Annotated in this window: 206 protein-coding genes and 2 tRNA genes (1 of these 208 only partly in view); 78 read left to right on the top strand and 130 right to left on the bottom strand. The window is 61.3% G+C overall.

Annotation, left to right across the window (positions count from 1 at the left end; translation table 11 throughout):
* Positions 1-153, bottom strand: the beginning of a protein-coding gene (locus K8B33_RS01815) for a DNA translocase FtsK (RefSeq protein ID WP_396020954.1). It extends 2,160 nt beyond the left edge of the window; the window shows 153 of its 2,313 coding nt (coding positions 1-153); it begins with the start codon at positions 151-153; its stop codon lies beyond the left edge, outside the window.
* 395 nt (positions 154-548) lie between these two features.
* Here K8B33_RS01815 and trxB point away from each other — a divergent pair, with 395 nt between their 5' ends.
* The 4 genes from trxB (at position 549) to infA (ending at position 3,331) form a co-directional block, all read left to right on the top strand.
* Positions 549-1,511: a thioredoxin-disulfide reductase gene (trxB, locus tag K8B33_RS01810; RefSeq protein WP_223422635.1), complete on the top strand. Its 963-nt coding sequence runs from the start codon at positions 549-551 to the stop codon at positions 1,509-1,511.
* A 35-nt stretch (positions 1,512-1,546) separates the two neighbouring features.
* Entirely contained in the window at positions 1,547-2,296 is a 750-nt protein-coding gene (aat, locus tag K8B33_RS01805; RefSeq protein WP_223422633.1) for a leucyl/phenylalanyl-tRNA--protein transferase, read from the top strand.
* A 25-nt stretch (positions 2,297-2,321) separates the two neighbouring features.
* Positions 2,322-3,032, top strand: a complete 711-nt coding sequence (locus K8B33_RS01800; RefSeq protein WP_223422630.1) for an arginyltransferase — start codon at positions 2,322-2,324, stop codon at positions 3,030-3,032.
* Between the two features lie 80 nt (positions 3,033-3,112).
* Positions 3,113-3,331, top strand: a complete 219-nt coding sequence (gene infA / locus K8B33_RS01795) for a translation initiation factor IF-1 (protein ID WP_008737658.1) — start codon at positions 3,113-3,115, stop codon at positions 3,329-3,331.
* Positions 3,332-3,374: 43 nt separating this feature from the next.
* Here the strand turns inward: infA and clpA are convergent, their stop codons facing one another.
* Together clpA and clpS are read right to left on the bottom strand one after the other, a co-directional pair.
* Positions 3,375-5,645, bottom strand: coding sequence for an ATP-dependent Clp protease ATP-binding subunit ClpA (gene clpA, locus K8B33_RS01790; RefSeq protein WP_223422628.1), 2,271 nt, complete (start codon positions 5,643-5,645; stop codon positions 3,375-3,377).
* Positions 5,646-5,676: 31 nt separating this feature from the next.
* The gene (clpS, locus tag K8B33_RS01785) at positions 5,677-6,045 is read right to left on the bottom strand and encodes an ATP-dependent Clp protease adapter ClpS (protein ID WP_223422626.1); all 369 of its coding nucleotides are present in this window, start codon (positions 6,043-6,045) and stop codon (positions 5,677-5,679) included.
* Positions 6,046-6,362: 317 nt separating this feature from the next.
* Between clpS and K8B33_RS16175 the strand changes: the two genes are divergently transcribed.
* Positions 6,363-6,728, top strand: a complete 366-nt coding sequence (locus tag K8B33_RS16175; protein WP_317846181.1) for a cold shock domain-containing protein — start codon at positions 6,363-6,365, stop codon at positions 6,726-6,728.
* A 7-nt stretch (positions 6,729-6,735) separates the two neighbouring features.
* Here K8B33_RS16175 and icd read toward each other — a convergent pair whose 3' ends face one another.
* The gene (gene icd, locus K8B33_RS01775; RefSeq protein ID WP_223422624.1) at positions 6,736-7,998 is read right to left on the bottom strand and encodes an NADP-dependent isocitrate dehydrogenase; all 1,263 of its coding nucleotides are present in this window, start codon (positions 7,996-7,998) and stop codon (positions 6,736-6,738) included.
* A gap of 172 nt (positions 7,999-8,170) precedes the next feature.
* Here icd and K8B33_RS01770 point away from each other — a divergent pair, with 172 nt between their 5' ends.
* Positions 8,171-8,818: a pseudouridine synthase gene (locus K8B33_RS01770; protein WP_223422622.1), complete on the top strand. Its 648-nt coding sequence runs from the start codon at positions 8,171-8,173 to the stop codon at positions 8,816-8,818.
* Here the strand turns inward: K8B33_RS01770 and K8B33_RS01765 are convergent.
* Genes K8B33_RS01765 through moaC form a run of 3 tightly spaced genes read right to left on the bottom strand, consistent with a single transcriptional unit; the run spans position 8,721 to position 9,995 of the window.
* Positions 8,721-9,236 (bottom strand): molybdenum cofactor biosynthesis protein MoaE, encoded by a 516-nt coding sequence (locus K8B33_RS01765; RefSeq protein ID WP_223422620.1) that lies wholly within the window; start codon positions 9,234-9,236, stop codon positions 8,721-8,723. The genes K8B33_RS01770 and K8B33_RS01765 overlap by 98 nt on opposite strands.
* 7 nt (positions 9,237-9,243) lie before the next feature.
* Entirely contained in the window at positions 9,244-9,501 is a 258-nt protein-coding gene (moaD, locus tag K8B33_RS01760; protein WP_223422618.1) for a molybdopterin converting factor subunit 1, read from the bottom strand.
* Positions 9,498-9,995, bottom strand: a complete 498-nt coding sequence (moaC, locus tag K8B33_RS01755) for a cyclic pyranopterin monophosphate synthase MoaC (protein ID WP_223422616.1) — start codon at positions 9,993-9,995, stop codon at positions 9,498-9,500. The genes moaD and moaC overlap by 4 nt, the downstream gene beginning before the upstream one ends.
* A 151-nt stretch (positions 9,996-10,146) precedes the next feature.
* On the opposite strand from moaC, the gene K8B33_RS01750 reads away from it, so the two are divergent.
* The 9 genes from K8B33_RS01750 to K8B33_RS01710 all read left to right on the top strand — a co-directional run bounded on the left by K8B33_RS01750 (position 10,147) and on the right by K8B33_RS01710 (position 20,550).
* Positions 10,147-10,644, top strand: coding sequence for an NUDIX hydrolase (locus K8B33_RS01750; RefSeq protein ID WP_223422614.1), 498 nt, complete (start codon positions 10,147-10,149; stop codon positions 10,642-10,644).
* 41 nt (positions 10,645-10,685) lie between these two features.
* The gene (gene mnmA, locus K8B33_RS01745; protein ID WP_223424469.1) at positions 10,686-11,813 is read left to right on the top strand and encodes a tRNA 2-thiouridine(34) synthase MnmA; all 1,128 of its coding nucleotides are present in this window, start codon (positions 10,686-10,688) and stop codon (positions 11,811-11,813) included.
* Entirely contained in the window at positions 11,810-12,445 is a 636-nt protein-coding gene (gene hflD, locus K8B33_RS01740; protein WP_223422612.1) for a high frequency lysogenization protein HflD, read from the top strand. Before mnmA ends, hflD begins: the two co-directional genes overlap by 4 nt.
* 258 nt (positions 12,446-12,703) lie before the next feature.
* Positions 12,704-14,074 (top strand): adenylosuccinate lyase, encoded by a 1,371-nt coding sequence (purB, locus tag K8B33_RS01735; protein WP_223422610.1) that lies wholly within the window; start codon positions 12,704-12,706, stop codon positions 14,072-14,074.
* Positions 14,074-15,216, top strand: coding sequence for a cupin domain-containing protein (locus K8B33_RS01730; protein ID WP_223422608.1), 1,143 nt, complete (start codon positions 14,074-14,076; stop codon positions 15,214-15,216). The genes purB and K8B33_RS01730 overlap by 1 nt, the downstream gene beginning before the upstream one ends.
* Before the next feature lie 7 nt (positions 15,217-15,223).
* Complete coding sequence (locus K8B33_RS01725; RefSeq protein ID WP_223422606.1) at positions 15,224-15,655, top strand: GNAT family N-acetyltransferase; 432 nt, start codon at positions 15,224-15,226, stop codon at positions 15,653-15,655.
* Positions 15,656-15,757: 102 nt separating this feature from the next.
* Entirely contained in the window at positions 15,758-16,297 is a 540-nt protein-coding gene (locus K8B33_RS01720; RefSeq protein WP_223422604.1) for a DUF7931 domain-containing protein, read from the top strand.
* A 177-nt stretch (positions 16,298-16,474) separates the two neighbouring features.
* A complete protein-coding gene (locus tag K8B33_RS01715; protein WP_223422601.1) occupies positions 16,475-18,799 on the top strand; it encodes a hypothetical protein in 2,325 nt (774 codons plus the stop codon).
* Complete coding sequence (locus K8B33_RS01710) at positions 18,796-20,550, top strand: toxin-antitoxin system YwqK family antitoxin (RefSeq protein ID WP_223422599.1); 1,755 nt, start codon at positions 18,796-18,798, stop codon at positions 20,548-20,550. The genes K8B33_RS01715 and K8B33_RS01710 overlap by 4 nt, the downstream gene beginning before the upstream one ends.
* Before the next feature lie 93 nt (positions 20,551-20,643).
* Here K8B33_RS01710 and K8B33_RS01705 read toward each other — a convergent pair whose 3' ends face one another.
* Positions 20,644-21,669, bottom strand: a complete 1,026-nt coding sequence (locus tag K8B33_RS01705; protein WP_223422596.1) for a hypothetical protein — start codon at positions 21,667-21,669, stop codon at positions 20,644-20,646.
* 185 nt (positions 21,670-21,854) lie between these two features.
* Positions 21,855-22,523 carry a tRNA (guanine(46)-N(7))-methyltransferase TrmB gene (trmB, locus tag K8B33_RS01700; RefSeq protein WP_223422594.1) on the bottom strand — a complete coding sequence of 223 codons (669 nt, stop codon included), beginning with the start codon at positions 22,521-22,523 and terminating at the stop codon, positions 21,855-21,857.
* Positions 22,524-22,582: 59 nt separating this feature from the next.
* Here trmB and K8B33_RS01695 point away from each other — a divergent pair, with 59 nt between their 5' ends.
* The gene (locus K8B33_RS01695) at positions 22,583-23,380 is read left to right on the top strand and encodes a type II and III secretion system protein (RefSeq protein ID WP_223422592.1); all 798 of its coding nucleotides are present in this window, start codon (positions 22,583-22,585) and stop codon (positions 23,378-23,380) included.
* Between the two features lie 21 nt (positions 23,381-23,401).
* On the opposite strand, the gene K8B33_RS01690 is transcribed toward K8B33_RS01695, so the two are convergent.
* The 5 genes from K8B33_RS01690 to K8B33_RS01670 all read right to left on the bottom strand — a co-directional run bounded on the left by K8B33_RS01690 (position 23,402) and on the right by K8B33_RS01670 (position 29,975).
* A complete protein-coding gene (locus tag K8B33_RS01690) occupies positions 23,402-25,573 on the bottom strand; it encodes a malate synthase G (protein ID WP_223422589.1) in 2,172 nt (723 codons plus the stop codon).
* Between the two features lie 198 nt (positions 25,574-25,771).
* Positions 25,772-26,689 carry a tRNA 2-thiocytidine(32) synthetase TtcA gene (ttcA, locus tag K8B33_RS01685; protein WP_223422587.1) on the bottom strand — a complete coding sequence of 306 codons (918 nt, stop codon included), beginning with the start codon at positions 26,687-26,689 and terminating at the stop codon, positions 25,772-25,774.
* Complete coding sequence (locus tag K8B33_RS01680) at positions 26,690-27,481, bottom strand: SDR family oxidoreductase (protein WP_223422585.1); 792 nt, start codon at positions 27,479-27,481, stop codon at positions 26,690-26,692.
* A gap of 111 nt (positions 27,482-27,592) precedes the next feature.
* Entirely contained in the window at positions 27,593-28,795 is a 1,203-nt protein-coding gene (locus tag K8B33_RS01675) for an acyl-CoA dehydrogenase family protein (RefSeq protein WP_223422583.1), read from the bottom strand.
* Positions 28,796-28,868: 73 nt separating this feature from the next.
* Entirely contained in the window at positions 28,869-29,975 is a 1,107-nt protein-coding gene (locus K8B33_RS01670; protein WP_223422581.1) for an acyl-CoA dehydrogenase family protein, read from the bottom strand.
* 265 nt (positions 29,976-30,240) lie between these two features.
* Between K8B33_RS01670 and K8B33_RS01665 the strand changes: the two genes are divergently transcribed.
* Together K8B33_RS01665 and K8B33_RS01660 are read left to right on the top strand one after the other, a co-directional pair.
* Entirely contained in the window at positions 30,241-31,365 is a 1,125-nt protein-coding gene (locus K8B33_RS01665) for a GGDEF domain-containing protein (RefSeq protein WP_223422578.1), read from the top strand.
* A gap of 68 nt (positions 31,366-31,433) precedes the next feature.
* Positions 31,434-32,009: a YecA/YgfB family protein gene (locus K8B33_RS01660; RefSeq protein WP_223422576.1), complete on the top strand. Its 576-nt coding sequence runs from the start codon at positions 31,434-31,436 to the stop codon at positions 32,007-32,009.
* Here the strand turns inward: K8B33_RS01660 and K8B33_RS01655 are convergent, their stop codons facing one another.
* Positions 32,010-33,116, bottom strand: coding sequence for an AI-2E family transporter (locus tag K8B33_RS01655; RefSeq protein WP_223422574.1), 1,107 nt, complete (start codon positions 33,114-33,116; stop codon positions 32,010-32,012).
* Between the two features lie 210 nt (positions 33,117-33,326).
* On the opposite strand from K8B33_RS01655, the gene K8B33_RS01650 reads away from it, so the two are divergent.
* Positions 33,327-34,355: a DUF2914 domain-containing protein gene (locus K8B33_RS01650; protein WP_223422571.1), complete on the top strand. Its 1,029-nt coding sequence runs from the start codon at positions 33,327-33,329 to the stop codon at positions 34,353-34,355.
* On the opposite strand, the gene K8B33_RS01645 is transcribed toward K8B33_RS01650, so the two are convergent.
* The 8 genes from K8B33_RS01645 to nirB all read right to left on the bottom strand — a co-directional run bounded on the left by K8B33_RS01645 (position 34,335) and on the right by nirB (position 45,757).
* Entirely contained in the window at positions 34,335-34,865 is a 531-nt protein-coding gene (locus K8B33_RS01645) for a hypothetical protein (protein ID WP_223422569.1), read from the bottom strand. The two genes, K8B33_RS01650 and K8B33_RS01645, sit on opposite strands and share 21 nt — an antisense overlap.
* 46 nt (positions 34,866-34,911) lie before the next feature.
* Complete coding sequence (locus tag K8B33_RS01640; RefSeq protein WP_223422566.1) at positions 34,912-36,504, bottom strand: GMC oxidoreductase; 1,593 nt, start codon at positions 36,502-36,504, stop codon at positions 34,912-34,914.
* 124 nt (positions 36,505-36,628) lie between these two features.
* Positions 36,629-37,852 carry an alginate export family protein gene (locus K8B33_RS01635; RefSeq protein WP_223422564.1) on the bottom strand — a complete coding sequence of 408 codons (1,224 nt, stop codon included), beginning with the start codon at positions 37,850-37,852 and terminating at the stop codon, positions 36,629-36,631.
* 92 nt (positions 37,853-37,944) lie between these two features.
* A complete protein-coding gene (cobA, locus tag K8B33_RS01630; protein ID WP_223422562.1) occupies positions 37,945-38,829 on the bottom strand; it encodes a uroporphyrinogen-III C-methyltransferase in 885 nt (294 codons plus the stop codon).
* Positions 38,801-41,536, bottom strand: coding sequence for a nitrate reductase (locus tag K8B33_RS01625; RefSeq protein ID WP_223422560.1), 2,736 nt, complete (start codon positions 41,534-41,536; stop codon positions 38,801-38,803). Before K8B33_RS01625 ends, cobA begins: the two co-directional genes overlap by 29 nt.
* On the bottom strand, positions 41,533-42,789 hold the full coding sequence (locus K8B33_RS01620) for an NAD(P)/FAD-dependent oxidoreductase (RefSeq protein WP_223422557.1): 1,257 nt from the start codon (positions 42,787-42,789) through the stop codon (positions 41,533-41,535). The genes K8B33_RS01625 and K8B33_RS01620 overlap by 4 nt, the downstream gene beginning before the upstream one ends.
* A gap of 44 nt (positions 42,790-42,833) precedes the next feature.
* Positions 42,834-43,187: a nitrite reductase small subunit NirD gene (gene nirD / locus K8B33_RS01615; RefSeq protein ID WP_223422555.1), complete on the bottom strand. Its 354-nt coding sequence runs from the start codon at positions 43,185-43,187 to the stop codon at positions 42,834-42,836.
* On the bottom strand, positions 43,184-45,757 hold the full coding sequence (gene nirB, locus K8B33_RS01610; RefSeq protein ID WP_223422552.1) for a nitrite reductase large subunit NirB: 2,574 nt from the start codon (positions 45,755-45,757) through the stop codon (positions 43,184-43,186). Before nirB ends, nirD begins: the two co-directional genes overlap by 4 nt.
* A 788-nt stretch (positions 45,758-46,545) precedes the next feature.
* Here nirB and K8B33_RS01605 point away from each other — a divergent pair.
* Positions 46,546-48,015 carry a NarK family nitrate/nitrite MFS transporter gene (locus K8B33_RS01605; RefSeq protein ID WP_223422550.1) on the top strand — a complete coding sequence of 490 codons (1,470 nt, stop codon included), beginning with the start codon at positions 46,546-46,548 and terminating at the stop codon, positions 48,013-48,015.
* Positions 48,015-49,700, top strand: a complete 1,686-nt coding sequence (locus tag K8B33_RS01600; protein ID WP_223422549.1) for a bifunctional protein-serine/threonine kinase/phosphatase — start codon at positions 48,015-48,017, stop codon at positions 49,698-49,700. The genes K8B33_RS01605 and K8B33_RS01600 overlap by 1 nt, the downstream gene beginning before the upstream one ends.
* Before the next feature lie 19 nt (positions 49,701-49,719).
* Here K8B33_RS01600 and K8B33_RS01595 read toward each other — a convergent pair whose 3' ends face one another.
* Genes K8B33_RS01595 through K8B33_RS01585 form a run of 3 tightly spaced genes read right to left on the bottom strand, consistent with a single transcriptional unit; the run spans position 49,720 to position 52,949 of the window.
* Positions 49,720-50,595, bottom strand: a complete 876-nt coding sequence (locus tag K8B33_RS01595) for an ABC transporter ATP-binding protein (RefSeq protein ID WP_223422548.1) — start codon at positions 50,593-50,595, stop codon at positions 49,720-49,722.
* 9 nt (positions 50,596-50,604) lie between these two features.
* Positions 50,605-51,594, bottom strand: a complete 990-nt coding sequence (locus K8B33_RS01590; protein ID WP_223422547.1) for an ABC transporter permease — start codon at positions 51,592-51,594, stop codon at positions 50,605-50,607.
* Positions 51,594-52,949, bottom strand: a complete 1,356-nt coding sequence (locus tag K8B33_RS01585) for a CmpA/NrtA family ABC transporter substrate-binding protein (RefSeq protein WP_223422546.1) — start codon at positions 52,947-52,949, stop codon at positions 51,594-51,596. The genes K8B33_RS01590 and K8B33_RS01585 overlap by 1 nt, the downstream gene beginning before the upstream one ends.
* Positions 52,950-53,574: 625 nt before the next feature.
* Between K8B33_RS01585 and K8B33_RS01580 the strand changes: the two genes are divergently transcribed.
* Genes K8B33_RS01580 through K8B33_RS01570 form a run of 3 tightly spaced genes read left to right on the top strand, consistent with a single transcriptional unit; the run spans position 53,575 to position 56,661 of the window.
* The gene (locus K8B33_RS01580; protein WP_223422545.1) at positions 53,575-54,885 is read left to right on the top strand and encodes a CmpA/NrtA family ABC transporter substrate-binding protein; all 1,311 of its coding nucleotides are present in this window, start codon (positions 53,575-53,577) and stop codon (positions 54,883-54,885) included.
* 24 nt (positions 54,886-54,909) lie between these two features.
* Positions 54,910-55,782 carry a nitrate ABC transporter permease gene (ntrB, locus tag K8B33_RS01575; RefSeq protein ID WP_223422544.1) on the top strand — a complete coding sequence of 291 codons (873 nt, stop codon included), beginning with the start codon at positions 54,910-54,912 and terminating at the stop codon, positions 55,780-55,782.
* A 24-nt stretch (positions 55,783-55,806) separates the two neighbouring features.
* A complete protein-coding gene (locus K8B33_RS01570; protein ID WP_223422543.1) occupies positions 55,807-56,661 on the top strand; it encodes an ABC transporter ATP-binding protein in 855 nt (284 codons plus the stop codon).
* 52 nt (positions 56,662-56,713) lie between these two features.
* Here the strand turns inward: K8B33_RS01570 and K8B33_RS01565 are convergent, their stop codons facing one another.
* The 4 genes from K8B33_RS01565 to K8B33_RS01550 form a co-directional block, all read right to left on the bottom strand.
* Complete coding sequence (locus K8B33_RS01565) at positions 56,714-58,045, bottom strand: nitrate regulatory protein (protein ID WP_223422542.1); 1,332 nt, start codon at positions 58,043-58,045, stop codon at positions 56,714-56,716.
* Between the two features lie 104 nt (positions 58,046-58,149).
* Positions 58,150-59,076 carry an oxygen-dependent tRNA uridine(34) hydroxylase TrhO gene (gene trhO / locus K8B33_RS01560; RefSeq protein WP_223422541.1) on the bottom strand — a complete coding sequence of 309 codons (927 nt, stop codon included), beginning with the start codon at positions 59,074-59,076 and terminating at the stop codon, positions 58,150-58,152.
* Between the two features lie 47 nt (positions 59,077-59,123).
* Positions 59,124-59,426, bottom strand: coding sequence for a BolA family protein (locus K8B33_RS01555; RefSeq protein ID WP_223422540.1), 303 nt, complete (start codon positions 59,424-59,426; stop codon positions 59,124-59,126).
* Between the two features lie 120 nt (positions 59,427-59,546).
* Positions 59,547-61,100, bottom strand: a complete 1,554-nt coding sequence (locus K8B33_RS01550; RefSeq protein ID WP_223422538.1) for a carboxylesterase/lipase family protein — start codon at positions 61,098-61,100, stop codon at positions 59,547-59,549.
* Positions 61,101-61,314: 214 nt separating this feature from the next.
* Here K8B33_RS01550 and K8B33_RS01545 point away from each other — a divergent pair, with 214 nt between their 5' ends.
* On the top strand, positions 61,315-61,689 hold the full coding sequence (locus K8B33_RS01545) for a phasin family protein (protein WP_223422535.1): 375 nt from the start codon (positions 61,315-61,317) through the stop codon (positions 61,687-61,689).
* Between the two features lie 141 nt (positions 61,690-61,830).
* Positions 61,831-62,865, top strand: a complete 1,035-nt coding sequence (locus tag K8B33_RS01540; protein ID WP_223422533.1) for an AraC family transcriptional regulator — start codon at positions 61,831-61,833, stop codon at positions 62,863-62,865.
* A 12-nt stretch (positions 62,866-62,877) separates the two neighbouring features.
* Here the strand turns inward: K8B33_RS01540 and K8B33_RS01535 are convergent, their stop codons facing one another.
* A complete protein-coding gene (locus tag K8B33_RS01535) occupies positions 62,878-63,999 on the bottom strand; it encodes a geranylgeranyl reductase family protein (RefSeq protein ID WP_223422530.1) in 1,122 nt (373 codons plus the stop codon).
* 238 nt (positions 64,000-64,237) lie between these two features.
* Here K8B33_RS01535 and K8B33_RS01530 point away from each other — a divergent pair, with 238 nt between their 5' ends.
* The 6 genes from K8B33_RS01530 (at position 64,238) to K8B33_RS01505 (ending at position 70,554) form a co-directional block, all read left to right on the top strand.
* Entirely contained in the window at positions 64,238-65,218 is a 981-nt protein-coding gene (locus K8B33_RS01530; protein WP_223422527.1) for a malate dehydrogenase, read from the top strand.
* Positions 65,219-65,680: 462 nt separating this feature from the next.
* The gene (locus K8B33_RS01525) at positions 65,681-67,129 is read left to right on the top strand and encodes a DUF4331 domain-containing protein (protein ID WP_223422526.1); all 1,449 of its coding nucleotides are present in this window, start codon (positions 65,681-65,683) and stop codon (positions 67,127-67,129) included.
* A 14-nt stretch (positions 67,130-67,143) separates the two neighbouring features.
* Positions 67,144-67,413, top strand: a complete 270-nt coding sequence (locus K8B33_RS01520) for a hypothetical protein (protein ID WP_223422524.1) — start codon at positions 67,144-67,146, stop codon at positions 67,411-67,413.
* Positions 67,414-67,473: 60 nt separating this feature from the next.
* On the top strand, positions 67,474-69,390 hold the full coding sequence (locus K8B33_RS01515) for an alpha/beta hydrolase (protein WP_223422521.1): 1,917 nt from the start codon (positions 67,474-67,476) through the stop codon (positions 69,388-69,390).
* Positions 69,391-69,415: 25 nt separating this feature from the next.
* Entirely contained in the window at positions 69,416-69,808 is a 393-nt protein-coding gene (locus tag K8B33_RS01510) for an EF-hand domain-containing protein (protein WP_223422519.1), read from the top strand.
* A 194-nt stretch (positions 69,809-70,002) separates the two neighbouring features.
* Positions 70,003-70,554 (top strand): DUF805 domain-containing protein, encoded by a 552-nt coding sequence (locus tag K8B33_RS01505; protein ID WP_223422516.1) that lies wholly within the window; start codon positions 70,003-70,005, stop codon positions 70,552-70,554.
* A 51-nt stretch (positions 70,555-70,605) separates the two neighbouring features.
* On the opposite strand, the gene rraA is transcribed toward K8B33_RS01505, so the two are convergent.
* The 3 genes from rraA to K8B33_RS01490 are packed head-to-tail and all read right to left on the bottom strand — an operon-like array spanning position 70,606 to position 74,114.
* A complete protein-coding gene (rraA, locus tag K8B33_RS01500) occupies positions 70,606-71,088 on the bottom strand; it encodes a ribonuclease E activity regulator RraA (protein WP_223422514.1) in 483 nt (160 codons plus the stop codon).
* A 24-nt stretch (positions 71,089-71,112) separates the two neighbouring features.
* On the bottom strand, positions 71,113-71,814 hold the full coding sequence (locus tag K8B33_RS01495) for an NAD-dependent epimerase/dehydratase family protein (RefSeq protein ID WP_223422511.1): 702 nt from the start codon (positions 71,812-71,814) through the stop codon (positions 71,113-71,115).
* A 14-nt stretch (positions 71,815-71,828) separates the two neighbouring features.
* Positions 71,829-74,114 carry a hybrid sensor histidine kinase/response regulator gene (locus K8B33_RS01490; protein ID WP_223422509.1) on the bottom strand — a complete coding sequence of 762 codons (2,286 nt, stop codon included), beginning with the start codon at positions 74,112-74,114 and terminating at the stop codon, positions 71,829-71,831.
* Between the two features lie 166 nt (positions 74,115-74,280).
* On the opposite strand from K8B33_RS01490, the gene K8B33_RS01485 reads away from it, so the two are divergent.
* The 6 genes from K8B33_RS01485 to K8B33_RS01460 are packed head-to-tail and all read left to right on the top strand — an operon-like array spanning position 74,281 to position 82,266.
* Positions 74,281-74,691 carry a MerR family transcriptional regulator gene (locus K8B33_RS01485; protein WP_223422507.1) on the top strand — a complete coding sequence of 137 codons (411 nt, stop codon included), beginning with the start codon at positions 74,281-74,283 and terminating at the stop codon, positions 74,689-74,691.
* A gap of 8 nt (positions 74,692-74,699) precedes the next feature.
* Positions 74,700-75,866 carry an isovaleryl-CoA dehydrogenase gene (locus K8B33_RS01480; RefSeq protein ID WP_223424465.1) on the top strand — a complete coding sequence of 389 codons (1,167 nt, stop codon included), beginning with the start codon at positions 74,700-74,702 and terminating at the stop codon, positions 75,864-75,866.
* Positions 75,866-77,473, top strand: a complete 1,608-nt coding sequence (locus K8B33_RS01475; protein ID WP_223422504.1) for a carboxyl transferase domain-containing protein — start codon at positions 75,866-75,868, stop codon at positions 77,471-77,473. The genes K8B33_RS01480 and K8B33_RS01475 overlap by 1 nt, the downstream gene beginning before the upstream one ends.
* A gap of 10 nt (positions 77,474-77,483) precedes the next feature.
* Complete coding sequence (locus K8B33_RS01470) at positions 77,484-78,287, top strand: enoyl-CoA hydratase-related protein (protein WP_223422502.1); 804 nt, start codon at positions 77,484-77,486, stop codon at positions 78,285-78,287.
* Positions 78,284-80,305, top strand: a complete 2,022-nt coding sequence (locus tag K8B33_RS01465) for an acetyl/propionyl/methylcrotonyl-CoA carboxylase subunit alpha (RefSeq protein WP_223422500.1) — start codon at positions 78,284-78,286, stop codon at positions 80,303-80,305. The genes K8B33_RS01470 and K8B33_RS01465 overlap by 4 nt, the downstream gene beginning before the upstream one ends.
* Positions 80,305-82,266, top strand: a complete 1,962-nt coding sequence (locus K8B33_RS01460) for an acetoacetate--CoA ligase (RefSeq protein ID WP_223422498.1) — start codon at positions 80,305-80,307, stop codon at positions 82,264-82,266. Before K8B33_RS01465 ends, K8B33_RS01460 begins: the two co-directional genes overlap by 1 nt.
* Before the next feature lie 26 nt (positions 82,267-82,292).
* Here the strand turns inward: K8B33_RS01460 and K8B33_RS01455 are convergent, their stop codons facing one another.
* The 8 genes from K8B33_RS01455 to K8B33_RS01420 all read right to left on the bottom strand — a co-directional run bounded on the left by K8B33_RS01455 (position 82,293) and on the right by K8B33_RS01420 (position 90,312).
* Complete coding sequence (locus tag K8B33_RS01455) at positions 82,293-83,891, bottom strand: GMC family oxidoreductase (protein ID WP_223422497.1); 1,599 nt, start codon at positions 83,889-83,891, stop codon at positions 82,293-82,295.
* A 10-nt stretch (positions 83,892-83,901) separates the two neighbouring features.
* Entirely contained in the window at positions 83,902-84,549 is a 648-nt protein-coding gene (locus K8B33_RS01450; RefSeq protein WP_223422496.1) for a gluconate 2-dehydrogenase subunit 3 family protein, read from the bottom strand.
* 138 nt (positions 84,550-84,687) lie between these two features.
* Positions 84,688-86,259, bottom strand: coding sequence for a GMC family oxidoreductase (locus K8B33_RS01445; RefSeq protein WP_223422495.1), 1,572 nt, complete (start codon positions 86,257-86,259; stop codon positions 84,688-84,690).
* The gene (locus K8B33_RS01440; RefSeq protein ID WP_223422494.1) at positions 86,256-86,903 is read right to left on the bottom strand and encodes a twin-arginine translocation signal domain-containing protein; all 648 of its coding nucleotides are present in this window, start codon (positions 86,901-86,903) and stop codon (positions 86,256-86,258) included. Before K8B33_RS01440 ends, K8B33_RS01445 begins: the two co-directional genes overlap by 4 nt.
* A 181-nt stretch (positions 86,904-87,084) precedes the next feature.
* On the bottom strand, positions 87,085-88,005 hold the full coding sequence (locus tag K8B33_RS01435; protein ID WP_223422493.1) for an SPFH domain-containing protein: 921 nt from the start codon (positions 88,003-88,005) through the stop codon (positions 87,085-87,087).
* A 38-nt stretch (positions 88,006-88,043) separates the two neighbouring features.
* Positions 88,044-88,490, bottom strand: a complete 447-nt coding sequence (locus tag K8B33_RS01430) for an NfeD family protein (RefSeq protein ID WP_223422492.1) — start codon at positions 88,488-88,490, stop codon at positions 88,044-88,046.
* Positions 88,491-88,633: 143 nt separating this feature from the next.
* Positions 88,634-89,563: an electron transfer flavoprotein subunit alpha/FixB family protein gene (locus K8B33_RS01425; protein WP_223422490.1), complete on the bottom strand. Its 930-nt coding sequence runs from the start codon at positions 89,561-89,563 to the stop codon at positions 88,634-88,636.
* Positions 89,560-90,312, bottom strand: coding sequence for an electron transfer flavoprotein subunit beta/FixA family protein (locus K8B33_RS01420; protein WP_223422488.1), 753 nt, complete (start codon positions 90,310-90,312; stop codon positions 89,560-89,562). The genes K8B33_RS01425 and K8B33_RS01420 overlap by 4 nt, the downstream gene beginning before the upstream one ends.
* Before the next feature lie 400 nt (positions 90,313-90,712).
* On the opposite strand from K8B33_RS01420, the gene K8B33_RS01415 reads away from it, so the two are divergent.
* Positions 90,713-92,365 (top strand): electron transfer flavoprotein-ubiquinone oxidoreductase, encoded by a 1,653-nt coding sequence (locus K8B33_RS01415; RefSeq protein ID WP_223422486.1) that lies wholly within the window; start codon positions 90,713-90,715, stop codon positions 92,363-92,365.
* A 611-nt stretch (positions 92,366-92,976) separates the two neighbouring features.
* On the opposite strand, the gene K8B33_RS01410 is transcribed toward K8B33_RS01415, so the two are convergent.
* The 6 genes from K8B33_RS01410 to K8B33_RS01385 form a co-directional block, all read right to left on the bottom strand.
* Positions 92,977-94,101 (bottom strand): M50 family metallopeptidase, encoded by a 1,125-nt coding sequence (locus K8B33_RS01410; protein WP_223422483.1) that lies wholly within the window; start codon positions 94,099-94,101, stop codon positions 92,977-92,979.
* Between the two features lie 60 nt (positions 94,102-94,161).
* On the bottom strand, positions 94,162-94,800 hold the full coding sequence (locus tag K8B33_RS01405) for an MBL fold metallo-hydrolase (RefSeq protein ID WP_223422481.1): 639 nt from the start codon (positions 94,798-94,800) through the stop codon (positions 94,162-94,164).
* An 89-nt stretch (positions 94,801-94,889) separates the two neighbouring features.
* A complete protein-coding gene (locus K8B33_RS01400) occupies positions 94,890-95,765 on the bottom strand; it encodes a putative RNA methyltransferase (RefSeq protein ID WP_223422478.1) in 876 nt (291 codons plus the stop codon).
* Positions 95,766-95,842: 77 nt separating this feature from the next.
* Entirely contained in the window at positions 95,843-96,208 is a 366-nt protein-coding gene (locus K8B33_RS01395; protein ID WP_223422476.1) for a DUF1428 domain-containing protein, read from the bottom strand.
* Positions 96,209-96,312: 104 nt separating this feature from the next.
* Positions 96,313-97,851, bottom strand: a complete 1,539-nt coding sequence (locus K8B33_RS01390; RefSeq protein WP_223422474.1) for a bifunctional GNAT family N-acetyltransferase/carbon-nitrogen hydrolase family protein — start codon at positions 97,849-97,851, stop codon at positions 96,313-96,315.
* 19 nt (positions 97,852-97,870) lie between these two features.
* Positions 97,871-98,251, bottom strand: a complete 381-nt coding sequence (locus K8B33_RS01385) for a hypothetical protein (RefSeq protein WP_223422471.1) — start codon at positions 98,249-98,251, stop codon at positions 97,871-97,873.
* A 43-nt stretch (positions 98,252-98,294) separates the two neighbouring features.
* Here K8B33_RS01385 and cobB point away from each other — a divergent pair, with 43 nt between their 5' ends.
* A complete protein-coding gene (cobB, locus tag K8B33_RS01380) occupies positions 98,295-99,071 on the top strand; it encodes a Sir2 family NAD+-dependent deacetylase (protein WP_223422468.1) in 777 nt (258 codons plus the stop codon).
* Between the two features lie 102 nt (positions 99,072-99,173).
* Entirely contained in the window at positions 99,174-100,250 is a 1,077-nt protein-coding gene (locus tag K8B33_RS01375) for a 3-deoxy-7-phosphoheptulonate synthase (RefSeq protein ID WP_223422466.1), read from the top strand.
* A 48-nt stretch (positions 100,251-100,298) separates the two neighbouring features.
* Here the strand turns inward: K8B33_RS01375 and K8B33_RS01370 are convergent, their stop codons facing one another.
* Genes K8B33_RS01370 through K8B33_RS01355 form a run of 4 tightly spaced genes read right to left on the bottom strand, consistent with a single transcriptional unit; the run spans position 100,299 to position 103,519 of the window.
* A complete protein-coding gene (locus tag K8B33_RS01370; protein ID WP_223422464.1) occupies positions 100,299-101,162 on the bottom strand; it encodes a peroxiredoxin family protein in 864 nt (287 codons plus the stop codon).
* 37 nt (positions 101,163-101,199) lie between these two features.
* A complete protein-coding gene (locus K8B33_RS01365; RefSeq protein ID WP_223422461.1) occupies positions 101,200-102,273 on the bottom strand; it encodes an alpha/beta hydrolase in 1,074 nt (357 codons plus the stop codon).
* Positions 102,274-102,278: 5 nt separating this feature from the next.
* The gene (locus tag K8B33_RS01360) at positions 102,279-102,854 is read right to left on the bottom strand and encodes a DUF1285 domain-containing protein (RefSeq protein ID WP_223422459.1); all 576 of its coding nucleotides are present in this window, start codon (positions 102,852-102,854) and stop codon (positions 102,279-102,281) included.
* Positions 102,851-103,519 carry a TetR/AcrR family transcriptional regulator gene (locus K8B33_RS01355; RefSeq protein WP_223422456.1) on the bottom strand — a complete coding sequence of 223 codons (669 nt, stop codon included), beginning with the start codon at positions 103,517-103,519 and terminating at the stop codon, positions 102,851-102,853. The genes K8B33_RS01360 and K8B33_RS01355 overlap by 4 nt, the downstream gene beginning before the upstream one ends.
* 182 nt (positions 103,520-103,701) lie before the next feature.
* Here K8B33_RS01355 and K8B33_RS01350 point away from each other — a divergent pair, with 182 nt between their 5' ends.
* On the top strand, positions 103,702-104,832 hold the full coding sequence (locus K8B33_RS01350) for an aminotransferase class V-fold PLP-dependent enzyme (RefSeq protein WP_223422454.1): 1,131 nt from the start codon (positions 103,702-103,704) through the stop codon (positions 104,830-104,832).
* A gap of 4 nt (positions 104,833-104,836) precedes the next feature.
* On the top strand, positions 104,837-105,742 hold the full coding sequence (locus K8B33_RS01345; protein ID WP_223422451.1) for a hypothetical protein: 906 nt from the start codon (positions 104,837-104,839) through the stop codon (positions 105,740-105,742).
* Here the strand turns inward: K8B33_RS01345 and K8B33_RS01340 are convergent.
* From K8B33_RS01340 to K8B33_RS01270, 15 genes are all read right to left on the bottom strand, one after another.
* Positions 105,717-107,369, bottom strand: coding sequence for a S1 family peptidase (locus K8B33_RS01340; protein WP_223422449.1), 1,653 nt, complete (start codon positions 107,367-107,369; stop codon positions 105,717-105,719). The genes K8B33_RS01345 and K8B33_RS01340 overlap by 26 nt on opposite strands.
* 287 nt (positions 107,370-107,656) lie before the next feature.
* Positions 107,657-109,030, bottom strand: a complete 1,374-nt coding sequence (gene rmuC / locus K8B33_RS01335; protein WP_223422447.1) for a DNA recombination protein RmuC — start codon at positions 109,028-109,030, stop codon at positions 107,657-107,659.
* Entirely contained in the window at positions 109,027-109,854 is an 828-nt protein-coding gene (locus tag K8B33_RS01330; RefSeq protein ID WP_223422445.1) for a TatD family hydrolase, read from the bottom strand. The genes rmuC and K8B33_RS01330 overlap by 4 nt, the downstream gene beginning before the upstream one ends.
* A gap of 29 nt (positions 109,855-109,883) precedes the next feature.
* Positions 109,884-110,231 carry a PilZ domain-containing protein gene (locus K8B33_RS01325; protein ID WP_223422442.1) on the bottom strand — a complete coding sequence of 116 codons (348 nt, stop codon included), beginning with the start codon at positions 110,229-110,231 and terminating at the stop codon, positions 109,884-109,886.
* Positions 110,232-110,405: 174 nt separating this feature from the next.
* Positions 110,406-111,419 carry a DNA polymerase III subunit delta' gene (locus tag K8B33_RS01320; RefSeq protein WP_223422440.1) on the bottom strand — a complete coding sequence of 338 codons (1,014 nt, stop codon included), beginning with the start codon at positions 111,417-111,419 and terminating at the stop codon, positions 110,406-110,408.
* A complete protein-coding gene (gene tmk, locus K8B33_RS01315) occupies positions 111,412-112,050 on the bottom strand; it encodes a dTMP kinase (protein ID WP_223422438.1) in 639 nt (212 codons plus the stop codon). Before tmk ends, K8B33_RS01320 begins: the two co-directional genes overlap by 8 nt.
* Before the next feature lie 18 nt (positions 112,051-112,068).
* Positions 112,069-113,163, bottom strand: coding sequence for an endolytic transglycosylase MltG (gene mltG / locus K8B33_RS01310; RefSeq protein ID WP_223422435.1), 1,095 nt, complete (start codon positions 113,161-113,163; stop codon positions 112,069-112,071).
* Positions 113,160-113,987 (bottom strand): aminodeoxychorismate lyase, encoded by an 828-nt coding sequence (gene pabC / locus K8B33_RS01305; RefSeq protein WP_223422433.1) that lies wholly within the window; start codon positions 113,985-113,987, stop codon positions 113,160-113,162. The genes mltG and pabC overlap by 4 nt, the downstream gene beginning before the upstream one ends.
* Entirely contained in the window at positions 113,984-115,222 is a 1,239-nt protein-coding gene (fabF, locus tag K8B33_RS01300; protein ID WP_223422430.1) for a beta-ketoacyl-ACP synthase II, read from the bottom strand. The genes pabC and fabF overlap by 4 nt, the downstream gene beginning before the upstream one ends.
* A gap of 89 nt (positions 115,223-115,311) precedes the next feature.
* A complete protein-coding gene (gene acpP, locus K8B33_RS01295) occupies positions 115,312-115,545 on the bottom strand; it encodes an acyl carrier protein (RefSeq protein ID WP_223422427.1) in 234 nt (77 codons plus the stop codon).
* Positions 115,546-115,666: 121 nt separating this feature from the next.
* On the bottom strand, positions 115,667-116,413 hold the full coding sequence (gene fabG / locus K8B33_RS01290) for a 3-oxoacyl-ACP reductase FabG (RefSeq protein WP_223422425.1): 747 nt from the start codon (positions 116,411-116,413) through the stop codon (positions 115,667-115,669).
* 23 nt (positions 116,414-116,436) lie between these two features.
* On the bottom strand, positions 116,437-117,369 hold the full coding sequence (gene fabD / locus K8B33_RS01285; protein WP_223422423.1) for an ACP S-malonyltransferase: 933 nt from the start codon (positions 117,367-117,369) through the stop codon (positions 116,437-116,439).
* Positions 117,370-117,484: 115 nt separating this feature from the next.
* Positions 117,485-118,507 (bottom strand): phosphate acyltransferase PlsX, encoded by a 1,023-nt coding sequence (gene plsX / locus K8B33_RS01280; RefSeq protein ID WP_223422420.1) that lies wholly within the window; start codon positions 118,505-118,507, stop codon positions 117,485-117,487.
* 166 nt (positions 118,508-118,673) lie between these two features.
* Positions 118,674-118,868, bottom strand: a complete 195-nt coding sequence (rpmF, locus tag K8B33_RS01275; protein ID WP_223422417.1) for a 50S ribosomal protein L32 — start codon at positions 118,866-118,868, stop codon at positions 118,674-118,676.
* A gap of 25 nt (positions 118,869-118,893) precedes the next feature.
* Positions 118,894-119,418 (bottom strand): YceD family protein, encoded by a 525-nt coding sequence (locus K8B33_RS01270; protein WP_223422415.1) that lies wholly within the window; start codon positions 119,416-119,418, stop codon positions 118,894-118,896.
* 204 nt (positions 119,419-119,622) lie between these two features.
* Here K8B33_RS01270 and K8B33_RS01265 point away from each other — a divergent pair, with 204 nt between their 5' ends.
* Positions 119,623-120,279, top strand: coding sequence for a Maf family protein (locus K8B33_RS01265; RefSeq protein WP_223422413.1), 657 nt, complete (start codon positions 119,623-119,625; stop codon positions 120,277-120,279).
* 6 nt (positions 120,280-120,285) lie between these two features.
* Here K8B33_RS01265 and K8B33_RS01260 read toward each other — a convergent pair whose 3' ends face one another.
* From K8B33_RS01260 to K8B33_RS01245, 4 genes are read right to left on the bottom strand one after another with little or no spacing between them, the layout of a single operon-like run.
* The gene (locus K8B33_RS01260; RefSeq protein WP_223422410.1) at positions 120,286-121,197 is read right to left on the bottom strand and encodes an N-acetylmuramoyl-L-alanine amidase; all 912 of its coding nucleotides are present in this window, start codon (positions 121,195-121,197) and stop codon (positions 120,286-120,288) included.
* Positions 121,178-122,188: a S49 family peptidase gene (locus K8B33_RS01255; protein WP_223422408.1), complete on the bottom strand. Its 1,011-nt coding sequence runs from the start codon at positions 122,186-122,188 to the stop codon at positions 121,178-121,180. Before K8B33_RS01255 ends, K8B33_RS01260 begins: the two co-directional genes overlap by 20 nt.
* A 21-nt stretch (positions 122,189-122,209) precedes the next feature.
* Positions 122,210-122,872 (bottom strand): HAD-IA family hydrolase, encoded by a 663-nt coding sequence (locus K8B33_RS01250; protein ID WP_223422406.1) that lies wholly within the window; start codon positions 122,870-122,872, stop codon positions 122,210-122,212.
* The gene (locus K8B33_RS01245) at positions 122,872-124,215 is read right to left on the bottom strand and encodes an RluA family pseudouridine synthase (protein WP_396020953.1); all 1,344 of its coding nucleotides are present in this window, start codon (positions 124,213-124,215) and stop codon (positions 122,872-122,874) included. The genes K8B33_RS01250 and K8B33_RS01245 overlap by 1 nt, the downstream gene beginning before the upstream one ends.
* Before the next feature lie 687 nt (positions 124,216-124,902).
* Between K8B33_RS01245 and rne the strand changes: the two genes are divergently transcribed.
* On the top strand, positions 124,903-128,178 hold the full coding sequence (gene rne, locus K8B33_RS01240; RefSeq protein ID WP_223422404.1) for a ribonuclease E: 3,276 nt from the start codon (positions 124,903-124,905) through the stop codon (positions 128,176-128,178).
* A 98-nt stretch (positions 128,179-128,276) separates the two neighbouring features.
* On the opposite strand, the gene K8B33_RS01235 is transcribed toward rne, so the two are convergent.
* On the bottom strand, positions 128,277-128,939 hold the full coding sequence (locus K8B33_RS01235) for a TetR/AcrR family transcriptional regulator (RefSeq protein WP_223422401.1): 663 nt from the start codon (positions 128,937-128,939) through the stop codon (positions 128,277-128,279).
* A gap of 148 nt (positions 128,940-129,087) precedes the next feature.
* Between K8B33_RS01235 and K8B33_RS01230 the strand changes: the two genes are divergently transcribed.
* On the top strand, positions 129,088-130,815 hold the full coding sequence (locus K8B33_RS01230; RefSeq protein ID WP_223422399.1) for an N-acyl-D-amino-acid deacylase family protein: 1,728 nt from the start codon (positions 129,088-129,090) through the stop codon (positions 130,813-130,815).
* A 37-nt stretch (positions 130,816-130,852) separates the two neighbouring features.
* Entirely contained in the window at positions 130,853-131,767 is a 915-nt protein-coding gene (locus tag K8B33_RS01225; protein ID WP_223422397.1) for an alpha/beta fold hydrolase, read from the top strand.
* Here K8B33_RS01225 and K8B33_RS01220 read toward each other — a convergent pair whose 3' ends face one another.
* Positions 131,768-132,835 (bottom strand): AraC family transcriptional regulator, encoded by a 1,068-nt coding sequence (locus tag K8B33_RS01220; RefSeq protein WP_223422395.1) that lies wholly within the window; start codon positions 132,833-132,835, stop codon positions 131,768-131,770.
* A gap of 148 nt (positions 132,836-132,983) precedes the next feature.
* Between K8B33_RS01220 and K8B33_RS01215 the strand changes: the two genes are divergently transcribed.
* The 9 genes from K8B33_RS01215 to K8B33_RS01175 all read left to right on the top strand — a co-directional run bounded on the left by K8B33_RS01215 (position 132,984) and on the right by K8B33_RS01175 (position 144,832).
* Complete coding sequence (locus K8B33_RS01215; RefSeq protein ID WP_223422392.1) at positions 132,984-133,889, top strand: metal-dependent hydrolase; 906 nt, start codon at positions 132,984-132,986, stop codon at positions 133,887-133,889.
* A 173-nt stretch (positions 133,890-134,062) separates the two neighbouring features.
* Complete coding sequence (locus K8B33_RS01210; RefSeq protein ID WP_223422390.1) at positions 134,063-135,052, top strand: alpha/beta fold hydrolase; 990 nt, start codon at positions 134,063-134,065, stop codon at positions 135,050-135,052.
* A gap of 159 nt (positions 135,053-135,211) precedes the next feature.
* A complete protein-coding gene (locus tag K8B33_RS01205) occupies positions 135,212-137,407 on the top strand; it encodes a YgiQ family radical SAM protein (RefSeq protein ID WP_223422388.1) in 2,196 nt (731 codons plus the stop codon).
* 10 nt (positions 137,408-137,417) lie between these two features.
* On the top strand, positions 137,418-138,506 hold the full coding sequence (gene mnmH / locus K8B33_RS01200) for a tRNA 2-selenouridine(34) synthase MnmH (RefSeq protein ID WP_223422385.1): 1,089 nt from the start codon (positions 137,418-137,420) through the stop codon (positions 138,504-138,506).
* Positions 138,507-138,592: 86 nt separating this feature from the next.
* Complete coding sequence (locus K8B33_RS01195) at positions 138,593-139,459, top strand: putative selenate ABC transporter substrate-binding protein (protein WP_223422383.1); 867 nt, start codon at positions 138,593-138,595, stop codon at positions 139,457-139,459.
* Positions 139,459-140,121: an ATP-binding cassette domain-containing protein gene (locus K8B33_RS01190; protein ID WP_223422381.1), complete on the top strand. Its 663-nt coding sequence runs from the start codon at positions 139,459-139,461 to the stop codon at positions 140,119-140,121. The genes K8B33_RS01195 and K8B33_RS01190 overlap by 1 nt, the downstream gene beginning before the upstream one ends.
* 38 nt (positions 140,122-140,159) lie before the next feature.
* Positions 140,160-141,668, top strand: a complete 1,509-nt coding sequence (locus K8B33_RS01185; protein WP_223422378.1) for a PhnE/PtxC family ABC transporter permease — start codon at positions 140,160-140,162, stop codon at positions 141,666-141,668.
* Positions 141,665-143,902, top strand: coding sequence for a selenide, water dikinase SelD (gene selD, locus K8B33_RS01180; RefSeq protein WP_223422376.1), 2,238 nt, complete (start codon positions 141,665-141,667; stop codon positions 143,900-143,902). The genes K8B33_RS01185 and selD overlap by 4 nt, the downstream gene beginning before the upstream one ends.
* 69 nt (positions 143,903-143,971) lie before the next feature.
* Positions 143,972-144,832, top strand: coding sequence for a MerR family transcriptional regulator (locus K8B33_RS01175; protein ID WP_223422373.1), 861 nt, complete (start codon positions 143,972-143,974; stop codon positions 144,830-144,832).
* 39 nt (positions 144,833-144,871) lie between these two features.
* Here the strand turns inward: K8B33_RS01175 and K8B33_RS01170 are convergent, their stop codons facing one another.
* Positions 144,872-145,135: an acyl-CoA-binding protein gene (locus tag K8B33_RS01170; RefSeq protein ID WP_223422370.1), complete on the bottom strand. Its 264-nt coding sequence runs from the start codon at positions 145,133-145,135 to the stop codon at positions 144,872-144,874.
* Positions 145,136-145,191: 56 nt separating this feature from the next.
* Complete coding sequence (locus K8B33_RS01165) at positions 145,192-145,884, bottom strand: lysophospholipid acyltransferase family protein (protein WP_223422368.1); 693 nt, start codon at positions 145,882-145,884, stop codon at positions 145,192-145,194.
* 358 nt (positions 145,885-146,242) lie between these two features.
* On the opposite strand from K8B33_RS01165, the gene K8B33_RS01160 reads away from it, so the two are divergent.
* On the top strand, positions 146,243-147,634 hold the full coding sequence (locus K8B33_RS01160) for a pectinacetylesterase family protein (protein ID WP_223422366.1): 1,392 nt from the start codon (positions 146,243-146,245) through the stop codon (positions 147,632-147,634).
* A 41-nt stretch (positions 147,635-147,675) separates the two neighbouring features.
* Here K8B33_RS01160 and K8B33_RS01155 read toward each other — a convergent pair whose 3' ends face one another.
* The 4 genes from K8B33_RS01155 to K8B33_RS01140 all read right to left on the bottom strand — a co-directional run bounded on the left by K8B33_RS01155 (position 147,676) and on the right by K8B33_RS01140 (position 152,173).
* Positions 147,676-148,323 (bottom strand): hypothetical protein, encoded by a 648-nt coding sequence (locus tag K8B33_RS01155; RefSeq protein ID WP_223422364.1) that lies wholly within the window; start codon positions 148,321-148,323, stop codon positions 147,676-147,678.
* Positions 148,324-148,355: 32 nt separating this feature from the next.
* Positions 148,356-149,483, bottom strand: a complete 1,128-nt coding sequence (locus tag K8B33_RS01150; RefSeq protein ID WP_223422362.1) for an SO2930 family diheme c-type cytochrome — start codon at positions 149,481-149,483, stop codon at positions 148,356-148,358.
* Complete coding sequence (locus K8B33_RS01145; RefSeq protein ID WP_223422360.1) at positions 149,483-150,655, bottom strand: SO2930 family diheme c-type cytochrome; 1,173 nt, start codon at positions 150,653-150,655, stop codon at positions 149,483-149,485. The genes K8B33_RS01150 and K8B33_RS01145 overlap by 1 nt, the downstream gene beginning before the upstream one ends.
* 75 nt (positions 150,656-150,730) lie before the next feature.
* Positions 150,731-152,173 carry a parallel beta-helix domain-containing protein gene (locus K8B33_RS01140; RefSeq protein ID WP_223422358.1) on the bottom strand — a complete coding sequence of 481 codons (1,443 nt, stop codon included), beginning with the start codon at positions 152,171-152,173 and terminating at the stop codon, positions 150,731-150,733.
* Between the two features lie 189 nt (positions 152,174-152,362).
* On the opposite strand from K8B33_RS01140, the gene K8B33_RS01135 reads away from it, so the two are divergent.
* A complete protein-coding gene (locus tag K8B33_RS01135) occupies positions 152,363-153,385 on the top strand; it encodes a helix-turn-helix transcriptional regulator (RefSeq protein ID WP_223422356.1) in 1,023 nt (340 codons plus the stop codon).
* 18 nt (positions 153,386-153,403) lie between these two features.
* On the opposite strand, the gene hrpB is transcribed toward K8B33_RS01135, so the two are convergent.
* Positions 153,404-155,956, bottom strand: a complete 2,553-nt coding sequence (gene hrpB, locus K8B33_RS01130) for an ATP-dependent helicase HrpB (RefSeq protein ID WP_223422354.1) — start codon at positions 155,954-155,956, stop codon at positions 153,404-153,406.
* 106 nt (positions 155,957-156,062) lie between these two features.
* On the opposite strand from hrpB, the gene ppnP reads away from it, so the two are divergent.
* Positions 156,063-156,344, top strand: coding sequence for a pyrimidine/purine nucleoside phosphorylase (gene ppnP / locus K8B33_RS01125; protein WP_223422352.1), 282 nt, complete (start codon positions 156,063-156,065; stop codon positions 156,342-156,344).
* A gap of 82 nt (positions 156,345-156,426) precedes the next feature.
* Here ppnP and K8B33_RS01120 read toward each other — a convergent pair whose 3' ends face one another.
* The 20 genes from K8B33_RS01120 to leuC form a co-directional block, all read right to left on the bottom strand.
* Positions 156,427-157,773 carry a TolC family outer membrane protein gene (locus K8B33_RS01120; RefSeq protein ID WP_223422350.1) on the bottom strand — a complete coding sequence of 449 codons (1,347 nt, stop codon included), beginning with the start codon at positions 157,771-157,773 and terminating at the stop codon, positions 156,427-156,429.
* 138 nt (positions 157,774-157,911) lie between these two features.
* Positions 157,912-159,981, bottom strand: a complete 2,070-nt coding sequence (locus K8B33_RS01115; RefSeq protein ID WP_223422348.1) for a transglutaminase family protein — start codon at positions 159,979-159,981, stop codon at positions 157,912-157,914.
* The gene (locus tag K8B33_RS01110) at positions 159,981-160,955 is read right to left on the bottom strand and encodes a DUF58 domain-containing protein (protein WP_223422346.1); all 975 of its coding nucleotides are present in this window, start codon (positions 160,953-160,955) and stop codon (positions 159,981-159,983) included. Before K8B33_RS01110 ends, K8B33_RS01115 begins: the two co-directional genes overlap by 1 nt.
* Entirely contained in the window at positions 160,955-161,863 is a 909-nt protein-coding gene (locus K8B33_RS01105) for an AAA family ATPase (protein ID WP_223422344.1), read from the bottom strand. The genes K8B33_RS01110 and K8B33_RS01105 overlap by 1 nt, the downstream gene beginning before the upstream one ends.
* A gap of 20 nt (positions 161,864-161,883) precedes the next feature.
* Positions 161,884-163,110, bottom strand: coding sequence for an O-succinylhomoserine sulfhydrylase (locus K8B33_RS01100; RefSeq protein ID WP_223422342.1), 1,227 nt, complete (start codon positions 163,108-163,110; stop codon positions 161,884-161,886).
* Between the two features lie 47 nt (positions 163,111-163,157).
* Positions 163,158-164,687, bottom strand: coding sequence for an amidophosphoribosyltransferase (purF, locus tag K8B33_RS01095; RefSeq protein WP_223422339.1), 1,530 nt, complete (start codon positions 164,685-164,687; stop codon positions 163,158-163,160).
* An 11-nt stretch (positions 164,688-164,698) separates the two neighbouring features.
* A complete protein-coding gene (locus tag K8B33_RS01090) occupies positions 164,699-165,187 on the bottom strand; it encodes a CvpA family protein (protein WP_223422337.1) in 489 nt (162 codons plus the stop codon).
* Positions 165,188-165,278: 91 nt separating this feature from the next.
* Entirely contained in the window at positions 165,279-165,863 is a 585-nt protein-coding gene (locus tag K8B33_RS01085) for an SPOR domain-containing protein (RefSeq protein ID WP_223422335.1), read from the bottom strand.
* Between the two features lie 13 nt (positions 165,864-165,876).
* Entirely contained in the window at positions 165,877-167,199 is a 1,323-nt protein-coding gene (locus K8B33_RS01080; protein ID WP_223422333.1) for a bifunctional folylpolyglutamate synthase/dihydrofolate synthase, read from the bottom strand.
* Positions 167,200-167,306: 107 nt separating this feature from the next.
* A complete protein-coding gene (accD, locus tag K8B33_RS01075) occupies positions 167,307-168,188 on the bottom strand; it encodes an acetyl-CoA carboxylase, carboxyltransferase subunit beta (protein WP_223422330.1) in 882 nt (293 codons plus the stop codon).
* A gap of 3 nt (positions 168,189-168,191) precedes the next feature.
* On the bottom strand, positions 168,192-169,001 hold the full coding sequence (trpA, locus tag K8B33_RS01070; protein WP_223422328.1) for a tryptophan synthase subunit alpha: 810 nt from the start codon (positions 168,999-169,001) through the stop codon (positions 168,192-168,194).
* Between the two features lie 10 nt (positions 169,002-169,011).
* Entirely contained in the window at positions 169,012-170,232 is a 1,221-nt protein-coding gene (gene trpB, locus K8B33_RS01065) for a tryptophan synthase subunit beta (protein ID WP_223422326.1), read from the bottom strand.
* Positions 170,225-170,881, bottom strand: coding sequence for a phosphoribosylanthranilate isomerase (locus K8B33_RS01060; protein ID WP_223422324.1), 657 nt, complete (start codon positions 170,879-170,881; stop codon positions 170,225-170,227). The genes trpB and K8B33_RS01060 overlap by 8 nt, the downstream gene beginning before the upstream one ends.
* A 107-nt stretch (positions 170,882-170,988) precedes the next feature.
* On the bottom strand, positions 170,989-171,801 hold the full coding sequence (truA, locus tag K8B33_RS01055; RefSeq protein ID WP_223422322.1) for a tRNA pseudouridine(38-40) synthase TruA: 813 nt from the start codon (positions 171,799-171,801) through the stop codon (positions 170,989-170,991).
* 18 nt (positions 171,802-171,819) lie between these two features.
* Positions 171,820-174,768, bottom strand: a complete 2,949-nt coding sequence (locus tag K8B33_RS01050) for a FimV/HubP family polar landmark protein (RefSeq protein WP_223422320.1) — start codon at positions 174,766-174,768, stop codon at positions 171,820-171,822.
* 175 nt (positions 174,769-174,943) lie between these two features.
* Positions 174,944-175,957 carry an aspartate-semialdehyde dehydrogenase gene (locus K8B33_RS01045; protein WP_223422317.1) on the bottom strand — a complete coding sequence of 338 codons (1,014 nt, stop codon included), beginning with the start codon at positions 175,955-175,957 and terminating at the stop codon, positions 174,944-174,946.
* 65 nt (positions 175,958-176,022) lie between these two features.
* On the bottom strand, positions 176,023-177,141 hold the full coding sequence (gene asd, locus K8B33_RS01040) for an aspartate-semialdehyde dehydrogenase (protein WP_223422315.1): 1,119 nt from the start codon (positions 177,139-177,141) through the stop codon (positions 176,023-176,025).
* 45 nt (positions 177,142-177,186) lie between these two features.
* Positions 177,187-178,263: a 3-isopropylmalate dehydrogenase gene (gene leuB, locus K8B33_RS01035; RefSeq protein ID WP_223422313.1), complete on the bottom strand. Its 1,077-nt coding sequence runs from the start codon at positions 178,261-178,263 to the stop codon at positions 177,187-177,189.
* 48 nt (positions 178,264-178,311) lie between these two features.
* On the bottom strand, positions 178,312-178,953 hold the full coding sequence (gene leuD, locus K8B33_RS01030) for a 3-isopropylmalate dehydratase small subunit (RefSeq protein WP_223422311.1): 642 nt from the start codon (positions 178,951-178,953) through the stop codon (positions 178,312-178,314).
* Between the two features lie 4 nt (positions 178,954-178,957).
* Positions 178,958-180,379 carry a 3-isopropylmalate dehydratase large subunit gene (gene leuC / locus K8B33_RS01025; RefSeq protein WP_223422309.1) on the bottom strand — a complete coding sequence of 474 codons (1,422 nt, stop codon included), beginning with the start codon at positions 180,377-180,379 and terminating at the stop codon, positions 178,958-178,960.
* Positions 180,380-180,497: 118 nt separating this feature from the next.
* Here leuC and K8B33_RS01020 point away from each other — a divergent pair, with 118 nt between their 5' ends.
* Positions 180,498-181,382: a LysR family transcriptional regulator gene (locus K8B33_RS01020; RefSeq protein WP_223422307.1), complete on the top strand. Its 885-nt coding sequence runs from the start codon at positions 180,498-180,500 to the stop codon at positions 181,380-181,382.
* On the opposite strand, the gene K8B33_RS01015 is transcribed toward K8B33_RS01020, so the two are convergent.
* Positions 181,373-182,191 carry an enhanced serine sensitivity protein SseB C-terminal domain-containing protein gene (locus K8B33_RS01015; RefSeq protein ID WP_223422305.1) on the bottom strand — a complete coding sequence of 273 codons (819 nt, stop codon included), beginning with the start codon at positions 182,189-182,191 and terminating at the stop codon, positions 181,373-181,375. The genes K8B33_RS01020 and K8B33_RS01015 overlap by 10 nt on opposite strands.
* Positions 182,192-182,478: 287 nt before the next feature.
* Between K8B33_RS01015 and K8B33_RS01010 the strand changes: the two genes are divergently transcribed.
* Both K8B33_RS01010 and fghA read left to right on the top strand, forming a co-directional pair.
* Positions 182,479-183,588: an S-(hydroxymethyl)glutathione dehydrogenase/class III alcohol dehydrogenase gene (locus K8B33_RS01010; RefSeq protein WP_223422303.1), complete on the top strand. Its 1,110-nt coding sequence runs from the start codon at positions 182,479-182,481 to the stop codon at positions 183,586-183,588.
* A gap of 8 nt (positions 183,589-183,596) precedes the next feature.
* A complete protein-coding gene (gene fghA, locus K8B33_RS01005) occupies positions 183,597-184,451 on the top strand; it encodes an S-formylglutathione hydrolase (protein ID WP_223422301.1) in 855 nt (284 codons plus the stop codon).
* 54 nt (positions 184,452-184,505) lie between these two features.
* Here the strand turns inward: fghA and K8B33_RS01000 are convergent, their stop codons facing one another.
* A complete protein-coding gene (locus K8B33_RS01000; RefSeq protein ID WP_223422299.1) occupies positions 184,506-186,062 on the bottom strand; it encodes an OmpP1/FadL family transporter in 1,557 nt (518 codons plus the stop codon).
* 277 nt (positions 186,063-186,339) lie between these two features.
* On the opposite strand from K8B33_RS01000, the gene K8B33_RS00995 reads away from it, so the two are divergent.
* Positions 186,340-187,584: a phospholipase D-like domain-containing protein gene (locus K8B33_RS00995; RefSeq protein WP_223422297.1), complete on the top strand. Its 1,245-nt coding sequence runs from the start codon at positions 186,340-186,342 to the stop codon at positions 187,582-187,584.
* On the opposite strand, the gene K8B33_RS00990 is transcribed toward K8B33_RS00995, so the two are convergent.
* From K8B33_RS00990 to prmB, 3 genes are all read right to left on the bottom strand, one after another.
* Positions 187,585-188,724, bottom strand: coding sequence for an MFS transporter (locus K8B33_RS00990; RefSeq protein ID WP_223422295.1), 1,140 nt, complete (start codon positions 188,722-188,724; stop codon positions 187,585-187,587).
* 20 nt (positions 188,725-188,744) lie between these two features.
* Positions 188,745-189,866, bottom strand: coding sequence for a chorismate synthase (gene aroC / locus K8B33_RS00985; protein ID WP_223422292.1), 1,122 nt, complete (start codon positions 189,864-189,866; stop codon positions 188,745-188,747).
* Positions 189,867-189,937: 71 nt separating this feature from the next.
* On the bottom strand, positions 189,938-190,867 hold the full coding sequence (prmB, locus tag K8B33_RS00980) for a 50S ribosomal protein L3 N(5)-glutamine methyltransferase (RefSeq protein ID WP_223422290.1): 930 nt from the start codon (positions 190,865-190,867) through the stop codon (positions 189,938-189,940).
* A gap of 178 nt (positions 190,868-191,045) precedes the next feature.
* Between prmB and K8B33_RS00975 the strand changes: the two genes are divergently transcribed.
* From K8B33_RS00975 to K8B33_RS00950, 6 genes are all read left to right on the top strand, one after another.
* Positions 191,046-191,534 carry an EVE domain-containing protein gene (locus tag K8B33_RS00975; protein WP_223422288.1) on the top strand — a complete coding sequence of 163 codons (489 nt, stop codon included), beginning with the start codon at positions 191,046-191,048 and terminating at the stop codon, positions 191,532-191,534.
* Positions 191,531-192,232 (top strand): histidine phosphatase family protein, encoded by a 702-nt coding sequence (locus K8B33_RS00970; RefSeq protein WP_223422286.1) that lies wholly within the window; start codon positions 191,531-191,533, stop codon positions 192,230-192,232. The genes K8B33_RS00975 and K8B33_RS00970 overlap by 4 nt, the downstream gene beginning before the upstream one ends.
* Before the next feature lie 209 nt (positions 192,233-192,441).
* Entirely contained in the window at positions 192,442-193,734 is a 1,293-nt protein-coding gene (locus tag K8B33_RS00965; RefSeq protein ID WP_223422283.1) for an ammonium transporter, read from the top strand.
* Positions 193,731-194,423, top strand: a complete 693-nt coding sequence (locus K8B33_RS00960) for a hypothetical protein (RefSeq protein ID WP_223422281.1) — start codon at positions 193,731-193,733, stop codon at positions 194,421-194,423. The genes K8B33_RS00965 and K8B33_RS00960 overlap by 4 nt, the downstream gene beginning before the upstream one ends.
* 110 nt (positions 194,424-194,533) lie before the next feature.
* Entirely contained in the window at positions 194,534-195,808 is a 1,275-nt protein-coding gene (locus K8B33_RS00955; protein ID WP_223422279.1) for a dicarboxylate/amino acid:cation symporter, read from the top strand.
* A 12-nt stretch (positions 195,809-195,820) separates the two neighbouring features.
* Positions 195,821-196,627 carry an SDR family oxidoreductase gene (locus tag K8B33_RS00950; RefSeq protein WP_223422277.1) on the top strand — a complete coding sequence of 269 codons (807 nt, stop codon included), beginning with the start codon at positions 195,821-195,823 and terminating at the stop codon, positions 196,625-196,627.
* 4 nt (positions 196,628-196,631) lie between these two features.
* On the opposite strand, the gene K8B33_RS00945 is transcribed toward K8B33_RS00950, so the two are convergent.
* The 6 genes from K8B33_RS00945 to K8B33_RS00920 all read right to left on the bottom strand — a co-directional run bounded on the left by K8B33_RS00945 (position 196,632) and on the right by K8B33_RS00920 (position 201,586).
* A complete protein-coding gene (locus K8B33_RS00945) occupies positions 196,632-197,156 on the bottom strand; it encodes a DUF2505 domain-containing protein (RefSeq protein WP_223422275.1) in 525 nt (174 codons plus the stop codon).
* Positions 197,156-198,298, bottom strand: a complete 1,143-nt coding sequence (locus K8B33_RS00940; protein WP_223422273.1) for a GGDEF domain-containing response regulator — start codon at positions 198,296-198,298, stop codon at positions 197,156-197,158. The genes K8B33_RS00945 and K8B33_RS00940 overlap by 1 nt, the downstream gene beginning before the upstream one ends.
* 61 nt (positions 198,299-198,359) lie before the next feature.
* Positions 198,360-199,304, bottom strand: coding sequence for a hypothetical protein (locus K8B33_RS00935; RefSeq protein WP_223422270.1), 945 nt, complete (start codon positions 199,302-199,304; stop codon positions 198,360-198,362).
* Positions 199,305-199,327: 23 nt separating this feature from the next.
* Positions 199,328-199,789: a MaoC family dehydratase gene (locus K8B33_RS00930; RefSeq protein WP_223422268.1), complete on the bottom strand. Its 462-nt coding sequence runs from the start codon at positions 199,787-199,789 to the stop codon at positions 199,328-199,330.
* Positions 199,790-199,875: 86 nt separating this feature from the next.
* Complete coding sequence (locus tag K8B33_RS00925) at positions 199,876-200,742, bottom strand: alpha/beta fold hydrolase (RefSeq protein WP_223422266.1); 867 nt, start codon at positions 200,740-200,742, stop codon at positions 199,876-199,878.
* On the bottom strand, positions 200,717-201,586 hold the full coding sequence (locus K8B33_RS00920; RefSeq protein WP_223422264.1) for an alpha/beta fold hydrolase: 870 nt from the start codon (positions 201,584-201,586) through the stop codon (positions 200,717-200,719). The genes K8B33_RS00925 and K8B33_RS00920 overlap by 26 nt, the downstream gene beginning before the upstream one ends.
* 164 nt (positions 201,587-201,750) lie before the next feature.
* On the opposite strand from K8B33_RS00920, the gene xthA reads away from it, so the two are divergent.
* From xthA to K8B33_RS00905, 3 genes are read left to right on the top strand one after another with little or no spacing between them, the layout of a single operon-like run.
* Complete coding sequence (xthA, locus tag K8B33_RS00915) at positions 201,751-202,563, top strand: exodeoxyribonuclease III (RefSeq protein WP_223422261.1); 813 nt, start codon at positions 201,751-201,753, stop codon at positions 202,561-202,563.
* A 2-nt stretch (positions 202,564-202,565) separates the two neighbouring features.
* Positions 202,566-203,657 (top strand): ion transporter, encoded by a 1,092-nt coding sequence (locus tag K8B33_RS00910; protein WP_223422259.1) that lies wholly within the window; start codon positions 202,566-202,568, stop codon positions 203,655-203,657.
* Positions 203,654-204,016: a hypothetical protein gene (locus tag K8B33_RS00905; RefSeq protein ID WP_223422257.1), complete on the top strand. Its 363-nt coding sequence runs from the start codon at positions 203,654-203,656 to the stop codon at positions 204,014-204,016. The genes K8B33_RS00910 and K8B33_RS00905 overlap by 4 nt, the downstream gene beginning before the upstream one ends.
* Positions 204,017-204,030: 14 nt before the next feature.
* On the opposite strand, the gene K8B33_RS00900 is transcribed toward K8B33_RS00905, so the two are convergent.
* The 6 genes from K8B33_RS00900 to K8B33_RS00875 all read right to left on the bottom strand — a co-directional run bounded on the left by K8B33_RS00900 (position 204,031) and on the right by K8B33_RS00875 (position 210,130).
* Complete coding sequence (locus tag K8B33_RS00900; RefSeq protein WP_223422254.1) at positions 204,031-205,269, bottom strand: HD-GYP domain-containing protein; 1,239 nt, start codon at positions 205,267-205,269, stop codon at positions 204,031-204,033.
* 189 nt (positions 205,270-205,458) lie between these two features.
* On the bottom strand, positions 205,459-205,896 hold the full coding sequence (locus K8B33_RS00895; protein WP_223422252.1) for a hotdog fold thioesterase: 438 nt from the start codon (positions 205,894-205,896) through the stop codon (positions 205,459-205,461).
* 12 nt (positions 205,897-205,908) lie between these two features.
* Positions 205,909-206,394 (bottom strand): phosphohistidine phosphatase SixA, encoded by a 486-nt coding sequence (gene sixA / locus K8B33_RS00890; protein WP_223422250.1) that lies wholly within the window; start codon positions 206,392-206,394, stop codon positions 205,909-205,911.
* The gene (locus K8B33_RS00885) at positions 206,394-207,422 is read right to left on the bottom strand and encodes an NAD(P)H-dependent glycerol-3-phosphate dehydrogenase (RefSeq protein ID WP_223422247.1); all 1,029 of its coding nucleotides are present in this window, start codon (positions 207,420-207,422) and stop codon (positions 206,394-206,396) included. The genes sixA and K8B33_RS00885 overlap by 1 nt, the downstream gene beginning before the upstream one ends.
* A gap of 102 nt (positions 207,423-207,524) precedes the next feature.
* Complete coding sequence (locus K8B33_RS00880) at positions 207,525-208,430, bottom strand: TIGR01777 family oxidoreductase (RefSeq protein ID WP_223422245.1); 906 nt, start codon at positions 208,428-208,430, stop codon at positions 207,525-207,527.
* On the bottom strand, positions 208,427-210,130 hold the full coding sequence (locus K8B33_RS00875) for an LSm family protein (RefSeq protein WP_223422243.1): 1,704 nt from the start codon (positions 210,128-210,130) through the stop codon (positions 208,427-208,429). The genes K8B33_RS00880 and K8B33_RS00875 overlap by 4 nt, the downstream gene beginning before the upstream one ends.
* 114 nt (positions 210,131-210,244) lie before the next feature.
* Here K8B33_RS00875 and K8B33_RS00870 point away from each other — a divergent pair, with 114 nt between their 5' ends.
* Entirely contained in the window at positions 210,245-211,132 is an 888-nt protein-coding gene (locus K8B33_RS00870) for a DMT family transporter (protein WP_223422241.1), read from the top strand.
* Positions 211,133-211,359: 227 nt separating this feature from the next.
* A complete protein-coding gene (locus tag K8B33_RS00865; protein ID WP_223422239.1) occupies positions 211,360-211,599 on the top strand; it encodes a PA3496 family putative envelope integrity protein in 240 nt (79 codons plus the stop codon).
* A gap of 73 nt (positions 211,600-211,672) precedes the next feature.
* Here the strand turns inward: K8B33_RS00865 and sucD are convergent, their stop codons facing one another.
* The 9 genes from sucD to sdhC all read right to left on the bottom strand — a co-directional run bounded on the left by sucD (position 211,673) and on the right by sdhC (position 222,975).
* Complete coding sequence (gene sucD, locus K8B33_RS00860; RefSeq protein ID WP_223422237.1) at positions 211,673-212,548, bottom strand: succinate--CoA ligase subunit alpha; 876 nt, start codon at positions 212,546-212,548, stop codon at positions 211,673-211,675.
* Positions 212,545-213,714 carry an ADP-forming succinate--CoA ligase subunit beta gene (gene sucC, locus K8B33_RS00855; RefSeq protein WP_223422234.1) on the bottom strand — a complete coding sequence of 390 codons (1,170 nt, stop codon included), beginning with the start codon at positions 213,712-213,714 and terminating at the stop codon, positions 212,545-212,547. Before sucC ends, sucD begins: the two co-directional genes overlap by 4 nt.
* A gap of 77 nt (positions 213,715-213,791) precedes the next feature.
* On the bottom strand, positions 213,792-215,234 hold the full coding sequence (gene lpdA / locus K8B33_RS00850; RefSeq protein ID WP_223422232.1) for a dihydrolipoyl dehydrogenase: 1,443 nt from the start codon (positions 215,232-215,234) through the stop codon (positions 213,792-213,794).
* A gap of 29 nt (positions 215,235-215,263) precedes the next feature.
* On the bottom strand, positions 215,264-216,526 hold the full coding sequence (gene odhB / locus K8B33_RS00845; RefSeq protein ID WP_223422230.1) for a 2-oxoglutarate dehydrogenase complex dihydrolipoyllysine-residue succinyltransferase: 1,263 nt from the start codon (positions 216,524-216,526) through the stop codon (positions 215,264-215,266).
* Between the two features lie 33 nt (positions 216,527-216,559).
* A complete protein-coding gene (locus K8B33_RS00840) occupies positions 216,560-219,397 on the bottom strand; it encodes a 2-oxoglutarate dehydrogenase E1 component (protein ID WP_223422227.1) in 2,838 nt (945 codons plus the stop codon).
* Positions 219,398-219,724: 327 nt separating this feature from the next.
* Positions 219,725-220,441 carry a succinate dehydrogenase iron-sulfur subunit gene (locus K8B33_RS00835; RefSeq protein ID WP_223422225.1) on the bottom strand — a complete coding sequence of 239 codons (717 nt, stop codon included), beginning with the start codon at positions 220,439-220,441 and terminating at the stop codon, positions 219,725-219,727.
* A gap of 15 nt (positions 220,442-220,456) precedes the next feature.
* Positions 220,457-222,232, bottom strand: coding sequence for a succinate dehydrogenase flavoprotein subunit (sdhA, locus tag K8B33_RS00830; RefSeq protein ID WP_223422223.1), 1,776 nt, complete (start codon positions 222,230-222,232; stop codon positions 220,457-220,459).
* Between the two features lie 3 nt (positions 222,233-222,235).
* On the bottom strand, positions 222,236-222,607 hold the full coding sequence (gene sdhD, locus K8B33_RS00825) for a succinate dehydrogenase, hydrophobic membrane anchor protein (RefSeq protein WP_223422221.1): 372 nt from the start codon (positions 222,605-222,607) through the stop codon (positions 222,236-222,238).
* A complete protein-coding gene (sdhC, locus tag K8B33_RS00820; protein ID WP_223424461.1) occupies positions 222,601-222,975 on the bottom strand; it encodes a succinate dehydrogenase, cytochrome b556 subunit in 375 nt (124 codons plus the stop codon). The genes sdhD and sdhC overlap by 7 nt, the downstream gene beginning before the upstream one ends.
* 529 nt (positions 222,976-223,504) lie before the next feature.
* Here sdhC and gltA point away from each other — a divergent pair.
* Together gltA and K8B33_RS00810 are read left to right on the top strand one after the other, a co-directional pair.
* Positions 223,505-224,791: a citrate synthase gene (gltA, locus tag K8B33_RS00815; protein ID WP_223422219.1), complete on the top strand. Its 1,287-nt coding sequence runs from the start codon at positions 223,505-223,507 to the stop codon at positions 224,789-224,791.
* A 150-nt stretch (positions 224,792-224,941) separates the two neighbouring features.
* Positions 224,942-225,826: an NAD(P)-dependent oxidoreductase gene (locus K8B33_RS00810; RefSeq protein ID WP_223422216.1), complete on the top strand. Its 885-nt coding sequence runs from the start codon at positions 224,942-224,944 to the stop codon at positions 225,824-225,826.
* Between the two features lie 18 nt (positions 225,827-225,844).
* Here the strand turns inward: K8B33_RS00810 and K8B33_RS00805 are convergent, their stop codons facing one another.
* The 4 genes from K8B33_RS00805 to gltX all read right to left on the bottom strand — a co-directional run bounded on the left by K8B33_RS00805 (position 225,845) and on the right by gltX (position 228,824).
* Entirely contained in the window at positions 225,845-226,873 is a 1,029-nt protein-coding gene (locus tag K8B33_RS00805; protein ID WP_223422214.1) for a phosphotransferase family protein, read from the bottom strand.
* A 130-nt stretch (positions 226,874-227,003) separates the two neighbouring features.
* Positions 227,004-227,079: transfer RNA gene (locus K8B33_RS00800), tRNA-Glu, on the bottom strand.
* 33 nt (positions 227,080-227,112) lie between these two features.
* Positions 227,113-227,188, bottom strand: a tRNA-Ala gene (locus K8B33_RS00795).
* Between the two features lie 124 nt (positions 227,189-227,312).
* A complete protein-coding gene (gltX, locus tag K8B33_RS00790) occupies positions 227,313-228,824 on the bottom strand; it encodes a glutamate--tRNA ligase (protein WP_223422212.1) in 1,512 nt (503 codons plus the stop codon).
* Positions 228,825-228,987: 163 nt separating this feature from the next.
* Between gltX and K8B33_RS00785 the strand changes: the two genes are divergently transcribed.
* Together K8B33_RS00785 and dusA are read left to right on the top strand one after the other, a co-directional pair.
* Positions 228,988-229,518, top strand: coding sequence for a DUF4399 domain-containing protein (locus K8B33_RS00785; protein WP_223422210.1), 531 nt, complete (start codon positions 228,988-228,990; stop codon positions 229,516-229,518).
* 97 nt (positions 229,519-229,615) lie between these two features.
* Positions 229,616-230,638: a tRNA dihydrouridine(20/20a) synthase DusA gene (gene dusA / locus K8B33_RS00780; RefSeq protein WP_223422207.1), complete on the top strand. Its 1,023-nt coding sequence runs from the start codon at positions 229,616-229,618 to the stop codon at positions 230,636-230,638.
* Positions 230,639-230,686: the final 48 nt, after the last annotated feature.

The raw sequence follows: 230,686 nt of genomic DNA, 5'->3' as shown, positions 1-230,686 counted from the left end.
TGACCAGCCCGGGTCACGGGGGTTGTAGGTGACCAGCGCCAGCAACAGATACAGCGACAGGGCGATCAGGCTGATAACCATGCCCTCCAGCAACCCACGGCGCAGATGCCGGGACCACCCGGAAGTCTCTGATTGAACCTTGGAATTACTCAAACCGCATCATCCTTTGCACACCGGACTCGGACTAAAGAATCCACTCAAAATAGTGGATATAACCCAATGAAATAAATAGGGATATTATAGCTTGAGGCGCCGAACTGCCAGCCCTGAATGGCTTCCCGCCGCCGCCGTGCCAACCCGTCATTGTCGGTCATCTGCCCCCGCAGGGGCAACCGGCCACGCCGCAGACCGAATGTATTACCGAATGCTATGACAGACATCGGAAAAAACCGTCCGCCGTTGCAGCCTGCGCCAGCCGTCGGCTGGACGCCCCGCCACGCCTGCGCGGCCCGATCACGCGCTTCAACCAGATGTCGTTTTAGTGTAGTTTGCTCCACGCCAGCAACGGCTGATCCCATTGCCCCGTTTTGTCCGGAGGACCTCAGTTCATGAGCACTACGCAGCACCACCGCCTGATCATTCTTGGTTCCGGCCCCGCCGGCTACACCGCCGCCGTGTATGCCGCCCGCGCCAACCTCAACCCGGTGGTGATCACAGGGATACAGCCCGGCGGTCAGTTGACCACGACCACCGAGGTGGATAACTGGCCCGGCGATGTCGAGGGCCTGCAAGGTCCGGATCTGATGGTGCGCATGCAGCAACACGCCGAGCGCTTCAACACGCAGATGGTATACGACCACATCAACGAGGTTCAGGTGCACGAAAAGCCGTTCCGCCTCAAGGGCGACAGCGGTGAATACACCTGTGACGCACTGATTATTGCCACCGGGGCATCCGCCCGCTATCTCGGCCTGGATTCCGAAGAAGCCTTCAAGGGCAAGGGCGTGTCTGCCTGCGCGACCTGCGACGGCTTTTTCTACCGGAATCAGGAGGTCGCTGTGATCGGCGGCGGCAACACTGCCGTGGAAGAGGCGCTGTACTTGTCTAACATCGCCAGCAAGGTCTACCTGGTGCACCGGCGCGACAGCCTGCGCGCAGAGAAGATTCTCCAGGACAAGCTGTTCGCCCGGGATAACATCGAAACCATCTGGTTCCACACGCTGGATGAAGTGCTGGGTGATGACAGTGGCGTTACCGGGGCACGCCTGCGCGCCACCGATGACAGCGGTACCACGAAAGAGCTTGCCGTGCAGGGCGTGTTCATTGCCATTGGCCACCAGCCCAACACGCAGATTTTCGAGGGGCAGTTGGACATGAACAACGGCTATATCCGCATTCGCTCAGGCATCGAAGGCAATGCCACCGCAACCAGCGTGCCCGGTGTCTTTGCCGCCGGTGATGTGGCTGACCACATCTATCGTCAGGCGGTCACCTCCGCCGGCGCCGGCTGTATGGCAGCACTGGACGCCGAGCGTTATCTGGATGATCTGCCGGATGTCTCTGCAACGTGAATCTGGCAGCGTGAGTCTGGCGGCGTGAGCCCTGTATGAGTCGTGGACCGGGCGTTCCCTGGCTGTCGCCGGGGGCGCCCTTCCCGCCCACCGACCAGGCACTCACCGAGCCTGATGGCCTGCTTGCCCTTGGCGCGGATCTGTCTGTCGAGACCCTGGTTCGCGCCTATTCCAGCGGCATCTTCCCCTGGTTCAATGATGACCAGCCCATCTTGTGGTGGACGCCTGACCCGCGGCTGGTATTGCTCCCCGAACACTTCCATCTCAGCCGCAGCTTGCGCCGCCTGCTGCGCCGGGATCATTTTCAGTTCAGCATAGACCAGCACTTCCCTGCCGTGATGGATGCCTGTGCCGCCCCGCGGGATGCGGACGGCGGCACCTGGATCGTCGCAGAGATGCGTGACGCTTATCTTGCCCTGCACCGGGCCGGCTACGCTCACAGCGTTGAGGTCTGGCAGGACGGCACGCTCTGCGGCGGCCTGTACGGCGTCTGCCTGGGCGGGGTCTTCTTCGGTGAATCCATGTTCAGTCGTGCGGACAATGCGTCCAAAGCGGCCCTCGCGCTTTTGTGCCGCTTGCAGCCCGCCCATGGCATCGAGCTGATCGACTGCCAGATGGAAACCCCGCACCTGCTGTCTCTGGGCGCCCGTACCTTGCCTCGCCGGGATTTTGAGGCGAAGCTTTCAGAAGGGATTCGCGCTGCGACGCCCTCAGGCTGGCACTGGCCCCATCTTGCCGCGCCACTGACGGCGTATGTCGCACGCTACTCGCTTGTTACGCCTTAACCCATTACGAGGACGGATGGTCTGTATGAGTGATCTGGCGACACTGCGTTTTTTCAGCACGCCGGCCCATGCCTGCAGCTACCTGGAAGATCACCAGGCCACCACGCTGTTCGTTGATCCGCATGCCCGGATTACCCCGGCGCTCTACAACGACCTGACCCGCATGGGCTTCCGCCGCAGCGGGGATTACCTGTATCGGCCGCACTGCGGCCCCTGCCAGGCCTGTATCCCGGCGCGTGTCCGCGTCATGGATTTTTCCCCCAATCGCAGCCAGCGACGCATCATGGCCCGCAATGAGCGCTTGCGCGTTGAAGTGGTGGAGCCCCGCTTTACCAACGAGCTGTATCAACTCTACAGCCGCTATATTGAACGCCGCCACGGGGATGGCGACATGTTCCCGCCCAGTCAGGAGCAGTTTGCCAGCTTCCTGATGTCCAGCTGGAGTGACACCCGCTTCTGCTGCTTCCGGGATGAGGACGACCAGCTGTTGGCCGTGGCGGTGATGGACCAGCTCGCGGACGGCCTGTCTGCGGTTTATACCTTCTATGAGCCGAACCGGCCCGAGCTGAGCCTGGGCACCTATGCCATTCTCTGGCAAATCCGTCACTGTCGGGACAAGGCGCTGCCACATCTGTACCTGGGGTACTGGATTCGTCGCTGCCGCAAGATGCGCTACAAGGAAGCGTTTCAGCCCCTGGAACTGCTCCGTCAGGACGTCTGGGGCGAATATCCCTAGGAAGCCTTTGCAGGGTCTGCCCATTTCCGGCACAATTGCGCCTCTTAAATCTGAGCAGCCCTGAAGGGTCGACTGATTGCATGGCGAAAGAAGAGCAAATCGAACTTGAAGGCGTAGTGGTAGACACCCTGCCTAACACCATGTTTCGCGTTAAGCTGGATAACGGGCACGAGATCATCGCCCATATCTCCGGCAAGATGCGCAAACACTATATCCGTATTCTGACCGGCGACCGGGTCAAGGTGGAGATGTCCCCTTACGACCTGAGCAAGGGCCGGATCACCTTCCGTATGAAATAACACTGCAGAGGCGGGAGCCCCCACCCCTGCAGCACTCGGCGTCTCAGGTGGCTGGTTCTTCAGCCTCTGCCTCGGACACCGTCAACACCAGCCCCTTGTCATTGGCGGTCACATCGACCTTGCCACCGTGCTCGGCCAACTCCCCGAACAGCAGCATTTCCGCCAACGGCTTCTTCAGCTGTTCCTGAATCAGTCTGGCCATGGGGCGAGCGCCCATCGCGCGGTCGTAGCCGTGTTCAGACATCCAGACGCGGGCCTGCTGATCCACGTGCAGTGTGACGCCGCGCTCGTCCAGCTGCGCCTGCAATTCGGTCAGGAACTTGTCCACTACACCCAGAATGGTCTCGGGCGTGAGCGCACCGAACTGGATGGTGGCATCCAGACGGTTGCGGAACTCTGGCGTGAACATCTTCTTCAGCGCTTCGCTACCGTCGGTGGCGTGATCCTGCAGGGTGAAACCGATGGACGCACGACTCATGACATCCGCCCCGGCATTGGTGGTCATGATCAGAATGACGTTGCGGAAGTCCGCCTTGCGGCCATTGTTGTCCGTCAGGGTGGCATGATCCATCACCTGCAACAGCAGATTGAAGACTTCCGGGTGGGCCTTCTCGATCTCGTCCAGCAGCAACACGCAGTGCGGCGTCTTGGTGATGGCTTCGGTCAACAGCCCGCCCTGATCAAAGCCCACATACCCCGGCGGTGCACCGATCAGACGGCTGACGGTATGCCGCTCCATGTATTCCGACATATCGAAACGCACCAGCTCCACGCCCAGGGCGCGAGCCAGCTGTCGACTGACTTCGGTCTTGCCGACCCCGGTGGGCCCGGCAAACATGAAGCTGCCCACAGGCTTGTCTGCGGCCTTGAGACCCGCGCGGGACAGCTTGATCGCCGCTGACAGGGCCTCGATCGCCGGGTCCTGCCCGAACACCGTCATCTTCAGGTCCCGCTCGAGATTACGCAGCAGTTCCTTGTCTGACTGGGACACGGATTTTGGCGGGATGCGTGCAATCTTGGCGACCATTGCTTCGACATCATCGACCTCGATGATCTCCTTGCGCTCGCCTTCCGGCCGCAGCCGCTGCCAGGCACCCACCTCATCGATGACATCAATGGCCTTGTCTGGCAGGTAACGGTCGTTGATATAACGCGATGAAAGCTCCGCGGCACTGCGCAGGGCCTCATCGGCGTAAATCACCGAGTGATGATCCTCGAAGCGTTTTTTCAGGCCACGCAGAATGCCGATGGTTTCGTCCACCGTGGGTTCCAGCACATCGATCTTCTGAAAACGCCGGGACAGGGCCCGGTCTTTCTCGAAAATGCCCCGGTACTCCTGGAACGTGGTGGAGCCCATGCACTTGATACTGCCGTTGGCCAGTGCCGGTTTCAGCAGGTTGGAGGCATCCATGACACCGCCGGAGGCTGCACCGGCGCCGATGATGGTATGAATTTCATCGATAAACAGAATAGCGTTGGGGTGCTTCTCCAGCTCGCCCAGCAATGCCTTGAAGCGCTTCTCGAAATCGCCCCGGTATTTGGTGCCCGCCAGTAACGCGCCCATATCCAGTGAATAGACAATGGCGTCTTCCAGCGGCTCCGGCACCTTGCCCTCGACAATCATCCAGGCCAGGCCTTCGGCGATGGCCGTCTTGCCTACGCCCGGCTCGCCTACCAGCAACGGGTTGTTCTTGCGTCGACGGCAGAGAATCTGCGCCGCACGCTCGATTTCGAAGGCACGACCGACCAGCGGATCAATACGATCCTGGCGGGCCAGCTCATTGAGGTTGCTGGCGTAATTGTCCAGCGCGCTGGTGGCACTGCCCTCGGCGCCCTCTTCGGTCGCCTCCTGCGGGCGCTCGGCCTCGTCGCCCTCGTGAATCCGGGAAATGCCGTGGCTGATAAAATTGACCACGTCGACGCGGTTGATGTTCTGGGCCCGCAGCAGATACACCGCCTGGCTTTCCTGCTCACTGAAGATGGCGACCAGTACATTGGCGCCGGTCACTTCGCGCTTGCCGGACGACTGCACATGGAAGACAGCGCGCTGCAATACGCGCTGGAAGCCCAGCGTCGGCTGCGTATCACGCTCCGGGTCGTCATCGGGAATCAGGGGGGTGGTGTCGTCGATAAAGCGGTCCAGCGCCTGGCGCAGATCAACGAGGTCAGCGCCGCAGGACTCCAGCACTTCAACAGCGGCTTGATTGTCCAGAAGCGCCAGCAACAGATGCTCGACGGTCATGAACTCATGACGGTGGGTGCGCGCGTGGCGGAACGCGTCGTTCAGGGTCAGTTCCAGTTCTCTGCTGAGCATGGCTCACCTCTCGGTCACGAGGAAAATTAGGTCAGGCCGACTCTACCTGGCACATCAATGGGTGCTGATTGTCGCGGGCATAATCAACTACTTGCGCCGCCTTGGTTTCAGCAATGTCGCGGGTAAACAGACCGCACACCGCTCGCCCTTCCGTATGCACCGTCAACATGACGCGTGTCGCCTTTTCACGGTCCATGGCAAAGAACGTTTCCAGCACCTCCACCACAAAATCCATCGGGGTGTAATCGTCGTTGAGCATCAATACCTTGTAGAGGGGTGGCGGGCTCAGTTTCGGCTTCGCTTCCTCTACGGCCAGATCGCCATGCCGATCCGGCTGGCCGGGTTTCTCAGGGGGCTGTTCAGGCCCGAGAGTGACCTGTCGGGTTGAATGAAAATTCATGCTGCTCTCTATCGTTGTATACCTGTCATGCGCTTCAGGCAATCAAGTTATGGTGAATCATCCGGCTTTTTTCAAGCCCCTTCATCCGAACGCGCATCCTGTGCTCATCCCGTCAATCAGCCAGCCGCCCGGCGGGGGTTGACTCTTCCTTCATGTTGATTAAAAGTTGTACGACTCAGGCTTTTCAGTTTCAGGGTGCGGTCAATGACACCTCATGTTGCACATCACAGGTACCAGCTTACCTGAATTCACGTGAGGGCGGAGATAACGGGGATCGCACTGCCATCGGAGCGGCAGACGTAACAGAGAGAAGGACCATGGCGACGGGCAAGGTAAAATGGTTCAACAACGCGAAGGGCTACGGCTTCATCCGCCCGGATGCCGGGGGTGAAGACCTGTTTGTCCACTACTCCTACATCCAGATGGACGGCTACCGCAGCCTGAAGGCCGGGCAACCGGTGGAGTACGAGTTGCAGGCGGCGAACAAGGGCTACCACGCCGTAAACCTGAAACCTGCCGACGCGCCAGGCGCCACACAAGATACAGGCAGCCCCGCTGCCGAAAGCACCAGCCAGAACACTAATCAGAGCACCGACCAGAACACCAATCAGAGTACCAATCAGAGTACCGACCAGAGCACCGACGCACCGCCACTGGCGGCAGCGCCGGTCACAGAACGGTAAGCCGCGCTTACCGTTCCATATGTCGTATGACAGCACCACCGAACTCGGAGCATTTCAGCAGCGTTGCATCCGGCATGAGACGCTCGAAGTCATACGTCACTGTCTTCGCGGCAATAGCACCTTCCACGCCCGCAATGATCAGATCAGCCGCTTCGTTCCAGTCCATATGACGCAGCATCATTTCTGCTGACAGGATCAATGAACCCGGGTTCACCTTGTCCTGGCCCGCGTACTTGGGCGCAGTACCGTGGGTTGCTTCGAACAGCGCCACAGAGCCACCGATGTTGGCGCCCGGCGCGATACCGATACCGCCCACTTCCGCAGCCAGCGCGTCAGAGATGTAGTCACCGTTGAGGTTCAACGTGGCAATCACGCTGTAATCTGCCGGGCGCATCAGGATCTGCTGCAGGAAGGCGTCAGCGATGACATCCTTGATAACGATGTCACGACCGGTGCGGGGATTTTTCAGGGTCAGCCAGGGGCCGCCATCCAGCAGCTCGGCGCCGAAGCGGTCCTGGGCCAGTTCATAGCCCCAGTCTTTAAAGGCACCCTCGGTGTACTTCATGATGTTGCCCTTGTGAACCAGGGTCACCGAGTCCTTGTCGTTGTCGATCGCGTACTGGATCGCCTTGCGCACCAGCCGCTGGGTCCCCTCGCGGGATACCGGCTTGATACCGATACCACAGCCTTCCGGGAAGCGAATCTGGGTCACGCCCATCTCTTCACGCAGGAAACGGATCAGCTTGGTTGCGTCGGGGCTGTCAGCCTTCCACTCGATGCCGGCGTAAATATCTTCCGAGTTTTCACGGAAAATGATCATGTCGGTGAGTTCAGGGTGGGTAACCGGACTGGGCACACCCGGGAACCAGCGCACCGGGCGCATGCAGGTGTACAGATCGAGTTCCTGACGCAGTGCGACGTTCAGGGACCGTATCCCCCCGCCTACCGGGGTCGTCAGCGGGCCCTTGATGCCCACCGTAAATTCGCGCATCGCTTCCAGTGTTTCTTCAGGCAGCCAGACATCGGGGCCATACACTTTGGTCGCTTTTTCACCTGCGTAGATTTCCATCCATGTGATGGCGCGCTTGGTGCCGTACGCCTTCTCTACTGCAGCATTGACCACTTCAATCATCACGGGTGAGATATCAACGCCAATGCCATCACCCTCGATATAGGGGATAATCGGGTGATTCGGTACATTAAGGGATAGGTCCGCATTAACGGTGATTTTGTCGCCGTCCGCCGGAACCATGATCTTTTGGTATCCCATCTAACTACTCCCTCTGGAAAATAACCGTACAATTCGGTAGCTGGGCCTGGGTAAGCCCGAGAGGCGCGATTATAGCATCGGCGCGACAACCTTGCCTGACCTTTTGCGGACATGCCGTGCAGTTTCCGGACAACCCGCGATAACACACTTGCCAGACAGCGGAGATTTGGCCATGGCGCGCCTGGTGCTGTTCAATAAACCCTTCCGGGTGCTGTCGCAATTCACCGACAGCAGCGGGCGCTCGACGCTGGCGGACTATATTGCCATCCCCGGCGTTTATCCTGCGGGCCGCCTGGACTGGGACTCTGAAGGATTGTTGTTGCTGACCGATGACGGTGCACTGCAGGCGCGCATCAGTCAGCCGACATTCCATCTGCCGAAGACCTATCTGGTGCAGGTGGAAGGCATTCCTGACGCGGCACAGCTTCAGCAACTTCGCGATGGCGTTCAATTGAACGATGGTCTAACGCGCCCCGCAGAGGTGGCCCTGATCCCGCCACCAGCACTATGGCCGCGTGATCCACCGGTGCGGGAGCGCAAATCCGTACCGGACAGCTGGCTGCGACTCACCATTACCGAGGGCCGTAACCGTCAGGTGCGGCGCATGACGGCGGCAATTGGCTGCCCTACCCTGCGGCTGGTGCGCTGGCAGATCGGTGACTGGCATCTTGGCGATGCCTATTCAGGCGATGAAAAGCTGTTGCCCGGCATGCACCGGGAAATCAGCGTTCATCTGCCTCGCCCGAGTCGTGCCAGCGCCGGGCGGCGGCCAGATCCGCGTCGCGGGCGTCCACCCAGTCGCTCCCGTCGGGGCCGCTGACCTTCTTCCACAGCGGCACTTCCGTCTTGACCCGGTCCATCAGGCAACTGCAGGCCTCAAAAGCGGCCTGGCGATGGGCCGCGGCAACGCCCACCACGACAATGGCGTCCCCCGCGCCCATATCGCCAACACGGTGCCAGGCCAGCGCGCGCAGCAGCGGCCAGCGTTGTGCGACCTCACGGATCAGCCCGGCCAGCACCTTCTCGCTCATGCCCGGGTAATGCTCCAGAGACAGTGCAGAGACCTGCCCCTGCTCACTGCGCACCTGGCCGGTAAACAGCACCGTGGCGCCCGCCGCGCCGACGATATCAGCGGACAGCCATTGCTGGGCCGCGCCGCAGTCGATCGGCGCCGTCTGAATGCGGTGCCAGAAGGGTCCGTCAGGCGAGTTCAGGTCGGACGAGATCGTGTCGGCCATGGTCATGTCACCCCCCCGTTACCGGTGGGAAGAACGCCACGACATCACCGTCCTGCACGGCAGTTTCCGGGGGGGCCATGGTTTCATTGACGGCAGCGAGCAGGAGCTGCTCGACGCTCAGTAATTCCGCCCAGCGACCATCGGTGCGTGCCGCCAGCGCGGCGCGAACATCGGCCACGGTCTTCAATTCGGGTGCGGGCGCCAGCGTCACTTCCGCCTCGCCGAGTCGCTCTCGCAGGCTGGCAAAAAAGAGGATGCGAATCATGAGCGGGGCTCCGCGCCATCGCGCTGCCAGGTGCCGCTGCGGCCGCCCTGCTTCTCAAGCAGACATATCTCCTCGATGACCATGCCGCGGTCCACCGCCTTGCACATGTCATACAGCGTCAGCGCCGCCACGGACGCCGCCGTCAGGGCCTCCATCTCGACGCCGGTAACACCGCGTACCCGGCATTCTGTCCGGATCAGCAGCGCCGTATCGCCCTCGGGGGTGATCTCCACACGGATACGGGTCAGCAGCAGCGGGTGGCACAGCGGAATCAGATCCCAGGTCTTCTTGGCCGCCTGAATGCCAGCGATGCGCGCCACCGCCAGGACGTCCCCCTTGGGGTGCTGGCCGTCCAGAATATGCGCCAGCGTCGCCGGCGCCATGCGGATGCGGGCCATGGCGCGGGCGGTGCGGTCGGTCTCGGGCTTGTCGGTGACATCCACCATGGAGGCCTGGCCGCGGGCATCCAGGTGTGTGAGTGATGTGTCGGTCATGCGATGTCCTTTGTTTCTGGCCACTTGGTCTCTGGCCACTTGCGCTGCGCCCACACGGATCAAGGCGGTTGTGAGCCGGTTGTGAGGCGCTTGTCTGGCCGCTCGTCGGCCGGGTGGTGTACCATCTCCCGCTCGCCGGAATGAGTCAATCATGAACAGTTTCACGCCCCATATTACCGTAGCAACCCTGGTCGAGCAGGACGGCCGCTTTCTCATGGTCAGGGAGACGGTGAAGGAACGCGCCGCCGCCCCTGGCAGCGCCGCGTCCCGGGAAGTCATCAACCAGCCTGCCGGACATGTGGAAGCCGGCGAACTGCTGGCCCAGGCGGCCTTCCGGGAAACCCTGGAAGAAACCGCCTGGCAGGTAAAGATCACCGGCCTGCTGGGCATGTACATCTTCCAGCCGCATCCGCGCGCCGGGGTCTATCACCGCTACTGCTTCATCGCCGAGCCGCTCAAACATGACCGCGGACAGCGGCTGGATCGCGGCATTATCGAGGCGATCTGGCTCTCCGCTGACGACCTGCGGCAGAGGAAGGCGGAACACCGCAGCCCGCTGGTGATGCGCTGCGTGGACGATTATCTCGCCGGCCAGCGGCTGCCACTGGATGTCATTTATGAGCATCCCTGGGCGTTGCAGGAACGATGACCCTGGTGAACTTGCAGATGGATACGCCCATGAGCCCGCACATGAACCCCCTGGCAGACAAGACACCGCAGGAGACGCGCATCATCGTCGGCATGTCCGGCGGTGTGGATTCGGCCGTGGCAGCGTGGCTGTTGAAAGACGCCGGGTACCGGGTCGAAGGCCTGTTCATGAAGAACTGGAACGAAGACGACGGCACCGAATACTGCACGGCACAGGAAGATCTGCTGGACGCCATGCAAGTGGCCGGGGTGCTCGATATCGAGTTGCACACCGTCAACTTTGCCGCTGAGTACTGGGACCGGGTATTCGAGCACTTCCTGGAAGAGTACCGCGCCGGCCGCACGCCCAACCCGGACATTCTCTGCAACAAGGAAGTGAAGTTCCGGGCGTTCCTGGACCACGCCATGACGCTCGGCGCAGACGGCATCGCCACCGGCCACTACGCCCGGGTGGCGCATCACACCGACAGCCCGGCAACGTTATTGCGCGCGATGGACGGCAACAAGGATCAGACCTACTTCCTCCATGCGGTCGGCGGCGACAAGTTCAGCCGCACACTCTTTCCCCTTGGTGAGCTGCACAAGCCTGAAGTACGGCGCATTGCCGAGGCACAGGGCTTTGCCAATCACAAGAAAAAGGATTCCACAGGCATCTGCTTTATCGGTGAACGACGCTTCAAGGATTTCCTGCAGCGCTACCTTCCCGCGCAGCCCGGGCGCATCGAGGACGATCACGGCACCCTGCTGGGCGAGCACACCGGGTTGATGTATTACACCCTGGGACAGCGTCAGGGGCTGGGCATCGGCGGCCGACCGGGAGCCGACGAGTCGCCCTGGTATGTGGCGGCCAAGGATCTCGAGCGCAATGTGCTGATTGCCGTGCAGGGCCACGATCACCCGTTGATGCAGAGTCAGCAACTGGAAACCGGGCCGGTGAACTGGATTGCCGGCGCCCCGCCCGAGCTGCCCGCGCAACTCACCGCCAAGACGCGCTACCGGCAGCCGGACCAGCGCTGCACTGTCACAGTAGCAAGCGACTCGCTTCAGAACAGTGGCCGTGTGCACGTGGTTTTCGACGTGCCACAACGCGCCGTGACCCCGGGCCAGTCTGTTGTGTTTTACGATGGTGACCGCTGTCTGGGCGGCGCCGTGATAGAATCCACCGCATGAACAGACCTGAAGACCTTCATCAAGTGATCGCCCTGGCCGCCATTTTCCAGGCGGGCCAGATTGCCGACCGCATCGCCAGCACCGGCGAATGCCCCAACGACCAGCTGCGCACATTGCTGTCCGGGACCATGAATCTCGCGCCGGCGTCCTACGAGGACGTCTACCCTGCCCTGGGCGATCTGCGGCCGGGCTTTTCCATGTTGCGGGATGCGCTGTCCGGCAAACAGAGCCGCGACAAGGTACGCCCGGTGGGTTATGCACTGGCGCTGATGCACCTCTCCGGGCGTTTGCGCAAGGACGACAGCCTGATGACGATCCTGCGCAACCGGCTGGAGGCGCTGGACGCCCAGCGGGCGCATTTCCCGGATCTGGTAACCGATGAGTTCTGCCACCGTCTGGCGGGCATCTATGTCGACACACTCGGCACACTCAAATTCCGTATCAAGGTGCAGGGCGAGCCAACCCATCTGCGCAACGAGGACAATGCCGCACGCATTCGCGCCACTTTCCTGACCGGGGTGCGCGCCGGCTTCCTCTGGCATCAGGCCGGGGGGCGTCGTTGGCATCTGGTGTTCCGGCGTGCGCGTCTGTTGGCGGCGGTGGATGCGGTGTTGAAGCAGTCTTTGCATTGATTTTTTGGGGAAGGTGCGACGGCGGCGGTGTTGGTGCGCTTCGCCGTTGGCTCAGCACACCCTACGACAGTCGCGTTAAATCAATATCTTACAGCGCATATCTAATGCAATTTATCATTTGATGCTACGCGGGTGGTTTGCGGTTGGGGGGCGTGGGGGCGCTGACTCGCCGCACTCTCTCTCTTTGATGTATCATGCGCGCCATTCTCGACACAGCCCGACCCATGGGCTATCCGTGCCCGCCAGGAGCCATCGACGATGTCCCAGATTCACGACACCCTGACTGCTATCTCTCCCGTGGACGGCCGCTACGCCGGCAAGTGTGACGCCCTGCGCCAGACCACCAGTGAATACGGTCTGATCCGCAATCGCGTGCTGGTGGAAATTCGCTGGCTGGAGACCCTGTGCAAGGCCCGCGACATTCCCGAAGTGCCGCTGATGAGCGCGGATGCCGCCTATCAACTGCGCCAGATCACCGACCGTTTTGATCTGACCGCCGCCCAGCGCGTCAAGGCCATCGAAGCCACCACCAATCACGACGTGAAAGCGGTGGAGTACTACATCAAGGAAAAGATGGCCGAGTTCCCGGAGCTGGCCGGCAACAGCGAGTTCGTGCACTTCGCCTGCACCTCCGAGGACATCAACAACCTCTCCTACAGCATCATGCTGGCGGACGCGCGCAAGGTGCTGCTGCCGGTGATGGACAAGCTCATCGAGTCCCTGCGCCGCCTGGCACACCAGTTTGCCGATCAGCCGCTGCTGTCCCGCACCCACGGGCAGACCGCATCGCCAAGCACCCTGGGCAAGGAATTCGCCAACGTCGTGGCACGCCTGCAACGGCAGCGGGAACAGTTCGCCGCCGTGGCGCTGCTGGGCAAGATCAACGGTGCCGTGGGCAACTACAACGCGCACCTTGCCGCCTACCCGGATGTCGACTGGCCTGCCCTGGCGAAAGGCTTCGTGGAGGGGCTGGGTCTGACCTTCAACCCCTACACCACCCAGATCGAACCCCACGACTGTGTCGCGGAATATTTCCACGCCCTGATGCGCTTCAACACTGTGGTCCTCGATTTCGACCGCGATATCTGGAGCTACATCTCGCTGGGCTATTTCAAACAGCGCACCGTCGAGGGCGAAGTCGGCTCCTCCACCATGCCGCACAAGGTCAACCCGATCGACTTCGAGAATTCGGAAGGCAACCTGGGTATCGCCAATGCGCTGATGGATCATCTGGCGGCCAAGCTGCCGATCTCCCGCTGGCAGCGCGACCTGACGGATTCCACCGTGCTGCGTAATGTCGGCGTCGGCCTGGGCCACAGCCTGATCGCCTACGAAGCCTCCCTGAAAGGCATCGGCAAGCTGGAAATCAACGCCGCTCGCCTGGACGACGATCTGGATAACGCCTGGGAAGTCCTGGCCGAACCGATCCAGACCGTGATGCGCCGCTATGGCATCGAGCAGCCCTACGAAAAGCTCAAGGCGCTGACGCGCGGCAAGGCGATCACCCGGGAGGCACTGGCCACCTTTATCGACAGCCTCGAGATTCCCGAAGACGCCCGCGAGCGACTGAAAGCCATGACGCCCGCCAGCTACACCGGGAACGCGGCGGACCAGGCGCGGGCCATCTGATGCTGCCGCGTTTCCGCCTGCCGATCCCTGCGGCAGAGTTTCTGCGCGATTACTGGCAGCGTCAGCCGCTGCTGGCGCCCGCGTCGGCGACAGGCCTGGACGTGCCGGACCCGAACGTGCTGGCCGGCCTCGCGCTGGAAGACAGCGTGGAGTCACGCATCATCCTCGGCAGCAGCAGCGCAGGCGCGGCGTCGCAGGAAACGCCCTGGTCCGTACGCCACGGCCCCTTCTCCGAAGCAGACCTGCAAACGCTGCCGGACAAGGACTGGACGTTGCTGGTGCAGTCCGTGGATTACTGCCTCACCGAAGTGTCGCTGATGCTGGACAGCTTCGACTTCCTGCCGGGCTGGCGCCTGGAAGACATCATGATCAGCTATGCCGTCACAGGGGGCAGCGTCGGCCCGCACTTCGACCAGTATGATGTCTTCCTGATTCAGGCCGCCGGGCATCGCCGCTGGAAGCTCGGCCCCCACTGTGACGCCGCGACACCGCTGCAGCCCCACGAGAGCCTGCGCCTGCTGGCAGACATGCCGGTCACCTCGGAGCACCTGCTGGGCCCCGGTGACGTGCTCTACGTCCCGCCCGGCGTCGCCCACTGGGGCGTGGCAGAAGATGACGACTGCGTGACCTGGTCGGTGGGCTTCCGCGCCCCGCGGCACGCAGATCTGCTGGCGCGGATCACCGATGAAGTGCTCTCGGAGGTGCCGGACACCCTGTTCACCGATGCCGGCCGGGGCTTGCCCGACGCCCCGGGCACCCTGTCAGCGACTGACGCGCAGGCCCTGACGCAACAGGCGCTGGGATTGATCACGCCCACGCGCGCAGAGTGTGCGCTGGCGCAGCTTCTCAGTGAGCCCCGCCATAATGGCCTTGATTTTGAGGTAGATACCGGGCACATTCGCGCCGCCGCCCCCGGGGCCTCGCTGGTACGGCACGGCAGTACCCGCTTGCTGGCAGACAGTACCGGGCTATGGATCAACGGCGAACACCACAGCTTGCCTGCCGATGCGCAGGCACTGGGCACTTATCTTGCAAGTCGGCGTCTGTATGAGCAGAGCGCCCTGATGGAGCATGCCGGAAGCACCGGTCTGGAGTTGCTGAATGAATGGATTGAACAAGGCTTTTTCGTTTCCCTTGAGTGAGGCAGTCATGGCGTTCACCGTAATCCGCACCAGCTGGGCCGAGCACGAAGCCGCCCTGCGTCAGATTCGTGACACCGTATTCATTCAGGAGCAGCGCGTTCCTGAAGAGATGGAGTGGGATGGCGCTGACGCGGACTCCGTCCACTTTCTTGCGCTCGGCGATGCCGGGCAACCGGTGGGCTGTATTCGCCTGATGCCCAGCGGTCAGTTGAGCCGGCTGTCGGTACTGGAGCAGTATCGCAACCAGGGTATCGGCAAAGCGCTGATTATCGCCGCGGAAGAGCATGCCCGTGCCGGCGATATGGATGAAATTTTCCTGCACGCCCAGACCCATGCCACCAGCTTTTACGAAGCTTGCGGGTTTTCGGTAACCGGCGGTATTTTCCTGGAAGCCGACATTCCCCATCGCCAGATGTTCAAGGAACTCGCACAAGCCTGATACGCCAGCTGGCCCGCCGACCAACATGTCCGCAAACATGTCCGCAAATGAGCCCGGCTGCATCACTTGCAGCCCTCATCGCAGTGCGGCATGGTTTCAGATATGAGCACACCACCGGACACACCCCCACCGCCTCAGGCATCCTCCTGGTTGATCGGCGAGGAAACCGGCCAGCACCTGCTGGCGACCCTCGCTGACTTTCACCATGCTCTGCGGCAGCTACTCCCCCAGGCGCGTCGCAGCGTTGTCATTCAGGCACCGGAACTCGACACGCCCTGGCTTGGCATGCGAGAGGTCAGCGGTTTGCTGACTCCGGTATTGCGCGCCAATCCGCGCTTTCATCTGCGCCTGCTGTTCAATGACGCCCGCGACGCGGTGCAGCGTGGCCATCAGCTGATCCGCTCCGCGCAGCAGTTTCCGTCCTATCTGAGCCTGCACCAGGCGCAACCGGAAGATCAGCGGCCGGAGGCCTGGCTGGTGATTGACGAGCGCGCCGTGATTACCCGCAATGACGCGCAGCGCTTCAGCGACGGCACTGCCTGCCCGTCAGCACCACTTCAGGCCCGCAATCTGTTGCAGGATTTTGAAGAGCGCTGGCAGCGCGCCCGGCCAGCGGCACAACTGCGGCGTCTTTATCTCTAGTCGCCATTAGTTTCAAACCTTTGGCTTCAGACACTTGTCTTCAAACATTTGCCTTCAAGCATGCTGTGTTTAGCCAGTTTGCCGACCAGTTACTGATAATCCATTTTCCCGTTGTTATCATGCGCGGCGCTGCTATTCCCCCCTGTCTTTCAGGGCAGACTTCCCGGAGAAGCGTCCATGTATTCGTACCAGAGCCGGCTGTCTGGCTTCCTGTTTCTTCTGATCACTCTTCTTGTTGCTGGTCTTGTTGCTGGTCTTGCTGCTTGCCAACCCGCTACAGATAGCCCGGCGTTCAGTGACCAGTATCTGCTGATCCAGACCGTATCCGCTCCGGGAATGCACGGCGAACTGACCTCGGAAGCCATCCTGCAGGCGGACTATTTCACCTCCCGTCAGGGCGAGCGCAGCCGTCTCCACGTCACGCCGAAATGGTTCAGCATTAACCCGCCCCACGGCAGTGGTCTGAACACGGCCACGCCTGCGCCCTACATGCTGGAAGATGAAGAGTTCAACACGCTGCTGGACTGGATGTTTGCCGGCACGCACCTGCACCTTGATGCGGACGGCGGCATCGAGAGGATTGAACCCGGCAATGAGGCGGCCCACGCCCGGATCATGGCGCGCATGCCGGACAACCTCGGCGCGCTCTATGAGCAGGCGCCGATGTTGATGCGACTGCCGCAAGATATCCAGCGCGGGCAATCCTGGGAAGAAACCCGGGACATGGGCGACGGCACGCCTCTGAGCCTGAGCATCACGGTACTGGACTTCGACGATGAGGAGGTGCTGCTGTCACTGGATGCCGGTGACCCCGCGACCGCGCTGGCTGGCGACACAGTGCAACAACCGCTGGTGCGCGGGCGCATGATATTGCGCCGTGATGGCGACTGGCCGGTGGAACTGCGTTTGCACATGTATCTGCCTTCCGAGCCCGAGGGCACACCCCTCAGCTACGCGATTCGCCTCGCCAGCACCCGCTTCAGCCGCTACGGCTTTTATGATCAGGATGCGATTACCGCAGCCGACTGGGTCAGCGAGCGACTTGCGACGCCGGACTACAGCGTGCCCGACGATCACGAATTACGTTGGCTGAAAGATCTGACGACGACAGACACTGACGCACTGCAGGCATTGCAGCACAGCAGCTACTGGCTCAAGGATGGCGACAGTATCCGTTTGCACAGCGAGCCCCTGCCGTTGTTCGGCTACCACATGCCCATGGTGACGCTGCGCGCAGCACGCCTGCTTGATCACGCCGGTGCGCCACTGCACGTCGAGACGCTGCTCAACCGACGCTTCGAGCAACATATCCACAGCAACCAGGTCTGGCTGCAAAGTGAAACAGCCCCCGTGATCATTCCCGACCCTCGCACACCGGGCTATCTGGCCGAAACCCTCGGTCGCATTGAACTGGATCTGGATATCGAGATGTTGCAGCCACTGCCGGTGGCCCACCTGGATCATGGCGGCAATGCCGACAAGATACCCGGGCTGGCCGACGCACGCTGGCACGACCAGGGCGTCGATCTGGTATTCCGGGGCAATCGCACGCTGACGGCAATACCCCTGGACCAGGAGGGCAACATCATTCCCTTCGACATGGTCTATCTGCCTGCCTGGTTACTGGCGCAACTTGATCCGTCACAGGACGATGAGGACGGCCTGTTCAACCCGGATGTCACCGTTCTGTCCCTCGACAACGCCACCCATGAGGTGCGCCTGCTCACGGAAACGCCAGCGACACGGATTGCGTTATACATCGGTGAAGCAGCAACGCAACGGCATACCCTGGTGTATCGCGACGGCAATGACCTGGACCCGGAAACATCCGATATCCGTCGTTATCGCATGCCTGCGAGCGGGCTCACTCCGGCATCACCCGCACCGCCCGATGACGGGCTGGATATGGCGGCACGGGTAGCAGCATTGACGCCGACATGTACGGATTGCGATACCTTCCGCCTGCCCTGGCCGACGGACACGCCCGCGGCTGTCGTACGTATGTGTGCGTTGCAGCCGGAGGAGCAAGCGCTTTACTACGGCAACCCGTTGGCGGGCTATCTGGATAGCACCGTCAGCTTCAGCGGCAGCGATGCGCCGGTCACTGAACTGCGCACGGCCGATGACATCATCCGTCACTTCCACGACCTGGACGTGACGGTCACCCTGCGCTGTCCGGCCCGCATCACCTACGTCACGGAAGCCGTTGCGGAAAGTGAGTGTGTCACGGCACGGGGGCGCAGCGGCCTGCACATTGCCGACACCCCGGACTGCGCCGCCCTGCGCGCGGCCAGTCCGCAGGCACAGGGCGGATTCGATGCGCTGGACGAGCTGGGTTTTCCGCTGCGCGAAGTCCCGTTAGCGGACGCTGCCGACATGGACAACCTGCTGCGTTTCCATGGTCCGGTCAGCCACGTTCGCTACCCGCGCCCGGAAGGTGAAGTCACTCGCCAGTGGTCCCTGCACTTCGCGCCTCTCTCTGCCATACCGGAGCAGCCATGATGCCCCCTGCACGCTTATTGATGCTGTTGTCTCTCCTGTGCTGCCCTGCTGCAGCTATCGCGGATGAGCCGGCGCCCGCAGAAGGCCTGCACACTGAAGCCCGGCGCATCTGGCTGAATGACGCCATGCAACCGGCTGAAGGCGCGGATACGCGCGCCTACTACACCGACATCCCCTACCCGGCGGTGGATAACGACGATGCATCGTCAGCGCCGCGCTTTCAGCAGCATATCCATTACGCCGACGGCAATCTGTTCCGCGAAAACCAGTCAACGGCACCGGACCTCAGCGGCACATCCGACGGCCCGTTTCGGCACTTCGCGCCAGACGGCACCTTGCTGGCTGAAGGCCAGCGCCGCATGGCGCGTCTGCATGGCACCGTGCGTCGCTACAACAGCGACGGCGCCCTGCGTGCAGAGCTGAACTATCACATGGGCCAGGCCCATGGCCTGCACCGCAACTTTCATCCGGAGACTGGCGCCCTGGCCAGCGAGATCGCCTACGAGCACGGTCAGGTTGTCGACGGCACCTACGACATCCGTGATGCCCAGGGGCGTCTCGAGCGACGCTATACGCGCCGCGACGGCCAACTGCATGGCGCCTCGGAGTATTTCCACGAAGGTGTGCTGGTGCGCCGCCAACACTATGAAGCCGGTCAACGGCATGGCCTGTATGAAAGCTTCCACAATGACGGCACGCCCCGGGATCGCTACACGCTGGTGAACGGGCAGCGTCGCGGTGAAAGCCAGAGCTGGCATGCCAATGGCGAGCTGCGCGTACAGCAGTACATCAATGACGACGGCGATATGACGTTTCAGGAGACGTTCCGCGACGACGGTACGCCCTCACAGGCGATGCGCGTCATTCCGTTCAGTGACGGCAGTACACTGCATGTGTCACGGCGCTTTTCCGCCCAGGGCACACCCAGCCATATCGACGCTGAGCACAAGCTGCCCGACGGCGAGACACTTGCCTCCGTGCAGTGGCAGCAGCGTAGTGACGGCCTGACCCACACGCGTACGCAGCTGTTGACGCCGCACAAGGATATCCATGCGCTGCGCATCATCATGCACCAGAGCGACGACGGCTCTGCTGGCGACTATCAGCGCGACATTCGCGCCGAGGCCAACACACGATGGCTACGCGATGGCCCGCAGCGTGAAACCACCTTCCAGGGCTGGGTCAGTGAAAGCCATTATGTCCACGGAGCGCTGCACGGCGCCTATCAACTGCGGGACGACAACGGCGTGATCCTCAGCCGGGGCGAATATCAACACGACCAACGCGAAGGCCCGTGGATTGAACGGGAACACTTCGATGGACTGATCACACACAAGACTTATCGCAACGGCAAGCGCCACGGCGAGTATCGCATTGAGGCAGAGCAGGACGACGGCACGTTCCAGGTGCGGGAGATCGGCCACCACCAGGACGGGCTGCGGCACGGCAACGTGAAACGCTTTAACGCGGAGGGCGAGCTGATCAGTGACGTCGCCTACGACAAGGACATGCTGCACGGCAGCTTCTTCGATACGGATCGGGATGGCAACGTGCATCGTACCGACTACCTTCAGGGTAAACAGCACGGGCCCTATCGCCGGGAACAGCCTGCAGGCTATCCGCTGGAAATCGGCCAGTATCGCAACGGCCTGCCGGAAGGCAGATTTTATCGCTTCTCGCGCGAGGGGCGGCTGTTTGCTGTGACAGATTATGAGGAGGGGGAACCGGTAGGTAGCTATTATCCTGAATAAAAGAGAGGCCTGAATAAAAGAGAGGCCTGGTTCAGGCGAGCGGGATGTGCCGCCCGTCCGAACCAGACCCGTCATACAGGATGGACGATGACCTCAACCGCCCAGAATGTCGCAGGGCAGCGCAAACTCCTCCAGCTGAGCCCGCGTGTAGCTGGTGGCGTTGCCGCCGAGGGTTACGGTGATATCGCCGCCACCGTCAAAATCCACCTGAATGCTGTCGTTGATAAAGACGCGCCCGCTATCCACCGTATCGCTGTAGACCAATGTGCCATCACCGGCTTCTGTCACTGACTCGATAACGCGCAGTGCACCGTCAGTCCGGTAATATGCGCTGCCGAGGTTGCACGCAGCGGTGCTGAAGCCGACATCGCCCTCGAATTCCAGATCAGTGATGAAGTCGCCGGTCAGGCCACCGGGGGATTCGATGACCGTCTCCTTGCCGACATACCGATTATTCTCGTCGGCACCCAGCCTGATGCGTACCTCGCCGTCACCGTCGTCAAAGCGGGCTTCAACGAACACTTCAAATTCTGACACACCCGTGCCCGCGCACTCTTCACACATGTACTGCACACCGAGCATCTCGGAGAAGATACGGAATTGATCCGTTTCCAGCTCTGATGTTACCGGCACGCCCGTCTCCATATCCCCCATGAACACATACAGCACTTCGCCAGGGCCCGCGTAGTCCAGCGCTTCACCACCTTCGAATCTGCCGTTGCTGAAACTGTTGCTGAAGAAGGGACCCGCCGAAAATTCCTGACGACAGTTGTCGGAGTCGGTCACGAATATCTCGAAGCTGCCGTCATGGTAGGGGGTATCCCTGGAAGCAGTGAACTCTTCCATCGTCATGGTGCCGCCCTGATTACAGGACACCACCTCGGGGCCGTCGCCGCCCAGCCGGGCAGCGGGCTGATGCATGTTACCCCCGCGCTGCTCGGGCTCATCTACCTCACCCTCCTCACTATCAAAGCTGGTAGCCGCGCCCATCATACTGACGTGACGCGCCACATCATCGGCGCTGTTCAGCGCCGCATCCGTGATCGGCGGTGCGGGTCTGGAACCGCCACCGCCGCTGCTGCTGGAGCTGCCGCCGCAGGCGCTCAAGGCAGCAGCCAAGAGCGCGGCGCCGCAATAATGAAGTACATTCAATCGGGGCTGCTGTCCTGATACGGCAACAATCCCTGTGTCATTTTCCCGATGTGACATGATGAGCCTTCCTTTTATGCTGGTCAGTCATGCCAGCCTAGAAGACAGATCGGGTGAGCGACCATGCCCCAGACGGGTTAACCCGCGGTGAGGAATCAGGGTAGCTGTGCCTGTAAACGCCACAGGGCATGCCCGCTATGGAGATACTTCAGCTCGAAGTCGGTGACGGCTTCCCCTGCGTCAGCAGGTAATTCGTCCAGGGTCGACGGAATTGCCGCCTGGCCCAGAGCCGCCTGCATTTCCTGCAGATATATCGGCCAGTTGCTGCGCACTTCCAGCGTGCCGCCGAGATTCAGCAATGAGGGAAATACCGGGTGCCCGTGCCAGCGGCGCTTGAGATGGGCCGCCTTCGGCCAGGGATTCGGATACAGCAGGTAGTGCGCCATCAGGCGCCACCCGCCCTCCTCGGCCAGGCGCCAGAAATCGGCGCACTCAGCGCGCAGCAACAACAGATTATCTGGCAGGGCCCCGGCATCACGGCCGCGCGCCAGCCGGTGTGCGGACTGGTCTATTCCAATCACTGCCGCGCCCGGGTGTTGTGCGGCCAGCCAGCGAGAGGAACGCGCGGTGCCGCACCCGGAGTCCAGAATCACCGGGGCATCCTGGCGCTCCGCCAACCAGGCCAGCGCCTCGGCGAAGGCGGCTCTGGTATGCTCCGCCACCGGCGCCTGCCAGGTGCGGGTCAGATGGCGCTGCACCGTTCTGAACAAATCCTGATGAATCCCGGTCTGATTACTGACGACCGGTTTGCTATTGCCGAACATGGGTTACCCTTATTCACTGACCGTATTCACGGACCGGCACGCATGATAACGGAGAAATCATGAACAGACGTCATCTGAGCAGACTTCTGACAGCAGTTCTGGCTACCGCCGTGCTGCTGCACATGCCTTTTACCCCGCACAGTGCACAGGCGGCGTCCAGCGAGCGGATGGAAACCCATATCGTCGACACGCTCGGCGGGCAGGCTCTGATCCCACTCATCGAGCCTTTGCTGGCCCCCGGCGGCAGCATTGGCCACTACCAGGGACGGCTGGTGATCCGCACCACAGCGGAGAGTTTCAGTGACATCACCCGACTGATCGCAGATATCGACCGGGCACCACGCAGTGTGCGCATCAGCCTGCGCCGCAGCGCCAGTGGCAGCAGTCAGCAAGACGATGCATCAATGAGCGGGTCTGTGGATCAGCGTGGCAATGTACGCGGCAACGTCGTCATTCTGCGCGATCGCCAGCAACAGCAGCGCGATGACCACTACAGCATCAATACGCTGGACGGCCATGATGCATTTATTGATCGCGGCAATCTGTTGCAACTGTCGGGTTATGGGCCGGGTAACACCAGCGTATTACCCCTGCTTCAGGGCATTGCCGTGACACCCCAGCTGTTGCCGGACGGTCAGATCCGGCTGACAGTAGAACAGCGTTTTGATGAGCAAAGGAATACGGGAGAAATGCACACCCAGTCGGCGCACAGCACACTGCAGCTGTCCCCGGGACAATGGCATGATCTGGGTGGGCTGACGCAAGAGGATAGCGGCTCCCGTCAGGGCCTGACTGGCGGTCAACGCCAATCAGGCCGTGAGGAGATCACCCTGCAGGTCCGGGTCGAGGTCCTGTAGCACCCCGCCAGGGCGCTGGTCTTACAGTCCGTACTTGGCCTTGGCTTCCAGGCGGCGACGGTGCAGGACGGGCTCGGTGTAGCCGCTGGGCTGCTCGCGGCCCTTGAAGACCAGCTCGCAGGCCGCTTCGAACGCGACATTGCCGTCGAAGTCCGGCGCCATCTTGCGGTAGGCAGGATCAGCCGCATTCTGCTCGTCAACCACCGCAGCCATACGCTTCATCGCCTCCATCACCTGGTCTGCGGTGCAGACACCGTGATGCAGCCAGTTGGCAATATGCTGGCTGGAGATACGCAGTGTCGCGCGGTCTTCCATCAGGCCGACATTGTTGATGTCTGGCACCTTGGAGCAACCGACGCCCTGGTCGATCCAGCGCACCACATAGCCGAGGATGCCCTGGCAGTTGTTGTCCAGTTCCTGCTTGATCTCTTCGGCAGACCAGTTGGTGTCCGGCGCCAGCGGCACCGTCAGGATATCGTCCAGGCTGGCACGGGCGCGGCGCTTGAGCTGCTCCTGAATGTCCGCCACCTTGACCTGGTGGTAATGGGTCACATGCAGGGTCGCTGCGGTGGGTGACGGTACCCAGGCACAGCTGGCGCCGGCTTTCGGATGGCCGATCTTGGCCTCCATCATCGCCTTCATTTCGTCCGGCATGGCCCACATGCCCTTGCCGATCTGCGCGCGCCCCTTGAGGCCGGTGTTCAGGCCGATATCCACGTTCCAGTCTTCGTAGGCATTGATCCAGGGCTGCTGCTTCATGCCGCCCTTGCGCACCATGGCGCCAGCTTCCATGGAGGTATGGATCTCATCACCAGTGCGATCCAGGAAGCCGGTGTTGATAAAGATCACCCGTTCCTTCGCTTCCCGGATACAGGCTTTCAGATTCACCGTGGTGCGGCGCTCTTCATCCATGATGCCGATCTTCAGGGTGTTGCGTGCCAGGCCCAGCGCGTCTTCCACGCGACCGAACAGCTCCACCGCAAAGGCGACTTCTTCAGGGCCGTGCATCTTCGGCTTCACGATATACACGGAGCCGGTACGGCTGTTGCGCGCGCCGTCCTGCTTCTGCAGGTCGTGCATGGCGGCCAGCACCGTGACCATGCCATCCAGAATGCCCTCAGGCACTTCTTCACCGTTGAATAACACGGCATTGTTGGTCATCAGGTGACCGACGTTGCGCACCAGCAACAGGGAGCGGCCCGGCAACACCAGCTTGCCACCATCCGCTGCGGTGTACTCGCGATCTGCGTTCAGCTTGCGGGTCAGGGTCTTGCCGCCTTTCTGGAAGGATTCCTGCAGGTCGCCTTTCATCAGGCCCAGCCAGTTGCGGTAGACCACGGTCTTGTCATCCGCATCGACGGCGGCCACGGAGTCTTCGCAGTCCTGGATCGCGGTAATCGCGGATTCCAGCAGCAAATCCTTGATGTGCGCCTTGTCTTCCGCGCCAATCGGATGGCTGGCGTCAAACTGGATTTCCACGTGCAGGTCGTTGCGGCGTACCAGAATGCCGGTGGGGCTGGCGGCATCACCAACGTAACCGACCAGTTGTGCCGGCTCCTGAAGCCCGGTTTCTCCGTTAGCGGTGCGCACTACAAGCGCGCCGTCAACGATGGCGTAACCGGTGGCGTCCTTGTGTGAGCCCTGCGCCAGCGGTGCGGACTGATCAAGGAAGTTGCGCGCCCATTCAATGACTTTGGCGCCACGTTTCGGGTTATAGGCACCGCCACGCTCAGCGCCGCCGTCTTCGGAAATCACGTCGCCGCCGTAAAGCGCGTCATACAGGCTGCCCCAGCGCGCGTTGGCCGCGTTCAGGGAGAAGCGTGCATTCATCACCGGCACCACCAGCTGCGGGCCGGCAATGCGGGCGACTTCAGCGTCCACGTTTTCCGTGCTGATCTGGAAATCGTCACCTTCCGGCAACAGATAGCCGATCTCGGTCAGGAACGCCTTGTACTCGGCCATGTCGATCTTCTGGCCCTTGCGCGCCTGATGCCAGGCATCAATGCGCGTCTGAAGCTCATCACGCTTGGCCAGCAGCGCCTTGTTCTTCGGTACCAGGTCGGTCAGGATTTTTTCCAGTTCGGCCCAGAACCGGGCGGTGTCGACACCGGTGCCCGGAGCAATCTCTTTTTCAACGAGATCGTAGAGAACGGGGGCGATTTCGAGAGCGCCCTGGCGAATGCGATCGGTCATAGTGCTGCTACCCTTTCGGTCAAGAAGCAAGGTACATGTGTCGGTGGTGAACGCGGATGGCGGTGCTGATTCAGCCACCCGACACGCGGAAAGCGGCGATTTTAACGGAAACCCCGCAGCAATTCATGCGCCGGATGGCGGTCATTGCCCTGACCCGGCAGTCAGTTGAATCAAAGCCGCTGCATCAGATTAATCGGGTCAGTGGAACAGGTTTACAAGGTCCAGCTTGTGCGCCTGAGCGCCGCCCCGGGAGACGCCCTCCTCCAGGCTGGCGAAATCAAACAGGCGGGTATCTGCCATCTGAGAGGGAGCAATGTTCTGCATCGCCGTGAAGATGCTTTCGATCCGTCCGGGGTGCTTGCGATCCCATTCCTGCAGCATGGCCTTCACGGCCTGGCGCTGGAGATTTTCCTGGGAGCCGCACAGGTTGCAGGGAATGATCGGGTATTCGCGCAATGCGGCGTAACGGGCAATATCCTTCTCGCGGCAGTAGGCCAGCGGGCGAATGACCACATTACGCCCATCATCACTGCGCAATTTGGGCGGCATGGCCTTCATCTTGCCGCCGAAGAACATGTTCAGAAACAGCGTCTCGATCATGTCGTCGCGATGATGGCCCAGCGCGATCTTGGTGGCGCCGATTTCCTCCGCAAAGCCATACAGGCTGCCCCGGCGCAGGCGCGAACACAGGGCGCAGGTGGTCTTGCCTTCGGGGGTTTTCTCCCGAACGATGGAATAGGTGTCCTTTTCCAGGATATGAAACGGCACGCCCTCTGCTTCGAGATACGCGGGCAACACATGCTCGGGAAAGCCCGGCTGCTTCTGATCCAGATTCACCGCGACCAGCTCGAACTGCACCGGCGCCGAATGCTGCAGATTACGCAGGATATCCAGCATGGTGTAGGAATCCTTGCCGCCGGACAGGCACACCATGATGCGGTCGCCATCCTGAATCATGTTGAAATCGGCAATCGCCTTGCCCACTTCCCGGCGCAGGCGCTTCTGCAGCTTGTTCAGCTTGAGCCGCTGCCCAGGTCGAACGCTGGCATCAGCCGCAGCCGTGTCAGCGCTATCAGATTCAGCAGCGTCATGGAATTGCACACCGGTGCCGGACATTCAGGTTACCTTTATACGACGGATGACTTTGCGATACAGCGACGGGAACAGGCGTTTCAGCCAGATACCGGCCACTTCGCGGCCGCCAATGATAACCTGCTCGCGGCCGCGCTGCACGGCACGGAGTATGCGTCCGGCGCACACGTCCACATCCAGCCCGGCGGCCTGATGATCGTCCATGACGCCATGGGCTGAGCCGTCAGCGGTCACTGCATTAATGGAGACATTGGTGCGGATAAAGCCCGGCATGACCATCAGAATATGGATGTTGTGCTCATATTCCTCGGCCCGGAGGGCCTCGAACCAGCCGTGCAGGGCGTGCTTGCTGGCGCAGTAAGCCGAGCGCATCGGCGTCGGCAGCTCTCCCACCAGACTGGAGATCACCATGATCTGGCCGCCACCCGCGCGTCGCATGGCGGGTAACACAGCCTTGGTCAGCCCGATGGCGCCGAAGTAGTTCACTTCCATGACCCGGCGATCAACGGCCAGATCCGTATCAATCACCTTCGAGCGCTGGCTGATACCGCCATTGTTGACCAGCATATCGATGCGCTGGCAACTGCCCAGCACCTGCTCCACCGCCGCGGCAAAGCTGTCGCTGTTGGTCAGATCCAGTGGCAGCACCAGATGCCGCTCGGGGTGCTCCAGGCTGGCACGCACCCGTTCCAGCTCGTCTTCGCGCCGCGCCGACAACACCAGCCGCGCGCCCTGGCGGCTCATGGCCCGCGCCAGCGCCTCGCCGATGCCGCTGGATGCGCCGGTAATCCAGATAACCTTGTTGGTCAGTGCCATGCTTGCGCCCCCTCAGACAGGAATAAGCAGCAACCATAGGCAATCCGGCGCCGATACACCAGCGTCAGCCCGTGTACCGGCGCCCCGCCGGTGCGGAACCGGCCAGCCGGGTTACTTGAGTTCCCGGGAGGACAGGCCAAGCAGGTTGCGGGCGACAATCAACTGCTGGATCTGCTGGGTGCCTTCGAAGATATCGATGATCTTGGAATCCCGGGCCAGCTTCTCCAGCAAGAAGCGCTCGGAGTAACCCAGCTCACCACACAGCTCGACACACTTGAGGGTGACCTGATTGCCCATGCGCCCGGCCTTGGCCTTGCACATGGAGGCCTCTTTGGAATTGGGCTGGCCGTTGTCCGCCATCCACGCCGCCTTGTAGGTCATCAGGCGGGCCGCATCCAGGTCGGCTTCCATCCGGTACAGCTCCGCTTCAATCGCCGAGCTATTGTAAAGTGATTTCGAGTAATCAGCCTTAACCCCTTCTTTTTCAAGAAGTTCACGGGCTATTTCCAACGCTGCTCTGGCAACACCCAGCGCCATGGCCGCCACCTGCGGGCGGGTGTTGTCGAAGGTCTGCATGACACCGCCGAAGGCCTTCTTGCGCGCCTCTTCCGTGTCTGCGACCTCTGCTGAGCCCAGGATATTGGTCTTGGGAATCCGACATTCATCGAAGGACAACGCCGCCGTATCCGAGATACGCAGGCCCATCTTGTCTTCGACCCGCACCAGCGACATGCCCGGCGCGCCCTGGGGCACGATGAAGGACTTGATCGCCGCCTTGCCCTTGCTCTTGTCCAGGGTGGCCCAGACGACGATGGCGTCGCAGCGCTGGCCAGCGGTGCAATAGATCTTTTCGCCGTTAAGCACCCACTCGTCGCCTTCCAGGCGTGCGGTGGTGGACACGGCTGCGGAGTCCGAACCGGCACCCGGCTCGGTAATCGCCATGGCGCAGTACAGCTTGCCGAATTCCTCTTTTTGCTCCGGGGTGCCCACCGCCATGATGGCGGCGTTGCCCAGGCCGGAACCGGGGATCGAAAGCAGTAGCCCCACATCCCCCCAGCACAGCTCCTCTGCCCCGACGATACCGGACAGGTTGGCACCGTTAACGGTGCTGCCATCCTCCGGCCGCGCTTCTTTCTTGGCCCGGCTGGGACGCATCGCCGCCATCATCTGGGCGATGGGCTTGAGTTCTTCCGGCGTATCGCAGTGCTCGATGCGGTCGTACTTGCGGGAGATGGGGCGAAAAACACCGCTGGCCACCTGGTGGCTCATCTTCTGCACGGTCAGCAACTTTTGCGGCAATTCGAGATTGATCATGACGCGTCTCTTTCAGTAGACATATTCAGTCAGCCAGCCAGGCGATGTTGCCGGCGGCCAGGAATCGGTCGGGTTAAACCAGTGCGGCGCCATCCAGCACGCCAATGGCGCGCAGATTGCGGTACCACATCTCCAGCGGGTAGTCGCGCACGAAGCCGGCGCCGCCAAACAACTGGACGCCGTTGGTGCCGATCTGCATGGCTTTTTCGGCGGCGTAAACACGCGCCAGATGGGCTTCCCGGTGGAACGGCAGCCCCTGCTCTGCACGGCTTGCCGCACGCAGGACCAGCAACCGCATCCCTTCCAGTTCAATCGCGATATCGGCCACCATGAACGCTACCGACTGGCGCCATGCGATCGGCTCGCCGAAGGCCTTGCGCTCCTTGACGTAGGGAATGCAGTAATCCAGCACGGCCTGGCAACAGCCCACCGCGAGGGCCGCTGTGCCGATCCGGCCCAGATCAACGAGACGCTCCAGATCAAACTGCATCAGCCGATGTGCGGCACCGACACGCACCTGATCCAGCGTCAACGTAGCCACTTCCACCGCCCGCAGGCCCATATAGGGCTCGGCTTTGGCGCTCAGCCCCTGGCTGCCTGCCGGCACCACAAACGCGGCGGCGCCCTCCCCGTCCAGCTCGGCGACCACCAGAACCAGCTCCGCGCTGGCCCCGAGAATCACCATGGATTTCTCGCCGTTCAGGACGTAGTCATCCCCGTCCCGCACGGCCCGTGTGTGCAGATTGGCCGGATCAAAGGTGGCCCGGGGCTCCATCAGCGCCACGGTGGCCGGCACGAAGTGCTCCTGCGCCAGTTGCGGCAGGAACATCTCCTGCTGCGCTTCGTCACCGAAGTCCAGCAGTGCATTGATGAAGGACAAGGGCGCCAGCGTGCCGAGTGCCAGTGAAATGTCGCCGCTGCCCAGGTCTTCCGCATTCAGCGCGTTACTCACCGGCGAGCGCGGCATACCGGCTCCGCCAAACGCCTCCGGGATCGGCATCAGCGACAGGCCCAGCTCTGTGGTGCCCTGATAAAAGCCCTCCGGTGCAGCCCCGGCCTCATCGGCATCGCGGGCAATGGCGCGCAGCTGTCGCTCTGCGTAACGGCGCATGCTCTCGCGACCGATGCGCTGCTCCTCCGACAGTGACAGATCAAATGGCAGATCCTGACTCGTGACCACTTCGCATACTCCTGTGGGTGACCGTTGCGCGTCTGGCTGACGGGGGTATGTCTGAGACCCGCGGCCAGTTAAACGCTCGTTTGAATTTGCGTCAATCCTGACACAGCACCGGATACGCGGCAAGCCGTTCGTCGCCCACCGGCGCCCCCCGCCACGCCTGCGCTCCGGGCCTATCGCCGCGTTTCCGGACCTGTGTCATGATATCAATGTGATATCAGGCGGGATTTGCGAGGAGCAGCTGCCGTCAGGGGGAAATGTCAAAGCATTGAACGTTTCACAGGACCATCGCCGCAGTCTGCGCCTGCGGCGCCAGAGAATGGCCATCTACTCGTATCTGCTGGTATGGGGGGGCGTGCTGCTGGGCATGCAAATCGGCTACTTCGAGCCAGACACCCCTCACCAGTGGCTGTTCGGCGGCACGCTGGCGCTCAATCTGTTGGTGTTTTTCCTGATTCAGGGTGGATTTTCTGAGCGCTGGCGAGATCCCAGCCTGACCACCCCGCAGATGATCATCGGCATTCTGCTGATTACCCTGTTGCTGCATTACTCCCGTGACATGCGTGGCGCCATGCTGGCCATCTACTTCATGGTCATGACCTTTGGTGTATTTGCGCTGGCCCGGCGACGCATGATCGTCATGGCATTGTTTGTGCTCGCCTGCTTTATCACCCTGGAAGTGGTCGAGTATCTTGATGCGCCGCAATACAAGATCGTGTCACTGAGCCTCGGGCACCTGAGCATCCTGACCATGGGGCTTGCCTGGTTTATCTATGTCGGCGGTCATATTCACAACCTGCAACAACGAAACCGGGATCAGCGTACCTCGCTGCAAGCGCAACAACGCCATCTGGAACAGATCAACCAGCAGCTGCAGGATGCCATGGCGCGGCTGGAAGAAGTGGCCATCCGTGACAGCCTCACCGGTCTGTTCAATCGTCGCCATTTCATGGAACGGATCGAAGAAGAAATGGCCCGCGCAGAGCGTCAGGGAAACCCGCTGCATCTGGCGCTGATCGACCTCGATCACTTCAAGAAAATCAATGACACCTGGGGACATCAGGCCGGTGATCAAGTGCTGGTTCGCTTCGCCGAAACTGCCCGTAACACCTTGCGGCGCTCCGATCTGATTGCCCGTTATGGTGGCGAGGAGTTCGTTATTCTGCTGACCGCAGGCGACACGCACGACATCCGTCAGGTACTGGAACGGCTGCGCAGCACGCTCTCCGGCCTTCATTTTGGCGGCCAGGCAGGGTTCCAGGTGACCCTGTCCGCCGGGCTCGCCACCTGGCGCCAAGGCGACACCGTGGACTCCTTGTTCCAGCGCGCCGACGTGGCCCTTTATCGCGCCAAGAACACCGGCCGCAACCGACTGGTCGAAGCAGAAGCCTGATACCCCGGCGGCATGCTAGACTCGCGCCCAATCGCCTACAAGATCACCAACAAGAAGGTCATGCTCAAATGGAAAGTCTTGAAAATCCCGGTCTGCGGCAAACCGTCGATGCCTTTATCCGGGAAACCGGTGAGGATGCCCTGACCTGGACCGAGATCCATGGCCTGATGTGTGCCATTTCCGCTGGCCCGTCCGCCCCCGAAGACTGGCCGCAGATCTGTCATGCGGAAGAGAACGCGGTGCCCGCCAATGTTGCAACCGCGTTGTTGCAACTGCAGCAACGCCTCGCCGCCCAGCTGGGCGTCGGCGAGCGCCTTCAGCTCCCCTGCCTGCTGGACCCGTATGCCGACGATGAAGGGGAAGATCTGTCCAGCTGGTGCGCCGGTTTCATGGCAGGTGTTCTGCTACAGGAAGAGCGCTGGTCGGAGGCAGATGAAGAACGCATGGCCAACATGCTGCTGCCTTTTTTGCTGATCAGCGGTATGGATGAAGACCCTGAACTGGACAGCCTCTGGGAAGACACCCGACTGGTGCGGACCATGGCCATGGCGATACCCGAGCTGCTGGAAGAACTGTTCCTGTACTTCCATGCACCGGATGCCCCGACCGGCGGTGATGACAGCGAAGCGAGCGAGGACGATTAATCAGCCCCCGCCGGCATCCCTGTCCCCGGTCATCACGTCCTCGTCCTGCTGCCCGGGTGCAGCAGGGCCCTGCTGAGCAACCTCAGAAGCAACCTCCGGACCCAGCAATACGGCAAGCCAGCGGCTTTCGGCACGGCTTTCAAATGCGATCCGCAAGATCATGGTCAATGGCACCGACAGGACCATACCTACCGGCCCCAGCACCCACCCCCAGAAGACCAGAGACACAAATACCACCAGCGTGGACAATCCCAGCCGACGTCCCATCAGTCGTGGCTCCAGCAGGTTGCCCATACCGGTGTTGATCACCACAAAACCGGCGACGGCAACGGCAGCAAGACCGAACCCGTGCAACACATAAGCCAACAGACACGCCGGAATGGCAGCCAGGAAAGAGCCTATATTCGGGATGTAGTTGAACATGAAGGCCAACGCGCCCCACAGCAGCGGATAGTCCACATCCAGTATCCACATCCACAAGGCCACGATAATGCCCGTCCCCAGACTGACCAGTGACTTGATCGCCAGATACTGATTCACACCGGCAGAGAACTTGCGGAACACCGCAACGCCGGGGGCGGAACCGCCCAACGCAGCCTGCAGCTTCGCGGGGAAGCGTGCCGCCTCAAGGAGGATAAACGCCACGGTCAACAGCACCAGCAACAGATTGCCCAGCGCAGAACCAAAATGCCCGGCAACCTTGCCCGCCATATTCATCAGCGTCTCGGCATCCAGGTGCTCACGCCATGCATCAGTATCCAGGTGCATCCCGAATCCGGCCAGCATATCCAGCACCCCGGCAAGGCGTTCATTCAGCGCCTCTTCATATTTTGGCAGCTCGCGCACAAAGCCATTGATCGACGCACCGAGCCCTGTGGCCACACCGATCATGGCCACGATCAGTCCGATCATGACCAGCAATACCGCCAACGCTTCCGGCACATGATGGCGCCGCAACCAGGCAACGCCCGGCGCACAGACGATGCTCAGAAAGACAGCGAGTAAAAACGGCTCAAGTAACCCAGAGGCGGCCCGCATACCTGCCACCAGCACCACCAGGGCCGCAAGAATCCCAATCCATGGCCAGCTGGCCCGGGCGTCAGACATGGTTACCTCGCAAACTGTGTTAGCGTCTTGTGTGGAAACTGCGCGTTCTATACTCCGGTGTTCACGCCACAGTTACAACTCTGCGGTTGTTTCTGCAGTGCCGCCGCCTATGATACGACGCAAAAGAGTGCAAGAGCCTTGATCATGTTCACGATGCGTCGCCTCATACTTCCGCTTATGCCCTGCCCGGCCGTCCGGTTCGGCGTCATCTTGACTGCCTTGTCGGCAATGTTGTCAGCGACGCCGGCATTTGCCGAATCCGGCGGTGCCGCCGCACATGCCGAAAGCTGCCCGGAAATCAGCCGCGCCGGCTTTACCGGCGCCGTGGTCGGCAGCGAACCGCTGGACCTGCTGACGGAAGTGCCTGCCACCGTCAGAACGCTGTTCTTCTTTACGGAAGTTCTGGGCGCCACCGGCATGACACTGCAGCATCGCTGGCAAAACGGGGACTCGGATGTCACCGTGCCGCTGCGTATCGGCAGCCCGGGCTGGCGCACCTGGTCCAGTCGGCAGATCGTCGACAATACGATGGACTGGCGCGTCACCGTCACCACCGACAACGGTTGCACACTGGGTGTCTGGACTATTGCGGGCAATCCGGATGCAGCACGGCCACCTGCGGCAGCACCGACCCGTTCAACACCCGTTCGCTCATCACCGACCCGGGCGACACGAACCGCCGAGACGGCACTCAGAACTGAAGAAATCAATGCCTTGCTAGCGGAGCAAGACCTGATCGGCGCACGTATGCTGCTGGAGGCGGAAGCGGAGCGCGGTGTGGCCCCACAGCTGCTGGCACGTATCAGGCAAGTGGATCTGGAATTGGCCAGTGCCCGGCGGGAAATCGAGGCGGAGCGCCTGTACACCGCCGCCACGCGTCTGGCACAACTGTCTGAGCGCGACGACCTGAGTGATCAGGAGCGAGCATCAATCACAGGATTGCAGAGGGAGATTACGCAGCGTACCGCCGATCTGGAGAACGAATACGTGTACTGGTTGGCCGCCTGGCGCCACACCGTCAATCAGGGCCTGGCCGGCGGCGCACTTTGTACCAATCCGTCTGCGTTCGCCGAGGATTGGCCGACGCGGATTACCGAAGCGTTGTCATGGGTGGACCGTCAGGCAACCGCAACCGGTTATGATTTTCTGCTGATTGATACACGCACCGGGCGCAGCCATGTACTGCCACTCCACTGTCCACTGCAGCATTCCGGTGTGTCAGCTGTCATCCGCCAGTGACAGATGACTGATGTCCGGGTTGACCGCCGCTTTACGCGGCGCCAGCTCTTCCAGTTCAGTCCCCGGGGGAGCCATCGACAGATGGCTGATGTCGGGATTAACACTGACTGTCTGACGCTCGGTAGTGTCCAGATCCGCACCCGGCGGTGCCACCTCGAAGGGCCCGCTGAACCCTTCGCCTCCCGTACGGATGGTACCGACCATTTCGCGGTTGCTGTCCGCAGGGCTGCTGCGCTGTTCAGGCGCAGCCGGTGATGGCGCCGCAACAGCAGCCGGAGAGGACTCAACCATCTGGCACTGGGCGCCCGCCTGCTTGAGCGCCGCACGGAACTTCATCGCCGTCGCCTGATCGGCGTCACGCTTGAGCACCATGCGCTTGCCTGAAAACAGCGCTTCCACCCGCTCCGGTGTCATACGGAACAGGCGCCCCAGATTGGCACGCACGGCGGCCGGATCAGCACCGGGCACCAGACTGCCGTCAAATACAATGTTGTAACGTGCATCACTCATGCCAGACAGTCTACCGTCGTCGTTGCGGCCAGGGAAGCCACACACCTCAGCGCTCGGCTATCTGCGCCGCCGCGTATTCAGCCAGTGCCGCGATGGTCTGTGAGGGATTCAACCCCAGCGCCACCGGCACCACCGCGCCATCCATCACGAACAGTTCCGGATAACCAAACACCTCGCCGCGATGATCCACCACGCCCTGCTCCGGTGAGTCCGCCATGTTGCAGCCCCCCAGCGGGTGCGGCGTCACCAGATTACGGAACCAGCGCCAGGTTGCGGGCACCAGTGGCTGGCCGCCGGTCGCCTCACTGAGACGCACATGCATTGAAGAGAGGGCCTCGACGGCAGGCTCGGCCGCGCGATAATCCCATTTCATCCGCAACTGATTGCGGCGCCACGGCGCATACCAGGGGCGGCCCAGCGACAGCACACCACCCGCCTCGTCTTGCGCCTGGCCAAACCAGGGCATGAGCCCGGTCAGCGGATCGCGCTTGCTGATCAGATGTCGCAGAATGCCGATCAGTCGATGCTTGCCCAGCCCCGCAAACGGGTCCGTCAGCAAACGTCGCTTGCGACGGCGTAGCAGATTCCCGACCACGTCCGGAAATCCGCCATCTTCCACGAGAAAACGCTGGCCCTGCTGACTGCCATCAAGAAAGTCTATTGCGGCAGAAATAGTCGGCCCTCTTGAGGGTGATATGTCGCGGTGTGGATAGCGCGCCGGCGTCAGGAAATCGCCGTTGCTGAGCCAACCGTGCCCCAGCCTGTCGCTGAGCCCCGGCAGGGTCTGATACTGATCGCGGCATCGCAACAGTAATTCCGTTGAACCGATACTCCCCGCCGCAATAACAACCCGACGGGCCAGTATCCGCACATCTTTACCTGCGGCCAGATCGCGGACACCCACTTCGTAACCGCCCTCCTCTGCCGGACGTAGCCAGCGCACATGATGCAACGGCCGGATCTCCGCTCCGCACTGCTCTGCCTCAGCGAGATAATTCAGATCGAGGGTATTTTTTGCCTGCACCGGGCAACCGATATCACAGTTGCCGCAATGCACACAGGTGCCCTGGACACGGCCATGCTCGTTGGTCCAGGTACGCGAATGTCGATAATCGTAAGGCCGCTCGCGCCGCGTGTGCCAGGCCGGGTCAAACGTGACGGCCTGTGGCAGCACGGTAAAACGCTTGCCTTCGCCAATCGCTTCTGCGGCGTCACGCAACAGGCGTGTGCGCGGCGTAAACTGGTTGGCGGGCAAGGGGGCCACCTTCAGCATCTGCTGCACCGTCGCAAAATGCGGCGCCAGTGCGGCATAGCTGATCGCGGCAGGCCAGCCGCGCAGAAAATTATCCGGACGTGCGGGAATACTGATATTGGCATAGATCAATGACCCGCCACCAACACCGGCGCCTGCGGCCACACTCATGTCGCCAAAGGCGCGGAAATCGATCCAGCCATTGTGGCGTTCCGGTCGCCGCTCGTCCCAGCGCCAGTGCCGTCCACTGACACTGGGATAACTTTGCGGAGACCAGCGCCGCCCGCGTTCCAGCACCAGCACACGAGCGCCCTGCTGAGCCAGCCGCAACGCCATCACGGCACCACCAAAACCGCTGCCCACAACCAGCGTGTCTGTTCGCTCCATGACGCCCCCGCGCTCCCCTTCCCATTATTCTTGTCATTAAATGCCATGCAGCGCTGACTCTGCAAGACAAGGGGGGCGCTGCTGTCGAGGAGAGCGGCTCTCGGGGAGAGCCGCGGTTAGCCCATCAGAACGTCAATGTTGCCTGGGCCCACAGCTTGCGGGTATCCGCAGCGAGGTCACGGGCCTGATAGTCCGCGGCCTTGAGCAACAGATGCAGCCATGGCCGCGCCTGCCAGCCGGCGCTGACATTGATCTCCCGACCATATCTGTCGTCACCACGGTCAGCATCGAACCAGTGGCTGGTCAGCGCCAGGGAAACCGGGCCCGCAGGGCCACTGACGCGCACATACTGATCCACCACACCGTCCGCCGGCGTTGTCAGGAAAATGTCCGTAAAGCCCTGGAACGCATGCATGGTGGCCAGCGGTGTTTGCAGCGCCACACCCGCGTCCGCGTCAGCACCCAGGCTTTCGCGACCCAGCGTGAGGCCATAGCCGTTACTCGCTACACCCACTTCTGTCAGAAGATAATCAGCCCCGAAATCCACCGGGTTATCGGCATAATCCCGCTGCCGCGCATATTCCAGCGTGATCGGGAACGACAGCGACTGCCATGCCGGGCGCCCACTGACACGCAGCCCGGTCGTCAGGCTGGATAACGCCGGCGCTTCATCAAGATCCAGTGCATAGGCGTAGCCGCTCAACGTCACCCCGCCGATTGCGCCGGACAGATGGAGCAGATGGCTGTCACTGTCAAACGCGGCCGGCGGCCCACCTTGCTCAGGACCGAATATGCGCCGCACCTGGTCAATCCAGACGTACCGGAGCTTGACCCCGCCCGGCACAGCCATGTCGAGACTGGCCGCATCGAATGTCTGCTCATTCTGGCGCCAGCCTACCCCGCCGATGAAACGCTGGTTATCAAGATTGATGCGCTGCCGCCCGAGCGTCGCCCCTGCGGTGTCATTGAACCGGTAGTCCAGCGCAAACTGGTTGAGGTCCGCCCCCTTGGGATCTGCGACGACAGGAAAATCTGTGCGGCCGTTGCGCGTGGAATTGAACCGTTGCTCGGTCAGATAACCGACATGGTCCATTTCCACTCTCAACTGCAGCCCCTGCCAGTTGCCGCTCTGATAACTCAGACGGGAACGCAGGGTATTGGCATGCGCGTTTTTATCGAACAGATCGGGTTGGCGCACCTGTTCATAGCGATAGCGTACGCCGAGGGACACGTTTCCCTCTGTCAGCGCTTCTACCAGTGTATCGGCATCTGCCGCCGCCACACTGCGTACCCCGGCAAGACTGACACAACACAGCACAATGGCTGCCAAACGATAGGTATGAGACATCTCCGATTCCCTCTCAAGGTAAGTGAAATGCCTGTCCGAAAAGCACTGCGTTATACCGGCATTTTTTACTGTCATGCCTTTTTATCAATCTGTTAGGCCACCACCGCGTCTGTGGTGCTTGCGATCTCCTGACTGAACACCCGCGCGTCACCCAGACTCACCACGCTGCCGATCATCACCAGACACGGCGAGCCCATTTGCGTTTGCTGCGCCGTCTCCGCAAGCGTTGCCAGAGTGCAGCGCGCAGCTTTCTGGCGCGCTGTCGTGCCCTCACTGATCAGCGCGGCGGGCGTCTCTGCCGAGAGCCCATGGCGCGTCAGCTGCGCCGTGATGGTGCCAAGCTCGCTCAACCCCATGTAACACACCAGCGTGCGCTTCGGATCAGCCGCCAACGCGGCCCAGTCGGTCTGCGGCGCGCCATCACGACGGTGCGCCGTCACCAGGCAGACACTGGCGGCATGATCTCTGTGGGTCAGCGGAATACCGGTGGCCGCTGCGCAGCCCGCCGCCGCCGTAATCCCCGGCACCACACTGGCCGCCACGCCGTGACGCTGCAGCTCCGCGAGTTCTTCGCCGCCGCGACCAAAAATGAAGGGATCGCCGCCTTTCAGGCGCACAACCTGGCGGCCCGCGAGCGCTTCTCGTACCAGCAGCGCATTGATCTCGTTCTGCGGCACGCTATGACGGCCGCACCGTTTTCCGACATAAAGTCGGCGGGCATCGGGGCGGCAATAGTCCAGCAGCTCCGGCGCTACCAGGCGGTCGTGGACCACCACGTCCGCCTGCTGCAGCAAACGCATGCCACGCACGGTAATCAGATCAGGATCGCCGGGGCCGGCACCCACCAACCACACATGACCGCTACGCCCGTGTGTTGTGCGGTTCGCTTCGTCGGCACGCAGCCGCTGCCACCATTCGGACACGGTATTACCGGTGCCGTGCAGTGCATCAACCCAGGGCGCGAACAGGCTCAACATTGTCGTTCTCCTCATCGGATTCCCGCGACGGTGCACCTGCACCGGCTGCCAGCAGTTTCTTCAGTTCAGGGATACAGGAGCCGCAGCCACTGCCCGCGCCAGTGCAACGACTGATCGCTGCCACATCCGCGCAACCCTCATGAATCGCTTCTTCAATTTTTGCCTGACGTATCTGATAACAACTGCACACGACCGCACTGTTGTCTCGCAGACCACCCGGCACACCGGCCATCAGCTGCATGGGGTCCGGACGGGGCTCGGCCAGTGCCAGCGCCAACCAGTCCTCGTCAATATCTGCCGGCAGCGGCGATATCACCGCAAAGCAGACCGGTTTGCCCTGGCGGTAACCGAGCAAACGATGGTGGCCGCTGGCCTCATCCGTCATTTCGGCCCAGTCCTGCACATCCGGGCAGCGGGCACGCAACCAGTCCGTGTCCACCGGGCGCTGACCTGCCATGCGCAGACGGGTGGCCGGTTCGCCGGGGATGCGGCACCAGTAGTGGCTGGCATCCGGGGCATTCAGGCGCGTCAGGGCAATTACCGTGGCATGCCAGATCGGTGCGAAAGGGGCGACCCGTACCGGTGTCTGTTTGAAGGCCGGTTGCCCGGACTCCGCATCGCAGTTGGCGGCGACCAGCGCATCCACCCGCGCTGCGCTGGCAAAGCAATCGTTCCAGTGAATCGGCATGAACACGCTGCCCTGCTGCTGGCCATCGCTGCTGCAGGCCGGCACAACGCACTGCCCCAGGGGGCTTTCCACGCGCACCAGATCACCCTCACGGACATCGGCACGCTTCATGTCTTCAGGATGCATGGCCACGAAAGGCTCGCTGGTGTGGCTGAGCAATTTCTGTGCGCGCCCGGTGCGCGTCATGGTGTGCCACTGATCACGCAAACGTCCGCTGTTGAGCAACAAGGGCCAGTCGCTGTTGACACCGGCATGGGACAAACGTGGCGTGACCGGCACCAGCCGCGCACGCCCGTCAGGTGTAAAAAAGTGGCCGTCAGCAAAAAGGCGCTCAGTCCCTGAGGAACCTGGATCGCCCGGACCATGTGCACTGAGCGGCCACTGGACAGGTAACAGTGAGTCATAATCCCGATCGCTGAGCGTCGCCAGTGCGCCAATATCAAAAGCGCGGCGCGACCTGCTCTGCTCAAACCCCGAAAGCGCCGCATGTTCACGAAAGATCGCTGCCGGGTTGGCGTAATCAAAGGCGTCAGAAAAACCCAGACGTTGTGCCAGCGCGCTGATGATCCACCAATCCGGGCGCGCTTCACCGGGCAACGGCAGGAAGGCCCGTTGCCGGGAAATACAGCGCTCTGAATTGGTGACGGTGCCATCCTTCTCACCCCAGCCCGCCGCAGGCAAACGAATATGTGCCATGCGCAGGGTATCGGTATCGGCAACACAGTCCGAGACAATTACCGTCGGGCATTGGGCCAGTGCGGCGCGCACCAGATCCGCCTCCGGCATGGACACCACCGGATTGGTGGCCATGATCCAGATCACCTTGATGCGCCCCTCGCCCACTGCACGAAACAAGTCTACGGCCTTGAAGCCCGGGGCCCGCGCCACGCGATTGCTGCCCCAGAAGCGGCCAACCAGTGACCGGGAAGGCTCATCGAAACCCATGTGTGCAGCGAGCTGATTGGCCAGCCCACCCACTTCCCGACCGCCCATGGCGTTCGGCTGACCGGTAATGGAGAAAGGCGCCGCCCCGGGCTTGCCGATACGACCGGTAGCCAGGTGGCAGTTGATGATGGCGCTGGCCTTGTCGACGCCGGTTTCCGACTGGTTGATGCCCTGAGAGAACACCGTCACCGTTTTCGGTGATTGGGCAAACCAGTCGAAGAACGTGCTCAGCGCGGTGGTCGATACCCCACACGCCTCTGCCATACCCGCCACGTCATCGGCACTGCCGGCAAAGGCCGCCGCTGCCGCAGCAATCGCAGCCTCCGCGTCGCGCGTGTGCGCGGCAATGAAATCCTGATCCAGATTGCCCTGATCGGCCATCCAGGCCAGCAAGGCGGTAAACAGAAAACCATCCGATCCCGGCTGGATGGCAAGATGCAGATCCGCAAGATCACAAGTCGCCGTTTCGCGCGGATCAATCACCACCACTTTCATGTCGGGACGTTGCTGTTTCGCGGCGACGATACGCTGGTACACCACCGGATGCGTCCAGGCCATGTTCGAGCCGGTGATGATCACCAGGTCGGCCAACTCAAGATCGGCGTAACAGCCTGGCACCGCGTCAGCACCCAGCGTCTTCTTGTGCGCCACCACAGCACTGGCCATGCACAGGCGCGAATTGGTATCGATATTGGCGGCGCCGATAAAGCCCTTCATCAACTTGTTGGCGACGTAATAGTCTTCTGTCAGCAACTGGCCGGACACATAGAAGCCGATGGATTCCGGGCCATACTGATCGATCGCCTCGCGCATGCGCACGGCGACGGTGTCCAGCGCCTGATCCCAGCTCACGCGACATTCGTTGATCTCGGGGTACAGCAACCGTTCCCGGACACTGACGGTATCGCCCAGCGCGCTACCTTTGACACACAGCCGCCCCTGGTTTGCCGGATGCGCTGCGAGCCCGCTCGCTTTCCAGCCGTCATCCTGCGTGCGTTGCATGGCAACACCGCAGCCAACGCCACAATAGGGGCAGGTGGTTTGTGTTGTATCCTGATCGCCGCAACGGCTCATACAAGGGCCTCCTCGGCGGCGGACACGGGCAAACGGTCTGCGAACAACAACTGGTTACGCCAGCGCGTGATGTCTTTGCCCAGGTGTTTTTCGTACCAGGCGCCACCGCTGGTTTCACCGTACAACACGGTGCCGGTCAGGCGATTGCCCTCCAGCCAGAGGCGACGATAGTGCCCCGCCACCGGATCGCGCCAGACCAGGCTGCTGTCGCCCTGCTGCACACCGGCGGCAAACACCGACACACCGCTGACTTTCAGACGCGTCGGGCTGTCGCGATACACATAACGGCGATGCCCGGTCTCCATCAGATGCGCGGCGCAGACGCGGGCCTGTTCATACAAGGGTGCCACCAGACCGAAGGTCCGGTGACGGTGTTCAACGCACTCACCCACCGCATAAATGGCCGGGTCATAGGTTTGCAGCGTGTCATCCGTCAGCACACCTTGCCGACAGGCCAGCCCGGCGCTGCGCGCCAGACGAATATCCGGGATGATGCCGATGGCCAGCACCACCAGATCTGCCGCGATCTTGCGACCATCTTCCAGCGCGACAGCGCGCACCTGGCCGCGGCCATTCCCCAGGAAGGCGGCCGTACGCGCCTGCAATACGATGTGCAATCCACGCTTTGCCAGATCCTTCTGCAACAGCGCACCGGCTTCGGGATCGAGCTGGCGATTGAGCAGGCTGCGTCCACTGTGCAACAACGTCACGGACACACCGCGACGCCGCAGCCCTTCCGCCGCCTCGATACCCAGAAAACCACCACCGATCACCACCGCCTCACGCACACTTCGGCTGGCATCAATGAGCTGCCGAGTGTCATGGAGGTCACGGAAGGTGGTAATGCCCGCCAGTTCGGCGCCGGCACAATCGATGCGCCGCGGCTGCGACCCGGTGGCCAACACCAGACGCTGGTAGACTTCCTCGCGCCCGGAGGCCGTGCGCACTACGCGGCGGCGACGATCTATCTCAACCACCGCATCGCCGGAAATCAGGGTAATGCCCCGGCTGCGATACCATTCGGCATCATGGGTGATCACCGACGCCTCGTTCTGCTCGCCACCCAGCACCGGCGACAACAGTACGCGGTTGTATCCCGGCTCCGCTTCCGCACTGATCACCGTGATGCGCCATGCTGAAGACGCCAGGCTGAGGCATTCCTCCAGCAATCGAGTCGCCGCCATGCCGTTACCGATGATGATCAGGTGCCGGGCATCGGGCGTTGCAGTCTGTGGTGTACGGTGCTCGCTCATGCGCTTGCTCGCTTGACTTGCTCGCTTGGTAAGGAACATGCGGATTACTGTGCGCTCGGCTGTTGCGCCACCAGCACACGTCCGTCGCGCACGGTGACCGGCCAGGTCGGGACATTCACGGCCATGTCTTCCAGACAGATGCCGGTGTGCAAACAGAAATGCTGCTTGTATACCGGCGATGCCACGACCAGCTTGCCGCCAATATCACCCAGAATGCCGCGGGCCAGCACATTGGCATCGCTGAAGGGATCATGATTGCCCAGCGCGAAGAACCCGTCCTCGGTGTGGAACAGCGCCACCTGCGCGCCGTTGATCCGCGCCGCAACACCAGTACCCGGAATGACATCACTCACGGCGCACACATCCGCCCAACCCGTCACCTGTGCCTTGCTGTTCATGCCGGTTCTCCTTTTTCCGTGCGGGCCTGAGGATCGAAGCGCACTGGCTGCGCCTCTGCCATCAGCTGTTGTCGTTCTTCAGGTCGCGCCGGGCGCTTCTGCCCGCGCTCACGGACATAGACGATATGCTCATCCGCGCTGTCGTCATTGATGAAGGCATCGAAGCGGCGCAACGCCTGGGCGTCTTCGATAGTGCGTTTCCATTCACAGACATAGGTATCCACCACCGCCTGCATCTGGTGTTCAAGCTCTTCCGCAATATTCAGGGAATCATTGATGACCACGTCCTGCAGATACTCCAGCCCGCCCTCCATGTTGTCGCGCCACACCGAGGTGCGCTGCAGACGATCAGCGGTGCGGATATAGAACATCAGCAAGCGGTCGATGTAGCGGATCAGGGTGTCGTCATCAATATCACTGGCAAACAGTTCGGCGTGCCGGGGGCGCATGCCACCATTGCCGCAGACATACAGGTTCCAGCCCTTTTCTGTTGCGATAATGCCGATGTCCTTGCTTTGTGCTTCTGCACATTCCCGTGTGCAACCGGACACGGCCATCTTCAGCTTGTGCGGGGAACGCAGACCGCGATAGCGCTCTTCCACAAAGATCGCCATGGCGACGGAATCCTGCACGCCGTAGCGGCACCAGCTGTTGCCGACACAGGACTTCACCGTACGCAGGGATTTACCGTAGGCGTGGCCGGATTCGAAACCGGCTTCCACCAGTTCACTCCAGATTTTTGGCAGCTGTTCCACCCGGGCGCCAAACAGGTCAATACGCTGACCGCCGGTGATCTTGGTATAGAGGTCGTAACGCTGCGCTACCTCACCGATAACGATGAGTTTTTCCGGTGTGATCTCGCCACCGGGTACGCGGGGCACCACCGAGTAGGTCCCGTCCTTCTGCAGATTGGCCAGGAAATAGTCGTTGGTATCCTGCAGGCCGGCGTGCTGGGGCTTGAGCAGGTATTCGTTCCAGCAAGATGCCAGGATGGACGCCACCGTCGGCTTGCAGATATCACAGCCGTGGCCTTTGCCGAATTTTTCCAGCAGCGCATCGAATGTCTTTATTTCATGCACCCGTACCAAGTGATAGAGCTCCTGGCGGCTGTAGGCAAAGTGCTCGCAAAGGTCATTGTTGACTTCAATGCCCTGCCGCACGAGCTCTGCATCCAGCACCTGCTTCACCAGGGCGGCGCAACCGCCACAACTGGAGGCCGCTTTGGTATCAGTTTTCAAACCACCTACGGTGGTGCAGCCGCCGGCGATGGCGCTGCACAGATCGCCTTTGGTGACATTGTTGCAGGAGCAAATCTGTGCTGAATCGGGCAGCGCATCCACGCCCAGCGACGGTTTGTCGGAGGATGCCGGCAGGATCAACGCGGCGGGTTGCTGCGGCAGTGCCATCTCGTTGAGGCAGTACTGCAACAACATGCCATAGTCTGCGGTATCCCCGACCAGCACGGCGCCGATCAGCTTCTTGCCTTCGGCGTCCAGGATCAGTTTCTTGTAGATGCCCGCGGGCCCGTCTTCGAATACGCACGTGGTCGCGCCGGGCGCATTGCCCTGGGCATCACCGATGGAGCCCACTTCCACGCCCATCAGTTTGAGTTTGGTGCTCATATCCGCACCGGTAAAGGTGCGGCTGCCATCACCGGTAAGCTGTGCGGCGCAGACACGGGCCATTTCATAGCCCGGCGCCACCAGACCGTAGATACGCCCGGACCACAGCGCGACTTCACCGATGGCATAGATATCCGGATCGGAGGTCTGGCAACGATCATTGACGACAATGCCGCCTCGCTCGCCCACCTCAAGACCGGCGTCACGGGCCAGTTTATCGTCCGGTCGAATGCCGGCAGAGAAGAGCACCATATCGGTTTCAAGGGTTTCGCCGTCGGCAAATTCCAGGCGATAACGTGAGGTCTCGCCGGCGACAATCGCCTGCGTTGCCTTGCCGGTATGCACCTTGACGCCCAGGCTCTCGATCTTGTGGCGCAGCACCCGCGCACCGCCGTCATCCAGCTGCACGGCCATCAGACGTGGCGCGAACTCCACCACATGGGTATCCAGCCCGAGATCCTTCAGCGCCTTGGCAGCTTCCAGACCCAGCAGACCACCACCAATCACGACGCCGCATTTTGATGAGGTTGCGCTGTCGCGAATCGCCTCCAGATCTTCAATGGTGCGATACACCAGGCAATGCGCCTGATCGTTACCGGGAATGGGCGGCACAAACGGATAGGAGCCCGTGGCAATAACCAGCTTGTCATAGGCCACTGACGCGCCTGACACCCCTTCCACGCAACGCCCGGCGGTATCGATGCGTGCCACCGCTTCACCCAGCAGCAGCCGGATACCGTGCTCGGTAAAGAAGGCCTCAGTGGTCAATGCCAGATCTTCAGTAGTCGCACCGCTGAACCAACTGCTCAATTGCACCCGATCATAGGCGGGACGCGGCTCGGCACTGAACACCGTGATGGCGTAGTCATGAGTGAGACCGCTCAACGTTTCGAGCAGGCTCTGCCCCACCATCCCGTTACCTATGATGACCAACGCCGGTTTGCCCATGGAAAGCTCCTTCACTGCATGTTTCGGTTGTACAACAAGGTCGTGCTGTACCGGTCCGCCTGTCGGTTCGGCGGGTATCGCCGTCTCGCAGACATAAAAAAAAGGCGCTCACATCCCGGGCTGTGGCCCGGACGGTGAGCGCCTTTGCTCGATTGTCCCTAGCGCGATGTCTTGTCGCTGTATCACGGCAGTGCACGGCGCCATCGTCGTTGATGGCATGCGGCACGGGTCGCGACGTGATGAAAGGAGCAAAACTCATGCCAGCCGTTGTAAAGCACACAGCCATCAACCTCCCCGACGCCCGCAAAGCCTTGCAGGACAGCCGCTGACACGGCACCTGCCCGACTTCGCTCGGGCGCAGGGGATTGCCAGGCAACCTCCGGCCACGCCCTCCCCTGCCACCTGATCGCGCACCCGTGCACCGAAACAATGCACAGGAACCTTCATCCGTGCCCTGGCAGTCCGCTATCGCCATGCAGCGGGTTACTACTGCGACATCGTGCAGAACCTGCAAACGCCCGGTTAAGGCCCACCACGCCTGCCTGTTTCGCACCATTGAGATGCACTCCGGGAAAAGTGGCATGCATCGTGCACTATTTGCCTGCATGTTCCGGATCAATGGCGGTCCGGACACCCTGCCCTGACACCGGCGACATCATCGCAGTCAGCGCACCAGGAGCAACGACGCTCGGCCTTGTGTCCGGTTATCCCCGTTCACACATGGGCGCAGCGGGCTCCTGAGCAGCACCGCGCGCTCATTCCTGATATGGCCCTGAAATGGAGCACCCATGAGCACGCAGAAACTGAATTTGCTGAACCTGTCTGTCCCGCGCGTCCGCCTGTTGCATCTCAGCTGGATGGCTTTCTTTGTCAGCTTTGTGGTGTGGTTTTCCCACGCCCCGTTGATGGGGGATATCCGTGAGGTTTTTGACCTGACCTCGGATCAGGTCAAGGCACTGCTCATTCTCAACGTTGCATTAACCATTCCCGCACGGGTGGTTATCGGTTCACTGGTCGATCGCTACGGGCCACGCCTGGTGTTCGGCATGCTGCTGATTGTGGCAGCGATTCCCTGCTGGGCCTTTGCTCTGGCCAATACCTATGAGCAACTGGCTGTCACACGTCTGTTGCTCGGCTTTGTCGGCGCCGGCTTCGTCGTCGGCATTCGTCTCATCAGCGAATGGTTCCCGGCGCGAGAGGTCGGGCTGGCAGAGGGTGTCTACGGCGGCTGGGGCAACTTCGGTTCCGCGGCGGCAGCCCTTACCCTGCCCACGCTGGCCATGCTGTTCGGCGGCGACAACGGTTGGCGCTGGGCCGTGGCCTGCACCGGCCTGCTGTCTGTCACCTACGGGCTGATCTTTCTCTGGCGCGCGCGCAATACGCCCGCCGGTGCGTCCTACTTCAAACCCAAGAAAGCGTCTGCACTGGAAGTCAGCAGCAAGCGCGACCTGTACTTCTATATGGCAATGTGTGTGCCGCTTTACGCCGCGCTGCTGGTCATCGTCTGGCGTCTCGGTCCGGGGCAACTCGGACTGTATGGCGTGACACCGCAACTGGCTTTGATTGCTGTGATTCTGAGCCTGGCGATCGTCCAGCTGCATCAGGTCTGGCGGGTAAACTACCAGCGCCTGCGCGAGGGCGTGCCGGAGCATGACCGTTACGCGTTCAAGCAAGTCGCTATTCTCAACCTGGCTTACCTGGTCACCTTCGGTTCAGAGCTCGCCGTGGTGTCGATGCTGCCGCTCTTCTTTATCGATACCTTCAACCTGGCTGCTGTGACAGCCGGGATCCTGGCCTCCGGCTTTGCGTTCATGAATCTGGTCGCACGGCCCGGTGGCGGCTGGCTCTCGGATCGCTTCGGCCGGAAACGCTCCCTGAGCATTCTGCTGTGTGGGCTGATGCTCGGTTACGGGCTGATGAGTCTGATCGGCAGTAGCTGGCCGCTGGTGTTTGCCGTCATGGCGACCATGTGCTGCTCGTTCTTTGTTCAGGCTGGCGAAGGCGCCGTGTTTGCCACAGTGCCGCTTATCAAACGCCGCCTGACCGGCCAGATATCCGGTATGGTCGGTGCTTATGGCAACGCCGGCGCTGTGAGCTTTCTCACAGTGCTGACCTTTGTCGATCCCTCATCCTTCTTCCTGGTCATCGCAGCATTTGCCGCAGTAACACTCGCCGCCGTGCAGTGGCTGGAAGAACCGCGCGGACATATTGCGGAAGTGGACGAGAACGGCCAGGTTCAGTTGATCGAGGTAAGCTGATGGCACACATGCCAGATCTGCGGGAGGCAGGGACCTCGCCACAAGACGCCATAGAAAGCGGTCTGAACGTATGCGTGGGCCAGTGCAGTGAGACCGGCGTCAAACCACACAACCAGGACGCCGTAGCCATGCGACTGCCTTCCGGCCAGCCGTTGCGCACCAAGGGACTGGTGGCAGCCCTCGCCGATGGCCTCAGCTCCGCCGAGGCGGGGCGTGAGGCCGCCGAGGCCTGCGTGCTCGGTTTCATCAACGACTACTACGCCACGCCCTCGCTATGGAGCGTGCCGCGCTCGGCGCAGCGCGTACTGGAAGCACTCAACCGCTGGCTGTGCCGACGCACCCTCGCGGGCGAAGATCATCTGTGCACCCTGTCGGTCCTGATTTTGCGCTCGCGCCTGGCGCATCTGTTCCAGGTCGGCGATTCGCGCATCTGGCGACTGCGCGACAGACGACTGGAATGCCTGACCGAGGATCACAGCCGTCAGGCCGGCGGACGACGCCTGCTGACGCGAGCCATGGGGGGCGATACGCGTCTGGAAGTGGACTACCGCCAATGCGAACTGCAGCAGGGTGACATCTTCCTGCTCACCAGTGATGGTGTGCATGACGTTCTGCCCTGGCCGATCATTGAAGACACCCTGCTCGGTTCGGAGACCCCGCAGGTGGCCGCCGAGAACCTGGTACAGTTTGCGCTCAACAATGGCAGCCGCGACAACGTCAGTTGCCAGGTCCTTCATGTATTGACCTTGCCGGATGCCAGTGCCGATGACGCACTGGCCTCGCTGCGCGAACTGCCGCTGCCGCCACCGCTGGCGCCGGGGATGCGCGTCGACGGTCTGACCGTGGTGCATGAGCTGTATGCCAGCGCGCGCAGCCACTTGTATCTGGTGCGCGATGCTGACGACCAGCTCAGCGCACTCAAGGCACCCTCCGTCAATCTGGAGGACGATGCTGATGCGTTGACCCGCTTTGCGCTGGAAGGCTGGATCGGCGCGCGCTTGCGCAGCGCTCACTTGTTGAAACCCCTGCCCCCCGTCGGCCAGCAGAGTTGCCTGTATCAGCGGCTCGAATATATCGATGGTGTGACACTGCGCCAGTGGCTGCGCGAACATCCTGATGCGGCCGTGGAAGAAAAGCTCTACTTGGCGGATCAGTTACTCAACGGCGTGCGCGCCCTGCATCGGGCCGATGTGATCCATGGCGATCTGAAACCCGACAACATCATGGTCGACCGCAGCGGGCTGGTAAAACTGATCGACTTCGGCAGTTGTTACTGTCGCGGGCTGGACCAGCAACCCCCGCCGCTGCCCCTCGGTACGCGTCACTATACAGCCCGTCATATTCGTAGCGGCGCCACGCCGGACGAGCAGGGAGACCTGTATGCCGTGGCGGTGATCATCCACGAGATGCTCACTGGCACGCTGCCTGATCCGGACAAGCCGGCACTGCGCCTGCAACAGCACAATGCCTTCGTGCCGATGTGGCTGAACCATGTGCTGCAACGCGCACTGCACCCGGATGCCAATCCCTATGCCGATGCGGCGGAGTTCCGCGCCGCACTGCGCCGCCCTGCCGCCCACACTGCGATCATCACCCGCCAGGAGCGCAATACGCTGCGCCTCTGGCAGGCCACCAGCGTCATTCTGCTGGTGCTGCTGATCATGAGTCTGTCCTTGCACCTGTGACGTCATGCGGCCAGCGCCATCAGGCGCTGGCCGCGCTCTTCTTCGGAGGACTCGCCGGAGATGACGCTGGCGTCTGCAAAGCCGTCACCGATGCCGCGACCCCGGCCACATCACCGTCATCATCCCGTTCGTGCAAAAATCGCAGCACCCGGTGTCGCAGACGGTTGTAATGCGCATTATCAGCCAGCATCAGACGATCACGCGGGCGCGGCAGATCGATCGGCAAAATCTCGCCAATCGTTGCCGAGGGGCCATTGGTCATCATCACAATGCGGTCCGACAACAGCACCGCCTCGTCGACATCATGCGTAATCATGATCACCGTATTGCCCTGTGCTGTCTGGATCTGCATCAGCGTATCCTGCAGGCGGGCCCGCGTCAGGGCATCCAGCGCTCCAAACGGTTCATCCATCAGCAACACGCGCGGCTGCATGGCGAGTGCCCGGGCGATGCCAACACGTTGCTTCATGCCCCCGGAAATTTCCCCCGGACGCTTGTCCCGCGCGTGCAGCATTTGCACCAGCTCGAGGTTATGCGCTATCCAGTCACGCATCTCGGCGCGATTCATGCGCCGCCGAAACACCTCCTGCACCGCCAGCGCAACGTTGTCCCAGACGCTCAGCCAGGGCAACAACGAATGATTCTGGAACACGACGGCGCGTTCCGGGCCGGGCGCTGTCACTTCACGGCCTGCGAGGATGGCGCCACCGCGCGTCGCCTGTAACAGGCCCGCCACAATATTCAGCACCGTAGACTTGCCGCAGCCGGAATGACCGATCAGGGAGACGAACTCCCCTTCATTGATACGCAGATTGACGTCACGCAGTGCGTCAAAAATGCCCCCCGGCGTTTCAAAATGCATGCCCACAGATGAGAGCTCAAGTAAGGGTTTCATCGCATTCTCCTAATCCTGTTTCCAGTCTACCCGCCGCTGAATCAGCACCATGATGCGGTCCAGCGCGAAGCCGATGGCGCCGATGACCAGCACGGCCACCATGATGCGGCTCAACGATTGCGAGCTGCCGTTCTGAAATTCGTCCCAGACGAACTTGCCCAACCCCGGATTCTGGGCCAGCATTTCCGCCGCGATCAGCACCATCCAGGCAATGCCCAGCGATACCCTGAGGCCGGCAAACATCATCGGAATGGCGGAGGGCAATACGATCCGGCGCACGTGCGTCAGCCACTTGAGGCGCAGGACACGGCTGACGTTGTTCAGGTCATCGCTGACCGTTTTCACGCCCACTGCCGTATTGATCAGCGTCGGCCACAGACTGCACAACATCACCGTGACCATGGACACCACAAAGGATCGTGAAAAGGCGGGGTCCTCCGTCGTATACAGTGCCGCCACCACCAACGTGACCAGCGGCAACCACGCCAGCGGCGATACGGGCTTCAGCAGTTGCACCACCGGATTCAATGCATTCTCCAGCACGCGACTGAGCCCCATGACGATACCCAGGGGTATCGCTATCAGCGATGCCAGCAGAAAACCGGCCAGCACCGTTACCAGACTGGTGCGAATCTGGTCAAAGAAGGTCGGCGCCCCGGTATAGCTGCGACGTACCGGTTCCCAGTCCGGCTGCTGCGCCAGGCGCGCAGCAATACGCTCCTCCTGGCGCAACATGAACGCCCGTGACCGCTCGCGCTCCGCACGGTGCTCCGCGAGCAGATTGCCGGCCTGTTCATACACCTGTACCGGGCCGGGAAATTGACCCAATGACGTATTGATACGCGACGCACCCAGTTGCCAGACTGCCAGCAATACCAGAATGCCGACGATGGGCGCCGCCCACTGCAACAGCAGCAGTCTTATCTGCGCTTGCGGTGCCTCGCCCCGCGCCAGGCGCACCCAGGGTTGCAGCCATTGCGGCAAAGTCAGCGTCGTCATCACAGCCTCCCGCTGTCTTGCTTGAGGCCGATATCGAAGCGTTGCAGGTAAGCGTTCGGTTCACGTGCATCGAACACCATGCCATCAATGAACGTCGTATGTTCCGGCGACCGGAAACCGCTTTCGGTGTTCATGTCAGGAAAGTCTGCGGCGGACGCCTTACCTTCTTCGATCAGGGCTCGCGCGGCGGCCTGATAGACTGCCGGCTTGAATACCTTGCGCGCCATGTCGAGATACCAGTCGTCCGGCTTGTGCTCGGGTATCTGGCCCCAGCGACGCATCTGGGTGAGGTACCAGATCGCATCGGAGTAGTAGGGATAGGTCGCATTGTGGCGGAAGAAAACGTTGAAATCCGGTGCCTCGCGCACGTCACCTTTTTCGAACTCGAAAACCCCGGTCATGCTGTTGGCGATCACCTCGTAGTCCGCGCCGACATAGTTGGGCCGTGAAATGATGCGCGCCGCTTCTTCCCGGTTGCGATTATTCTCGGCGTCCAGCCACATACCGGCCCGGATCAGCGCCTTGACCACACGCATGTGGGTATTGGGATAACGTTCGGCCCATTCATTGCTGACGCCGAACACCTTCTCCGCGATATTGTTGCGGATATCGTAATCCGTAATGACCGGCACACCGATACCCCGGAAAACCGCCTGTTGATTCCACGGCTCACCGACGCTATAGCCATGAATCGTGCCGGCTTCCAGCGTGGCGGGCATCTGCGGCGGCGGTGTGACGGACAGCAACACTTCTGCGTCGATATTGCCCGAGGTGTCACCCCGCAGCGGTGCATAGTAGCCCGGGTGAATGCCGGCAGCAGCAAGCCAGTAGCGCAACTCATAATTGTGCGTAGAGACCGGGAAGACCATCCCCATGCGGAAAGCCTCACCCTTGTCATTATGGGCCTCGATGACAGGCTTCAGTGCACCGGCATGAATCGGGTGCTGCGGTTTACCGTCCGCCATATCGAGATGCGGCTTCATCGCTTCCCAGACCTGGTTGGATACGGTGATGGCATTACCGTTCAGGTCCATCGTAAAGGCAGTCACGACATGCGCCTGGGTACCAAAACCAAGCGTGCTGCCCAGCGGTTGTCCAGCCAGCATATGTGCGCCATCCAGCTCCCCGGAGATCACACCGTCCAGCAGCACACGCCAGTTTGCTTGCGCCTCCAGCGTGACGAAGAGACCTTCATCCTCAAAATAGCCACGTTCATACGCTATGGCCAATGGCGCCATATCAGTCAATTTGATAAAGCCGAAACGCAGCTCATCCTTTTCCGGCCAGTTCTGTGCCGCAGCCTGAGCTGAGACGAGTAACACACTGCATAGCGCGATGATGAATCTTGCGGTCATAGCTCTGCTCCCTTTCCCTGCGGGCAAAAAAAAACGCTCACTGCACAGTTCCCTGTGCGGTGAGCGCCATTGCCCGACATAGTGATACGAGAAGTGACTGCAATGCCAACAACGTTGTCGGCCAACGGTCACTCTGACGGTGAAGTACAATGCAATCGCTATGCCACCCTCATATCGACGATAAAAATCAAAGTGTTAACACGGAAAGCTCTCCGCAAAGATCGACATCTCCTGCGCTATCACCGGGCAGTCTGCACGATATCGCGCACCGATCTGGCGCGCGCCGGGCATCGTCTTGCGCTGCGTTAAAGCGGTGCGAAGAGCACTGCTTTAACGCAATGCATGGCTTCGCCTGAGCTCAGCCGCACTCCGGGGCGGGGGCGCCGAGCAATCCATAACTACATGATTATTATAGAATAATGTTGCCCCGCCGCGTATCCAGCCAACCCCGAAACCCGACATGGCACGCTTCATGCTTTTCTCCAGGTGTGCAACGGAATCAATGTCGATGTTGTTGCATGGGTCATTTTGTCGGGCAATGGCGCCCACACATACTTCGGCTTCAGCCTGGTATGCGTGGGCGTTTTTTTTTGCTTTTTTTCGGGAACGGAAAGAGGGAAAGGTCATGAAAAAGGCACCAGCGCTGAGCAACAGTGGCCAGCAACGTCGGGATTTTATCAAACAGTCCACCGCCGCGATCGGGGGCGCGACCCTGGCCGCACCGCTACTGAGCGGTACCGCCCGGGCCAGCACCGGCCAACCGGAAACACGCAACGCCAAGCTGGGCTTTATCGCACTGACAGATGCAGCACCCTTGTTTGTCGCCGATGAAAAAGGCCTCTTTGCCAAACACGGCATGACCGGTGTCGAGGTGCTCAAGCAATCCTCCTGGGGAACCACCCGCGACAATCTGGTACTGGGTTCCGCCCGTAACGGCATTGATGGTGCTCATATCCTGACGCCCATGCCCTACCTGATTGCCACCGGCGCCATGACGGCAAACAACCAGCCGGTCCCCATGTACATCCTCGCCCGTCTGAATCTTGCCGGGCAGTGCATTTCAGTAGGCCGCGAGTATGCGGACCTGAAAGTCGGTGTTGATGCAGGCGAGTTCGCCAAGGCGCTCGCAGCCAAACGTGCCGGCGGCAACGAAGTCCGTGCAGCCATGACCTTCCCCGGCGGCACCCATGATCTCTGGATTCGCTACTGGATGGCTGCCGCCGGCATTGATCCGAATGCCGACATCTCCACCATCGTTGTGCCACCGGCGCAGATGGTCGCCAATATGCGTGTTGGCAGCATGGACACCTTCTGTGTTTGCGAACCCTGGAACGAACAGCTGATCCGCCAGAATATCGGCTACACCGCCAACACCACCGGTGAGCTCTGGCACAACCACCCGGAAAAAGCATTCGGTATGCGCGCCGATTATGTGGAACAGAACCCGAACGCTACCCGTGCGCTGGTGAAGGCCATCATGGAAGCACAGATATTCTGCGAGCAACCGGAAAATATCGAAGAAGTGGCCCGTATCTGCTCACGGCGTCGCTGGATCAACGCACCCTATGAAGACATCATCAATCGCATGCAGGGCCATTTTGACTACGGCACCGGCCGGGTCGTGGAAAACAGCCCGCACCGCATGCGCTACTGGCATGATCAGGCGTCCTACCCGTTCAAGAGCCATGATCAGTGGTTCCTGACCGAGAATATCCGCTGGGGTTATTTGCCGAAGGAACTCGACACCAAAGCCCTGGTGGAAAGTGTCAACCGCGAAGATATCTGGCGCGCTGCCGCGGCGGAGCTGGGCATCGACAAGCGTGACATTCCAGATACCACCTCGCGCGGCGTCGAGACCTTCTTCGATGGCAAAGTCTTCGATCCCGAAAACCCGCAGGCCTATCTCGACAGCCTGGCGATCAAGCGGCTTCGGTAATAGCGGCAAGCAGGAGTAACTACCATGAGCACATCAACCCTTACTTCCGGCCTGCGCTTCCCCGGGCACTCGCTGATGCACGCCGCAGGGCGGGCAGAGGCAGCGACTCGGACCTTGCGCTTTGCGCTGGATCGCGTTTTGCCCCCGGTACTGATTACGGCAGTATTGCTCGGCATATGGGAACTGCTTTGCTCCGGTGACGGCGCTGTGCTGCCGCCCCCCACTCAGGTCGTCAGCGACACGTGGGAGCTGATCGTCAACCCGTTTTATGATTATGGCGGCAATGATGTCGGCATGGCCTGGCAGATCCTTGCCAGCCTGGAGCGTGTTGCCTATGGCTATGTGCTGGCCGTGATTGCCGGGGTCAGCCTGGGCGTGCTGGTGGGCCAATCCACCTGGGCCATGCGCGGTCTGGACCCGCTGTTTCAGGTGCTGCGCACGGTGCCGCCGCTGGCCTGGTTGCCGATCTCCCTGGCCGGCTTTCAGGACAGCAATCCATCCGCCATTTTCGTCATCTTCATCACGGCCATCTGGCCGATCATCATCAATACCTCCGTCGGCATCCGCAATATTCCCGAGGACTATCGCAATGTCGCCCGGGTGCTGCGACTGAACGGCGCCGAATATTTCCACCGCATCATGCTGCCTGCAGCAGCGCCCTACATCTTTTCCGGCCTGCGTATCGGTGTCGGCCTCTCCTGGCTGGCCATTGTCGCTGCTGAAATGCTGATTGGCGGCGTGGGCATCGGCTTCTTTATCTGGGATGCCTGGAACGCCTCACTGATCAGCGACATCATCCTGGCACTGGTCTATGTCGGCATCGTCGGCTTTATGCTTGATCGGCTGGTGGTATTTATCGGCAATCGGGTCACACGTGGCAACGAGGCTGGCAGTTAATCCGCGCAGCGAAGGAGCATCATCATGAGTGCACATTATCTGACAATCGAAAATATCGACATGACGTTCAACAGCGGCAAGGTTGCGTCCCATGTTCTGGACAAGGTAAACCTGCGTGTCGACAAAGGCGAATACATTTCCATCATCGGCCACTCCGGTTGCGGCAAGTCCACGGTACTGAATATTGTCGCCGGGCTGATTTCGCCCACATCCGGCGGTGTCATCCTGGATGGCAGTGAAGTCAGCAAGCCGGGGCCGGATCGCGCCCTGGTGTTCCAGAACCATTCACTGCTGCCCTGGTTGACCGTATATGAGAATGTCGCCCTGGCGGTGAACAAGACTCTGCGCAAAACCATGAAGGCCAGTGAGCGTCATGACTGGATACTGCATAACCTCGCCATGGTGAACATGACCCATGCGCTGGACAAACGACCGGCGGAAATCTCCGGCGGGATGAAACAGCGCGTGGGCATCGCCCGGGCGCTGGCCATGCAGCCCAAAGTTCTGCTGCTGGACGAGCCCTTTGGCGCACTGGACGCGCTGACCCGTGCGCACCTGCAGGACGAGGTGATGCGCATCCAGGCCGAACTGCACAATACCGTGTTGATGATTACCCATGACGTCGACGAAGCAGTCCTGCTCTCGGACCGCATCGTGATGATGACCAATGGCCCTTCCGCGACCATCGGGGAAGTGCTGAGCATCGACCTGCCCCGCCCCAGGGACCGCATCGCACTCGCGGATGACCCGCGCTACAACCATTACCGTCAGGAAGTGCTGCGCTTTCTGTACGAAAAGCAGCGCAAACTGGAAAACCTCAGTGAGCACCGGGCAAAGAAGGATGAAGGCACAGCATCAGAAAAAGCCAGGGCGAGTTGATGAGACGGGCCATGCTGCACTGTGCGGACCGCGCAGTGCAGCATGGGCTGGATCAACCCAGTACGTCCGCCATGGACACCACAGCTCTGGCAACATCCACCAGCCGCTTGCCCTGATTCATGGCCATTTTGCGCAGCAGGCGATGCGCATCATCTTCCTGCAACTTGCGGTGTTTCATCAGCAATGCCTTGGCCCGCTCAACAACCTTGCGTTCTTCCAGAGCTTCCCGCGCCGCATCAAGCTCATCCTGCATAGACTGCAGACGTTGCGACTGATCATGCACCATCTCGATAATCGCCCGGCCAAGACGCGGGCTGAGACTCTCACTGCTGTAACGTTCTGGCCCGCAGAACACGACAAAGGAACCGTTCTCTTCGACAGCGTCCTTGTCCAGCGCGTCCGGTTCGGCCACATCCGTTTGCTGCAAGGCACCAATCCGTGATTCATGCTCCGCCAGGCGCAAACGTGCCTGTTCCAGCCGCTCCACACACAAGGCCTGCAACTGATCCTCAAGGTGGTCCTCCACCTCTTTCATGGCATCAATACGCGCTGTCATCAGCAAGAACCAATGGTCCGAGATATGCGCCGATGCGCTCTCGCTTCTGATCAGTGCAGACAGATTGCCGGTGCACGCCAGACGCCGCAGCCGCTCCACCTCCGCCTGATCGGTCGCCCCGAGCGCCGCACACCACAACGCCTGGCTGTCGGCATCGGCAAACTCGGCGAAGATATCGAAACAGCGCTCCTGCCCCTCGATCAGATCACTCAGCCGCTCCGCATGGGCAGCATCGAACTCACCCTGTGCGAAGCCTGCCGCACCCAGCGCGCGTTCCTGGCCCGCCAGTTCCTTGCCTTGCATGAAATTGAACATGGCCACCAGTAGCCGGGAAATGGTCGGGTCCATGGCCGCATCGGCCGCCTCGAACACCACGGCCAACAGGCTGCCCACCATGGCGCTGTAGTGCCGCACCGCTTCATCCGGCGCCAGGTCCAGTGCCCTGATGCGCGCCCGCAACGGGGCCAGCCCCTCCAGGACATGCACTGCATGGGCGATACGGCTGAACAGCCGGGCACCGCTTTGCACACCAATGGTGCGCGAGGCGACCTCATTCAGTGCGCCGTAGAATGTCTGGGCCAGTTCATCCGAGGCGGCGCGGAGATCATCCAGTTGCGCGGCAAAGCGCTCGCCGCCGGAACCGAGGTGGACGTTGGAGGCGCCCCGCTCCCGTTGCAGGGCATGAATCAGGTTGCTGATGACGGCAACGAGCTGCCCCATACGCATCAGGTGCGACAGATCGTCGATCTCGCACTGCCTTGAAGCAATCACGAAATCCGTCGCACAAGGCCTGTCTTGCCGGGATTTACCGAGCGGTCCAGCGGTCATCATCTGCTCTCTTTTACCCGAACTACGTCAATATAGTGTGAAACAGTGGGCAAGAGTCATGCAAAGACCAGGCCACGGCCCGCCAGCAGCTGCCGGGGCTCCGTTCAGTCCGCCTGACGGGGATTCTGACCCCGATGCGCCACACCGCGCTGGCGTGCCAGTTCGATCTGCTTCTGGCGCTCGGCAAAACGTGTCTTCTGCTCCGGCGTCAGTTGATCATGGCAATGGGGGCATGAAACGCCCGGCTGATACAGGGGCGAGGCCTTGTCTTCGGCGGAAATCGGGCGGCGACACGCGTGGCATTGATCGTATTGTCCGGGCTGCAAGCTGTGATCAACCGTCACTCGCTCATCAAAGACAAAGCATTCCCCTTCCCAGAGCGATGTCTCCGCCGGCACCTCTTCGAGATACTTCAGAATACCGCCCTTGAGGTGATACACCTCCTCGAAGCCCTGCTCCTTCAGGTACGCCGTGGATTTCTCACACCGAATACCGCCGGTGCAGAACATGGCCACCTTGCGGTGCTGCGCCGGGTCGAGATGCTCGCGCACATAGTCCGGGAACTCACGAAAACTGGTGGTCTCCGGATTGACGGCACCCCGAAAGCTGCCCACGGCCACTTCATAATCGTTGCGGGTATCGATCAGCAGGACCTCAGGATCACTGATCAGAGCATTCCAGTCTTCAGGCGCCACATAGGTCCCCACCACATGACGCGGGTCAATACCCTCCACGCCCATGGTGACGATCTCGCGCTTGAGTTTTACTTTGGTGCGCAGGAAGGGGTGCGCCTCCACGTAGGATTCCTTGTGCTCGATGGCGCCCAGGTTGGGGTCCTGCGCCAGCCAGTCCAGCAGCGCATCAATCGCCGCGCGCGTGCCCGACACGGTGCCATTAATGCCCTCTGCGGCGAGCAACAGGGTGCCACGCACGGCCAGCCGATGCATTGTATCCAGCAGCGGCTGCTGCAGAGCTTGATAATTGTCCAGCCGGACAAACTTGTAGAGTGCTGCAACAACAATCTCGCGCATGACCTTTCCAGAAGCTCCCGTGTTTCTTTAATCTGAGTTGTTCAAGTTCAGCGGCTACCGCCCCGACAGTCCGGTGACGCCAGTGCTTCGCCACCGCGCTGTGCCCATTCCTGCGGCGTGTGCGTATGCAGCGCCAGCGCATGCACCGACCCCGCCAGTTCCTCTTTCAGCAATGCATAGATGCACCGATGGCGCTTTACCAGCGACAGGCCCTCGAATGCGTCGGAGACCACTACCAGTTTGTAGTGCGACTCCGTCGCCGGGCCGCCGTGCATGTGGCTCTCGTTCTCCAGCGCCAAGTGTGTCACAGCAAGACCGTCACGCACCTTGCGCTCGATCAAGGTTGCCATTGTTGTAGCGTCTGCTGTGGCGTCTGTTGTGGCGTTTGCCATATGCCCCCCTTCATGCACCGGTCAATCGGGGCGCATTCTACGCCGCACCGGCACGCTCTGTCCCGCCCACTGTCCCGCTCACCCGGCAATCGGCTCGCTGATCGGGGAATCGATGATCTCGTCCCAAAGCGCTGGCAGCGCGGTGTTCTGCCAGCCCGGATAGTCCGCCATGCCGGATTCCCGGCCCAGCAACCGCACCTGACCACTGCTCGCCCAATCAGCCCAGCCCGGTGCCTTGCCTGCGGCGAAACCGCCCCATATTGTCTGCACCGCCTGACTGAGAGCGGCCGCCGCCTCACCGCCGCCGGTGAACAGCTGCCCCACCGGGGTGTCCGTGATGCCGAAAACGAAAGGCACATCACTGACATGACACGCACCCAGCGGCACGCCGAATGCCGACACTTCCCAGGTAAACTCGAAACCCCAGGCGCTGCCGCCTGCGGCAACCTGGGCGTCCAGCAGCCGCCGCGTAGGCACCCGGAACACGCGGTCCGTCTCCATGGCGCTCAGCCAGTCCAGCTTCGACCGTTCGGCATGCGGGGTCACTTCACGCTGATAGGCCGCCAGTGCCGCCTCGCCATGCGCCGGCAGTGCCCGCTGGAAACGCCGTTGTATGTCATCGTCGCCCAGCGCCCGCAGTTGCTGCATGCTGGCACCACCATTGAAGGGCGCCGCATACTGGAACAGATGCCATTCATCCCGGCAGGTGCCCGCCAACAGGATCTTGTCCCGGGCACAACCGGCCGCGATGGCGTTCACGGGCACCTCTGGCAGCAGATCGCCGTCCACCACAGGCAGAAACGTCATGCCGAATTGCGGTGTGCTGCTGCGCAGCCCGCGCTGCACGGCTGTTTTCACGGCGCTGCGTTGCGCCCGCACCACGTCTTTGGGGGATGCCTGCCGCAGCTTGTCGGCGGCGTTCCCGTCTCCCGGCAGTGCTGCCACCAACATCTCGGCAACGCGGCTGGCCTCGTCCGGTGAGAGCACCATATCGCCAGCGCCGGACTGCAGAATGGCGCGATGAAACAACGCGCTGGCCGAGGGCGTCGCCAGCAGCGTGGCCACACTGAACGCCCCGGCGGATTCGCCAAAAATCGTGACTGCCGCAGGGTCACCGCCGAAAGCACCGATATTGCGTTGCACCCAGGCCAGGGCCGCCACCTGGTCGCGCAGCCCCAGATTGCCGTCGGCTTCCAGCGAGGGCGCCAGATCAGCGAACCAGCCATAACCCCAGGCCCCCAGCCGATAGGCGGCATTCACGACGATGACATTTTGTGTGCGCGCCAGCTGCTCGCCGTTGTACAGCAGTTGCGAAGGCGATCCGGCGAGATAGCCACCCCCGTGAAACCAGACCATCACGGGAAAAGGCCCCTCCCCCTCAGGCACCCAGATGTTGACCGCCAGACAATCGTCACCGATCTCCTCGACCCCCATCAGCGGGTTCTTTTCCTGCCATGTGGCCACGGCAAAGCGATCCGCTGCCCGCACGCCTTGCCAGGGTGGCACCGGTTGCGGCGCCCGAAAGCGCAACGCGCCGCTGGCCGGGGCGGCGAACGGGATACCCCGGTATGCCATGCATCCCTTGCCGGGTAGACCACTGACTTTACCGCTCTCGGTTTCCACCACTGTCATTAATAACTCCTCATCCGTTGATGACGCCTGATACGTTGTGAATGCTGCGGAGAGGTCTCGCATTCCGACACCTGTTTAATTGTCGGACAACGAGCGATGAACAGCTCTGACATCTCACCTACACTGTCTGCGTCCTCACGAAGCCATTCCTCACCACATCAGGGAAGCTGTTGCCGGGGACGACCTGACATTCAGCATTTTAAGGAGTTAGATCATGCCTCAGTTCAACAAGGAAAGCCTTGACCAGATCAACAGCCGTCTTGAGCAGGCCCGTGAAGACCTTCGCGCCACCAGTGACAAGGCTGTGAAAGCCCTGCGCGGCGCCGTGACCCGTGTAGAGCAGCGCAGCGCCGACTTTTTCCAGGAGCTGGTCAAGACCGGCGAAGCACTGCAAAAGTCACGCAGCAAGAACCAGAGCAAAGCCGCCAAGACCGCCAAGAAGCCGGAGCTGTCCCTCGACAGCCTGCGTCAAAGCACTGCCAGCCTGCTTGGCCTGCCGACCCGTGACGAAGTCGAAGCCCTGAACAAGAAGCTCAATTCCCTGACCCGCAAGGTCCGCAAGATCGAGAAATCTGCCACCGGCGCCTGATTTCCCGGGCCTGGCCCGTTTGTGCTGCGTCCCGCACGCTCGTCTGTCTGGCGATCGTGCGGTGCCAGCCACGCCTGCCTATTGACACACCGCCAGCGCTTCCGTTGACTATGCGGTCTACGCTGATGGGTAACGTCCTGCATGAACAACCCGAATAACACACGGCCGGGCACCCTTACGGTGGCCTCCTATTGGATCGAGTACCTGCTCGATGCCGCCCTGCATCTCGGCTGCGACCTCAGCGCTGACCTGCTGCGGCTGGGTATTACCGAAGAGCAACTGGAGCAGCCGCAGGCACGCGTTCCCCTGCGTACGGAGCAAGCACTGCTGCAAGCTGCCGTCAGCCGCACCGGCGACGCCTGCTTCGGCCTGCATATGGGCGAAATGATCCGGCCGCGCTTCATGGGCGAACTGGGCTACGCCACCATGTCCAGCGCCAACCTGCGCCAGGCGCTGGAGTTGACCATCCCCTTCCAGCGCGTCACCAACGAACTGATTTCCCTGGATGTCGAACGCGAGGGCGACCAGCTGATCCTGATCTGGGACGCCTTGCTACCGGACCTGCCTGAGGTGCATCACCGCATCGAGGCCCTGTGCGCAGGCTCGGTTACCTTCGGCCGCTGGATCACCGGTAAGGCAGAAAACCCCGTGTCAGTACACTTCCGGCATGCAGCGCCAGCGGATACCAGCGAGCACGCCCGCATTTTCCGCTGCCCGGTGCATTTCGGTGCCGACCACAATTCTGTAGTGCTTGATCAGCGCATGCTCGACATGCCGATCCGCGATGCCGACCCGGAAGTACACCGGATCATGCGCAATCGCGTGCATCAGGCCATGACCCAGTTTCTGGCGCGGGACAATCTGCTTGATCAGGTGCGTGCGGAAATCCAGCAACAACTGCTGCATGGCACCCCCCAGCTGGAAAGCGTGGCCGAGGCGATGAATGTAAAGCCCTGGACACTGCGCCGGCGCCTGCGCGCCGAAGAAGCGGATTTCACCACACTGCTGGATGACGAGCGCAAGGCGCTGGCGACCGACTGGCTGATCAACAGTGATCGCCCGGTGAGCCAGATCGCCGCTGATCTGGGCTATTCCGAGCAAAGCGCCTTCAATCGCGCCTTCCGACGCTGGTTTGCCTGCACACCCGTGGCTTACCGGCAGCAATACCGGAGCTGACGTCGCCAGCCGTCATTGTCGGGTCAACCAGCGCCGCTTGCTCTGCACCAGCGTCAGCCCCTCGGCAAAGCCCGTCATCAACGGCTTGTGCAGCCCCATACGGAGCAGCGCATAGGGCACCGGCAGCAAACGGTAGTAGACCCTCGCCAGACGGCGAACCACTGCCAGTTCCCGGCGCCAACTCTGCAGGTTGCGCTGGTAGCTTGCAGCAACATCGCCAGCGCCCAGAATGGCGGCTGCCGCCATCTGGCCACTGAACACCGCCCCATAGATACCTTCCCCCAGCAGCGCTTCTGCCAGCCCTGCCGCGTCCCCGGCAAACAATACCCGCCCTGCACTCAGCGGTTGCTGATCGCCGCGCACCGGAATCGGATAGCCCTTCACCGCCTCCAGCGCATCGCTGCCAAGCCGCGCCCGGCTATAGGCCAGCAACCGTTCGCGACTGATCCCGTGTGTCGCGCCGCAATGGGTATAGAGACCGACATTGACATGATCGCCCTTGGGGAACAGCCAGCCGTAACCGCCCGCCTGGCTGGCATAGTCGAAACGCATGCCGGGCCAGGCAACATCGGTCAGCGCTTCCCGGGGCAGCAAGCCTTCGATAGCCATTGCCGTCGCGCCATCAGGCTGACCGAGGAGCAAACGCCGCACCGGCGAATGAGCACCGTCAGCGGCAATCAGCCAGCGGCCACGAAAGGCCTGGCCATCGCTGGCAATGAGCGTCACCCGCCCCGCCCCGTCGGCAGTATGCAGGCCGTCCTGCGTAACCCGGGCGATGCCCGGGATATGCTCCAGTGCCGCACCCGCCTGGCGGGCCTGTGTCAGACAAAAGGCATCCAGTTCCGGACGATGCGTCATCAGACACACCGGCGCGGCGGCTTCAAAGCGGTCCACCCAGCGGCCGCGGTGGCTCATGGTGATAGCGGAGACCGATTCGCGCACCACCGGTGCAATGGCAAAGCGCAGGCGTTGCGCCGCCTTGATGGTCACGCCCCCTGCGCAGGGCTTGGCCCGCGCCTGTGCCGGCCGATCCAGCATCAGCACCGACACCCCGGCCCGCGCCAGATCCAGCGCCGCTGCTGCCCCCGCGGGCCCGGCACCGACCACCAGTACTTCTGCCTCCGTTGTGCTCACTCGCATGGCCTCCCTGCTGAAAAGGCAAAGTCTCCCTCGCTCGTTCCTTCACGTCCATGACCGGGCACACCTGAGTGGCGCACGCAGCCCCTCGCCCGGAAATCGTCCCCCGTGCGATACCGCGCCGAGTCGATTATAATGCGCGCCCACCGGGTCATCGCCCTCCAGCCCAAAAGGCCGGATGTCGCCGGAAGACTCACACACAATCCGCCATACAGGCGAATCAAGGAGATTGTTCATGAAAGCACCCGTACGCGTCACGGTCACCGGTGCCGCAGGCCAGATCAGCTACTCCCTGCTGTTCCGCATTGCCTCCGGCGACATGCTCGGCAAAGATCAGCCCGTGATTCTGCAGCTGCTGGAAATCACCCCGGCGCTGGAAGCACTGAAAGGCGTGGCCATGGAAATCGATGACTGCGCATTCCCGCTGGTGGCCGGTATCGTCCAGACTGACGACCCCAAGGTGGCTTTCAAGGATGCAGACTATGCACTGCTGGTCGGCGCACGTCCGCGTGGCCCGGGCATGGAGCGCAAGGATCTGCTGGAAGCCAATGCTGCCATCTTCTCCGCACAGGGCAAAGCCATTAACGAAGTGGCCAGCCGTGACATCAAGGTCCTGGTTGTCGGCAACCCGGCCAACACCAACGCCCTGATTGCCCAGCGCAACGCGCCGGACATCAACCCGCGTCAGTTCACTGCCATGACCCGCCTGGATCACAACCGCGCCATGGCGCAGCTGGCCCAGAAGACCGGCACCACCGTGAACGACATCAGCAAGATGACCATCTGGGGCAACCACTCCTCTACCCAGTACCCTGATCTGCACCACGCCATCGTTGATGGCAAGAACGCAATCAGCCTGGTGGATCAGTCCTGGTACACCGACACCTACATTCCGGAAGTGCAGCAGCGCGGCGCAGCCATCATCAAGGCACGCGGCGCCTCTTCCGCAGCCTCGGCTGCCAGCTCCGCTGTCGACCACATGCGCTCCTGGGCGCTGGGCAGCGCCGAAGGCGACTGGGTTTCCATGGGTGTCTACAGTGACGGCTCCTACGGCATTGAAGAAGGTCTGATCTATTCCTTCCCCTGCACCTGCCAGAACGGCGACTGGGCTATCGTTCAGGGCCTGGACGTCAACGATTTCTCCCGCGAGCGCATGCTGGCGACCGAGAAAGAGCTGGCCGAAGAGCGTGATGCAGTGAAACACCTGCTGCCGTAAACATTCCTGTTTGTAGCAAGAAAAGAAACGGGGCCGTATGGCCCCGTTTCATGTAAGAAAGCCCCGCCGTTTTATACTCCGTGTATGCCGACCTGATTATGTGACACCTCGAAAAATAAACACTAATTAAAACTGAACGTCATTCATTTTTTATTATCCCGACACCGCCAGCTGCCAACCCCCACCTTGCATCATGATCGCGCACGTCGCGTGGAATTTCTCGGTGCGCATGTTCACTGAAAGTGCATGATTTCATGTAATTCATAGGCTTGGCGCACTCCTTTTCGGGACTTTACTCTTGGTACAGAAGTACCTTCAAGTTAATGATAAATAGCTGTTTTGTTGTTTTTTATATTACCAATCAAATCATCTGGCATGGCGTTTGCTGAATATTCACGTGCCCCGGATGGCGGCTTTACCTTTCTCTGGACTATTTCAACTTTATGAAAAGGCTAATCACTCATGAGAGATTTTCTCACGGGGAGCGCTGCGCTTTCGCTCGCCTGCAGCACACTCATTACGCTTGCCACCACCAGTCTGACAGGGCTTGCAACAGCCTCAAGTCACCGAGAAGCACCCGCCATTGCCGGTTTGCCACGCGTCGATGGCAGTGATTTTTATCTGTTTCGAAGCTACCAGTCGGGGCGGACCGATACCGTCACCATGATCGCAAACTACCAGCCCTTCCAGGTGCCGTTCAGTGGCGCCATCTATTACCCGATGGATGAAGAAGCACTCTACGAAATTCATGTGGACAACACCGGTGATGGCCGGGAGAACCTGACATTCCAGTTCCGCTTCGGCAGCACGGAGCGCCTGGACGAAAACGATGTACTCCAGACCTATGGCATCACCATGGTCAATGGAGACCGGCGCACGGGCAGCAAAGCCGTCGTTCGCACTACGGCGGGCAACGATGCAATGGAAAAGCCCGCTGATTTCATCGGAACAAGTACGTTTTCCACCACCAGCTACACCAACTACAGCAATGCCAGAATCTACACTGTCGGTTTGCCACTTTGCGGCAGCCAGGGGCGGGTTTTTGTCGGCCAGCGCGCTGAAAGTACCGCAGCGAGCCTCGGCAACTATTTTGACAACGGCAATCTGGCACTTGGTGCACAACCTTTCGCGAGTGTCATCGGCGCAGACAGCGTCACTGACCCCATGGCCGCGTTCAACGTGACCTCCATTGCGATAGAGGTCCCGATAAGCTGCCTGCAATCCGACCCGGAAAACCCCGTCATCGGCGCATGGACCACCGCCAGTTTGCCTCAGGCCAAAGTGCTCAATCCCGGGTTCCCGGCCGAGGCAGGCTCTGCGCCATTCGTCAGCGGTGGCGGCTGGGTACAGGTTTCCCGCGTCGGGAATCCCTATCTGAATGCACTGTTTGTTGATGCCGGGCGTCGTGACGCTTTCAACGCTTCAAAGCCCGTCGATGACAACCGCTTCCTGAATGCCGCGCTCTACCCTAACCCGGCCAGAGTCATCGCGCAGCGTTACAACCTTCTTGAGGCCGCAACACCACGCCAGGATCTCGCGCAACTTTTCTTCTATGGCATCCCTGCGCTGACCGGCACCAGCAGTGCGCCAGCAGACATGCTCCGCCTGGACACCAGCATCGCCGCTGCCCCGCTCGCGAGTCAGAATCCGATGGGCGTTCTGGCCTGCGATCTCGCGGGCTACCCAAACGGACGCCGGCCAATGGATGACGTGCTGGATATCGTGCTCAGCGCCAGCCTCGGTGCTACCTCCGCAGATAACCCGCTATCGCTGCAGTTCTGCGATCTGAGCGATGAAACACCGGATCTGGTTGCCGGCGACCATGTCACCGACGGTGCGCGTCGTACCACGACAGGTATGCTCGCCAACTTCCCTTACCTGCCGCTGCCCACTGCGGGCTCCGCGCGCTGATTCGGGAGAACCTCATGACACAGCTCCGTTTCCTCACTGTTCTGGTACTCGCTGTACTGCTTGCAGCCTGCGGCGGCTCTTCCGGATCAAGCGGCACCCCTGGCGAACCACCACCCGGCCCCGAGACACCGCCACCCGCTTCAGATGACCTGGTGGATCTGGTGCTTGCTGTCTGCACAGACGGCGCCGGCAATGGCGTGCCCTCGGATATCACCGGCATGCGCTTCTCCGAGCGCGCGGACGCCCCGGAAACCTTCGCGTCCTGTTTCGATCCGGCACTGTAGCCAGGCAACGTCATGCCAGCGCAGAACTCATCAACGCATATGTATTACACGAGGCCTAACATGAAACCATCATTGTCTCTTGTTCTTCTGTCACTGCTGCTGACCGCCATAGCGGGTTGCGGTGGCAGCAGTAGCAACAACAACAGTTCGCCAACACCGCCACCTGTGGATGAAATTGAAACCTCGGCGGAACGTTTTCTCGAAGTGGCACCCGGCGTCCGGGATGGCACCCTGCCCATCAGCCCGGTTATCGAATACAAGGCCGCGCCGATCCGGGTACTTACCACCGGAGGCGCCGATGCACCGATGTCCATCAAGGGGCAGGTGCGCTATCCCCTTGTTGGTGAAGGGCCGTTCCCGGTAATCCTTTACCTGCACGGACGTCACGGCACCTGTATTTATCTCGGCGGGACCGAAGCCCTGACCGGTGCTGCCGGCTGCCCGAACATGTCACTGATTGGTTTGCCACTCGTGGGGGTTCGCCCGGTCAAAAGTCTTGCCGGTTACGACTACATGGCCACCAATCTGGCGGCCGCCGGTTACGTGGTGATTTCCATCGACGGCAATGACGTTAACGATATCGATAACCCCAGCCTGCCGGAGCGCGGCGGTATCGCGCGCGGCTACATCATCCTCCATCACCTGGATATCTTCCGGCAGATCAACGAGACCGGCGAATATGCAACGCTGAGTCCGATGCAGGGCACAGCACCCGAGCCGGCATTCTTCATGGATCTGATGGGCAAGATGGATCTGTCCCGCGTCGGCATCATGGGCCACTCCCGTGGCGGGGAAGGCGTGATGCGTGCCAACCTGCTCAACGAGTTGACGGAGGAGCGCACGACGCTGGAGTATCGCGCCGAGGGACCGACTACACTTGGCGAACCCTTCACCAACAAGCACTCCCTGGGCGCTGTGTTGCCCCTGGCCCCCACTGATTTCGAATACCAGACCGTTCCGCAGTCCAACTTCATGACACTGTTGCCCTACTGCGATGGCGATGTCAGCAACCTGCAAGGCGCGCGGATGTATGACACCAGCCGCTATACCAACCCGCCCAATCCCGACGACCCGAACTCCGTCGGCGAACCGGAAACCAAATATCAGATACTGCTCGACGGCGCCAACCACAACTTCTTCAACACTTACTGGCCGTCAGACGACTACCGCGCTACCGGCGTCCACTGCCAGCGCAGCACCGCCAGCACCAGCGGCCGCCTGACACCCGAGCAGCAGCGTGACTACGGTGAGTTCCTGATGTCCTCCTATCTCCGCATGGCGGCGGGTGGCGAAATGCAGTACGCCAACTACTGGAAAGGGCGCGCAACCATTCCGCTGGAGTACTGCCCGATGAACAACAGTGTCGAGCGCTGCAATGCACGCAGCATTGTCTCCTACCACGCGCCCTGGCAGCATCGTTTGCTGGTAGAGGACACACTCAGCCCGACCAGTCTGAGTCGCAACGCGCTGGGCCTCCCTGTCAGCATCAGCGGGCTGGATCGGTTCGAGTTTTGCAGCATCCTCAACGGTGCCGCGACCGGCTGCCCTTCTGCACGCACCTATGGCAACTCGACTCAGCTCTTCGCCAAATGGTCCACCACTGATGCGGTGTATCGCACCGAGCTCGGCGAGCTGGATGTCTCGGACTATGAAGTCGTCAGCCTTCGGGCAGGTGTAGCCTTTGATACCACCGGCATACTCTCCAGTGGCGATCAGGATTTCCACATTCGGCTGACAGACGCCAATGGGATGAGCGCGGAGATCCCGGCCAGCAGCTATAGCGATGCCCTGTTCTATCCCATGGCCCTGGCCTCGGAGGGCAAGACGACACTGAACATGGTCGCCATCCCGCTTGCGGCCTACTCCGGCATCGACAAGACGCGCCTTGCGGCACTCGAGCTGGTGTTCGACCAGACCAGTAACGGCGCCATCCAGTTCACCGATATCCAGTTCCAGCGCCTGCAGCTGGCACCCTGAATCCGGCCCCCCGGAGGAGAACCTTATGAAACGCTTTTTCAAGAACCCTGCTATTGCCTTCAGCCTGAGCATGCTCCTGCTGATTGCCGCGCCGTCAGGTGCTGCGCCACTGATCCTTGAACCGGGAGACCTGCTCAGCCGTGAGCAGGCCGCCGACATGCGCGCAGCCGCATTCCGGGAGCTGGACAAGGGAAACAAGGGCTATATCGTGCCGAAGGATCTCGCATCGGGTGACACGCAAGCGGCCGAGTCTCAAAAAGCCTGGTTTCTGCGTATGGATATCAATGGTGATGGCCGCGTTACCCGGGAAGAGATGGAAGCCGCCATGGCCCCGATGTTCGACGCACTGGATGACGACGGTGACGGCTATATCGAGATTGATGAATGGATAGGCAAAGGCCCTTACGAGGACGAATAACCGCAGAGGTTGCTCTGGCGTGCCAGCCTGGCCGCAGCCCCTGATACCTGCGGTTAGGTCGGCATGATCCTGTACGGGTGCGCGAAAGCGCACCCTTTTTTTGCTAAAGCCGGCACACTTTTCTGCTGGCGCGCCCTGTCCGCGAAAGCTATATTCGGACACCAAACAAGAACATATCACTCGGGGGCTTCACGATGAATAATCCATACCAGACACCGACCGCACCTGTCGGTATGACAAACGATGTGCCTTATACACCGCGCTTTCTCAGTCTCTCCGGCAGAATCGGCCGGCTGCGTTATCTCGCTTACTGTTTCGCGATTGCGCTGCTCGGTTATGCGGTGATGATGCTGGGCACCCTGTTGTCTCTGACACTGTTTGGGGAAGATGCGGGGATGGTCATCACGATCACGCTGGCCGTCGTATTGTATATCGCGCTTATCGTCTACACATTTGGCTATATGGTGCGCCGACTGCATGATCTGAACCACTCTGGCTGGTTCTGTCTGCTAACGCTGGTGCCCATCGTCAACCTGATTCTGGTTCTTTACCTGCTCTTCGCCCGCGGCCAGCCGGCAAGCAACCGCTTCGGCCCACGGCCTGCGGCAAATACAACGGGGGTCGTCATTCTTGCGGTAATGATGCCGGTTCTGTTGACCGCCATCATTGGCATTCTCGCGGCGATTGCCATCCCGCAGTATGCCGAATACGTGGAACGTGCCCAGGCGATGCAGAGCGCCCCCTGACAGGACTTGAAAAACGCAAGCAGATGGCGCCGATACCGGCGCCATCTGTGTTCAGACAAGCGCCGTCGGCGCCACAATAATGCCGTTGTTGTCCGCATAAACGAACTGGCCCGGCTCGAAGGTGACGCCGCCGATGCTGACGGGAATATTCAGTTGCCCTTCGCCGCGCCGCACGCTCTTGATGGGGACGCAGCCCAGGGTCATGATGCCGATATCCAGTGATGCCAGCGCATCCACATCCCGGCAAGCGCCGGCGATAATGACGCCCTCCCAACCGTTTTCCACTGCTTTTTCAGCAATCAGATCGCCGATCAATGCATTGCGCAGTGAGCCGCCACCATCAACCACCAGTACTTTGCCTTTGCCCGGCGTAGCCAGGTGTTCCTTGACGCGGCTGTTGTCCTCGAAGCACTTCACTGTCTGGATTTCGCCGCTGAAGCGGCTACGTCCGCCGAAGCTGCGCCATTGCAGGCCGGTTACCACGGCAACATGTTCTGCATGGTCGTCGCACAGATCGCAGGTTACAAAACTCACTGTTCACTCCTGGAAGGTTGAAAATCAGGCCGCTGAAACGGCGTTGCCGGACTGCAACGACAGCATGGCGTCATAGCGCAGCCGTCGGCACCCGGGCGCCGGAGATTTGGCGGCGGCCAGCATGGCCGCCGCAACGGTGTCCGCTTCAATGGGTAACCAGTCCGCCCGGCTGAAGGCGGCCAGCGGTCGCAGGGCGCGAGCGGACCAGGCGCCCAGGGTTTCACCCAGACGAAATTCCTGGCGATCCCCGAGCAGCAGCGAAGGCTGAAAAATACTGAGCATGGGGAAATCCAGCGCCTGGATCGCCGCCTCCATCTCGCCCTTGATGCGGGAATAGAAAACGCGGGCGCGGGGATTGGCATTGACTGCCGAGACGATCAGAAAATGTTCAGCCCCCTGCCGTCTTCCCAGTCGCGCGGCTTCAACACAATAGTCGAAGTCAACGCGCTTGAAGGCGTCCCGGGAACCGGCCTTGCGCAATGTTGTGCCCAGGCAGCAGAACACCTGATCCACCGAAAACAGATCGGCATGCTGTGCCATATCATCCAGTGAGCAGCATTGCTGATGCAGCGCCGGGTGATCGAGTGGCGCGCCATCCGGCCCGGTCAGGGTCCGACGCGTTAACACGGTAACCCGCTCCCAGGCCGGATCAGCGAGCAGCCGTTGCAATAATGCCTGCCCGACCAGCCCGGTGCCGCCGAGCACAAGTGCATGATAACCGGCCATCGTATCTTCCCCCCTTACTGGTCGATATAAACTGACGTTGTTGCCTCCGGCGTCAGCCAGTGCCGGAGGATGGTTTCAAGGCGTTCCAGCTGCACCGGCTTGGCCAGAAAGTCATCCATACCGGCAGCCAGACAGCGGGCCTGGACACCTTCCATCGTGTTCGCCGTAATCGCCACAATCGGCACGCGCCCCGCATCTGTCGACGGGTATTCGCCTTTCGTTGCGTCATCCGCCGCCACGTCGGCCTGCTGCGCCCGCTCATACTGGCGAATGCGGCGAGCCACTTCAAAACCATCCATCTCGGGCATCATGCAATCCAGCAGAATCAGGTCAAACTGTTCCTGCTCAAGCAAGGCGAGTGCGGTCTCACCGCTACTGACACTTTTCAGTTGATAGCCCAGCTTGGCGAGCATGCCGCGAATGACGATCTGGTTGACATCATTGTCTTCCACCAGCAGCAAACGATAATCCCGGCGGCGCGCCAGATCCTCGGCAGTTTCGGTGTAATCACTGTCTTCCGGCGTCACATCATCAACGCCGTAAAGGCCGGCCATCAGCGTGCGCAGACCGTAACGGTGAACCGGTTTGGTCAGCACCGGCAGATTATGTTTGTGCACCAGTTTTTGCACCCTGGCATGGCTGCGCTCGTCCACAGCAGCCAGCAGCACCACGTTTACGCCGCGCAGCGCCGGGTCATCCAGCACCGTGGCGCACAGATTCAATGCGCTGTCGCGACGCTCACGGGTGTCTACCAGCAACAGGTCATATTCACTGCCGTCGCGATGGCCGGCACGCAGATGCTGCAGCGCATGATCATAGTCATCCGCTTCCTCGCACTCTGCTTCCAGCACTTCCAGTTCTTCCACCAGTGCAGCAAACGTGCCCGGCGCCGCGCCCGCCACCAGACAGCGCTTGTTGCGCAGCGCGCGACGCAGCTCGCTGCGATCGCTGAGATCAAGCTGTGTGGGCAGGCGCAGGGTAAACCAGAAAGTGCTGCCCTCCCCCGGCGCACTGTCGACACCGATCTGACCCGCCATGGCCTCCACCAGCCCCTTGCAGACGAGCAGCCCGAAGCCGGTATGGCGGTTCGCAAACGGGTCAGCATCCGGGCCCAGAAATTCATCCTCGAACAGACGCCGGGCCGACAAGGGCTCCATGCCGACGCCGTGATCCACGACGCGCACCTGCAGGATGCCGTCACGATCATGGTCGCCCAGGTGCTCCACTTCGATACGGATTTCGCCGCGATCAGAGAATTTGATGGCATTACTGAGCAGATTGTTCAGGACTTGCAGGAAGCGTTCACGGTCACCACGCACGCGCCGCGGCAAATGACGGCTCATGACACAGGTCAACTCCAGTCCTTTGCTCTGGGCAATATTGCCGAACGCATCCAGCGACTGCTCGATCGCCCCACGCACGTCGAAATACTCATGGTTAAGCACAATACGGCCGGTCAGCACGCGGCTGTAATCGAGCACGTCATCAATCAACGACAACAACAGCCGCCCGGACTGGGACGCCACCTGGTGGTATTCCTTCTGTTCGCGGGACAGCTCGGTTTCTTCAATCAGCGACAGCATGCCGAGCATGCTGTTCATGGGCGTGCGCAGCTCGTGGGCCAGACGATATACCAGGCTCAGTTGCATATCGCGGGAGCGGCGCGACGGGTCGTCCGCCTCGAGCTGGGCCTGCATCGGGCGACGCTCCCGGGCCAGTGCGTGCCAGAAGGTGTGGTAGAGGCTGGCAAAAAGACGGTGCAGGTAGACGGCGTACACGGTGAGCAGCAGCGCCAGAATCAGGGCTTCCGCACCACCCACCAGCAACAGGGCGACAATGCCCGGCGCCAGCATCAGACCAATATAGCTCTGCCGGGCGGGCAGCGCCGCCATCCAGGCACCGGACAAGGCCGTTGTGACGCCGATGTTGTAGATGGCCACCGCGAAGAAGTTGAAGCTGATACCGTAATTCAGCGTCACGACGGCCAGCAACGCCCCCCAGATGCAGGCGTGGGCCAACAGGCCGATACCGAACAGCCAGCGCCAGCGCGCGGGCCCGGCGGCATACAGGGATTCGAAACGGGCAACAATCAACAGACGGTAGGCGGTGACCAGCAGAATCAGCAGGCCGAAGCCGATCACCAGACCTTCGTGGTCAAAATACAGTCGGCCCCAGAAGCCGATCAGGACGAACACCGCCAGTGCGGCCAGCAATCCCATGACGGAATTCCAGGCGGCCCCGTGGTCGATCCGCCGCAAAACCTTGCGGTCTTTGTTCACCGGTGCTGCAGAACGGGTCATTCAGCGCCATCTCCTTGCGATGACGCGCTAAGGTAACACCGGCTTCCGGCGCTCGCCAGCCCCTTGTACACGGCGCTCATCGGGGTGCTGCGAGCCGCCGTCCCGGCCCTCTTTCCGCCATCAATCCGCACTTTACGTTAACGTCAACTTGGGGTAGCGTTCGCCCATGACAAAAAAGACCCACAGCATCGGCGAACTGGCCCGCGAACTGGACATCACCACGCGCACTATCCGCTTCTATGAGGATATGGGCCTGCTGAGCCCGGAGCGCCGCGGCCAGACGCGGATCTATACCCCCGCAGACCGGGTCAGGCTCAAATTGATCCTGCGCGGCAAGCGGCTTGGTTTCTCGCTGGCAGAAAGCCGCGAGCTGATCGAGCTGTATAACCCCGACGCCGACAACAACCAGACCCAGCTGAAAGCCCTGCTGGGCAAGATTGCCGAAAAACGGGCGCAACTGCTGCGCCAGCTGCATGACATTGAAGTCATGCAGATCGAACTCGATGAAGCGGAACGCCGTTGCCAGGACGCCATGCGCACCGCAGACCCCAGCACCCTCTCCGGAGAATCCGCATGAGCGCTACTATGAGCCACTACCCTACCCTGAACTTCAATTTCGACGAGACCATCAATGCCCTGCGCGACAGCGTGCGCCATTTCGCCGAGAAGGAAATTGCGCCCATCGCTGCCCAGATCGATCGCGACAACGCCTTCCCCGCGCAGCTGTGGAAGAAGATGGGCGACCTCGGCATTCTCGGCATGACCGTCAGCGAAGAATACGGTGGCGCGGGCATGTCCTATCTGGCCCATACCATCGCCATGGAAGAGATTTCCCGGGCGTCTGCCTCGGTGGGGTTGTCCTACGGCGCCCACTCCAATCTCTGTGTAAACCAGATTTTCCTCAATGGCACCGACGCGCAGCGGGCGAAGTACCTGCCCGGCCTGGTGTCCGGCGAACAGGTCGGCGCCCTGGCCATGAGCGAACCAGGCGCGGGCTCGGATGTGGTCAGCATGAAATTGCGGGCCGAGCGCCAGGGGGACCATTTCATTCTTAATGGCAACAAGATGTGGATCACCAACGGCCCGGATGCCAGCACCTATGTCATCTATGCCAAGACCGACATCAATGCCGGCCCGCGTGGCATCACCGCCTTTATCGTCGAGCGGGATTACCCCGGTTTTTCCCGCGCGCAAAAACTGGACAAGCTCGGCATGCGGGGCTCCAACACCTGCGAGCTGGTATTCGAAGACTGCCCCGTACCGGCAGAGAATATCCTCGGCAAGGAAGGCGACGGCGCCCGCGTGCTGATGAGCGGCCTGGATTACGAGCGCGCTGTGCTGTCCGGGGGCGCTGTCGGCCTGATGCAGGCCGCGCTGGATGTGGTGGTGCCCTATGTGCACGAGCGCAAGCAGTTTGGCCAGGCCATCGGTGAGTTCCAGTTGATGCAGGGCAAGCTGGCTGACATGTATGTCACGCTCAACGCCAGCCGCGCTTATCTTTACGCTGTCTGCCAGGCCTGTGACCGGGGTGAAACCAGCCGCAAGGACGCTGCCGGTGCCATTCTGTTCTGTGCCGAAAACGCCACCAGACTGGCGCTGGATGCCATTCAGTGCCTGGGCGGCAACGGTTATATCAATGACTACCCCACCGGCCGCCTGCTGCGCGACGCCAAGCTGTACGAGATCGGCGCCGGCACCAGTGAAATCCGCCGCATGCTGATCGGCCGTGAACTGTTCAAGGAAACCGCCTGATGCCACGTATCGTCTCGACAATCAGCACAGGCAGCGCCGATTTCTCCCGCAACCGGGACCACAATCTGGCACTGCGTGATGATCTCCGCGACAAGCTGGCCAGCATCGCGCACGGCGGCGGCGAAGCCGCCGAGCAACGTTTGCGCGAGCGCGGCAAGCTGCCGGTGCGCGAACGCATCGCCCGCTTGCTCGATCCCGGCTCGCCGTTTCTCGAGCTCTCGCCATTGGCAGCCATGGATGTCTATGGCGAAGACGTCCCTGCAGCGGGCTGTGTCGGCGGCATTGGCCGGGTGCACGGTGTCGAATGCATGATCGTCGCCAACGATCCCACCGTCAAAGGGGGCAGCTATTATCCCCTGACGGTAAAAAAACACTTGCGCGCTCAAGCGGTGGCTGCGGAAAACCGGCTGCCGTGCATCTATCTGGTGGATTCCGGCGGCGCCAACCTGCCGCGCCAGGATGAGGTGTTTCCTGATCGCGAACACTTCGGTCGCATCTTTTTCAATCAGGCCAACATGTCGGCCCAGGGCATTCCGCAGATTGCGGTGGTGTTGGGCAGCTGCACGGCCGGCGGGGCTTATGTGCCGGCCATGGCCGATGAAACCATCATGGTCCGCGGCCAGGGCACCATCTTTCTGGCCGGCCCGCCGCTGGTCAAGGCCGCCACCGGCGAGGAAGTCAGCGCGGAAGATCTGGGCGGCGCGGCACTGCATTGCGAACAGTCCGGTGTTGCCGATCACCTTGCCGAAGATGAGCCCCATGCCCTCTCGCTGGCGCGTCAGGTGATTGCACGCATCAACTGGAAAAAACCCGAGCAGATGGCCATGGCCGCGCCGCAACCGCCGGCGTTCGATCCGCAGGAGCTGTACGGGATTATTCCGGACAATCTGCGCCAGCCGATGCCGGCCCGGGAAATCATTGCGCGCATGGTGGACAGCTCCGAGTTCGATGAATTCAAGGCGCGTTACGGCACCACCCTGGTCACCGGCTTCGCCCGCATCCACGGCTTTCCGGTGGGCATTCTGGCCAACGACGGCATCCTGTTTTCCGAATCGGCCTTGAAAGGCGCCCACTTTATCGAGCTGTGCAACCAGCGCGGTATCCCGCTGGTATTCCTGCAGAACATCACCGGCTTCATGGTGGGCCGCAAGTACGAAGCCGAGGGCATCGCCAAGCACGGCGCCAAGATGGTCAACGCGGTGGCCTGCGCCAGCGTGCCCAAATTTACTGTTGTCATCGGCGGCAGCTACGGCGCTGGCAACTACGGTATGTGCGGCCGCGCCTACGATCCGCGCTTCATGTTCATGTGGCCGAACGCCCGCATCAGCGTCATGGGCGGCGAGCAGGCGGCCAGCGTGCTGACACAAGTGCGCGCTGCCTCAATGAAAAAGAAAGGCACGCCCTGGCCGGCGAATGAAGCACAACAGTTTCAGGATGACATGGTGGCCCGTTACGACACCATGGCGCACCCCTACTACGCCAGCGCGCGCCTGTGGGATGACGGCATTATCGATCCTGCCGACACGCGGGATGTGCTCGGCCTCGCCATTTCCGCCAGCCTGAATGCGCCCATCGGGGAAACCCGGTACGGCGTGTTCCGCATGTAAGGAGCGCCGCATGTCTGACACAGCAGTGGCACTGAACATAGACGGGCCGGTAGCACGTATCACGTTAAACCGCCCGGCCAAGCACAATGCCTTTGACGACCAGGTCATCGCGGATCTGACGGCGGCCTTTGCCCAGGCGGGTGACAGTGCGGCCCGCGTCATCGTGCTGGCTGCCAGCGGCCGCAATTTCAGTGCCGGGGCTGACCTGGGTTGGATGCGCCGCATGGCGGATATGAACTGGGAAGACAACCGTGCCGATGCGCTGCGGCTTGCCGCACTGATGCGCGCCATTGATCAAGCCGGCAAACCCGTCATCGCGCGGGTGCAGGGCGCTGCGTTCGGCGGCGCACTGGGGCTGATCTGTGCCGCCGATATTGCCGTCGCCAGCGACAGCAGCCGCTTCTGCCTCAGCGAAGCCCGGCTGGGTATTCTGCCTGCCGTCATTGGCCCTTATGTGGTTCGTGCCATGGGCGCGCGGCAGGCACAGCGCTACATGATGACCACGGAAGTCATGGACGCCCCAAGGGCCATGGCATTGGGTGTCGTTCATGAAGTCGTGCCCGAGGCGGCGCTGGACACCACCGTCGCGCAACTGGTCAACGCGTTGTTGCAAGGCGCGCCACAGGCGCAGCTTGGCGTGCGCGAACTGGTCGCCCGCACTGCTCAATCACCGCTGGACAACACACTGACGGACTGGACCGCTGAACTGATCGCCGGGTTACGTACCGCCGATGAGGGCCGCGAAGGTCTGGACGCTTTTCTGAATAAACGCGCGCCCGCCTGGCAGGCGGACCGCTACGGAGAAACATCATGATTCAGCGATTGCTGATCGCCAACCGGGGCGAAATTGCCTGCCGCATCATGCGCACCTGCACCCGCCTGGGCATTGAAACAGTCGCGCTCTACTCTGATGCTGATGCGGATCTGCCCCACGTGCGTATGGCCGACCACAGCGTGCATATCGGGCCCGCACCGGCGCGGGAAAGCTATCTGGATATCGGCAAGGTCATTGCCGCAGCGCGCACCAGTGGTGCCGATGCCATTCATCCCGGCTACGGGTTTCTCTCCGAGAATCCTGCCTTTGCCGATGCCTGTGCGGCAGCGGGTATTATTTTTGTCGGGCCGGAAGCCGATACCATTCGCCTGATGGGCGACAAAGCCGCCGCGCGCCAGCACATGACACGCCACGGCGTGCCGGTGCTGCCCGGTTTCGACGAAGAAGGCGCCGATGACGCCGCGCTGATCCAGGCCGCAGACCAGGTCGGCTATCCGTTGCTGATCAAGGCGGTGGCCGGTGGCGGCGGCAAGGGCATGCGTATCGTCAATGATACCTCCGAATTCGAGGGCGCATTGCAGGCGGCACGCCGTGAGGCCCGCAATGCGTTCGGCGATGATCGCGTGCTGCTGGAACGCTACCTGCCCCGCGCCCGGCATGTGGAAGTGCAGGTATTTGCCGACACCCACGGCAATGCGGTGCATCTTTTCGAACGTGATTGTTCGGTGCAGCGCCGCCACCAGAAAATCATCGAGGAAGCCCCGGCCCCCGGCGTTGATGATGCCTTGCGCACGCGGCTCGGCGACGCCGCTGTTCGCGCTGCGCAGTCGATCAGCTATCGGGGGGCCGGCACCGTGGAATTCCTGCTGGCACCGGACGGCGAATTCTTCTTCATGGAAATGAATACCCGGCTGCAGGTAGAGCACCCGGTCACTGAACTGATCACCGGCGAAGATCTGGTCGCCTGGCAGCTTGCTGTCGCGGCGGGTAACCCGCTGCCCAAGACCCAGAGTGCGCTCAGCATCCACGGCCATGCCATGGAAGTGCGGCTCTACGCCGAGGACCCGGCCAATCAATTCATGCCCTCCTCCGGCCTGCTCAGCGTCTGTCACTGGCCGCAACTGCCGGGGCTGCGTATCGATACCGGTTTTGTCGAAGGCAACCGGGTCAGCGACCATTACGACCCGATGCTCGCCAAGGTCATTACCCATGGCAGCGATCGCGAACAAGCGCGCCGGCAATTGCAGCGCAGCCTGTCTGCCGTGCATCTGGGTGGCATCGATCACAACATCGGTTTTCTGGTCACGGTACTGAATCATCCCGGCTTTATCGCGGCCGATCTGTCTACCCGATTCCTCGAAGAGCACCCGGAAGTCCTGGGCGCAGCACAGCAGCCCGACACCCACACCCTGCTCTGCGCGGCGGCGTTGCTCTGGCGTGATGCGCTGGCCGCCGCAGCGGACGGCGATCCCTGGGCCCGGCTCAACGGCTGGCGTGGTCTGCTGCCCGAACGATTCCATGCCCGCCTGGCACTGGAAGACACGGTGGCCAGCATCATGCTGGAAGCTGCTGCCGCCACACCGGGCAACAGCGGTGCCTGGCAAGCACGGGTCGATGACACCCTGCTGGACCTGTCGTGGCACGGCACGCCGGCCAGCGATGGTTTCTGCCGGGGGCGATTGCACTATAACGACGACACCCATGAATTCAGCGCTCGCATCGTCGATCGCCAGCTGCATCTTTTTGCGGCCGGACACAGCTGGTGCCTGGCGCTGGACCCGGCATTCATTCCCGGCGCAGCGCAAAGCCGGGGCGCGGCCTTTACGGCGCCCATGAGCGGCACGCTGGTGGCAGTGCATGTGGACGCCGGAGCGCATGTGGCCGAAGGCGATCCCGTGGTCACCCTTGAAGCCATGAAAATGGAACACACATTGCGCGCACCCGCTGCTGGCGTGGTCCGCGAGTTGCCCTATGGGCCCGGCGATACCGTCAGCGACGGGACGCTGCTGGTGGTGTTTGAAGCCGACGACGAAGACAAAGAAGACGGAGCACTGTAATGGATGATCTGCTCTGGCAGCCCCCGGCCAATGCCCGTGAGACCACGCAACTGGGCCGTTTCTGGCAACAGGCCGAAGCCCTCAGCGGCGAGCGCTTTGCCGATTACGAAGCGTTGCATCAGTGGTCGCTGATCGCCCCTGATGCGTTCTGGGGTCTGGTGATGGATTTCTGTGAGGTGCGCACTCACGGCAAGCGCACACCGCTGCTGAGCGACGCCGACGCCATGCGTGAGCAGCGCTGGTATCCCGGCCTGACGCTGAACTATGCGCAGAATCTGCTGCGCAGAGATGACGACGCCATCGCCATCACCGCCCTCACCGAAGACGGCCAACGCAGCACGCTGACGTTCAGGGCACTGCGCGAGGCCGCGGGCAACGTGGCGGCCCGCCTGCAAGAGGCTGGCATTCAACCCGGGGATCGCGTTGCTGGCTGGCTGCCTAACCGCAGCGAAGCCGTAATCGCCGCGCTGGGCTGCGCCTGGGTTGGCGCCATCTGGTCATCCTGTTCCCCGGATTTTGGCGTCAGTGGCGTCACCGATCGTTTCGGTCAGATAGCACCACGCATTCTGCTGGTGACGGACGGCTATTTTTATAATGGCAAATGGCAGGATCTCACCGACAAGGTCGCTGCGGTGCGTAAAGCGCTGGCGCCCGGGCAGGTAATTCAGATTCCCGGCGCTGACGCCGCCCGCACTGCCCCACTGCCCGATACGTTATCCTGGGCTGACTGGCTTTCCGGGGCGCCCGCTGCGCCGGATTTTGTGCCGCTGCCTTTTGATCATCCCCTGTATGTCCTGTATTCCTCCGGCACCACCGGCAAACCGAAATGCATCGTGCATGGCGCCGGCGGCACCTTGCTGCAACATGCCAAGGAACACACCCTGCACGCTGATCTGAACGCGGATGACCGGCTGTTCTTTTTCACCACCTGCGGCTGGATGATGTGGAACTGGCTGATTGCCGGGCTGCAGACCGGTGCCGGCATCGTACTCTACGACGGCAACCCGGCCTGGCCCGATGCCCACCGTCTGTTTGCACTCTGTGAGCAGGAAGGCATTACCCATTTCGGCACCAGCGCCAAATTTATTCAGGCTGTGGAAAAGGCCGGCGTCAAACCCGGCAGTGACCATGATCTGTCATCCCTGAAAGTATTGATGTCCACCGGTTCGCCACTGCTCCATGAGAGCTTTGATTTCATCTACCGGGATATCAAGGCTGATGTGCTGCTCAGCTCGATCTCCGGCGGCACCGATATCATTTCCTGTTTTGCGCTGGGCAATCCGCTACTGCCGGTGTATCGCGGTGAGTTGCAATGTATCGGGCTGGGCATGGATGTGGCGGTCTTCAATGATCAGGGGCAACCGGTGGAGGGCGAGAAAGGCGAGCTGGTCTGCCGCCGCCCCTTCCCCTGCATGCCGGTGGCATTCTGGGATGACGCCGACGGCAGCCGCTACCGCAAGGCCTACTTTGATCGTTTCGAGAATATCTGGGCGCACGGCGACTATGCCGAAATCCGGCGCCACCGTGGGCATCGGGGGCTGGTCATCCATGGCCGTTCCGATGCCGTACTCAATCCCGGCGGTGTACGCATCGGCACGGCGGAAATCTATCGTCAGGTGGAAACCCTCGACGCCATTCGCGAAAGCATTGTCATCGGCCAGGACTGGCAGGGAGATGTGCGCGTGGTGCTGTTCGTGGTGTTACAACCGGGTCATACGCTGGACGAGACACTGCAGGCCACCATTCGCAAGGCGATTCGCGAGGGCGCCAGCCCGCGCCATGTGCCCGCCGTGATTCTGGCAGTGCCGGAAATTCCCCGCACGGTCAGCGGCAAGATCGTGGAACTGGCCGTGCGCGAAGTGGTGCACGGCCGCCCGGTGACCAACCAGAGCGCCCTGGCCAACCCGGACGCCCTGGCGCATTTTCGCAACCACCCGATGCTCTCGGACCAGGGGGCCTGATCCGAGAGACTGATCCGAGAGCATTGTCAGGACAGGAACAGCTCCCTGCTGCGCTGATTGATACCCTGGGCCACTTGCTTGGCCAGCGCCTGCACCGTCCAGTGCGGCGCTGACGGCATCGGTTCGGGGATCAGGCTGGCGTCAGCGATAAACAGGCCCTTGACGTCGTAGACCTCGCCGCGCGCATTGGCGACCGCCTGATAACGATCCACCCCCATCCGACAGGTGCCGTGGGCACTGAAGGAATTGATGCGCAGGGAGTAGAGCCCGCGCACGCCATAGCTGATCTCATCCAGTGCCGGGTCAAGGTCAAACACGCTGGTCGCGGAGATCTGCTGGAAGCTGGGGATGAACACCTCTTCTGCCCCGGCAGCAAAGAACACGCGCGCGGCCAGCGCGGCGCCATGCTTGAGTTTTTCGAACTCGCTGCGGCTGGGATTCCAGCTGATCACCTTGCGGCCATCCTCCAACCCGCCTTTCCAGGTCACTTCACCACGCCCTTCATCAATGGCGAAGGCATTCAGGCCGGCCAGGTGCTTGTAGCTTTTCATGAAACGAATGTGATCGGCACCAGCCCCCTGATTACCCTGAATCATCAACTGTTCAGGCTCGGCCAGTGCGGAGAAAAACATGTAGCCTTCGTTCTCCACAAAGTGATCGATCTCCACCCCCACCAGCGCGCCGCGGAAGCCGTGCAACTCTTCCTTGAAGCGCGCGAGCACCTGCACAAAAGGCTGCACCGCCATGTTCTTGCCCACCTGACCACTGGGGTCGGGAATCTGGCTGCGCTGCAACAGCAACGGCGTCTGTATTGCTCCCCCTGCGGCAACCACAACATCGGCTTCCACGCGCAGATCGGCAATCTTGCGGCCGGTATCCGGGTCCCTGACCACGGCTTCCACCCCGTAGGCGCGGCCGTTGCTGATCAGCACCCGCGTCACCTCGGTGTCCGCCATCAGTCGCGCCCCGTGGGCGACCGCCCAAGGCAGATGGGTGACCAGTGACGACATCTTGCGGTCCGACGGGCAGCCCGCCAGGCAGTGCCCGGTCAGGGCGCACTGGCGCACATTGCGACTGACCGGCTTCCAGCTGAAGCCCATGCGCTCACAACCCTGAATCACCTTGTGGGCAGTGGTATTGATTTCATGCGCCTCGTTGAGGTGCAGGTACTGCTCCTTGCCCACTTCATCCAGCAATGGCTTGAAGCGCGCTGGCGCCAGGTTGCTCAGGCCAAGCTCGGTTTCCCAGCGCCGCAACAGGCTGTCCGGCGGCATCTGCATCACACAGGCACCGATCACCGTAGAACCACCGACACAGGCGCCCTCGGCAAACAGCACATCGGCGGTGGTATTGAACTGCGTCGCCTGATCCCGGTAGACCTCGGTCATGGTGTCGCCCAGGTGCTCGGTGAACAGCGAACTGGGATGGTAACGGCCGGCCTCCAGCACCAGTACCTGGCGCCCGGCCTTGGCCAGTTCGTAGGCAGTCATGGCACCACCGGCGCCAGAGCCAACGATCACCACCTCCGTTTTCAGCGTAAATTGCTGGCCGATACTTTCATCCCGCGCCATGTCACGGGCGGTGGTCACCGGCAGCCCGTCACGGGGCATATTGATTGCTCGCATGTCTGTCCCCTCAGGCGGTCGGCTGGGTAGCGGAAGAACCATTTGGCAGCGGCGCGTTGCCAAGCCGACGCACCCCCCAGATACCGGTCACAGGGCCGTGATAATCCAGCCCCGGCCAGGTACGGCTGTCACGCCAGTAATTCACGCAGACCACCGTGTGCAGGGTCGTGATCAGGCCGCGCTCGAAGAAGGTACCGGCCTGCATTGCCTGCACATAGCGCAAGGCCTCTTCATCATCCAGGCGCGAGAAACGGCTGAAGCGGAAGCTGGCCATGGGCCGACGTTCGAAGGCCCACAATGCCATGGCCAGCAGATCGCGGGTCTGGCCAGACATATCGCCCGCCATATCATTGATGTTGGCGACCGTCGGCACTTCATGAAGACTGGAGGGCAGGTTGAACTGCTCGGTAGGCAACAGGATTTCTGTGAGGCGCGTGAGTACGCGCGCTTCCTCTGCCGTGAGATGGGGGTAAACGGCCTCGCCGTCCAGGGCGCGACGGCCCGTCAGCGTGGCACAGCCGCTGCTGATCACCATACCCGTGAGAATGCTGGCACGCAGGAAACTGCGGCGGGACAGAAGAGAACCAAGACCGGCAACACTTGCCTCGGCCACGGGCGCACCGCTGCGCCGCGACGCGCGGAGGTTATTATTATTCATGGTGCTGTCTCCACAGCGAGGCCTGATGGCCCTGTTTTTATGCGTTGTTATTATGAACGTTATTTTATGTAACCGGAGACAGTCTATACAAAGCACGGGCCGGGCAAAAGAGGCAGCCCGGCCCGGCGCTTGTGCAGTTCAGCCAATACGGTCCGCCACATAGTTGGCCAGCGCGTACACCGTGACCTGCGGGTTCACGATCAGCGACGTCGGCAGCAGGCTGGCATCCGCCACCCACACCCCCTCGACCCCGCGCAGCCGCCCTTCCGGGTCCGTGGCGCTGTTGGCCGGGTCGGTGCCCATGCGGCAGCTGCCCTGGGGATGGTAGGACACCATCCGCAGATGCTGAGGCTTGTTGCTGAGGCGGTCGATGACCGCATCGATCTGGTCTACCGAGGTCACGGAAAGCCGTTCGCTGGTGGGCAGCAGGACCTCTTCTGCCCCGGCAGCCAGATGCAGGCGCACCGCTGCTTTCAGGGACGCCAGCATGGACGGGAAATCCTTGTCACTCAGTTTATAGACGATTTCCTTGTGGTCGCCCTGCCAGCGAATCTCACCCACATTGTGGTCGTGGATGAGGGTCACGATGCCGGCCATATGCGCCGCTTTCTCCATGTACTCGACAAACGGCTTGCCGGTACCCGGCTCCGAGATCATGCACAGCTCGGCGATGCCAAGACCGCCCACCTCAAGGATGAAGCCGCCGTTGTCCGGGTGCATGAACTCGTCGACATAGACCCCCAGCATGGCGCCACGCCAGGGATGCACTGGCTCCGGGTAGCGGGCGCCGACGTACATGGACGGGTGACAGGCAAAGTTACGGCCCACCTGGTCATTGCCCAGACCGCTGCGCTGCAGGATCACCGGTGTCTGCACTGCCCCGGCGGCCATGATCACACGCTCGGCCTTCACGCTGACATCCGCCACATGCTTGCCGTGACGGTCTATCACCCTGCCCTCAACGCCTGTGGCACGACCCTGCTCGGCGGTGACCCGGTCCACCCGGGTATCGCTGTGGATGCGCGCACCGTGCGCCGCCGCCCAGGGCAGATACGTCACCAGCATGGACTGCTTGCGCTCAGTCTTGCAGCCGGACAGGCAGTGGCCGGTCAGCGCACATTCCCGGATATTGCGTTTGAACGGCTTCATCGACCAGCCCAGCGCTTCCGCGCCACGCTGCATGATGCGGCTGTGCCTGGCGATCTCGTGAGGCCCGTTCTCGGTGATGGACAGGTTACGCTCCACCCGCTCGAAGTACGGCGCCATGGACGCGGACGTAAAATCTGTCAGGCCAAAATCCCGATGCCATTCCTCGAAGATGAAATCCGGCGTGCGGAACGACACACAGCCATTCACCACCGTGGACCCCCCCACACAACGGCCCTGGAGCACCAGCAGATCACCGTCGGTGTTAGCCTGGCCGCCGTGATCCTCATACAGTGTCTCGAGGCTTTCGCTGAAATCTTCGGTAAATTCATTGGAGGGGACGTACGGCCCCGCTTCCAGTACCAGCACATCCAGCCCCTTGCGTGCCAGCTCATAGGCGGTCACCGCACCACCGGCACCGGAGCCGATAATCACCACGTCAGCGGTCAACTCGAGCCGATCGACCGTCACGTCGCTGGCCTGTACCACTGGCAGGCCCTGATTGATCTGCTGCACTGTCGCGGCACTGCCCGTGTCTTCTCTCATCTGGACTGGCGTGCTCATGCGTCTGCCTCCTCAGGCAAGGGGGCGTTACCCAGGTAGGCAATGCCCCAACGATCCGATACGGGACCATCAAACTCCACCGGCGGCCAGGTCTTCGGGTCGCGCCAGTAGCTCACATAGACGAACTGCTTGATCACGGTGTTCATGGTGCGCTGGATCACGCTGCCCCGGGACCAGCGATCGAAATACGCCACGGCATCGGCATCGTCCAGGTCGACAAAGCGACGCCCGTGCCAGCCGGAGACCACAGCAGCGTTATCAAACAACATCAGCCCGCTGGCGACGTCCTTGCGAATGTGCGCGGGCAAGGTGCCGATCATGGCATCGATGTTCGCCAGCACCGGCACCTCTGCCACGGGGGTCAGCGCGCTGCCGGCAAGCGGCAACAGCACATCAATGGCACGCCGGAACAGATGGTATTCAGATTGGCTCAGGTGCCGTATGCCTTCTGGCACCGGCTGCTGATCCACCGGTGAGCGACGCAGCACGGCGAAGGTGCCACCGGCGGCGACGGCCAGGCCGGCACTGCCCAGCAAGACACCTTTCATGAAACGGCGCCGGGTCACGGCCGCCAACGGCGCAGTCACCTGGCGTGCCGCTGCCTGGTCTGATTGATCTCGGGAGGGTTCTTTTGCGGTGGGCATGGCTCGCCTCACTCCTGCTTGTGACGCATCGGTCATGGAGCCATGACCTTAACCAAGCTGCTGAAACGAAACAAGATGTTTACCCGCACAAAATGGCTTGACCGCAGGGTGCAGGGTGCAGGGTGCAGAGGAAAGGAGGAAAGGGGGAAGCCCCTCCTGAGCAGGAGGGGCAGGTGCCGGATTAACGGCGGGTTACATCCAGGGTCTTGGTCAGTGCTGCCACGGCGGAGCCGATGTCGCTCAGTTCGGCGGGCAGGATCATGGTGTTGTTGGTCTGCGCCAGCTTGCCGAATTCGCGCACATACTGCTCCGCAACGCGCAGGGAAACCGCTTCCTTGCCGCCGCTGCTCTGGATCGCCGCACCAACGCGCTCCAGACCACGGGCTGTCGCGTCTGCAATCAGCTCGATTTCCCGTGCCTTACCTTCCGCCTCGTTGATCTGCTTCAGCTTCTCGGCTTCAGAGTGGTTGATGGTCTCCTGCTTCTGACCTTCAGACACGTTGATCTTGGCCTGACGCTCACCCTCAGACTGGGCAACGACTGCACGACGCTCACGCTCCGCGCGCATCTGCTTTTCCAGTGCATCAAGGATAGTGGCGGGCAGCTCGATATCGGCAATCTCATAGCGCATGACCTTCACGCCCCAGGGCTTTGCCGCTTCGTCCAGCGCTTCGACCACCTGGGAATTGATGGTTTCCCGCTCTTCAAAGGTCTTGTCCAGCTCGATTTTACCGACCACCGAACGCAGAGTGGTTTGCGCCAGCTGCATGGCCGCAAAACGGTAGTCCGAAATGCCATAGCTGGCCTGCTTCGGATCGATCACTTGCAGGTAGATAACGCCGTTGACGACCACCTGGATGTTGTCCTTGGTGACACAGGACTGGCGCTCTACATCAATCGCTTCTTCTTTCAGGGTATGACGGTATGCCACTTTGTCCACGAACGGGATCAGCAGATGGAAGCCGGCATCCAGGGTGGAGGCATACTTGCCCAGGCGCTCAATCACAAACGCGGAACGCTGGGGAACGATACGGGCAGTCTTGACCACTGCCACAACAACAAACGCAACAAACAAAAGCGCCAGAATGGTCGCTATTTCCATGTTCAATCTCCAGATTATGCAACGAAAGAAAAACGGGTTCAGCCAGGCAGATTGCTGGCCACAATGAGCAGGATGCCACGATTGCCGACAACCCAGGCAGACTGCCCTGCCCTCAATGGCTCCGTGGATTCCGCATCCCACTTGGCACCATTGAGCTGGACGTGTCCGGCGCCCTGCTGAAAATCAGTGATTACCATGACCCGGGCACCGATGTGTGTGGCGGCCATCTCATCATCGCCACCACCCGAGACATTGCCTTTCAGCCAGCGCTTGAAGTGTTTGCGCGACCCAAACAGGGCAGCCAGGCTGATCAGACTGAACAGCAGGAGCTGGGCTGGCGCACCATCGATCACACCCAGCAGCGTCAGCAGGCCTACTGCGATAGCGCCGATGCCGAAAAAGATGGCGATCAGCCCGGTAAAAAAGAACTCGGAGATGATCAGCAGAAAGCCGAATATCATCCAGAATGCGTAACTTGTCAGCATGATGCGTCGTCCCTGTTCTGTGTGAAAGCGTTGTACCATAAAGTGATGACGCGACACAGCATCCGCTGCACAAAAGCAGCACCGTGCGGGCACAAAAAACCCGGCCGGAGCCGGGTTCCTTGCGGCATCTGTGTCAGACCGGCTCAGAGCTTGCTATCAAGCTCCGGCACGGCTTCGAACAGATCTGCCACCAGGCCGTAATCCGCCACCTGGAAAATCGGGGCTTCTTCGTCCTTGTTGATGGCAACAATCACCTTGGAGTCTTTCATGCCCGCCAGATGCTGGATAGCGCCGGAAATACCAACGGCAACATACAGCTCCGGGGCAACGATCTTGCCGGTCTGACCGACTTGCATGTCGTTGGGCACAAAGCCTGCATCCACGGCAGCCCGGGAAGCACCTACTGCAGCGCCGAGTTTATCAGCCACTTTGTAGAGCATCTCGAAGTTGTCGCCATTCTGCATGCCACGGCCGCCGGAGATCACGATCTTGGCACCGGCCAGTTCAGGACGGTCGGATTTCGCGATCTCTTCGCCGACGAAGCTGGACAGGCCAGCGTCAGCGGCAACATCAACGCTCTCAACGCTGGCAGAACCGCCTTCAGCGGCAACCGCGTCAAAAGACGTACCACGTACAGTAATGACCTTGATGCTGTCGCTGCTCTGTACGGTAGCGATGGCGTTACCGGCATAGATAGGACGCTTGAAGGTGTCGGCAGACTCCACAGACTGAATCTCGGAGATCATGCCCACATCCAGCAGTGCCGCCGCACGCGGTGCGAAGTTCTTGCCGGTAGTGGTTGCCGCAGCCAGGATGTGGCCGTAGTCCTTGCCTACTTCAGCAACCAGCGCGGCAATGTTCTCTGCCAGCTGATGTCCGTAAGCGGCGTTGTCAGCCAGCAGGACCTTGCTCACGCCGTCAATCTTGGCCGCTTCGCCTGCCACAGCGGCGCAGCCTTCACCAGCGACCAGCACGGTGATATCACCACCGATAGCCTTGGCGGCAGCGACGACGCTCAGGGTGACCCCTTTCAGCGCAGCATTATCGTGTTCTGCATAGACCAGTACGCTCATGAGATCACCTTCGCTTCGTTCTTCAGTTTATCAACCAGCTCCTCGACGGAAGCCACCTTGATACCCGCCTGGCGCTCTGCCGGCGGCTCAACCTTGATGGTCTTGACGCGCGGGGTCAGGTCCACGCCAATGTCTGCCGGGGACAGGGTTTCCAGCGGCTTCTTCTTGGCTTTCATGATGTTGGGCAGTGAGGCGTAGCGCGGCTCGTTGAGACGCAGGTCAGTGGTGACCACTGCCGGCAGGGTCAGCTCGACAGTCTGCAGGCCGCCATCAATCTCACGGGTGACTTTCACTTTGCCGTCAGCTACTTCCACAACAGATGCGAAGGTACCCTGAGACATGCCAGCCAGCGCAGCCAGCATCTGGCCAGTCTGGTTGTTGTCGTCGTCAATGGCCTGCTTGCCGAGGATCACCAGGTCAGGCTGCTCTTTGTCGACCAGCGCTTTCAGCGCCTTGGCCACGCCCAGCGGCTGGGTCTGTTCATCGGTCTCGACCAGGATGGAACGGTCTGCGCCCAGCGCCATCGCGGTGCGGAGCTGCTCCTGGGAAGCCTTCGGGCCAACGGTAACCGCGACAATCTCGGTTACTACGCCTTTCTCTTTCAGGCGCACGGCTTCTTCCACTGCGATTTCGCAGAACGGGTTCATGGCCATTTTCACGTTGGCGAGGTCAACACCGCTCTGGTCCGCTTTGACGCGTACCTTGACGTTGTAATCCACGACCCGCTTGATCGGTACAAGAACCTTCATAGGATCCTCGGAATGATTGCTTGAGTGACAGAACAGGAGGCGCCTGGTGAAGACCGGGACTACCCCCGCGCAAATGAGGCGGCTATGTTGACCGCTGCTGTCCGGAAGGTCAATAGCCTGAAATGCCCGAACCTTTTGATTTTCCAGCAAATAGCGCCGTTGATTTTGACGCATCAGTCACAAACAACTCACTGCGGTGTGTGGCTTTTCCTTGTAAATCAACGGCTTTCAGGGGGATAATTTAAACACTTGTTTGAATTGACCGGCGCCGCAACCCTGACGGGCACAGAGGTCAACGGCCATGGCCTCACGGTGTGGTCACCTCGAAAGGGGCTCTATATACTGCGCGCCTTCAATATTACTGCCCGTTGTCCGGGTGGCTACGTTAAGGAGACAGGCTGTGGAACGCGAAGCAATGGAAGTCGATGTCGTCATCGTCGGCGCAGGCCCATCGGGTCTGGCAACTGCCTGCCGTCTGGGCCAGATCGCTCAGGAAACCGGTCAGGAAATCAGTGTCGTAGTTGTCGAAAAAGGCTCCGAAGTCGGCGCCCATATCCTCTCCGGTGCCGTTCTCGAACCGCGAGCGCTCAACGAGCTGTTCCCGGACTGGCAAGAACGCGGCGCACCGCTGAATGTCCCGGTGAAGGAAGACGAGATCTTCTACATGACCGGTGCCGAGAAAGCCATCAAGGTGCCGGGGCTGTTCGTCCCCAAAACCATGCACAACGAAGGCAACTATATTGTCTCGCTGGGCAACGTCTGCCGCTGGCTCGGCGAACAGGCCGAACAACTCGGCATCGAAGTCTTCCCGGGCTTTGCCGCCACTGAAGTCCTGTTCGACGACAACGGCGCCGTACGCGGCATCGCCACAGGCGACTTCGGCATCGGCCACGATGGCGAGAAGAAAGGCAGCTATGCCCCGGGCATGGAACTGCACGCCAAGTACACCATCTTCTCCGAAGGCTGCCGTGGTCACCTCGGCAAGCAGCTGATGGACAAGTACAACCTGCGCGAAGGCGCTGACCCGCAGCATTACGGCATCGGCATCAAAGAGCTGTGGGATATTGATCCGTCCAAGCACCGCGAAGGCCTGGTCATGCACAGCGCCGGCTGGCCCCTGACCGAATCCGGCTCCCTGGGCGGTGGGTTCCTGTATCACCTCAACGACAACCAGGTGGCTCTGGGTCTGATTACCGACCTGTGCTATTCCAACCCGCACGTCAGCCCGTTTGACGAAATGCAGCGCTGGAAAACCAACCCGGAAGTGAAGAAATATCTGGAAGGCGGCAAGCGCGTGTCCTACGGCGCCCGCGCCATCGCCAAAGGCGGCTTGCAGTCACTGCCGAAGATGAGCTTCCCCGGTGGTCTGCTGGTGGGCTGTGATGCCGGCACCCTGAACTTCGCCAAGATCAAGGGCAGCCACACCGCCATGAAGTCCGGCATGATTGCCGCTGAACTGCTGGCCGAGGCATTGAAAGAAGGCCGAGGCAACGACGAGCTGAGCGGATACAAGGCGGCATTTGAAAGCAGCTGGATTTACGAAGAGTTGCACACACAGCGCAACTTCGGTGCTTACCAGCACAAGTTCGGTAACTTCATCGGTTCCGGTCTGGCGGTGCTGGATCTCAACTTCCTGGGCGGCAAGATGCCGTTCACCCTGCGCGATCAGACGCCGGATCACGAAACACTCAAGCCGGCTGCCGAGTGCAAGGAAATCACCTATCCGAAACCGGATGGCAAGCTGACCTTCAACAAGCTGGATTCGGTGTTTTTGTCCAACACCAACCATGAAGAAGATCAGCCATGTCACTTGCAGCTGAAAGATCCGGAAGTGCCGATCAAGGTCAACCTGCCGAAGTGGGACGAGCCTGCGCAGCGCTACTGCCCTGCCGGTGTCTACGAGGTAGTGGATAACGACGACGGTTCCAAGCGTTTTCAGATCAATGCGCAGAACTGCGTTCACTGCAAGACATGCGACATCAAGGACCCGACGCAGAACATCAACTGGGTTGCGCCTGAGGGCACTGGTGGGCCGAACTATCCCAACATGTAATCCTCAAAACGCCGGCTAGCGTATTACTGCAAACCGGCCGTTTACAAAAAAGCCCCGCACAGTTATGCGGGGCTTTTTTTTGGTTTGTTGCGTCAAAGATTCGCGGAAATGGCAATTGGTGTTGTAACCGGAAAGTAGTCTGTTCCCGATCCGGTGGGTCACCCTCCAGACAGTGCGCGTTGAGCCGGGGTATGCCCTTCCGGGACCGCTCAAGCCGTCCCTGGGCGCTCGCGCTTTGGCCCCTTCGGGACCGGCCCACCATCACAGATGGCGTGCGTTCGGCTGCACGCAAAGCTGTGCTTTGCAAAACGCTTGCCTCACCCATGGCCAAAGAGGTCCCTCCAGGGCATACCCCGGCTCAACGCTGGCAGTAGATTCTAAGTTTGGTGGTTTGCCTCAGCGCTCTGGAGGAACAAGCCCGTCAGTTGGCTTCCAGTTTGTTAACCGGGCTGCGCGTGACGGCCCTCGGGGGGCGGGGATGTATTTTCAGGACTGTGTGAGGCATGGATGCCGAACACAAGACTACAGGGATGTATTTACGGCGGGTCCTGAAAATACATCCCCGCCCCCCGAGGGCCACAACCACCAAACCAACAAAGAATGGAAACCCCTCAAACGACAATGCGCTCCAGCAAGTCGCGATAGGGCAACACCCCACCCTGATCGGCATCCTCCGCCATACACCGCCGAGCATGATCTGCCAGCCGCCGGGCCTCATTGATGTCCCCGTCGATATATGCACGCGAAAAGTCAGCCACTGCCAACATCGACGCATCCGTCAAACCACTGCGCCCTTTTTCATGCCAGATTTCGGCCGCAGCAAGATCCGCGTCAATCAGGCGAAAATGTATCGCCAATGCACAGGCGACCGGCGAGGCAGTCAGTGAGGGAAGTGCCTCGAAACACTCCGCCGTGTCCGCCAGATAACGCCGCATGGCTTCCCGGTCTCCCGCATCCAGCGCGTGCAGGTAAAGAATATAGGCCTGGGTAGCACTCGCGGCCCGGCTTGCTTCGTCAGCATCTGCGTTATTGCCGTGATGGAACTCCCGAACCTGCGCGACAAGCGTGCTGTTCCACTCTCGCGGGCGCACGCCAGCAGCGCTGTGCCCGGCGATGGCCAGCATCGCCCGCGACACCGCGTAGGTCGCATCATCGCGAAGGATGTCCAGCAGATTGCGGCCGTCAGTGCTGAAACCACTGGCGCGAAACGGCAGCAGGTTAAGCACGCCGAGGAACAGTGAGACCAATGCCAGAAGAAGTAGCGGCCCCTGCCAGGCAGCGGTGACACCAACGCGTAGCACGCCAATCAAGACCGCTGAGAACAGCAGGTTGGCCACGGGGCCGCCCAACACGAAGGCAGCCCACCCGGTGCGCGAGATCGGTACGGTACCCGGCACCATCAGCACCAGACCGCCGATGCTGGAATCATTCCTGAACCACTGGACGCTAACGCCTGAGCGCAGCCGTGTCAGGCGCAGGGGCCCTGCCGTCACCGTCATCCACTGGAGTCCGGCCAGTCGACCCGCGACGAAATGACCGCCCTCATGCACCATGACGGAGACAAAAAACCAGATGGGCAACAGCAGCAGATGCCACAAGCGCAGCGACAGGTCTTCGGTGAGCCAGGGTGCGATGGCATCGATGTGGCTGCCAATAAAGAATCCAATCACCACAAAGACCAGCGTCAGCAGGTATTGCCCCCCTCGCCCGCCGGTTTGTTGTTCTGCTTCCGCCATGCCTTGTCACTCGCCGCGTTGATGCAGCTACTTTAGGCAACCGGTGCGCAAGTATCCAGATCACAGGAGACTTGCCAGTGCTGTCTCGACGTGTCCGTGCCAGTCCGGCGGGGCCAGCTGATAACTGCGGGGGCCGGCGAAGGCGCTGGAGAACACGGCGTCCGGCGCCAGCGTCTGCAACACTTTCAGGCTGTCGACAAGCGCGGCTTTATCACTGCCCGGTAGCAGGCCCGGTTTCCAGATATCGCCGCGGCTGAGATAAAGCGTGTCGCCCGTAAACAGGTAGCGTTTGCCTGCCGCACCTGTCACCAGAAAACAGGTGCTGCCCGGGCTGTGGCCGGGTGTGGGAATCACTTCAATGTCCTTCAACGCCGCTTCCCGGAACGTTTCGCGCCGGGAAAACAGGATGTCCGGCGTTCGGTACTGCGCGAAATCCTCTCTCTCCCGAGCATGACCACCGAGCACCGTGCCAAAACGTTCATGGAACAGGTTCAGGGATTCGCCCAGTTCATCCCGGTGACTCAGGAGTTGGTACTGGACGCCACCGAGGCGGGCCATATGCTCAATCTCTGCGGCATGACTGGTGTTATAGAACAGTATGTTGCCCTGCGGACGGACGAGGAAATACGCCTGCGTGGTCAGGCCGGGAGCGGGCCGTTCAACCTCCGTCTGCCAAAGATCCGGTAATAACTGCTTCATGCTCTGCTCCGTGTGTGTCGGGACAGAACCCAGCCTAATACCTTAACTTTAGTTGAGGTCAAGCTGACAGATAAAGCCAGACGTCCGCATCAGGTTGCACTGCGAAACATCGTCAGCCGCACATCGACGATGACGCGTATTGAGGTCAGCGCGGCAGCCCGGGCACGGCCCTCGTGGCTGGCACGGTAAAGATGGGGGGTCATTGCCAGAAGATCGGCAACCAGATCCGCTGTGCGCAGTGTCAGTGGATAGCGAAGGTGTTGCTGGTGCTGCAGCGTAAAGCCCGGCGGCGCTGTGTCTTCAGGCGGCCGTTCAGGCTTGAGGCTGGGATAGATGACTTGCCGCAATTCGCGCAGATGATCCTGCCCGGCATCCACCTGCAACAACATGCCACCGGGTCGCAGAACACGGGAAAATTCAGGGTAAACCGGAAAACCGAAGAGGCACAGCACCTGATCCAGCGTGCCGGACAACACAGGCAGGCGGGCGTTGCTGCCCACCACCCAGCGGGACGCTCCACTGTCGGCGGTCAATCCACCGTGCGCAGTCAGCGCCCGTCGTGCGGCGGCCTGAACGGCCCATTTCGAAATATCCAGCCCCAGCAAGCTCAGATGCCGGGCTCCGGCGGCACTCGCCAGGCTTCGCAGGTAATGTCCTTCACCGCACCCGGCATCCAGACAGCAGGCATGCTGCCCGGGCGCCATGTCACCCAACACCGCAGCGTTGACCGCCTCGGCAATGGGATCATAGAAGCCGGCAGCGAGAAATCGGGACCGGGCGGCAACCATTTCCTTGCTGTCGCCGGGGTCCCGTGAGCGCTTGTTCTGAACCGGCAGCAGGTTAACGTACCCCTGGCGGGCAATATCGAAGCTGTGCCCGTCGGCACAGCGCCAGACGCCATCCTGACAGTGCAGCGGATTACCATCCAGTGGGCAGGCCAGTGCGTCAAACGGTGTAATTGCCATCCAGGGTATCCGCTGCGGCACCGCCAGTGCCTCGTTACGTTCAAGGGTGCCGCGTTGCTTGAAATCCGCCGCCTGATTCAACCGGCTTTTGTGAGGTTGATCAGCGGCACGAAGCCTCCGAATATCATCCGCTTGCCATCAAACGGCATCGGGTTGACGTCGGGGTGCAGGCGCGGATCTTCCATGGCTTTCTGCATGCCGGTGTCACGCGCCGCCTTCGATGGCCACATGATCCAGGAGAAGACCACCGTTTCGCCGGGCTCGCACTTGACGGCCATGGGCAAGGAGGTGACTTCACCCTCCGGCACGTCGTCCCCCCAGCATTCCACATACTGGGTGGCGCCATGCTCCATGAATACCGCACCTGCTTCATCAATGTGGGTCTGGAATACCGCCTTGTTTGCGGTGGGCACCGCGACCACAAATCCGTCTACATATGACATGGTTCTCTCCTCAGGGAGTCGTACAGGGAAGATAACAGCGCACTACACGCCGCGTCTTCCCTGTGTCGTCTCACAAAGGCGCTATTCGACAGGTGCCCCGACATTCATTCCGGTGCGATCTGGCTGCGCCATTTCAGGCGATACATATCGTGGCGCCGGTCCTTGAGGTTGGTCACCGACCCTTCGGTGTGCAGCAGTTTCAGCTTGTCCAGGTCGACGTCGGCAAACAGCAGCATTTCGGTATTCGGTACGGCTTCGCTGATGATGCCGTCATGGGGGAAATAGAAATCGCTGGGGGTGAAGACCGCGGACTGGGCGTACTGGATGTCCACGTTATCCACCCGTGGCAGGTTGCCGACGCTGCCCGAAATGGCCACGTAGCACTCGTTCTCGATGGCACGCGCCTGGGCGCAATGGCGCACGCGCAGGTAGCCGTTCTTGGTATCGGTCCAGAATGGCACGATCAGGATTTCCATCCCCTGCTCTGCCAGGATGCGGCCCAGCTCGGGGAACTCCACGTCATAACAGATAAGAATGCCGACGCGCCCGGCATCCGTTTCGAACACCTGAATCTGATCGCCGCCCTCGATGCCCCAGTCACGCCGCTCACTCGGGGTGATGTGGATCTTGCGCTGTTCTTCCATGGTGCCGTCACGACGGCACAGGTAGGCGACATTGTAGACGTTGCCGTCCTCCACCAGCGGCATGGAGCCCGCCACCACATTGATGTTGTAGCTCACCGCCAGCTCGGACACGGCATCGCGTATCTGCGGGGTGAAGCTGGCCAGGAAGCGGATCGCTTCCAGCGACGGCATGTCCAGCTCCAGGCCCATCAAAGGCGCGCTGAAAAACTCGGGCAATACGGCAAAATCGGCGCGGTAGTCAGACAGCGCATCAACAAAGAATTCCACCTGGTTGAGCAGATCATCCACCGAGCGGGCAGCACGCATACGGCGCTGCACCACGCCCAGCCGCACCATGGTCTTGCTTTCATAGAAGTTCTGGTCGTCGGGCACGTACAGGATATTGTCCCATTCCAGCAGCGTCGCGTAGCCGCGGGAGTCTTCGTCTTCCGGCAGGTAGCGTTTGAGCAGGCGCTTGACGTCGAAACCGTTGGCCAGCTGGAACGACAGGATCGGGTCATAGATCTTCTGCCGCTCCACCTGCTCGATATAGTCGGTTACCGACATTTCCTCTGCATGGTTGGTATAGCCGGGAAGGCGGCCGCCGGCGAGGATGGCGCGCAAATTCTCATCGCGGCAGAGTTCCTTGCGCGCTTCATACAGACGCCGGCCGAGGCGGTAGCCGCGATAGCCGGGATGCACGAACACATCCAGGCCATACAGGGCGTCACCGTCCTTGTCGTGGGAGTGCACCTTGTCATCGGTGATCAGGTCTTCGTAGCGATGCGGATTGGAAAAGCGGTCATACTTCACCCGCACCGTCAGCGCGGCAGCCACCAGTTCTTCGTTATCCTCGATGCACAACTGCCCTTCCGGGAAGATCTTCATCAGGGTACGCACGGTGTCTTCCGGCCAGGCGCCGCCGATATCCGCGTAGACCAGGTTCATCAGGGCTGCAAGCTCCGGATAGTCCTCTTCGGTCAATTGCCGAAGACGCAGTTTGGTGCTTTCCTCACCCATGGATACTTCCTCGCATCTGTCAGTTCAATTGGCGGGGCTCGTAGGGTATCAGCCACTGCATGGCCTGGTTGCGCAGTGCGGCCATGCCGTCCGGGTAAAGCGCCACACCGTCCGGGCGGATGAACAGCACCGCGCCGGAGGTCAGGCCAACGTAGCCCGAGGCCTGTTCGCGCACAAAGCCACACTCCGGCTGCCAGGCCGGCGCCATCCCGGGCGGAATCACTTCATAACCCAGCACGCCGTTACCCAGCGGATCATCCAGCGCAGCACGGTTACGGTAAAGACCCACCGCAGCGGCACTGATCATCAGCACCATCTCGTGATGGAAGTACAGCAGATTGACGTTGCCCCGGTCTCCCAGGGTGCAGGTTTCCTGCAAGCGGATAATGGTATCGTTCATGGGCGACAGTATAGCGGCACAGCGCCGTGAATGAGGAGGTGGCATGGCAGAAACTATTGAAAACATTGTCATACTGACCGGGGCCGGCATCTCGGCCGAATCCGGCATCCGCACCTTTCGGGGCGCTGACGGGCTGTGGGAAAACCACCGCCTGGAGGACGTGGCGACGCCGGAGGCCTTCCTGCGTGACCCGCCGCTGGTGCAACGTTTCTATAATGAGCGCCGTCGGCAGCTGCTGGACGCGGCAATACGTCCAAACCCTGCGCATATCGCGCTGGCGCAGCTGGAACGGTCGCTGGGAGAGCGGTTTCTGCTGGTTACGCAGAATATCGACAACCTGCATGAGCGCGCGGGCAGCCAGCGAGTAGTACACATGCACGGCGAGCTGCTCAAGGCACGTTGCCGGCTATGTGACCATGTGCAGGACACTGCCCAGGATCTGGGCCCCGACAGCAGGTGCCAGGGTTGCCAGAACAGCGGCTGCCTGCGCCCGCACATTGTCTGGTTCGGCGAAATGCCGCTGGAAATGGAGCGCATTTACACGGCGCTGGAGCGCTGTCAGCACTTCATCAGCATCGGCACCTCCGGCAATGTCTATCCCGCCGCAGGCTTCGTGGAAGTGGCCAACCGTGCCGGCGCACACACGCTGGAGCTGAATCTCGAGGCGTCACGCGTGCGCAGTGCTTTCCGTGAGCATCGCGAGGGCCTGGCCAGTGAGCTGGTGCCTGCGTGGGTGGAGACCCTGCTCGGCGCGCTTCCAGCGAATGCTGCCCGTGGACCCGGCCGGCGGGGCTGCCAGCAGGACTGCCAACAGGACTGATAGCGCCGCGCCATCGTGTTTCTTCAGCGCACTGATTCCGCTAGACTGCCATGCTCGCTCTACGCATAACATCCAACAGCTTGGCACAGGTAGCGGACCATCATGGTTGAAACACAGGTTGACGATCTCAATATCGAATCCCAGACACTGCTGGTGACACCGAAGGCGCTGAAGGCGAAGTTGCCACTCTCGAAGACGGCACACGATACGGTGGCCCAGGGCCGCGACGTCATTCGCGATATTCTGGACCGCAAGGATCACCGCCTGTTCGTGGTGATCGGGCCCTGCTCCATCCATGATGTGGAAGCCGCCCATGACTACGCCCGCCGCCTGAAAGCCCTGGCCGATGAAGTGTCCGACACCCTGGTGCTGGTGCAGCGCGTGTACTTTGAAAAACCGCGCACCACCGTGGGCTGGAAAGGGCTGATCAACGACCCCTACATGAATGACACCTTCAAGATCGAAGACGGTCTGCATATCGCCCGCAAACTGCTGCTGGACATGGCGGAAATGGGCCTGCCCACCGCCACCGAAGCACTGGACCCGATCACACCGCAGTACATGCAGGACCTGATCACCTGGTCTGCGATTGGCGCCCGCACCACCGAGTCCCAGACCCATCGCGAGATGTCATCCGGTCTGTCCAGCCCGGTGGGCTTCAAGAATGGCACCGATGGCGGTCTGGATGTGGCGATCAACGCGATGCTCAGCGTCAAGCATCCACACCGTTTTCTCGGTATCGACACCGACGGCAAGGTGGCCATCACCGTCACCCGCGGCAACCCCTACGCCCACGTGGTACTGCGCGGTGGCGGCGGCAAGCCCAACTATGATTCGGTGTCCGTATCGCTGGCAGAGCAGGCGTTGGCGAAAGCCGGTGTCTCCACCAACATCATGGTCGATGCCAGCCACGCCAATTCGAACAAGGACCCGTCCCTGCAGACACTGGTCATGGAAAACATTACCAATCAGATCATCGAGGGCAACACGTCCATCATCGGTCTGATGGTCGAGTCTCACCTGAAGCCGGGCAATCAGAAGATTCCGGCCGATCTGTCCGAGCTCGAGTATGGGGTATCTGTTACGGATGGCTGTATTGGCTGGGAGACCACCGAAGAGACCATCCGCAGCATGGCGGACAAACTGCGCGACGTACTGCCCGCGCGAACAGCTGGCTGACTCACGCCTTGCCCCCGGCGAACCAGCCGCCGGGGGCAAGCGCAGACGTCAAAGGCCTGCGCGGCGAGCGCGCTCCCGCTCAATCACCTTCATGAACGTCTGAGGTTCAGGCCGCACCCGATAGTTATCGCTCTGATCAAGAAAGATGATCTCCCCTTCCCCGTTCGTCACCAGCACCGTCGGCAGCACGGAATCCCGACCATAACCGAACAGCCCGAGCCCCACAGGCACGCCACCATGATGTGCAATACCCAGGGTCTCTGCGGCAGTATTTTCCCTGTCTTGCAGAAACAGTAACGGCACATCGAAGCGCCGGGCCAGGGCGCGGGTCTTCTCCAGCGGCTGGGGAGACACCAGCGCCACCGTGACGCCTTGCTCACTCAACTGGCGGTAATGCGCCGCTATTTCATGCACCTGCGCCACGCATAACGGGCACCAGTTACCCCGAAAAAACAGCCATACCACAGGTTTCCCCAACAGATCGCGATTGGTCACCGGGGCGCCGTCCAGACCATACAGCGTGACGTCCGGCAGCGTTGACAACAATTGCAGCTGCCGCCCGCGCTGGCTGAGCCGGCTGTACCACAACAGATACAACAGAAAACCGCCCAGCCCGAGCGGCAATGCAAACAGCACCGGCCAGCCGTCCGGATCACTGGCGGTCAAGGTACCAAACACGGCCAGGCAAGTGCCCAGCCAGGCAAAGCAGGTTACCCCGAACAGATGCGCTGTCGTCCGCGCCGGACGACGCAGCGACAACCAGATGAGAAATCCCGGAAACGCCGAGCACGCCATCAGCGCACCCACCCACTCCACCCGCCAGGTGCGGGAAAGCAACAGCAGGATATGCAGGCTGGCCAGCGACGCGACCAGCAAATAGACACTGATGTACCAGGCTTTGAGACGCTCCATCGTCACTCCTTTTTCTTGTGGCGGTGCGCGCACGGATTCAGGCGTCACTGCCCTGCACCAGACGCGCACCTGCGACTTGCGTCACTTCTCCCCCCGCCTGCGCCACGCTCTCGCGGGCGAAGGCACCGATTTCGTGCACCGCCAGAGACGCTTCCGGCAACCAGCCAGCCAGCGCCTGAAAGACATGCATCATGTTTTCCCAGACCTGGTAACGACATTCAACACCGCAGTCTCGCGCGCGTGCCACCACGGCTTCCGCATCACTGCGCAATACTTCGGTACTCCCGGCCTGCACCAGCAGCGGCGGTAACCCGGTGAGATCAGCCCAGGCCGGTGACAATAGCGGCGAGCGCGGGTCATGCCCGGCACAATAGGTCTTGGCAACGAAGCGCAACAGGTTCACCGGAATCAACGGATCATAATCCGCGTTGTCGGTCAGGCTGACACCACTGGCGGACAGATCCGCCCAGGGGCTGATCAGAATACCTGCGGCGGGCATGGGCAACCCCAATTCGCGCAGGCGGATCAGCGTCACCAGAACAAGGTTGCCGCCGGCCGAATCGCCACCGAGCAAAATGTTTTCCGGGCGGTACCCGCGCTGCAACAAACTGCGGTAAGCCGCTACCGCATCTTCCAGCGGCGCCGGGTAACGCCACTTGGGCGGCTGACGGTAATCCAGCGCCAGCACCCGGGCCCGGCAGGCGCGGCTCAGACGCCAGGTGAGTGCCCGGTGCGAACGTGGCGAACCGAAAAAGTAGGCGCCGCCATGACAATAGAGCAACACCCGTCCCGCTATCAGATCGCGGCCGCCCATGACCCATTCACCTGGCACACCACCTTCGTTTGCCGGTGCAATGTGCACATCCGCATGCACTGGCAAGGCCAGCGTCACCGTATCAAAACCAAGTTGGGAGAACCGCATCACGCGAGGGGTCAGACGCACCCGGGACACCAGCGGCTTGACGAGATGCCGTGCTCCGCGCGCCAGAGCACGCCCTTGCCAGCTTGTCGCAGGATGAAACTCTGTGGCTACCTGTTGTTCTGATTGCCCGGTCTCTTGTCCCGACTGTCCCGACTGTCCCGGCACGTGTCCGGGCACGCGCGTGCTCATGGCCGTCAGCCTTCCAGCGGGCCGAGGCGGAAACGCTCGCCCCGGCTAGACACTACCAGCCAGTCGCTGCCGTCAATGGACTCCGTCCGGGCGCTCTGTACCAGTTGATAAAACACGTTGCGGTGAATCAATGCTTCCAGATTATCCCGAACCAGCAAGTAGGGTGCTGGCTCCCCGCTTTCCGGGTCCGTTTCCACACGCAACGGGTGCCGGGCATCAGCAATGACCGTAGCGCCCACATTGGTGGTAAACGCCAGTAACGGCTCATCCTTCTCCGCGAGCAGCTCGAGCGTGATGGCAACAAAAGGCACGTCCTCGACCTGAATGCCCAGCTTTTCCACCGGCGTGACCAGAAAATAGCGGTCACCCTCCCGGCGCAATATCGTCGAAAAGAGGCGCACCATGGCGGGTCGATTGATAGGGGTGCCCTGATAGTACCAGCGGCCGTCCCGGGCAATGCGCATGTCGATCTCGGCGGTGTACTCGGGGTGCCATTTGTGTACCGGCGGCAACCCCTGCCCGTCCTTCTCTGCCTGTTCGATAATGGCGAGAATCTGCTCGGGCTGCCGGTCGTCACTCATTTACCGCGTTGCCCCTTGTTGCCCATGCGGATACCGATGCTGATCAGGAAATCGAGAAAATCTTCCTTGTCATCGATAAATTTGCGATAGAACGGCGACTCCATCAGCCCCACTGCACCGTGAGCAAGCGCCCAGGCAGCAGCGATATGATAACTGGCGGGGGCATCCTCCAGGGCGCCTTCCTGAATCCGCGTCTCCACCACGCTGGTGAGATTGTCGAGGTTGGCGGCACGGATTGCGTGCAGCTTCTCCACCAGCTCGGGAACCGCATGATCCTTGATCACCTTGTGCTCAAGCCGGTCGAACAACTGGTAGCGACTGGGATCGCTGATCCGGAAGCGAAAGTACTCCCGCGCCAGACGCTCCTTGTCCTGAGAGTGACCGATCTCCCGGAACAGGTCCGCCAGTGCTTCCTCGTAGCGAATCATCAGCAGCAGATAGATTTCGTTCTTGGTTTCAAAATGCTTGTAGATAGTGCCTTTGCCGATGCCGACACGATCCGCGATCATTTCCACCGTCACACGGTCTTCGCCCTGCTCAAGAAACAACGCCAGTGCCGCGTCCAGGATTTCCCTTTCACGCTGACGAAACTCCTGCGCCTTGCGCGCCGCCTTTTCCAGATCGCCCATCCCGCTTTCTCTCCAGTTGCCCAACGTGCCGCGCATGACAGCGCCCACGCCAGAGCAGTCTAGCCCACCGCCCGGCAACGGGCAAAGCCGCAGCGTCACGCGTCGCGAGGCGCTGCATGGCGTCAGAACATTGTGGTCACCGCGAATACCGCCCAGAATCCCCTGAACGGTCGCGCGAATGATACGCCAACCATCATGAATCGCAACGAGGCTGCCCCATGACGCTGTCTGTCACTCTGTCTGCCGACGAATTCCCGCAGGACCCGGATACGTTTTACCTGAATCACGCGGCGGTAGCGCCCTGGCCGCGCCGCACGCTGGACGCTGTGACACTGTTTGCCCGGGAAAACGTGACCCGCGGCGCCCGACACTATCCACGCTGGCAGGCCATGGAAGACACACTTCGACGCCAGCTATGCACGCTGATCAACGCACCATCACCGGATGACATCGCGCTCCTCAAGAACACGTCTGAAGGCTTGTCCGTGTTGGCCAGTGGACTGGACTGGCGCGCCGGCGACGAGATCATCATCACGGATCAGGAGTTTCCCTCCAATCGCATTCCCTGGCAGGCCCTCGCCAGCCGTGGCGTGTTGCTGCGTGAAGTCGACATCAGTGGCCCGGCGCCAGAACAGGCACTGGCGGACGCCATCACACCCCGCACCCGGCTGATGTCGGTCAGTTCAGTGCAATACGGCACAGGCCTGACCCTGGACCTGCTGACACTGGGCCAGGCCTGCCGGGACGCCGACATCCTCTTCTGCGTTGACGCCATCCAGAGCATTGGCACCTGTGTCTTTGATCTTCAGGCGATCCAGGCCGACGTGGTGGTCGCTGACGGTCACAAATGGATGCTCGGTCCCGAGGGTCTGGCCGTGTTCTACTGCGCGCCCGCTCTGCGTGAACGCCTGACCCTGCATCAGTTTGGCTGGCATATGGTGGAAGACGCCGGCAACTACGACCGGCACGACTGGGAAATCGCCCGCACGGCACGACGTTTCGAGTGCGGCAGCCCCAACATGCTGGCCGCCCACGCCCTGTCGGCAAGTGTCTCCCTGTTGCTGGAAGTCGGGTTGCAGGAGGTCGGTAACCAGCTGGCTGCCCGCACAGCCTATCTGGACAAGGCACTGCGCAACGCCGGCCGCGGGCAGATGATCAGCCCGGCAGATCCGGCGCGACGCGCGGGTATCGTCACCTGGCGTCCGGACGAGGCGCTGGTGCCCTGCTTCAATCGTCTGCGGGAGGCCGGCGTGGTCTGCGCCATGCGCGGCGGCGGCATTCGTCTGTCACCGCACTTCTATACTGACTACCCGGTCATGGATCATGCGTTGGCATTGCTGCTAGACTGACGCCATGTCCAATGACCACAGCAGCCCGCAATCCATGACCCGGCAATCCATGCTCCAGCAGTCCATAGCCCAGGAACAAGACGGCGCCCCGTCCCTGCGCCGATGGCTGCAGGCCGAGCGACCGCGTCCGGCGCTGAAGCTTTGCGATATCGACCGCATGCGACACCTGCTGCAGCCCTGTGATGTGCTGCTGATCGACGGCGCAACCCGGCTTGATGCGCGGCTGCGACGTGTGACCGACAGCCGCTGGTCACGGGCAGGGCTGTATCTGGGCCGCTTGCACGACATCCGCGATCCGTCGCTGCGCGCCACCGCCACAGAGTATCTGGCCTGCGAGCCGGACACGCAGCTGGTGCTCATGGCCGATCCGGCGCGTGGTCTGGTACTGATGCCGCTGGCTGCAATGGCGCCGGAACACGTGCGCATCTGCCGCCCCCGCGGACTGGGCGGCGAGGACCCGCAAGCCGTCATCCGTTACGCGCTCAGCCGACTGGGCACTCACCGCCCCTTGTCCTCGAGTGATGCCCTCGCCCTCCTGCTCCCCTGGGGCTTGTTGCCCCGACATTGGCGTACGGGTCTGTTTGCCCGGTTGGCGGGACGTACCCTGCGCGCCCTGACCGGCAGCACCGTCGGTGATGCCTTCTCGTTTATCCAGTTCCCGATCCTGCCGCTGGTCAAACGCACGGAAAGCGATGTCTCACGCCTGTACCGCCGCCACCCACAAATCTTTTTTCCGGCAGATTTCGACCACTCACCCTACTTCGATATCGTGAAGTACCCGTTCGTGGATCATAACGACGAACGCAAGCTACGCCTGCTGCCCTGGAAAGGTCGCGTGAATGCGCTGGAGGAGGGAATTCAGGAAGGAAAGGGAAAGACAGCGCTCAGCACATCCGAGCACGACGCCTGATCAGCAAACCTGCCAGCATCAGTACACCAGCCCCGATACTGCCGCCACCGCCGCCACTGCTGCCGCCCGTTGATGCCGCCAGTTCACCCAGCGTTACCTGCCGCGCAGACGCCGTGGCCGGGAAATTCCCGTTACGGGCCGCCACGTCGAAACGCACGCTGTCCGTTGCATTGCTGCCCAGAATATCAAGGCTGCGGCTGCTGTCCTGACCGGCCAGCAATGTGCCCAACGGGCACTCGACCGGATAACGGTCCACACAACCGGCCTCAGCCAGGTTGGTAATGCGGGCACCAGCGGGGAGGAATATGCGCAGTACCGCCTCATCCGCGCTGACATCCGGTGCATCATTGCCCACCTGCAGCTGCACCCGCCCGCCCAGCAAGCCATCCTGGCGCAAGGGCTGGCGGGTCAGGTGCAGTGACAGATCAGGCTGATCGGAGAAGCGCAGGCTGAGCGTATCGTTGCCCCGCTCGCGATAATTGTGCTCACTCGCCAGCGGCGTGATGTCTACGCTGACGTCTGCGTCCTGATAGCCGTCATAACTGATCTCGAAACTGCGCGCGCTGATCTGTTGCCCGACCGGGACATTACCCGCATTACGACACTCGGCTTCGTTCGGTCCACGCGCCACACAATACAGGCCATCCAGGCTGCGCACGGAAATCGGCCGATCGCCACGCAGGCGCCAGCCCACGGCTGAGGCCTGGGTCACCGCACTTTGATTGACGATATCGCTGGTCAGCACACGCCGTGTATGGCGACGGCCCGCCGTCTCGCTGGCGCGACTGGCAGAGGCCAGGTCCACCAGGCTGGCGTAAGCAGTACGCTCCATCCACCCGGTGTAGCTGGCGGCGGCGGTATACACCCCGGGCACGCCTGGTGTGCCGCAGTCGGCACTCCCGTAGCTGGTCACGCCCATCAACCAGTGTTGCCCCTCGTGATACATGATCAGCGGGCCACCACTGTCGCCGTTGCAGGTATCCCTGACCGTGTTGCTGCCCGCGCAGATCTGATGATCCGTGAGGTTACGCCAGGTCTGGCTGCACTGACTGCCCGGCACATAGTCCAGCGCAACCTCCTGCAGCAGCTTGGCACCACTGCTCGGATCATGCGCCTTGGTGCGCCCCCAGCCCATGGCAGTAAACAGCTCCTGGCGGCCCGCCCGGGTCAGGTAGCGATGCGCGTCAGGACCGGCCAGGTTGACGGGCCGCGCGCTGACCGGTTGAGACAGCCGCAACAGGGCAATGTCGTTATGCAGGGAGGTCCGGCTGTACTCCGGATGAACGTAGATGGCGCTGACGGGGCGTTGTTCGCCGCCGCTGCCGTCTCGATGGATGCTGCCGACAACAACCAGCAGGTTCTGCGCGTTGTACTGCAGCTCCTGGTTGGTCGTGACACAGTGCGCCGCCGTCAGCACCCAGCGCGGTGCAATCAGGGTACCGCCACAAATCAGGGATCGGTTCTCGTTGTCAGCACCGGTCACAAAATTCACTGCGGCCATCCAGGGCCATTTGCCTTGCGTTGTTTCCGTACCACCAATGATTCTGGCCTGTGCTTCGTCCCCCGCTACCCCCTGGCTGATCAGGCAAGATGCCATGACCAGCCCAAAGCCCAGCTTACGAAGCATAAGTAGTTCTACCTATATTTTTATAATGTAGGTAGTGACTTTGGCTTATCAGATGACCTTTCGGTAGTGCGAATTGCTCATTTTGTGACCTGCTTGGTTACACGAACAGGACACAGGCAACACTTTGTAAAAATAACGTTACATTTGGAGGCCGGGCAGCGTCGTCGGGCAGGCACCGCCAGGTCTTTACAGGAGAGGAGATTCGCGTCGAGGCACAGGGAATGTGCAGGCAGGAATATGCAGAACAGGGGTGGAGGCAGAATCTCCGGGGGGCAGTATCCGGGGGATCAGTCGTCAGCGCCCTCCCCGCTCGGCGCCTCATTGTCAGTACCAGGGTCTCTGTCATCGTCATCATCGTCAGCAGGCGCTGGCAGCTCCTTGCGGGCCTTGGCGCCCAGGTCGCGCAGCTGGTGCGCCTGACGCAGCAGGTTGCCACGGCCCTCGGTCAAGCGCTTGTAGCTGGTATCCCAGGCAACCTGCGCCTTGCCCAGCCGGTCGCCGACCTCCCTGAATGCTTCCTCCAGCAGGGCAATCTGGTCACAGATGCGCCCCGCGCGCTCGGCGATGCTGATGGCATGGCGATTCTGGTACTCGTAACGCCAGATGTTGTTGATCGTGCGCAGCGTCACCAGCAAGGTGGTCGGGCTGACCAGCACGATATTGCGGCTGTACGCCTCGTTGTACAGGCCAGGCTGGCGCTCGATGGCGCTCAGGAACGCCGCCTCGACAGGGATGAACAGCAGCACGAAGTCCAGCGTCCGCACGCCGTTGAGCCCTTCATAGCGTTTTTCGCTGAGCGCACGGATATGGCTGCGCAAGGACAGGATGTGCTGGTCCAGGGCCTGCTGCCGCTCGCCGTCATCCTCCACACTGCAAAAGCGCTCGTACGCCACCAGCGAGACCTTGCTGTCGATGATCACGTCTTTCTGATCGGGGAGATGCACGATCACATCAGGCTGCCGGCGCTCACCTTCGTCACCGGTCAGAGACACCTGGGTGTCATATTCACGCCCCTTGGTGAGGCCGGATTCCTCGAGGATGCGCTCCAGGATCATCTCGCCCCAGTTGCCCTGCACCTTGTTCTGGCCCTTCAGGGCATTGGTCAGGTTGCGCGCATCTTCATGCATCTGCTGATTCAGCTGGTGCAAGCCGCGGATCTGCTCGCCCAGCGTCGCCTGCAAGCGGTTGTCTTCGCTGTGGATGTGGTCCACGCGGCGACGAAAGTCTGCGAGCTGCTCCCGGAACGGCTTGAGCAGATCATCCAGCCCGGTACGGTTCTGCTCTTGCAGTTGCTTGCTGCGATTCTCGAATATCTTCGCCGACAGTTGCTCGAATTCCTGTTTCAGCTGTTCCCGGCTCTGTTCCAGCCATGCCAGCTTCTCCTGCTGCCCCTGATGGCGCTCTTCCATGCGCGCCTGTTCCGCACGCAACCCGGCAATCCGCTCCTGGGCATCCCGCAGTTCCTGGTCCCGGTCATGCAGGCGCTGCTCCAGCGACTGTCGCGCCTGGTGACCGGCGCGGGATTCTACCTCGGCAGCCAGCATCTGCTCTCGCAAACCGGTTGCCTTCAGGCCGGCATTGCGCAGACGCCAGAGCAGCGCCACCACGGCCACCAGCAGCAGGGACAGGACGACCATCAACAGCACCATCACACCGTTCATGATGCCTCCACCGGGACCGCCTTGCTGAACAGGCTGAAGAAATTGGCGCGGGTCTGGGCGGCCAGGTCTGCCACGCTCATACCTTTCAGGTCAGCCACACACCGGGCCACCTCGGCCACATGGCGCGGCTCGTTGGGCTTGCCGCGATAAGGCACCGGCGCCAACCAGGGGGAATCAGTTTCGATCAGCAGGGACTCCACCGGCAACGCTCGCACCACCTCACGCAGATCCGCCGCGTTATTGAAGGTGACAATGCCGGAAATCGAGATCATGAAGCCCATGTCGATGGCAGCCTCTGCCATGGCCAGATTCTCGGTAAAGCAATGCAGCACACCGCGCACCTCTGCGCCACCGTGCTCACGAACCAGTGCCAGCGTGTCTTCCCGGGCATCCCGGGTATGCACCACCAGCGGCAGGCCGGTGGCCCGCGCAGCCTGAATATGGGTAATGAACCGTGTGTGCTGCCAACTCGGATCGTCACCGGCGTAAAAATAATCCAGGCCTGTTTCGCCAATCGCAACCACCTTCGGATGCGCGGCATGCTGAATCAATTCATCGAGGGTGGCGGCGCGTGATTTCCGGTACAGGGGATGTACGCCCACAGTGGCAAACACTTGCGGCCACTGCTCTGCGAGGGCCAGTACGTCGGGGAATGTTTCCAGATCCACACCGATGCAAAGCATATGCCCCACGCCGGCCGCCTCAGCGGCACGCAGCGCGGCACCCAGATCGCCGTGGTGCGCGGTCAGATCAAGGCGATCCAGGTGGCAATGGGAATCGACAAGGGGCAGCGGCTCTGCCCGCGCCGGTGACGGCTGCGTCATAAGGAAACCTGTTGCTGGCGATCAAGCTGTCACATGGTATGCGTCGGGCGATCGGATTCAAGTGAGCCCGCGAGATAGTTTTCAATGGTGCGCCGCGCCGTGTCATCCTGATCGGAAAATTGCACACCGATACCTGCCGCCCGGTTACCCTGCGCGCCTGCCGGTGTAATCCAGATCACCTTGCCCGCTACCGGAATCTTTTCTGACTCCTCCATCAGGCTCAGCAGCAGAAAGATTTCTTCGCCCAGCTTGTAGTGCTTGCTGGTGGGAATAAACAACCCGCCATGCCTGATGAACGGCATATAGGCGGAATACAGGACGGCCTTGTCCTTGATGGTCAGAGACAGGATACCACTACGACCGCCTGGCATTTTCATGAACAGCAACCCCGATAAATAAACTGCTTTGTCGTCACAACACCGCGATCAATACTGCGCTGTGCCATCATTATTGTCGCTAGAGACCAGACAGTGAAGATTAGAAGCCCACCGGGACAGCGTCAACCGTCACCGGCGGGTACCGGCCAGCGCGCGCCGCCTCAGGCTGACAGGTCAGGCTGACAAGGCGTTCCGAGGGCCTGCACCCGTCAGCACCAACAGCAACTGCTCCAGCAACAGCTCCTTGTTCGGGTTCGCGCCCGAGACAAACAGCCGCCGGGCGCGGGACAGCGCCTGGGCGAATTGCAGCAATACAATCGGGGAGACGCGGGCCAGATGCTGCATGGCATTGGCAAGCTCGGGATCCGTGACATGGGTGGCGCCCTGGCTGAGTCGCAACGCCTGGCGCGTCCAGCCATAACAGGCCTCCAGTAGCGCCAGCGTATCATAGCCGGCAAACTGCCGAGCGATCACCACCGCACTGGCCTGCCCGGATGCCAGTCGTGCCAGCGCCTGGACCAGCGCGGCCCGCTCTGCGAACCAGTCGGCCTGCTCCAGCGCCACCGCACGCAGCGGTGCGCCACCGGCGGCGGCCAGTAATGGCGCCGCCCGCTCCGGTACCGCCAGTTGCCCGGCAACCCAGGGTTCGGACACCGACAGCGGGGGCGGTGTCAGCAGCTGCTGCTGGCAACGGCTGCGCACCGTGGGCAGCAAGGCGCTGACCTGGTCACATACGAGAATCAGCAAGGTATTGCTGCCAGGCTCTTCGAGGGTCTTGAGCAGTGCATTCTGGGCATTACGGTTCATGGCCTGTGCCGGGCGCACCAGCGCAACCCGATGACCGCCGTATTGCGGCGTGCGGCTGGCGAATTCCACCAACTCGCGAATCTGGTCGATGCGGATGGCCTTGCCCGCTTCCGCCGGCTCCGTCAGACACATGTCCGGATGGGTGCCGCCGGTCGTCATGTGACAACCGTGACAGCGACCACAGGCAATACCGCCACGGGGGGATTCGCATAACAGGACTTGCAACAACGCCAACGCCAGGCGCTCCTTGCCAATCCCCGCCGGACCGCTGAACAGCAAGGCGTGGGGCAAGCGCCCGGCCTCACGGCGACTCAGCAGCTGATTCAACGTATCCCGGTGCCAGGGGCACGGCGCCTGGATGGCGGCAACGGCCTCAGCCACGGGCGCTCACCTGCTCAGCAATCAGTGCCTGTACCTGCATGCGTACTTCATCCAGTGGCGCGCCAGCATCGATCAGGCGAAACCGTGTGGGATCATCCGCAGCACGTCGCATATAACTCTCGCGGATGCGTTCGAAGAACGCACGCTCCTCCTGCTCGAAACGATCCAGCTTGCCACGCTTGCCGGCCCGCGACAGCCCGGTCAACACATCGATGTCGAACAGGAAGGTCGCATCCGGGCGCAAATCGCCTTGCACCAGCGTTTCCAGCGCAGCGATATGATCCACCGGCAGACCGCGCCCGCCGCCCTGATAGGCATAGGTGGCATCGGTAAAGCGATCACACAACACCCATTTGCCGGCGGCCAGCGCGGGCCGTATCACCTGCTGGAGATGCTGGGCGCGGGCGGCAAAGATCAACAGCAGTTCGGTATCGGGGGCCACGGGCTCTTCATGGGGGGCAAGCAGCAGATCCCGCAGGGCTTCCGCCAGCGGCGTGCCGCCGGGTTCGCGGGTAATGGTGACCTCGATACCCTCGGCACGCAGCAGCTCGGCAGCCCAGCCCAGATTGCTGGACTTGCCCGCGCCTTCCACGCCCTCAAAGGTGATGAACCGCCCCGCTGCTTGCGTCATAAATGTCTCTGAATGAATCTAGGGGGTCTCAGTCTCGGCCGGGGCCTCAACCGGAGCCTGCGGTGCCGGCGATGAGCGATAACCCTCCCGGCGATTCAGCTGGTAACGTCGCACTGCCGCATTGTGCTCTTCCAGTGTAGCGGAAAACTGATGCGAGCCATCGCCCCGGGCCACAAAGAACAGGGCTTCGCTGCGCTCCGGATTGACCGCGGCACGAATCGCCGCCGCGCCTGGCATGGCAATCGGTGTCGGCGGCATCCCGCGAATCACATAGGTGTTGTAGGGCGTGGGCTCACGCAGATCGACGCGACGAATACGCCCTTCGTAGCGCTCCCCCATACCATAAATGACGGTAGGGTCTGTCTGCAGGCGCATGCCTTTTTCCAGCCGCTGCACGAACACACCGGCGATCTTGCCACGTTCCTCGGGGACGCCGGTTTCACGTTCAACGATGGACGCCATGATCAATGCATCATAGGCGTCCCCATACGGCAAATCGGCATCCCTGGCGGCCCAGGCCTCATCCAGAATGCGCTGCTGACGCGCATAGGCCCGGCGCATCAGCGCCAGGTCTGTTTCGCCGCGGGTGTAGAAATAGGTATCCGGCGCAAACCAGCCCTCCGGGTGACGGTCCGGCGCGCCCAGCTCCGCCATGATATCCGCGTCGCTCATGTCCGTTGTCAGCGCCTGCAATCCGGCGGCCATGGCCAGTTGGGCACGCATCTCACGAAAGTGGGTGCCCTCGATGATGACGAAAGGGTGTTGTATCACGTCGCCCTGCTCCAGCTTGTCGAGCAGGGACACCAGATTCTCACCCGGCTTGATGCGATATTCACCGCGATGGATACGCCGCGCATCATCATTGGTCAGGGCATAGACGCGCACGCTGAGCTGCCGCAATCGTGCCTCGGCCGGATCACCCAGCATGCCTCGCCCGGCAAGGTGCCGGATGACGCCATGCAATGAGCCACCGCGAGGCACATCCAGGATGTATTCCTCATCCAGCAAAAGAGGCCGGTGCATATGCCCGGCCAGCCAGGTAAAGGCCAGTGGCACCAGCAGCAGCGGCACGAATATCAACAGGACAAAATACTTCGTATGGCGTTTTTTCATTCGAATAGTTGTTCCAGGCGTGCCTGTAAAGCCAGGGTAAGATCCCCCACCGGCCATGATCGATCCATCAGTGTACGGACCGGCAGAATTCCGGCAACACTGTTGCAGGCAAAAACTTCATCGGCGGACTCAAGTTGTGACAATGGCCGCGCATGGATATCCACGTCAAGCCCCTGATCAACCGCGAGTTTTTCGATGATCACGCTGCGCGCTACGCCCGCCACACCGCACTGGGCCAGATCAGGTGTCCACAGGCGTTCACCGAAGCGCGCAAACAGGTTCATGCTGGTGAGTTCAATCGGGAGGCCTTGCATGTCACACATCAGGCCCTCCTGCCAACCGGCACGCTGCACTTCGCCGCGCGCCATGACCTGCTCAAGCCGGTTCAGATGCTTGAGGCCTGCGAAAGCGGGTTGCAGCGCCAGGCGCTGCTGGCACAGACCGATGCGCAATCCCTCCCGGTATTCGCTGGCAGGTCGCAACGGCAATGCGTGCAGGCTGGCCAGCAGGCGCGGCGTTGCCGGTGTTGGCCAGGCATAGCCCCGCCCACCACTGCCGCGGGTCAGGATCAGCTTGAAAACGGCGTGAGGACTTCCACCCTGCTGCAGCTGTCGTGCGTGCTGCACCAGCGCTTCCCTCAGCGCCTGGTCCAGCGCATCAGCGCTGGTGGCGATACCCAGGCGCTCTGCCCCCGCCAGCATGCGGGCACGATGACGGGGCCAGAGGGGCGCTGAATCGGCGACCAGACGCACAGTCTCGAAACAGCCATCCCCGTATGCCAGGCCCCGGTCATCCGCCGGCAGTGACTGCCATAGCAGTGTCACAGGCGGCGAAACACCAGCGAACCGTTGGTGCCACCAAAACCGAAGGAGTTCGACAACGCGACCGGAATATCACGCTGCTGAGCAGTGTGGGGAACGAAGTTGAGGTCGCAATCCTGATCCGGGTTGTCCAGGTTGATGGTGGGCGGCGCCACACCATCACGCATGGCCAACAGGGTGAAGATTGCCTCGACCGCACCGGCTGCGCCAAGCAAATGGCCCACCATGGATTTGGTCGAGCTCACAGCCAATGCATCCGCATGCGCGCCAAACACGTTACGAATGGCATGCGCTTCCGCCAGATCGCCCGCTTTGGTGGAGGTGCCATGGGCATTGATGTAAGCGACCTCGTCCGGATTGACACCGGCATCCCGCAGGGCATTGGTCATGGCGCGCGCAGCACCCGCACCATCTTCCGGTGGTGCCGTGATATGGAAAGCGTCACCGCTCATGCCATAACCGACCAACTCGGCGTAAATATGTGCACCACGGGCTCTGGCACGCTCATATTCTTCAAGCACCACAATACCCGCGCCATCGGCCAGCACAAAGCCATCGCGGTCACGGTCCCAGGGCCGACTCGCGCCCTGAGGATCTTCGTTGCGCGTCGAAAGCGCCCGCGCTGCGCCGAAACCGCCCATGCCCAGGGGAGAGCAGCCCTTCTCGGCACCGCCGGCGATCATTACATCTGCCGTGCCCAGCATGATCTGCTGGGCAGCGAAACCGATGCAGTGGGTACCGCTGGTGCAGGCCGTTACCGTGGCAAAATTGGGGCCGCGGTAGCCGTACATGATCGACAGATTACCCGCGACCATATTGATGATGCTGCCCGGTACGAAGAACGGCGATATCTTGCGTGCGCCGCCGTCGAGCAGCTTCTGATGATTCTCTTCAATGGTCCCCAGACCGCCGATGCCCGAGCCGATGGCCACGCCGATAAGATCAGCATCCTTTTCAGCATCGGTCAGCCCGGCATCCCGGATTGCCTGTACTGCGGCCACCATGCCGTACTGCATGAAGCCGTCCATCTTGCGCGCATCCTTGGCGGGAAAGAAATCCGCTACGTCGAACTCCGGGACCAGCCCGGCAAAGCGCGTGGAAAACCGCTCCGTATCAAAATGCGTGATACTGCGGATACCGCTCTCGCCAGCCACCAGGCGCTTCCACGTGGACGCGACGTCAGTCCCCAACGGACTGAGCATTCCCATGCCGGTGACAACTACACGACGTCTTGTCACTGCCTCTTCCTCCAGTCCTCAGTCAGCAAAAAAAAACCGCAAGTCCAGAGCGCTGAACCTGCGGCTTTCTTGATCAGGCCAGAGCCGGATCAGGCGTGGCCTTTGACGTAATCGATGGCAGCCTGAACGGTGCTGATCTTCTCAGCTTCCTCGTCGGGGATTTCAGTTTCGAATTCCTCTTCGAGAGCCATCACCAGTTCGACGGTATCCAGCGAGTCGGCGCCCAGGTCTTCGACAAAGGAAGCTTCCAGCTTGACGTCTTCCGGCTTCACACCCAGCTGTTCCACGATGATTTTGGTGACGCGATCTTCAATGCTGCTCATGATACTAACTCTCTCCTGTTGTGGTGTCTCAACACCTCAGGCGGCTATTCTAGGGGAACGCTGATTGCCCATGCAAGCAACGATCCCCACCCGCCCGGGTGCATATGTTGCCAATTGTGTGTCAGCCCGTGAACATTCCACCGTTGACATGCACCGTGGTGCCGGTTACGTAGCCCGCGCCATCCGAGGCGAGCCAGGTTACCGCACTGGCGATTTCTTCCACCTGGCCCAACCGGCCCAGTGGTATCTGTGACAGCAGGTTATCACGTTGTGCCTCGGGCAGCGCCTCTGTCATGTCCGTCTGGATAAAGCCCGGTGCTACCGCATTGACGGTGATCGCCCGGGACCCCACCTCGCGCGCCAGCGCCCGGGTAAAGCCCTCTGCGCCGCCTTTGGCCGCCGCATAGTTGGCCTGCCCGGCATTGCCCATGGTGCCCACCACCGAGGTGATGTTGATGATCCGGCCCCAGCGCGCCTTGGTCATCCCTTTCAGACAGGCCCGCGTGACCCGAAACAGGGCATTGAGATTGGTGTTGATCACCGCATCCCACTCCTCGGCCTTCATGCGCAGCATGATGTTGTCCCGGGTAATGCCCGCATTGTTGACCAGCACCAGCGGGGCGCCGTATTCCGCCTGTATCGTTGCCATGGCCGCTGTGACGGATTCCGCATCACTGACGTCCATGACGACACCGCCACCCTGCCCGGCCAGCATGGCGCCGATAGCATCCGCGCCGGCCTGTGTTGTTGCGGTGCCCACCACCGTGTAGCCGGCAGCGGCCAGGCCGGCAGCAATCGCCTTGCCAATACCGCGGCTGGCGCCCGTTACCAGCGCAACGCGCGCTGTCTGCTCTGCTGATGCTGTCATCTGCTCTACTCCGTGATTCCCTGTTATCCGCCGCTGGGGGTCTCTGCCCGCAGCGTCTCGGCATTTTCCAGCGCCACCATCTCGAGGCTGCGGTCAATGCGTTTTATCAAGCCCGAGAGCACCTTGCCGGGGCCGCACTCATAGCCCTTCGTGACACCCTCCGCCACCAGCTTTTGCACCGTCTCCACCCAACGAACGGGAGAATGCAGCTGCCGCACCAGGGCGGCCCGAATGGCGTCCACGTCCTGCTCGGCCTGCACGTCCACGTTGTTGATCACCGGCATTTCGGGCGCGTGCAGATTAATGCCCGCCAGTACGTCCGCCAGCGCATCCGCCGCTGGCTGCATCAGGGCGCAGTGTGACGGCACGCTGACAGGCAGCGCCATGGCACGCTTGGCGCCTGCGGCCTTGCAGGCCTCAATGGCGCGCGTTACGGCCTCTGCATCGCCGGCGATCACCACCTGGCCTGGCGCATTATAGTTAACGGCTTCAACAACTTGCCCGCCAGCGGCGCTGGCACAGGCCTCGCGAACCTTGTCATCATCCAGCCCCAGCACCGCAGCCATGCTACCGGTGCCCACTGGCACGGCGCTCTGCATCAGTTCGCCACGGCGCGCCACCAGACGCGCGGCATCCCCCAGGCTCATGACACCGGCGCAGGTCAGGGCCGTGTATTCCCCCAGACTGTGGCCCGCCACCAGCGCCGGGCGCTGCCCGCCACGGTGTATCCACAGACGCCAGAGCGCCACGCCCGCCGTCAACAGCGCGGGCTGGGTCACTTCAGTACGATTGAGTTCGGTATCCGGGCCGCTTTGTATCAGCTGCCAGAGATCATAGCCGAGAGCACCAGAGGCCTCATTGAAGGTGTGCTGAACGACCGATTCCCCGGCGTAGTCACTGAGCATGGCCACCGATTGCGACCCCTGACCGGGAAACAGAAATGCCGTTTTACTCATAAATGCTTCGCTCCACTACACGTGCTTTTTTCAGTGCGGTTTCAGTCCGATTTCAGCCCGGCGGGCATTGTGCTTGCCCCGGCAGCAGATTGCGCGCCGGATTTGCAACAAAACCTTATTCCGCTGCAACCACTGGCGTTTGCAGCGCGCTGCCGATCAGTGCCGGCACATTGCGCTTCGCTTCCAGCAAGGCCACTTCCAGTGCCGCCGCAAAGCCTGCCTCGCCTACGCCACCATGGCTTTTCACCACAATACCGTTGAGGCCCACCAGACTCGCGCCGTTATAACGCTCCGGATCCAGGCGCCCTTTCAGGCCGCGCAGCACCGGCAACGCCAGCAATCCCGACAGTTTCTTCAGCCAGGAGCGACCGATTTCCTCGCGAATCATCTGGCTGATCATGGACGCCACCCCTTCCATGGTTTTCAGCGCCACATTGCCGACAAATCCATCACACACCACAACATCCGCATCCCCGGCGAACACGGCATTGCCTTCTATATAACCGGTGTAATTGAGCTGGGGGTGTTGTTGCAGCAGGCGTGCCGCGAGCTTGATCTGTTCGTTGCCCTTGATGTCTTCCTCGCCAATGTTCAGCAACGCCACGCGGGGCGCCTCAACGCCATCCACGGCACGCACCACGGCCGCGCCCATCAGCGCAAACTGCAACAGATGCTCTGGCTCGGAATCCACATTGGCGCCCAGATCGAGCATGTGGCAATGCCCCTTGCGGGTCGGGATGGCAGTACAGATGGCAGGACGATCAATACCTGGCAACGTTTTCAGGACAAACCGGCTGATCGCCATCAGCGCACCGGTGTTACCGGCGCTGACGGCGGCCTGCGCACGCCCGTCGCGCACCTGATTGATGGCGACACGCATGGAGGAATCTTTCTTGTTGCGCAGGGCAACGGGAATGGGGTCGTGCATTTCCACGACTTCGGTCGCGGCAACCAGCTCAAGCCGTGCATGACCTGCAAGACCTGCCGCTTCCAGTGCCGCCGTCAGTGGAGCCTCCTGCCCCACCACCAGAATACGCAAATCGGCATGTTGCCGAAGCAGCCGCGCCACCGCCGGTATGGTCACCGACAAGCCGTGGTCGCCGCCCATGGCATCCACCGCCAGGGTCAACTGGGCCATGCGCCAGCCTCTCTTCTGTTTTGTTGTAAAGGATGTCCTGAATGATTGCCCGCAGAGCATGCGACAGGGACATCATTTTCGCAAAGAAAATTTCGCCAGGAAAAACGTAACCGGTCATGACACAAATGAAAACGGGAGCCGCAGCTCCCGTTGTTCAATGATCGACTCAGGCTTCGTCGTCGTCAGTCTCGACGGACGCGATAACCTGACGACCACGGTAGTAGCCATCCGGAGAGATGTGATGGCGACGATGTACTTCGCCGGTGTTGCTGTCTTCGGTCAGGGCCGGCGCAGACAGGGCGTCGTGAGAGCGACGCATGTCACGCTTGGAACGGGTTTTCCGGTTCTGTTGAACTGCCATGGTTCGCTCCTAATAAAGCAAGTCGTTACTTCTGGCTGCCTTTCAGGCTTGCCAGAACTGCAAAAGGGTTATCCGCTTTTTCATCACTCGCCGACACATCGGGCTGGTCACCCTCCGGCAGACGTGTGGGGCATTGCTCATGCGTGGCAACCAGCGGCAGCGCCAACAGCAATTCCTCTTCCAGCAATGTCGCCAGTGTCATCTTCTCGTCTGTCACCAGCCAGGGATCATAACGCTCCGGGAGCATGTTGATCTCTTCCTCGGTCCAGACCAGCGCCAGATTCACCCGGGCGGTCACATCACACGTCACGGGTTCCAGGCAGCGCTGACAGGTCATCACCAGCGCGGCGGAAACAGTGCCGTGAACAATACGCTGCCCGTCCTCGGGATCCCGCTCGAAAGTGAGCGCCACCGAAACTGCCTGCGCCTGGCTCTGATCGAAATCACTGAACCGGGGAAGGGCTGCGACGGTGGTCTGACCACTGATGAGGACACCCTGATCAGCCAGCTTGCGCGGCTCGACGTAGTGCGGCAATTGCTCTGAAAACATAAGCGCGCAATTCTAGGGCCGTACAGCCCCCCTGTCAAAGTGAAGTTGAAAAGCTAACCAATTGATGGAAAAGGCTTTTCTCGTGCAGAGGCAAATGAGTAGGGCTACAATCACCCATTAATCGCTCATTGTAGGCGTATCCGGGCAGAAATACTGCCGGGAGTGCGCTCTTTTACGGCACGGCATTTCCCTGATGGAGCCCCCATGACTGACGCCCCCCGCTCTGTAGTACAGGATTCAGTACAGGATTCGACACTGGATCTGGTCCTGGCCTCCTCCTCCCCGTTTCGCCGTGAGCTGCTGGGCCGCCTCGGGCTCGACTTTCAATGTGACAGCCCGGATATCGACGAAAGCGCCCTGGCCGGGGAAACACCGGAGCAACTGGTCCTGAGACTGGCGCGCGCCAAGGCCGCCGCCGTCGCCGAACGGCACCCGCATGCCTGGGTGATCGGCTCGGACCAGGTGGCGGTGACCGCCACCGGCGAGGTACTGGGCAAGCCCGGCACGCGAGACAAGGCCATAGCGCAACTGCGCGCCAGCAGCGGCAGCTGCGTGACCTTTCAGACCGGCCTGTGCCTGATGAATGCGGTTACCGGCCGCTACCAGAGCGGCTGTGAGCGCTTCCGGGTGCACTTCCGCACCCTGACTGATGATGTCATCGAGCGGTATGTCGATCAGGAGCAGCCGTTCCATTGCGCCGGCAGTTTCAAATCCGAGGGGCTGGGCATTGTGCTCTTCAGTGCCCTGGAAGGACGCGACCCCAATGCACTGATCGGGCTGCCCCTGATCATGCTGACGGACTTTCTGCGCGCCGAGGGCGTTGCCCTGCCCCCCATTGCACCCGCCCCGGTACCGAACTGACCCGACTCAGGACGCGCTGCAGGCGTAGGCATCCACCTCGTCTGCCAGCGCCTGAACCACCCCCGGGCGGTATTTCACCAGCAGCGCCCAGAGCACCGCCATGGTTTCCACATCCGCCTGCCCGTCGTAACGTCGCGGACGAAAATGCAGCTGGAACGCTCGCAGTACGTCTTCAGTTTGTGCATCCAGCTCGCCGCTCACCGCTATCGGATAGCCGTAGCCGCGTAATCCGGCCTGCAATGTGATGAGCGACGGCGGTGCCGCGCTGAAGACCGCTGCATAGCACGCCACGGTGTCATCGTCCGGCCAGGCCCCGATGCCGGCCTCGTACAGGCGGCGCCAGGGAAATCGGGGGCCGGGATCAAGCTTGCGGGAGGGGGCAACGTCGGAGTGCGCCACCACATTTACCGGATCGATGTCATGCCGGGCAATGATGTCCTGCGCCAACGCAATCACGGCCTCGATCTGATCATCCGGATAGCGCGCCCAGTAGAGCCCGAACAAGGTGCCGCGCGGGCCGGCATTGGTGATCTCGATACCGATGGAGGTGTCATTGATATTGCGCCGATCACCCCACTCACTAACCCCGGCGTGCCAGGCGCGGCGCTTTTCTTCCACCAGCTGATAGATGAGCGGCGCACCACGAAACTGGCGCGCCGGCAACGGCATCAGGTAATGCGAGCTGACCTGCGGGCCGGTCAGCGTATGCAGTGCGCGTGCTTCATGGTGCCCGGTGTAATGCATGACGAGATGATAGACGCGGCTGTTATGGGCGGCCGCCACGTGGCTCGTGTCCACGACATAGCCATCGCGCCGCTCCACCTGGGCGCACCCGGCGAGCTGCATCCCCAGCGCCAGTACACCCAAGACGCCGGTCAGCCAGCGCCGGCGTCTTGTGTCAGCGCAGACTCCAGCCATCAACACCCATCACCTGGCCGATACCTCGACCGATACTGACACCAAAGCCGCGCAGGAACCGCTCGAACGGATGCGGCAACACCGAATAATCCACAATCTCTTCGGCACCAATCACATCCCGCGCCACATTGCCCGGGCTGCCGGTGCCATCGGCAAGACCCAGCTGCACAGCTTCCTCGCCGGTCCAGATCAGGCCAGAGAACAACTCGGGGTGGTCGGCTTCTTTCAGGCGCTCACCGCGCCCCTCACGGACAGCGGCGACAAATTGCGCGTGCACGCCATCCAGCAACCGCTGGATATGGGCTTGCTGATCAGCCTCTACCGGGCCGAAGGGGTCCATGATGGCCTTGTTATCACCGGAGGTCAGGACACGGCGTTCCACGCCCAGTTTTTCCAGCGCCTCGGTAAAACCGAATCCGGCCATGATGACCCCGATGGACCCGACAATGCTGGAGGGGTCCACGTAGATTTCATCAGCGGCCGCAGCAATATAGTAGGCGCCGGAAGCACCGACATCGGTGATCACGGCATAGACTTTCTTGTCCGGATACTCACCTTTGAGACGACGAATTTCGTTGTAGACGTAAGCGGACTGCACCGGCGAACCGCCCGGGCTGTTGATGCGCAACATCACGGCCTGCGAAAACTCTGCCTCGAAAGCGCGACGCAAACCACTGGTGAGCGCATCGGCGCTGGCTTCTGCGCCGTCGGCGATAATGCCGCTGACATCCACCATCGCCGTATGTGCCTGGGTCGGCGCCGTAAAGCCGCCGGTCCCCATACGCATGGGCAGAAACAGAATCAGAATCAGGAACAGGTAGCCCAGCGTTGCCATGCGGAAAAAAATGCTCCAGCGGCGCTGTTTGCGCTGCTCGTCCTGCATCGACATCACGACTTTTTCTATCAGTTGCCACTCACGATTACTCTGCGGTGGCGTGGGCCGATTGGCGCCTGTGCCCCTGTCGTGAACACCGTATCCCGATTCCGCCATGTTGCCTTCTCCCGTTGCGATTCAACCACGCTGCCCGGCCGACGCCAGCCAGGGCAGCAATGCATCAATACGTTCCAGTAATGCCAGGGGGCCGTGGGGTTCCAGCAAGGCCACCTCGTGCGCGCCGTACACCACACCCACCCGATCCACGCCGGCTCGCGCCGCCATTTCCATATCAAATCCGGTGTCACCCACCACCAGTGCCCGCTCCGCAGGACAGGCCAGCTCATCCAGTATGGCATGCACCATATCCGGGTGCGGCTTGGAACGCGTTTCATCGGCACAGCGCGAGGCATGAAAGTAGCGGTCCAGACCGGTATTGCGCCAGACCCGATCCAGGCCCTTGCGACTCTTCCCGGTGGCCACCGCCAACTGCAGCCCCTCCGCCCGCAATGTCTCCAGCGTGTTCAGCGCGCCGGGGAACAACGGACTGGGCTGCTGTTCCGCCGCGATGAAATGCACCGCATACCGCTCGCGCATCGCTTCCACCCGCATCTCGTCTGCTGCGGGATACAGCACCCTGATGGCTTCATGCAGGCCCAGCCCGATGATCGACTGCAGCTGCAATGGCGGCAATGCCGGCAGCGACACATCCGCTGCCGCCCGCGCGAGGCAACTGACAATGCGACCCGTAGAGTCCATCAGGGTGCCATCCCAGTCAAAAATTATCAGTGAATAGCGCATCAACGGCGGCCCCGCCTGTTCTTCGGCGGAGGCGTCCCTGTCGCCCTGCCGGACGGTCGCCCTTTGCTGCGGCCCGCCGGACCGGACCGAGTGGTGCCCCGGGTGCTGGCTCTCGCACCGGTATTGGAATCCGTCTTGGTGCCCTTTCTGGCAACAGAGGATTTGGCCGGCCTTGCGTCACCGTCTGCAGACCCTCGCGTCGCCGCTTTTGCCGGCCTGCCGCTTTTCGACGCTGCAGTGCCGGACTTATTGTCGGACCTGTTGCCGGGCCTGCTGCCGAGCATAGTAGTACCCGTGGTGCCCATGCGCGCCTTGCGCGCCCGTGCGGGCGGCGGTTCTTCATCGCCCGGAGCATCTGTCACCACATCCAGGACAGCCGGTGCAGTAACAGGGTGCTTCCGCAGCCGCACCAACGCGTCCTCGAACGCCTCATCCAACGGCGCCGTGAGCTGTAACATCTCACCGGACTCCGGGTGCCGCAGCCCCAGATGGCGGGCGTGCAGGAACATACGGGCGTGACCCAGCTCCCGCGCCCAGTGGGCATTCTCCTGCGGGTCCCCGTATTTCGGATCACCCACCAACGGGAAGCCGCCAAAGCGGGCATGCACGCGGATCTGGTGCGTCCGGCCGGTGCCCAGGGTGGCTTCCACCAGCGCCAGATCGCCGAAACGCTCCAGCAAGCGGAAATCCGTGCGCGAGGCCTTGCCTTCCTGGGACACACGCACCACGCGTTCGTTGCCATGGGTCTGCTTCAGCAGCGGCGCCTCGATGGTGCGCTGCTTGCCGGTAAAGCCCCGGCAGATCAGCCAGTAGCGCTTGTCGATGCCGCCGTCGAGCATCAGTCGCTGCAGGCGCCGCAAAAAAGGCCGGTGCTTTGCCAGCATGATGGCGCCGGAGGTGTCCCGGTCCAGGCGATGGACCAGCTCCAGATTCCGGTCCTCCGGGCGCAATACCCGCAGGGATTCGATCAACCCCAGGCTGATGCCGCTGCCACCGTGCACTGCCAGCCCCACCGGTTTGTTATACACCAGCAGCTTGTCGTCCTCGTGAATGAGACCGCGACTGAGACGCTCCCCCAACGCCTGGCTTACGGCGGGCGTGCCGTTGTCACCGGCAACGCGCACTGGCGGAATGCGTACCTGATCCCCCTCTTCCAGGCGATAGGTCTGTTTGATGCGTTTTCCGTTCACGCGCACCTGGCCATCGCGAATGATGCGATAGATGCGAGACTTCGGGACGCCTTTCAGCGTGGCCATCAGGAAGTTATCCAGACGCTGACCGGCGCGGTCGGCATCGATGCTTACATGAGTGACGCTGGGGGTGGAGCTCGGGGTGTCTGACATGCCGGCGATTCTAAACAGGCCGCAGGCAAAGTGCATCAGGCATCTTCAATCTGTCTGCACAGGTGCCGGCCGCCGGGTCGGAGCCATTCACCAGAGCTATCTAATTGATCCGCCGACTATTTTGCTGCTATAGTTCCCTGTCGGCCGTTTACCGGCCCCGGCGACGCGCAGCGAACATTCGCCGGGTGCAGCAGGGACTCGCCCGACAAAGCGACAGATATATGACTGGCGCCGAGCACATCATGATGGCCCGGCGCAGCAGGAAAATACCTTTGGACATGCCGTCGAACCCCTATTGCGACGACGGCGATTCGACAACCCAGGTAGCCTGCAGAGACGCCCCGACTGATCGGGCGACAGACTGAATACGATAGCTATACGGCAGAAAGATGCCTCGCGGGGCCGCCCGCTTGATGTGCGGCCTCAGCCAGATAACAGGTTCTATGCCGCCCGGGCTGATCACCATCGCCGGGGCAGCAGACAACCCAGGCGTGATCTCCGAACACCATCGGGGAGCCGCGTTCGGGACAGAATAGCCGGATATTACCGGCCCACAGCCTCACGGGAGGGCTAACACGGCGTTTCATGCCGTCTCCCGGCTGTACAAGAAGTCTGTCCGTCCGGTTCCCGGTCTGATGCCCGGCAATGGGCCCTCTGTCATGGCTACCCTATAAATGTGGTAGACACATGAAACGTATGCTTATCAACGCAACCCACCCTGAAGAGGTGCGTGTTGCACTGGTCGATGGCCAGCGGCTGTATGATCTGGACATCGAGCATCGCACCCGGGAACAGAAAAAAGCCAACATCTACAAAGGCAAGATCACCCGCGTCGAACCCTCTCTTGAAGCTGCCTTCGTTGATTTCGGCGCCGAGCGCCACGGCTTCCTGCCCTTGAAGGAAATTTCCCGCCAGTACTTCAGCAAAGACCCGAAAGACATTCAGGGCCGCATCAATATCAAGGAAGTGGTCCGCGAAGGTCAGGAAGTCATCGTGCAGGTGGACAAGGAAGAGCGCGGCAATAAAGGCGCGGCGCTCTCCACCTTTATCAGCCTGGCAGGCCGTTATCTGGTCCTGATGCCGAACAATCCCCGTGCTGGCGGTATCTCCCGCCGCATCGAAGGTGAAGAGCGTCAGGAACTCAAGGAAGCACTGGGCGCCCTGAAGCTGCCCGCCGACATGGGCGTGATCGTACGCACCGCTGGCCTGGGCCGCTCCCCGGAAGAACTGCAGTGGGACCTCGATTACCTGCTGAAACTGTGGGACAGCATTGATACCGCCGGCAAAAGCCGCCCTGCCCCGTTCCTGGTGTATCAGGAATCCAATGTCATCATTCGCGCCATCCGCGATTACCTGCGCAAGGACATCGGCGAAGTACTGATCGATTCCGACGAAACGTTTGCTGAAGCAAATGGCTTCGTCACCCAGGTGATGAACGACTTTGCCAACAAGATCAAACTGTACAAGGATGAGACACCGCTGTTTTCCCGTTACCAGATCGAATCCCAGATCGAGACGGCATTCCAGCGTGAAGTGAAACTGCCCTCCGGCGGTTCCATTGTCATTGATCCTACCGAAGCACTGGTTTCCATCGACATCAACTCCTCCCGCGCCACCAAAGGCGCGGACATCGAGGAAACCGCACTGCAGACCAACCTGGAAGCGGCAGACGAAATCTCCCGCCAGCTGCGCCTGCGTGATATCGGCGGCCTGATCGTGGTCGATTTCATCGACATGGGCCCGGCACGCAACCAGCGTGAAGTAGAAAACCGCATGCGTGAAGCGCTGGAAGCAGATCGCGCACGCGTGCAGGTCGGCCGCATTTCCCGCTTTGGCCTGATGGAGCTTTCACGCCAGCGCCTGCGCCCGTCCCTTGGCGAAACATCCAGCATTGTCTGCCCGCGCTGTAACGGGCAGGGCCACATCCGTGACGTCAAATCCCTCGCACTCTCCATCCTGCGTCTGGTGGAAGAAGAGGTGATGAAAGAGCGCACCGGCGAAATCCAGGCCCAGGTGCCGGTACCGGTTGCCACCTACCTGCTGAACGAAAAACGGCAGGCACTGCGGGATATCGAAGGCCGCTACAAGATTCGCGTGCTGATCATCCCCAACCAGAATCTGGAAACACCGCATTTTGAAGTCCAGCGCATTCGCGACGATCAGGTTCACGCCACACTGGTCAGCCACGAAGTGGATCTGCTGGAAGGTGAAGAAGATCCGAGCCTGGTGTCGGCGCAAGATACCGAAATCAAACGCCAGGAAGCGGCCGTCAAACTGGTCGCACCGGATACCGCTGCACCACCGCCGAAACCCAGACCTGAACCGGAAGCAGCGCCTGCCGCTGCTGCCGCACCTGGCATGCTCGCCCGGCTCGTGGCGTTTATCGTACAGCTGTTCAAGAGTGACGAACCACGGGGCGTAAAAGCGGAACGCAAGCCCCCGCAGCGTAAAGACAACCAGGGCAACCGTCGTGGCACTGAAGCCCGGGGTGGTCAGGGCCGCAGCCGTCGCGGTGGCGAAGGTCGCCAGAGCGAAGGTGGTGGCCGTGGTCGACGCAACGACACACGCGGTAGCCGAGACAGTCGTGGCGAGAACCGCGGCGAGAAGGACGACACCCGCGGCGACAACCCGCGTGGCCGTGGCGGTCGCAACAACGACAACCGCAACGCCGAAGGTCGCAAGGACGGTGGGCGCCAGGAGCGTCCAGAACGTCAGCAGCAAGACCGTCAACAGGACCGTTCACAGCAAGAAAAGGGCCCTCAGCAAAAAGCCCCCCAGCCCGCCGCAGACAAACCGCAGCGTGCGGAACGCAATGATGCGGATGGCAACCGCCAGGACGCAGCACAGGACGGCGCTCAGCCTGAGCAACCGCGCAGCGGCCGCAGCCGTCGGCGTCGCAGCCGTGGCGGCAGCGGTGGCGGTGGCGGCAATGCCCAGCAAAGTGGTCAGCAGGGTGATCAGCAAGGCGCGCAGAATGACAACGCGCAAGAAAACCGCCAGCCACGCCAATCGCGCCAGCAAGGCAGCGAACGCAATGACGACAGCGATACGCCCAGCGATAACAACGATATCCGCAGCCAGGACGGCGCCGAGCGTCGTTCACAGGTGAAGGATGATCGTCCGTTGCGTCAACGTCAGCGCCCTGCTCGCGAAGGCCAGGACACTGCCGCCAACGCAGAAACCGCTGCGGCTACCGCCACTGATGCTGCTGCCAACACCGCAGCGGATACCACAAAGCAGCCGGAAGCCAAGGCGCCGACGCAAGACAAGGCTGTGGATACGGCTGGCAACACACCGGCAGCACAGCCAGCTGCAACCCCGACGGCACCCGCTGCACAGCAGCAGGATGCGCAACCGGCAAGCAGCCCGAAGCCCTCATCTGCTGAGCAGAAGCCTGCCGAGCAGCCGAAAGCCGAAGCCACAAGCAGCAAACCGGCCGCCAACGGCAACCGGGATGATCGCAACACCGATAATGCCGCGGCTCGTGATGTGGATGGCAACAAGGCGACACCGGCTCAGGGCACACCGTCCCAGCCCCGGAACAAGCCTGTAGCTGAAAAACCTGTTGCGCCTCAACCCGCTGCGGACAAGCCTGCTGCGGAAAAAGCCGTTACTGAAAAGCCCGCTGCAGAAAAACCGGCGGCAACACCGGCTACACCAGCGCCTGCTACCGAGAAACCGGTAGCAGACAAGCCGGTAGCAGAGAAACCGGCAGCGGCAGCACCAGAGGCAACACCCGCAGCCCCGGCGGCGCCCCAGGCACCGGCACCGGCACCGGCACCGGCACCACAGCAGTCTGCGGAAAAACCGGCGGAGCCAGCGGCCTCGACGCCGAAAGCCCCTGCCCCGGCAGCCCAGCAACCCACCGCCCGGGCCTCCAATGACCCGCGTGTGCTGCGGCGTCAGCAGGAAGCAGAACGACTGGCAGCAGCCAAACAGGCCGAAGACAACAAATCGGACTGACCCCGCTGCGCGCCAGTCGCGTCAAACTGAAAAAGGCCGCTTCTGCGGCCTTTTTTATTCCTCACGAATTCGCAGAAATGCTTGTTGAGGGAGAACCACTAACGCGGTTCGTCAGGCAACAACCCGGCCACCGCACCAAAAAGGACGCGCGTCTCGGCACAGATCGCATCCAGGCGCGCCGGATCGTCCTCCCCCAGCAAAAGCTGGAAACGCTTGCCAAACCCCACCGCGATACACAGGGCCGCATAGGTTTCTGCCAACGCTGCCTGCTCCACGCCAGGGCCCAACATAGCGCTGATGGCCGCCGCCAGGCGCGCCTTTTCGTGGACGAATACCTGCTGCTCCAGCATCGCACCGATCTCCGGATCGTGCAGCGCCTCAGCACAGAACAGACGCATCAGCCGGTTCTCGTCGGCATCGCGCCAGAGCTGGAACAGTAGCGTCAACAGCGCCTCGTGCAGTGCTTGCGCCGAAACCGGCGCGGGCATCTCCGCGAGTGCCCGGGTCATTCTGGCCGGGCCCAGGCGCTCCAGCAGCGCGGCGAGGATGTCCCGCTTGCCGCTGAAGTGGTTGTACAGCGATGGCGCCTGTATGCCCACCTGGCGGGCGATTTCGCGCATGCTGGTGGCCGCATAACCCCGCTCGGCAAAACAGATCAGCGCCGCATCCAGCACCCGTTCCCGTGTGCCCGGCAGAGCTCTGGCCGCAGCCTGTGGTGCCCCCGGAGAGGCCTTGCCCTTCGTGTTTCCGGTCTGTTTCACGCCTGTCTCCTCGCCCTGCCCTGGCCACTGTGCTCACAGGTTCAGCGGATATGTCTTTGACGAACTAACGTTCGTTAGTATTATCGGTGGAGTATAGATTGATGACAATATCAATAACATGCTGATCAACAAGCCCGGGAGAGCCTGAATGAGCGCTGCAGCAGATCTGATTATTCGTAACGGTACCGTATATGACGGCACCGGCGCCCCGCCCCGCCAGGCGGATCTGGTGATCCGGGCTGGCCGTATCGAGGCCATAGAGGCGAACAGCACGGCCACTGCCAGCCGCGAAATTGATGCCGGCGGCTGCTGGGTTGCGCCCGGTGCCATCGACATCCATACGCATTATGACGCCGAGGTGGAGCATAACCCGGCGCTGACCGAATCCATGCGCCATGGGGTAACGTCGGTCATTTTCGGCAACTGCTCCCTGTCGGCGGCGGTCGGTGATGCCGATGACATCGCAGACATGTTCTCGCGAGTCGAAAACCTGCCACGGCACATCCTGGAGCGCTGGTTCAGCAACAAGGACTGGAACACGCCCGCAGAGTACTACGCCCATCTTGAGAAACTGCCCCTGGGCATCAACGTGGCCACGTTCCTGGGGCACTCGAACTTGCGCCTGGGCGTGCTCGGCAAACAACGTTGCCTGGCGCCAACGACGCTGACCTGGGGCGACAAGAGCGCCCTGCGCACCATGCTGAGTGAGGCCCTCGATGCCGGCTTTCTCGGCCTGAGCGTTGATATGCTGCAGTGGCACCGCTGGAAAGGCTTCAAGTACAACGGTGCCTCGGCGCCCTCTCACTACGCCACCATGGCGGAGTTCCGCCTGCTGGCGGATGTACTGCGCCAGCACGGTCGCGTCATGCAGGCGACACCGGATGCCGGGCGCCGGCACCTGATTCCGATACTGGCCATGCTCAGCAGTGGCATTCGCCGCAAGCCGATGAAATTGTCGATGCTCACCAGTCTCGATTTCACCGCCAACCGCCGCCTTGGCCCGCTCACCCAACGACTGGCGTCGGTGATCAATGGTCTGTTTCGCGGCGACATGCGCTTTCAGTCATTGGCCGTGCCGTTCGAGTTGTGGAGTGATGGCTGCAACACGCCGGTATTCGAGGAAATGCACGCCAGCGCCTGTCTGATGAATGCCGATACGCGCAGTCAGCGCGAAGCGCTTTACCGCGACAGTGACTGGCGTGCGCAGATGCGCCAGGAGTGGCTGAAAAAATTCAACAGCAGTTTCCACAAGGATCTGTCGCTGATGACCGTTGTCGCCTGCCCGGATGGCACGTTGGTCAATCGTACTTTTGCGGACATTGCCCGCGAGCGCGGCACGTCTGCGGTGGACACCTTTATCAACCTGATTGCCGAATTTGATGAGAGCATTCGCTGGCATACCGTCATTGCCAATGATCGGCCGGCCTATTTGCGCCAGCACCTCAAGCATCCTTATATTCAGCTCGGTTTTTCCGATGCCGGTGCGCATAACCGCAATATGGCGTTTCAGAACTCCCATCTCTGGTTCCTGCGTGACGCCATGCTCAACGATGACGCCATGCCGGTGGAAAAAGCAATCTGGCGCATTACCGGCGAGCTCGCCGACTGGTTCGGGCTGGATACCGGCAAGCTTGCCGCAGGCCGCCCGGCGGATATCATGATTCTCGATCCTGCCGCGCTGGCAACGGATCTCACCGGGCCGCAGGAAACCAATGATCCCGGTTTTGATAACGCCATGCGTATGGTGTCTGAATCCGGCAAAGCCGTCCGCCAGGTTATCGTCAGCGGCCATGTCGCGATGGATAACGGCACACCCCATGCGCAGGCCGGCAAGCAAGCCTTCGGCAGACTGCTACGCACGCAGTTGCGTGGATAAGGTCAACCATAACGACAACAACAGCGGGAGCTGAGCAATGAAGTATTCGCTGGAGGCCTGGCGCAAACTGGGGCACTTTGCCAACCTGCACGGGCAGCAGATTTTTGTTATTGATACGCTGCAACGTGACCCTGCAGCCCACCACAAACCGGTCTTGTTGCTGGTGCATGGCTATCCCACATCCAGCTGGGATTTCAATCTGATTCTGGATGAGCTGTGCCGGGATTTTCGTGTTGTCGTGCCGGATCTGCTCGGCCTGGGTTTCTCCGCCAAACCCTACCCGCATCACTACAACATGGCTGAGCAAGCCAGCATCGTCGAAGCGACGCTGGCACACTGTGACGTGCAGCAATGTCATGTGCTCGCCCATGATTATGGCGATACGGTAGTGCAGGAAATGCTGGCCCGGGACAACGCCAAACCGCAATCACGTTATCTGTCGGTGGCGCTGCTCAACGGCGGTCTTTTCCCGGAAACGCACCTTGCCAGACCGATGCAGAAACTGATGGCAAGCCGTCTGGGTCCGCTGTTGGCTCGGCTGACTTCCCGCGGCAAATTGCTGAAAACGTTCTGCTCGGTGTTCGGTGCCAGCACCCAACCGTCGGAGGAGGAACTGGAAGCAGTATGGCAACTGGTCAATCACAATCAGGGCCTGCGCTGCCTGCCGCCGCTGCTCGGCTACATACGCGAACGACGGCAGCATCGCAGCCGATGGGTCGGTGCGCTCACGGATACCCGTGTGCCACTCGCGGTCATTAACGGTAGTGCGGACCCTGTGTCCGGCGCACATATGGTTGCCCGTTTCAGGGAGCTTGTCGGGGCGCAGCATTTTATTCGCGAGCTGGCTGACATCGGCCATTACCCGCACATGGAGGCACCCGCAGCAACGCTCGGCGCCTGGCAGGCCTTTATTGCCCAGTTGCCCTCAAACCAGTCAACCGCAAGAGAGTGATCAGGCACCCCCACGCCACTGGCGTGGGGTCTTCCCGGTCCAGCGCCGAAACGCACGGGAAAAATTGGAGACATCGTTGTAACCCAGTCGCCAGGCCACTTCACTGATGCCCAGGCGGCCGTCTTCCAGCAGCTCGCGGGCGCGTTCAGACTGCAACACCTCCATCAGATCCCGGTAATTACTGCCTTCTTCCCGCAACCGTCGCTTCAGCGTGCTGGTCGAGGTGTGCAACAACCCCGCCACCTCATCCTGGGAAGGCAGCGCCTGATTCTGCGGCCAGTCGCGCAGCATGTCGGTAATGCGCTCGACCATACCCGGTGGCTGCGTCTGTGCAGCAAACAGTTGACGGAATTCCTGCTCGCATTGCTCACGCGCCAACGCCGCGACAGTCGGATTGGCCAGCCTGGGCGCTACTTCCAGTAAACTGGCCGGCGCCCGCAGCTGGCAGCTGTCATGCCCGTAGGTAATCGGCACCGGCACCTGATAGCCGCTCTCCCCGAGCAGCTCTCCGGCCCTGACGTAATCCGGGCACGCGCCGGTCAGCCGAATCTCGGCGCCATCAAGTGGTGCGCCCAGCAACTGACCTGCCATATGTGCCAAACCAGCCAGCATGGCTTCCATGACAAACCGGTCCAGCTCTCCCAGGCTCCAGCGCGCTGCAACCTGGATCACGGCGGTATCGCCGTCAAACACCTGCGTCACGGACAGAAAAGGCGCCCGCAGCGTCACGTATTCGGTCGCCGCGTTCATTGCCGCCGTGATGGAGGGGCTGGACAACGCCATCATGCCCAGCGACCCGTGCAGCGTGACATTCAACGCCTGGGCATAGGCCAGCCCCAGCCCCCGATCACCCGCCATGGCGACTGCACGGCAAGCTGCGGTGTGGCATATCTGCAACGACACCCGGCGCTGACCGTCCAGCAGACTGCTACGGTCCACACCTAGCCCTTCGATCACCTGGTGATCGTCAAAACCCAGGCTTTTGACCACGTCGCATAACAGCAAGAGATAGATTGCCGGCACACCGGGCTGATTTGCCGGGAGGGGCCGTGTCTGGACTGAATTCACTGAAATATGGTCTCCGTCTACCAGACATCACACAGGGATGAAGCCCAAGATATACCGAGTCGCTGCCCGGTTCGCCATGATCCCGCAGCCCTCACGCGTGTCACCGGGGCCAACTGGTCCCGATTCACCGGCCACAGAGGACTCTGTTATGTCACGTACTGCCGCCATCAGTAAACCGGCGCACGTCAGCATTACACCACAACGCATGGATTTTGCATTCGAGGATGTGCCGCGCCACTGGTTCCGCAATGACCCGGTGCTGACACATTTTCTCAACGCCTTGTCACTCACGTTTCCCGATGGCGAGCGATTCTTCGTCGATGCCGTGCGCGCGTTTCGTGATCAGGTGACTGACAAGACACGGCAAGCCGAGATCTCCGGCTTTATCGGGCAGGAGGCCATGCATTCGCTGGAGCATGACAGCTTCAACCATATGCTCGCCAGCCAGGGCTACCGTGAAGAAGCCGAGGGCGGCCAGAAACTGGCCCGTCACCTGATCAAACAGGGGCGCGAACGGCTCTCGGCCAAACAGCAGCTGGCAGCCACTGCCGCGCTGGAGCACATCACCGCGATTCTGGCCAACCGACTGCTGAAAGACCCCGCCTTGCTGGCCAGCATGCATCCCTCTGTCCGCGCCCTGTGGATATGGCACGCCATTGAGGAAATCGAGCACAAGGCCGTTGCCTTTGATCTGTACCAGGACGTGGTCGGCAGCTACCGCATGCGCGTGCGGACGTTGCTGGCCGCCACACTGGCGCTGGGCACCTACACCGGGAAATACACCTGGGCCTTTCTCAAGAAAGACCGCCTGCACCGCCGCCCGCTGGTGCTCGCCCGGGGCATGTGGCGCCTGTTCGGCATCAACGGCGTGCTGACCCGCACCATCCCGGATTTTCTGACGTTCCTGCGCCCGGATTTCCATCCCTGGCAGGAGGACAACAGCGCGCTGATCGCCGAGTGGCGGGCGATCCTGGCTGCCCAGGAACAGGCCCAGAGCTCGCATCAGGACAGCGTGCCGGAGGTCCCACTCCCCACCGCCCAGGGCCAGCACTGAAGCGGCGGAAGGCTGGGTCAGGCACCTGACCCAGCCACTCTTCTCAACCACTCGTCTCAGCCACTCTCCTCGGATAAAAATATTATTGTGGCTCACTGTGACATCAGATAATGTAAAAATCAGATGTGACAGTTTGCCATCACAATAAGCCCGTCCCTCCGGGAGATAACAATATGAACAACGTACACACCAGCACCGGCAGCTTTGTCGAGACCGTGGGTCAGGCCTTCCTGGCCAATGATGCCCATGCACCGGACCCTGCCCTGCTCGCCCGCTGGCGCCCCACCCGCAGCATCTGGAATCTGGCCCGCCGCAGCCAGGTGGCGGTCTCCGGCCTGCGCCGCAGGCATCTGTGGCTGGATCAGCACCGGGTCACCTTTCTGGAAGGCGGCCGCATGGACGCCGACACCGTGGTACTGGTGCACGGCTTTGGCGCCAGCAAGGAAAACTGGCTGTTTCTGGCCGGCCTGCTGGCCCGCCAGTATCACCTGATCATCCCGGATCTGCCGGGTTTTGGCGAAAGTCACTTTGTTGCCAGTTCCAATTATCGGCTCGCGACCCAGGCCGAACGCCTGCACCGCATTGTCAGCCAGATCAGCAGCGGCAAGGTGCACCTGGTCGGTAATTCCATGGGCGGCGCCATCGCCGGGATTACCGCAGCACGCTTTTCCGATCAGATCGCCAGCCTGACGCTGATGAATGCCGCCGGCATGCGCGGCAGCCGCGCCAGTGATTTCGAAACGGCATTACAACGGGGTGAAAACCCGCTGATCCCGGCGAGCATGTTTGATGTGGCGCGGCTGTTCCGCATCGTGACCTACAAGAATCGCCACAGCCTGAGCGCCCTGCTGACACCGATCATGTATCGGGAAATGGTGCATCGGCACCCGGTGAATCACCGTATTTTCCGGGACATGCTCGACATTGATGAGGACCCGAATCAGGTCTTCAGTGAGGTGACCTGCCCGACCATGATCATGTGGGGCGACCAGGATGCCGTGCTGGATGTCAGCTGCGCCGACACCTTCCACAGCCTGATCCCTCATGCCAGCAAGCGCATCTTCCGGGGTGTGGGCCACCTGCCGATGCTGGAAGCCCCCGGGCTCACCGCACGCACCTTGCGCAGCCACTGGCGCGACGCCCGGCGCAGTCAGCAACACTGATCCGACCCGCAGGGCCGCGCCCGCGCGCCCTGCTTTATCTTTGTTAAGGCGCGCCTTCCGCAGCAGCCCTCTAAAGCAGACTGAACACCGGCGATTCAGGTAGAATGCGGCCACAGCCATCAGTCGGCGCCGTCACGGCCCGCCGCTTCGGAATGCTTTATGACCGCCATTGCCATGCCCAGGGCCGACAAGGCCCTGTTCGATTATCCGCGCTATTGGGCTGAATGCTTCGGCACAGCACCCTTTCTGCCCATGTCCAGGGCCGAGATGGACTTGCTGGGGTGGGACAGCTGCGATGTGATTATCGTGACCGGTGATGCCTATGTGGACCATCCCTCCTTCGGCATGGCCATCATCGGGCGCCTGCTGGAGGCGCAGGGTTTTCGCGTCGGCATCATTGCCCAGCCGGACTGGCACAGCAAAGATGATTTCATGAAGCTCGGCCGGCCCAATCTGTTCTTCGGTGTTGCCGCCGGCAACATGGATTCCATGATCAACCGCTATACCGCCGACCGTAAAGCGCGCTCCGATGACGCCTATACCCCCGGCGGCATGGCAGGCAAGCGACCGGATCGCTGCTCCCTTGTGTACAGCCAGCGTTGTCGTGAGGCCTGGGCGGATGTGCCGGTGGTACTGGGCGGCATCGAAGCCTCGCTGCGCCGCATTGCTCACTATGATTACTGGCAGGACAAGGTGCGTCGCTCCATTCTGGTGGATGCAGCCGCCGACATCCTGCTCTACGGCAACGCTGAACGCGCCATCGTCGAGATCGCCCAGCGTTTTTCCCGCGGTGAAGATCTCAGCACCATGACCAATATTCGCGGCACCGCATTTGTGCGCCGTGACACGCCGGAAGGCTGGCTGGAGGTGGACTCCACCCGTGTCGACCGCCCGGGGCAGATTGATCGCATCATCAATCCCTATATCAATACCCAGGAACTGGACAGTTGCGAGCTGGAAAAACGTAACGCCCAGCAGATTGATCCTGACGCCGAACAGGTCGTGCAGATTCGCTGGCACGCGCACCGGGATCGCGACCGCAGCGTGATCCGGTTGCCGAGCTTCGAAAAAGTGCGCAATGATGCGGTGCTTTATGCCCACGCCAACCGCGTACTGCATCTGGAAACCAATCCCGGCAACGCCCGGGCGCTGGTCCAGCGCCACGGCGACCAGGACATCTGGATGAACCCGCCGCCGATTCCACTGAGCACCGAGGAAATGGATTACGTCTTCGGCCTGCCCTATGCGCGGGTCCCGCACCCGGCCTATGAAGGCGAAAAGATTCCCGCCTATGACATGATCCGTTTCTCCGTGAACATCATGCGCGGGTGTTTCGGCGGTTGTACCTTCTGTTCGATCACCGAGCACGAAGGACGCATTATCCAGAATCGCTCACAGGATTCGATTCTGCGGGAGATCGAGGAAATCCGGGACAAGGTGCCCGGCTTTACCGGCGTGATTTCAGACCTGGGTGGCCCGACGGCAAACATGTACCGCATTGCCTGCAAAACCCGGGAAATCGAAGCGGCGTGCCGTAAACCCAGCTGCGTTTACCCCGGCATCTGCGAGAATCTGAATACCGACCACTCTGCGCTGACGCAACTGTATCGCGAAGCCCGCAGCCTGCCCGGCATCAAGAAGATCCTGATTGCTTCTGGCCTGCGTTACGATCTGGCCGTCAAGGACCCGGAGTATGTCCGCGAACTGGTCACGCACCATGTCGGCGGCTATCTCAAAATCGCCCCGGAACATACCGAGGACGGCCCGCTGAACAAGATGATGAAGCCGGGCATCGGCTCCTATGATCTGTTCAAGCGCATGTTCGAGAAATTTTCCAAAGAGGCGGGCAAGGAACAGTACCTTATTCCCTACTTTATCGCGGCGCACCCTGGCACCCGTGACGAAGACATGATGAATCTGGCGCTCTGGCTGAAGATCAACAAGTTCCGCGCCGATCAGGTGCAAGCCTTCTACCCGTCCCCGATGGCAACCGCCACCGCCATGTACCATTCCGGCCGCAATCCGCTGCGCCGCATTGATTACAAGAGCGAGCGCGTCACCATCGTCAAGGATGCCGAGCAACGGCGTTTGCACAAGGCCTTCCTGCGTTACCATGATTCGAAGAACTGGCCGCTGCTGCGCGCCGCCCTGAAGAAAATGGGCCGCGCGGATCTGATCGGCCCCGGGCAGCATCAGCTGATCCCCAAAGACCAGCCGGATGAAAAAGGCGAATATCGCGCTCCCCGTCGCAAGAATTCCCAGCAAGCGCATAACACCCGGCGCGGCAAGCCGGACAAGCGAGGCGGGAAAGTGCTCACCCAGCACACCGGGCTGCCTCCGCGCCGTCAACGTTAGGATACTGCTCGTGGCCCATGCGCAATTCCTTGAGCTGTTTCTTGCTGACGTGCCGCTTCTGGATGTGCGTGCACCGGTGGAATTCGGGAAAGGCGCCTTCCCGACCGCCCACAACATACCGTTGCTGAACGATGATGAGCGCCACCAGATAGGCATCCGTTACAAGCAACAGGGCCAGGAGGCTGCCATCGCCCTGGGGCATGAACTGGTGGGCGGTGACGTGCGGGCGGCTCGCACTGCCGCCTGGGTTGACTGGTATCGGCAACACCCCGACGGCCATCTTTATTGTTTTCGTGGCGGGCTGCGCTCACGTACCGTTCAGCAATGGTTGCAGGAAGAAGGCGTCAATATTCCGCTGATCGCCGGCGGTTACAAAGCCCTGCGTCGTTTCCTGCTGGAGCGCTTTCAGCAAGACCTCAATCGCAGCCACCTGCAATTGCTCAGTGGCCGCACCGGCACCGGCAAGACCCGGGTGATCGAGCAACTCACGCAGACCCTGGACCTGGAAGGTCTGGCCCATCATCGCGGCTCGTCTTTCGGACGCCGCCCGGGTGAGCAACCGGCGCAGATCGATTTCGAGAACGCCCTGGCCATCGGCCTGTTGCGCCTGCGCGAAGCGAGTGACCGGCCGCTGGTACTGGAAGATGAGGGCCGTCTGATCGGCCGCTGCGCGCTACCGATACCCTTGCAGACAGCGATGAAGTCGGCGCCCCGGGTCATGATCGAAGAGAGCCTGGAAAGCCGCGTGCAAGTGACACTGGAAGACTATGTGCTGGGCCCGGTTGCCGAGTACCGCGCCTTCTACGGCGCAGATCAGGCCGAGGCACGGCTTGGCGAAGCATTGCTGGCGGGGCTGGATCGCATTCAGCGCCGCCTCGGCGGATCACGGCACGCCGCATTGCGCGAGACGCTGTGCGCGGCGCTCGCCCTGCAACGTGAAAACGGTGATGTCGAAGCACACCGTGACTGGATACGCGTGCTGTTGCGGGATTATTACGACCCGATGTATGACTACATGCTCAGCAAACGCGAGGGTGACACGCTGTTCCGTGGCACCCGCGACGCAGTACAACAATTTCTCAGCGCACAGGAAACCTGATCTCCGGGGCCGATTGCCAGACACGGCCCCCGCCGAAAACGGTGAAAACAGTCTGGCTCACACTCCCTATTGAACGGAGCGACACAATGACCACGCGCCTCACTGCCCTTTTGTTGGCGGTTTCTTTTGCTATGACCGCGCCCTTGTCGGCGTTGGCCGATACCTTTGTGTTCACCGCCATTCCGGACCAGGATGAATCCCGCCTGATGACCCGCTTTGGCAAGGTGGCGGATTACCTGAGTGAAGAACTGGGCGTCGAAGTGCGCTACATCCCGGTGAAATCCTATGCTGCCGCCGTCACCGCCTTCCGCAACAACGAAGTGCAGATGGCCTGGTTCGGGGGCTTCTCCGGTGTGCAAGCCCAGCGTCTCGTTGCCGGCAGCCGCGCTATTGCCCAGGGCGTTGAAGACCCGGCATTCCTGAGCTATCTGATCGTCAACACCAGCACCGATATTGAGCCAGCCGAGGCCTTTCCCATGGCGTTGCAAGGCAAACGCTTTACGTTTGGCTCACGCAGCTCGACCTCCGGCCGTCTCATGCCGGAATATTTCATGCGCCAGGCTACCGGGCAATCGCCGCAACAGTTCTTCAGCCGTGTCGGCTTCAGCGGCGATCACAGTGCCACCATTGCTCTGGTGCAAAGCGGTGCCTGGGACGCCGGCGTCGTCAATTACAAGGTCTGGGATCAGGCAGTGCGCGAAGGCCAGGTAGATGAAACCCGCGTGCGCAAGGTATGGACCACACCGCCCTACCCCGACTACCACTGGGTGATTCGCGGTGACGTGGAAAATCGTTTTGGTGAGGGTTTTATCGACAAAGTCCAGGCGGTGCTGATCGGCATCGAAGACGAGGATATTCTGGCAAGTTTTCCGCGCCAGGGCTTTATCCCGGCCAGCAATGACGATTACGCGCCCATCGTGAATACCGCCCGTGAGCTGGACCTGCTCGACTGATGCACAGCGACGGGCTGTTCCACTTCAGCGATGCCACGCTGCGCCAGGGCAATCTGGTGGTGCTCACGCAATTAACGCTGAATATTCAGCGTGGTGAGAAAGTCGCCTTGCTGGGCCCATCCGGCGCCGGCAAATCCACGCTGCTTGGCGCCCTGCGTGCGCAGCAACCACAGCAGGTTGCCTGGTGTCCGCAAGAGGGTGCGCTGGTGCCCATGCTCAGTGTGTTCCACAACATCTATATGGGCGCACTGAGTCGCCATGGCACTCTCTACAACCTTGCCAATCTGGTGTGGCCGTTACCGGCAGAGCGCCGTGCGATACAGGCCCTGGCATCAGAGTTGGGCCTGAGCGAAAAATGGCGCACCAGCGTCGATCGCTTGTCCGGCGGACAGGCGCAGCGGGTGGCGTTGGGCCGCGCACTCTACAGCCAACGCCCCGTGCTGCTGGGTGATGAACCGGTCTCCAGTCTGGATGAGCATCAGGGGCTGGCACTGCTGCGTCAGGCGCTGGCACAACATGACAGCGCTGTTATCGCACTGCATGACCGGAGTCTCGCCCTGCAGTGTTTTGATCGCGTCATCGGCTTGCGTGACAACCGTCTGGTGCTCGACGCACCGGCAGCATCGCTGACACTGGCAGATCTCGATGCGCTGTACCAGTAGCTGTATAAGTAGCTGTACCAGCACTGGTGGATGCTGCCATGACTGAACAGCGCTGGCAGACCACAGCCCGCCGCTTCCGCGTTGCCTCCCTGTGGCTCGGCCTTGCCGGGCTGCTGGCGTTTGTTGTTGCTGATCTGGAAATTATTACCGGCACACCGGGCACTGAGATAGGGCGTATTGCCACCGGCTTCCTGTCGCCGGATCTGGCCGCGACCGAATTTATCTGGCAGGCGTTGGCCAATACACTCGCCTTCGCCTTCCAGGGCGTCGCCCTGGGTATTGCCGGCGGGTTTGTGCTCGCGGTGTTCTGGCACCATCGCCTGGTGCGCGCCGGCAGTGCCGTCATCCGCGCGGTGCATGAACTCTTCTGGGGGCTGATATTTCTGCAACTCACCGGCCTGTCGCCGCTCACCGGCGTGCTCGCCATTGCCATTCCCTATGCCGGCATCTTTGCCAAGGTGTTCGGTGAGTTTCTGGAAGAATCAGATCAGCGCCCTGCGCTGGCGCTTCCCGAGGGCAGCGGCAGGCTGACGACATTTTTTTACGCTCGCCTGCCACTGATCATGGGGCCGCTGCGCACCTACGGCGCGTATCGTCTGGAGTGCGGACTGCGCGCCTCGGCGATCCTCGGTTTTATCGGTTTGCCGACACTGGGCTTCCATCTGGAAACCGCGTTCCGGCAGGGGGATTACAGCGCCGGGGCCGCCGTGCTGTACGTCTTTTTTCTGTTGATCGGCACGTTACGTTTCTGGTTGCACCGGCGTCTTGTGCCGGTGTATCTCGGCGCGGCGCTGTGGTGGGCGCCGCCCTTGTCCAGTGCTCCAGAAGGCACGCTGCGTCGCTTCTTTACCAGCGATATCGTACCCGCCCCGCTCAAGGGGGACGGCTCGCTGGCAGATCTCTGGCATTGGTTTGCGCGGCTGATGATGGAGCAAGGACTGCCGGGGCTCTGGCATACGCTCGTGCTGTCCACCGCAGCACTGCTGGCCACTGCCGTGCTGGCGTTGTTGCTGTTCCCGCTGGTGTCGCCCCGGTTTGGCAATCGCGTCAGTCGAGGCGCCGGGCACCTGTTTCTGATGATCATGCGCACCACACCGGAATTCCTGCTGGCGTTTATTCTGTTACTGCTGCTGGGCCCATCCATGCTGCCCGGCATCATTGCTTTGGCCTTGCATACCGGCGCCATCGTCGCTTATCTGACCGGCCGCTTTACGTTGTACTTGCCGGCTCGTGCTGATCGCCCCCGTGGATTGCAGGGCTACGCCTGGGATACGCTGCCGCGCATTTATCCCAATGTATTGGCATTGCTGCTATACCGCTGGGAGATCATCATGCGCGAAACCGCAATCCTCGGTATTCTCGGCATCACGACACTGGGCTATTACGTGGATGCCGCCTTCGCCGAATTCCGTTTTGACCGGGCGCTGGTGCTGATCGGCCTCGCCGTCGCCCTGAATCTGCTGGTGGACCATCTGTCCCGCCGATTGCGGCAACACTTGCGGCTTTCCATCAACAGCGGCCAGTTTGCACGGGAGCCCATGCCATGAACCATCACGACGGCGCCAGCCAGGATCTGCTGCTGATCGGTGGCGGCCACAGCCATGCGCTGGTGCTGCGCCGCCTGGGGATGCGCCCGCTGGCCAACACGCGTATCACGCTGGTGTCGCCAGACAGCCTGACGCCCTACTCCGGCATGCTACCGGGGCTGGTGGCGGGCCATTACACCGAGGAAGAGACGCACATTGATCTGCGCAGGCTGTGCCAATGGGCCGACGTGCGCTTTGTCCGGGATCGTGTTGTCGCGCTGGATGCCGACCATCGTCAGCTAACCCTCGCCCATGGCGCACCGCTTCACTACGACATGCTGAGTCTGGATATCGGCAGCACCCCTGATCTGGACAGCGTGCCCGGTGCGCGCACGCATGCGGTGCCAGTCAAACCGGTCAGCAGTTTTCGCCAACGCTGGGACGCCTTGCTGACACGCCTGCGTCAACAGCCGCAGCAACAGGCGCGCATCTGTGTGGTGGGCGCCGGTGCCGGTGGCACCGAGATGATACTGGCCATAGCCCGGGCGCTGAGTCGCGAACAGATCCGCGCCAGCCTGACGCTGGTCAGCGGCGGCCAGCTGCTGCCGGGCTACCCGTCCAGGGCGCGCCAGGCCATGGCCCGAGAACTGGCCCATGCTGGCGTGCGAGTGTTGAGTCACTTCAATGTTGCCCGCGTGGACGCGCACCAACTGACGGATGACAACGGCGGCAGCGAGGCTTTCGACTTCCTGCTGTGGTGCACCGGTGCCTGCGGTGCGCCATGGCTTGCAGCGTCCGGCCTGGCCGTCACCGAACAGGGCTTCGTGCGGGTCGGCAGAAACCTGCAGAGCCTGCACCACAAGGCGGTTTTCGCCGCCGGGGACTGTGCCTGGCTGGAGGGACTGCAATTGCCTCGCGCCGGCGTCTATGCGGTAAGGCAGGCACCGGTGCTGGCGCACAATCTCGCGACCTTTGCGGAACGCGGCCCTGAGCACTTTCAAAAAGCCTGTCGCAACTACACGCCGCAGCGGCGCTTTCTGTCCTTGCTCTCGGCAGGGCTCTCGACAGGGCTCTCGACAGAACGCCCCTTCGCCGTGGCCAGCCGGGGCGGATTGAGTGCGAGCGGCGCCTGGGTATGGCATTGGAAAAACCGCATAGACCGAAATTTCATGCGTCTCTTCAGCGATCTGCCGGCCAGGCAAACGATGGCCACCAGGGAGACCGACGGCACGGCGGCCATGCATTGCCAGGGCTGTGGCGCCAAACTCGGACCGGACGCCCTGCGCCACGCGCTTGAAGGCCTTGAGGGCTATCCCCGGGACGAGGTGCTGACTGATTTCCGCAGCGGCGACGATGCGGCACTGGTGCGCTGGCCGGCCCGGCAGCTGCTGGTACAGAGCCAGGACTATTTCCCGGCCTTTATCGACGAACCCTGGCTGTTCGGCCGCATTGCCACCTTGCATTCACTGAGCGATCTGCACGCCATGAATGCCACGCCGCACTCCGCTCTGGCCACCGTCAGTATTGCCCACAATCATCCGCGCCTGCAGCAACGGGATCTGCGGCAATTGATGCAGGGCGCCTTGAGTGCGTTGCAGGAGAGCCATTGCAGCCTGCTGGGTGGCCACACCATCGAGGGCCCGCAGATGGCCGCCGGTTTCGCCGTCAATGGCAGCGCCGATCCCGCGAAGCTGTTGCACAAAAAAGGGGCACGCCCGGGCGATGTGCTGCTGCTGACCAAACCCCTCGGCACCGGCATTCTGCTGGCGGCGCAGATGCGCCAGCGCTGCAAGGGCCCCTGGCTGGATGCTGCGCTGGAAAGCATGCTGGCGAATCACGGCCCGGCCGCCGGTGTGTTTGCGCAGCACGGCGCTACCGCCTGTACCGACGTCACCGGCTTCGGTCTGCTGGGTCATTTGCTGGAGATGCTGGACAAGAGCCAGGTCGGCGCCAACCTGACCCTGAGTGCACTGCCCGTGCTGCCCGGCGCCATCACGCTGGCCGGGCAAGGCATCGGCAGCAGCCTGAAACCGGCCAATGATGTGGTGCTGTCCCGCTGCCATCTGGCGCCGGGTGTCGCGGGACATCCACTACTGACGGCCCTGACTGACCCGCAAACCAGTGGCGGGTTGCTGGCCAGCGTTCCGGCAGCGCAACACCTTGCCTGTATCGCGGCGCTGCACGCACTGGGCCTCCCCTGTTGGCACATCGGTCACTGTACAGAGGATGGCGGGCAGACAAGATTGCTGAGGTGATCACACCTTGCATCGCCAACCCCACCGGGCCTGTGGTGCCGCACGACAATCCTCGCTATCATCGCTGGCATGAAACCTACCCAGCTGACACCGTCCGCCATTCTGCAAAGCCTGCGTAAATACACACGGCAAGGCGCAGACGTGCCCGTGGAAACGTCCGGGCACAAGGAATTCACCATTGATGCGCTGGCCCGTGAGGCCAGCACGACGGTGCGTAACGTGCGCGCCTATCAGGATCGTGGTCTGCTGCCGCCGCCAGAAAAACGCGGCCGCACCGGCATCTACTCCGATGTGCATCTGGCGCGCCTGAAAATCATCGGGCAGCTGCTCAATCGCGGTTTTACCCTGGCCAATATCCGCGATCTGCTCACCGCCTGGGAACAGGGGCGCGACCTCAATGACATTCTCGGGCTGGAAGTCGTCGTCACAAGCCCGTGGAGTGACGAAGCGCCCTCCTACATGAGCTATGAAGAGTTGCTGGAATCCTTTGGCGATCAACTAACCCAGGAGGTGCTGCTCAAGGCCGTCAATCTGGGCTACATGATGCCCGAGGGTGATCGCCTGCGTGTTCCCAGCCCGCGCATTCTGAATGCCGGCCGCGAACTGGTAGAGGCTGGCATCCCGCTGGATGCGTTGCTGGATGAGGTGAACTCCGTACGCTCCGAGGTGGACCGCATTGCCGATGGCTTCGTGCGGCTGGTGGTCACCCACCTGGTGGACGCCAAATATGGCGACAAGGACCTGCCCCGTGGTGAGGATATCGCCAAACTGGCGCATTTCATCCAGCGCGTGCGCCCTATCGCGGACATGGTCGTCAGCGCCGAGCTGGCACGCATTCTGGACAAGTCGATCAACAAGATTCTGGTGGACCGGCTGGCCAATGTGCTCACCCATCTGGAAGAGCAGGAAAGCCAGGACACGCCCCGGTAATCCGGTCCGGCCTGGCCTGGTCTGTTTCGGCCGGACCTGCTACTTGTGGGTTTTCAGCAGCGCCGCAACCTTGTCGATGTACTTCTGCATCGCCTGCTCCCGGGACATGCCCTTGAGCTTGGCCCAGGCGTCATATTTGGCGCGACCGACCATATCCAGCATACCCGGCCGTTTTCCTGACACATCGCCGCTGGCACCCTGCTTGTAATGCGAATACAGAAACAGCATATCGTCGTTGCCGGGACGCTTGGTCAGTGTCTTGACGTCCAGTTGTGCCTGATCAAAAGCCTGCTTGTCTGTCATGCTGTCGCTCCTGTGATGGTGGCCTGACGATGATGGCCTGACATGATCTGAATCATTCAATCAGTCTTGTGCCGCGTTATATCAGCATTATTCTCAGGTGTGCGCAATGGCAGCGACAACCGCTCCGGACGTCGCGGCACCACCCCGCGGTAGTGACCGAGGATGCGTTGCATATCGGCCCCCATCTCGGCGGCGGAATAATCCTCGCCCGGATAGAGCACATCGGCAAAACGCAGTTCGCGCCGTCCATAATCCAGCACGGCAACAATCACCGGCACGCGGGCTCGGGACGCAATCATGTAGAAGCCGGTGCGCCACTGCTCGGCGGCGGTACGCGTTCCTTCCGGCGCGATGCCCAGAAACAGCTTTTCGCGCTCCCGAAACCGATCCACAGACTGATCGACCACGCCGCGCGCGCTGTCCCGGTGAATGGGAATACCCCCAAGCCAGCGCAACACTCTGGCAAACGGCCAACGGAACAATGTCTCCTTGGCCATCAGACCGATGCGCACCTGCAATGCCAACACCACCCCCGCCGCCACCAGGCCGTCCCAATTGGAGCTGTGCGGCGCACCGATCACTACCGCTTTGGGCACATCCGGGAAGTGGCCGGTAATGCGCCAGCCGATCAGTCGGAGAATGATTCGGCCAAGAAGGCGGCTGAAGGCATTGCCGCGGCGCGGGACCGCCTTGCCAATCACCACGTCCGAGACCGGATCCACATCAGCGTTACGCACTTCATGGTTCATATTATTCTGCGCACTAAAATTAAATTTCGCCTTTTATAATGGCATATTGCCATCACGAAAATAAGCTTAATCACACCCACTCAACACAGAAACCGTGAAAAAAATCGCACGCTTCATGCTTTGCATATAATAATTGGGTCTATAGTACCAATTGCTGGAAAGGCCCTGATTCTCTAGGCTGGAACCAGATGACTACTGCTTGTAGTGATTCCTTTATCAGCGTCATCTCTTCTCTGTTTCCCAGCCGTACTCAGGGGGTCTGTCGCAGGTCACAACGGCCGCGGCGGTTGCACTATTACCTGCTCGAAAAATATTACCTGGTTAATAAAACGGGAATAATAATCAAGGAGAGAGAATCATGAAAAACCATGCTGCAACACTTGCCATTGCCCTGGCAACCACGCTGCTTGCACCGACGGCTTCTGCCGAACTCGGCGACTACAGCGCGTTTCGCACGCTACTGAACCTGGTAAGCCCACCAGCGCCCGACAATCCTGTCACTGAAGCAGATCAACAAGGCCCTTATCCGTTGATCAGCAACCCGCAAGGCTATGACAACTTCACCCCCGGCAACTATTACGCCTGGCAAACCATCGAGCTTGCGCCGGAAACCGGTGCCGTCTGTGGCAATGGCTCGCCCTACAAGTTTTTCGTCAACCGGGTGCCCAACACCAGCAACACCATCGTCTATTTTGAAGGCGGCGGTGCCTGCTGGGACTATGAGAGTTGCAGCGGTGACTTCGGCATTCGTGGTGCCCGCAACCCGGATGGCATCCCCGACGACTACATGAGCCTGCTGAACCCTGGCGCCAGCCTGGTCAGTCCGTTTGTCGTGCGGGCCCATCCCTGGACCCGCGTCAAGACGCAGAACTGGAACATGGTGTACGTGCCCTACTGCACCGGCGATATCTATTCCGGTGATACCGTCGCGGTCTATGACGACCCCACAGGTGACGCTGAGCCCCTGGTCTGGCATCACAACGGTATTCGCAACACCCGCGCCACCATTGCCTGGCTGAAGGACAACCTGCAACGTTCAGGGCAGATGCTGGCTACCGGCTGCAGTGCCGGCGGTGCCGGGAGCTTTACCAACTACTACACGACACGCCGGGATCTCGCCCCCACGCGCAGCTATCTGATCAATGATTCCGGGCCGGTTTTCACGGCGCCCGCAAACGGCGATCCGGCGCAATACCCGTCGCTGCCGTTGCAACAGCACATTCGCTCCGCCTGGGGGCTGGATGCGCCCAACGGGCCACTGGACTACATCGCCAGCGAATTGCCGCTGCTTGATCTGGACGATCTGGGCACCCTCTACCCCGCCCTCTCCGCCGCGCTACCGGGTGATCGTATGGGCCACACCCATTTCTGGGATGATATGAACTATTCGTCCTATTCCTACGAACGGTTCTTCGATGAGATCGCAGATGAACCGGACCCGGCGGTGCGGGAAGCACTGATACTGCAACGCTGGCATGCCGATACCGCTCGCCTGGAGTCTGACCTTGCTGGCCTGGATAACGTGGGTTACTACCTGCCACGCTACCGCGCCGTGAATGAGAGCCACTGCACCAGCATCATCGAGTTTGCCAACTCGGACATTCAGGAACAGGGGCTGGAACTGAATCACTTTGTTGCCAACGTCATGGAGGGCACCGGTGCGGTGATGCAGGCTTCCGAAACGGATACGCAGATTGACCGGCAAAAACCGTTCAACCTGCTCTACTATCTGCTGGATCAACTGCTGTAATCACGGGCACGAGGCTGACCTGCTGTGATACCTGCAGCAGGTCAGTCGTCGGCCAGTCTTTCCCGCTCGGCCTGCAGACGCTCGCGCAGATACTGGCCCCGGGTCATACCGTCAGGAAAGTGCTCCATCGCCCGTACTTCCTCGACCACGGCACGCTCACGCTCCTTGTACGCCGCATGCGTCTGCGTTGCTTGCGCTCGCCATGCCGCCTCACGGGCTGCGCTGTCATCCGCATAGTGCGCTATCAATGCCTGAGCATGCGCTTCGTACACATCGTCAGGCACTTGATGACGTAGCAGTGCCAGTTCCAGCATCAGGGTTTCTGCGGCGGAAAACTCGCCGCGCTCAGCGTGCTCACGCACCCGCTCACGATAGTCCTCTGCGGTGTCCGCACGTTGCGCTTCGGCCACTGTCTCCGGCGCTTCCAGAAACGATTGCAACGCATCGAGAAAATCCCGGCGCGCCTCGAACGCGGTGATCTCGCTCGCCAGCATGGCATTATCGCGATGCTGTTCCGGGGTTGGCGCCAGCGGCGGGATGCTCGTCTGAACCGCTATGGAGACGGCATCATTGCGGTCATGTCTTGTGCTTTCTTTTGCGCTTTCTTTTTCGATCGACCCGTCAATCAGTGTGATCGCAGCACCCAGCGCCAACACGCCTGCGGTACCTAGCAGCATTATCTTTTTCATGGCTTGCCTCCCTATAAAGGGCCTCCCTCAAATCAGTCACACGAGACCGGCGGCATGCTGTCTATCCAGGCTCGCACCATCGCCACAGCTTCCTCATGCACCAGCGAGCGGCCCAGCGGCGGCATGCGGTCGCGCGCCGCGGTATGCGCCATGCGGTAGGGCAAGATGGACGCCGCGCCATCGCCGGGCACGATGTCGTAATCCAGCCCTGCGGCGCCACCGTCGTACCCGGGTGGCTGTTTACAGACACCGTAGCGCAAACTGCCCGGGTCTTCCTCATAACCCAGTCGCAAACCGGACAAACCACCACTGCCCTGATCCACATGACAATGGCGACAATTGATATCCAGATAGCCCCTGGCACGTTGCGCCAGTGTCGTGCTGTCAGCGCTTGCCACCGGGACGCTCATGATGTCGCCCAGTGCATCAGGGACGCCCTGCAGCAGCCCTTGCTCGGCCCAGTGGCGCAACTGATTCGTTGATGAGGGCGCTGGCCCGGGATGATTGAGATAGCGGGCGCGCAAACCGACAGGCAGCAGAGCGCGGCCATTCCCGCCCGGGTCCTGTTGCTGATGACACAGCGCGCATTGCCCTGCATCCGGCACTCTGTACATGAAATCCACCTGGACGGCATCGCGCAGTATCTGCCGTGGCAACAGTGCGCCACCCATTCGCAGATCCGCATCCGTACCATCCTCTCGCCAGACGTAGGGCAGGCCATACCAGCGCCCTGCGCGCAGGATCAGCAGTCGCGTTTCCACCCGCGTATGCGGCGCCGTGTCCGTGGTGGTCGTCGGCAGCGAGAAGGTCTTCAGCAACACACTGCCATCGGGAAAGGCAAAGGGTGCCGTGTCGTCGAATTGCATCTGCCCACCGGGCGGCAGGTAGATGGCGCGGGTTTTGCGTGCATAGTCCGTAAACAGTGCCACAGACGGCGTAAACCCCAACGCTGGCGCACGAGACTCGCCCAGCTCATCCAGCAACCGATAGTCACTGAGCCGTGGGCAATTCTCCTGAGCCAGCGCCGACCAGTTGACGCCCTCCCCCTCTGCGGCGCAGAGGGAACTCTCAGCGCCTGACCGGCCATCCCCACCGCATGCCGCCAGTACGGCAGCCGCCAGGAGCGCCCACCCGTTTCCAACCAGGGGCCGCCACCACATCAAGCACCATCGCAGTCTGAGGCGGGCATCCTGTCAATCCAGGCGCCAATCAACGCCAGGCCTTCGGTATGGGGCGTCGCTTTTCCCAGCGACGGCATACTGTGGCCAGGCTGCAATGACCCCATGCGATAGTGCAGGATCGACGCCGCCGCATCCCCCGGCACGATGTCGTAACTCAAGGTGCCGCCGCCAAAGGCAATGGGGCGTTTACAGACACCATGCTGCGTCGGCTGGGTGGCGAAATCCCGCCAGAATTCCAGGAACAGACCGGAGGTACTGGCACTGCCCTGGGGGCGATGGCAGTGGGCGCAGTTGATATCCAGGTAGCCCTTGGCATGGCGCAACAGTTGCGCATCGCTCATACCGGGAATCAACGCTGCGTCGGCGTTCGAGAATTCAGGCACTGTGTCAACGGCCGTCAGATCGGCAGGGGCATCACTGAGCAGGCCCTCATCTACCCAGTGAGCCAGCTGGCTTTGCGGGCCGATGCCATAATCGACATCCCGGTTCAGGCTGCGCGCTCTGGGTCCGATGAGAGTGATGATGGCGGAGCCGTTGACGCGGAACTGGTGGCAGGCACTGCACTGGTTAACGTCCGGCACCCGGTAGGTGAAGTCACGCTGGGCACCATCGTGGACTACCGATACCGGTATACCACCACCGGTAATACGCAATGTGGCCTCGTCACCCGCCGCATTCCAGATATACGGCAAGGCCACCCAGCCGCTATCCCGCCGGATCAGCAGGCGGGTTTCAAGCAGGCGCTCGTTCTCGAAACCCGGATGGGCTGTATCTGCCGGCATGGAAAATGTTTTCGTGATCACCGTGCCCACAGGAAATTCGAATGCCTCCGTATCATCCCAGGTGGCCGACTCACCGGGCGGCAAAAATACAAAGCGATACTTGCTGCTGTAATCCGAGAACAGACTGCTGGTGAGCTCATAGCGCACCCCGTTTTCCCGTGGCATGGCCGTGGGATTGCAGTGATCCTGGAACAGGTCATAATCTGACAATCGCGGCCTGTCCTGCAGCAGCATGGCGCGATTTATCTCGCCCTCGCTGACACCGCATTCCCGCACCTGGGATGATCCGCCACCACCACTACTACCACCGCAGGCGGGCAACAGCAGCCCCGCCATCATGCACAACACCAACGTGCGTACTGCATGCATCAGAGATTCCTCACCTGAGGGCAGACATCTGCCATGGCGGGCAAGCAGGCGCGCCATGACAGACCCCCGAAAGCCTCACAACTGGCAGGCAGCGCCGTCGTCGTCTTCACCACAGCCATAGCTGACACCGTTGATGGTGGCAGCGGACGCAGGTAAACGCGGCTGGGTGCAGAAGATACTGCTGCCGTTGCCGGTATCGACCGCCGGGCGCGGCACGGGCTCACCCTCGTTGAACTGCAGCGCCGACTCATCGGCGGGGTCGAACAGATAGCCCACACTGATGTCGCCATTATCGGTGGCGCAAACGTTGTCAGAGCCGTCCGCCGCAAAAGCCTCTTCGCCCAGACCGGCAGAGAAGCCCTGATTGGCAAGCACTTCACCCAGCCCGTCATAAAGAATGGCGGGCACGCCCTCACCGATCATGGCAAACACCGGCGCGACGATGGTCTCGATAAGCAAGCCTCGCGGATCACCGCCACTTTCGCCAATCTCGTTGTCATGAATATGGATATTGCGCGGCGTAGGCCGGAAGCCGTCAGTAATGACATCCGCACTGGGGGTGCCTGCTATCTGATAATCGGTAATGGCCACTGCGGTGGTGTCATGATCATCAATGCGATTGTGATAAATCTCGACATCCCGGGTAGAGAGAACAATCACGCCAGTCCCGGGGGGCACAATGTGGACGCCGGCCGGATTGGCGCTTTCGTTAGCGAAGTTGTCGGTATTGTTGCTCTGAATATCATTGTCGAACACGCGCACGGTGCTGCCGTAGATACCATTACCTATGGGCAGGTCAAAGATGAGAATGCCGCCGGTGTTGTGCCGCGCGATATTGCCGTAAACATCCGCGTTACTGGAGTTTTCTATTTCAATGCCGGCCACATTTTCTTCAGCAATATTATGGCGCACGACAATATTTTGAGACTGACCGACATAAATGCCGGCATCCGCTGATCCGCGCACATAGGAATGCTCGATCAGGATATTGCTCGACTCCACCGGATAGAGCCCGTATGCGCCGTTATCCGATGTCAGATCACCCCGCCACTCCGCGCCGGCGTGATGGATGTGGATGCCGTCCACGCCAAGCAGTTTTATGGCGTTGTTATTAGCCTCGATCACCGTCAGATCGCGAATGGTGATATCGCTGGCGTTCTGTACATAGATGCCATCGCCACCCACTGAGCCGGAGAAATCCAGGGTAGTGCGCTCTCGTCCGTAGCCCCGCAAGGTCACGTTGTGCAGACCGCTGGTCACCCCATCCAGGGTCAGGGTGTCCTCGATCATGAAGTGCCCCTCGGGAAAGACAATGACATCCCCCGGTGATGCGGTGATGAAGGCCGTTTTCGCGCTTTCGGTCAGGTCGTTCGCGTCCAGCATGATCGCGCCCGGCGGAAACGACGGGCCGCTGGAGCTGCTGCTACTGCCGCCGCAGGCGACCAGCGAGGCGCTGGCGCTCAGCAATGCCACAGCAGCAAATCGCTGCCACGGGGCCGGGTGATGAAAGTCAGTCATGGGGCTCTCCTGTTATTTTTTTGCTCACGTGATGTGACTCATCCGATATTCGTAGCCCCTCCTGGAACAGACAATGGCACCACACGCCTGTCTTGGCGGGCGCCTGTCGTGTGGTACCAAAGTGCCATTCGGGTGTAGGATTCCGGGAAAGGGCGTGAAGATTGAGTCAAAACCAGCAAAGGCACAGCCATGCACCTGACTAAACATCCGGCTCTGCTGGCCAGTGACCTGCGTTACTGGGTCAGCCACGGCCTGTCTCTCGCGGAGTTGGGCGCGGCGACGGGCGCATCAGTCTCTGACCTGACACAGGACAGCGAGCGTGCCGACGCCGCGCTGATCTATCGCCTGTACACCTATACCAGCAACCGGCTGCATGACCCGTGCATGGGGTTGCGGATCGGCCACCAAACACTGCTGAGCGACATAGCGCCACTGTTGCCTCTGATACATCACAGCCAGAACGGCTGGCAGATGCTGCATCACGCACGGCAATTCTGGCCGTTGCTCACCGAGGCCGATCGTCTGGAAGTGCTGGCACAAGGGGAAACCTGCCGCGTTCAGGTACACCCCGTGCTGGAAACACAGCAACATCCACAGCAGACCGAGGCAATGATCAACGGCATCCTGCGCCTGGGCGGCGTTCTGCTGGGTATTGATCGCGCCCCGGATGCCTGTCTTCGCCTTCGCCGCGCCCAACCCGCACAGCCCCATCTCTGGCGTGAGTTGAGCGGCGTGCCGGTACATTTCGGCTGCGAGGTGGACGAAATCTGCTTCAGCCGACATATTCTCGATCAGCCTAATCCGGCCAGCGAGTCAGCCGCCCTGGACCAGGCGCTGCTGCAGGCCCGACGCGAGCTGGGCATCCTGCGGCAGCGCTTCTTCAGTGATGACATTACCGTCCTGATCCGGGATCAGTTACCCCGTGGGAACATGGAGGGGGTCTCTGCCCAGCGGCAGATTGCCGAACTCATGCACATCAGCGTGCGCGGCCTGCAACGCCGGTTACAGGCACAGAACACCAGTTTCCGGCGCCTGGTGGACCAGGTGCGGGCACATCGGGCGAGAGAATTGATCAGTGAGGGGCTGCTGTCCCAGGAAGCGATCGCGCAGCAACTGGGTTACACCGAGACCGGCACCCTGTGCAAAGCCTTCCGCCGCTGGACCGGCATGACACCCGGCGAATACCGCGCGTCACACCCCTGGTCTCCGTGACGGGCCACGCCAGCACTGCTATCCCTTGCGACGCCCCGTGCCGCGCTGCGGAGGGGCCTGAAGCGGGTCTTCCGGCCACGGGTGTTTGGGGTAGCGACCACGCAAGTCCTTGCGCACCTGCACATAGCCTTGCCGCCAGAAGCCGGACAGATCCGTCGTGATGGCCACTGGCCGCCGTGCCGGTGACAGCAGATGCAGTACCACCGGCACCTGACCACAGGCCACCCGTGGCGTGTCCTGCGCACCGAACATCTCTTGCAGCTTGACCGCAAGCACCGGCTGCACGCCGGCTTCCGATGCAGCGCCCGCAGCGCAATAATCCAGCATGATCTCACTGCCACTGGGAACACGGACATGGGTCGGCGCCTCGCGGGCCAGTATCTGTCGGGCGGGATAATCCAGCAGCGCCTGCAGCGCCTCGGGCAACGGGAAATCGTCGAGTTGCCGCAACCGTGTCATGCCCTCGAGAAACGGTCCGGCCCAGCTGGGCAGCGCATCCCGCAGCGCTGCGTCAGAGACATCCGGCCAGTCTGTCGGCGCCAGCGCACGCAGCATCATCACCCGCGCCTGCCATTGCCGCAGCACCGGGCGCCAGGGCAGCGCATCAAGCCCCGCGTGACGGACGCCCTCCAGCATGGCCGCCTGTATGGCCTCCTGTATGCCCTCGGCGTCCGGGCGCGCCAGTGCACCATCACTCAGCAGCAACGCGCCAAGCCGTCGCTCCCTGCGGGCCACCACCTGCCCTGCCCGGCTGTCCCAGCTCACGCGGTCGGCTTCCTCGATCAACGTCTCGGCAAAGGCGTCCTCGATCTGGTCGCTACGCACCTCAGCCGCCAGAAACACACGTGCCTCGCGCGCATCGCCGTCCAGCTCCGCCGTCACCAGCCAGGGCGCTGTGGCCAGGGGGTCTTCTTCCGGTAGCGACGCACCGCGGCCGTTACTGAGCTGATATCGTGGCGCGTTCCCCGGACGCCGCCGGGCAATGCGATCAGGGTACGCCAGGGCCAGCAGCGCCCCCGTCTCGTCGTCGGCGTGGTGCGTTGCCTGCGCGCCCAGGCGCCGGGCCAGTTGCCGCGCCTGCTGCAGTCGCGAGCGCGACACGCCAGCCGGCACCGCGCTCGCAGGCGCACGCAACACCGCCAGGCGACGGTGCAGATCAACGCCCTGCTCCCGGGCCAACGGCCCGGCGAACAAATCCCGATCGGACAGCAAGGCGGCCAGCTCTGCTGCCAGCGGCCCCTGGCCCCGCGCACGTCCGCACAACAGCATGTGTGCCAGGCGCACCGGCAAGGCCTCGCGCTGCATGGCCTTGCCGTGTGCGGTGATACAACCGCTGCCGTCAAGCGCGCCAAGCTGTTGCAGCAAAGACCGGGCGCGCTCGAAGGCCGCCGGGGGCGGTATATCAAGCCAGGTCAGTGTGCTCGGGTCGTGACAGCCCCAGGCCGCCAGCTCCAGCACCAGATCAGACAAGTCCGCGTGCTGTATCTCTGCCGACGAAAACGCTGACAACCGTTCGGACTCCGCCCACAAGCGCACACAATGACCGGGCGCCAGCCGCCCGGCACGGCCGCTACGCTGCGTGGCGGATGCGGCCGATACGCGCTCGGTGATCAGCCGGGTCATGGCACTGCCGGGATCGTAGTGCGGGCGTCGTGACCAGCCGCAGTCCACCACCGTACGCACGCCCTCGATGGTCAGTGAGGTTTCGGCGATGGCCGTGGAGAGCACCAGTTTGCGCTGGCCTGCCGGTGCCGGTGCAATAGCGGCGTCCTGCGCTGCCGGGCTCAAGTCCCCCGCCAGTGCAGCGATCTGGACGTCCTGCGGCAGCATACCGTTGAGGCGGCGCTGCAAACCGTGCATTTCCGCTGCACCCGGCAGAAACACAAGCACTGAACCACAATCGCCAGCCAGCAGTTGCCGGATTTCCTGTGCGGCATGATCCAGCCAGGGCGTGCGCCCCGGAGGGCGATACGTTATCGATACCGGAAACATGCGCCCGGCGCTGCTGACTACCGGCGCCTGATCCAGCAAGGCAGAGAGCCGCTCACCGTCCAGCGTCGCCGACATCACCAGCACGCGCAGATCAGGCCGCAGCACCTGTTGGCTTTCCCGCACCAGCGCCAGACCGAGATCCGCTTGCAAGGAGCGCTCGTGAAACTCGTCAAATATCACAATGCCATACCCGCTCAACTGCGGGTCCTGTTGCAGCAATCGCGTCAGAATGCCTTCGGTGACCACCTCTATACGCGTCGTTGCGCCGATGCGCGTGTCATGCCGGGTCCGGTAACCGACCGTCTGCCCCGGTTGCTCGCCGCGCAGACGCGCCATATAGGTCGCCGCGCTGCGTGCGGCCATGCGGCGCGGTTCGAGCATCAGGATGCGTTGCCCGGCCAGCCACGATTCATCAGCCAGTGCCAGCGGCACACGCGTGGTCTTGCCCGCGCCTGGTGGCGCTTGCAACACCACCGTCGGTGACCTGCTCAAGGCAGCAAGCAGGTCGGGCAGCGCCTCATCAATGGGCAAATTGTCGGCCGGAAAGGAAGGCAGCGCTGTATCTCCTGCAATACTCAAACGGGTGTGAAGTCAAGAATGTGAAGAGCTGGCGAGTTTAACCGGGTGATCTGGCGGGGGAAACACAGAGCATGCGATACTCGCGCCCCCTGATGTGGAGACGACCATGTTCAAGACCAACCAGTATTTTGATGGCCAGGTGGCCTCAATCGCTTTCCAGACCGAGACCCTGCCCGCAACCGTCGGCGTTATGGCCCCGGGGGAGTACGAGTTCGGCACCAGCCAGCACGAGATCATGAAAGTCATCAGTGGCGCACTGACCGTCAAGCTGCCGGGCGCCGAAACGTGGCAGACCTTTGCCGCCGATGACACATTTGAAGTGCCTGCCAATGCCAGCTTCCAGCTGAAAGTGGCAGTGGATACCGCCTATCTTTGTCTGTACCGCTAACGTTGCCTGTACCGCTGAGCCAGATCGTCAGAGGCGCGCTTGCCGCGCCTTTGACGACGACTGCCTGTGGCAGTGCTATTGCTCAGTAGCGTGACATACCGAATACGGGCTCGTCAGAACCCGCTTCCAGCAGATTATCCAGGCGACGCACTTCTTCTGGAGTGAGCACACCGGCTTCGTAATACAGCGTCAGCGAGCTCATCAGGAACTGATAACGGGCGCCGGAAAAATTGCGGCGCGCATCCGCCAGCCGCGCTTCGGCATCCAGCAGGTCAAGAATGGTCCGCGTCCCCGCTTCGTAGCCGTTACGGGTCGCTTCCAGTGCCGCAGCCGCAGACTCCTGACCACGTTGCAATGCGTCGACTTCCAGCAAATCCGCCTGCACGCCCCGAAACAGTTGTCTGATCCGCCGGTCAGTTTCCAGATTCAGCCGCGCCAGCTCTGCCCGGCTCGCTTCCAGCCGAAAAGCGGCCTCGCGGCTGCGCGCCGTATTGGCGCCGCCCTGGTAGAGCGGCACCTGAAGCTCGAGACCGATACGGGCTTCACGCCGCTCCATGCCATCCGAAAAGTCGCGGGTATCCATATAGTCATAGCCGGCCACCGCATCCAGCGTCGGTGTGTAGGCTGAGCGCCGTGCTGCCGCCTCTGCCTGAGCGGTGACAACCCCTTCCCGGGCCTGCATCAACACCAGGCTGTGCCGTCGAGACGTTTCAAGCCAGTCATCGACGCTTGCTGGCGTAACCGGCGGCAGAACCGTGTCCCGACCCAGTCTCGGCAACGGTGCATAACCATTGTTGGTGATCTCGTCGAGGGCGTCCTGAGCGGACTCCAGTGCCGCCTCTGCCCGGATCGTCCCGGCCCGGGCCAGATCCGAGCGAGCACGGGCTTCCTGTAGTTCCGTCTGAGCCACAACACCGGCTTCTGCGCGATTGCGGGTATCTTCCAGTGCCTTGTCCAGGGCGTCCTGCTCCAGCTGCGCCAGCTCCAGCCCGTCGCGGGCTTCCAGCACAGCGAAATAACGTTCGGCTACACGCAGTATCAATCGCTGAATACGGTCTTCGCGACCAATATCCGCAATCCGGTCCAGCGCCCCCGCCTGTTCGCCCCGCGCGCCCCAGTCCCGCCGATACAACGGTTGGCGCAGCTCGATACCGGCGCTGTAGACATTGCCTTCGTCCTCGCCGCCGGGAAACACATTGCTTTCCACTTCTGCTCGCCCACGGGCCGCACTGCCAAAGGCATTCAGGGAGGGTTTCAGGGTACCGCTGACCTGGCGGCCCAACTGACGATCCGCCTCGTAGATTGCCAGTGATTGAGGAATCGCCGGGTCGAACTCTGTCGCCAGATCAAACGCCTCTGACAGCCCCATGGCCCCGGCGCTGCCGCACCAGCCGAGCAGACCGGCCAGCAAAAAAGTTGCCCCCCGCATAATACCTCCGGGATGTTTGGATTATCTGGAAAGCGCAACAGCATGCCAGCCAGTCGGCCCGGGCAGAAGGTAACAAAAAGGGATTAAATGACTACCCTTGCAGCGGCATGGTCCAGAGAGCGCTATCCAGAGAGAGCACTACCCGGAGAGAGCGCTGCGCCGCAAGCGCCACCGCAATGCGCGCCGCAGACGCCGCAGGCGTTGCAAGGCTTGTGCGTCCGCGTGCTCCGCGTAGGCTGCCTGCTCATATTGCGACACCCAGGCGCGTATTGCGTCAGCAGCGGCAGGGCAAGCGCGCGCCACCGTCTCCGATACGGCACGGGGCGGCAGGCCCTCAGAGACCGCAATATTGCTGCGCAGCAACTGTTTGCGCAGGGCACGATACTCGCGCTGCAGCGGCGAACGCGGCGGTCCGCGCCGACGCAACAGCACCCACAGGGCCACTGGCAACAGGATGGCAACCGTTCCGATCAGCAATACCAGGCCGATACGCAGCGGCGATACGTCCTTGAGCCAGCGTTCCAGAAAGGCCATCTGACTGCTCTCGTCGTAACCCAGCACCCACTTCTGCCAACTGAACTGCAGATAATCGATGCTGTTGCGCAGACGTGCCAGCAACGGATTGCGACTGAACGCCGCACCGCTGAGCAGATTCTGCAGTGCGCCCATCTCACGACCGAGAAAGCGATCCATGCCTCGCTCGATGCGCTCCGGCGCCACCGCGCCCGTCGGGTCGAATTCCACCCACCCCTGACCATCAATCCATATCTCTGCCCAGGCGTGCGCATGATACTGATGGACGCGCAGATGATTGCCGACCGGGTTCAGTTCGCCCCCCTGATACCCCGCAACAATGCGCGCCGGCACACCGGCTGCGCGCATCATGAAGGCGAAGGCCGACGCGTAATGCTCACAGAACCCGCGCCGTGTATCGAACAGGAATTCATCCACTGTATTGCCGCCCAGCAAAGGCGGCTCCAGGGTGTAGTAGAAAGGCTCCTGACGAAAATGCGCGAGCACCCGCAACGCATAGGCCTCGACATCCCCGCCCTCTGCATCAAACAGACGTTGCGCCAATTGACGACTGCGCGGGTTGCCCAGCTCCGGCAAGGCAAGATTGAAGTCACGCTCCCAGTCCGGCAGCCCCACTGCTGCCGTCAACAGTGGATAGCTCTCTACGCTGTAGGCAAACCGCTGTTCAATGTCGCCTTCCTTGACCAGACGAAAGTCCCGGACCTGCCCGATACCACGCGCCGGCCCCCGGACGAACGGCACCGCCAACGTATAGAGCCAGGGGCGACGGCTCGCCTCCTGCACCACGCGATAGCGATATACCGGCGCAGCATCGGTATCAGCCATCGCGGCATGTTGCGCCTGCAATTGCTCGTGCCAGGGCGCCGTGCCCTGACCGGGAAAAATCACCAGATCCGGACGCGGCAAACCGCCTGGCGAGGCCTGGCTCCAGCGGCGTCCATCGAACAGCGAGTAGGTCATACCACGCCAGTAGCGCTCCGCTGGTGAGGGCACCGCCCCCTCGAACTCGACACGAAATGCCAGTTCAGTTGACTCGGTGAGGCGACTCACCTCCCCCGGCGCCATGGAGTCGCTCATGCCGGTGCGCGCGCCCTCGCTCTGGAATTCCAGTGCCCAGAGCGGCGCGATGCGCGGCACCAGCACGAACAGCAACACCATCAACGGCAACGCCTGCAGCAGCATGACCGAGGCCAGACGCAAATGCGTGCGGGAACGAGCCCCGGTTTCGGGGCGATTGATGCCGACCAGCGAAGCAGTCAGCAATACCATGACGACGAAGACGTATAACGCGGCCAACGGGCTCTGATAGAAAAGAAAGGTTGTTGCCAGCACGAAATAGCCCAGCACCAGCAGGACGTACGCATCACGTAGTCGGAACATCTCGAGTGTTTTCAAGCCGAACGCCGCGATCAACAGGCAAGTGCCTGCCTCGGGGCCCAGGACTGTGCCATGCGTATACAGGGTGCCCAGCACCACACCGGCCAACAACACCACGCGAACCATACGACCGGGCATGGCAAGTCGCCCCCGCTGAATCAGCACCCGCGCCAGCAACAGCAGGGGCAACAGAATGCGTAGCCACGGTGGCCCCAGCAGCAAATGCGGTGCTGCAGCCAGCAATGCGCCGCCAACCAGTAGCAGAAACGCATGTTGAGGGACCTGATACACCCGCATCAGTGCTCTCCCCCCTGAATGTTCTCACCGTAAAGACCGAGCATATCCAGCGCGCGACGACGCTGGTCCGCCCCCAATGCCGGCGGCAATTCAGTCCCCGGAAGGCGCAAACCATACCGTTGCTGGCGCTGCTCCAGCGCCAGCACCCACCAGGCAAGACGCCCCAGGCGGGTTTCCGTATCCATGGCGGGTAACAATGACCAATCGAGCCACAACCAACCTTCAGCGGGGTCCGCAAAGTGCTTGCTGTGCAGCCCGCGCCCGGCGGCATAGGCCTTCCAGTCCACCTGCCGCGGCGAGTCACCCTCCTGGTAGCTGCGCAATCCCTGGAAGTCATCACTGCCTCGCTGACGACCCGCGTATTGCCCCTGCAGTTGCTCGCCACCACCGGCAGGACACTCCTCACTGGCCAGCGGACGTGGCCAACCCAGGCAAGCCTGATCCATGTCCAACAGGCTCCACGCACGCAACAGGCCAAGAGGGTAACGACTTTCGATACGCACCCGCCCCGCCCGGTTGTAGCCACGGCGGCGCAACGGCACGCTGAGCCAGACGTTTTTTTCCTCTCCGGGCGACACCGAAACTTCTTCCGGCGCTGCCCCGGGATAGGCCAGCCAGAGGCCGGTGTGTGCCTGCTGATCGCCGGCATGCAGGACCAGCTCCAGCGCCCCGTCAGTACCGGCGAAGCCCGGCGCCATGCGCCCGGCGCGCAACACCAGCCCGGAAAGATTACGAAACGTATGCAGGATGGCGATCATGAACAGGCTGGTCATCAGGAATGACAGGGCCATGATCAGGTTGTTTTCATAATTGATGCCGCCGAGAAACAGGCTCCCGGCAATCACCATGAAGAACACACCATACCCGGTGGGGAGAATAAAAATCCGGCGTTGCGTCAATTGCTGCTGCCGCGCTGCCGGCATGCGGCGATCCAGCCAGCGCCGGTACAGACTGCGCATCCCGGCGGTGGCCATCAGCGCACCACCGGTACAGCCTCCAGCAGGCGGCTGGCGGCGCCACCTGCCGTGCCGCCCGAAGCAGACTGCAGACGGTGCTCACATACCGGCTTCAGCACAGCCTGAATATCCTCCGGGATGACATACTTGCGTTTGTCCAGCAACGCCCAGGCACGCGCTGCGCGTAACACACCCAGCCCGGCACGCGGTGACAGCCCGGCGGTAAACCATCCACAACCACGGCTGTGTTCCAGCAGGCGCTGCAGGTAGTCGAGCAGGTCCTCGGAGGCATGCACCTGTTCCACCTCGGCCATCAACGCCATCAGCTCTGCCACGGTCAGTGCGGGGCTCATATCCAGCGCGCGCTCGCGCAGATCACCCGCTCGCAGCAGGGACATTTCAGCCTCCGGGGCCGGGTAGCCGAGGCTGATGCGCATCAGAAAACGGTCGAGCTGGGATTCCGGCAGCGGGAAGGTGCCACCCTGATCCAGAGGATTTTGCGTAGCCACAACAAAGAACGGCTGTGGCAGCGGACGGCTTTCGCCATCCTGCGTCACCTGCCGCTCCTCCATGGCTTCAAGCAACGCGCTCTGGGTCTTCGGTGTCGCACGGTTGATCTCGTCAGCCAGCAGCAACTGGGTAAAGACTGGCCCTTTGCGCAACTCGAAACGGCGACTGTCCGGATCAAATACCGAGACACCAAGAATGTCAGCCGGCAGCATGTCACTGGTGAACTGGACGCGCTGATAATCCAGCGAGAAGATCCGCGACAACGCATGAGCCAACGTGGTCTTGCCCATACCGGGGAGATCTTCGATCAGCAAGTGCCCCCGGGCCAGCATGCAGGCTACCGCCAGCCGTATCTGTTCATCTTTGCCCAGTACGACCTTGCCGACACGCTCCAGCGCGTCATGAAGCTTTTGCATCAGAATCCCCAGGTATCAGATCAGCATTGGCCCGGCGTATACCCCAGCGCTGCGATGCCGCGCGCCATATCCGCTTTCAGGTCAGCAATGCCCTCCAGCCCCACGGCCACACGAATCAGATTCTCGCGAATGCCGGAGCGCTGCTTTTCCTCATCACTGACACGGCCATGGGTGGTCGATGCCGGGTGTGTAATGGTTGTTTTCACGTCCCCCAGGTTGGCGGTGATCGACACCAGTCGGGTGGCGTCGATAAAGCGCCAGGCCGCCTGACGATCCCGCTTGCCGTCACTGTCTTCCACCTCGAACGACAAGACACCGCCAAAGCCTGATTGCTGGCGCTTGGCCAGTTCATGATGCGGATGTGACGTGAGGCCAGCGTAATGAACCCGCGCCATGCCCGGTTGCGCCGACAGCCACTCCGCCAACGCCTGGGCATTGCGCGAGTGTGCCTGCATACGCAGGGACAGGGTTTCCAGCCCCTTGAGGAAGACCCAGGCATTGAACGGGCTCAGGGTGGCGCCACAGGTCCGCAGGAAGCCCAGCACTTCTGTCATCGGCTCCGCCGGACCAATCACCGCCCCGCCCAGGCAACGCCCCTGCCCGTCCAGGTACTTGGTGGCGCTGTGAATAATGAAATCCGCGCCCATATCCAGCGGCCGTTGCAGCGCCGGGGTGCAGAAGCAGTTGTCCACGATAAGTTGCGCACCGTGTTCATGCGCCAGATCGGCGAGCGCGCGAATATCCCCCACTTCCGCCAAGGGGTTGGAGGGCGTTTCCAGATAGAGAAAGCGCGTCTCGGGCCGTATCGCCGCACGCCAGGCATCCAGATCCGCCAGGTCCACCAGGGTTGTCTCGATACCGAATTTCTTCAGGTATTTGTCATAGACCACGTTGGTCGTGCCAAACACACCCCGGGAGCTGACGATGTGATCGCCCGGATTCAGCAGCGACATGAAGACCGCCGTGATGGCAGCCATGCCGGACGCAAACGCCACACAGCGCTCACCGCCTTCCATCGCCGCCAGACGCTGCTCGAAAGACCTGACTGTCGGATTGGTAAAACGGGAGTAGACGTTGCCCGGTTCTTCGCCGGAGAAACGGGCCGCAGCCTGTGCCGCTGACTCATAGACAAAGCTGGACGTCAGGAACAGTGCTTCGGAGTGGGACATTTCGTCCGTGCGCAACTCAGCGGCCCGGATGGCCAGGGTGTCGAGACTCAGATCATCCGGCAATTGCCGCTCTGCCATGGGGTGCTTCCTGTGTCATTTTTGTTTGGGACTACTGTCGATCCAGCCTACTCGGCGTTGTGCAGATCAATGGCACCGTTCTCGGCCAGCGCCGCAGAGCGCTCCTGATCGCGTTCACGTTTGGACGTATCGTTGCGCAGTTGCTCAAGATAATCCAGATAATCCCGGTTGATATTACCGGCCAGGTAATTACCGTCAAACACCGAACACTCGAAATGCTCTATGTCACTATTACCTTCCCGGCAGGCTTCGATCAGATCTTCCAGATCCTGATAGATCAGACGATCTGCGCCAATCAGTTCGCAGATTTCCTCTACGCTACGCCCATGGGCAATCAGCTCCCCGGCGGCCGGCATATCGATGCCATACACATTGGGAAACTGGACCGGCGGCGCAGCAGAGGCGAAATACACCTTTCTGGCACCCGCTTCCCGGGCCATCTGAATGATCTCGTTACAGGTCGTGCCACGCACAATGGAATCATCCACCAGCAACACATTCTTGCCGCTGAACTCCAGCTCGATGGCATTGAGCTTCTGGCGCACGGATTTCTTGCGCTGCTGCTGGCCGGGCATGATGAAGGTCCGCCCGATATAGCGGTTCTTGATAAAGCCTTCGCGGTATTTTACTTCCAGCGTATTGGCCAGCTGCAGCGCCGAAGTACGACTGGTATCCGGGATCGGGATGACGACATCGATGTCATGATCCGGCCATACCCGCAGTATCTTTTCCGCCAGCTTGTCGCCCATGCGCAGGCGTGCCTTGTAGACGGAAATATCGTCGATAATCGAATCCGGACGCGCCAGATAAACCTGCTCGAAAATACACGGCGAGAGCTGCGCATTATCAGCACAAAGCTGGGTGTGCAGCTGACCATCAGCGGTGATGTAGATCGCTTCGCCGGGGGCGAGATCCCGCTCCAGATGAAAGCCCAATGCAGACAACGCAACACTCTCGGAGGCGACCATATATTCGACGCCACGGCTGGTTTCACGCTTGCCGTAGCAGACCGGGCGCACACCATAGGGGTCGCGGAACGCCAGAATGCCGTAACCGGTGATCATTGCCACCACCGCATACGCGCCTTCAACACGCTCATGCACACGCCGCACGGCACTGAAGATGTCCTCCGGCCCCGGCATCAGCTTGCCGAGTTGCTGCAATTCGTGGGCAAACACATTCAGCAGCACTTCGGAATCCGAGGTGGTATTGATGTGGCGCAGATCAGCGCGAAAGATGTCTTCCGCCAGCGCCTGGGAATTGGTCAGGTTGCCGTTGTGCGCCAGTGTGATGCCATAGGGCGAGTTGACGTAGAACGGTTGCGCTTCCGCCGAGCTGGAGGAACCCGCCGTGGGGTAGCGCACATGGCCAATGCCCATGTTACCCACCAGACGGCGCATGTGCCGGTTACGGAACACATCGCGCACCATGCCATTGTCCTTGCGCAGGAACAGGCGGTCACCATCACAGGTGACAATACCCGCGGCATCCTGGCCACGATGCTGCAGAACGGTCAGCGCATCATAGATGCTCTGATTCACGTTCGAGTGCCCGACAATGCCCACAATCCCGCACATGCTCGGTTCCCCTAGCCAATATTCATCAGAAACGCGACAAACTCTTCAGCAAGCTGTCGCGACCAGTCTTCCATCATCGCAAACTGAGGCACCAGCATCGACTGCTGCCACCAGGCATCTTCCACAAACATCGGTCCGGCCAGCGCTACCAGCACAATCACCACCACCATGCCGCGGACGGCACCGAATACCATTCCGAACAACCGGTCCGTCCCGCTGAGCCCGGTCACGCGTACCAGCTCACCCAGCAGGTGGTTGATCAACGCCCCGACGATCAGGGTGGCGGCGAACAGGCTGCCAAATGCCACCGCCATGCGCACACTCGGCGTGTCAATGGAGGACTCCAGCATGACCTCCAGACCGGGACCGAACAATCGGGCAACAACAAAAGCGGCCACCCAGGTGACCAGGGAGAAGGCTTCGCGCATGAACCCGCGTCGCACACTGATCAGCGCCGACACGGCTATAATGAAGAGGATCACGCCGTCTGCCAGGTTCATATCCGCACCACATGATGAGGACGCGAATGGTAGCAGAGGCGCAGGCCCTTGCCCACGCCGACGCGATGATTTTGCACACCACAGACACGTATCAGGGCCCTACTGATACCACCAGCCCCTGCAGCGCGAAGTTCTCGTCCGCCGCGACGCGCTCACGTAAATCACGTGCCCGATCACGGTCCAGCTCCGGCCCCAGATAGACACGGTGCAAGGTCTGCCCGGGTTGTTCGAAGCGGCGAGTGAAGGCCCGATAACCGGCATCACGCAAGCGCTGGGCAAGACTCTCGGCGCCGTCGACACGGCTGAAGCTGCCGACCTGTACCGCCCAGCCTGAAAGCTGTGCAGCCGGTGGCGCGGTCGGCGGCGCCTCGTCGGCCACATCAGGGGCCGGCTCGGCTGGCTCCTGCTCGGGGATACCCACCGGTGATTCAGCGGCCTCTGCCGTGCGACGCACGGTGTCCCGCTCATCGCTGATACGCGCATCGGACTCGGCCACCTCGGCATCACTGACCACCGGCTCGATCGCCATGGCCGGCGACTCCGGCGCAGGGGGCAGGCTCAGATCCAGCGCCACGCGCACCTCTTCCGGGCTGCGCAACAGAAACGGCGTGACAATTGCCGCCAGCAGCAACAACAGGATGACGCCGACAATACGCTGGGTTACCTGCCTGTTCATATCCGCATCTCCGTCATCCCTGGCCTGGCATACTGTCAATCACGGGCTGTGCCGCGGCAACGGTGAAAAACGAGCCGAACACCAGTACCCGGTCACCGGGGAGCGCCGCCTCTGCTGCGGCCTGCACGGCCGCCTCTACTGTCGCGTACACATCAGACACTGCTGCATCGCCCAATGCCGATTGCAGGTGCTCGCCCTGCCCGCCTCTTGGCGGCGGCAGATCGGCCAGAAACCAGCGTGTGACCTGATCCCGAAAAGGCAGCAGTGCTTGCGGACGCTTGTCGGCCAGCATGGCACAGACTGCCAGAGTACTGCTCCCGGGCCGCGCCGGGGGCAAACGGCCCAGAAAGCGGGTCATGGCCTCCTGATTGTGACCGACATCCAGATACCAGTCGATGCCGTTGCACCGCAGATGCTGACAACGCCCGGGCAGACGGAGTTCACCCGCCACACGTTGAATCATCGGTTCAGGGGGCAGCATATCCAGCACCGCCAACGCCTGTGTGGCCGTCGCCAGGTTATCCGCCCCCAACCACACCGGCGGCGTTGCCAGGCGGCGTACCTGACCAGCCTGCTGCCACCATATCTCTGCGCCAGCCGCCTCACGCGCCAACGACTGGTCTGTGGCCAGGCCGGTTTCCCGACTGCCGAACACTTGCCCTGCACGCAGCAGCGGCACCTGATCAGCGGCCGCCAGTTCGGCCACCACCGCAGGCATGTCTTCCTCGCCATAAAGAAGCGGCACGCCCGGACGACGAATCCCGGCCTTTTCGGTGGCAATCGCCTCGCGGGTATCCCCCAGCCAATCCATGTGATCCAGCCCGACAGAAGTGATCACCGCCACCGTCGGGTCCACCAGATTGACCGCATCCAGACGACCGCCAAGACCGACCTCCAGAATCAGCAGATCAGGCTCGGCGGCACGAAACAGCCACAGGGCCGCCAACGTCGAAAACTCGAAGTAGGTCAAGGGGGTCTCTCCCCTCGCCTGTTCGACCACCGCAAATGCCTCGCATAGCGACGCATCATCCGCCGGCTGCCCGGCAATCTGGACACGCTCATTGAAGCGCAGGATATGCGGCGAGGTATAAACCCCGGTGCGATAACCGGCGGCCGACGCCAGCGCATGCAGTAACGCGACGGTCGACCCCTTGCCATTGGTGCCGGCAACAGTCACCACAGGGCCAGTCCACGGCAGCAGAGAAAGACGCATCGCGACCTCTCTGATACGGGGCAGACCCATATCGATTTCGCGGCTGTGGAGAGATTCGATGTGCGCCAGCCAGGCAGGCAGGTCGCGGGGGGAGGCAGAGCCGGTTCTATCAGCACCAGTCATGTCAGAGCAGTCATATTGGAAACGGCCGGGGGAATCGGCAAACACCCCGGCCCTTTAATCGGGGCATGAAATTGGACCGGGGCATAACACAGGGCCGGGGCATGAAATCAGGCCGCTGGTTCAGCTGCCGGTGCGTGCATCATGCTGGCCAGCAGCCGGTGCAGGGTGTCACGCATTTCATGGCGATGCACGATCATGTCGATTGCGCCGTGATCAAGCAGGAACTCACTGCGCTGGAAGCCTTCCGGCAACTTCTGGCGCACCGTCTGCTCGATGACGCGCGGCCCGGCAAAACCGATCAGGGCATTGGGTTCGGCAATATTGACGTCGCCCAGCATCGCCAGGGACGCCGAAACACCGCCGTAGACCGGATCAGTCAGCACCGAGATAAACGGCAGTCCCGCCTCACGCATGCGCTGCAATGCGGCGCTGGTCTTCGCCATCTGCATCAGTGAGAACAGCGCTTCCTGCATGCGCGCTCCACCGCTGGCAGCAAAACATACCAAGGGAATATTGCGCTCCAGACAGACGTCCACGGCACGCACAAAGCGCGCGCCGACGACGGAGCCCATGGAGCCCCCCATAAAGCGGAATTCAAAGGCGCAGGCCACCACGGGCAGTGTTTTCAATCTGCCGCGCATGACGATCAAGGCGTCTCCCTCGCCGGTTTCTTTCTGTGCCGCAACAAGGCGATCCTTGTACTTCTTGGAATCGCGGAACTTGAGCCGGTCTACCGGCATCAGTTCGGCACCGATTTCAGCCTGGGGGCCCTCATCGAGAAACAGCTTCAACCGCTTTCGCGCACTGACTCGCATGTGATGGCCACATTTCGGACACACCTCAAGGTTGCGCTCAAGCTCCGGCCGATACAAGACCCCGTCACAGCGCGGGCACTTGCGCCACAGCCCCTCGGGCACGCTGGCCCTGCGGTCTTCGCCGGTGCGCCGTATCGCGGGAAGGATCTTCTCCAGCCAGTTGTTTGTACTCATGTATTACTCGCTCTCATCCATCGCGGCACGCATCTCTGCCAGCAGTTGCGATACCCGTGCCGGAATCTTTTCCGGCTCATCGGCATGGTCCGCAATACGCTGTACCAGCGCACTGCCCACCACGACACCATCCGCAACACGGGAGATAGCCCGGGCGGAAGCAGCGTCCTTGATACCAAAGCCGACCCCGATGGGCAATTTTGCATGTTTGCGAATTGTTTCGACCTTGGCCGCCACTTCATCCACATTCAGGGCGCCGGAGCCGGTAACGCCTTTCAGCGACACGTAATACAGGTAACCGGTGCCGGCTGCCGCGATGATCTGCATGCGCGCTTCGGTGGTGGTCGGCGCCAATAGAAAGACCCGATCCAGCCCATGCTGATCAAACAGCGGCGCGACGCTCTCGGCCTCTTCCGGTGGCAGGTCCACCAGCAGAACGCCGTCAACGCCGGCCTTGGCGGCACGCTCGGCAAACACCTCGTAGCCCATGGCTTCGACAGGATTGAGATACCCCATCAGGACGACCGGTGTCATGTCGTTGTCACGGCGGAATTCGCTGACCATCTCGAGCACGCGCATCAGGGTCGTGCCCCCGGCCAGGGAGCGTTCGCAGGCCAGCTGGATGACCGGGCCATCGGCCATCGGGTCGGAAAACGGCATGCCCAGCTCGATCACGTCGACACCGGCTTCCACCATGGCGTGCATCAACGGCACGGTCACGGACGGTACCGGGTCCCCCGCCGTCACGAAGGGAATCAGTGCCTTGCGTCCCTGCGCTGCCAGCGTTGCAAAACATGTTGCTATGCGACTCACCTGTTACTCCTCACGATGCGTGTTTCGGGCCTTCCATTGCGGCGACAGTATGAATGTCCTTATCGCCACGGCCAGACAGATTGATGATGATGTGCTGATCACGGGACATGGTTTTCGCCAGCTTGCCCGCGTAGGCCACGGCGTGGGCCGTTTCCAGTGCCGGCATGATGCCCTCGGTGCGCGTCAGTTCGTGGAAGGCGACCAGCACCTCCTTGTCGGTGACTGACACGTACTGCACACGGCCCATGTCCTTGAGCCACGCATGTTCAGGCCCTACTCCGGGATAGTCCAGCCCCGCTGAAACCGAATGGGTCGGAATGATCTGCCCGTCCTGATCTTCCATCAGGTAAGTACGGTTGCCATGCAGCACCCCCGGACGCCCAGCAGCCAACGGTGCAGCATGGCGGCCGGTCTCGATACCGTCACCGCCCGCTTCCACGCCGTACATGGCCACGCCATCATCGTTCAGGAAGGGGTGGAACAGACCGATGGCGTTGGACCCGCCACCGACGCAGGCAATCAGCGCATCCGGCAGGCGGCCGTCGTGGCGGCTCATGAACTGCTCACGCGCTTCCAGACCGATGATGCGATGAAAATCCCGCACCAGCATCGGGTACGGATGCGGGCCCGCCACGGTGCCGATGATATAGAAGGTATCATCCACATTGGTGACCCAGTCACGCATGGCTTCGTTCATGGCGTCCTTGAGGGTGGCAGAGCCTGACGTCACCGGAATCACTTCTGCGCCAAGCAGGCGCATCCGGAAAACGTTGAGCTTCTGGCGCTCCACATCCTCAGCGCCCATGTACACCTGGCACTTCAGGCCCAGCCGCGCCGCAACGGTCGCCGTCGCCACGCCATGCTGGCCCGCGCCGGTTTCGGCAATCACCCGTGGCTTGCCCATGTGCTTGGCCAGCAACGCCTGGCCAATGGTGTTGTTCACCTTGTGGGAACCGGTGTGATTGAGATCTTCGCGCTTGAGCCAGATACGCGCCCCGCCGATCTTGTCACTCCAGCGCTCGGCCAGATACAGCGGCGACGGACGGCCCACGTAATCTGCCATGTCCTGATCGAAATCAGCCCGGAAGACAGGATCGTCGCGCAGCTTGAGATAGGTTTCCTCAAGTTCGCTCAATGCGGCCATCAGGGTTTCTGAAACAAATCGCCCGCCGTAGGCACCAAAGTGCCCGCGGGCATCGGGAAACGCTGCATAATCGGGACGTTCAGCCACCTTCTACTCCTCGCAGTTGAACCTGCTGAATAAATGCGTTCATGGCCCGGGCGGACTTGATCCCGCGCAATGCGTTACCTGACGCATCCCGGGCTTCAACACCGCCACTGACATCCACTGCCCAGGGTCTGACCTGGTCAATGGCCTGCGCCACGTTGTCCGGGGTCAGCCCCCCGGCCAGCACAACCGGCATGGACAACGCATCAGGAATACGCGCCCAGTCGAACACTTCACCCGTACCACCCGGCACACCGGGTACCCAGGCATCCAGCAGCAAGCCACGGGCGCCTGCATAGCGCTCCACGCAAGCCGCAACGTCCAGCCCGTCTCGCATCGCCAGAGCCTTGATCCACGGCCTGCCGAAGCTGCGGCAGTAGGCCGGGCTTTCATCGCCGTGGAACTGCAGCAAATCCAGTGGCACGTGGGACAAGACCGCCGCCACATCCGCCTCTGCGGCGTCTACAAACAGCCCCACCGTGGTGACAAAGGGGGGCAAGACGGCGCAGATCTGCGCCGCTTGCTCTGCGGTCACCGCTCGGGGACTAGGGGCGTAAAAGACGAGCCCGATGGCGTCCGCACCCGCACGCACCGCAGCCAATGCATCATCAGCACGGGTGATGCCACAAATCTTGACCCGGGTGCGAAACAAACACGATCTCCTGCCAGCTTGAAAAGCGGCTCAGGTAAGCTCGGACGAGCTCTGACAAGTCACGGAGTATAGCAAATTTTAATGATCAGCGCGTCAAACAGCGGCCTTCAGGATGACCAGGCTGACAGGTCATGCGGCAACCATTGCGGACCCAGCTGCTCCGCCGGCAGACCAAAGCTGCTGTCGTAATCCACGTTCACCAGATACAGCCCAAACGGCGGCGCTGTGACACCGCCCTGGCGCCGATCACGGGCGGCGAGCACCTGCCCGGCCCATTCCGGCTCGGCCTTGCCGGTACCGATGGCCATCAGCACGCCAACAATGTTACGCACCATGTGCATCAGGAAAGCGTTGGCCTCGGCCTCCAGCACCAGCAGGGGCCCCTGCTGATACAGCGCCAGGTGATGCAGGGTTTTCACCGGCGACTTCGCCTGACAGTGGATGCCGCGATAGGAGGTAAAATCATGGGTGCCCAGCAGCGCCGGCAACGCGGCGCGCATGCGCGCCACATCGAGCGGCCGATAGTTCCAGGTCAGTTGCCGGTTGTACAGGCCCGGCCGAATGGGATGGTTATAGATGACATAGCGATAGCGTCTGGCACGCGCACCGAAGCGAGCATGAAACGCCTCGCTTACCGGGCGCGCCCAGCGAATGGCAATATCTGCAGGCAGGTTGGTATTGGCGCCAAAGACCCAGCCACGCTCAGTGCGCTCTGCGCCGGTATCAAAATGGATGACCTGCCCCGTCGCATGGACGCCGGCGTCCGTGCGGCCGGCGCAGCTCACCGACACCGGATGATCCGCCACCTTGGCCAGTGCCGTCTCGACGGCCAGCTGCACCGAGGCAATGCCTTTCTGTTGTGTCTGCCAGCCATGATAGCGGCTGCCATCGTACTCAACACCCAGGGCAATACGCGTCATGACATATCCGGTCAGGGATCAACCCACCTGAGTGAGCAGCTCCCGCGCTTCCGATTGCTGCTGGTCATTGCCCTCGGAAACCACTTCATTAAGGATATCCCGCGCGCCTTCCGTATCACCCATATCGATGTAGGCACGGGCCAGATCCAGCTTGGTCGCGTTCTCGTCCGTCTCGCCCAGGAAGTCGAAATCGTCGTCATCGCCGAGACCCGCATCCTCCGGCAGGCTCGCAGCCACCGCAGGCGGGGCCGGGGCTGGCGCCGGAGTCGGAGCGGGCTCTGCCTCGTTCGGCGCCTCGTCCAGTGACAGATCATCCAGAGAAAGGTCATCAAGGCCGGAATCATCCACCGCACTGTCGGTGAGCGCCAGGTCATTCAGATCCGCCTTGCTCGCAGCATCACTTTCGAAACCCGGGCTTTCGAAATCAGAACTCCCGAAATCAGAGCTCTCCTCCAGATCAGCGTCATCCAGCGTCAATTCAAGGTCATCGCTCTGGGGAGCACGGTTGCCAGGCTGCTTGCCGAGGTCCAGATCGTCCAGCGACAGATCAAGATCATCGACGTCCAGTGAGGCCGTGTCACTGTCGACACCCGAGAACTCGTCACTGACATCGTCCAGCTTCAGCTCACCAAAATCCATGTCCGCTTCGTCCAGCGTGCCCGCGTCGCCATCCAGCTCCAGCACCGACTCGGCCCCCAGGCTTGCCGAGACCTCGTCTTCAGACAGATCATCCACTTCATTCAGCGAATAGCGGTTATTAGCGACTGGCGCGCTGGTCGCCGGCCCGGCGGCTTGCTGCGTCTCAGGCTGTGCATCAGGCAACTCGAGATCGAAATCGCCCAGATCGTCCAGATTATTTTCGCCATCATCGAGAGACAATGTCTCAAGGTTCCTGCCGCCGTCACTGCCGTCATCGCCGAAATCCAGCGACAGAGCCTCTTCCTCGTCCGCTTCGTCGGCAACGGTCGGGGCACTCTGGCTAGTCGGCTCGGCGGTCAGATCCATCGCCAGGTCATCGAACGAGAGTTCATCATCATCCTGCGCCGCATCGGCGCCTTGCAGGCGCGAGCGTAGCGCTGTGATGTGCTGATCCAGGTCACGATCAAGGCCACTCAATTTGGTCGCTTCCTGCTCAAAAGCAGGTGCATCGTTGCTTTCTACCAGCACATCCAGCAGGCGTTTTTTCAGATCGATGCGGCGCGGCTCGGCATTGATTGCGCTGCGCAAATGACTCAGCGCCTGCGGGTACTGGCCGTACGCCATGAAAACGTCAACCTGCTCGGCCGGATCCTGGCCCGGCTGCTGCATCGGCGCCTCGTCGCCCATCGGTCCGTCGCGCCCCGATGCATCATCGTCGTCATCACTTAACGGCGGCAGGAAGTCATCGTCGTCACCGAAGGCATCGCCTTCCTCGTACTCTTCATATTCTTCATCATCCATGGCTGCGGCCTGCTGACGACGGCGCATTACCACGGCGAGCACGGCCAGCAATACCAGAAGACCCGCTGCAGCACCAAGCAGCAGCGGGTTACCCAGCAGGGAATCCATCAGTGACGGCTGTGCCGGCGCCGGAAGTATAGGCTCCGGCCGGGGCGGTGCCGTTTCAGGCTCAATCGCTGCAGGACCAGCAGGGGCCGCAGCGACGGCATCGTCGCTGCCATCCTCAGCAGCATCATCATCGCTGGCCACCGTTTCGTCCGCTGCCGCCTCATCCTGATCCCTTCCGGGCCCAGGCACTGGCGCCAGGAGGCTGTCATCCTCAATCTCGATGCCACGCTCCTCACGCAGCCGACGCAGCTCTTCCTGGAGGCGGGTGATCTGGTCATTGCGCAAACTCAGTATCTGCTCGCTGGTGTCCACCTGCCCTTCCAGGTCATTCAGGCGCTCTGCCAGCTCGCGGTTTTCACGACGCAGCTGGTCCAGATTTTCATCGCGAATCGCCAGTTCATTCTGGAGTGCTGCGCTATCGCCTTCGCGGGCCGAGCCTGCACCAGTGCCGGCCCCCGTGCCTGCAGACTCCGGCGCAACCAGACGCACCTGTCCCTGATCCGGCCGGGTCGTGGCGACACTCTCTTCTATCGTGCGCGGCGTGCCATCCAGCTGCTGCCGCCCGGGCACTGCGATACCGCGCGCCTGCAGCATTTCCCGCCACTGGCGGTTCTGCTCTGCCACGGAGGCCAATGCATCGCGGGTCGTGGTGGCACGGACTTCCTGTTCTGTGGGCAGGCGCAATACAGCGCCCTCCCGCACAAGATTGACGTTGTCATTGATAAAGGCATCGGGATTCATTTCCTGAATCACCACCATCATCTGCTGTACTGACACGCTGCTGGAGGGTCGGTTATCCCGGGCAATACGCCACATGGTGTCAGACGAGCGAACGGTATGGGTGCTGCGCGGACCGGTGTCCGTGGCTGCCGGCCGAGTCTGGCGCGGACGATCCGGCGTCGCGACACGAGCAGGCTCGCGGGGTGCATCTGCTGCCGGGCGAGATGGCGCGGCAGGGGCGGTATCTCGACGCGCGGGCGCGCTGGTCGCAGGAGCGGCCGGCGCATCCCGACGATCTGCTGCATAGCTGGGGGGATCAAGCAGCACGGTATAGTCACGGAGCATGCGCCCCGTAGGCCACAGATATTCCACCAGGAAATTGAGGTAGGGTTCACGCACCGGTTGCCGGGTGGTGATACGCACCACGCCGCTACCGTCGTCATTGATCGTGACGTCGAAGCGCAATTCGCTGTGCATGGACTGGCGATCAATACCGGCCATGGCAAAATCGCGGTCAGACGCCAAGCTGACCAGCAGCTGCTCTTCGTTCAGCCCACGTGTATCCCGCAGGGTGATTTCCATGTCCAGAGGCTGATTCAGATAGGAGTTGAGCGAGTAATCTCCCACCCCCAGCGCTGCTGCCATACCCGGCCACAAGAGTGCCAATGCGGTAAAGCCGATCCCAAGTCTTCGCAACATGGTTGAACCCTTTATTTATTATGCCTCCCACCGCAGACCGGCAGTTTCGCCTGCCTGACAGCCCCCGGAAGGGATTCATGACATACTGTGCCCAGCCTCAGGCCAGCTCAGACATTGTGCACTGGCGACCTGTACAAACCTAGAAACTGTGTCACATATTGCCAGTAAGTATCCATCACAGATGGTCTTTTATCAATAATTCGGCAATTTGTACACAGTTGAGCGCCGCCCCTTTACGCAGATTATCGGTGACCAGACACAGATTCAGTCCTTGCTCACGGGACAGATCTGCCCTCACCCGGCTGACCCATACCCCGTCGTGCCCCAGCGCGTCTCCGATCAGTGTTGCCCCTTCAGGGCGCTCAACGACCACCAGCCCCGGGGCAGACTCCAGCAGTGCCACCGCCTGCCCCGCGTCCAGCGGCTGGCCGGTTTCCAGCTGCACCACCAGAGATGTCCCGAAAAATACCGGCAATCTGAGGCATGTCGCGTTGATACGCAGCCCGGGCTCGCCCAGCAAGCGCATGGTTTCCAGCGCCAGTCTGACTTCCGAACGGGACGCGCCGCTCTCGAGCACCGCGCCAGTCTGCGGCAGCGCATTGAACGCAATCTGCTGATTGAACAGCTTCGGTTCAGGGCTCTGCCCGTTGAGCAGTCGGGCGGTCTGCGACGCAAGCTCGTCCACACCCGGTCGTCCGGCCTCGGAAACGGATTCACAGACGGTGACATTGATTTGCCCCAGCCCCACGGCATCCAGGAACGGCTTGAGTGCCATCGCCAACTGGATGCTACCGGGGGACGGGCTGGCAATGATGCCGCGCTCACGGAAATCCGTCAGCATCTCCGCATTCACCTCCGGCACTACCACCGGCACGCTCTGATCCGCCGCAAAAGCGCCGCTGACATCAATGACAATGGCGCCCGCTTCGGCCGCACGCTCGACATGCGCCTGGGCTACCGCCTCCGGCACCGCAAAGAACGCCAGCTGCACCGTGCTGAAATCAAACTCATCCAGCGCCTGGGTGCTGCGATGTCGGCCACGAAACGCCAGCCGCTTGCCGGCGGACTCCGCTGAGGCCAGCAGGGCAACTTCACCCACCGGCAAATCACTGGCGGCGAGCAGCTCCACCAGCATCTCCCCTACCAGGCCGGTGGCACCGGCGATGGCGATATCAAACTGACGACTCATGTTGTATCCCTGTTCTGGTGGGGTGCGGAGTTAGCCTTGGAGCAAGCAGCCATGTTGCATGCCGTTCAAGCAGGATGATGCTCGAGCAGGATACGCAGCATGCGCCGCAGCGGTTCGGCGGCGCCCCACAGCAGCTGATCACCGACGGTAAAGGCGTTGAGGTACTGTGGGCCCATGTTCAGTTTACGCAGGCGACCCACCGGTATCGTGAGTGTGCCGGTCACCGCTGTCGGCGTGAGATCACGCAAGGTGGCCTCTCGCTCGTTGGGCACCACTTTCACCCAGTCATTGGCCTTGCCAATCATGTCGCTCAACTCGTCCAGCGGCACGTCCTTGTTCAGCTTCAGCGTCAACGCCTGGCTATGGCAACGCATGGCGCCGATACGGACGCAGGTGCCATCCACCGGAACCGGGGCAGCAGTGCGACCGAGAATCTTGTTGGTTTCCGCCTGCGCTTTCCACTCTTCCTTGCTCTGCCCGTTATCCAGCTGCTTGTCGATCCAGGGCAGCAGGCTACCGGCCAGCGGGTGGCCGAAATTCTCCACGGGCAGATCGCCACGCATGGTGGCGGCAACTTGCGTGTCGATATCCAGGATGGCACTGCGAGGGTCGGCAAGCAGTGATGCAACATCCGCGTTGATCTTGCCCATCTGGGCGATCAGCTCACGCATGTTCTGCGCGCCTGCTCCGGACGCCGCCTGGTAGGTCTGGGCGCTCGCCCACTCCACCAGACCGGCGTTGAACAGACCGCCGAGGCCCATGAGCATCAGGCTGACAGTACAGTTGCCACCGATAAAATTACGCACGCCGGACTGCACACCTTCGTCGATAACCCGGCGATTGACCGGATCAAGCACGATAATGGCGTCATCTTTCATGCGCAGTGCCGAGGCCGCATCAATCCAGTAGCCCTTCCAGCCGGCTTCACGCAACGCCGGGAATACCTCGTTGGTGTAATCACCGCCCTGACAGGTCACGATCACATCCAGCGCCTTCAGCTCATCAATGCTGTGCGCGTCTTTCAACAGCGGGATGTCTTTACCGACATCCGGGCCGGGCTCGCCGGTCTGGGACGTGGAAAAGAACACTGGCTCTATATCAGCAAAATCGTTCTCGGTGCGCATGCGTTCCATGAGCACTGAGCCCACCATGCCGCGCCACCCTACAAATCCGACTCGTTTCATATCTTGCTCCCGTTGCGTTCAAGGAATTTTTTCGGGCAAAAGCGCTCAGGCAGAGAGCGCTGCAGCCACTGCATCACCCATTTCCGCGGTGCTTACCTTGCGGCAACCCTCAGTATGGATATCGGCAGTACGCAGGCCCTGCTCCAGCACCGTTTCCACCGCCGCCTCGATGGCCTGCGCCACATCACCGCGATCCAGGCTGTAGCGCAGCAGCATCGCCAGCGACAGAATCGTCGCCAGCGGGTTGGCAATACCCTGGCCGGCAATATCCGGTGCAGAACCATGACAAGGCTCATAAAGGCCCTTGCGCGCCTGGTCCAGCGACGCAGACGGCAGCATGCCAATCGACCCGGTCAACATTGCCGCTTGATCAGAGAGAATATCGCCAAACAGGTTACCGGTTACCAACACATCAAATTGCTTGGGCGCGCGTACCAGCTGCATGGCGGCATTGTCCACATACATATGTGACAGCTCGACTTCGGGATACTCTGCGGACAGCTCCGTCATGATCTCCTTCCACAGCTCGGTCACTTCCAGCACGTTGGCTTTATCGACGGAGCACAATCGCTTGCCCCGCGCCATGGCGAGATCAAACGCGACACGGCCGATACGTCGAATTTCGCTTTCGCTGTACACGTCCGTATTGAAGCCGACGCGCTCACCGTTCTCTTCGCGGATACCGCGTGGCTGGCCGAAATATATGCCGCCGGTCAGCTCACGCACAATCAGGATATCCAGGCCGCTGACCACTTCCGGCTTCAGGCTCGAGGCATCCGCCAACTGCGGGAACAGCAGCGCCGGCCGCAGGTTGGCGAACAGGCCCAGCGACGAACGCAGACGCAAAAGCCCCCGTTCCGGCCGCTTGTCTCGCTCGATCGTGTCCCACTTCGGGCCACCAATGGAGCCAAACAGAATGGCATCGGCGGCGCGTGCTTTTTCCAGTGAGACGTCCGGCAGCGGATCACCGTGCACATCATAGGCCGCCCCCCCTACCAGCGCTTCATCAGTGGCAATATCCAGGCCGAAACGCTGCTGGGCCACCTGCAACACCTTCACTGCTTCCGCGACTATTTCGGGCCCGATACCGTCGCCGGGCATGATCAGAATCTGCTTCGTCATATTTGGTTCCATTCTGTGGTTACGTCCTGCTGATTCGTCGCCCCGAGGCTATTCCACAAACACCCAGGGCTCTTTTTTCTGACGCGCGGCTTCATAGGCATGAATAGCATCCGCGTCCTGCAGCGTCAGTCCGATATCATCCAGACCGTTCAACAGGCAATGCTTGCGAAACGGGTCCACCTCGAATGCCGTACGCTCGCCGTTCGGGCGTTGTACATACTGCCCGGCCAGATCGACATTGAGGGTGTAACCCTCTGTCTGCTCGACCTCATCAAACAGGGCATCGATCACCGCTTCCGGCAGTACGATCGGCAGCACGCCATTCTTGAAGCAGTTATTGAAAAAGATATCCGCAAAACTCGGTGCGATGATTGCGCGGAAACCATAGTCAAGCAGCGCCCAGGGCGCATGCTCGCGGCTCGACCCGCAACCGAAGTTACGGCGAGTCAGCAGTATCTGCGCACCCTGATAGCGCGGCTGATTGAGCACAAAATCCGTGTTCAACGGCCGCTGGCTGTTGTCACGACCGGGCTGCCCTTCATCCAGATAACGCCACTCATCAAACAGGTTGGGTCCGAAACCCGTGCGCTTGATGGATTTCAGAAACTGCTTCGGAATAATCTGATCGGTATCCACATTGGCGCGATCAAGCGGCGCCACGAGACCGTCAAGCGTCGTGAACTTGTCCATTATCTCAGGCCTCCTCGGCAAAACGGCGGATATCGACAAAATGGCCGGCAACGGCAGCCGCCGCAGCCATGGCCGGGCTGACCAGATGCGTGCGCCCGCCATTACCCTGACGGCCCTCAAAATTGCGATTCGAGGTCGAGGCACAATGCTCCCCGGGCAACAGCCGGTCCGGGTTCATGGCCAGACACATGGAACAACCGGGTTCGCGCCATTCAAAGCCTGCGGCCAGAAAGATCTTGTCGAGCCCCTCTTCCTCGGCCTGCCGTTTGACCAGACCCGAGCCCGGCACCACCAGCACCTGTTTGACGGAATCCGACTTCTTCCGCCCGCGCGCCACCTCGGCCGCCGCACGCAGATCCTCGATACGGGAATTGGTACAGGACCCGATAAACACCCGGTCCACATGGATATCACTGATCTTCATACCCGGTGTCAGCCCCATGTACTCATAGGCCCGCACCATGCCAGAGCGTTTTACGGCATCGGTTTCACTGTCCGGGTCCGGCAAGGTGGCGCCCACCGGCAACACCATTTCCGGTGATGTGCCCCAGGACACCTGTGGTTGAATCTCCGCAGCATCAATCTCGACCAGCGTATCGAAAACCGCATCATCATCCGAACGCAGGGTGCGCCAGTAGGCAACGGCCTGGTCCCACTGCTCACCCGTGGGGGCAAACGGCCGACCTTCGCAATAGGCAATGGTCTTGTCGTCCACAGCGACCATGCCGGCGCGCGCACCCGCCTCAATGGACATGTTGCAGATCGTCATGCGCCCTTCCATGGACAAGGATTCGATGGCACTGCCCGCGAACTCCAGGGCATGCCCATTGCCGCCGGCGGTGCCGATCACGCCGATAATATGCAGCACGACATCCTTGGCGGTCACGCCGGGGCCCAGATCGCCCTCGACGCGCACCTGCATGTTCTTCATTTTCTTCGCCACGAGGCACTGCGTCGCCAGCACGTGTTCCACCTCGCTGGTGCCGATCCCGTGGGCGAGACAGCCGAGTGCGCCGTTGGTGGAGGTGTGCGAATCACCGCAGACCACGGTCATGCCGGGCAGCACGGCCCCCTGCTCCGGCGCCATGACATGCACGATGCCCTGACGCACATCGCCGATACCGAACTCACGGATACCAAAGCTGCGGGTATTGTCTTCCAGCGTCTGCACCTGAATCCGCGATGTATCGTCGACGATCTCCGATGCATTGCTGAACGGCGTGGTGGGCACGTTGTGGTCAAGGGTCGCGAAGTTGGCGCCGACACGCCAGGGCTGACGACCGGCCAGCCGCAGGCCCTCGAAGGCCTGAGGCGATGTCACCTCATGGATGATCTGACGATCGATATAGATCAGCGCCGACCCGTCATCACGCTCGGTGACAAGGTGCGCATCCCAGAGTTTGTCGTAAAGTGTCTTGCCTGCCATCTCTGACTCCCCGGCCCGCCATACGGGCATATCGTTACTGGAGTCAGCTTAGGGCCTTGCCATCCATAAATCCAATTCATATTATTTATCTTAGCGATTCCCAAATGGAATGAATAAAATGGACACCCACAGCCTGCAAGCCTTTCTGGCGGTCACGGACCAGGGCAGCTTTTCCGCTGCCGCCGAAGCCCTGTTTGTCACGCAGCCCGCCATCAGCAAGCGCATTGCCCTGCTGGAGCAGCAACTCGGCACGCGCTTGTTTGATCGCATCGGCAGGCAGGTACATCTCACTGAGGCCGGGCAGGCATTGTTGCCCCGGGCCCGCAATATCCTGCGGGACATGGAAGATACCAGCCGCGCCATCAGCAATCTGGCAGGACATGTCGGCGGCACGCTACGCATCGGCACCAGCCATCACATCGGGCTGCACCGGCTGCCGCCTGTACTGCGGGAATTCTCCCGCCGCTACCCGGAGGTGCAACTGGATATCCACTTCATTGACTCCGAAGAAGCCTGGGAGGGTGTGCTGCAAGGCGATCTGGAGCTGGGCGTCGTTACCCTGCCCCCGGCACCGGATCCCCGGGTGACCAGTGAGGTGATCTGGCAGGATCCATTGGTATTCATGGCCGCGCCGGAGCATCCGCTGGCGCAGGAGCGGCAAGTTACCCTGGCCATGTTGACCGGCTACAGCGCCATCTTGCCGTCACCGGTCACATTTACCCGTCGCATTGTCGAAAAGCTGTTCGACGACCATGCGCTGACCCTGAACATCTCCATGTCGACCAACTATCTGGAAACCATCTATATGATGGTCTCCATCGGCCTGGGCTGGAGTGTCTTGCCAGCAACCATGCTTGACGGCCAGGTGCGCACCTTGCCTGTCACAACCCAGCTACCGGTCCGCCAACTCGGCTATGTCATGCACCCGGCACGCAGCCTGTCCAATGCGGGACGGCACTTTCTGGAGATATTGAGACAAGAGATGCAGACACATCAGGCGTGACCGATGGTATCCGGCGACATTGCCAGCTTGCGGCCCCAGACACGTTCATAAAAAGGCGGCGTCTCGGCAAAAAACTCTTCCGCCAGCCCGGCCCGGTCCACCTGCACACGACACAAATCCAGCAATTGAGAATCAGTCACATACTGGCTGGCGGCCAGCCCGGTTTCCCGCAGCACATCCTCAGCATCCCCATCCACCTCCAGCGCGAGTACCAGATGATGCTTTGCCGCGGGTTCGTTCACGACCTGGGCCAACCAGGCGCGTCCGACTTCCGGGTGACGGCTCAAGGTGCGCGCAAGCGCCTCCGCCAGCGATTGCGGATAATGCTCCGGCATACTCAGGACACAGTTGCGGATATCCATGGCGTCCTGCTCCAGCAACATCTCGATATCGCTGGGCCACAGGATCTTGCTCACTGGAAGGCAGGGATTGAGTATCAGGGTATTGCCGGAGGTCATGGCAAACAGATCCCGTGCACGAAGCGCCAGATACGCACTGTCCTTGTCGATCGCAGCCCGCAGTGCCGACAACGAGGTAAAGCACGGTAGAAATCGCGTGCCGTCGTCGAGGCACCAGTGCTGCACGAGCACTCCCGTCCCAGGCATGAGGTCCCGTCGTCCCCCACGCCGCCAGCGTATTTCCTGTCGCAACGGCGTCAGGTCCGGTTGCGGCAACAGGTTGCCGCCCAGGATATATACCGTCGCGTCCAGCAAGGTGGCGTAGAAGGTGCAGAGATAAACCGGCTGCGTCACAGCCATGGCCATTAACTGCTCAAGATATCGCGCGTTGTTGCTCATGTTGTTGCTCATGATGATGTCCCCTGACCTGGTCATCCCCGGACCAGATTCTGTGATGCCACAGGCGCGGACAGATGTGCAACAATCGGAAAAATGTATTTAGGCGAACCATTGTTCACCATCCCGAAAAAACCGCATACTTGTGATCTGAATAGACTGTTTTTTCGCCTCTATTCAACGTTGCTTTGCACTTTCTTCATCACCGGATCTTTACGTCATGGCACCATGGCCCCGTTCTATACTGGATTAACGCAACATTATTCCGGACACTGGTCTGGACATTACTCTGGAGAGTCACGATGAAATCCCGCGCTGCAGTCGCCTGGCAAGCAGGTCAGCCATTGGCCATTGAAGACGTCGATGTGGAGGGCCCCAAGGCGGGTGAGGTGCTGGTGCGCATCGTCGCAACCGGGGTCTGTCATACCGATGCCTACACACTTTCGGGCGCAGACCCGGAGGGAATCTTCCCGTCCATTCTCGGCCATGAAGGCGCCGGCATAGTGGAAGAAGTCGGGCCAGGCGTTAGCAGCCTGCAAGTCGGCGACCATGTTATTCCGTTGTACACGGCTGAATGCCGGCAGTGCAAATTCTGCCTCTCCGGCAAGACCAACCTCTGCCAGGCCGTGCGTGCAACGCAAGGCCAGGGGCTCATGCCGGACAGGACCAGTCGTTTTTCAAAAAATGGAAAGCAGCTTTTCCATTATATGGGTACCTCGACTTTCTCTGAGTTTACGGTTGTACCGGAAATTTCGCTGGCAAAGATCAATAAAGCAGCGCCGCTGGACAAGGTTTGTCTGCTGGGGTGCGGCGTCACCACCGGCATCGGCGCCGTGCTCAATACGGCAAAAGTCGAGCCTGGTGCCACCGTGGCCGTGTTTGGTCTCGGCGGTATTGGCCTGTCCGTCATTCAGGGGGCGGTCATGGCAAAGGCCGGCCGCATCATCGCGGTGGACATCAATACCGACAAATTCACCATGGCGCGTCAGCTGGGTGCCACCGACTGCGTGAACCCCAAAGAGCACAGCGGGCCAATACAGGACGTCATCGTGGACATGACCGACGGTGGCGTTGACTACTCCTTTGAGTGCATCGGCAATACCACCGTCATGCGACAAGCGCTGGAGTGCTGCCACAAGGGCTGGGGGGAGTCGGTCATCATTGGTGTGGCGGGCGCCGGCGAGGAAATCGCCACCCGCCCTTTCCAGCTGGTCACCGGGCGGGTCTGGCGCGGCAGCGCTTTCGGCGGCGTGAAGGGCCGCACCCAGCTACCCGATTACGTGGAGCGCTATATGAGTGGCGAGATTCGCATTGATGAATTTGTCACGCATACCATGGGGCTTGAGAAAATCAATGAGGCCTTTGACCTGATGCACGAAGGCAAAAGCATTCGTTCGGTGATCATCTACTGAGAGCATTTATGAGTCTGTCCACTGAAACCGTTGCCCGCGTACGATGCCATGGGGGCTGGCTGCACCGCATACGCCACCACTCCAGCGTGTTGCGCTGCGACATGACCTTTGCGATATTCCTGCCGCCCGCTGCAGAACAAGGCCCTGTCCCGGCACTCTGGTGGTTATCGGGATTGACCTGCACTGACGAAAACTTCACCGGTAAAGCGGGGGCGTTCCGGCTTGCAGCCCGGCTGGGCATGGCAATAGTCTGCCCGGATACCAGCCCGCGCGGCACCGACCTCCCCGGCGAGCATGACAGCTATGATTTCGGTTCTGGCGCCGGCTTTTATGTGAATGCGACGCAGGCGCCCTGGGATCAGCACTACCAAATGTACGATTACGTGACCGGGGAACTGCCTGCTCTCGTGCGAGCGCTGTTTCCGCTGAGTGATGCCGAAGCGATCAGCGGCCATTCCATGGGGGGGCACGGCGCCCTGGTCTGCGCGCTTCGGCAGCCCGGACGCTATGCCTCGGTGTCCGCTTTCGCGCCGATCACTCACCCAACGCATTGTCCCTGGGGCCGCAAGGCATTCAGCGCGTATCTCGGCGACGACGAAAAATGCTGGGATACCTATGATGCGTGTGCGCTGATCGCAGAAGGGAAATCAAGACAGCCGCTGTTCATTGATCAGGGTATGGCAGACAACTTTCTGACCGAGCAGCTGATGCCAGACGCGCTGGAAGCAGTATGTCAACAGCATGATCACCCGCTCAACCTGCGCCGCCATGAACACTATGATCACAGCTATTACTTCATCACGAGTTTTATCGATGATCATCTGCGCTATCACGCCGCTCATCTCGGACTCGGCCCGGGCTGACGCCCGGGCCGATTTCTGCAAGTGTCCTGCAGGGAGATTTATCAGAAGAGCGCATCAGAACACGTAGTTGGCCTGCACACCGATATTATGCAGCCCGCCATCGTAGTTACCTTCCATGCGATGCTGGCTGCCCGCCGGATTTTCCCGGTTATTGATGCGTGATGAGGTGAAATGGGTGTAGTTGTAACCCACGTCTATCCCCAGATTATCCCGCCATTGCCAACCGGCACCCAATGCGAAAATCATGCGATCACTATCCGGCCCGCGTGCCGTACGCCGCTCCGGGTTCGGCACCGGGCTTTCGTCATAGCTGAAGCCCGCGCGCAATGCCCAGTTATCAATGCCGGTAAATATCGCACCCACCCCGTACCGGAAAGTATCTTCCCACTCAAAAGGAACAACCAGATCACGACGGCGCACATCATCACCGGACCCGGTAATGTCGCTACCACCACGGTCAGAGGTATCTACGTAGGTAAAACGCAACTCATCCACCCGGCTCCAGTTGGTCCATGTCACACCGCCGGTAATCGCCAGCGTATCGAACAACTGATGATAGCCGCTGAGGGTCGCCACCTCCGGCATGGTGGTGATCAACTGGATTTTTCCACCCTGGGCGCCCAACGGCCCCACGGCACGTTCCGCACCTTCCGTCGCAGAAGCAGGTTGCAAACCTCCGATGGTGCTGGGAATGAAGCCAATGCCCCATATCTGGGTCGCCGCGATCGCGTTTTCCAGGTCCTGCTGGAAATCCGGATCCAGTGTTTGCGGGCGCTTGGCATCCCCATCGGCAACCTGCCGCACTGCGCTGGCGTAGTTGAAGCCCACGCGACTGCGGTCCGTCGGTTCCCAAAGCAGGCCGAAGTTGAAACCATAACCCCAGCTGTCCACGGTCATGATGTTATCGACATCAAACTGATGGGCCATTCTGTCGACAAGATCCTGTGGATCTTCACGAAGACTGGCAAGATTGTTCTGTTCAAGCTCCTGGATCACCTGATCGGCCACCAGATAACCGATGTCGATGGCATTGCGGAATTCACCCTCGAAACGCTGGATGACCACGCCCAAACCCACCGACACCGTATTGGTAGCCTGCCAGGCAAATACCGGATTGAAGTTGATCGCGGTAATATCGGTGTCCGTCGCATGATAGCGCCCGGCCCAGTCCTCATCGTAGCTGGTGGTAGAGCCGAAAGGCGCGTAGATGCCGAAACCCACGGCAGAATTCTCCGACAGGCGCTGGCTGTAATACACATGGGGCGCTACCGACAGCGCCGAGATGCTACCGCTTTCGCGGCCGGGCACTGTCCCGCCGGTGCCGTCGATCAATTCCCGCTCCACGGTGACGTCGTAATCAAAACCGGAGCGAATCAATGTCACACCGCCACTGACCTGGCGTCCCTGAAGACGCATCAGCCCGGCCGGGTTGTTGGCGACTGCCGAAGCGTCCTCCAGCAGCGCGGCGGAGCCGGCGTACCCGATACCCATTTCCTTGATGCCTCGCTGAGGCAGCTCAAAGCCCGCCGCGAAAACACTCGTACTCGTTATGGTGAACACGACCCCGGCCACACAAGGCACCATCCGGATGCCCGAAGAATAACGACTCATACTGCTCTCCCGCCCTGTAAAAAAGGCTATTGTTCTTGGATTGCCACCGTTGTCCGGTGATCTTCAATTGGCAGCAGTTACACACCCTCTCGTTGAGTGTATACCTGTTCACTGCGCACTTCGGCATATTGCCAGCTTATCGCCCCGGTTGCGTCACCCGAAATAACCAAACGACAGTACCAGCTTCACATTTTACATCGTTTTTCCGGCATACTCGTTTCAGTCTGATGTGATGAACGCTGCCCGGACGTCCACCGCACCGCGAGTTATCATTTGCATGAATGCCTCCTCTGTACCCGACACCTACCCCCGGACCACCAACACTGCGGGGCGCTTGCGTTGGCCCTGGCGAAGTCGCTGTACGCTCTCGATTCAGGCTGGCGGCCAGCGTTACCTGCCCCATATCCGCACGGCCATGCAGAGCGCCCGGCGCAGCATCTGCATTGAGCTGTATATGTGCAATTCCGGGGTGCTGTTCGACGAGTGGTTTGCGGTCTTCAGCGCAGCGGTCCAACGGGGCGTATCGGTGCAGCTGCTGCTTGATGACATTGGCAGCGCCGCACTGAGTCGCCAAGATCGGCAACGTTTACGCGACGCCGGAGTGACACTGCTGTTCTTCAACCCGGTGCGCATGGGCCACCTGATCAGCGCCCTGGTGCGGGATCATCGCAAGCTGATCATTGTTGATGACGAGCGCGCCTGGGTAGGCGGCATGGGCATTGATGACCGCTATGACCCCCGCCTGCACGGCGATGAAGCCTGGATGGATGCCATGCTCGCCTGCCGTGGGCCCCTGGTGGCCGATTTTCGCATGTTGTTCGACCAGGCCTGGCGTCTGGCAGATGCGGGCCCGGTAAGCGGTGCCGTGCGGTGGCGCCTGACGGCGCAGCGCCCTGAACCCGTGCGGCAGGACCGGCGAAATACCACCTGGGCACGCGTCAATGCGGCACGCGGCGGCCGCCGCAACCCCCTGATCAGGACGTTGGTGCGCCGCATTCTGCGTGCACGCACGGAAGTCTGGCTGTGCACGCCCTATTTCCTCCCGCCGCGCTCCCTGTACAAGGCATTGCTCATTGCCGCACGACGCGGCGTCAGCGTGCACCTGACTCTCGGTGGTGAGCATACTGATCACCCGGCCATTCGCTACGCAGGCCAGCACTACTACCAGCGTCTACTCGACGCCGGTGTGCAGATTCATGAGTACCAGGCCCGCTTTCTGCATCTCAAGGCAGCCAGAGCAGATAACTGGAGCACCATGGGTTCCTTCAACTATGACATCTGGAACAGTAGCTGGAATCTTGAGGCAAACGTGGAGACGGTCGATCAGGGATTTGCCGGGCGTATGGCAGAGATGAAAGCGTTGCTGGACAGGGAATCCGTGCTCGTCACACGTGAGGCGTGGCAGGAACGCGGGCTACTGACGCGTACACGCACCCTGTTCTGGCACACCATCGGGCTGCGTTTCATGAAGCTGGTCAGAGGCATCTGGGCCACGGCAACCGCCCACCCTGCTGCGGACTGATCAGTCCACAGCAGGCGTGCGCAGAAACAGCACCGCCAGCACCGCCGCAAACAACGCCACGCCAGCTGCCAGCAGAAAACTGGTGCCGCCAAGTTGGTCCCAGAACAACCCCGAAAGCGTCGCCCCCACCGCCCAGCCGGCCCCGAAACCGAGACTGGAATACAGCGCCTGTCCCTGACCCGCGTGCCCCTCCCGAAAGGTGCGGTGCAGCCAGGCAATCGCCGCCGCATGGAAACTGCCGAAGCTGGCGGCATGCAGCACCTGAGCCAGCACCAGCATGCTCATGCTGTCGGCCTGGGTCGCGATAATCAGCCAGCGCACTGCGGCCAGCAACAAGCTGGCCTGAATGATCAACGCCAGCGAGTGCCTTTCCAGAAGCCGGTGCATGAGCAGAAACACGGCGACTTCCGCGATAACGCCGAAAGCCCACAACTGCCCGGCGACACCGCGACTGATGCCCATGTCCACAAGATAGATGGTGTAGAACGTGTAGTAAGGCCCATGGGACATCTGCATCAGGAAAGCGCAGACAAAGAACACCAGCACTTCGCGACGCCGCAGCAATGCCAGCAGACCACCTCGGGCTGGCCGCCGGTGAACCTGCTGTTGCTCGGGCAGTGTCAGCGTGCACAGCCAGATGGCCCAGAGCAACGCCAGCAAGACCCAGGGCACCACCGATACCGGGGCGCTGTCCAGCACCCGGCCCAACACGAGCACCGCGAGCACAAAACCGACAGAGCCCCACACACGGATCTGGCTGTAGCGATCACTGCGATGCCCCAGGGCACTCAGGGTCAGCACTTCAAACTGGGCCAGCACCGCGTTCCAGAAAAAGCTGAAGCCAGCCAGCACCAGCAACATCCACCAGAAGCCGTCAGCGAAAAAAACGCCGGTAAATATTACGGCGGCAAGCAGATTACCGGTACGGATGATGCGCAAGCGCTGGCCGGTGGTATCGGCCAGCCAGCCCCACAGATTCGGCGCCCCCATCTTGGTGATTTGCGGGACCGCCATCAGCAGGCCAATCTCGGCGGCACTGAAACCATCTTCCCGGAGATACAGACTCCAGTACGGCACCAGCACGCCGAGTAGCGCGAAATAGAAGAGGTAAAAGGCGGACAGCCGCCAGTACCAGGGCATACCTCGCATGCCCGGTACGCTCAACCCTGGCCCGGTATGTCGTGATCCTGGCCTGCCGGAATCGGCACGCCGGAGGGCTGCACATCGCCACACTGGGCACGATGACGCAGGCAGTGGTCCATCAGCACCAGCGCCAGCATGGCTTCGGCGATGGGTGTCGCCCGTATGCCGACACAGGGATCGTGGCGCCCCTTGGTGACCACCTCGGCAGGCTGGCCCTGCACATCGACCGACTGCCCTGGAATCAGGATGCTGGAGGTCGGCTTCAGCGCCATGGACACTTTGATACGCTGGCCAGAGGTGATCCCCCCCAGCACACCGCCTGCGTGGTTGCTGAGAAAGCCCTCTGGCGTCATCTCATCGCGGTGCTGCTCACCACGCTGCTCCACCACGGCAAAACCGTCACCGATCTCCACCGCCTTGACCGCGTTGATGCTCATCATGGCCCGGGCCAGATCGGCATCAAGCCGGTCGAACACCGGCTCGCCCCACCCGGCCGGCACACCCTCGGCGTAGACGTTGACCCGCGCACCGATGGACGAGCCGTCCTTGCGGAGGGCGTTGATCAGTTGTTCCAGTGCGGGCACCTGAGCGGCATCCGGAAAGAAGAACGGATTCTCGTTGACGGTGTGCCAGTCAAACGCGGTGGCGCGAACACTGCCGATCTGAACCACGCCACCATAGATACGAATGCCAAACTGCTCTGCCAGACACTTGCGGGCAATGGCCCCGGCGGCGACGCGCATGGCGGTCTCGCGCGCGGACGAGCGCCCGCCACCCCGGTAGTCACGAAAACCGTACTTGCGGTGATAGGTGTAATCCGCATGACCCGGCCGGAAGGTGTTGGCGATATCAGAGTAGTCCTTGGATTTCTGGTCGGTGTTCTCGATCAACAAACCGATCGGGCAGCCGGTGGTCTTGCCTTCGAAGACACCGGAGAGAATACGCACCTGATCCGGCTCACGACGCTGGGTCGTGTAACGGCTGGTGCCAGGCTTGCGCCGGTCCAGCTCGCACTGCAGATCAGCTTCCGACAATGTCAGCCCCGGCGGGCAGCCGTCCACAATGGCGCCCAACGCCGGGCCATGGCTTTCGCCGAAGGTGGTGACACGGAAGAGTTCACCAAAGCTGTTACCTGCCATATCTACCTGTCCTGTCTGTCAGACCCGATTTGCGGTCAGCTGCGCTTTGCACAGCATCCTCGCATGGTAACTCAAACCGCCGCAAAGGCCTCGGCGTGAGCCAGTAGCTGGTCGCGGGTCAGCATGAACACGCCATGCCCGCCCCGCTCGAATTCGAACCAGAAAAAGGGCACCTCGGGCCATGCCCGCAGCATGGATTCCCAGCTGTTGCCCACCTCCACAATCAGCACGCCCTGCTCGCTCAGATACTCCGGCGCCTCGCGTAACAGCCGACGGGTGAAATCCAGACCATCCGCACCAGAGGCCAGTGCAAGCACAGGCTCGTGCCGGTATTCATCAGGCAGGCTGGCCATGTCCTGCGCGTCCACATAGGGCGGATTGGTGACGATCAGATCGTATTGCCCTTGCGCCGCAGCCAGCCCGTCGCCCAGCAAGGCGCGAACCTGATTCTCGGCGCCGTGCAGGGCAATATTCTCGCGACACACTGCCAGCGCATCCTCAGAGATATCGGAGGCATCCACCTGCGCATGGGGCAAAGCCGCCGCCAGCGCAATGGCGATACAACCGCTGCCGGTGCACAGATCCAGCACCCGGTGCACCTGTTCCGGGACAATCCAGGGCTCGAAACCCTGCTCGATCAGTTCGGCCAGCGGCGAACGCGGCACCAGCACCCGCTCATCCACACGGAATTCCAGGCCACAGAACCAGGCCCGTCCGGTCAGATAGGCCGCAGGCATCCGTTCATTCACGCGCCGGGTCATCAATGCCACATAAGCGTCAAGCTCCAGCGGCAGCAGACGCGCGTCCAGCAAGCGCGGATCCGAATCCCAGGGCAGGCCGAGGACATGCAGCAGAAGATTCAGCGCTTCATCGCCATAATCATCCGTGCCGTGCCCCAGAAACGCCTCGCCCCGGCGCAGGGCAGATTCGCCCCAGCGCAGGCAGTCGCGTACGGTGACCAGCGCCTGGCTGGCCTGTTGCTGTTCGAGTTCACTGATCATGTTGAGCATCCCATTCCGGCGGCGAAGATTATCACAGAATCCGGGATCACAGTCGCGTTCGAGGGCATGCCGCGCTGATCCGGGACGCCAGGGTCAGGCGATCCGCTATAATACCCGGCGGGCCGTCAGGGCCCGGCATACGAAAGACAATGCATGGCAGACAAGGAGGCCCCGACCCATGGCGTACTGGCTGTTCAAAACCGAACCCGATGCCTACAGCATCGACGATCTTCAGCGGGAGCAGCGCTGCGGCTGGGAAGGCATTCGCAACTACCAGGCACGCAACCGGCTCCGCGATGCCGTCCAGTGCGGCGATACGGTGTTCATTTATCATTCCAGCTGCAAGGTGCCGGCAATCGTCGGTCTGGCGGAAGTCGTGCGTGACGCCTATCCGGACCCCACCCAGTTCGATCCGCAATCCCCCTGGTTCGACCCCCGATCCAGTCTGGACGCCCCGCGCTGGTTGCGGGTGGACGTGGCCTATAGAGGCCATGCCGGGCAGCCTCTCACACTGAAGGCCGTGAAGCAGGACCCCAGGCTTGCACACCTGGAACTGGTCAATCGGGGCCGGTTGTCCATTCAGGAGGTGGATGTTGCCGCCGCAGCGTATATTCTCTCCGGATTGAAGCTGACCCAGCCCTCACAACATCCGCCCGGAGCATCATGACCACTGACATCCTGCTCATCCGCCACGGCCAGGCCTCCTTCGGCGCCAGCAACTACGATGTGCTCTCGCCTCAGGGCCGGCGTCAGGCCGAGGTACTGGCTGCCCATCTGAGCACGTCCACGAGCGCTCCGCTGGACCGGGTGGTCCACGGCAATCTGATGCGGCAGCGCGATACCGCTGCCGCCTATCTGCAGCAACCGGGCGTCAACGGTATTTCGCAGCAGCAGGAGCACCCCGGTTTCAACGAATTCCAGGCGGAGCACATCGTGCGCCACTACCTGCCACGGGTGATTCGCCAGCAACCCGAGCTGGGCCAACTGCTGACGGGGGAGAACGGTTTTCATCGCAACTTCCAGCCGTTATTGCTGGCAACGCTGGGCAGCTGGCAGTCCTGTGAATTCCCGCGCGAGGATCTGGAAAGCTGGCCCGCATTTCGCCAGCGTGTGCGCGCTGCCATGGCCGACATCCTGACCGATGCCCGCCCCGGTGAACGCATCGGTATCTTCACCTCCGGCGGCGTCATCGCCGTGATACTGCAACAGGTACTCGGCGCCGATGACAGCCTGTTGCGCCATCTCAACTATCGTATCGCCAACGCGTCCATCAGTTGCATTACCCACGAAGAGGGGCAGCTGCACCTGTCTTATTTCAACAACTACAGCCATCTGCAACCGGCCGATCTGGTCACCTTTCGCTAACACTGACTTGATGCGCCATTGCGCGCCAGACATTGCTTCGCCGCGCCACAATGGTGCGTGCCCCGGCTGATGCACAGCCAGAACGCGACTTGCGCACGCTGCATGGCGGTGCACCGTGCTGGCACGCCGGTTGCAACGTTCCGAATGGGGGAGTCATCCGCGCTGAGCACCGCCGGACTCGAGTAAAACCGTTCTGGAGCACAATCATCATGTATATCTGGCTGATCGGCCTGCTCTGTCTGGTGCCGTCCATGGCGGCCGCCAGTGATGGCGACGCCGCCGTCAATATGGTCTGGCTGGCAGCAGCCGGGGCAATGGTGTTTCTGATGCAGGCCGGATTTGCCCTGCTGGAATCGGGCATGTCCCGCGCCAAGAATGCGCTCAATGTGGTCATGAAAAACTACATGGATGTGTGCGTAGGCACTCTCATATTCTGGGCGGTCGGTTATGGCCTGATGTTCGGCGACAGTCAGGGCTGGTACGGCACCAGCAGCTTCATGATCAGCCAGGCGGATAACCAGACCTATGGCATGCTGCTGTTCCAGACCATGTTTGCAGCCACGGCCGCCACCATTGCCAGTGGCGCCATGGCCGAACGCACGCGCTTCGGTGCTTATCTGGTGGGCGCGCTGGGCATCATCGGCTTCATCTATCCGGTATTTGGCAGCTGGGTCTGGAACGACAATGGCTGGCTGGCCCAGATGGGGTTCATCGATTTCGCCGGTTCATCTGTCGTGCACTCCGTCGGCGCCTGGTGTGCGCTGGCCGGCATCCTGGTGCTCGGCCCTCGCCTGGGTCGCTTTGATGATCAGGGGCGCCCACGGGAAATACGCGGCCATAATCTGACGCTGGTGGCGCTGGGCGGTTTCATTCTCTGGTTCGGCTGGTTCGGTTTCAACGGCGGCTCGACACTGGAGGCCTCCACGGATATCGGCCTGATCAATCTCAACACCCAGCTGGCCGCTGCGGCGGGCGCCTGTGGCAGCATGTTGCTGGCGCTTGTCAGCCGCCGCCCGATACTACTGACGGAAACCGTCAATGGCAGCCTGGCGGGGCTGGTCGGGGTCACTGCAGGGTGTGCCACCATGTTGCCGCCCTACGCGCTGATCACCGGTCTGATCGCAGGCATGCTGTGCAGCCTCAGCATGCACATGCTGCTGCGCTGGCGTCTTGACGATGTCGTTGGCGCGGTGTCTGCCCACGGCGTCGCCGGCGCCTGGGGCACCATTGCTGCCGGATTGTTCCTGCACGGCGATATGTTCAACGCGCACGTTGTCACTGTTCAGGTCATCGGCGTGCTGGCCTGCTTCGCCTGGACCTTCTTCTCTGCTTTGCTGATGTACGGCCTCATCGCTCTGACCATGGGGCTGCGAGCCAGCGCCCTGCATGAACAGCGCGGGCTGGATCTGAGTGAGCATGCCGAAATCGGCTATCCGGAATTTGCCGGTGAGACGACCGCCTACACCGCTGAGCGGGCCGGCAGCATCGAGGCAAGCCGATGAACAACCAGGAGCTCGTCGACAAGCGCCGCGCAGTCTATACCGGCCTCAAACCGTTTCTGCCCCGTGAAGACCTGATGGCGGCGCTGCACCATTGGGAAACACACTACGCGGAACGGCCACGCTTCACGCTGCAGCGATTTATTTCGGACATCTGCCAGGACGAAAGCCTGCGCGAAAGACGCTCGGCGATACTGCTGAGTCTGGTGCAGGCCATGAATATGCCCGTGCACTCTCTGCTGCCCGATCCATTGGCCGGGCAGCATCCGCAACGGCGTGACGATGCCGGAACCGGCGGCTCCGCTGCCTCTGTTGCCGCGGCTTTCTCTGCGCTCATGGAAGCCCTGAGCAGCCGCGTGCCCTTGCCGCAGCGGCACAGCTTTCGCCTGGATCTGCTGGCATCCATCAATCGCGATACCTGGCCACCCGCACTGGTCAATGCCATGCAGCGCTGGCTGGGTGGCGACAACAGGGACCGCCGAAATGCCAGCCCGGACGAAACGGCATCGGGAACGGCATTAAGTGTACCCGCCGTCCCGGAGGCGCTGCTGCAGGCGCTGGTCAACCGCACCTATGTCGTGCTGGCCGAACGCATCGGCCCGGTCAGCGCAGATCGGGCGCTCGCCGACGCCGTCGCCCAGGTGCGCGATACGCAACCGGAGCTGGACAAACACCTGAGCCAGTTGCTCTGAACTCACCCCGGCCAGCCAGCGCGGTTGCGGCGGCCGTCATCCGCTGCGTATGCTATGCACAAAAAGCATATCACCGGCACCAGATCAGGCCGGTCAACAGGGAGTGATGCGTGAAGCTGCATAACCAGATTTTCCTGGCCATGGTACTGGCGGCCCTGGCTGGCTGGCTGACGACAGAAAGCACGCAGTTTTTCGGCATCCCCCTGCTGGCGATCTACGATACGGTGGGTCAGCTGTTTATCAGTGGCCTGCAGATGGTGGTCGTACCGTTGATCACCACCGCCATCATCAGCAGTCTGACCGGGCTCGCAGACGGACGGGATCTCGGCCGCCTTGGCAGCAAAACCCTCGCCTATTATCTCGGCACCAGCCTGATTGCCGTCATTGTCGGTTTGCTGGTGGTCAACATGATTCAGCCCGGCATCATTGGCGGCGAAGCTGCCGGTGACCGACTCGGTCTGGCAGAGAATACCGCCGACGTATTGGCGCGGGTTGAGGGGCGCGGCGTCGGCGACTTCGCCGGCATCATCCTGCAAATGGTGCCCTCCAACCTGTTCCACGCCGCCGCAACCGGTCAGCTGTTGGGCCTGATTGTCTTCTCGTTGCTGTTCGGTTATTTCCTGCGCCAGGTTGACGGCGATGCTGGCAGCGCGCTGCGCCATGCCATCGACGGCCTGTATGAGACCATGGTGAAGATCACCATGTTCATTATCCGCTTCGCTCCCCTGGGCGTATTCGGCCTGATCGCGGCCACGGTGGTACGTACCGGCTTCTCCGCTATTGCACCGCTGGCGTGGTTTTTCCTCACCGTACTGCTGGCATTGACGATACATGCCTTTGTCATCCTGCCGCTGGCGATTCGGCTGCTCGCACGTCGCAGCCCCGTAAGGCATATGAAAGCAATGACCCCGGCGCTGCTTACCGCCTTTTCCACTGCCAGTTCGGCGGCCACACTCCCCCTGACCATGGAATGCGTGGAAAAACGCTCCGGCGTTTCCCGCCGCAGCGCGACTTTTGTCCTGCCATTGGGCGCCACCGTGAACATGGATGGCACAGCGTTGTATGAATGTGTTGCGGTGGTCTTCATTGCCCAGGCCTACGGCATGGACCTGTCGCTGGCTTCTCAATTCATGATCGTCATCGCCGCGCTGCTGACTTCCATCGGCGTGGCCAGCGTGCCAGCCGCCAGTCTTGTGGCGATAACACTGATCCTGGGCATGGTCGGTTTGCCGCCGGAGGCTATCGGGCTGATCCTGGTGACCGATCGGGTGCTGGACATGTGTCGCACCGCGGTGAATATCTGGGGCGACAGTGTCGGCGCGGTGCTCATCGCACGCAGCGAAGGTGAAGAAGGGGTACTATCCGTACCGACGCGTCAGCTCTGAGATGAATCTGCCATGACAACCCTGTTTCCCACTATCCTCATTACCGGCGGCGCCTCCGGCCTTGGCCGGGCACTGGCTGAACTGGCTGGCAAACGCGGTTACCGCGTTGCCATCGCTGACACCAACAGCCTGCGCGCCGATGAAACCTGCAAGGCACTCGCCGACATGGACATCGGGCACATGTATATCCCCTGCGATGTGCGCAAGGAAGCAGATCTGCGGCTGGCGGTTGAACGTGTCGTATCTCGCTGGGGCCAACTGGACATCATGGTCAACAACGCCGGCGTTGCCGCAGCAGGTCTGTTCGAGATGATACCGGCGGCGGACTGGGAGTGGATCGTCGATATCAACCTGATGGGGGTCGTGCGGGGCTGTCGCGCTGCGCTCACTGCCATGAAACGTCAGGGCGGCGGACACATTGTGAACATTGCTTCCATGGCAGGGCTGACACCGCCGCCAGGCATGAGCAGCTATAACGTCTCCAAGGCCGGTGTCGTCAGCCTGTCGGAAAGCCTGCACAGCGAACTGGCCCCGCTGGGCATCCAGGTCAGCGTCGCATGCCCGTCGTTCTTCAAAACCAATCTCAGCGATTCCCTGCGCACACCGGACCCGGTCACTCGGGCCAGGTTCGAGAAACTGCTCGAATCGCAATCCTATAGCGCCGACGAAATCGCCGAGCATATATTTTGTGGCATCGAGAAAAAACAGTTTCTGATTCTGCCGCACCCCGCGGGGAAGCGGGCGTGGCGAAACAAGCGCTGGCGCCCGGCACGCTTTTATCAGGCAATGATTGCGCTGGGCCGAAAAATGCGTGCCTGACCCATCATCGGGTCAGCATGCCTTGCTCTTCCAGATAGCGCAGCGTGGCGCGGGAATCGGAGGCCAGACCCTTGTCTACCTGATCGGCTACCAGCTGCGCCAGTTTGCGGCCCAGCAGCGGGACCGAACTGGTTATATCAGCCTCCAGATCCTGCTGCGCGTGCCCCGCACCATCCTCACTCAATGTCATACTGCCAGCAACCGTTACCGGCACGCTGCCCATGGAAAAACGGAAACCCGCACGAAAAGGCTGTGTCGTACCGGGCTGCCAGACGAACTCGCTGATCAACGCCGCTGAGCGACCGATAAAGCGGCGAGCAAAGGCAGGAACCTTGCCGGACTTCACATCCATCTGGCGCGTCAAACGAATCAGCAAAGCGCCATCGGGCATCTGCTCTTCTTCGTAGCCGTAATCCGTTACCCCGGACATGGCAAATCGCGCGTCGTAGTAAGCCCGGCAAGTCAGCACGCTGTAAAGTGCTGACGCCGATACCGGAAACCGCCTTGTCCGGGCCAATTGCACACTCATCAATGCGGGCCTCCCTGCTCCACGCCCTGCTCCAGTAACGCCAGCAATGGCGCCAGCTGCTCCCGCAATGCGGCCGCGTGCGCAGCGACATCTTTATCACGCCCTGCCTTCAACATGGCCAGCGCCTGTTCGACACTGATGGACGGGGAGGCATAGGCGCCCTTCTCCGGCTTCTCCGGCGAGGAAGGCAGCCTGTCGCGCGCCGCTTTTCTCAGATCACTGTCTGTCACCACACGATTGCCGCCCGCAGAGACTGCTGCCTGTAACACGGTAGCCGCCTCTTCCTGCACGGAGCGCGTGGTCTGGCCCGGGTGCGTACCGGGAGAAAGCACGCCCACGGATATCGTCACCGGCAAGCGCCGACCAGCATGGCTGATAGCGGCTTCCCGCACCTGCCGGCACAAACGTTCAGCAAACACCCGGGCGCCCGCGCCGTCGGCCGTTGGCAGTGTGACCGAAAACTGCGCCACGCCAATGCGCGCGGCGGTATCTTCCTTGCGGATCAGCCGCGCAACCAGGCGAGAGACCTCAACCAGCGCATGATCTGCCGCCTCTTTTCCTGCCCGGATAAACAGCTTGTTGAACTGATCAACCTCGAACCGCACCACAGAGAGGGCGTGCTGATGGCGTGCGGCAAAAGCCAGATCCTGCTTCAGGCGCGCCGCATAGAACGCCGCATTGCCCAGGCCGGTGAGCGTATCGATGGTGGTGCGCTCTTCCAGGGTTTTGCGCGCGCGCTGATAATTGGCGTGCGCCGTCGCACGGGCAGTCAGATCTGTCGTATTGAAGGGTTTGCTGATGAAGTCGGTAGCGCCCAGCTCCAGTGCCCGTTCCCGCGCAGCGTCGTCGTTCTCAGCGCCAGTGACAATAATCACCGGCAGACCCGCGACGCCGGGATCATCGCAGGTCCGTATACGCTGCAGCAGTTCGTAACCGTCCATCTCGGGCATGGATAAATCGGTAAATACCACCTGAATGGACTGATCCGCGCGAATCGCGTCCCACCCTTTCTGACCGTCTTCGGCGGCCACAACGTCAAAGCGCTCGCCAAGCATTTTCTTGACGGCTGCGCGCATGACGCGTGAATCATCAACGATGATCAGACGCGGCTTGCCGGCCGAGCGGCCGGGTAATTGCGACATTGAAACTCCTGCCTCTTGTCAAAACCGTGTCAGAACCGTCGACGGCCATGCGGGCGCTTGGTCAAGGATTGTCCAGGCATGCTGGCTCCACGCTGTACGCTGTCCCCGGATCGCGCCCACGCGCATAGCGATACAAACGTGAACTCCGCTGACAGTAATCCCCCCTGGCAATACCAGCCAGATAATGCTGATTAAGCAAATGCCCGGTACGTGCCGGAATACAGAATACAATACCAGCGGTGCTATCCAGGTGCGAGAGTATACCAATCCGGGAAAAATAATCTCCGCCGTTAGCAAAATGTTCTACATAGGGCACCGGGCGACCCGCCGCCCGGCTGAGCGTTGCATCAGTCTCAAGACTGTCTGCAATACCCCCGATGCTGTAGATCTCGAGCTTTGCCGCCAATGCCCGGGTCGCCTCGCTGCGCAGCAGCTGGCGGACAATATAGCTGGCGGTGATGGCACCACGGCAATGGCAAACCAGCACCACCTTGTCATGCTGGCGCAATGCCTCCTCCACCACATAAAACGCGGTGCGAGAAAGATAGCCGTCCTTGCGCAACGTGCGGGCCGCAGCGACATCCAGCACATCCGCCGCCAGTCCCGCGGTCGGTATGTGCAACAGATGTACCGGGCGCCCGAAAGTACGGGCGATTTCCAGACCATTGAGAATGGCTACCGGTGGTGGACAGGCCATACCGTTGATAAAGAACCAGCGCTCGCCCACCGGCTCCTGTACGGTCCTTGGCGGCCGCAATACCAGTGTGCCAGCGCTGCATGAGGCGCGGCGTCCGGGGGTCAGAATCTGCACCAGCGCATTCAGCCAGTCACCGCGACTGGCATAGCTGGCTGAATCCAGCTCCGAATGCGCTGTGGGCTCATCCTGACCGGGTGACAGCAGCCGGGGCAGCTGGCCGACATGGGACAGCGCCAGAGACACATCCCGGCGCACCGCCGAACGATTATCCAGCACACGCCGGCCCCATCTGATCGTCTTGCTCAGCATGTCGCTGCCCTGCTCCCGTCAGATCATACGAAGTACATCACCAGCCATTCAGCGACCAGCGCAGGTTTGTCCTCACCCTCGATATCGACAGTGCACTCCAGCTTGAACAGCCACTGGCCCGGCTTGCGCTCGGTCGCTTCCATCAAGGTCGCTCTGGCACGAATCCGCTTGTCGACCTTGACGGGCGCCATGAAGCGCAATTTGTCAAAACCGTAGTTCATGCCCATCTTCAGACCTTTGGGGACCACCAACCCGTCAATGCTGGTCTGCAGATACGGCAGCAGTGACACGGTGAGATAGCCATGGGCGATGGTGCTGCCGAACGGCGTCATTTTTGCCTGTTCCGGGTTCACATGAATAAACTGGTGATCCAGCGTTGCGTCAGCAAACGCATTGATACGGGCCTGATCAATCAGAAACCACTCCGATTCACCCAGCTCTTTACCTACATATTCTGTCAGTTGATTCGGCTCAACAACTTTCATTTTTCTCTCCCTTTGAGATCTCACCGATAGGCTCGTGTGCACGGGAATCATAACGCGCCGGGCCCTGTGCTCCATGACGGACGGACTCAGGCCTGAACAATCCGGTCAATAAAGGGATTGATGATTTCAGCCACGGCCGCAGCGGCTTCCATATGCACATGATGGCGCCCGGGCACCCGCACCACCTCCAGTTGCGGCACGTGCGCTGCTCGCGTGGCGAAGGCGCCTCCCCCCTCAAGCCCCTGCTCCGCCCCGATCAGCAGTGTCGGTGCAGTGATAGCGCCGAGAAAACCGAGCACCTGTTCCTCGGTAAGTCGCAGTGACGAGGGTAGCCGCAGTCGCGGATCGGCACGCCAGGTCCAGCCCCCTGCGACAGATTCCAGGCCGCGCTCACACAACAACCGGGCGGCGTCTTCCGACAGCCCGCCAAAGCCCAGCGTGCGCGCTGCAACCGCCTCGTCGACGCGTGCATAGCGCGGCTTTCGCTTGGCGGAAAGATCCTGCATGGCGCGAATCGCTTTACGCAGGGTTGTCGGTGCATCACTGCCCGGTGTCGTGGGTGGCCCAAGCCCTTCCAGCAGGATCAGGCCCACTATCCTCTCCGGAAATGCACCCGCCAGCAGGCTGGCAATACCTGCGCCCATGGAGTGCCCCATGAGAATAAAACGTTCCCAGCCCAGGCTGTCCGCCACGGCAATCACATCACGTATATTGTCGATGTAGTGCGTGACGCTGTGAAATGGCCGGTGCGCCGATTTGCCATGCCCTGCGGAGTCAAGTGCGAACAGCGGATTGCGGATATGTGCCGACAACGGCAGGAAGGAATTGGCATTGTCCAGCCAGCCATGCAAGGCCAGTATCGGTGTCCCCTCACCCGGCCAGTAGCGCCCCTGCAATGTCAGGCCCCAAGCCTCTATGCGCCGCTCTTCAGGCCGGCGTATGCTGCGCGACATCGTCATTTTGCCCCTTTGTGTCCCGGGCAGGCATGACGCCCAACCCTTGCAACCCGGTGAGAATGATGTCTGATGCCGCTTCAGGATTTTCCAGCGGGAACATATGCCCGCCTGGCGCCAGACGATGAACCATTCCATGGCGCTGCACATGGCGGCGGGCACTGCTGAGGAACATGGGCTCCGATTCAGCGCCTGACACCATGAGACCGGGTACTTGCAGCCGAGGCAGCCGTCCGATGTTTCCCGGTGTGGTACGAAAAACGTTCACTTCCACCTCCGGAGCATAACGTAACCGCAGAGCGCCGGCATCCCCCTCACCGGGCGCATCGTCATCCACCTCCAGTCCGGCGGCCAGATAATCCGCGAGGCAGCGCGGATCAAGGCGCTGGAAGAACGGCCGCCGCAGGAAGTAGGCCTCCGCCTCGGCGCGATCCGCCCAGCGCGCCCTGCGCCCCTTGCTGCGCCCGGCGGGCGTAATCCGGTCACCCAGGCCCATCAGCCGGGCAAGATTGAACAGATGGCCCTGCCAGCCATTGATCAGGGGCGGGTCCAGCATCACCAACGCCTGAAACCAGTCCGGCCGGCGGCTCGCCACCATGCACATCATCACCCCGCCCATGGAATGCCCCATACCGACGAAAGGCCGAGGCAGCTGCGCCAGTTTCGCTTCCAGTTCACGGGACAGACTCTCCCAGTTGGCGTCCACAGGGTACAGTGGGTCATGCCCCATGCGATCCATCACTTCGACATGGAAATGCTCCCGGAAAGGGGCCAGGAAAGTGGTATAGCTGCCACCGGGAAAGCCATTGGCGTGGGCGAACACCAGGGTTGGACGATCTGTCATGGTGATCCTCATTGCGTGCTGATCGGCAAGTGCGAAGCGTATGGAACCATGCCTTGCACGATGGCGCCAGCCACGGCATGTTGATGAAGTGATGCGGAAGCCCGGCAAAAGCTGGTGACCGACGCGGCGCCACCCTACAATGCCAACCAGCAATGGAGGAAGGCATGAAACTGGTTTCATTCAATATCAACAGTATCCGCGCCCGTCTGCCGCAACTTGAAGCGGTCATCAGCCAGCACCAACCGGATCTGATCGGACTTCAGGAAACCAAGGTTCAGGATGACGAGTTTCCTGCCGAGGCGGTCAGGGAAATGGGTTATCACCCCTATTTCTTCGGGCAAAAGGGCCACTACGGTGTCGCACTGATCAGCCGGGAGCCTTTGGCGGCAGTGCAGTATGGTTTTCCCTCTGATGAACCTGCCGCCCAGCGGCGCATGATCATCGGCCGGATGCAGTACAACGGCCAGTCACTGACCGTGCTGAACGGCTATTTCCCCCAGGGCGAAAGCCGCGATCATCCGATCAAGTTTCCTGCAAAAGCCCGCTTCTATGCAGATCTGCAACGCTACTTGCAGGATCAGCACCAACCGGACGAGCAAGTCGCCATCATGGGCGACTTCAACATTTCCTCCCGGGACACCGACATCGGCATTGGCGACAGCAATCGCAAACGCTGGTTGCGTGATGGCAAATGCAGCTTTCTGCCAGAAGAGCGGGAATGGTTCGACGAACTCCTGGACTGGGGCCTCGCCGACACCTACCGGGTCAATTATCCCGAGGCCGACGATCGCTTCAGCTGGTTTGACTACCGCTCGAAAGGGTTTGAGCGGGAACCGCGACGCGGCCTGCGCATTGATACCGTGCTGGCTACAGCGCCACTGATCGACCGGTTGGAAGATACCGGTATCGATTACGGCATACGCGCCATGGAACGCCCTTCTGACCATTGTCCGGTCTGGGCACGTTTCAGGGACTGAGCATGAGCGTGCATCTGCACCCCGACAAGTTCCGCGCCAGCAACCTCTGGGACCGCCTCGGGCTGCTGGTGGACGTGTTGATGATCATCCTGGTGGTCATCAACCTCTCCCTGATCATCTTTGACTGGCTGTTTGCCGTGTCTCGGGTTCAGGATGCGCTGGCTGCGGTCGCCCCCGATCTGACAGCACTGTACGCAGACACGATTCACGCTGATTTCTTCTTCTATGACCTGTGGTTTGTCGCCGTCTATCTGACGGAATTCCTGGTTCGCTGGATCATCGCGGCAGCCCGGCAAACCTATCATCGCTGGTTCTTCTTTCCGTTTATTCACTGGTACGATCTGCTGGGCTGCATTCCGGTTGGCGGTTTCCGCTGGCTCCGTACCCTGCGCATCATCAGTCTGCTGCTGCGTCTTCAGCGGCTGGGCGTGATAGACCTTCGCGACACCTACATCGGCGCCACACTTCTGAAATACTACAAAGTGCTGGTGGAGGAAATCTCCGACCGCGTCGTACTCAATGTACTGGATGGCGTGCAGCGGGAAATCAGCGAGGGCAACCCGTTGATGCAGCGTATCCAGCATGAAGTCCTGCTGCCACGCCAGGCCAGTCTGGTGGACTTCGCCGCCGGGCGACTGATCAGCGCTGCTCAGGAAACCCATGCCGATTATCGGGAACCCCTGGGGCGGTACCTGTCGCACCTCACCGACGAGGCGCTGGGCAACACCCGCAGCGGTGCTCGCCTGGCCGCCATACCCGTTGCCGGGCCACGCGCTGTCGCCTTGATCGGTGAGGCGGTTCGGGAGGTCGGTATCGCACTGGTAGACCAACTGATTGCCGATATCAGCCACCCGGATTACCGGGACACCGTCGACAAGCTTCTCAATGACCTGATCGAGAACAGCGCGGGCAACGCCGAGCAGCTCAACAGTCTGGTTCGCGATACGTTGATGGACGTGCTGGACCAGATAAAGCGGCAGGTGGCGGTACAGAACTGGAAACTGGAAGAAGAACGCGCAGAGGCTGAACGCAAAGCTGCCAAAACCGCCAAAGCCGCCAAAGCCGAAGGTAACCGCAGAGGAAATCCGTTATGACAGAAACCTTGCCGCCGGGGCTGACACTCACCGATAAAAAAATGCCCGGATTGCTGACGCGCAAGCGTGTTTTCCTGATTACCTTCGCAGCGGATGATTTCGACGCATTCAAGCCCTGCTATGAGGCGTTCAGTGCCGCCTTGCTGATATGGTATGCCAAACGCGGCAAGCGCTGTGGCGCCGTGCAGATAGACGCCACGGTTCACCCTTGGATCGCAGGGCGGGTTAAGGATTATGTGCGACGTTTACGTGAAATTCCCGGCCATGCGCCTCTGCGCAACATGACGGTAAGCGTGACACTCCAGGGCAGTGATGGCAAACCGCTGGAGCCGCTGCTACTTGAGAAGGCGGAGCAATAAAACGAAGCCGGCCTTCAGACCGCGTTGATCTGCAAATTGACCAGATCCAGTTTCTCGCTGCTGGCACGAATACATCCGGCCACAGCCAGAGGCAAATCGTCTGCGTCCCGCTGTACGCTCATCAGGTCCACAATATGCGGCCGCTCCAGCGTGTTACCACTGGCATCGCGAATCACCATGACCTGGGGGCGCAAACGCCGTGTCGCGTTCTGTGCCACTACAATACCCTTGTCACCATTGGATAACTCGACCGCCGTGCCGGTCGGGTAAACACCGACCGCCTGAATAAACTGCTCCACCAGCGCGCTCTGAAAACCGCTGTCGCGCAGCTCATACAATTCGGACACCGCCTCAGTAGCTGTCCGGGCCTGTGCCCAGGGACGGTCGCTGGTCATCGCGTCATAGGTGTCGACGATCCCGGCAATGCGTGCCAGCAAGGGGATTTCCCCTCCCTTGAGACCAAAGGGATAGCCGCTGCCATCATGGCGCTCATGATGGTATTGCACCACCGCCAGCATCTGGTCGTTTACGCCGCCACAGTGCTGCAGCAGCTCAATGCCATGATTCACGTGCTCGCGCATGGCGGCATGGTCTTCCGGTCCGTATCGCTCCGTGCTGACCAGCATGCTGCGCGGCAGACGGGTCTTGCCGGTATCCATCAGCAACACACCAGTGGCGAGGTTTTCGAGTACGTCCCGGGGCAGTCCGATATGACGGCCAAACACCGTGGCCAGGATTGAAGCCCGGATACTGTGCGCATAACCGTAGCTATCACAATCCTTGATACGCGCCAGCCACACCATGGCGTCCGGATTACGCAGGATGCTGTGCACCATGACCGCCGCCGCCTTGCGTGCCACACGCAGGTTGAGGCCCTTTTCCGCGCGCAGATCATTGAGCAGATGCACCACAGCGCGGGTTACCTCGCGGTGATACAGGGTGGCAGACACCACCTCTTGCTTGAGTGTCTGGCTGACTTCGTATTTTACCGGGGTGAACTTGCCGATACCGCCACGGACCCGTGGACGGGCTGGCGCTGATGCCGCGGCCTGCGGTTCGAGCTTGCAGGTGCTCAGTTGGCGATCGATATAGACATGCCGGCACCAGACCCGGAGCTGCTCGACATCATCCTGAGTCTTGATGTGGAAGCCTTGTAACGGGAAGGGTGTCTCGATCCAGGCACGATCAAGCTCTGACACATACATGCCGAGCTGCAAATCGCTGGTTTCAACACGTTCAGTCCTGACAGCCATGGTTCAGGATACCCCCCGATTACTTGTCACACTCGTCGCTCGCTACGTTTCAGTCCCTGCCAAGTCCTTGATACCAGCGAAAGCGCTCACCTGAAAACTAACCCTTTCGCATCAGACGGGCCAACCCGAATAGTACTAGTATGGTATGTGACAAACATCACAGGCGTCCAGTCTGCAGCGCTGGAGGTATCAGATCGCCGACGAACGGTCGCCAGCCAGCACCGACATGGTCAACCGCGCAACGCACACCGGCTTGCCTGACTCCTCCCGGATATGTATCTCCCACACCTGGGTGCTGCGCCCCAGATGCAACGGTCGCGCCACACCGGTCACCAGGCCCGTGCGCACGCTGCGCAGGTGGTTGGCGTTGATATCCAGGCCAACGCAGTAGTGCCCCGGTGCCGCACACATATTGGCGGCCATGCTACCGAGTGACTCGGCCAGCACCACCGAGGCACCCCCATGGAGAATGCCCATCGGCTGGTGCGTACGGGTGTCCACCGGCATGGTGCCAGTCAGGCTGTCATCGCCAATGTCCGTGATACGGATGCCGAGGTGCTCGCAAATTGTGCCTTGCTGCAGGCGGTTGGCGGTCGCCAGATCGGGCGCCTGAGTCCAGATGGCCATATATTCTCCACGTCAGAAAAGGTCACCCGGGGCACGCAACCAGGCCAGTCTGGCGCCCGCCATGGCCGCCACCTCCATATCCAGCGCCGCGACGGCGCCCACGCCCATGGGCAGGCGCGCCGAGGGGCCCTCGCAGAGCTGCCCCACCAGATGCGCCACCAGGGGCATATGGCTGACCAGCACCAGCGGTGAATCCTGATCAGCAGGCTGCATGGTCAGACCCAGCAACCAGTCCAGTACCCGTTGCGGATGACCGTCAGGAACGAGCAAGTCGCAGGTGTCGGTCACGTCAAGGCCACAGATATCAGCAATCTCAGCGGCAGTCTGGCGCGCACGCACATAGGGGCTGGTGTACAACCGCAGCGGGCGCTCTCCCTCTGAGGTCAACGTCTCCCAGAGCTGGCGAACGCCTTCACGCCCCCGAGGTGTCAGTGCCCGGGCCTCATCAGTCGTCACCTGCCGCTCGGCTTCACCATGGCGCACCACATACAGGCGCATCAGGATACTGCCTCGCGGACAAACTCCACATCGTGATTGTGTTCACCGCGCATCAGGGAATCGATGACCTGCGTCAGAGGCAGCTGGTTGAAGAGGATTTCATACAATCCCGAGGCCAGCGGCATGTAAATATCCAGCTCCCGGGCTCGCTCTGCCACCAGCCGGATGGTATTGACCCCTTCGGCGGTCTGTCCCAACACGTCAACGGCCTCCTCCACGGTCTTGCCCTGCCCTATCAGGTATCCGACCTGGTAGTTGCGCGACAGGCTGGATGAGCAGGTCACGATCAGATCACCGACCCCGGCCAGCCCCAGAAAAGTCATCGGGCTCCCCCCGAGGTGCGCAGCAAAGCGGCTCATTTCTGCCAGACTGCGCGTGATCAGCAACCCACGTGTATTGTCGCCAACGCCCAGCGCTGCGGCCATGCCCGTCGCGATGGCGTAAATATTCTTCAGAGCGCCACCAAGTTCCACACCGAACATGTCCGCACTGTCATAGACCCGGAAGTAATCACAGGACAACGCATCCTGGATACGCCGACACACCTCAGGGTGGGGGCTGGCAATAACGGTTCCGGTAAACTTGCGCTCGACAATTTCTCTGGCGAGATTGGGCCCACTCAACACCCCGACACGGGTATGCGGCCACTCCCGTTCGAGCAGTTGACTCATCAGCAGGAAGCCATCGGCACTGATACCCTTGGTGCAGCTGACAACGATAGTGCCTTCTGCAATATCGTCTCTCGCCTGGGCCAGAACGTCCATGAACGCCTTGCTCGGCACCGCCATGAACACCAGCGTGGCGCCGCCAAGGACTTCGTGCAGATCTTCACTGGCCAGCACGCCTTCAGGCAGCTCGGCACCCGGGAAGTATCGAGGGTTCTCGCGGTCACGATTGATTGCCGCCGCGGTTTCCGGGTCTCGTACCCACAGGCGCGTCGCATGCCCCTGTTGGGCGAGAATTGTGGCGATGGCGGTGCCGAAACTGCCACCGCCCAGTACCGCCGCGACTTCCATTTTGTCCGTCATGGTGATTTGTTCGCCTCCTGGCGCTGGCACTGTGCCAGCAAGGTTGCCCGGCATCATAAGCATCCCGGCGTCGGGCCGCAATGCAGCGGCTCATCCTGGCGTTCAGGCGGACAGTATCTCGCCCAGAGCAGCGTCCAGGGTCGGGTAGCTGAACACGAAGCCCTGATCCATGAGACGGCGCGGTACGACTTTCTGCCCCCCGAGCAGTAGCACCGACATTTCTCCCAGCCCCAGCTTCAACGGCCAGGCCGGCACCCGCATGAAGCCGGGCCGGCGACAGCGTGATGCCAGTGCGGTGTGGAAACGCCCGTGAGGCACTGCTTCCGGTGCGACCGCATTGTAGACACCGCTGGCAGCGGGCGTGTCCAGACAGCGCAATATGAGCGCCACCAGATCATCAATGTGTATCCAGGAAAACCACTGGCTGCCATCGCCCAGCTGCGCCCCCAATCCGAGACGGTATACCGGTAGCAAACGCCCCAGCATTCCCCCTTCTCGACCCAGCACGACGCCAATCCGTAATACGCACAGCCGAGTGCCATGCTGTTTGGCCACATCCCGGGCTGCCTGCTCCCATGCGTCACATAACAGATAGGTAAAATCCCGCCGCGCTGCGGGTGAGCTTTCCGTCAGCTCCGCGTTGCCGGCATCACCATAAAAACCCACCGCCGAGCCGTTTATCAGCAACGGCGGCTTGTGGATCAATCTGTCAAACAGGGCGCCCAGCGCCCGCGTCACACCCACGCGGCTATCCAGGAGTACCTGCTTGCGGGCCTCGCTCCAGCGGCGATCAGCGATACCTTCTCCGGCAAGGTTGATCACCGCATCGAAATGCGCGTCGTCAGCTATCGCTGCAAGGTCTGCGACCAGCGTGACGGCCTCAGGCAAGCGTGTTGCGGCTTTGCCGGGTTGCCGCGTCAGTACCGTGACATCGTGCCCTCGGCGCGTCAGCACCGGACACAGATGCTGCCCGACAAAGCCACTGCCACCCGTGATCAGAATATTCATTGATGTGTTACCTGCTCAAGATTGGCGATCTCATCCGGCCGGTAGTAATACTCCAGTGCACCAGCCCCCACAGGCACCTCCAGCGTCAGCTGTCGATCGTCAACGTTGCGCAGCACGCCGGTGCGAACCCGACCGTCGTGCCCACTGATACGCACCTGCCGCCCGATCAGCTTCTTGTATTGCTGGTGCTCATCAGACAGGGCCGTCGAGGCGGGCTGATCCGCCTCCGTCGCGCGCTCATCCATCGCACTCTCGTCAAGCGCGCGCTCGTCAGCGGTGCCTTGCTGCGCCGTTTTTTCCGGCGCCAACGTGACGGACTGCTGCGTCGCCGCAGGCCCTGGCGGCGCGTGGCCTTCAGCATAAACCTGCTGCCCGCTGGATAACTGCAACATCACCAACTCTTCTGACGTCACCGTGTAAGCCAGCGAACCACTACCGACCGTCGTCTCCAACATCAGCCTGTCAGAATTGACCGACCGCACAATACCGGTCTGACGGGAACCATCAACGCGCAACAGCTCTACCTGCTGGCCGGTATACTCCCCGAAATCAGTGAAGGAACGCGTGATGGGCGGTGGTGGTGGCACCGCTGCGCCAGCCTCGCTATCACTCGCTTTACGTTGCGGTGCCGCCGTGATCAATCGCAGATCCCCCCGCTCACCCGCCTCAACAACGGTGATCTCCGTCGCCCCCGGGCGCATGGCCCAGCCGACACTGGAACGCTCGAGACGCAGCAGACGTTCCTCGACCCGGCCGTTACGGAGCGTGACACGCACACGGCTGCTGCCCGTCTGTTCGCGGCGTTGCATGCGGGTATCCAGAACCTCGATACGGCTGATCATTCCCTCGGGGAACTGCCCCCGCAGGTGCTCTCGTACCAGATAGTTCAGCGTGTCGGGATGATCAAAGGTCAGGTCCACCTGATTGCCCAGGTAGCGCAGGTGATTGGTATGTGCGGTGAAATCGCCGGACAGAAAGCTGCGCCGCGTGTCCGGCAGAATCAATTGCAGAAACCCGGTGAGCTGATTGTGATCCAGCGGCGCAAGGTGCAGCTCCATGCGATAGCCTTCGGTGATGATCAGTGTTTCCGGCAGGTCGCGGCCCTGCTCTCGCCAGGAAAGATGTATCTCCGGGGGCATCTCATCTCCCGGGCGCACCAGCAACGTGCGGCGCTGGGTGATGGGCATGGGGTTTTCGCGCAGCAGAATGCGCACTTCCAGATCCGGTATGAAGCCCTCGCCTTGTTGCGCGCTGAAAACACCGTTAATCAGTTCAGCCCGGTCATACTGGAATGTGTGGCCGTTAACGCTGCCGCTCAGGCGCGGATTGGCATCATTGCGGATGGCAATACGAATCGCCTCCTCTGAGCTGACAAAGGCGTTCAGCGCAGCACGCTGGCTGCCCGCAAGCACGCCCTCCTGCCCCCCGCCGGTGGCGCCAAATACACGCTGTGGCTCGTGCAGCAGTTGCGGGTCCCGCGCCACGGCCAACCCCAGCCCCAGCAGTATCAGCGCGACGCCAAACACGCGCATCAAGGCAGCCCACCAGATGTCAGACCAGTTCTCCTGCACATGGCGCAAACCTGCCAGCGGCAGCAGGAACACCAGCGCACTACGGCCCTTGGCCGCAATATCGCGCATCAGTCCGAAGGTTCCCAACAGGACCAGTGTCAGCCCGATAATCAGCATCACCTGTGTCATTCGCTCACCATCTCCCCATGGCCTTTTGCTGTATCATTAAGCACGCCAGCGACGCTGCTGATGCCGTTGTCTCATTTACGCCACACTTTACAAAGCCTGCCGGCCACTGACCAGATGAAGCTTCCTGCAAGCCTTGACCGCCATCACATTCCGCTTGGTGTCTTTTATGCACTGGCAACAACCGTGGTCGCCAGCACCGCAGCAGCCACAGTAAAGCACATCAGCAGCGAAGGCGTATCGCCCTGGCTGATCGTCTGGGTCCAGTACGGTCTGTGCACGCTATTGCTGCTGCCCTGGTTGTTGCGACACGGGCCTGCCGCCCTGGCGACACAGCGCCCTGCGCTGCATACCGTGCGCTCGCTGGGAGGCTGGCTGGGGTTTACCTGCTACTACCTGGCACTGCCTTACATCCCGCTGGTCGACGCAACCCTGCTACGCAGCGCTGCGCCACTCTGGGTCCCGTTGATCGTTTTCATTGGCCTGAGGCAGCAGATCCCGCTGGCGCGGTGGGTCGCCCTGGCTGGCGGATTCGCGGGGATACTGATGATTCTGCGCCCCGCCAGTCAGGGTATTCAGCTCGGCCACCTCCTGGGCATGACTGCGGGATTGGCGCTCGCCATCTCCATGGCCACGACCCGCGCCCTTTCCACCAGCGAGCCCGCAAACCGTATCCTGTTCTATTATTTCGCAATTTCCTTTGCCGCCAGTACGCCGATGGCGCTACTCAACCTTCAGCCGGTGTCCCTGCTGGCGGCCAGCGGCATGCTCTATGTCGGCTTGTCGATCTTTCTGACCATGGTGCTCTACACCCGCGCCTACAGCCATGCCCCCACCAGCCTGATCGCGCCGCTAAGCTATGCCGCGGTGCCGGTGGCGGGCCTGCTGGACTGGTGGTACTGGCGCGAGCTCCCGGATAGCCTGGCCTTTACGGGCATGGCCATCGTCATCGCAAGCGGCATTTTTGCCGTTGTCTTCACCCGCGATCGCCGTTCCGACCACTGACCTCGGGCGCCCCACCCATCGCCCGACAGACGGTATGCCATTTTGCTTATTTTTTTCTTGTCAAGGACAAAAGTCGGCGGTATACAGGCGCTGTGGACTGGAAACGGCGACCGGCGGTCCCGGCCAGCCCTCCCGCTCCTCCCCACGGGGGGCAAGGTAACTGGCAAGTTGCAGTTGATGCTGAAGTTGAACAGTCAAGTTGAGTGGAATTCGCAGGAGGGCCTGCCATGACCGATCATCGCGCTGAGCAAGACTATGACGATACGGAAGAGATGCTGATGAATGAGGACATCGATTTTCTCGACGAAGAAGCCGAAGAGGAACAGGACGAACCCACTCCCCGCTCCAGAGGCTTCAACCTGGACATGCGGCACCGGATCGAGGATCGCCTGGAACAGCGCCGGCTCGCACGGGAGTTGAATGGCTACGAAGCCTTTGACCTGGAGGACGACGACACACTGCATTGAGAGTTGCCCGTCCCGGCCACACCTGCAAAAAAGCCGGCTTTCGCCGGCTTTTTTGACAGAACATCCGGCTACTTTACCAGCCGGTCAGTTCCTTCAATGCCTGGCCTATCTGTGCCGGATTGCGCACCGTTTTGACCCCTGCTTCCTCCAGCACCGCAAACTTTTCGTCTGCCGTACCTTTGCCACCGGCAATGATTGCACCGGCATGCCCCATGCGCTTGCCCGCAGGCGCGGTCACGCCAGCGATGTAGGACACTACAGGCTTGGTCACATTGGCTTTGATATAAAGCGCGGCCTCATCTTCCGCTGTCCCGCCGATCTCACCCACCATGATGATGGCCTCGGTCTGCGGATCATTCTGGAACAGCTCCAGTGCGTCGATGAAGGTGGTGCCCGGAATCGGATCGCCACCAATGCCGATACAGGTGGACTGCCCGAAGCCCAGCGTCGTGGTCTGGTTCACGGCTTCATAGGTCAAAGTCCCGGAACGTGACACGATACCGACCTTGCCAGGCTGATGAATATGCCCCGGCATGATGCCGATCTTGCACGCACCCGGCGTGATGATTCCCGGACAGTTGGGGCCGATCAGACGCACGCCTTCCTTGCGGCTGATGTACTCTTTCACGTACAGCATATCCAGCGTGGGAATGCCTTCGGTGATACACACGATCAGCTCGATACCGGCATCCGCCGCTTCGATGATCGAGTCCTTGCAGAACGCGGCAGGGACGTAGATCACTGACGCCGTGGCGCCGGTCTTCTCGATCGCTTCGCGTACGGTATCGAATACTGGCAGGCCAAGGTGGGTTTGCCCCCCCTTGCCCGGCGTCACACCGCCTACCATCTTTGTGCCGTAGGCAATCGCCTGCTCAGAGTGGAAGGTGCCCTGCGCACCGGTGAAGCCCTGACAGATGACTTTGGTATCTTTATCAATCAGTACGCTCACGCTGCACCCCCGACGGCTTTCACGATCTGTTCAGCGGCATCATCAAAACTCTTGGCCGCAATAATGTTGAGGCCACTCTCGGCCAGCTTCTTGGCGCCCAGTTCGGCATTGTTGCCTTCCAGACGCACCACGACGGGCACCTGCACACCCACTTCCTGCACCGCACCGAGAATACCGTCAGCGATCAGGTCGCAGCGCACGATGCCGCCGAAAATATTGACCAGCACGCCCTTGACCTGGTCATCAGACAGGATGATCTTGAAGGCCTCGGTCACGCGCTCTTTGGTGGCACCGCCGCCGACATCCAGGAAGTTGGCCGGTGCGCCGCCCTTGAGCTTGACGATATCCATGGTGCCCATGGCCAGACCCGCGCCATTCACCATGCAACCGATATTGCCCTCAAGCGCCACGTAATTCAGATCCCACTGGGCTGCACGACGCTCACGCGGATCCTCCTGGCTGGGATCTTCCAGCGCTTTCAATTCCGGATGGCGATACAGCGCGCTACCGTCGATACCCAATTTGGCATCCAGGCAGTGCAGATTTCCCTGCTCGGTGATGACCAGCGGGTTGATTTCCAGCAGTGCGAGGTCTTTCTCTTCGAACAGCTTGGCCAGCCCCATGAAGATCTTCACGAACTGTTTGACCAGATCCCCTTTGAGACCGAGCTGGAAAGCGAGCTCGCGGCCCTGGTAGGGCTGCGCACCGACCAGCGGGTCGATAACCGCCTTGAGAATTTTCTCCGGTGTTTCTTCGGCCACTTTCTCGATTTCTACACCACCCTCGGTGGAGGCCATGAACACAACGCGGCGGGTCGCACGATCAACCACTGCGCCCAGATACAGCTCATCGGCAATATCCGTGCATGTTTCTACCAGAATCTTGGAGACCGGCTGACCGCGTTCATCGGTCTGGAAGGTCACCAGTCGCTGGCCCAGCCACTTTCGGGCGAAGTCGGCCGCGTCTTCCGGGGATTCGACCAGCTTCACGCCACCGGCCTTGCCACGACCACCCGCGTGCACCTGGGCTTTGACCACCCAGCGTGTGCCGCCGATTTCCTTCGCTTTTGCCGCGACTTCCTCAGGTGTGTCACAGGCAAAGCCCGTAGAGACCGGCAAGCCGTATTCGGCAAAAAGCTGCTTGCCCTGATATTCATGCAGGTTCATGTCAGATTTCCATTATATAGACGTACTCTAAACAATCAGGCCGCGCTCCTTTTGGGTAACGCGGCCCGACAACCCGTTTACTTCTTGCGGCGACGTTGTGCCACATGAATCGCCCGGTAATCCGTTGCCAGCGCCGCCTCGTGAACGGTTTCTGACAACGCCGGGTGACTGAACACCATCAACTGAAGATCTTCGATGGTTGAGCCAAACTCCATGGCAATGACACCCTGCTGTACCAGCTCGGATGCCTGGGGACCAACCACGTGCATCCCGAGAATGCGGTCGGTCTTTTCATCGACGACGAACTTGACCATGCCCTCGGCATCGCCCGCAGCGAGTGCCCGGCCATTGGCGGCGAAAGGCACAACACCGGTCTTGTAAGCTTCACCGGAAGCTTTGACTTCGTCTTCGGTCTTGCCCACCCAGGCAACTTCCGGGTGGGTGTAAATCACGGAGGCAATGGTGTCGTAATTGACCTGGGTATGCTCCCCGGCAATCACCTCTGCCACCATGACGCCCTCTTCCAGTGCTTTATGCGCCAGAGCCGGCCCGCGCACCAGATCGCCGATGGCGTAGACGCCCGGCGCATCAGTACGGCACTGGCTGTCCACGTAGATGAAATTGCGCTCATCCAGTGATACGCCAGCGTCCTGCGACAACAGCTCGCCGGTCATGGGGCGGCGCCCTACTGCAACGATAAGGCGATCAAATACCTCACTTTGCTCACCGCTGCCGTCCTCGTAGCTGACCGTGACTTTTTTGCCCTTCACGTCAGAACCGGTCACACGCGCACCCAGGCGGATATCCAGGCCCTGCTTTTTCAGGACCTTCAATGTTTCCTTGCTGATCTGGGTATCCACCACCGGCAGGAAGGTGTCGACCGCTTCAAGCACAACGACTTCAGCACCGAGACGCGCCCAGACACTGCCCAGCTCGAGCCCGATCACACCTGCGCCGATAACGCCGAGGCGTTTGGGTACGCTGGTAAATTCGAGTGCCCCGGTGGAGTCCACCACCAGATCGTCTTTCAATGGCGCTACCGATATTTCGATGGGCACAGAACCCGCCGCCAGAATCACATGTTCTGCCTGCAACGTCTGCGCATCGCCTTTCTCGTTCGGCGTAAACTCGACCTGCTTGCCGCTCAGCAACTTGCCGCTGCCCTGCAGCCAGGTCACCTTGTTGGCCTGGAACAACGCACCGATGCCGCCGGTAAGCTGCAGCACAACCTCGTCCTTGCGCTTCTGCATCTGGGCGATATCCATCTTGGGCGTATTCACGACAACGCCGTGATCGGCCAATTTGTTCTTCGCCTCGTAGAATTTCCAGGACGAGTCCAGCAGCGCCTTGGACGGGATACACCCCACATTCAGGCAGGTGCCGCCCAGCGCAGGCTTGCCCTGCTTGTTGATCCGCTTCTCGATGCAGGCGGTGTTCAGACCGAGCTGCGCACAGCGGATTGCCGCGGCGTAGCCACCCGGGCCACCGCCAATCACGATTACATCAAACTTGTCACTCATAGCATTTCCTTCGTGGTCCGCCAGTCCGATCAGATATCCAGCAGCAGGCGAGCCGGGTCTTCAATGAAGTTCTTCACCGCGACCAGGAACTGTACTGCTTCCTTGCCGTCGATCAGGCGGTGATCATAAGACAGAGCCAGATACATCATGGGCAGGATTTCCACCTTGCCATCCACCGCCATGGGGCGCTCCTGGATCTTGTGCATCCCCAGAATCGCCGTCTGCGGCGGGTTCAGAATCGGCGTGGAAATCAACGAGCCAAACACCCCGCCATTGGAAATGGTAAAGGTGCCACCGGTCATTTCTTCGATGGACAGCTTGCCGTCACGCGCCTTCTTGCCGTACTCGATGATCTGGGTTTCAACTTCTGCAAGACCTTTCTGGTCTGCATCGCGCATTACCGGCACCACCAGGCCCCGCTCGGAGGACACCGCTACGCCGATGTCGTAGTAGCCGTGGTAAACAATGTCGTCCACATCAATGGATGCATTAACGGCCGGGAAACGCTTGAGCGCCTCCACACAGGCACGGACGAAGAAACCCATGAAGCCCAGACGGACCCCGTGCGTCTTCTCGAAATCAGCCTGGTAGTGTTTGCGCATGTCCATGATCGGCTTCATGTTGACTTCATTGAAGGTCGTCAACATGGCCGCGTTCTGTTGTGCTGCGACCAGCCGTTCGGCAATACGCTTGCGCAGGCGCGTCATCGGCACACGACGCTCTTCGCGCTCGCCGGGCACACCGGGTAATTCGGCGTCCGCCGGCTGAGGCGCCTTGGCCGCCGGATCAGTGGCACGTTTTTCTTCCCGCTGGGTCAACGCCTTCTCGACGTCCTCCCGGGTAATGCGACCACCTTTACCGGAGCCCTCGACGGAACGCGCATCAATGCCATGCTCGCTCATCATTTTGCGCGCTGCGGGCCCGGCAGCGGTGTCTTCCCCGCTCGAAGCTGGCTCGGCAGCCGAAGTGCTTGCCTTGCTCTCGGACGCCGCGGGCTTTTCCTCACCCTTTGCTGCGGTATCTTTCGCCGCAGGCGCTTCCGTAGCCTTGCCATCGCCCGCTTCAATGGAACCCAGAACCTCCTGGCTTTCCACCGTATCGCCTTCGCCTTTCAATATCTTGCCCAGGACGCCGTCCGAGTTGGCAACGACTTCCAGCACGACCTTGTCGGTTTCAATATCAACCAGCAGCTCGTCACGCTTGACCTGATCACCTTCTTTCTTGTGCCAGGTTGCCACTGTGCCGTCGGCTACCGATTCCGGAAATTGTGGCGCTTTGATTTCAATTGACATGTTATGCCCTTGATTCCGATTCAATTCTGGAAATTACTCAATCTCGAACGCGTCCTGCACCAGCTTCTGTTGCTGGGCAACATGCTGGGACATCAGGCCGGCCGCCGGCGCTGCCGCCGAATCCCGCCCTGCATAATGCAGATTGAGCTTGCGGCTGAGCCGTGTTGTCACGTTACGCATATGGTGCTGACTGCAATACCAGGCACCCTGATTCATGGGCTCTTCCTGGCACCAGACCACTGTTTTCAGCTTCTTGTACGCGGAGAGCACTTCGTAAAGGCGCTCTTCCGGGAACGGGTAAAGCTGTTCCACACGAATGATGGCGACATCATCAATACCATCAGCCTCGCGCTTCTCCAGCAGGTCGTAGTACACCTTGCCGCTACACAGTATGGCGCGCTGCACCTTGTCTGCATTCAGCTCTTCCGCCTCGGCCAGCACCGTTTCAAAATGCCCGCCCGCCAGATCATCCAGTGACGAAATAGCGCGCTTGTGGCGCAGCAGGCTTTTCGGGCTCATCACGATCAGCGGCTTGCGCAGCGGGCGGATGGCCTGACGCCGCAGCAGATGGAATATCTGCGCAGGCGTCGTCGGCATGCAGACCTGCATATTGTGCTCGGCACACAATTGAAGGAAACGTTCGAGACGTGCAGAAGAATGTTCAGGCCCCTGCCCTTCATAACCGTGCGGCAACAGCAACGTCAGGCCGCAGACACGGGCCCATTTCGCTTCACCGGATGAAATGAACTGATCAATCACCACCTGGGCGCCATTGGCGAAATCACCGAACTGGGCCTCCCAGATGACCAGGGACTTGGGCGCTGTCGTTGCATAGCCGTATTCGAATGCCAGCACGGCCTCTTCTGACAGCAGCGAGTCGTAGATTTCAAATGCCGGCTGCTCGTCGTACAGGTGCTGCAACGGCACATACGGCTCGCCGTTTTTCTGATTGTGCAGCACCGCATGGCGGTGAGAGAAGGTCCCGCGACCACAATCCTGACCGGTCAGCCTCACGGGGAAGCCCTGATCAATCAACGTGGCGTAAGCCAGGGTCTCGGCATAGCCCCAGTTGATCGGCAACGCACCCGCCGTCATCTTGCGGCGATCTTCCAATATCTTCTTGACCTGCCGCTGGGGAACAAAGCCCTCGGGCAGTGTTTCAAGCTGCGTCGACAGGCTCTGCATTTTCTTGAGCTTGAAGCCGGTATCCCACTCATCTACCACCTGGTGGCCGATGTAGGGCGACCAGTCGACAAACAGGGCCTTGTTCGGTTCACGCACCAGCGACTTGACCACATGATTGCCCTGGTCAAGGTTGTTGCGGTAATCCTCCGCCATGCGGGCGTTTTCTTCCTCGGAAATCACGCCCGCACTGATCAGCCGCTCAGCATAGATGCTGCGCGTTGTCGGCACGGCCTTGATCTTCTTGTACATCAGCGGCTGCGTCGCGGAAGGTTCGTCCGCTTCGTTGTGGCCGAGCCGGCGATAACAGATCAGATCGATAACGACATCTTTCTTGAACTGCATCCGGTAATCCATGGCCACCTGGGTGACAAAGAATACCGCTTCGGGGTCATCGCCGTTGACATGGAAAATCGGCGCCTGAACCATCTTGGCAACATCGGTGCAGTATTCCGTGGAGCGCGCGTCTTCGCGCCGGCTGGTCGTGAAACCCACCTGATTATTGATGATCACGTGAACAGTGCCGCCCGTCTTGAAGCCACGGGTCTGGGACATCTGGAATGTCTCCATGACCACGCCCTGGCCAGCGAAAGCCGCATCGCCGTGCAGCAGCAATGGCACGACCTGATCGCCGTCGCCATCGCTGCGGCGCTCCTGGCGTGCACGAACAGAACCTTCCACCACCGGGGATACGATTTCCAGGTGGGACGGGTTGAAGGCCATCGCCAGGTGCACTTCCCCGCCAGACGTCTGGACGTTGGAGGAAAAGCCCTGGTGATATTTGACGTCGCCGGAGCCGTGCTCGTTGAATGTCTTGCCCTCGAATTCACCGAACAGATCAGCCGGGCTCTTGCCGAGGGTGTTGACCAGCACGTTGAGACGGCCGCGGTGGGCCATGCCAATGACGATTTCCTTGACGCCGTAGCTGCCAGCCCGCTGTATCACCTCGTCCACCAGCGGAATCAGTGATTCGCCGCCTTCAAGGCCAAAACGCTTGGTGCCGGGATAGCGGCTGCCGAGATACTTCTCCAGCCCCTCAGCGGCGGAAAGCCGCTCGAAGATATGGCGGCGCACTTCATCCCCGTACTGGGGATGGCTGCGCACGCTCTCCAGGCGCTGCTGCAACCAGCGTTTTTCCGCTGTATTGACGATGTGCATGTACTCAGCGCCCACGGTGGAGCAGTAAGTACCGCGCAAACAGTCGACGATCTCTCGCAGCGTCGCCTCGGGTTTGCCAATAAACAGGTTGCCGGTCTGAAATACGGTATCCAGATCTGCCTGACTCAAGCCATGATGCGCCAGCTCCAGGTCCGCAACATCCTCGCGCTCCATCAGACCCAGCGGGTCCAGGCTCGCCACCTGATGCCCCCGGTTGCGGTAGGCCGCAATCAGATGCAACACCCGCACCTGGCGTCGTTCGTGCTCGGTGCTGACAGCACCGGCGCCGAATTTCTGCACTCGGGAGCGGTTCTTGGCTTGCAGGAGGAAGTATTCGCGTACGGCGCCGTGGGGAAGATCGGATTCCACATTGCCTTCGACGCTGGGGAGCTTTTCGAAATAGGCGCGCCAGTCTTCCGGCACAGCGTTGGGATCAGTCAGATAGGATTCGTACAGTTCATCAACATAGGCGGCATTGCTGCCCCCGATGTGGGAGGATGCCCACTGGCGCTGCATGAAACTGTCTTGCATCGTGTCCGTTCCTTCTCGGAAGAAGGGACAGGCCCCCTGAGGCCAGATACTGCGCAGGGGGATCGCCCGTTTCCCGCGTGTAAATTACAGAACCGGCGCTTTGTGAGCGCCGACTCTACCGATACATTATGTGTGTTGGTGGGGGGTGGCCCCGACCTGCAACAAGTGTAGCGAGTTTCACGCCTTATTGTTAGACGCAAAAGGCAAAAAATGGCCGTTTCCCATGGACTTTGGTCTATAGATGATGCGGGCTGAATTGCCCTGAAGCAAAAAAAGCGGCCTGTCGGCCGCTTTTTTCGTATTGCTCAGCTATCCGGGCTATCCCGACTACACCGCGCGCTCGAGGAGCATGGAGCGGATGTGGCCAATTGCCTTGGTCGGATTCAGCCCTTTCGGACACACGCTGACACAGTTCATGATGCCCCGGCAGCGGAACAGGGAGAACGGGTCGTCCAGGTGCCCGAGCCGCTCCGTGGTAGCCTGGTCACGGCTGTCCGCCAGGAAACGGTAGGACTGCAACAGCGCTGCCGGACCCAGGAACTTCTCCGGGTTCCACCAGAACGACGGGCAGCTGGTGGAGCAGCAGGCGCACAGGATGCACTCGTAGAGGCCGTCGATCTTGGCCCGGTCCTCCGGTGTCTGCAGTCGCTCGATGGCCGGCGCAGGTGTCTCGTTGATCAGGTAGGGCTTCACCTTCTCGTACTGGTTGTAGAACATGGTCATGTCTACGGCCAGATCACGAATCACCGGCAGGCCGGGCAACGGCCGCACGACCAGCGGCTTCTTGCCTTCCAGCACGCCCGGCGCCACTTCCGAGAGAGGCGTGATGCAGGCCAGACCATTCTTGCCGTTGATGTTCATGCCGTCGGAGCCACAGACCCCTTCACGGCAGGAACGACGGTAGGTCAGGCTGGAGTCCCGGTCCTTGATCAGGGCCAGAACGTCCAGCACCATCAGGTCCTTGCCCCCGGTGTCGACTTCGTAGTCCTGCATCCAGGGCTCGCGGTCGGTTTCCGGATTGTATCGATAGATACTGACTTTCATGATCCCGAGTCTCCGTTAGTAAGTCCGAACCTTCGGCTGGAAGGTATCGACAGTCTTCGGCGCAAAGTTCACCGCCCGTTTGCCGAGCTGCTTGGTCAGCGGGTCATAGATGGAGTGGCACAGCCAGTTCTCATCATCCCGATCCGGGAAGTCGTAGCGCGAGTGAGCGCCACGGCTCTCGGTGCGACCTTCTGCGGCAATCGCCGTAGCCTCGGCCACTTCCAGCAGGTTATCCAGCTCCAGCGCTTCGATGCGCGCGGTGTTGAAGGCGTTGCTCTTGTCGGTCAGGTGTGCACCGGCAATACGCTCGCGCAGATCCGCCAGCTTCTTCACGCCCTCGGCCATCAGGTCCCCTTTGCGGAACACACCGAAGTGGTTCTGCATGGTTTGCTGCAGCTCTTTGCGCAGATCGGTCACGGAGTCGCCCTTGTCCGACTCGTTCCAGCGGCGCATGCGCGCCATCGCCTGGTCGATATCGTCCGTGGACGGCTCGGCCTGGGTCATACCCTGGCGCAGCGCATCTTCGATGTGCAGGCCGGCCGCGCGACCGAAGACCACGAGATCCAGCAGCGAGTTGCCGCCGAGGCGGTTGGCACCGTGTACCGATACGCAAGCTACCTCGCCAACAGCGAACAAGCCGTCAATGATCTGGTCGTCACCGTCATGGCCCGCACTGAGACGCAGTGCCTGGCCGTGAATGTTGGCCGGAATGCCGCCCATCATGTAGTGACAGGTCGGTACCACGGGCACCGGCGCCTTGACCGGATCAACGTGGGCAAAGGTCTTGGACAGTTCACAGATGCCCGGCAGGCGGCTGTGCAGCACTTCCTCGCCCAGATGGTCCAGCTTCAGCAACACATGGTCACCGTTGGGACCACAGCCGCGACCGTCAAGGATCTCCATCATCATGGAGCGAGCCACGACGTCGCGGCCGGCAAGATCCTTGGCATTGGGCGCATAACGCTCCATGAAGCGCTCGCCGTCCTTGTTGATCAGATAGCCGCCTTCACCGCGGCACCCCTCGGTTACCAGGGTACCCGCACCATAAATGCCGGTGGGGTGGAACTGCCACATTTCGATGTCCTGCGCCGGCACACCGGCCCGCAGCGCCATGCCCATGCCGTCACCGGTATTGATCAGCGCATTGGTGGTGGACGCATAGATCCGCCCCGCCCCACCCGTGGCGAATACGGTCGCCTTGGACTTGAAGAACACCACTTCGCCGGTTTCGATACACAGCGCAATCACGCCGCACACCTGGCCCTGGGCATTCTTCACCAGCTCCACCGCCAGCCACTCGCTGTAGAACTGCGTGTTGTGCTTGACGTTCTGCTGATACAGCGTATGCAGCAGCGCGTGACCGGTACGGTCCGCCGCTGCACAGGTGCGCGCGGCCTGGCCGCCCTCACCATAATTCTTCGACTGCCCGCCGAACGGACGCTGATAGATGCGCCCTTCTTCGGTACGGGAGAACGGCAAGCCCATGTGCTCAAGCTCGAACACGGCTTCCGGGCCCACGGAGCACATATACTCCACCGCGTCCTGGTCACCGATATAGTCAGAGCCCTTGACGGTGTCATACATATGCCAGCGCCAGTCGTCATTCGGGTCCGAGCTGGCAATGGCGCAAGTGATACCGCCCTGTGCGGACACGGTGTGTGACCGGGTCGGAAACACCTTGGAAATCAGTGCGGTCTTGAAGCCGGACTGTGCCAGCTGCAGCGAGGCGCGCATACCCGCGCCGCCGCCGCCCACGATTACTGCATCAAACGTTACGGTTCTGATCGACATGACTTACGCGCCTCCCCAGATCATCACAAGGCCCCAGAGGACATATACCAGAATCAGCAATACCAGCAGCGTCTGGACAACCAGGCGTATGCCCGTAGCGGAGCTCCCCATCTGCGTGCCGGTGAGGTAGTCCGTGGTCACGGTCCAGAGGCCTACCCATGCGTGGGAGGCAATGGAAAAGACGACCAGTGTGTTGATGATCTGCATCGGCACTGATGTCATCAGTGCGTGCCAGGCGGCATACTCCAGGCCCGGATTGCACAACAGATAAGCCATCAGGCCGATTGCATAAATCGCCAGCAGATACGCGCTGACACGTTGTACCAGCCAGTCGGACAGGCCATTACGGCCCAGGCTTGTAACGCTGGTTACCATACCCAGACTCCCGCCAGAAGAATCAGTACTACAGATACGACAACAACCGTGAAAGCGCCGCGACGGCCGCCTTCCAGGGTTTCGCCGATCCCCATGTCCATAATCAGGTGCTTGATGCCCGCCGTCAGGTGATACAGCAGTGCAGCAAGGATGCCCCATACCACCAGTTTGGCCAGCGGTGTAGCGAGCAATGTCTTCATTTCGGCAAAGCTTTCCGGCGACGCCAGGGAGCGATCCAGCAACCACAGCAGAATCGGCAATGCCACGAACAAGGCAATACCGGAAATCCTGTGGGCGATAGACGTCAGGGCGCTGAGCGGAAACTTGATGGTGGTGAGATCGAGATTTACAGGTCGCTTGTCGTTCACGGTAGCCATCACTATTAGCTGGGCTCCAATTTTGTCGGAGCAGTTGTCGGGAACGTCCGGAACCCCGGGATCCAAAGCGGGTCTATGATGACTCGCCGGGAAAATATCAGGGCTCATGTGCACCGTCCGGGGCGGGCCGGTGCACGACGGGGCGGAAGTATATCCCTGCCCCTGCCTGAAAACAAACCGCAATATCTGCACCAATATCCCCAAGGCACTGTTTTTCAAAGGCCTTGAGACCTTCATCGCCAAAAGTATAAATTGCCCATGCGCACGATAGGCTTATTATATCGCTGCTCTATTTTGGGTCGCCGGGCGTAACACCCTGTTTACTCTTGCATTTGTGACTCACCGGTCCCCCACCCTGCGCGCTCAAGCGCGTTGACAAAGAGGGATCAAAACCTTAACGTCCGTCGCGCCTGACGTGCAGCGCCGCTCTGCACCGCGCCGTACAGTAAGGAACCCGGGTCGCTGACCCGCGATTCCCTGAAAGTGGGCACCCCTGATTGCCCCCGCGTAGGAGATTTCCATGACCGAGAAAAAAGCCATCCTCAAGGTGGACGGCCGTGAGGATATCGCTCTGTCGGTATACTCCCCATCCCTGGGACAGGACGTTGTTGACGTCAGCCCGTTGACTGGCAGCCAACTGTTTACCTTTGACCCGGGCTTTACGTCCACCGCATCCTGCGAGTCAAAGATCACCTATATTGATGGCGACGTCGGCAAGCTGCTGCACCGCGGCTACTCCATCGAGGAGCTGGCCAGCCAGTCGGATTATCTGGAAGTCTGTTTCCTGCTGCTGCACGGCGAATTGCCCTCGGCAGAAGAGAAAGAACAGTTTGTCAGCACCATCAAGAATCACACCATGGTGCATGAGCAGCTGCAGTTCTTCTATCGCGGTTTCCGTCGTGACGCGCACCCCATGGCCGTCATGTGTGGTGTCGTTGGCGCGCTGTCTGCCTTCTATCACGACTCCACCGACATCAAGAATCCCCAACATCGCGAGATCACGGCCATGCGCCTGATCGCCAAGATGCCGACCATCGCCGCCATGTGCTACAAGTACGCGGTAGGCCAGCCGTTCATGTATCCGCGCAACGACCTGACCTACTCGGAAAACTTCCTGCACATGATGTTCGGCACCCCGTGCGAAGAATCGAAGATCAGCCCGACCCTGGCCAAGGCCATGGACCGCATCTTCATTCTGCACGCGGACCACGAGCAGAACGCCTCCACCTCGACCGTACGCCTGGCCGGCTCCTCGGGCGCCAACCCGTTTGCCTGTATTGCGGCCGGCATCTCCGCCCTGTGGGGCCCCGCTCACGGCGGCGCCAACGAAGCAGTGCTGAACATGCTGGACGAGATTGGCGACGTTTCCAATATCGAGAAGTACATCGCCAAGGCCAAGGACAAGCAGGACCCGTTCAAGCTGATGGGCTTTGGTCACCGGGTTTACAAGAACTACGATCCGCGTGCCAGCGTGATGCGCGAATCCTGCCACGAAGTCCTCAAGGAGCTGGGCGTCAACGATCCGAAACTGGAACTGGCCCTGAAGCTCGAAGAGATCGCCCTCAGCGACCCTTACTTCAAGGAAAAGAAACTGTTCCCGAACGTGGATTTCTACTCGGGCATCATCCTGAGCGCCATTGGCATTCCGACTTCCATGTTTACCGTGATCTTCGCGCTGTCCCGCACCGTAGGCTGGATCGCACACTGGAACGAGATGATCTCCAACCCGTACAAGATCGGCCGTCCGCGCCAGCTCTACACCGGCGCAACCGAGCGACCTTTCGTGCCACCCGCGCAGCGCAAGTAAGCATTGCGCACGCTGAAAAGAAACCGCCTTCGGGCGGTTTTTTTTCGTCTTCGATTCGTGGCGTGACGTCTCAGCGGCATCAGGACTTGCGCCACCTGCGTCGAACACGGAAGCTTGAAGCATTCAGTATCAATCTGACGGAGCTCACGAATGAGCATGAATATCGGCTTCATTGGCCTGGGCGTCATGGGCTATCCCATGGCGGGCCATCTGCAACGCGCCGGACACTCGGTCTGCGTCTATAACCGGACAACGTTAAAGGCCGAGCGCTGGGTCGACCGGTTTGGCGGCATATTCGTTTCCACCCCGGCCGAAGCGGCCGTCGGCGCCGACCTGGTCATCACCTGTGTGGGCAACGATGATGACCTGCGCAGTGTCATAGAAGGGCCTGCCGGGGCGCTCTGCGGCATGCACCCGGGGGCCCTGCTGGTGGACCATACGACGGCCTCCGCTGACGTCACGCGCGAACTGGCCGCGCTGGCTCGGGCAAACCGGAACGACTGGCTGGATGCCCCCGTGTCCGGTGGCCAGCAAGGCGCCGAGAATGGCACCCTGACAATCATGTGTGGCGGCAGCCGGGAAAACTTCGAACTGGCCAGCCCCGCGCTGCGCTGCTACGCCAGAGCCTTGCAGCTGATGGGCGACACAGGCGCAGGCCAACTCACCAAAATGGTCAACCAGATCTGCGTTGCCGGTGTGGTGCAAGGTCTGGCAGAAGGTATGGCGTTCGCGGAAAGCGCCGGCCTGGATCCACACCAGGTCATCGAAGCCATCTCTCAGGGCGCAGCAGGCTCCTGGCAGATGACGCATCGCCACGACACCATGATCAAGGGTGAGTATGACCATGGCTTTGCCGTCAACTGGATGCGCAAGGACCTGGATATCTGCCTGCGCGAGGCCGCAGATAATGGCTGCGAATTGCCGCTGACCGAACTGGTGAACGAGTTCTATCGGGAGATCCAGCAGATGGGCGGCGGCCGCTGGGACACGTCCAGTCTGCTCAAGCGACTGCAGGCACGCCGGGTCCGTCACTGACCCGGCAGCCACTCAGGCTTACTGCCGCTGCAGGATCTGATTGGCCAGCCTGGCCAGCGCCGGATACTGGGCGGCCCGCTCCCGTGCACTGGCGGACGCCGCCGTACCACGCAGCACCCGCCCCTGAATGCCATGCAGAATTGCCGCCAAACGAAAGATGTTGAAGGCGATATAGAACGACCAGTGATCGATACCACTGCGGCCGGTGCGACGGCAGTAGGCCTCGATACACGCCGCTTCATCAGGAATGTTGAGTGATGTCAGATCCAGACCGCCGAGGCCATTCATGCCCTGTGCCGGCATGTGATACATCATCGCGTGGTAGGCAAAATCCGCCAGTGGATGACCGAGCGTAGACAGCTCCCAGTCCAGCACCGCAATCACTCGTGGCTCACGGGGGTGGAAAATCATGTTGTCACAGCGGAAGTCACCGTGGGCGACCACCACCTCATCGCCCGGCGGAATCATCGTCGGCAAGTCACGCACCAGCGCATCCATATCAGGGTCCTGGCCCGCTTCCGGGTCACCCAGGTATTGCTTTGACCAGAGCCCGATCTGGCGCGCGAAAAAATTCCCCGGCCGGCCATAGTCCGCCAACCCTGCGGCCGCCGGATCAATACCATGCAACTGTGCCAGCGTGGCGTTCATGGCATCGAAGTACGCGGCACGCTCCCCCGCTATCACCTCCGGAAACGTCGGGTCCCAGAAGATACGGCCTTCCACGTGATCCATGACATAAAACGGCGTACCGAGCACGGCTGCGTCTTCGCACAGCGCATACACCCGAGGTACCGGGAATCCCTGCCCCGCCAGTGCCAGCTGCACGCGCGCCTCACGCTCGACACTGTGCGCCCCCTTGAGGACAGGACCATCAGGCTTGCGGCGCAAAACGTAAACACCGGAGCCGGCGTCGATACGCCAGGACGGAATGGACTGCCCGCCCGGAAAGCGTGTCAGCCGAATCGGGCCACGGAAGCCCTCGATATGCTGCGCCAGCCAGGTCTCGAGTGTTGCGGGATTGAACGGGAGCGTGTCTGTCTGCGCCATCCTTGCCTCCGGGTATCAGATCGTCGAATGCTTCGACAAACCGTATACCAGCCCGCAAGGGGTGGGCCATGACCGGGATTGACAGCCCAAAAGAAAAAGCCCGCTTCTCGCGAAGCGGGCTTGCTCTTTTTGGCGTCCCCTAGGGGATTCGAACCCCTGTTACCGCCGTGAAAGGGCGGTGTCCTAGGCCTCTAGACGAAGGGGACAAAACCTTCTGAACTTGAGTCTGGCCTGGAATCTGGTGGAGCCAGGCGGGATCGAACCGCCGACCTCTACAATGCCATTGTAGCGCTCTCCCAGCTGAGCTATGGCCCCAGATTTGTGCGCGAGCTCTGAAAGCTCGCCGCTGGTCTTGCTACAACCGGCAGCCTCGGCCCCGGTTGAGGCTGCGCATTGTAGCAGCAGCCCGGAGGCTGTCAAGCAAATGACATGCGATCTGTCACTGATCGTCTATTGCTTGATCAGCCTGTTCCGAGCGCAGTGCAAGCCATTGTTTCTCCAGCTTCTTGCCCTGCTTCTTGGATACGCCGCCCAGCACCTCAATGGCCTGGCGCAAACGTGCCCGCGACAAGTCCGGACCGATCAAGGCCATGCTATCCACCACCGAGAAACTTGCTGCCGTACCGGCAATCGCGACGAACACCGGGAACAGGAAATCCTTGACCTTGACCCCGAGGCCGTCGGCCAGGCTTTTCGCTTCCGCAAAGATCGCATCGCGCTCCCAGGTACGCAGGGCTTCCAGTGACCAGAGCAGATACTGCAACCACTCTTTCATGTCTTCCGGCGGATGCTGGCTGTGCACAAAGCTGTTCTCGGTAATGGCTGGCGCATCACCAAAGCAGAAACCGGCCTTCTCCACGACCTGGCTGAGCGTCTCTACCCGGCTCTTGATGTGTGGAATCACCGCCAGAGCATGCTCGCGATTGAACAGCCACTGTTGCAGCTGCTCCAGGAATGCATCGTCATCCAGCTCCCGCAGCCACTGCCCGTTCAGCCAGGACAGCTTTTCGACGTCGAACACGGGCCCACCCAGTGAAACACGCTTGATATCGAAGGCCGCCTGCATCTCGGGCAGGGTGAACTTTTCTTTCTCATCCGGCATGGACCAGCCCATGCGGCCGAGGTAATTGACCAGCGCTTCGGGCAAATAGCCTTTCTGGCGATAGTAACTGATGCTGGTCGGATTCTTGCGCTTGGAAAGCTTTGACTTGTCCGGGTTGCGCAACAACGGCATATGGCACAGCACCGGCATATCCCAACCGAAATACTCGTACAGCAGTTTGTGTTTGGGAGCCGAGTTGAGCCACTCCTCCCCCCGAATCACATGGGTGATGCCCATCAGGTGATCATCCACGACATTGGCCAGATGATAGGTAGGCATCCCGTCAGACTTCATCAGGATCTGCGCATCCACCAGTGACCAGTCCAGCTCTACGGTGCCGCGCAACATGTCCTCAACCGGGCAGCGGCCGGTTTCCGGCACGCGCATTCTGACCACGCTGGGGGCGCCTGCCGCTTCCCGACGCGCCACCTCGTCCGCCGTCAGTTCCAGATCACTGGCTTTCAATGCCCGCTGCTCGCCACTGCTTTTGAGCGCCTCGCGCAGCTGCTCCAGCTCTTCCGGCGTGCGATAGCAACGAAACGCATGACCGCTATCCAGCAGACGCTGTGCATGCTCACGGTAAATCTCGCTACGTTCGCTTTGCCGGTAAGGGCCGTGAGGGCCACCGACGTCAGGCCCCTCATCCCACCCCAGCCCCAGCCAGCGCAGCGCATCGAAAATGGCCTGCTCTGATGCCGCCGTGGAACGCGCCTGATCGGTATCCTCGATACGCAGAATGAACTCACCGCCATGCTGGCGCGCAAAGCAGAGATTGAACAGCGCGATATAGGCGGTGCCAACATGGGGATCGCCGGTGGGCGACGGTGCAACGCGGGTACGAACGGTCATGAAAACTCCAGTCATTCAGGGCCGGGCATTTCTGGCTGGCGCGGATTATACCCGCCTTGGGCGCCGGTATCGCCCCCACGCAAAAGGAATCACATCCATGCTAAAGTGCCTGTCCCATGATCTACATTAACAAGGGGTATTCCTGATGCAGAAAAGACATCACATGAGCCTTGTTGCGGGCCTTGTGGCCGGTGGCATGCTGGTCAGCGGCTGTTCCGACCGCGATCCCCCGGAGCCGCCTTCCACTGCGCCCGGCGAGACAGCTGCCCATGCAGAACAAACCCATGCGGATCATACGCACGAGGACACCCGGGGAGAGCCTGCCGGGCTGCCACGGAGCACCGCACCGGATGGTGCCCGGGTCTTCTTCATCAGCCCGGCAGATGGCGACACCGTCAGCAGCCCCGTGACCATCAGCTTTGGCCTGGAGGGCATGGAGGTAGTGCCCGCGGGTGAAGAGCAGGAAAATGCGGGTCATCACCACCTGCTGATCAACCTGGATGAGCTGCCAGCCATGGACTTCCCGCTGCCGGCAACAGATCAGATCGTGCACTTCGGCGGCGGCCAGACCGAGACCGAGCTCGAACTGCCGCCAGGCACTCACACCCTGCAACTGCTGCTGGGTGATCACATGCATATCCCGCATGATCCACCGGTGCTGTCCGACACCATCACGATTACCGTCGAAGAATAGCCCACAGTCTGCGTCAGCATGCCCTCACGGGCATGCTGCGCGCTGTGCCATAATGGCTTGCCGACTAAACCAGACCACACGACCAGACCACACGCTGATGCCCTCCCTGCCCCCTGACCACGCTGCGCCTGCCTCCCCGGCATCGCCTCCCCCGACATTGCGTCGCCGTCTGTCCGTCGCGCCGATGATGGACTGGACCAGTCGCGACTTCCGTTATCTGTGCCGATTGATCACCCGGCACACGCTGCTCTACACCGAGATGGTCACCGCGCCCGCGATCATTCACGGGCATCGCGACACCCTGCTCGGCTTTGATGCCCTGGAGCACCCGGTGGCCGTGCAACTCGGCGGCAGCGACCCGGCCCAACTGGCCGAGGCGGCGCGCATCTGTGCCGATTACGGCTACGACGAGGTCAACCTCAATGTGGGCTGCCCTTCCGACCGGGTGCAATCGGGCCGTTTCGGCGCCTGTCTGATGGCTGATCCGGGCCTGGTGGCCGAGTGTGTGGCGGCAATGGCCGCCGCTGTCTCACTGCCGGTGACCGTCAAGAGCCGCATCGGCATTGACGATCAGGATGACTATGCGTTCCTGCATACCTTTGTCGACACGGTGCGTCAGGCGGGCTGCCGCAGCTTTACCATTCATGCCCGCAAGGCCATCCTCGCCGGGCTCAGCCCGAAAGAGAACCGGGACATCCCGCCCCTGGTCTACGAGCGCGCCTACGCAATCAAGCAGGATTTCCCGGACTGCGAGATCATCATCAACGGTGGCATACGCTCACTGGACGCAGTGCGTGAGCATCTGGATCAGGTGGATGGCGTCATGATTGGCCGGGAGGCCTACATGAATCCCTGGTTTCTGCGCGACGCAGACCCGCTGCTGTTCGACACGCCCGCCCCCTGCACGGACCGTCACAGTGTGATTGAGGCGTTCCTGCCCTATGTCGAGCAACGGTATGCGCAGGGCGTGCACCCGAAGCACGTGTTGCGCCATGTCCTCAACCTGTTCCAGGGCATCCCGGGCGCGCGTGCCTTTCGTCGCCATCTGAGCACCCGGGCGCATCTCGCCGATGCCACACCGGAAGTATTGCTTGAGGCCTTGCGGCTTGTGCCGCGTTAACGCACGCTTGTCACCTGTCCGGGGCATAATGTCCCGAATCGCCGCTCA

This window comes from Alcanivorax limicola (assembly GCF_019931215.1).
Taxonomy (GTDB): Bacteria; Pseudomonadota; Gammaproteobacteria; order Pseudomonadales; family Alcanivoracaceae; genus Isoalcanivorax; species Isoalcanivorax limicola.
This window is presented reverse-complemented; position numbering and strand designations above follow the sequence as displayed.

Excerpts from the sequence above, each read along its gene's own strand:
- fghA (WP_223422301.1), top strand. The coding sequence starts at position 183,597 with ATGAGTCTGTCCACTGAAACCGTTGCCCGCGTACGATGCCATGGGGGC.
- trhO (WP_223422541.1), bottom strand. The coding sequence starts at position 59,076 with ATGCGCGAGATTGTTGTTGCAGCACTCTACAAGTTTGTCCGGCTGGAC.
- K8B33_RS01420 (WP_223422488.1), bottom strand. The coding sequence starts at position 90,312 with ATGAAGGTTCTTGTACCGATCAAGCGGGTCGTGGATTACAACGTCAAG.
- leuD (WP_223422311.1), bottom strand. The coding sequence starts at position 178,953 with ATGGACAAGTTCACGACGCTTGACGGTCTCGTGGCGCCGCTTGATCGC.
- K8B33_RS00895 (WP_223422252.1), bottom strand. The coding sequence starts at position 205,896 with ATGGCCATCTGGACTCAGGCGCCCGATCTGGCGACCGCCAACCGCCTG.
- purB (WP_223422610.1), top strand. The coding sequence starts at position 12,704 with ATGTCCCAGATTCACGACACCCTGACTGCTATCTCTCCCGTGGACGGC.
- moaD (WP_223422618.1), bottom strand. The coding sequence starts at position 9,501 with ATGATTCGCATCCTCTTTTTTGCCAGCCTGCGAGAGCGACTCGGCGAG.
- K8B33_RS01495 (WP_223422511.1), bottom strand. The coding sequence starts at position 71,814 with ATGGCCGGTTATCATGCACTTGTGCTCGGCGGCACCGGGCTGGTCGGG.
- K8B33_RS01255 (WP_223422408.1), bottom strand. The coding sequence starts at position 122,188 with ATGGCGGAATCGGGATACGGTGTTCACGACAGGGGCACAGGCGCCAAT.
- K8B33_RS00840 (WP_223422227.1), bottom strand. The coding sequence starts at position 219,397 with ATGCAAGACAGTTTCATGCAGCGCCAGTGGGCATCCTCCCACATCGGG.
- K8B33_RS01645 (WP_223422569.1), bottom strand. The coding sequence starts at position 34,865 with ATGAGTGATGCACGTTACAACATTGTATTTGACGGCAGTCTGGTGCCC.
- K8B33_RS01770 (WP_223422622.1), top strand. The coding sequence starts at position 8,171 with ATGGCGCGCCTGGTGCTGTTCAATAAACCCTTCCGGGTGCTGTCGCAA.
- selD (WP_223422376.1), top strand. The coding sequence starts at position 141,665 with ATGAACCATCACGACGGCGCCAGCCAGGATCTGCTGCTGATCGGTGGC.
- mltG (WP_223422435.1), bottom strand. The coding sequence starts at position 113,163 with ATGAAAAAACGCCATACGAAGTATTTTGTCCTGTTGATATTCGTGCCG.
- K8B33_RS01510 (WP_223422519.1), top strand. The coding sequence starts at position 69,416 with ATGAAACGCTTTTTCAAGAACCCTGCTATTGCCTTCAGCCTGAGCATG.
- K8B33_RS01115 (WP_223422348.1), bottom strand. The coding sequence starts at position 159,981 with ATGCGGGTGTATCAGGTCCCTCAACATGCGTTTCTGCTACTGGTTGGC.
- K8B33_RS01620 (WP_223422557.1), bottom strand. The coding sequence starts at position 42,789 with ATGAGCGAGCACCGTACACCACAGACTGCAACGCCCGATGCCCGGCAC.
- cobA (WP_223422562.1), bottom strand. The coding sequence starts at position 38,829 with ATGTTGAGCCTGTTCGCGCCCTGGGTTGATGCACTGCACGGCACCGGT.
- leuB (WP_223422313.1), bottom strand. The coding sequence starts at position 178,263 with ATGACGAAGCAGATTCTGATCATGCCCGGCGACGGTATCGGGCCCGAA.
- K8B33_RS00910 (WP_223422259.1), top strand. The coding sequence starts at position 202,566 with ATGAGCGTGCATCTGCACCCCGACAAGTTCCGCGCCAGCAACCTCTGG.
- mnmA (WP_223424469.1), top strand. The coding sequence starts at position 10,686 with ATGAACCCCCTGGCAGACAAGACACCGCAGGAGACGCGCATCATCGTC.
- K8B33_RS01105 (WP_223422344.1), bottom strand. The coding sequence starts at position 161,863 with ATGCAAAAGCTTCATGACGCGCTGGAGCGTGTCGGCAAGGTCGTACTG.
- K8B33_RS01000 (WP_223422299.1), bottom strand. The coding sequence starts at position 186,062 with ATGAGTCGTTATTCTTCGGGCATCCGGATGGTGCCTTGTGTGGCCGGG.
- K8B33_RS01595 (WP_223422548.1), bottom strand. The coding sequence starts at position 50,595 with ATGAAACCCTTACTTGAGCTCTCATCTGTGGGCATGCATTTTGAAACG.
- K8B33_RS01675 (WP_223422583.1), bottom strand. The coding sequence starts at position 28,795 with ATGATCAATCTCGAATTGCCGCAAAAGTTGCTGACCGTGCAGAAGATG.
- K8B33_RS01225 (WP_223422397.1), top strand. The coding sequence starts at position 130,853 with ATGAAGTATTCGCTGGAGGCCTGGCGCAAACTGGGGCACTTTGCCAAC.
- K8B33_RS01185 (WP_223422378.1), top strand. The coding sequence starts at position 140,160 with ATGACTGAACAGCGCTGGCAGACCACAGCCCGCCGCTTCCGCGTTGCC.
- K8B33_RS01485 (WP_223422507.1), top strand. The coding sequence starts at position 74,281 with ATGACAAAAAAGACCCACAGCATCGGCGAACTGGCCCGCGAACTGGAC.
- K8B33_RS01135 (WP_223422356.1), top strand. The coding sequence starts at position 152,363 with ATGCACCTGACTAAACATCCGGCTCTGCTGGCCAGTGACCTGCGTTAC.
- sdhD (WP_223422221.1), bottom strand. The coding sequence starts at position 222,607 with ATGGTAACCAGCGTTACAAGCCTGGGCCGTAATGGCCTGTCCGACTGG.
- K8B33_RS01020 (WP_223422307.1), top strand. The coding sequence starts at position 180,498 with ATGGACACCCACAGCCTGCAAGCCTTTCTGGCGGTCACGGACCAGGGC.
- fabD (WP_223422423.1), bottom strand. The coding sequence starts at position 117,369 with ATGAGTAAAACGGCATTTCTGTTTCCCGGTCAGGGGTCGCAATCGGTG.
- rne (WP_223422404.1), top strand. The coding sequence starts at position 124,903 with ATGAAACGTATGCTTATCAACGCAACCCACCCTGAAGAGGTGCGTGTT.
- rpmF (WP_223422417.1), bottom strand. The coding sequence starts at position 118,868 with ATGGCAGTTCAACAGAACCGGAAAACCCGTTCCAAGCGTGACATGCGT.
- K8B33_RS01450 (WP_223422496.1), bottom strand. The coding sequence starts at position 84,549 with ATGAATAATAATAACCTCCGCGCGTCGCGGCGCAGCGGTGCGCCCGTG.
- K8B33_RS01800 (WP_223422630.1), top strand. The coding sequence starts at position 2,322 with ATGAGTGATCTGGCGACACTGCGTTTTTTCAGCACGCCGGCCCATGCC.
- K8B33_RS16175 (WP_317846181.1), top strand. The coding sequence starts at position 6,363 with ATGGCGACGGGCAAGGTAAAATGGTTCAACAACGCGAAGGGCTACGGC.
- K8B33_RS01250 (WP_223422406.1), bottom strand. The coding sequence starts at position 122,872 with ATGCGCTATTCACTGATAATTTTTGACTGGGATGGCACCCTGATGGAC.
- K8B33_RS01175 (WP_223422373.1), top strand. The coding sequence starts at position 143,972 with ATGAAACCTACCCAGCTGACACCGTCCGCCATTCTGCAAAGCCTGCGT.
- clpA (WP_223422628.1), bottom strand. The coding sequence starts at position 5,645 with ATGCTCAGCAGAGAACTGGAACTGACCCTGAACGACGCGTTCCGCCAC.
- K8B33_RS01725 (WP_223422606.1), top strand. The coding sequence starts at position 15,224 with ATGGCGTTCACCGTAATCCGCACCAGCTGGGCCGAGCACGAAGCCGCC.
- K8B33_RS00930 (WP_223422268.1), bottom strand. The coding sequence starts at position 199,789 with ATGAAAGTTGTTGAGCCGAATCAACTGACAGAATATGTAGGTAAAGAG.
- K8B33_RS01270 (WP_223422415.1), bottom strand. The coding sequence starts at position 119,418 with ATGTTTTCAGAGCAATTGCCGCACTACGTCGAGCCGCGCAAGCTGGCT.
- K8B33_RS01260 (WP_223422410.1), bottom strand. The coding sequence starts at position 121,197 with ATGGCTGGAGTCTGCGCTGACACAAGACGCCGGCGCTGGCTGACCGGC.
- K8B33_RS01690 (WP_223422589.1), bottom strand. The coding sequence starts at position 25,573 with ATGACCGATCGCATTCGCCAGGGCGCTCTCGAAATCGCCCCCGTTCTC.
- K8B33_RS00870 (WP_223422241.1), top strand. The coding sequence starts at position 210,245 with ATGAAGCTTCCTGCAAGCCTTGACCGCCATCACATTCCGCTTGGTGTC.
- K8B33_RS01640 (WP_223422566.1), bottom strand. The coding sequence starts at position 36,504 with ATGGAGCGAACAGACACGCTGGTTGTGGGCAGCGGTTTTGGTGGTGCC.
- K8B33_RS01165 (WP_223422368.1), bottom strand. The coding sequence starts at position 145,884 with ATGAACCATGAAGTGCGTAACGCTGATGTGGATCCGGTCTCGGACGTG.
- accD (WP_223422330.1), bottom strand. The coding sequence starts at position 168,188 with ATGAGTACAAACAACTGGCTGGAGAAGATCCTTCCCGCGATACGGCGC.
- trmB (WP_223422594.1), bottom strand. The coding sequence starts at position 22,523 with ATGTTCGGCAATAGCAAACCGGTCGTCAGTAATCAGACCGGGATTCAT.
- K8B33_RS01605 (WP_223422550.1), top strand. The coding sequence starts at position 46,546 with ATGAGCACGCAGAAACTGAATTTGCTGAACCTGTCTGTCCCGCGCGTC.
- K8B33_RS01385 (WP_223422471.1), bottom strand. The coding sequence starts at position 98,251 with ATGAACGATACCATTATCCGCTTGCAGGAAACCTGCACCCTGGGAGAC.
- K8B33_RS01750 (WP_223422614.1), top strand. The coding sequence starts at position 10,147 with ATGAACAGTTTCACGCCCCATATTACCGTAGCAACCCTGGTCGAGCAG.
- moaC (WP_223422616.1), bottom strand. The coding sequence starts at position 9,995 with ATGACCGACACATCACTCACACACCTGGATGCCCGCGGCCAGGCCTCC.
- leuC (WP_223422309.1), bottom strand. The coding sequence starts at position 180,379 with ATGGCAGGCAAGACACTTTACGACAAACTCTGGGATGCGCACCTTGTC.
- K8B33_RS01660 (WP_223422576.1), top strand. The coding sequence starts at position 31,434 with ATGGAAAGTCTTGAAAATCCCGGTCTGCGGCAAACCGTCGATGCCTTT.
- K8B33_RS01590 (WP_223422547.1), bottom strand. The coding sequence starts at position 51,594 with ATGACGACGCTGACTTTGCCGCAATGGCTGCAACCCTGGGTGCGCCTG.
- gltA (WP_223422219.1), top strand. The coding sequence starts at position 223,505 with ATGACCGAGAAAAAAGCCATCCTCAAGGTGGACGGCCGTGAGGATATC.
- K8B33_RS01720 (WP_223422604.1), top strand. The coding sequence starts at position 15,758 with ATGAGCACACCACCGGACACACCCCCACCGCCTCAGGCATCCTCCTGG.
- lpdA (WP_223422232.1), bottom strand. The coding sequence starts at position 215,234 with ATGAGTGACAAGTTTGATGTAATCGTGATTGGCGGTGGCCCGGGTGGC.
- K8B33_RS00925 (WP_223422266.1), bottom strand. The coding sequence starts at position 200,742 with ATGTCGCGCAGCATACGCCGGCCTGAAGAGCGGCGCATAGAGGCTTGG.
- K8B33_RS00990 (WP_223422295.1), bottom strand. The coding sequence starts at position 188,724 with ATGCCCTGGTACTGGCGGCTGTCCGCCTTTTACCTCTTCTATTTCGCG.
- K8B33_RS00805 (WP_223422214.1), bottom strand. The coding sequence starts at position 226,873 with ATGGCGCAGACAGACACGCTCCCGTTCAATCCCGCAACACTCGAGACC.
- K8B33_RS00920 (WP_223422264.1), bottom strand. The coding sequence starts at position 201,586 with ATGACAGATCGTCCAACCCTGGTGTTCGCCCACGCCAATGGCTTTCCC.
- K8B33_RS01345 (WP_223422451.1), top strand. The coding sequence starts at position 104,837 with ATGTCCAATGACCACAGCAGCCCGCAATCCATGACCCGGCAATCCATG.
- K8B33_RS01155 (WP_223422364.1), bottom strand. The coding sequence starts at position 148,323 with ATGAAAAAGATAATGCTGCTAGGTACCGCAGGCGTGTTGGCGCTGGGT.
- prmB (WP_223422290.1), bottom strand. The coding sequence starts at position 190,867 with ATGATCAGTGAACTCGAACAGCAACAGGCCAGCCAGGCGCTGGTCACC.
- K8B33_RS01655 (WP_223422574.1), bottom strand. The coding sequence starts at position 33,116 with ATGTCTGACGCCCGGGCCAGCTGGCCATGGATTGGGATTCTTGCGGCC.
- K8B33_RS01090 (WP_223422337.1), bottom strand. The coding sequence starts at position 165,187 with ATGAACCTGGCAGACGGCGTGATCCTCTTCATTATAGCCGTGTCGGCG.
- K8B33_RS01205 (WP_223422388.1), top strand. The coding sequence starts at position 135,212 with ATGACCGCCATTGCCATGCCCAGGGCCGACAAGGCCCTGTTCGATTAT.
- K8B33_RS00880 (WP_223422245.1), bottom strand. The coding sequence starts at position 208,430 with ATGAATATTCTGATCACGGGTGGCAGTGGCTTTGTCGGGCAGCATCTG.
- K8B33_RS01520 (WP_223422524.1), top strand. The coding sequence starts at position 67,144 with ATGACACAGCTCCGTTTCCTCACTGTTCTGGTACTCGCTGTACTGCTT.
- K8B33_RS01585 (WP_223422546.1), bottom strand. The coding sequence starts at position 52,949 with ATGACCGCAAGATTCATCATCGCGCTATGCAGTGTGTTACTCGTCTCA.
- sdhA (WP_223422223.1), bottom strand. The coding sequence starts at position 222,232 with ATGTCGATCAGAACCGTAACGTTTGATGCAGTAATCGTGGGCGGCGGC.
- K8B33_RS01215 (WP_223422392.1), top strand. The coding sequence starts at position 132,984 with ATGTCACGTACTGCCGCCATCAGTAAACCGGCGCACGTCAGCATTACA.
- gltX (WP_223422212.1), bottom strand. The coding sequence starts at position 228,824 with ATGACCGTTCGTACCCGCGTTGCACCGTCGCCCACCGGCGATCCCCAT.
- K8B33_RS00995 (WP_223422297.1), top strand. The coding sequence starts at position 186,340 with ATGAATGCCTCCTCTGTACCCGACACCTACCCCCGGACCACCAACACT.
- ntrB (WP_223422544.1), top strand. The coding sequence starts at position 54,910 with ATGAGCACATCAACCCTTACTTCCGGCCTGCGCTTCCCCGGGCACTCG.
- K8B33_RS00885 (WP_223422247.1), bottom strand. The coding sequence starts at position 207,422 with ATGACGGACAAAATGGAAGTCGCGGCGGTACTGGGCGGTGGCAGTTTC.
- K8B33_RS01695 (WP_223422592.1), top strand. The coding sequence starts at position 22,583 with ATGAACAGACGTCATCTGAGCAGACTTCTGACAGCAGTTCTGGCTACC.
- K8B33_RS01150 (WP_223422362.1), bottom strand. The coding sequence starts at position 149,483 with ATGTGGTGGCGGCCCCTGGTTGGAAACGGGTGGGCGCTCCTGGCGGCT.
- K8B33_RS01015 (WP_223422305.1), bottom strand. The coding sequence starts at position 182,191 with ATGAGCAACAACATGAGCAACAACGCGCGATATCTTGAGCAGTTAATG.
- sucC (WP_223422234.1), bottom strand. The coding sequence starts at position 213,714 with ATGAACCTGCATGAATATCAGGGCAAGCAGCTTTTTGCCGAATACGGC.
- K8B33_RS01145 (WP_223422360.1), bottom strand. The coding sequence starts at position 150,655 with ATGCATGCAGTACGCACGTTGGTGTTGTGCATGATGGCGGGGCTGCTG.
- ttcA (WP_223422587.1), bottom strand. The coding sequence starts at position 26,689 with ATGTCCGGCACCGGTGTGCAATTCCATGACGCTGCTGAATCTGATAGC.
- K8B33_RS01625 (WP_223422560.1), bottom strand. The coding sequence starts at position 41,536 with ATGAGCCGTTGCGGCGATCAGGATACAACACAAACCACCTGCCCCTAT.
- K8B33_RS01375 (WP_223422466.1), top strand. The coding sequence starts at position 99,174 with ATGGTTGAAACACAGGTTGACGATCTCAATATCGAATCCCAGACACTG.
- K8B33_RS01730 (WP_223422608.1), top strand. The coding sequence starts at position 14,074 with ATGCTGCCGCGTTTCCGCCTGCCGATCCCTGCGGCAGAGTTTCTGCGC.
- K8B33_RS01765 (WP_223422620.1), bottom strand. The coding sequence starts at position 9,236 with ATGGCCGACACGATCTCGTCCGACCTGAACTCGCCTGACGGACCCTTC.
- K8B33_RS00970 (WP_223422286.1), top strand. The coding sequence starts at position 191,531 with ATGACCACTGACATCCTGCTCATCCGCCACGGCCAGGCCTCCTTCGGC.
- K8B33_RS00865 (WP_223422239.1), top strand. The coding sequence starts at position 211,360 with ATGACCGATCATCGCGCTGAGCAAGACTATGACGATACGGAAGAGATG.
- K8B33_RS01350 (WP_223422454.1), top strand. The coding sequence starts at position 103,702 with ATGACGCTGTCTGTCACTCTGTCTGCCGACGAATTCCCGCAGGACCCG.
- K8B33_RS01110 (WP_223422346.1), bottom strand. The coding sequence starts at position 160,955 with ATGGCCACCGCCGGGATGCGCAGTCTGTACCGGCGCTGGCTGGATCGC.
- K8B33_RS01190 (WP_223422381.1), top strand. The coding sequence starts at position 139,459 with ATGCACAGCGACGGGCTGTTCCACTTCAGCGATGCCACGCTGCGCCAG.
- K8B33_RS01715 (WP_223422601.1), top strand. The coding sequence starts at position 16,475 with ATGTATTCGTACCAGAGCCGGCTGTCTGGCTTCCTGTTTCTTCTGATC.
- K8B33_RS01365 (WP_223422461.1), bottom strand. The coding sequence starts at position 102,273 with ATGAGCACGCGCGTGCCCGGACACGTGCCGGGACAGTCGGGACAGTCG.
- tmk (WP_223422438.1), bottom strand. The coding sequence starts at position 112,050 with ATGACGCAAGCAGCGGGGCGGTTCATCACCTTTGAGGGCGTGGAAGGC.
- K8B33_RS01100 (WP_223422342.1), bottom strand. The coding sequence starts at position 163,110 with ATGGCAGAGCGGCAATTGCCGGATGATCTGAGTCTCGACACCCTGGCC.
- aat (WP_223422633.1), top strand. The coding sequence starts at position 1,547 with ATGAGTCGTGGACCGGGCGTTCCCTGGCTGTCGCCGGGGGCGCCCTTC.
- K8B33_RS00960 (WP_223422281.1), top strand. The coding sequence starts at position 193,731 with ATGAACAACCAGGAGCTCGTCGACAAGCGCCGCGCAGTCTATACCGGC.
- K8B33_RS01400 (WP_223422478.1), bottom strand. The coding sequence starts at position 95,765 with ATGGCAATTACACCGTTTGACGCACTGGCCTGCCCACTGGATGGTAAT.
- K8B33_RS01465 (WP_223422500.1), top strand. The coding sequence starts at position 78,284 with ATGATTCAGCGATTGCTGATCGCCAACCGGGGCGAAATTGCCTGCCGC.
- K8B33_RS01010 (WP_223422303.1), top strand. The coding sequence starts at position 182,479 with ATGAAATCCCGCGCTGCAGTCGCCTGGCAAGCAGGTCAGCCATTGGCC.
- K8B33_RS00965 (WP_223422283.1), top strand. The coding sequence starts at position 192,442 with ATGTATATCTGGCTGATCGGCCTGCTCTGTCTGGTGCCGTCCATGGCG.
- K8B33_RS00835 (WP_223422225.1), bottom strand. The coding sequence starts at position 220,441 with ATGAAAGTCAGTATCTATCGATACAATCCGGAAACCGACCGCGAGCCC.
- K8B33_RS01490 (WP_223422509.1), bottom strand. The coding sequence starts at position 74,114 with ATGACCCGTTCTGCAGCACCGGTGAACAAAGACCGCAAGGTTTTGCGG.
- xthA (WP_223422261.1), top strand. The coding sequence starts at position 201,751 with ATGAAACTGGTTTCATTCAATATCAACAGTATCCGCGCCCGTCTGCCG.
- K8B33_RS01265 (WP_223422413.1), top strand. The coding sequence starts at position 119,623 with ATGACTGACGCCCCCCGCTCTGTAGTACAGGATTCAGTACAGGATTCG.
- K8B33_RS01370 (WP_223422464.1), bottom strand. The coding sequence starts at position 101,162 with ATGGAGCGTCTCAAAGCCTGGTACATCAGTGTCTATTTGCTGGTCGCG.
- K8B33_RS01555 (WP_223422540.1), bottom strand. The coding sequence starts at position 59,426 with ATGGCAACCTTGATCGAGCGCAAGGTGCGTGACGGTCTTGCTGTGACA.
- K8B33_RS01455 (WP_223422497.1), bottom strand. The coding sequence starts at position 83,891 with ATGCGAGCAATCAATATGCCCCGTGACGGGCTGCCGGTGACCACCGCC.
- K8B33_RS01435 (WP_223422493.1), bottom strand. The coding sequence starts at position 88,005 with ATGGAAATAGCGACCATTCTGGCGCTTTTGTTTGTTGCGTTTGTTGTT.
- K8B33_RS00950 (WP_223422277.1), top strand. The coding sequence starts at position 195,821 with ATGACAACCCTGTTTCCCACTATCCTCATTACCGGCGGCGCCTCCGGC.
- K8B33_RS01430 (WP_223422492.1), bottom strand. The coding sequence starts at position 88,490 with ATGCTGACAAGTTACGCATTCTGGATGATATTCGGCTTTCTGCTGATC.
- aroC (WP_223422292.1), bottom strand. The coding sequence starts at position 189,866 with ATGGCAGGTAACAGCTTTGGTGAACTCTTCCGTGTCACCACCTTCGGC.
- K8B33_RS01045 (WP_223422317.1), bottom strand. The coding sequence starts at position 175,957 with ATGAGTCGTCAGTTTGATATCGCCATCGCCGGTGCCACCGGCCTGGTA.
- K8B33_RS01195 (WP_223422383.1), top strand. The coding sequence starts at position 138,593 with ATGACCACGCGCCTCACTGCCCTTTTGTTGGCGGTTTCTTTTGCTATG.
- K8B33_RS01515 (WP_223422521.1), top strand. The coding sequence starts at position 67,474 with ATGAAACCATCATTGTCTCTTGTTCTTCTGTCACTGCTGCTGACCGCC.
- acpP (WP_223422427.1), bottom strand. The coding sequence starts at position 115,545 with ATGAGCAGCATTGAAGATCGCGTCACCAAAATCATCGTGGAACAGCTG.
- dusA (WP_223422207.1), top strand. The coding sequence starts at position 229,616 with ATGCCCTCCCTGCCCCCTGACCACGCTGCGCCTGCCTCCCCGGCATCG.
- K8B33_RS01390 (WP_223422474.1), bottom strand. The coding sequence starts at position 97,851 with ATGGGTGAGGAAAGCACCAAACTGCGTCTTCGGCAATTGACCGAAGAG.
- K8B33_RS00940 (WP_223422273.1), bottom strand. The coding sequence starts at position 198,298 with ATGTCGCAATTACCCGGCCGCTCGGCCGGCAAGCCGCGTCTGATCATC.
- purF (WP_223422339.1), bottom strand. The coding sequence starts at position 164,687 with ATGTGCGGGATTGTGGGCATTGTCGGGCACTCGAACGTGAATCAGAGC.
- K8B33_RS01360 (WP_223422459.1), bottom strand. The coding sequence starts at position 102,854 with ATGAGTGACGACCGGCAGCCCGAGCAGATTCTCGCCATTATCGAACAG.
- K8B33_RS01355 (WP_223422456.1), bottom strand. The coding sequence starts at position 103,519 with ATGCGCGGCACGTTGGGCAACTGGAGAGAAAGCGGGATGGGCGATCTG.
- trxB (WP_223422635.1), top strand. The coding sequence starts at position 549 with ATGAGCACTACGCAGCACCACCGCCTGATCATTCTTGGTTCCGGCCCC.
- ppnP (WP_223422352.1), top strand. The coding sequence starts at position 156,063 with ATGTTCAAGACCAACCAGTATTTTGATGGCCAGGTGGCCTCAATCGCT.
- K8B33_RS00810 (WP_223422216.1), top strand. The coding sequence starts at position 224,942 with ATGAGCATGAATATCGGCTTCATTGGCCTGGGCGTCATGGGCTATCCC.
- K8B33_RS00935 (WP_223422270.1), bottom strand. The coding sequence starts at position 199,304 with ATGCTGAGCAAGACGATCAGATGGGGCCGGCGTGTGCTGGATAATCGT.
- K8B33_RS01550 (WP_223422538.1), bottom strand. The coding sequence starts at position 61,100 with ATGACAGTGGTGGAAACCGAGAGCGGTAAAGTCAGTGGTCTACCCGGC.
- nirB (WP_223422552.1), bottom strand. The coding sequence starts at position 45,757 with ATGGGCAAACCGGCGTTGGTCATCATAGGTAACGGGATGGTGGGGCAG.
- K8B33_RS00945 (WP_223422275.1), bottom strand. The coding sequence starts at position 197,156 with ATGAGTGTGCAATTGGCCCGGACAAGGCGGTTTCCGGTATCGGCGTCA.
- K8B33_RS01580 (WP_223422545.1), top strand. The coding sequence starts at position 53,575 with ATGAAAAAGGCACCAGCGCTGAGCAACAGTGGCCAGCAACGTCGGGAT.
- K8B33_RS01710 (WP_223422599.1), top strand. The coding sequence starts at position 18,796 with ATGATGCCCCCTGCACGCTTATTGATGCTGTTGTCTCTCCTGTGCTGC.
- hflD (WP_223422612.1), top strand. The coding sequence starts at position 11,810 with ATGAACAGACCTGAAGACCTTCATCAAGTGATCGCCCTGGCCGCCATT.
- K8B33_RS01470 (WP_223422502.1), top strand. The coding sequence starts at position 77,484 with ATGTCTGACACAGCAGTGGCACTGAACATAGACGGGCCGGTAGCACGT.
- K8B33_RS01085 (WP_223422335.1), bottom strand. The coding sequence starts at position 165,863 with ATGAACAGGCAGGTAACCCAGCGTATTGTCGGCGTCATCCTGTTGTTG.
- K8B33_RS01565 (WP_223422542.1), bottom strand. The coding sequence starts at position 58,045 with ATGACCGCTGGACCGCTCGGTAAATCCCGGCAAGACAGGCCTTGTGCG.
- icd (WP_223422624.1), bottom strand. The coding sequence starts at position 7,998 with ATGGGATACCAAAAGATCATGGTTCCGGCGGACGGCGACAAAATCACC.
- K8B33_RS01425 (WP_223422490.1), bottom strand. The coding sequence starts at position 89,563 with ATGAGCGTACTGGTCTATGCAGAACACGATAATGCTGCGCTGAAAGGG.
- K8B33_RS00875 (WP_223422243.1), bottom strand. The coding sequence starts at position 210,130 with ATGACACAGGTGATGCTGATTATCGGGCTGACACTGGTCCTGTTGGGA.
- K8B33_RS01600 (WP_223422549.1), top strand. The coding sequence starts at position 48,015 with ATGGCACACATGCCAGATCTGCGGGAGGCAGGGACCTCGCCACAAGAC.
- K8B33_RS01140 (WP_223422358.1), bottom strand. The coding sequence starts at position 152,173 with ATGACTGACTTTCATCACCCGGCCCCGTGGCAGCGATTTGCTGCTGTG.
- K8B33_RS01120 (WP_223422350.1), bottom strand. The coding sequence starts at position 157,773 with ATGCGGGGGGCAACTTTTTTGCTGGCCGGTCTGCTCGGCTGGTGCGGC.
- K8B33_RS01160 (WP_223422366.1), top strand. The coding sequence starts at position 146,243 with ATGAAAAACCATGCTGCAACACTTGCCATTGCCCTGGCAACCACGCTG.
- K8B33_RS01570 (WP_223422543.1), top strand. The coding sequence starts at position 55,807 with ATGAGTGCACATTATCTGACAATCGAAAATATCGACATGACGTTCAAC.
- K8B33_RS01680 (WP_223422585.1), bottom strand. The coding sequence starts at position 27,481 with ATGGCACTGACCAACAAGGTTATCTGGATTACCGGCGCATCCAGCGGC.
- K8B33_RS01330 (WP_223422445.1), bottom strand. The coding sequence starts at position 109,854 with ATGACGCAGCCGTCACCGGCGCGGGCAGAGCCGCTGCCCCTTGTCGAT.
- K8B33_RS01245 (WP_396020953.1), bottom strand. The coding sequence starts at position 124,215 with ATGTCAGACACCCCGAGCTCCACCCCCAGCGTCACTCATGTAAGCATC.
- K8B33_RS01480 (WP_223424465.1), top strand. The coding sequence starts at position 74,700 with ATGAGCCACTACCCTACCCTGAACTTCAATTTCGACGAGACCATCAAT.
- K8B33_RS01340 (WP_223422449.1), bottom strand. The coding sequence starts at position 107,369 with ATGCTTCGTAAGCTGGGCTTTGGGCTGGTCATGGCATCTTGCCTGATC.
- K8B33_RS01475 (WP_223422504.1), top strand. The coding sequence starts at position 75,866 with ATGCCACGTATCGTCTCGACAATCAGCACAGGCAGCGCCGATTTCTCC.
- K8B33_RS01395 (WP_223422476.1), bottom strand. The coding sequence starts at position 96,208 with ATGTCATATGTAGACGGATTTGTGGTCGCGGTGCCCACCGCAAACAAG.
- K8B33_RS01460 (WP_223422498.1), top strand. The coding sequence starts at position 80,305 with ATGGATGATCTGCTCTGGCAGCCCCCGGCCAATGCCCGTGAGACCACG.
- rmuC (WP_223422447.1), bottom strand. The coding sequence starts at position 109,030 with ATGAACGGTGTGATGGTGCTGTTGATGGTCGTCCTGTCCCTGCTGCTG.
- odhB (WP_223422230.1), bottom strand. The coding sequence starts at position 216,526 with ATGTCAATTGAAATCAAAGCGCCACAATTTCCGGAATCGGTAGCCGAC.
- K8B33_RS01050 (WP_223422320.1), bottom strand. The coding sequence starts at position 174,768 with ATGTTGCGAAGACTTGGGATCGGCTTTACCGCATTGGCACTCTTGTGG.
- K8B33_RS00900 (WP_223422254.1), bottom strand. The coding sequence starts at position 205,269 with ATGGCTGTCAGGACTGAACGTGTTGAAACCAGCGATTTGCAGCTCGGC.
- cobB (WP_223422468.1), top strand. The coding sequence starts at position 98,295 with ATGGCAGAAACTATTGAAAACATTGTCATACTGACCGGGGCCGGCATC.
- K8B33_RS01325 (WP_223422442.1), bottom strand. The coding sequence starts at position 110,231 with ATGAAAATGCCAGGCGGTCGTAGTGGTATCCTGTCTCTGACCATCAAG.
- K8B33_RS01230 (WP_223422399.1), top strand. The coding sequence starts at position 129,088 with ATGAGCGCTGCAGCAGATCTGATTATTCGTAACGGTACCGTATATGAC.
- K8B33_RS01440 (WP_223422494.1), bottom strand. The coding sequence starts at position 86,903 with ATGCCCACCGCAAAAGAACCCTCCCGAGATCAATCAGACCAGGCAGCG.
- K8B33_RS01445 (WP_223422495.1), bottom strand. The coding sequence starts at position 86,259 with ATGAGCACGCCAGTCCAGATGAGAGAAGACACGGGCAGTGCCGCGACA.
- K8B33_RS01505 (WP_223422516.1), top strand. The coding sequence starts at position 70,003 with ATGAATAATCCATACCAGACACCGACCGCACCTGTCGGTATGACAAAC.
- clpS (WP_223422626.1), bottom strand. The coding sequence starts at position 6,045 with ATGAATTTTCATTCAACCCGACAGGTCACTCTCGGGCCTGAACAGCCC.
- K8B33_RS01210 (WP_223422390.1), top strand. The coding sequence starts at position 134,063 with ATGAACAACGTACACACCAGCACCGGCAGCTTTGTCGAGACCGTGGGT.
- infA (WP_008737658.1), top strand. The coding sequence starts at position 3,113 with ATGGCGAAAGAAGAGCAAATCGAACTTGAAGGCGTAGTGGTAGACACC.
- truA (WP_223422322.1), bottom strand. The coding sequence starts at position 171,801 with ATGACGCGTATTGCCCTGGGTGTTGAGTACGATGGCAGCCGCTATCAT.
- K8B33_RS01530 (WP_223422527.1), top strand. The coding sequence starts at position 64,238 with ATGAAAGCACCCGTACGCGTCACGGTCACCGGTGCCGCAGGCCAGATC.
- K8B33_RS01545 (WP_223422535.1), top strand. The coding sequence starts at position 61,315 with ATGCCTCAGTTCAACAAGGAAAGCCTTGACCAGATCAACAGCCGTCTT.
- K8B33_RS01635 (WP_223422564.1), bottom strand. The coding sequence starts at position 37,852 with ATGTCTCATACCTATCGTTTGGCAGCCATTGTGCTGTGTTGTGTCAGT.
- K8B33_RS01540 (WP_223422533.1), top strand. The coding sequence starts at position 61,831 with ATGAACAACCCGAATAACACACGGCCGGGCACCCTTACGGTGGCCTCC.
- K8B33_RS01080 (WP_223422333.1), bottom strand. The coding sequence starts at position 167,199 with ATGACTGGTGCTGATAGAACCGGCTCTGCCTCCCCCCGCGACCTGCCT.
- K8B33_RS00905 (WP_223422257.1), top strand. The coding sequence starts at position 203,654 with ATGACAGAAACCTTGCCGCCGGGGCTGACACTCACCGATAAAAAAATG.
- K8B33_RS01410 (WP_223422483.1), bottom strand. The coding sequence starts at position 94,101 with ATGGCGGAAGCAGAACAACAAACCGGCGGGCGAGGGGGGCAATACCTG.
- fabG (WP_223422425.1), bottom strand. The coding sequence starts at position 116,413 with ATGACAGCATCAGCAGAGCAGACAGCGCGCGTTGCGCTGGTAACGGGC.
- K8B33_RS01170 (WP_223422370.1), bottom strand. The coding sequence starts at position 145,135 with ATGACAGACAAGCAGGCTTTTGATCAGGCACAACTGGACGTCAAGACA.
- K8B33_RS00785 (WP_223422210.1), top strand. The coding sequence starts at position 228,988 with ATGAGCCTTGTTGCGGGCCTTGTGGCCGGTGGCATGCTGGTCAGCGGC.
- K8B33_RS00975 (WP_223422288.1), top strand. The coding sequence starts at position 191,046 with ATGGCGTACTGGCTGTTCAAAACCGAACCCGATGCCTACAGCATCGAC.
- K8B33_RS01405 (WP_223422481.1), bottom strand. The coding sequence starts at position 94,800 with ATGAAGCAGTTATTACCGGATCTTTGGCAGACGGAGGTTGAACGGCCC.
- K8B33_RS01525 (WP_223422526.1), top strand. The coding sequence starts at position 65,681 with ATGAGAGATTTTCTCACGGGGAGCGCTGCGCTTTCGCTCGCCTGCAGC.
- sixA (WP_223422250.1), bottom strand. The coding sequence starts at position 206,394 with ATGCGCCTGTATGTGGTGCGCCATGGTGAAGCCGAGCGGCAGGTGACG.
- plsX (WP_223422420.1), bottom strand. The coding sequence starts at position 118,507 with ATGGCCCAGTTGACCCTGGCGGTGGATGCCATGGGCGGCGACCACGGC.
- asd (WP_223422315.1), bottom strand. The coding sequence starts at position 177,141 with ATGAAACGAGTCGGATTTGTAGGGTGGCGCGGCATGGTGGGCTCAGTG.
- nirD (WP_223422555.1), bottom strand. The coding sequence starts at position 43,187 with ATGAACAGCAAGGCACAGGTGACGGGTTGGGCGGATGTGTGCGCCGTG.